Source organism: Salimicrobium humidisoli, from assembly GCF_002295105.1.
In the GTDB taxonomy this organism is placed as follows: Bacteria; Bacillota; Bacilli; order Bacillales; family Halobacillaceae; genus Salimicrobium; species Salimicrobium humidisoli.
Genome location: NZ_NSGH01000001.1, coordinates 56,810 through 277,350 on the forward strand (window position 1 = coordinate 56,810; position 220,541 = coordinate 277,350).

The 220,541-nt window shown below is 47.9% G+C and carries 212 protein-coding genes, 1 pseudogene and 1 riboswitch (1 of these 214 cut by a window edge); of the genes and pseudogenes, 143 read left to right on the plus strand and 70 right to left on the minus strand.

All coding sequences use genetic code 11. From position 1 onward, the window contains the following. The 4 genes from CKW00_RS00295 to CKW00_RS00310 form a co-directional block, all read left to right on the plus strand. A protein-coding gene (locus CKW00_RS00295) for a cobyrinate a,c-diamide synthase (RefSeq protein WP_095820850.1) crosses the window boundary here: on the plus strand, window positions 1-45 show its 3' portion. The gene continues 1,368 nt to the left of window position 1, outside the view; only the last 45 of its 1,413 coding nucleotides appear in the window; its start codon lies off the left edge, out of view; the stop codon is at window positions 43-45. Then, complete coding sequence (locus tag CKW00_RS00300) at window positions 17-850, plus strand: cobalamin-binding protein (RefSeq protein ID WP_095820851.1); 834 nt, start codon at window positions 17-19, stop codon at window positions 848-850. The genes CKW00_RS00295 and CKW00_RS00300 overlap by 29 nt, the downstream gene beginning before the upstream one ends. Next, the gene (locus tag CKW00_RS00305; protein WP_095820852.1) at window positions 843-1,028 is read left to right on the plus strand and encodes a hypothetical protein; all 186 of its coding nucleotides are present in this window, start codon (window positions 843-845) and stop codon (window positions 1,026-1,028) included. The genes CKW00_RS00300 and CKW00_RS00305 overlap by 8 nt, the downstream gene beginning before the upstream one ends. A gap of 137 nt (window positions 1,029-1,165) precedes the next feature. After that, window positions 1,166-2,017: a VOC family protein gene (locus CKW00_RS00310; protein WP_095820853.1), complete on the plus strand. Its 852-nt coding sequence runs from the start codon at window positions 1,166-1,168 to the stop codon at window positions 2,015-2,017. A gap of 61 nt (window positions 2,018-2,078) precedes the next feature. Here the strand turns inward: CKW00_RS00310 and CKW00_RS00315 are convergent, their stop codons facing one another. Continuing rightward, complete coding sequence (locus CKW00_RS00315) at window positions 2,079-3,287, minus strand: PD-(D/E)XK nuclease family protein (RefSeq protein WP_095820854.1); 1,209 nt, start codon at window positions 3,285-3,287, stop codon at window positions 2,079-2,081. 214 nt (window positions 3,288-3,501) lie between these two features. Between CKW00_RS00315 and CKW00_RS00320 the strand changes: the two genes are divergently transcribed. The 4 genes from CKW00_RS00320 to CKW00_RS00335 all read left to right on the plus strand — a co-directional run bounded on the left by CKW00_RS00320 (window position 3,502) and on the right by CKW00_RS00335 (window position 13,781). Further along, on the plus strand, window positions 3,502-7,830 hold the full coding sequence (locus CKW00_RS00320; RefSeq protein ID WP_095820855.1) for an AAA domain-containing protein: 4,329 nt from the start codon (window positions 3,502-3,504) through the stop codon (window positions 7,828-7,830). A gap of 317 nt (window positions 7,831-8,147) precedes the next feature. After that, on the plus strand, window positions 8,148-9,632 hold the full coding sequence (locus tag CKW00_RS00325; RefSeq protein ID WP_095820856.1) for a type I restriction-modification system subunit M: 1,485 nt from the start codon (window positions 8,148-8,150) through the stop codon (window positions 9,630-9,632). Beyond that, complete coding sequence (locus CKW00_RS00330; protein ID WP_095820857.1) at window positions 9,625-10,842, plus strand: restriction endonuclease subunit S; 1,218 nt, start codon at window positions 9,625-9,627, stop codon at window positions 10,840-10,842. Before CKW00_RS00325 ends, CKW00_RS00330 begins: the two co-directional genes overlap by 8 nt. Next, window positions 10,839-13,781, plus strand: a complete 2,943-nt coding sequence (locus tag CKW00_RS00335) for a type I restriction endonuclease subunit R (RefSeq protein WP_095820858.1) — start codon at window positions 10,839-10,841, stop codon at window positions 13,779-13,781. The genes CKW00_RS00330 and CKW00_RS00335 overlap by 4 nt, the downstream gene beginning before the upstream one ends. Before the next feature lie 37 nt (window positions 13,782-13,818). Here the strand turns inward: CKW00_RS00335 and CKW00_RS00340 are convergent, their stop codons facing one another. Continuing rightward, the gene (locus CKW00_RS00340) at window positions 13,819-14,553 is read right to left on the minus strand and encodes a M48 family metallopeptidase (RefSeq protein WP_233129680.1); all 735 of its coding nucleotides are present in this window, start codon (window positions 14,551-14,553) and stop codon (window positions 13,819-13,821) included. A gap of 163 nt (window positions 14,554-14,716) precedes the next feature. On the opposite strand from CKW00_RS00340, the gene CKW00_RS00345 reads away from it, so the two are divergent. The 6 genes from CKW00_RS00345 (at window position 14,717) to CKW00_RS00370 (ending at window position 25,011) form a co-directional block, all read left to right on the plus strand. Continuing rightward, window positions 14,717-16,801 carry an HI_0552 family protein gene (locus tag CKW00_RS00345; protein ID WP_095820859.1) on the plus strand — a complete coding sequence of 695 codons (2,085 nt, stop codon included), beginning with the start codon at window positions 14,717-14,719 and terminating at the stop codon, window positions 16,799-16,801. Between the two features lie 3 nt (window positions 16,802-16,804). Continuing rightward, window positions 16,805-18,100: a hypothetical protein gene (locus CKW00_RS00350; RefSeq protein WP_095820860.1), complete on the plus strand. Its 1,296-nt coding sequence runs from the start codon at window positions 16,805-16,807 to the stop codon at window positions 18,098-18,100. Window positions 18,101-18,275: 175 nt separating this feature from the next. Further along, on the plus strand, window positions 18,276-22,406 hold the full coding sequence (locus CKW00_RS00355; RefSeq protein ID WP_095820861.1) for a hypothetical protein: 4,131 nt from the start codon (window positions 18,276-18,278) through the stop codon (window positions 22,404-22,406). Further along, the gene (locus tag CKW00_RS00360; RefSeq protein WP_095820862.1) at window positions 22,403-22,588 is read left to right on the plus strand and encodes a hypothetical protein; all 186 of its coding nucleotides are present in this window, start codon (window positions 22,403-22,405) and stop codon (window positions 22,586-22,588) included. The genes CKW00_RS00355 and CKW00_RS00360 overlap by 4 nt, the downstream gene beginning before the upstream one ends. After that, window positions 22,585-24,579, plus strand: coding sequence for an AAA family ATPase (locus CKW00_RS00365; protein WP_095820863.1), 1,995 nt, complete (start codon window positions 22,585-22,587; stop codon window positions 24,577-24,579). The genes CKW00_RS00360 and CKW00_RS00365 overlap by 4 nt, the downstream gene beginning before the upstream one ends. Beyond that, a complete protein-coding gene (locus tag CKW00_RS00370) occupies window positions 24,580-25,011 on the plus strand; it encodes a hypothetical protein (RefSeq protein WP_095820864.1) in 432 nt (143 codons plus the stop codon). A gap of 317 nt (window positions 25,012-25,328) precedes the next feature. Here the strand turns inward: CKW00_RS00370 and CKW00_RS00375 are convergent, their stop codons facing one another. Further along, on the minus strand, window positions 25,329-26,426 hold the full coding sequence (locus CKW00_RS00375) for a YkvI family membrane protein (protein ID WP_095821042.1): 1,098 nt from the start codon (window positions 26,424-26,426) through the stop codon (window positions 25,329-25,331). Between the two features lie 185 nt (window positions 26,427-26,611). Between CKW00_RS00375 and CKW00_RS00380 the strand changes: the two genes are divergently transcribed. The 10 genes from CKW00_RS00380 to mqo all read left to right on the plus strand — a co-directional run bounded on the left by CKW00_RS00380 (window position 26,612) and on the right by mqo (window position 38,369). Continuing rightward, the gene (locus tag CKW00_RS00380) at window positions 26,612-28,543 is read left to right on the plus strand and encodes a fructose-1,6-bisphosphatase (protein ID WP_095820865.1); all 1,932 of its coding nucleotides are present in this window, start codon (window positions 26,612-26,614) and stop codon (window positions 28,541-28,543) included. Between the two features lie 152 nt (window positions 28,544-28,695). Then, a complete protein-coding gene (locus CKW00_RS00385) occupies window positions 28,696-30,243 on the plus strand; it encodes a histidine kinase N-terminal 7TM domain-containing diguanylate cyclase (RefSeq protein WP_095820866.1) in 1,548 nt (515 codons plus the stop codon). Between the two features lie 47 nt (window positions 30,244-30,290). Beyond that, complete coding sequence (locus CKW00_RS00390) at window positions 30,291-31,139, plus strand: patatin-like phospholipase family protein (RefSeq protein WP_095820867.1); 849 nt, start codon at window positions 30,291-30,293, stop codon at window positions 31,137-31,139. Window positions 31,140-31,270: 131 nt separating this feature from the next. Next, the gene (locus tag CKW00_RS00395) at window positions 31,271-31,504 is read left to right on the plus strand and encodes a YkvS family protein (RefSeq protein WP_095820868.1); all 234 of its coding nucleotides are present in this window, start codon (window positions 31,271-31,273) and stop codon (window positions 31,502-31,504) included. Window positions 31,505-31,638: 134 nt separating this feature from the next. Beyond that, window positions 31,639-32,994 (plus strand): sigma-54 interaction domain-containing protein, encoded by a 1,356-nt coding sequence (locus tag CKW00_RS00400; protein WP_095820869.1) that lies wholly within the window; start codon window positions 31,639-31,641, stop codon window positions 32,992-32,994. A gap of 216 nt (window positions 32,995-33,210) precedes the next feature. Beyond that, window positions 33,211-33,906 (plus strand): CoA transferase subunit A, encoded by a 696-nt coding sequence (locus CKW00_RS00405; protein WP_095820870.1) that lies wholly within the window; start codon window positions 33,211-33,213, stop codon window positions 33,904-33,906. Window positions 33,907-33,922: 16 nt separating this feature from the next. Continuing rightward, complete coding sequence (locus CKW00_RS00410) at window positions 33,923-34,600, plus strand: 3-oxoacid CoA-transferase subunit B (protein WP_095820871.1); 678 nt, start codon at window positions 33,923-33,925, stop codon at window positions 34,598-34,600. A gap of 15 nt (window positions 34,601-34,615) precedes the next feature. Continuing rightward, window positions 34,616-35,389 carry a 3-hydroxybutyrate dehydrogenase gene (locus CKW00_RS00415; RefSeq protein ID WP_095820872.1) on the plus strand — a complete coding sequence of 258 codons (774 nt, stop codon included), beginning with the start codon at window positions 34,616-34,618 and terminating at the stop codon, window positions 35,387-35,389. Window positions 35,390-35,423: 34 nt separating this feature from the next. Beyond that, window positions 35,424-36,707: a GntP family permease gene (locus CKW00_RS00420; RefSeq protein WP_095820873.1), complete on the plus strand. Its 1,284-nt coding sequence runs from the start codon at window positions 35,424-35,426 to the stop codon at window positions 36,705-36,707. A 156-nt stretch (window positions 36,708-36,863) separates the two neighbouring features. Further along, complete coding sequence (mqo, locus tag CKW00_RS00425; protein ID WP_198951608.1) at window positions 36,864-38,369, plus strand: malate dehydrogenase (quinone); 1,506 nt, start codon at window positions 36,864-36,866, stop codon at window positions 38,367-38,369. Between the two features lie 264 nt (window positions 38,370-38,633). Here the strand turns inward: mqo and CKW00_RS00430 are convergent, their stop codons facing one another. Further along, a complete protein-coding gene (locus tag CKW00_RS00430) occupies window positions 38,634-39,524 on the minus strand; it encodes a fructose bisphosphate aldolase (protein ID WP_095820874.1) in 891 nt (296 codons plus the stop codon). 251 nt (window positions 39,525-39,775) lie between these two features. Between CKW00_RS00430 and CKW00_RS00435 the strand changes: the two genes are divergently transcribed. The 4 genes from CKW00_RS00435 (at window position 39,776) to CKW00_RS00450 (ending at window position 45,623) form a co-directional block, all read left to right on the plus strand. Continuing rightward, on the plus strand, window positions 39,776-40,708 hold the full coding sequence (locus CKW00_RS00435; RefSeq protein WP_095820875.1) for an NADP-dependent oxidoreductase: 933 nt from the start codon (window positions 39,776-39,778) through the stop codon (window positions 40,706-40,708). Window positions 40,709-40,924: 216 nt separating this feature from the next. Continuing rightward, on the plus strand, window positions 40,925-42,658 hold the full coding sequence (locus CKW00_RS00440) for an IucA/IucC family protein (protein ID WP_143544211.1): 1,734 nt from the start codon (window positions 40,925-40,927) through the stop codon (window positions 42,656-42,658). Further along, entirely contained in the window at window positions 42,658-44,472 is a 1,815-nt protein-coding gene (locus CKW00_RS00445; protein WP_095821044.1) for an IucA/IucC family protein, read from the plus strand. Before CKW00_RS00440 ends, CKW00_RS00445 begins: the two co-directional genes overlap by 1 nt. Beyond that, window positions 44,472-45,623 carry a type III PLP-dependent enzyme gene (locus tag CKW00_RS00450; RefSeq protein ID WP_095820877.1) on the plus strand — a complete coding sequence of 384 codons (1,152 nt, stop codon included), beginning with the start codon at window positions 44,472-44,474 and terminating at the stop codon, window positions 45,621-45,623. Before CKW00_RS00445 ends, CKW00_RS00450 begins: the two co-directional genes overlap by 1 nt. A gap of 84 nt (window positions 45,624-45,707) precedes the next feature. Here the strand turns inward: CKW00_RS00450 and CKW00_RS00455 are convergent, their stop codons facing one another. Next, complete coding sequence (locus tag CKW00_RS00455; RefSeq protein ID WP_408640525.1) at window positions 45,708-46,226, minus strand: peroxiredoxin family protein; 519 nt, start codon at window positions 46,224-46,226, stop codon at window positions 45,708-45,710. A gap of 87 nt (window positions 46,227-46,313) precedes the next feature. Next, the gene (locus CKW00_RS00460) at window positions 46,314-46,964 is read right to left on the minus strand and encodes a TVP38/TMEM64 family protein (protein ID WP_095820878.1); all 651 of its coding nucleotides are present in this window, start codon (window positions 46,962-46,964) and stop codon (window positions 46,314-46,316) included. 144 nt (window positions 46,965-47,108) lie between these two features. Here CKW00_RS00460 and CKW00_RS00465 point away from each other — a divergent pair, with 144 nt between their 5' ends. Further along, entirely contained in the window at window positions 47,109-48,098 is a 990-nt protein-coding gene (locus CKW00_RS00465) for a hypothetical protein (RefSeq protein ID WP_095820879.1), read from the plus strand. A gap of 12 nt (window positions 48,099-48,110) precedes the next feature. Here the strand turns inward: CKW00_RS00465 and CKW00_RS00470 are convergent, their stop codons facing one another. Further along, window positions 48,111-48,551, minus strand: coding sequence for a MarR family winged helix-turn-helix transcriptional regulator (locus CKW00_RS00470; RefSeq protein ID WP_095820880.1), 441 nt, complete (start codon window positions 48,549-48,551; stop codon window positions 48,111-48,113). Window positions 48,552-48,641: 90 nt separating this feature from the next. Here CKW00_RS00470 and CKW00_RS00475 point away from each other — a divergent pair, with 90 nt between their 5' ends. Beyond that, a complete protein-coding gene (locus tag CKW00_RS00475) occupies window positions 48,642-49,574 on the plus strand; it encodes an ATP-binding cassette domain-containing protein (protein WP_095820881.1) in 933 nt (310 codons plus the stop codon). A 12-nt stretch (window positions 49,575-49,586) separates the two neighbouring features. Next, entirely contained in the window at window positions 49,587-50,414 is an 828-nt protein-coding gene (locus tag CKW00_RS00480) for an ABC transporter permease (RefSeq protein ID WP_095820882.1), read from the plus strand. 77 nt (window positions 50,415-50,491) lie between these two features. On the opposite strand, the gene thpD is transcribed toward CKW00_RS00480, so the two are convergent. Next, window positions 50,492-51,424, minus strand: coding sequence for an ectoine hydroxylase (thpD, locus tag CKW00_RS00485; RefSeq protein ID WP_095820883.1), 933 nt, complete (start codon window positions 51,422-51,424; stop codon window positions 50,492-50,494). Between the two features lie 394 nt (window positions 51,425-51,818). After that, the gene (locus CKW00_RS00490; protein ID WP_095820884.1) at window positions 51,819-53,360 is read right to left on the minus strand and encodes a hypothetical protein; all 1,542 of its coding nucleotides are present in this window, start codon (window positions 53,358-53,360) and stop codon (window positions 51,819-51,821) included. A gap of 190 nt (window positions 53,361-53,550) precedes the next feature. On the opposite strand from CKW00_RS00490, the gene CKW00_RS00495 reads away from it, so the two are divergent. The 3 genes from CKW00_RS00495 (at window position 53,551) to CKW00_RS00505 (ending at window position 57,637) form a co-directional block, all read left to right on the plus strand. Further along, complete coding sequence (locus CKW00_RS00495; RefSeq protein WP_095820885.1) at window positions 53,551-53,892, plus strand: hypothetical protein; 342 nt, start codon at window positions 53,551-53,553, stop codon at window positions 53,890-53,892. 94 nt (window positions 53,893-53,986) lie between these two features. Then, window positions 53,987-54,670, plus strand: a complete 684-nt coding sequence (locus tag CKW00_RS00500; RefSeq protein ID WP_095820886.1) for an FxLYD domain-containing protein — start codon at window positions 53,987-53,989, stop codon at window positions 54,668-54,670. Between the two features lie 180 nt (window positions 54,671-54,850). After that, the gene (locus tag CKW00_RS00505) at window positions 54,851-57,637 is read left to right on the plus strand and encodes a DUF3427 domain-containing protein (RefSeq protein ID WP_233129681.1); all 2,787 of its coding nucleotides are present in this window, start codon (window positions 54,851-54,853) and stop codon (window positions 57,635-57,637) included. Here the strand turns inward: CKW00_RS00505 and CKW00_RS00510 are convergent. Together CKW00_RS00510 and CKW00_RS00515 are read right to left on the minus strand one after the other, a co-directional pair. After that, complete coding sequence (locus tag CKW00_RS00510) at window positions 57,621-58,016, minus strand: (deoxy)nucleoside triphosphate pyrophosphohydrolase (protein ID WP_095820888.1); 396 nt, start codon at window positions 58,014-58,016, stop codon at window positions 57,621-57,623. The genes CKW00_RS00505 and CKW00_RS00510 overlap by 17 nt on opposite strands. 96 nt (window positions 58,017-58,112) lie before the next feature. Further along, on the minus strand, window positions 58,113-58,883 hold the full coding sequence (locus tag CKW00_RS00515) for a glucose 1-dehydrogenase (RefSeq protein WP_233129682.1): 771 nt from the start codon (window positions 58,881-58,883) through the stop codon (window positions 58,113-58,115). Window positions 58,884-59,009: 126 nt separating this feature from the next. Between CKW00_RS00515 and CKW00_RS00520 the strand changes: the two genes are divergently transcribed. Both CKW00_RS00520 and CKW00_RS00525 read left to right on the plus strand, forming a co-directional pair. After that, a complete protein-coding gene (locus CKW00_RS00520; RefSeq protein WP_095820889.1) occupies window positions 59,010-59,546 on the plus strand; it encodes a hypothetical protein in 537 nt (178 codons plus the stop codon). Window positions 59,547-59,742: 196 nt separating this feature from the next. Then, the gene (locus CKW00_RS00525; protein WP_095820890.1) at window positions 59,743-60,069 is read left to right on the plus strand and encodes a hypothetical protein; all 327 of its coding nucleotides are present in this window, start codon (window positions 59,743-59,745) and stop codon (window positions 60,067-60,069) included. A 128-nt stretch (window positions 60,070-60,197) separates the two neighbouring features. On the opposite strand, the gene CKW00_RS00530 is transcribed toward CKW00_RS00525, so the two are convergent. Then, complete coding sequence (locus CKW00_RS00530) at window positions 60,198-61,541, minus strand: GntP family permease (protein WP_095820891.1); 1,344 nt, start codon at window positions 61,539-61,541, stop codon at window positions 60,198-60,200. Window positions 61,542-61,719: 178 nt separating this feature from the next. Here CKW00_RS00530 and CKW00_RS00535 point away from each other — a divergent pair, with 178 nt between their 5' ends. The 4 genes from CKW00_RS00535 (at window position 61,720) to CKW00_RS00550 (ending at window position 65,847) form a co-directional block, all read left to right on the plus strand. After that, a complete protein-coding gene (locus CKW00_RS00535) occupies window positions 61,720-62,577 on the plus strand; it encodes a MurR/RpiR family transcriptional regulator (RefSeq protein WP_095820892.1) in 858 nt (285 codons plus the stop codon). A gap of 72 nt (window positions 62,578-62,649) precedes the next feature. Next, on the plus strand, window positions 62,650-63,219 hold the full coding sequence (locus tag CKW00_RS00540) for a nitroreductase family protein (RefSeq protein ID WP_095820893.1): 570 nt from the start codon (window positions 62,650-62,652) through the stop codon (window positions 63,217-63,219). A 190-nt stretch (window positions 63,220-63,409) separates the two neighbouring features. Continuing rightward, entirely contained in the window at window positions 63,410-64,834 is a 1,425-nt protein-coding gene (locus tag CKW00_RS00545) for a sodium/glutamate symporter (RefSeq protein WP_095820894.1), read from the plus strand. Window positions 64,835-64,965: 131 nt separating this feature from the next. Next, complete coding sequence (locus CKW00_RS00550; RefSeq protein WP_095820895.1) at window positions 64,966-65,847, plus strand: NAD(P)-dependent oxidoreductase; 882 nt, start codon at window positions 64,966-64,968, stop codon at window positions 65,845-65,847. Window positions 65,848-65,906: 59 nt separating this feature from the next. Here the strand turns inward: CKW00_RS00550 and CKW00_RS00555 are convergent, their stop codons facing one another. Both CKW00_RS00555 and CKW00_RS00560 read right to left on the minus strand, forming a co-directional pair. Beyond that, window positions 65,907-66,428, minus strand: a complete 522-nt coding sequence (locus CKW00_RS00555; protein WP_095820896.1) for a GNAT family N-acetyltransferase — start codon at window positions 66,426-66,428, stop codon at window positions 65,907-65,909. 319 nt (window positions 66,429-66,747) lie between these two features. After that, complete coding sequence (locus tag CKW00_RS00560) at window positions 66,748-68,238, minus strand: Mur ligase family protein (protein WP_095820897.1); 1,491 nt, start codon at window positions 68,236-68,238, stop codon at window positions 66,748-66,750. A gap of 123 nt (window positions 68,239-68,361) precedes the next feature. On the opposite strand from CKW00_RS00560, the gene CKW00_RS00565 reads away from it, so the two are divergent. The 8 genes from CKW00_RS00565 (at window position 68,362) to CKW00_RS00600 (ending at window position 76,420) form a co-directional block, all read left to right on the plus strand. Further along, complete coding sequence (locus CKW00_RS00565) at window positions 68,362-69,258, plus strand: AEC family transporter (RefSeq protein ID WP_095820898.1); 897 nt, start codon at window positions 68,362-68,364, stop codon at window positions 69,256-69,258. 65 nt (window positions 69,259-69,323) lie between these two features. Next, on the plus strand, window positions 69,324-70,175 hold the full coding sequence (locus CKW00_RS00570) for a DUF1206 domain-containing protein (RefSeq protein ID WP_095820899.1): 852 nt from the start codon (window positions 69,324-69,326) through the stop codon (window positions 70,173-70,175). Next, the gene (locus tag CKW00_RS00575) at window positions 70,172-71,062 is read left to right on the plus strand and encodes a diacylglycerol/lipid kinase family protein (protein ID WP_095820900.1); all 891 of its coding nucleotides are present in this window, start codon (window positions 70,172-70,174) and stop codon (window positions 71,060-71,062) included. The genes CKW00_RS00570 and CKW00_RS00575 overlap by 4 nt, the downstream gene beginning before the upstream one ends. A 98-nt stretch (window positions 71,063-71,160) precedes the next feature. Further along, window positions 71,161-72,441, plus strand: a complete 1,281-nt coding sequence (ilvA, locus tag CKW00_RS00580) for a threonine ammonia-lyase IlvA (RefSeq protein WP_233129683.1) — start codon at window positions 71,161-71,163, stop codon at window positions 72,439-72,441. 128 nt (window positions 72,442-72,569) lie between these two features. After that, on the plus strand, window positions 72,570-73,139 hold the full coding sequence (locus CKW00_RS00585) for a GNAT family N-acetyltransferase (protein WP_095820901.1): 570 nt from the start codon (window positions 72,570-72,572) through the stop codon (window positions 73,137-73,139). A gap of 52 nt (window positions 73,140-73,191) precedes the next feature. Then, window positions 73,192-73,854, plus strand: a complete 663-nt coding sequence (locus tag CKW00_RS00590) for a reverse transcriptase-like protein (protein WP_095820902.1) — start codon at window positions 73,192-73,194, stop codon at window positions 73,852-73,854. A gap of 136 nt (window positions 73,855-73,990) precedes the next feature. After that, on the plus strand, window positions 73,991-74,692 hold the full coding sequence (locus tag CKW00_RS00595) for a CBS domain-containing protein (protein ID WP_095820903.1): 702 nt from the start codon (window positions 73,991-73,993) through the stop codon (window positions 74,690-74,692). A 156-nt stretch (window positions 74,693-74,848) separates the two neighbouring features. After that, window positions 74,849-76,420, plus strand: coding sequence for an L-lactate permease (locus CKW00_RS00600; RefSeq protein WP_095820904.1), 1,572 nt, complete (start codon window positions 74,849-74,851; stop codon window positions 76,418-76,420). 112 nt (window positions 76,421-76,532) lie between these two features. On the opposite strand, the gene CKW00_RS00605 is transcribed toward CKW00_RS00600, so the two are convergent. Together CKW00_RS00605 and CKW00_RS00610 are read right to left on the minus strand one after the other, a co-directional pair. After that, window positions 76,533-77,009 carry a glutathione peroxidase gene (locus CKW00_RS00605; protein ID WP_180962549.1) on the minus strand — a complete coding sequence of 159 codons (477 nt, stop codon included), beginning with the start codon at window positions 77,007-77,009 and terminating at the stop codon, window positions 76,533-76,535. Between the two features lie 105 nt (window positions 77,010-77,114). Next, window positions 77,115-78,158, minus strand: a complete 1,044-nt coding sequence (locus CKW00_RS00610) for a C45 family autoproteolytic acyltransferase/hydolase (protein WP_095820906.1) — start codon at window positions 78,156-78,158, stop codon at window positions 77,115-77,117. Window positions 78,159-78,373: 215 nt separating this feature from the next. Between CKW00_RS00610 and CKW00_RS00615 the strand changes: the two genes are divergently transcribed. Together CKW00_RS00615 and CKW00_RS00620 are read left to right on the plus strand one after the other, a co-directional pair. Further along, entirely contained in the window at window positions 78,374-78,811 is a 438-nt protein-coding gene (locus CKW00_RS00615) for a universal stress protein (RefSeq protein WP_076572178.1), read from the plus strand. A gap of 142 nt (window positions 78,812-78,953) precedes the next feature. After that, window positions 78,954-79,865 (plus strand): aldo/keto reductase, encoded by a 912-nt coding sequence (locus CKW00_RS00620; protein WP_095821048.1) that lies wholly within the window; start codon window positions 78,954-78,956, stop codon window positions 79,863-79,865. Window positions 79,866-79,928: 63 nt separating this feature from the next. Here CKW00_RS00620 and CKW00_RS00625 read toward each other — a convergent pair whose 3' ends face one another. From CKW00_RS00625 to CKW00_RS00645, 5 genes are all read right to left on the minus strand, one after another. Beyond that, entirely contained in the window at window positions 79,929-80,600 is a 672-nt protein-coding gene (locus CKW00_RS00625) for a GOLPH3/VPS74 family protein (RefSeq protein ID WP_095820907.1), read from the minus strand. 103 nt (window positions 80,601-80,703) lie between these two features. Continuing rightward, on the minus strand, window positions 80,704-80,928 hold the full coding sequence (locus CKW00_RS00630) for a hypothetical protein (RefSeq protein WP_095820908.1): 225 nt from the start codon (window positions 80,926-80,928) through the stop codon (window positions 80,704-80,706). A 25-nt stretch (window positions 80,929-80,953) separates the two neighbouring features. Beyond that, window positions 80,954-82,216, minus strand: coding sequence for a peptidase T (pepT, locus tag CKW00_RS00635; protein ID WP_095820909.1), 1,263 nt, complete (start codon window positions 82,214-82,216; stop codon window positions 80,954-80,956). 21 nt (window positions 82,217-82,237) lie between these two features. Beyond that, complete coding sequence (bioD, locus tag CKW00_RS00640; protein ID WP_158221253.1) at window positions 82,238-82,915, minus strand: dethiobiotin synthase; 678 nt, start codon at window positions 82,913-82,915, stop codon at window positions 82,238-82,240. Window positions 82,916-83,005: 90 nt separating this feature from the next. Further along, window positions 83,006-84,106: an oxidoreductase gene (locus tag CKW00_RS00645; RefSeq protein ID WP_095820911.1), complete on the minus strand. Its 1,101-nt coding sequence runs from the start codon at window positions 84,104-84,106 to the stop codon at window positions 83,006-83,008. Between the two features lie 296 nt (window positions 84,107-84,402). On the opposite strand from CKW00_RS00645, the gene CKW00_RS00650 reads away from it, so the two are divergent. The 4 genes from CKW00_RS00650 to CKW00_RS00665 are packed head-to-tail and all read left to right on the plus strand — an operon-like array spanning window position 84,403 to window position 88,324. Continuing rightward, window positions 84,403-84,765 carry a VOC family protein gene (locus tag CKW00_RS00650; protein ID WP_095820912.1) on the plus strand — a complete coding sequence of 121 codons (363 nt, stop codon included), beginning with the start codon at window positions 84,403-84,405 and terminating at the stop codon, window positions 84,763-84,765. A gap of 33 nt (window positions 84,766-84,798) precedes the next feature. Beyond that, entirely contained in the window at window positions 84,799-85,518 is a 720-nt protein-coding gene (locus tag CKW00_RS00655; RefSeq protein ID WP_095820913.1) for a potassium channel family protein, read from the plus strand. 53 nt (window positions 85,519-85,571) lie between these two features. Further along, on the plus strand, window positions 85,572-85,895 hold the full coding sequence (locus CKW00_RS00660) for a nucleoside triphosphate pyrophosphohydrolase (protein ID WP_095820914.1): 324 nt from the start codon (window positions 85,572-85,574) through the stop codon (window positions 85,893-85,895). Beyond that, window positions 85,895-88,324, plus strand: a complete 2,430-nt coding sequence (locus CKW00_RS00665) for a DEAD/DEAH box helicase family protein (RefSeq protein ID WP_095820915.1) — start codon at window positions 85,895-85,897, stop codon at window positions 88,322-88,324. Before CKW00_RS00660 ends, CKW00_RS00665 begins: the two co-directional genes overlap by 1 nt. Before the next feature lie 155 nt (window positions 88,325-88,479). Here the strand turns inward: CKW00_RS00665 and CKW00_RS00670 are convergent, their stop codons facing one another. Beyond that, window positions 88,480-90,066 carry a BCCT family transporter gene (locus CKW00_RS00670; RefSeq protein ID WP_095820916.1) on the minus strand — a complete coding sequence of 529 codons (1,587 nt, stop codon included), beginning with the start codon at window positions 90,064-90,066 and terminating at the stop codon, window positions 88,480-88,482. Between the two features lie 190 nt (window positions 90,067-90,256). Here CKW00_RS00670 and CKW00_RS00675 point away from each other — a divergent pair, with 190 nt between their 5' ends. The 7 genes from CKW00_RS00675 (at window position 90,257) to CKW00_RS00705 (ending at window position 96,364) form a co-directional block, all read left to right on the plus strand. Continuing rightward, window positions 90,257-90,889 (plus strand): NAD(P)-dependent oxidoreductase, encoded by a 633-nt coding sequence (locus tag CKW00_RS00675; RefSeq protein WP_158221254.1) that lies wholly within the window; start codon window positions 90,257-90,259, stop codon window positions 90,887-90,889. Between the two features lie 14 nt (window positions 90,890-90,903). Further along, a complete protein-coding gene (locus CKW00_RS00680) occupies window positions 90,904-91,551 on the plus strand; it encodes an SDR family oxidoreductase (RefSeq protein WP_095820918.1) in 648 nt (215 codons plus the stop codon). Window positions 91,552-91,637: 86 nt separating this feature from the next. Next, window positions 91,638-91,740: riboswitch (TPP riboswitch) on the plus strand. An 84-nt stretch (window positions 91,741-91,824) separates the two neighbouring features. After that, a complete protein-coding gene (locus tag CKW00_RS00685; RefSeq protein ID WP_095820919.1) occupies window positions 91,825-92,421 on the plus strand; it encodes a YkoF family thiamine/hydroxymethylpyrimidine-binding protein in 597 nt (198 codons plus the stop codon). Beyond that, window positions 92,418-92,996 carry an ECF transporter S component gene (locus CKW00_RS00690; RefSeq protein WP_095820920.1) on the plus strand — a complete coding sequence of 193 codons (579 nt, stop codon included), beginning with the start codon at window positions 92,418-92,420 and terminating at the stop codon, window positions 92,994-92,996. Before CKW00_RS00685 ends, CKW00_RS00690 begins: the two co-directional genes overlap by 4 nt. Next, window positions 92,996-94,558: an ABC transporter ATP-binding protein gene (locus tag CKW00_RS00695; protein ID WP_158221255.1), complete on the plus strand. Its 1,563-nt coding sequence runs from the start codon at window positions 92,996-92,998 to the stop codon at window positions 94,556-94,558. Before CKW00_RS00690 ends, CKW00_RS00695 begins: the two co-directional genes overlap by 1 nt. Next, window positions 94,545-95,312, plus strand: coding sequence for an energy-coupling factor transporter transmembrane component T family protein (locus CKW00_RS00700; protein WP_095820922.1), 768 nt, complete (start codon window positions 94,545-94,547; stop codon window positions 95,310-95,312). Before CKW00_RS00695 ends, CKW00_RS00700 begins: the two co-directional genes overlap by 14 nt. A 77-nt stretch (window positions 95,313-95,389) precedes the next feature. Then, window positions 95,390-96,364, plus strand: coding sequence for a TDT family transporter (locus CKW00_RS00705; protein ID WP_095820923.1), 975 nt, complete (start codon window positions 95,390-95,392; stop codon window positions 96,362-96,364). A gap of 2 nt (window positions 96,365-96,366) precedes the next feature. Here CKW00_RS00705 and CKW00_RS00710 read toward each other — a convergent pair whose 3' ends face one another. After that, the gene (locus tag CKW00_RS00710; RefSeq protein ID WP_095820924.1) at window positions 96,367-96,786 is read right to left on the minus strand and encodes a hypothetical protein; all 420 of its coding nucleotides are present in this window, start codon (window positions 96,784-96,786) and stop codon (window positions 96,367-96,369) included. A 187-nt stretch (window positions 96,787-96,973) separates the two neighbouring features. Between CKW00_RS00710 and ric the strand changes: the two genes are divergently transcribed. The 12 genes from ric (at window position 96,974) to CKW00_RS00770 (ending at window position 109,889) form a co-directional block, all read left to right on the plus strand. Next, entirely contained in the window at window positions 96,974-97,666 is a 693-nt protein-coding gene (ric, locus tag CKW00_RS00715) for an iron-sulfur cluster repair di-iron protein (protein WP_095821049.1), read from the plus strand. A gap of 5 nt (window positions 97,667-97,671) precedes the next feature. Beyond that, entirely contained in the window at window positions 97,672-98,445 is a 774-nt protein-coding gene (modA, locus tag CKW00_RS00720; RefSeq protein ID WP_095820925.1) for a molybdate ABC transporter substrate-binding protein, read from the plus strand. Beyond that, the gene (gene modB / locus CKW00_RS00725; RefSeq protein WP_095820926.1) at window positions 98,421-99,086 is read left to right on the plus strand and encodes a molybdate ABC transporter permease subunit; all 666 of its coding nucleotides are present in this window, start codon (window positions 98,421-98,423) and stop codon (window positions 99,084-99,086) included. The genes modA and modB overlap by 25 nt, the downstream gene beginning before the upstream one ends. Next, entirely contained in the window at window positions 99,087-99,764 is a 678-nt protein-coding gene (locus CKW00_RS00730) for an ATP-binding cassette domain-containing protein (RefSeq protein WP_095820927.1), read from the plus strand. Window positions 99,765-99,846: 82 nt separating this feature from the next. Next, a complete protein-coding gene (locus CKW00_RS00735; RefSeq protein WP_408640527.1) occupies window positions 99,847-103,521 on the plus strand; it encodes a nitrate reductase subunit alpha in 3,675 nt (1,224 codons plus the stop codon). Next, window positions 103,511-105,049 carry a nitrate reductase subunit beta gene (gene narH, locus CKW00_RS00740; RefSeq protein ID WP_095820929.1) on the plus strand — a complete coding sequence of 513 codons (1,539 nt, stop codon included), beginning with the start codon at window positions 103,511-103,513 and terminating at the stop codon, window positions 105,047-105,049. The genes CKW00_RS00735 and narH overlap by 11 nt, the downstream gene beginning before the upstream one ends. Then, entirely contained in the window at window positions 105,042-105,611 is a 570-nt protein-coding gene (locus CKW00_RS00745) for a nitrate reductase molybdenum cofactor assembly chaperone (RefSeq protein WP_095820930.1), read from the plus strand. Before narH ends, CKW00_RS00745 begins: the two co-directional genes overlap by 8 nt. Then, window positions 105,608-106,291 (plus strand): respiratory nitrate reductase subunit gamma, encoded by a 684-nt coding sequence (gene narI / locus CKW00_RS00750; RefSeq protein ID WP_095820931.1) that lies wholly within the window; start codon window positions 105,608-105,610, stop codon window positions 106,289-106,291. The genes CKW00_RS00745 and narI overlap by 4 nt, the downstream gene beginning before the upstream one ends. A gap of 18 nt (window positions 106,292-106,309) precedes the next feature. Continuing rightward, window positions 106,310-106,843: a hemerythrin domain-containing protein gene (locus tag CKW00_RS00755; protein ID WP_095820932.1), complete on the plus strand. Its 534-nt coding sequence runs from the start codon at window positions 106,310-106,312 to the stop codon at window positions 106,841-106,843. Window positions 106,844-106,890: 47 nt separating this feature from the next. Next, window positions 106,891-108,399: a nitrate/nitrite transporter gene (locus CKW00_RS00760; protein WP_095820933.1), complete on the plus strand. Its 1,509-nt coding sequence runs from the start codon at window positions 106,891-106,893 to the stop codon at window positions 108,397-108,399. Then, window positions 108,396-109,409 carry a ThiF family adenylyltransferase gene (locus CKW00_RS00765; RefSeq protein ID WP_095820934.1) on the plus strand — a complete coding sequence of 338 codons (1,014 nt, stop codon included), beginning with the start codon at window positions 108,396-108,398 and terminating at the stop codon, window positions 109,407-109,409. The genes CKW00_RS00760 and CKW00_RS00765 overlap by 4 nt, the downstream gene beginning before the upstream one ends. Window positions 109,410-109,424: 15 nt before the next feature. Beyond that, a complete protein-coding gene (locus tag CKW00_RS00770; RefSeq protein WP_095820935.1) occupies window positions 109,425-109,889 on the plus strand; it encodes a MogA/MoaB family molybdenum cofactor biosynthesis protein in 465 nt (154 codons plus the stop codon). A 33-nt stretch (window positions 109,890-109,922) separates the two neighbouring features. Here the strand turns inward: CKW00_RS00770 and moaC are convergent, their stop codons facing one another. After that, window positions 109,923-110,411: a cyclic pyranopterin monophosphate synthase MoaC gene (moaC, locus tag CKW00_RS00775; protein ID WP_095820936.1), complete on the minus strand. Its 489-nt coding sequence runs from the start codon at window positions 110,409-110,411 to the stop codon at window positions 109,923-109,925. 89 nt (window positions 110,412-110,500) lie between these two features. On the opposite strand from moaC, the gene CKW00_RS00780 reads away from it, so the two are divergent. Genes CKW00_RS00780 through moaA form a run of 6 tightly spaced genes read left to right on the plus strand, consistent with a single transcriptional unit; the run spans window position 110,501 to window position 114,452 of the window. Continuing rightward, window positions 110,501-111,769 (plus strand): molybdopterin molybdotransferase MoeA, encoded by a 1,269-nt coding sequence (locus tag CKW00_RS00780; protein WP_095820937.1) that lies wholly within the window; start codon window positions 110,501-110,503, stop codon window positions 111,767-111,769. Continuing rightward, the gene (gene mobB, locus CKW00_RS00785; RefSeq protein WP_095820938.1) at window positions 111,742-112,224 is read left to right on the plus strand and encodes a molybdopterin-guanine dinucleotide biosynthesis protein B; all 483 of its coding nucleotides are present in this window, start codon (window positions 111,742-111,744) and stop codon (window positions 112,222-112,224) included. The genes CKW00_RS00780 and mobB overlap by 28 nt, the downstream gene beginning before the upstream one ends. Beyond that, window positions 112,203-112,625 (plus strand): molybdenum cofactor biosynthesis protein MoaE, encoded by a 423-nt coding sequence (locus CKW00_RS00790; RefSeq protein WP_095820939.1) that lies wholly within the window; start codon window positions 112,203-112,205, stop codon window positions 112,623-112,625. Before mobB ends, CKW00_RS00790 begins: the two co-directional genes overlap by 22 nt. Beyond that, window positions 112,622-112,855 (plus strand): MoaD/ThiS family protein, encoded by a 234-nt coding sequence (locus tag CKW00_RS00795; RefSeq protein WP_158221256.1) that lies wholly within the window; start codon window positions 112,622-112,624, stop codon window positions 112,853-112,855. The genes CKW00_RS00790 and CKW00_RS00795 overlap by 4 nt, the downstream gene beginning before the upstream one ends. Beyond that, a complete protein-coding gene (locus CKW00_RS00800) occupies window positions 112,852-113,442 on the plus strand; it encodes a molybdenum cofactor guanylyltransferase (RefSeq protein ID WP_095820941.1) in 591 nt (196 codons plus the stop codon). The genes CKW00_RS00795 and CKW00_RS00800 overlap by 4 nt, the downstream gene beginning before the upstream one ends. Continuing rightward, entirely contained in the window at window positions 113,439-114,452 is a 1,014-nt protein-coding gene (gene moaA, locus CKW00_RS00805; protein ID WP_095820942.1) for a GTP 3',8-cyclase MoaA, read from the plus strand. The genes CKW00_RS00800 and moaA overlap by 4 nt, the downstream gene beginning before the upstream one ends. Before the next feature lie 52 nt (window positions 114,453-114,504). On the opposite strand, the gene CKW00_RS00810 is transcribed toward moaA, so the two are convergent. Then, entirely contained in the window at window positions 114,505-115,137 is a 633-nt protein-coding gene (locus CKW00_RS00810) for a LysE family translocator (protein WP_095820943.1), read from the minus strand. Window positions 115,138-115,257: 120 nt separating this feature from the next. Here CKW00_RS00810 and CKW00_RS00815 point away from each other — a divergent pair, with 120 nt between their 5' ends. The 4 genes from CKW00_RS00815 (at window position 115,258) to CKW00_RS00830 (ending at window position 116,930) form a co-directional block, all read left to right on the plus strand. Continuing rightward, the gene (locus tag CKW00_RS00815; RefSeq protein WP_143544212.1) at window positions 115,258-115,479 is read left to right on the plus strand and encodes a hypothetical protein; all 222 of its coding nucleotides are present in this window, start codon (window positions 115,258-115,260) and stop codon (window positions 115,477-115,479) included. A gap of 14 nt (window positions 115,480-115,493) precedes the next feature. Next, complete coding sequence (locus CKW00_RS00820) at window positions 115,494-115,943, plus strand: ASCH domain-containing protein (protein WP_095820945.1); 450 nt, start codon at window positions 115,494-115,496, stop codon at window positions 115,941-115,943. Beyond that, window positions 115,943-116,446, plus strand: coding sequence for a GNAT family N-acetyltransferase (locus tag CKW00_RS00825; RefSeq protein WP_233129684.1), 504 nt, complete (start codon window positions 115,943-115,945; stop codon window positions 116,444-116,446). Before CKW00_RS00820 ends, CKW00_RS00825 begins: the two co-directional genes overlap by 1 nt. A 64-nt stretch (window positions 116,447-116,510) precedes the next feature. After that, entirely contained in the window at window positions 116,511-116,930 is a 420-nt protein-coding gene (locus CKW00_RS00830; RefSeq protein ID WP_095820947.1) for an RDD family protein, read from the plus strand. A 2-nt stretch (window positions 116,931-116,932) separates the two neighbouring features. Here the strand turns inward: CKW00_RS00830 and CKW00_RS00835 are convergent, their stop codons facing one another. The 7 genes from CKW00_RS00835 to CKW00_RS00865 form a co-directional block, all read right to left on the minus strand. Further along, window positions 116,933-117,250: a DMT family transporter gene (locus tag CKW00_RS00835; protein ID WP_095820948.1), complete on the minus strand. Its 318-nt coding sequence runs from the start codon at window positions 117,248-117,250 to the stop codon at window positions 116,933-116,935. Beyond that, window positions 117,250-117,576, minus strand: coding sequence for a DMT family transporter (locus tag CKW00_RS00840; RefSeq protein ID WP_095820949.1), 327 nt, complete (start codon window positions 117,574-117,576; stop codon window positions 117,250-117,252). The genes CKW00_RS00835 and CKW00_RS00840 overlap by 1 nt, the downstream gene beginning before the upstream one ends. Before the next feature lie 186 nt (window positions 117,577-117,762). After that, the gene (locus CKW00_RS00845; protein WP_095820950.1) at window positions 117,763-118,680 is read right to left on the minus strand and encodes an ABC transporter ATP-binding protein; all 918 of its coding nucleotides are present in this window, start codon (window positions 118,678-118,680) and stop codon (window positions 117,763-117,765) included. Then, the gene (locus CKW00_RS00850) at window positions 118,681-119,382 is read right to left on the minus strand and encodes an ABC transporter permease (protein WP_095820951.1); all 702 of its coding nucleotides are present in this window, start codon (window positions 119,380-119,382) and stop codon (window positions 118,681-118,683) included. Window positions 119,383-119,545: 163 nt separating this feature from the next. Next, window positions 119,546-119,953, minus strand: coding sequence for a hypothetical protein (locus tag CKW00_RS00855; RefSeq protein ID WP_095820952.1), 408 nt, complete (start codon window positions 119,951-119,953; stop codon window positions 119,546-119,548). A gap of 5 nt (window positions 119,954-119,958) precedes the next feature. Continuing rightward, complete coding sequence (locus tag CKW00_RS00860; protein WP_095820953.1) at window positions 119,959-120,159, minus strand: helix-turn-helix transcriptional regulator; 201 nt, start codon at window positions 120,157-120,159, stop codon at window positions 119,959-119,961. A gap of 151 nt (window positions 120,160-120,310) precedes the next feature. Beyond that, entirely contained in the window at window positions 120,311-121,684 is a 1,374-nt protein-coding gene (locus CKW00_RS00865; protein WP_095820954.1) for an FAD-binding oxidoreductase, read from the minus strand. A gap of 145 nt (window positions 121,685-121,829) precedes the next feature. Between CKW00_RS00865 and CKW00_RS00870 the strand changes: the two genes are divergently transcribed. The 6 genes from CKW00_RS00870 to CKW00_RS00895 all read left to right on the plus strand — a co-directional run bounded on the left by CKW00_RS00870 (window position 121,830) and on the right by CKW00_RS00895 (window position 127,806). Beyond that, window positions 121,830-122,768: an N-acetylglucosamine kinase gene (locus CKW00_RS00870; RefSeq protein WP_095820955.1), complete on the plus strand. Its 939-nt coding sequence runs from the start codon at window positions 121,830-121,832 to the stop codon at window positions 122,766-122,768. Then, complete coding sequence (murQ, locus tag CKW00_RS00875; protein ID WP_095820956.1) at window positions 122,768-123,679, plus strand: N-acetylmuramic acid 6-phosphate etherase; 912 nt, start codon at window positions 122,768-122,770, stop codon at window positions 123,677-123,679. Before CKW00_RS00870 ends, murQ begins: the two co-directional genes overlap by 1 nt. Before the next feature lie 49 nt (window positions 123,680-123,728). Beyond that, window positions 123,729-125,096, plus strand: coding sequence for an extracellular solute-binding protein (locus tag CKW00_RS00880; protein WP_408640526.1), 1,368 nt, complete (start codon window positions 123,729-123,731; stop codon window positions 125,094-125,096). Window positions 125,097-125,187: 91 nt separating this feature from the next. Then, complete coding sequence (locus CKW00_RS00885; RefSeq protein ID WP_095820957.1) at window positions 125,188-126,081, plus strand: carbohydrate ABC transporter permease; 894 nt, start codon at window positions 125,188-125,190, stop codon at window positions 126,079-126,081. 16 nt (window positions 126,082-126,097) lie between these two features. Beyond that, on the plus strand, window positions 126,098-126,937 hold the full coding sequence (locus CKW00_RS00890) for a carbohydrate ABC transporter permease (protein WP_008589103.1): 840 nt from the start codon (window positions 126,098-126,100) through the stop codon (window positions 126,935-126,937). A gap of 8 nt (window positions 126,938-126,945) precedes the next feature. Then, window positions 126,946-127,806 carry a MurR/RpiR family transcriptional regulator gene (locus CKW00_RS00895; RefSeq protein WP_095820958.1) on the plus strand — a complete coding sequence of 287 codons (861 nt, stop codon included), beginning with the start codon at window positions 126,946-126,948 and terminating at the stop codon, window positions 127,804-127,806. A gap of 69 nt (window positions 127,807-127,875) precedes the next feature. On the opposite strand, the gene ald is transcribed toward CKW00_RS00895, so the two are convergent. The 3 genes from ald to CKW00_RS00910 all read right to left on the minus strand — a co-directional run bounded on the left by ald (window position 127,876) and on the right by CKW00_RS00910 (window position 131,037). Continuing rightward, window positions 127,876-128,994, minus strand: a complete 1,119-nt coding sequence (gene ald / locus CKW00_RS00900; RefSeq protein WP_095820959.1) for an alanine dehydrogenase — start codon at window positions 128,992-128,994, stop codon at window positions 127,876-127,878. Window positions 128,995-129,118: 124 nt separating this feature from the next. Then, window positions 129,119-130,333, minus strand: a complete 1,215-nt coding sequence (locus CKW00_RS00905; RefSeq protein ID WP_233129685.1) for a PucR family transcriptional regulator — start codon at window positions 130,331-130,333, stop codon at window positions 129,119-129,121. A gap of 89 nt (window positions 130,334-130,422) precedes the next feature. After that, the gene (locus CKW00_RS00910; protein ID WP_095820961.1) at window positions 130,423-131,037 is read right to left on the minus strand and encodes a class I SAM-dependent methyltransferase; all 615 of its coding nucleotides are present in this window, start codon (window positions 131,035-131,037) and stop codon (window positions 130,423-130,425) included. A 105-nt stretch (window positions 131,038-131,142) separates the two neighbouring features. Here CKW00_RS00910 and serC point away from each other — a divergent pair, with 105 nt between their 5' ends. From serC to CKW00_RS00950, 8 genes are all read left to right on the plus strand, one after another. Then, window positions 131,143-132,228 carry a 3-phosphoserine/phosphohydroxythreonine transaminase gene (serC, locus tag CKW00_RS00915; RefSeq protein ID WP_095820962.1) on the plus strand — a complete coding sequence of 362 codons (1,086 nt, stop codon included), beginning with the start codon at window positions 131,143-131,145 and terminating at the stop codon, window positions 132,226-132,228. A 156-nt stretch (window positions 132,229-132,384) separates the two neighbouring features. Further along, window positions 132,385-133,230: a transporter substrate-binding domain-containing protein gene (locus CKW00_RS00920; protein ID WP_095820963.1), complete on the plus strand. Its 846-nt coding sequence runs from the start codon at window positions 132,385-132,387 to the stop codon at window positions 133,228-133,230. Between the two features lie 174 nt (window positions 133,231-133,404). Then, a complete protein-coding gene (locus CKW00_RS00925) occupies window positions 133,405-133,860 on the plus strand; it encodes a MarR family winged helix-turn-helix transcriptional regulator (protein ID WP_095820964.1) in 456 nt (151 codons plus the stop codon). After that, the gene (locus CKW00_RS00930; protein WP_095820965.1) at window positions 133,857-135,263 is read left to right on the plus strand and encodes a YhgE/Pip domain-containing protein; all 1,407 of its coding nucleotides are present in this window, start codon (window positions 133,857-133,859) and stop codon (window positions 135,261-135,263) included. Before CKW00_RS00925 ends, CKW00_RS00930 begins: the two co-directional genes overlap by 4 nt. A 115-nt stretch (window positions 135,264-135,378) precedes the next feature. Beyond that, window positions 135,379-135,927 carry a class I SAM-dependent methyltransferase gene (locus CKW00_RS00935; protein ID WP_233129686.1) on the plus strand — a complete coding sequence of 183 codons (549 nt, stop codon included), beginning with the start codon at window positions 135,379-135,381 and terminating at the stop codon, window positions 135,925-135,927. 459 nt (window positions 135,928-136,386) lie between these two features. Then, the gene (locus CKW00_RS00940) at window positions 136,387-137,271 is read left to right on the plus strand and encodes a helix-turn-helix domain-containing protein (RefSeq protein WP_095820966.1); all 885 of its coding nucleotides are present in this window, start codon (window positions 136,387-136,389) and stop codon (window positions 137,269-137,271) included. Window positions 137,272-137,577: 306 nt separating this feature from the next. Beyond that, window positions 137,578-138,087, plus strand: a complete 510-nt coding sequence (locus CKW00_RS00945) for a YwhD family protein (RefSeq protein ID WP_095820967.1) — start codon at window positions 137,578-137,580, stop codon at window positions 138,085-138,087. A gap of 103 nt (window positions 138,088-138,190) precedes the next feature. Further along, the gene (locus CKW00_RS00950; RefSeq protein ID WP_095821051.1) at window positions 138,191-138,403 is read left to right on the plus strand and encodes a DUF5652 family protein; all 213 of its coding nucleotides are present in this window, start codon (window positions 138,191-138,193) and stop codon (window positions 138,401-138,403) included. Between the two features lie 47 nt (window positions 138,404-138,450). Here the strand turns inward: CKW00_RS00950 and CKW00_RS00955 are convergent, their stop codons facing one another. Both CKW00_RS00955 and CKW00_RS00960 read right to left on the minus strand, forming a co-directional pair. After that, a complete protein-coding gene (locus CKW00_RS00955) occupies window positions 138,451-138,690 on the minus strand; it encodes an indolepyruvate ferredoxin oxidoreductase subunit alpha (protein ID WP_093106826.1) in 240 nt (79 codons plus the stop codon). Window positions 138,691-138,754: 64 nt separating this feature from the next. Then, window positions 138,755-139,972 carry a dicarboxylate/amino acid:cation symporter gene (locus CKW00_RS00960; protein ID WP_095820968.1) on the minus strand — a complete coding sequence of 406 codons (1,218 nt, stop codon included), beginning with the start codon at window positions 139,970-139,972 and terminating at the stop codon, window positions 138,755-138,757. A 142-nt stretch (window positions 139,973-140,114) separates the two neighbouring features. Between CKW00_RS00960 and CKW00_RS00965 the strand changes: the two genes are divergently transcribed. After that, window positions 140,115-141,299 (plus strand): cation:proton antiporter, encoded by a 1,185-nt coding sequence (locus tag CKW00_RS00965; protein ID WP_095820969.1) that lies wholly within the window; start codon window positions 140,115-140,117, stop codon window positions 141,297-141,299. Between the two features lie 98 nt (window positions 141,300-141,397). On the opposite strand, the gene CKW00_RS00970 is transcribed toward CKW00_RS00965, so the two are convergent. Then, a complete protein-coding gene (locus CKW00_RS00970) occupies window positions 141,398-142,801 on the minus strand; it encodes a DHA2 family efflux MFS transporter permease subunit (protein ID WP_095820970.1) in 1,404 nt (467 codons plus the stop codon). 160 nt (window positions 142,802-142,961) lie between these two features. On the opposite strand from CKW00_RS00970, the gene CKW00_RS00975 reads away from it, so the two are divergent. Both CKW00_RS00975 and CKW00_RS00980 read left to right on the plus strand, forming a co-directional pair. After that, window positions 142,962-143,696, plus strand: a complete 735-nt coding sequence (locus CKW00_RS00975; RefSeq protein WP_095820971.1) for an SDR family NAD(P)-dependent oxidoreductase — start codon at window positions 142,962-142,964, stop codon at window positions 143,694-143,696. Window positions 143,697-143,769: 73 nt separating this feature from the next. Beyond that, a complete protein-coding gene (locus CKW00_RS00980) occupies window positions 143,770-144,288 on the plus strand; it encodes a PadR family transcriptional regulator (RefSeq protein ID WP_158221257.1) in 519 nt (172 codons plus the stop codon). Window positions 144,289-144,318: 30 nt separating this feature from the next. On the opposite strand, the gene CKW00_RS00985 is transcribed toward CKW00_RS00980, so the two are convergent. The 4 genes from CKW00_RS00985 to CKW00_RS01000 form a co-directional block, all read right to left on the minus strand. Continuing rightward, entirely contained in the window at window positions 144,319-145,746 is a 1,428-nt protein-coding gene (locus CKW00_RS00985; RefSeq protein WP_095820973.1) for an NAD(P)H-binding protein, read from the minus strand. 55 nt (window positions 145,747-145,801) lie between these two features. Beyond that, the gene (locus CKW00_RS00990; RefSeq protein ID WP_095820974.1) at window positions 145,802-146,398 is read right to left on the minus strand and encodes a response regulator transcription factor; all 597 of its coding nucleotides are present in this window, start codon (window positions 146,396-146,398) and stop codon (window positions 145,802-145,804) included. Continuing rightward, the gene (locus tag CKW00_RS00995; RefSeq protein ID WP_095820975.1) at window positions 146,395-147,522 is read right to left on the minus strand and encodes a sensor histidine kinase; all 1,128 of its coding nucleotides are present in this window, start codon (window positions 147,520-147,522) and stop codon (window positions 146,395-146,397) included. The genes CKW00_RS00990 and CKW00_RS00995 overlap by 4 nt, the downstream gene beginning before the upstream one ends. 95 nt (window positions 147,523-147,617) lie before the next feature. After that, window positions 147,618-148,637 carry a fatty acid desaturase gene (locus CKW00_RS01000; protein WP_095820976.1) on the minus strand — a complete coding sequence of 340 codons (1,020 nt, stop codon included), beginning with the start codon at window positions 148,635-148,637 and terminating at the stop codon, window positions 147,618-147,620. Window positions 148,638-148,809: 172 nt separating this feature from the next. Here CKW00_RS01000 and CKW00_RS01005 point away from each other — a divergent pair, with 172 nt between their 5' ends. The 5 genes from CKW00_RS01005 to CKW00_RS01025 all read left to right on the plus strand — a co-directional run bounded on the left by CKW00_RS01005 (window position 148,810) and on the right by CKW00_RS01025 (window position 155,382). Beyond that, entirely contained in the window at window positions 148,810-149,982 is a 1,173-nt protein-coding gene (locus CKW00_RS01005; RefSeq protein ID WP_095820977.1) for a TraB/GumN family protein, read from the plus strand. A gap of 55 nt (window positions 149,983-150,037) precedes the next feature. After that, window positions 150,038-151,381, plus strand: a complete 1,344-nt coding sequence (locus tag CKW00_RS01010) for a dipeptidase (protein WP_233129687.1) — start codon at window positions 150,038-150,040, stop codon at window positions 151,379-151,381. A 332-nt stretch (window positions 151,382-151,713) separates the two neighbouring features. Further along, window positions 151,714-152,544 carry an MIP/aquaporin family protein gene (locus tag CKW00_RS01015; RefSeq protein WP_095820979.1) on the plus strand — a complete coding sequence of 277 codons (831 nt, stop codon included), beginning with the start codon at window positions 151,714-151,716 and terminating at the stop codon, window positions 152,542-152,544. A gap of 43 nt (window positions 152,545-152,587) precedes the next feature. Further along, window positions 152,588-154,081, plus strand: coding sequence for a glycerol kinase GlpK (gene glpK / locus CKW00_RS01020; RefSeq protein ID WP_095820980.1), 1,494 nt, complete (start codon window positions 152,588-152,590; stop codon window positions 154,079-154,081). Between the two features lie 146 nt (window positions 154,082-154,227). After that, window positions 154,228-155,382 (plus strand): FtsW/RodA/SpoVE family cell cycle protein, encoded by a 1,155-nt coding sequence (locus CKW00_RS01025; RefSeq protein ID WP_095820981.1) that lies wholly within the window; start codon window positions 154,228-154,230, stop codon window positions 155,380-155,382. Between the two features lie 81 nt (window positions 155,383-155,463). Here CKW00_RS01025 and CKW00_RS01030 read toward each other — a convergent pair whose 3' ends face one another. The 5 genes from CKW00_RS01030 to CKW00_RS01050 all read right to left on the minus strand — a co-directional run bounded on the left by CKW00_RS01030 (window position 155,464) and on the right by CKW00_RS01050 (window position 157,829). After that, the gene (locus tag CKW00_RS01030) at window positions 155,464-156,027 is read right to left on the minus strand and encodes a small multi-drug export protein (protein ID WP_308409597.1); all 564 of its coding nucleotides are present in this window, start codon (window positions 156,025-156,027) and stop codon (window positions 155,464-155,466) included. A gap of 146 nt (window positions 156,028-156,173) precedes the next feature. Continuing rightward, window positions 156,174-156,680: a YtxH domain-containing protein gene (locus CKW00_RS01035; protein WP_095820983.1), complete on the minus strand. Its 507-nt coding sequence runs from the start codon at window positions 156,678-156,680 to the stop codon at window positions 156,174-156,176. 3 nt (window positions 156,681-156,683) lie between these two features. Further along, window positions 156,684-156,947, minus strand: a complete 264-nt coding sequence (locus CKW00_RS01040) for a hypothetical protein (protein ID WP_095820984.1) — start codon at window positions 156,945-156,947, stop codon at window positions 156,684-156,686. Next, window positions 156,931-157,389: a DUF948 domain-containing protein gene (locus CKW00_RS01045; RefSeq protein ID WP_095820985.1), complete on the minus strand. Its 459-nt coding sequence runs from the start codon at window positions 157,387-157,389 to the stop codon at window positions 156,931-156,933. The genes CKW00_RS01040 and CKW00_RS01045 overlap by 17 nt, the downstream gene beginning before the upstream one ends. Before the next feature lie 14 nt (window positions 157,390-157,403). Further along, complete coding sequence (locus CKW00_RS01050; RefSeq protein WP_095820986.1) at window positions 157,404-157,829, minus strand: DUF948 domain-containing protein; 426 nt, start codon at window positions 157,827-157,829, stop codon at window positions 157,404-157,406. Window positions 157,830-157,984: 155 nt separating this feature from the next. Between CKW00_RS01050 and CKW00_RS01055 the strand changes: the two genes are divergently transcribed. The 4 genes from CKW00_RS01055 to CKW00_RS01065 all read left to right on the plus strand — a co-directional run bounded on the left by CKW00_RS01055 (window position 157,985) and on the right by CKW00_RS01065 (window position 160,727). Continuing rightward, window positions 157,985-158,815, plus strand: a complete 831-nt coding sequence (locus CKW00_RS01055; RefSeq protein WP_095820987.1) for a YihY/virulence factor BrkB family protein — start codon at window positions 157,985-157,987, stop codon at window positions 158,813-158,815. 209 nt (window positions 158,816-159,024) lie between these two features. Next, the gene (locus CKW00_RS13630; RefSeq protein WP_158221258.1) at window positions 159,025-159,186 is read left to right on the plus strand and encodes a hypothetical protein; all 162 of its coding nucleotides are present in this window, start codon (window positions 159,025-159,027) and stop codon (window positions 159,184-159,186) included. Window positions 159,187-159,402: 216 nt separating this feature from the next. Further along, window positions 159,403-160,155, plus strand: coding sequence for an NAD(+) synthase (gene nadE, locus CKW00_RS01060; protein WP_095820988.1), 753 nt, complete (start codon window positions 159,403-159,405; stop codon window positions 160,153-160,155). 5 nt (window positions 160,156-160,160) lie between these two features. Next, window positions 160,161-160,727, plus strand: a complete 567-nt coding sequence (locus tag CKW00_RS01065) for a cysteine hydrolase family protein (protein ID WP_095820989.1) — start codon at window positions 160,161-160,163, stop codon at window positions 160,725-160,727. Between the two features lie 29 nt (window positions 160,728-160,756). On the opposite strand, the gene CKW00_RS01070 is transcribed toward CKW00_RS01065, so the two are convergent. After that, entirely contained in the window at window positions 160,757-161,113 is a 357-nt protein-coding gene (locus tag CKW00_RS01070) for a DUF488 domain-containing protein (RefSeq protein ID WP_095820990.1), read from the minus strand. A gap of 131 nt (window positions 161,114-161,244) precedes the next feature. Between CKW00_RS01070 and CKW00_RS01075 the strand changes: the two genes are divergently transcribed. The 7 genes and pseudogenes from CKW00_RS01075 (at window position 161,245) to CKW00_RS01105 (ending at window position 166,606) form a co-directional block, all read left to right on the plus strand. Further along, a complete protein-coding gene (locus CKW00_RS01075; RefSeq protein WP_095820991.1) occupies window positions 161,245-161,811 on the plus strand; it encodes a hypothetical protein in 567 nt (188 codons plus the stop codon). Next, window positions 161,786-162,442 (plus strand): annotated as a pseudogene (locus tag CKW00_RS01080) (response regulator). The gene CKW00_RS01075 and the pseudogene CKW00_RS01080 overlap by 26 nt, the downstream one beginning before the upstream one ends. A gap of 12 nt (window positions 162,443-162,454) precedes the next feature. Next, window positions 162,455-162,859 (plus strand): GAF domain-containing protein, encoded by a 405-nt coding sequence (locus CKW00_RS01085; protein WP_095820992.1) that lies wholly within the window; start codon window positions 162,455-162,457, stop codon window positions 162,857-162,859. Beyond that, window positions 162,856-164,169 (plus strand): PAS domain-containing sensor histidine kinase, encoded by a 1,314-nt coding sequence (locus CKW00_RS01090; protein ID WP_095820993.1) that lies wholly within the window; start codon window positions 162,856-162,858, stop codon window positions 164,167-164,169. Before CKW00_RS01085 ends, CKW00_RS01090 begins: the two co-directional genes overlap by 4 nt. A gap of 185 nt (window positions 164,170-164,354) precedes the next feature. Then, complete coding sequence (locus CKW00_RS01095; protein WP_095820994.1) at window positions 164,355-164,465, plus strand: cytochrome C oxidase subunit II; 111 nt, start codon at window positions 164,355-164,357, stop codon at window positions 164,463-164,465. 12 nt (window positions 164,466-164,477) lie between these two features. Then, on the plus strand, window positions 164,478-164,951 hold the full coding sequence (locus CKW00_RS01100) for a cytochrome c oxidase subunit II (RefSeq protein WP_095820995.1): 474 nt from the start codon (window positions 164,478-164,480) through the stop codon (window positions 164,949-164,951). Further along, window positions 164,948-166,606, plus strand: coding sequence for a b(o/a)3-type cytochrome-c oxidase subunit 1 (locus CKW00_RS01105; protein ID WP_180962553.1), 1,659 nt, complete (start codon window positions 164,948-164,950; stop codon window positions 166,604-166,606). The genes CKW00_RS01100 and CKW00_RS01105 overlap by 4 nt, the downstream gene beginning before the upstream one ends. Before the next feature lie 255 nt (window positions 166,607-166,861). On the opposite strand, the gene CKW00_RS01110 is transcribed toward CKW00_RS01105, so the two are convergent. Beyond that, window positions 166,862-167,320: a DinB family protein gene (locus tag CKW00_RS01110; RefSeq protein ID WP_233129688.1), complete on the minus strand. Its 459-nt coding sequence runs from the start codon at window positions 167,318-167,320 to the stop codon at window positions 166,862-166,864. 182 nt (window positions 167,321-167,502) lie between these two features. On the opposite strand from CKW00_RS01110, the gene CKW00_RS01115 reads away from it, so the two are divergent. Continuing rightward, window positions 167,503-169,410 carry an LTA synthase family protein gene (locus tag CKW00_RS01115; RefSeq protein WP_095820997.1) on the plus strand — a complete coding sequence of 636 codons (1,908 nt, stop codon included), beginning with the start codon at window positions 167,503-167,505 and terminating at the stop codon, window positions 169,408-169,410. Between the two features lie 50 nt (window positions 169,411-169,460). Here the strand turns inward: CKW00_RS01115 and CKW00_RS01120 are convergent, their stop codons facing one another. From CKW00_RS01120 to CKW00_RS01155, 8 genes are all read right to left on the minus strand, one after another. Then, complete coding sequence (locus CKW00_RS01120; protein ID WP_008589203.1) at window positions 169,461-170,243, minus strand: sulfite exporter TauE/SafE family protein; 783 nt, start codon at window positions 170,241-170,243, stop codon at window positions 169,461-169,463. A gap of 78 nt (window positions 170,244-170,321) precedes the next feature. Beyond that, complete coding sequence (locus CKW00_RS01125) at window positions 170,322-170,552, minus strand: sulfurtransferase TusA family protein (RefSeq protein ID WP_008589205.1); 231 nt, start codon at window positions 170,550-170,552, stop codon at window positions 170,322-170,324. Window positions 170,553-170,614: 62 nt separating this feature from the next. Beyond that, window positions 170,615-171,727: an MBL fold metallo-hydrolase gene (locus CKW00_RS01130; protein ID WP_408640528.1), complete on the minus strand. Its 1,113-nt coding sequence runs from the start codon at window positions 171,725-171,727 to the stop codon at window positions 170,615-170,617. Between the two features lie 54 nt (window positions 171,728-171,781). Then, window positions 171,782-172,336, minus strand: coding sequence for a sulfurtransferase TusA family protein (locus tag CKW00_RS01135; RefSeq protein ID WP_095820999.1), 555 nt, complete (start codon window positions 172,334-172,336; stop codon window positions 171,782-171,784). An 18-nt stretch (window positions 172,337-172,354) separates the two neighbouring features. Next, window positions 172,355-172,642 (minus strand): rhodanese-like domain-containing protein, encoded by a 288-nt coding sequence (locus tag CKW00_RS01140; RefSeq protein WP_095821000.1) that lies wholly within the window; start codon window positions 172,640-172,642, stop codon window positions 172,355-172,357. A gap of 19 nt (window positions 172,643-172,661) precedes the next feature. Continuing rightward, window positions 172,662-173,147 (minus strand): DsrE/DsrF/DrsH-like family protein, encoded by a 486-nt coding sequence (locus CKW00_RS01145; RefSeq protein WP_008589213.1) that lies wholly within the window; start codon window positions 173,145-173,147, stop codon window positions 172,662-172,664. A gap of 49 nt (window positions 173,148-173,196) precedes the next feature. Then, entirely contained in the window at window positions 173,197-173,454 is a 258-nt protein-coding gene (locus CKW00_RS01150; RefSeq protein WP_095821001.1) for a metal-sensitive transcriptional regulator, read from the minus strand. Window positions 173,455-173,656: 202 nt separating this feature from the next. Further along, window positions 173,657-174,040 carry a DUF302 domain-containing protein gene (locus tag CKW00_RS01155; protein ID WP_095821002.1) on the minus strand — a complete coding sequence of 128 codons (384 nt, stop codon included), beginning with the start codon at window positions 174,038-174,040 and terminating at the stop codon, window positions 173,657-173,659. Window positions 174,041-174,190: 150 nt separating this feature from the next. On the opposite strand from CKW00_RS01155, the gene CKW00_RS01160 reads away from it, so the two are divergent. The 16 genes from CKW00_RS01160 (at window position 174,191) to CKW00_RS01235 (ending at window position 195,166) form a co-directional block, all read left to right on the plus strand. Then, window positions 174,191-174,772 (plus strand): hypothetical protein, encoded by a 582-nt coding sequence (locus tag CKW00_RS01160; RefSeq protein WP_143544213.1) that lies wholly within the window; start codon window positions 174,191-174,193, stop codon window positions 174,770-174,772. Then, window positions 174,757-175,521, plus strand: a complete 765-nt coding sequence (locus tag CKW00_RS01165; RefSeq protein WP_095821004.1) for a cytochrome c biogenesis CcdA family protein — start codon at window positions 174,757-174,759, stop codon at window positions 175,519-175,521. Before CKW00_RS01160 ends, CKW00_RS01165 begins: the two co-directional genes overlap by 16 nt. Next, window positions 175,521-176,093 (plus strand): redoxin domain-containing protein, encoded by a 573-nt coding sequence (locus tag CKW00_RS01170; RefSeq protein ID WP_095821005.1) that lies wholly within the window; start codon window positions 175,521-175,523, stop codon window positions 176,091-176,093. The genes CKW00_RS01165 and CKW00_RS01170 overlap by 1 nt, the downstream gene beginning before the upstream one ends. 80 nt (window positions 176,094-176,173) lie before the next feature. Then, window positions 176,174-177,583, plus strand: a complete 1,410-nt coding sequence (locus CKW00_RS01175; RefSeq protein ID WP_095821006.1) for an MBL fold metallo-hydrolase — start codon at window positions 176,174-176,176, stop codon at window positions 177,581-177,583. 119 nt (window positions 177,584-177,702) lie between these two features. Beyond that, entirely contained in the window at window positions 177,703-178,458 is a 756-nt protein-coding gene (locus tag CKW00_RS01180) for a Cof-type HAD-IIB family hydrolase (RefSeq protein WP_095821007.1), read from the plus strand. A 91-nt stretch (window positions 178,459-178,549) separates the two neighbouring features. After that, complete coding sequence (locus CKW00_RS01185) at window positions 178,550-180,094, plus strand: long-chain-fatty-acid--CoA ligase (protein ID WP_095821008.1); 1,545 nt, start codon at window positions 178,550-178,552, stop codon at window positions 180,092-180,094. 134 nt (window positions 180,095-180,228) lie between these two features. Next, window positions 180,229-181,356 carry a peptide-methionine (S)-S-oxide reductase MsrA gene (gene msrA, locus CKW00_RS01190; RefSeq protein ID WP_095821009.1) on the plus strand — a complete coding sequence of 376 codons (1,128 nt, stop codon included), beginning with the start codon at window positions 180,229-180,231 and terminating at the stop codon, window positions 181,354-181,356. A 133-nt stretch (window positions 181,357-181,489) separates the two neighbouring features. Further along, window positions 181,490-182,473 carry a Gfo/Idh/MocA family protein gene (locus CKW00_RS01195; protein ID WP_095821010.1) on the plus strand — a complete coding sequence of 328 codons (984 nt, stop codon included), beginning with the start codon at window positions 181,490-181,492 and terminating at the stop codon, window positions 182,471-182,473. A gap of 18 nt (window positions 182,474-182,491) precedes the next feature. Further along, the gene (locus tag CKW00_RS01200; protein ID WP_095821053.1) at window positions 182,492-184,201 is read left to right on the plus strand and encodes an ABC transporter ATP-binding protein; all 1,710 of its coding nucleotides are present in this window, start codon (window positions 182,492-182,494) and stop codon (window positions 184,199-184,201) included. Further along, the gene (locus CKW00_RS01205; protein ID WP_095821011.1) at window positions 184,201-185,985 is read left to right on the plus strand and encodes an ABC transporter ATP-binding protein; all 1,785 of its coding nucleotides are present in this window, start codon (window positions 184,201-184,203) and stop codon (window positions 185,983-185,985) included. Before CKW00_RS01200 ends, CKW00_RS01205 begins: the two co-directional genes overlap by 1 nt. 104 nt (window positions 185,986-186,089) lie before the next feature. Beyond that, window positions 186,090-187,382 (plus strand): lysine N(6)-hydroxylase/L-ornithine N(5)-oxygenase family protein, encoded by a 1,293-nt coding sequence (locus tag CKW00_RS01210; RefSeq protein WP_095821012.1) that lies wholly within the window; start codon window positions 186,090-186,092, stop codon window positions 187,380-187,382. A gap of 313 nt (window positions 187,383-187,695) precedes the next feature. Further along, window positions 187,696-188,757 (plus strand): carbamoyl phosphate synthase small subunit, encoded by a 1,062-nt coding sequence (locus CKW00_RS01215; RefSeq protein WP_095821013.1) that lies wholly within the window; start codon window positions 187,696-187,698, stop codon window positions 188,755-188,757. Beyond that, a complete protein-coding gene (locus tag CKW00_RS01220; RefSeq protein WP_095821014.1) occupies window positions 188,750-191,737 on the plus strand; it encodes a carbamoyl phosphate synthase large subunit in 2,988 nt (995 codons plus the stop codon). The genes CKW00_RS01215 and CKW00_RS01220 overlap by 8 nt, the downstream gene beginning before the upstream one ends. Further along, entirely contained in the window at window positions 191,734-192,681 is a 948-nt protein-coding gene (gene argF / locus CKW00_RS01225; RefSeq protein ID WP_095821015.1) for an ornithine carbamoyltransferase, read from the plus strand. Before CKW00_RS01220 ends, argF begins: the two co-directional genes overlap by 4 nt. Window positions 192,682-192,926: 245 nt before the next feature. After that, entirely contained in the window at window positions 192,927-193,673 is a 747-nt protein-coding gene (locus CKW00_RS01230) for a CAP domain-containing protein (RefSeq protein WP_008589248.1), read from the plus strand. A 95-nt stretch (window positions 193,674-193,768) separates the two neighbouring features. Next, window positions 193,769-195,166 carry an amidase gene (locus CKW00_RS01235; RefSeq protein ID WP_095821016.1) on the plus strand — a complete coding sequence of 466 codons (1,398 nt, stop codon included), beginning with the start codon at window positions 193,769-193,771 and terminating at the stop codon, window positions 195,164-195,166. 67 nt (window positions 195,167-195,233) lie between these two features. On the opposite strand, the gene CKW00_RS01240 is transcribed toward CKW00_RS01235, so the two are convergent. From CKW00_RS01240 to exaC, 4 genes are all read right to left on the minus strand, one after another. Continuing rightward, the gene (locus CKW00_RS01240) at window positions 195,234-195,854 is read right to left on the minus strand and encodes a response regulator (protein WP_008589253.1); all 621 of its coding nucleotides are present in this window, start codon (window positions 195,852-195,854) and stop codon (window positions 195,234-195,236) included. Next, entirely contained in the window at window positions 195,832-197,166 is a 1,335-nt protein-coding gene (locus CKW00_RS01245) for a sensor histidine kinase (RefSeq protein ID WP_095821017.1), read from the minus strand. The genes CKW00_RS01240 and CKW00_RS01245 overlap by 23 nt, the downstream gene beginning before the upstream one ends. A 168-nt stretch (window positions 197,167-197,334) precedes the next feature. Next, window positions 197,335-197,700: a DUF779 domain-containing protein gene (locus CKW00_RS01250; RefSeq protein WP_008589257.1), complete on the minus strand. Its 366-nt coding sequence runs from the start codon at window positions 197,698-197,700 to the stop codon at window positions 197,335-197,337. Between the two features lie 95 nt (window positions 197,701-197,795). Next, window positions 197,796-199,316: an acetaldehyde dehydrogenase ExaC gene (gene exaC, locus CKW00_RS01255; RefSeq protein WP_095821018.1), complete on the minus strand. Its 1,521-nt coding sequence runs from the start codon at window positions 199,314-199,316 to the stop codon at window positions 197,796-197,798. 140 nt (window positions 199,317-199,456) lie between these two features. Between exaC and CKW00_RS01260 the strand changes: the two genes are divergently transcribed. Beyond that, the gene (locus CKW00_RS01260) at window positions 199,457-200,320 is read left to right on the plus strand and encodes a 5'-3' exonuclease (RefSeq protein WP_095821019.1); all 864 of its coding nucleotides are present in this window, start codon (window positions 199,457-199,459) and stop codon (window positions 200,318-200,320) included. Window positions 200,321-200,428: 108 nt separating this feature from the next. Here CKW00_RS01260 and CKW00_RS01265 read toward each other — a convergent pair whose 3' ends face one another. Both CKW00_RS01265 and CKW00_RS01270 read right to left on the minus strand, forming a co-directional pair. After that, window positions 200,429-201,064 (minus strand): SDR family oxidoreductase, encoded by a 636-nt coding sequence (locus CKW00_RS01265; protein WP_095821054.1) that lies wholly within the window; start codon window positions 201,062-201,064, stop codon window positions 200,429-200,431. A gap of 67 nt (window positions 201,065-201,131) precedes the next feature. Continuing rightward, on the minus strand, window positions 201,132-202,064 hold the full coding sequence (locus CKW00_RS01270) for a PD-(D/E)XK nuclease family protein (protein ID WP_095821020.1): 933 nt from the start codon (window positions 202,062-202,064) through the stop codon (window positions 201,132-201,134). Window positions 202,065-202,118: 54 nt separating this feature from the next. Between CKW00_RS01270 and thiD the strand changes: the two genes are divergently transcribed. Next, a complete protein-coding gene (gene thiD, locus CKW00_RS01275; protein ID WP_095821021.1) occupies window positions 202,119-202,925 on the plus strand; it encodes a bifunctional hydroxymethylpyrimidine kinase/phosphomethylpyrimidine kinase in 807 nt (268 codons plus the stop codon). Between the two features lie 85 nt (window positions 202,926-203,010). On the opposite strand, the gene trhO is transcribed toward thiD, so the two are convergent. Continuing rightward, window positions 203,011-203,970 (minus strand): oxygen-dependent tRNA uridine(34) hydroxylase TrhO, encoded by a 960-nt coding sequence (gene trhO, locus CKW00_RS01280; RefSeq protein WP_095821022.1) that lies wholly within the window; start codon window positions 203,968-203,970, stop codon window positions 203,011-203,013. Window positions 203,971-204,088: 118 nt separating this feature from the next. After that, window positions 204,089-204,640, minus strand: a complete 552-nt coding sequence (locus tag CKW00_RS01285) for a cysteine hydrolase family protein (RefSeq protein ID WP_095821023.1) — start codon at window positions 204,638-204,640, stop codon at window positions 204,089-204,091. Window positions 204,641-204,824: 184 nt separating this feature from the next. Here CKW00_RS01285 and treP point away from each other — a divergent pair, with 184 nt between their 5' ends. The 5 genes from treP (at window position 204,825) to CKW00_RS01310 (ending at window position 211,400) form a co-directional block, all read left to right on the plus strand. After that, window positions 204,825-206,234, plus strand: coding sequence for a PTS system trehalose-specific EIIBC component (treP, locus tag CKW00_RS01290; RefSeq protein ID WP_095821024.1), 1,410 nt, complete (start codon window positions 204,825-204,827; stop codon window positions 206,232-206,234). Window positions 206,235-206,310: 76 nt separating this feature from the next. After that, window positions 206,311-207,978, plus strand: a complete 1,668-nt coding sequence (gene treC / locus CKW00_RS01295) for an alpha,alpha-phosphotrehalase (RefSeq protein ID WP_095821025.1) — start codon at window positions 206,311-206,313, stop codon at window positions 207,976-207,978. Window positions 207,979-208,001: 23 nt separating this feature from the next. After that, window positions 208,002-208,715, plus strand: a complete 714-nt coding sequence (gene treR / locus CKW00_RS01300; protein WP_095821026.1) for a trehalose operon repressor — start codon at window positions 208,002-208,004, stop codon at window positions 208,713-208,715. A gap of 69 nt (window positions 208,716-208,784) precedes the next feature. Then, window positions 208,785-209,300, plus strand: a complete 516-nt coding sequence (locus CKW00_RS01305; RefSeq protein ID WP_095821027.1) for a DUF6933 domain-containing protein — start codon at window positions 208,785-208,787, stop codon at window positions 209,298-209,300. 150 nt (window positions 209,301-209,450) lie between these two features. After that, window positions 209,451-211,400 (plus strand): aconitate hydratase, encoded by a 1,950-nt coding sequence (locus CKW00_RS01310; protein ID WP_095821028.1) that lies wholly within the window; start codon window positions 209,451-209,453, stop codon window positions 211,398-211,400. Between the two features lie 47 nt (window positions 211,401-211,447). Here CKW00_RS01310 and CKW00_RS01315 read toward each other — a convergent pair whose 3' ends face one another. Both CKW00_RS01315 and CKW00_RS01325 read right to left on the minus strand, forming a co-directional pair. Further along, on the minus strand, window positions 211,448-212,296 hold the full coding sequence (locus CKW00_RS01315; protein WP_095821029.1) for a GAF domain-containing protein: 849 nt from the start codon (window positions 212,294-212,296) through the stop codon (window positions 211,448-211,450). 587 nt (window positions 212,297-212,883) lie between these two features. Continuing rightward, window positions 212,884-213,837 carry a ring-cleaving dioxygenase gene (locus tag CKW00_RS01325; protein WP_095821031.1) on the minus strand — a complete coding sequence of 318 codons (954 nt, stop codon included), beginning with the start codon at window positions 213,835-213,837 and terminating at the stop codon, window positions 212,884-212,886. 127 nt (window positions 213,838-213,964) lie between these two features. Here CKW00_RS01325 and CKW00_RS01330 point away from each other — a divergent pair, with 127 nt between their 5' ends. Further along, complete coding sequence (locus tag CKW00_RS01330) at window positions 213,965-214,576, plus strand: trimeric intracellular cation channel family protein (protein ID WP_095821032.1); 612 nt, start codon at window positions 213,965-213,967, stop codon at window positions 214,574-214,576. Window positions 214,577-214,629: 53 nt separating this feature from the next. Here CKW00_RS01330 and cysK read toward each other — a convergent pair whose 3' ends face one another. The 3 genes from cysK to CKW00_RS01345 are packed head-to-tail and all read right to left on the minus strand — an operon-like array spanning window position 214,630 to window position 217,162. Further along, entirely contained in the window at window positions 214,630-215,559 is a 930-nt protein-coding gene (gene cysK, locus CKW00_RS01335; RefSeq protein ID WP_095821033.1) for a cysteine synthase A, read from the minus strand. Window positions 215,560-215,582: 23 nt separating this feature from the next. Continuing rightward, window positions 215,583-216,239: a YpmS family protein gene (locus tag CKW00_RS01340; RefSeq protein WP_095821034.1), complete on the minus strand. Its 657-nt coding sequence runs from the start codon at window positions 216,237-216,239 to the stop codon at window positions 215,583-215,585. A 20-nt stretch (window positions 216,240-216,259) separates the two neighbouring features. Continuing rightward, window positions 216,260-217,162, minus strand: coding sequence for an SGNH/GDSL hydrolase family protein (locus tag CKW00_RS01345; protein ID WP_095821035.1), 903 nt, complete (start codon window positions 217,160-217,162; stop codon window positions 216,260-216,262). A 184-nt stretch (window positions 217,163-217,346) separates the two neighbouring features. Between CKW00_RS01345 and CKW00_RS01350 the strand changes: the two genes are divergently transcribed. Together CKW00_RS01350 and CKW00_RS01355 are read left to right on the plus strand one after the other, a co-directional pair. Continuing rightward, entirely contained in the window at window positions 217,347-219,590 is a 2,244-nt protein-coding gene (locus tag CKW00_RS01350) for an ATP-dependent DNA helicase (protein WP_095821036.1), read from the plus strand. A 77-nt stretch (window positions 219,591-219,667) separates the two neighbouring features. Continuing rightward, on the plus strand, window positions 219,668-220,261 hold the full coding sequence (locus CKW00_RS01355; protein WP_095821037.1) for a biotin transporter BioY: 594 nt from the start codon (window positions 219,668-219,670) through the stop codon (window positions 220,259-220,261). The last annotated feature ends 280 nt before the right edge of the window (window positions 220,262-220,541 follow it).

Sequence of the window (220,541 nt, forward strand, 5' to 3'; positions counted from 1 at the left end):
GGGAAGGGGGAAGGTTATGAAACTGATATCGATTTGTCCGAGTAATACCGAGCTTGCGGTGTACCTCGGTCTGGAGGACGCACTCGTCGGAGTGGATGACTATTCCGACTGGCCGGAAACGATCGCACAGCTGCCGAGGCTCGGGCCTGATTTAAGTATCGACATGGATCTCGTAGAGGAGCTGGAGCCTGATCTCGTGCTCGCTTCGCTGACCGTGCCCGGCATGGAGAAGAATATCGAAGGTCTGGAGGAAAGAGGCATTCCCTACGTTATCGTACCGAACCCGACAACGCTGATGGAAGTCGGGGACTGTCTGCTGTTCGTCGGAGAAGCGACGGGGACGAAAGAAAAAGCCGGGCGTCTGCACGCCACTTACGAGTCTATCCTTCAGCATTACAAAAAGCTGGCCGGCCAGGTGGACGAGCGGAAGACGGTGTACTGGGAATGGTGGCCGAAGCCGATTTTCACTCCGGGTGCTGCCAACTGGTTAACGGAAATCAGCGACCTTGCGGGTGCTGTCAATGTCTTCCGTGACCGGGAAGAGGCGAGTGTGCAGACGGACTGGGAAGACGTGAGGATGAGGGATCCTGATGTGATGTGTGTCGTCTGGGTCGGCGTCCGCCAGGAGAAAGTGAATACGAAAGTCATTCACAGCCGTGAGAAATCGGAAGAGATGCAGGCGATTAAAAATGATGAGCTCCATGTTCTCGAAGAGCCGCTGTTCTGCAGGCCGTCTCCACGACTGCTGGCGGGGCTCGTGAAAGTCGCCCACATCCTGCACCCGTCCGTCTATCCGCCGTACCCGGAAGGGAAAGACCCGCTGACGGAATGGGGTGTATCTGATGATTGAACGTTATCACTGCTGTGCCACGTGTAAACATTTCCGTATCGACGTACGGGAAGACGGGGACCGGCGCATTTACTGCGAGAGGCTCGGGTTCGACACGAAACCGACTTATCAGTTCAACTGCTGGGACCCGAAAGAGCGGGTCAGAAAAGCGATGAAACAGGAAGAGGAATCAGAGTAAATGAAGAAGTGTGACAGGGCACTCCTGTCTGCTTCTTCTTTTTTATGGCAGGTTTTCAAACAGTGTTTAAAAAAGCAGAGGGGAGGTAAAATGACAAACAGAAACATACGCAGTATCAGAAGAAGGGGAGAGGGAAAATGATATATCATCAACAGCCGTTACGTTTCGTGAAAGACGTCGTGCTGAGAGTTACGGATCTCGACACGTCGCTGCAGTTTTATAAAGAGTATCTCGGGCTCAGCGTATTTGGGCGGAAAGAGAACAAAGTCGACCTGACGGCGGATGGCAAGTCCGCACTGCTGTCTCTCGAGGAACTCGGAACGCCCGCGAGAAAAGAACGGGAGCGGACAGGGCTGTATCATCTGGCACTGCTCGTACCTTCACGAGCCGCTCTCGCAGACGTACTCAATCATTTAGCCGATAAAAACATACCTGTCGGTTCGGCCGACCATCTCGTAAGCGAGTCGCTGTATATCAATGATCCGGACGGTAACGGTATTGAAATTTACGCAGACCGCAGCCCGTCCGAATGGGAATGGCATAACGGAGGAGTGATCATGGGCGTGGATCCGCTCGATTTTGAAAGTCTCCGTCATGCTTCAGAAGGAAACGGAGACTTCGAGAAATTGCCGGAAGATACGGTCCTCGGTCACATCCACCTCCACGTCTCCGATTTACAGGAAGCCGAAGATTTTTACACATACGGGCTCGGGTTTTCTACAGTGAGCCGTCTCGGAGACCGGGCACTGTTCCTGGCGGACGGCAACTATCATCATCACATCGGTCTGAATACGTGGGCCGGCACCGGTATACCTGTTGCTTCCCGGGAAACGCCCGGACTGGAGTCGTTTACGATCGTGCTTCCGGATAAAGGTACGGCGGATCAGACTGTACGCCGGCTGAAGGAATTTGGTGCCCCGGTTACGGAAAGAGAAGGAGCAGTTGTGACGGAGGACCCGTCCGGCAACCGGATCAGGCTGGTAGTGTAACGGTTACTAAGTAATTAATAACGGAAAAAGCGGAGGGTCTGTCCCCTCCGCTTTTCTATATTCATATCTGTGTTTGTGAAAAAGCCTTTGTTTCTTTATCTACGATGTCGATGAAAGGTCTAAAATCTTCCACCATTTCTTCGAGAGCCGCTTTCAGTTTATCTTCCTTATGCAAGTATTCAGGGGAAAGGATGTGATATGTCTTTTCAGCGAAAGAATATTTCGCTTTCCACTCTCCCCTGTAGGAACCTTTACATAATATGTTTTTATCATCCAGGTGTGTCTCTAACTCTTTTTCAAAGTTATTGGAATGGGAAACCTCAAAATCTTTTTTGTGAGCACCTTCAATGTCTAATTGAAAAATCAACTGTTCATTAACGAGCTTCTCTTGATCTAATTTCAGTTCAAAGTGTATATCCAGTCCTCTACTTTTCCAGGAGGGCTTGTAAATTTGATGATACGATCTTTTTTCGGAGAAATCGAATTCCCATTGCCCCTCTACGTTAGCTTCAAAATACTGTTTCATCGTATTTTTGATGTAGTGAAAAATATTGTGATAATCCACGTTGAATTGATGTTCCAGGTCTTTGATCGTATTTAAATGCTTCATATATAGTGATGATTTCTTTGATAACTCGAGTTTTTGATTGTTCAAGAAGTAACCCTCCAAGTGAGAAATGAATTCATGGAAAAATACAGCTTTTCTGACATCCCTGGTAAAGTCCACAGGAATTTCCCTTAACATTTTGACTAGGTGAGCGTAACTGACTGGAATAAAATTATCGTTAAGAGGATGTTTTCCGTAAGGAGAGAGAAAAACGTAAGTGATTTCGGTCTTCTCAGTTTCACTTTCGACCGATTCATACACTTTGCGAAGCTCACACTCATAGTCGATCGTCTGATTTCTGTGTTCTCCGGAAAATACTTTATGTTCAATTGCAATAACGTGGTCTTTGTTCAACGTAATAAGAAAATCGATCCTTCTATTGTTAGGGAGGAGATATTCACGTTGTATATCCAGGTGATCCGGTTCTATTGTGTGGGTGGGAATGTTAAGCATTTCTAAGAAGTTGTACAGTGGCAGGTATCCTATCCCGTTCGAGTTGGGGTTCAGAATGTAGGAGAAGTAGTTACTTATGAGGTCTTCATCGTAAAAGTTCTTACCGAGTATCGTAATGATGCTTTCGTTCGTTTCTGCATTCTCATCTTTTATGTAGGAGTAAATTTCCTCCATTCTCTCCAGGTGTTCCTCTGTAGCTATTTTATGCATAAAGCCGTTTGCCCTCCTTCGTAGTATAATAATTTAATGGTACCAGATTTTTGGTAAGATATAGGGAGAAGTTACACTCATTTCGAAAGGTGTTCGTTTTTTTGAAGTTAAATGATTGTTTATAGTTCCCTGATACACAAGTCGGTTCTCTCATGTGATAATAGAATAAAATGGGAATTACAAACGAAACAACAATATAGTGAGGTGAATTTGCATGCAAAGCGTTCAAAACGATAAAGGAACGAGATTTTTTAAATACCTGCTCGAACTGAACAATCTGGTCGGAAAAGTCGAAAGAGATTACCGAGGGTATGAAATGGTATGGGAAAGGGACTCCATCGAAAATTTAGAAGGCGTCCGTTTGTTTGAAGAATGTGTAGAAGAGGATCGTGTGTTTGAAATCGATCGACCTTCCATAACCGAAAGAGATGAACGACCTCCAAAACTCCCTTCCATTCTTGCAGGCTGGATTGATGGAAATATAAAAGATATAGATCATCTGCCGGCGTATTACATAGAACGTAAAGAAAAAAGCGGAGACAAAGAAGCACCTGCTGTATCTTTTGAAGAAGACCCGAAACGGGTGGAGGCATTTAAAACCTGGATAAAAGAATGGGAAAAATGGGCAGAGAACTTGAGAGAAAAGCGCATTGTTTTAAATCTCTACGATAAATTTTTCCATCTGGTTTCCCGTTTCGATCAGGAAGGGGATACGTTAGAGTTCATTTATGGAAGAGGCATAATGACGTGGAAGCATAACGATAAATCAGTCGGGACCATTCGCCATCCGCTTGTTTCCGCAAAGCTTGAGCTTGAACTGAATCCGAGCCAGAAGAGAATTATCGCAAAAACTTCTGAAGATACCGTGAAAGTGGAAAGAGATATGCTCTCCGGTATTCAGTTACCGAACCGCCGGGCCCTCGACAAAGTCATTTTATCCATGCAGGAGCAGGGGATCGACGAAGAATTTGAAGAGTTGTTTGAACAATTCGTCACACTCATACACCCTGATGGAGCAGTTAAAGATAGGAAGAAACATATAGATATTAAAGCGACACCTGCTATTTATGATCAGGGGGTCTTCGCTCTACGAAGTAAAAAAGTTCGCGTACTCCGCGAAGATCTTGAGCAGATTATCGGAGGCGTGAAAGAGGGTTCGCTGGAAATGACGGAGGCGGTCACTTCCATTTTTGAAGGAAAGTCCCCTCAAAATTCGAGAGAAGGAAAAGGAGAAACGAAGAACCCGCTACCGAAAGACCATCTTTACTTTCCTTTACCTGCCAACGAACAGCAGAAAAATATAGTGAATCGGATTGAAAATAACTTTGGTGTCACTGTACAGGGTCCTCCGGGGACAGGGAAAACACACACGATTGCAAATCTCGTCTCTCACTTTCTTTCTCAAGGGAAAAGAATTCTTATTACTTCACAGAAAGAGAATGCTCTTAAAGTGCTGAAAGATAAAATTCCTGAATCAATTCAGGACCTTTGTGTTCCGGTTTTGGGCGGAGGTCGCGATTCCATGGAGGGGATTGAGAAATCGATCCGCACGCTCAGTGAGCAGCTGGGTGAATTAGACGGACCCAGACTCAAGAAGAATATTGAACATAATCTTCAGTTGCTGGATGAAAGCAAGAGGGAAGAGGCAAGACTGACGAATAAGCTGAAGATATATACAGAGAAAGAAGGAACACCTCTTGCCTACGGTGGGGAAAAGCTCCATAAGTATGATGTAGCCAAACAACTTGCCCATACGGATATAGACTATTCCTGGATTAAAGACGATATTGGTATGGAAGTTACCTTCCCCCTTACCAAAGAAGAATGGACCAATTTTTGGACTTTAAAAAACCGGATCGGAAATGAAGAACTATCTCTGCGCGATAAACGCCTTCCTTCGCTCGATACGGAAATTATGAGTGTACCGGAATTCAATGACCTGGTCGAAGAGGTAGGAGAATTGGATGATTACGAAGACGAAGGTCAACGGATCATCGAAGCCTACCAGTTGAGGGAAGACAGAGGTTCCCTCGCCCAATGGTCGGAACGTATGGAGACGATTCTTTCCTTTCGGACACTGATACAAAAAGATTCTTCCCGTATGATCGTTAATGATCTGAAAGCAGGAGGCTCCAGAGAAGCACGCTGGCGTAACCTGTATGAAGAGCAAAAGGCAGGGATAACCAGACTGTTCGAACTGTATAATGACCTGGTTTCTGAAAACGTTAACCTCCCTGACAAAAATCTGAAAGAAATCGAAGAGGATGTACGTACGGCGAAAGAACCTTTAGAACAGGGAAAGAAACCATCCTTCCTTTTCTTTCTGTTCAAAGGAAAAAATACGAAGTATCTATTTGAAGAAGAAGTGTTGAACGGGAAACCGCTTGAAACGTTGGAGGATCTTCAGGTTATAGAACGTCACCTGGAGTATGCGAAACTGAAAGAAGAAACAGCCCGCGTACTGAACGGGAACCTGCAGGAAGTAGGAGCTACAGAAGTAAATCAGGATAATTCCAGATTTCCTCATGAAGCGGAAGAAGCGTTAGAAACTATCCGGCAGGTGATAGAATATGTTGATGAAATCAAACAGGTCGAGCAGCAACTGCCTGGGGAAACAGATTTCTACGACTTTGCGCATGTAGAAGAATTCCGTAAAGAACTGGACATAGCGGATAAGTATGTCGCTTTGAATCATTGGAGAATTCGTCAGAAAGAGGAAACGGCTAAGCTGAAAGAGATATCAAACGAAACGGATATCCATCCGATTATCCATAAGTTCATTAGTGCGATGGAAACAGGAGATAATCAGAAATGGGAGAGTGCAGTAGAACAGTTACTTCACTTCGGGGAACGCAAGAAACTGGTGGTGGAATTTTACAAACACCTTCAAAAATTAAAGCAGTCGCTGCCGGCCACTGCCGCTTTCCTAGAATCGAAAGTCGGCGAAGAACAGGAGTTGCCGGAAGATTATAAAGAAGCCCTCGAAAATCAGAAGCTGCAAACGTGGCTGGATGAAACGAAAGACGTAAATGTGGCTCGTCTGAAAGATAGACTCGAAGAACAGCATAAAGAGCAGAAGCGTTTAATCCGTGAAGTGGTCACGGACTCCACATGGAAATCGCAAATGGAACGGATTACGGATGAAGAGAAACGCGCGCTTTCTTCCTGGAAAACTTACATCAAACGGTACGGGAAAGGGACCGGAAAATCAGCCCAGAGAAACCTGAAGGGAGCCCGTAATTCCATGAAGACGGCTCAGGGGGCTATCCCGGTCTGGATTATGCCGGTCAACCAGGTGCTTGAGAACTTCCCGGTCACGAACGATAAATTCGATGTCGTTATTTTCGATGAAAGCAGTCAGTGCGACCTGTTCTCTACAAATGTGCTGATGCGCGGAGAGAAAATGATTGTAGTCGGAGATGAAGAACAGATCAGCCCGCAGGCTATAGGAACGAGGGATGAAGACGTACAGGAACTCGTACGTCGGTATCTTTACGATATTCCGAACGCCAATCTCTTCGACGGGAATATCTCTTTGTATGAAATGGCCGAGCAGACTTTTCCGAAAGAAGGAAAACTGATGCTGCGGGAACACTTCCGCTGCGTCCCGGAGATTATCCAATTTTCAAATGACTTGAGTTATGGAGGAGAAATGATTCCGCTGCGTCTTCCTGTAGAGGAGGAGAAGCTGGAGCCGCCTGTACTCGCACGAAAAGTCGAAGACGGGTATAACGATGCCAAAGAAAAGGATATTAATGAGCCGGAAGCGGATAAAATCGCAGCAGATATGCAGGAAATGGTGAGTGACCCTGCGTACGAAGGTCAGACGTTCGGAGTTATTACTTTACAGGGACAAAAGCAGGCTCAATTACTGGAGACAAAACTTCGTGAGGCTATCGGTGATGAAGAGTTTGTAGAGCGGAAAGTGATATGTGGGGATGCTTACACACTACAGGGGGATGAACGGGACGTTGTGTTCATGTCAATGGTCGTCGCACCGGAAAGACGGTTCCGTTCCCTGACAAAAAATAGTGAAAAACAGAGGATTAACGTAGCTGCAAGCCGTGCCAAGAATCAGATGCGCTTGTACCACTCTGTAGACACTAATGACCTGAAGCCTGATGACTTCCGGTATAAGCTGCTCAGCTACTGCAAGAATCCGTCGCGGGTCGCTGATGAACTGAAGAACCTCGAGGAATATTGTGATTCTCCGTTCGAAGTAGATGTCATGCGCGCCATTCTTGCCAAAGGATACAAGGTGACTCCGCAAGTGAAAGTGGGTCGGTATCGCATCGACCTTGTCGTCGAAGGAATGAGAAATCGCCTTGCAGTAGAATGCGACGGGGAAAGATGGCATGGACCGGAAAAGTTCGAAGAAGATATGGTCCGTCAGGAGTCCCTCGAAAGAGCCGGCTGGAAGTTCTGGCGTCTCCGGGGTCGTGACTTCTATCTGAATAAAAAAGAATCGTTGGAGAGTTTATGGCAAAAGCTTGAAGAGATGGGGATTGAACCGCAGCATTATGAGGAGAAACAAAAGCTTTAGTTTCTGAACAATATCTGTAAAACGAATGAGAAGAAGGTAACCTTTGATTACATAAGGGTTGCCTTCTTTAAGTTGAGGAGGAAAGTGGGACGTATTTTGTATCTTTTGCGAAGACAGGAAAGAGGTGTGCTTCTCCTTTCCTTCCACTAAAAAGTAGGGACACTGAAAAAAACTTGCACAAGTAAAGCAGCAGAGCCTAGCTAACCTTTTAGGAACGTTACTTTCGAATCCGGTACTTATGGATTAAAATGGTAGTATGAAGGTTTCTTTGATACAATTTTAACTAAGACTAATGATACAAATGGAGGCAGACAACAATGAGCAAACTGACATTACCGCAATTAGAAGCCCACTTGTGGGAATCAGCAAATATACTACGGGGGAGCATCGACTCCTCTGATTACAAGAACTACATATTCGGATTACTATTCTTGAAACGTCTGAATGACGTATTCGTGGAGACGGCGCAAACGATCGAAAAAGAAGAAGGGGACGAGTACGGCTGGTACGATCCGGATGAACACCAGTTTTTCGTGCCGGAGCGGGCGCGCTGGTCCTACGTACAGACGCAGACGCAGGACATCGGTAACACGATTAATAAAGCTTTTGAAGCACTGGAAGAAGAAAATAAGTCTCTTCGAGGCGTCCTTGCCAGTATCGATTTTAATGATAAAGAGAAGTTGCCGGACAGCTTACTGCTTCAGTTAGTGAAGCATTTCTCCTCCATCGATTTATCCAACAGTAATCTGTCAGAGCCGGATATGCTTGGACGTGCTTACGAGTACTTAATTAAGCAGTTCGCGGACGACGCCGGGAAAAAAGGCGGGGAGTTTTATACGCCGACGAAAGTCGTAGAACTTATTGTGAAGCTTATTAAGCCTGAGGAGGGGATGCGCATATGTGACCCTACCGTCGGTTCGGGCGGTATGCTTATCCAGTCCGTCGATTACATCAAAGCAAGTGGCGGGGACCCGCGGAACCTTTCGTTGCATGGTCAGGAACGGAACCTGAACACGTGGGCGATTTGTGAAATGAACCTCCTTTTACACGGACTGAGTGATCATCACATCGTTCGTGGAGATACGATTCGTGAACCTAAGCTGACAGGAGAGGGGAAAGAGCTTCTGCTTTATGATCGTGTCATTGCCAACCCTCCGTTCTCCTTGAAAAACTGGGGCCGGGAAGAAGCGGAAAGTGATGAATACGGACGTTTCCGTTATGGTCTTCCTCCGAAGAACGCAGGAGACTTTGCCTTTGTTCAACACATGGTTTCTACACTGAATCATGAAGGAAAAGCAGGGGTTGTCATGCCACACGGCGTGCTGTTCCGCGGAGGAGCCGAGGGTAAGATTCGTGAAGGTCTTTTGAAAGATGATCTGGTTGAAGCGATTATTGGTCTCCCTTCCAATCTTTTCTACGGTACGGGCATTCCTGCTTCTATTCTTATTTTGAATCGTAATAAAAAAGAAGAACAAAAAGGTAAAGTCTTTATCTTAGACGGGTCGAAAGGCTATCAAGAAGGAAAGAACCAGAACCATCTTCGGGAGAAAGATATTACGCAAATCATAGAGGCTTATGATGCGTGGAGCGATGAGGAGAAGTATTGCCGTGTAGTAGACATTGATGAAATTAAAGAAAATGAATACAACCTCAATATTGCGCGTTATATTGATACAACGGAAGAAGAAGAACAGGTGGATGTCCAGAAAGCTTTAACTGATCTAAACAGCTTAGAGAATGAACGTCAAGGGATAGAACAACGGATGTATGGATATTTAAAGGAGTTGGGCTTCCATGAATGAACAGCAAGGTTGGGTAAGTGTATTACTTAAAGGCAACATAAATATTTTAACTGGTTATTCATTTAGTTCGAAACATTTTAATGAAACAGAAGGGGTTCCCTTAATACGAATAAGAGACTTATTAACACATACTCCAATTACGAGGTATTTGGGAAATTATGATAGTAAATATTTAGTAGAAAAAAGAGATATTTTAATTGGGATGGATGGAGAGTTCAACATTGTAAGATGGAAAGGACCTAAATCACTTTTGAACCAACGTGTGGCCAAGATCACATCAAACAATGATGAGCTTATATGCGAGGGTTATCTTTTCTATAAATTAATAAAAGAATTGAAAACCATAGAAGCTTTAACTCCAGCAACCACAGTAAAACATCTAGCTAAAAAGGATATTGAACAACTTAATTTAATGCTTCCTCCTTTAAATGAACAAAAAAAAATCGCAGCAATCCTTTCCTCCGTCGATGAAGCGATCGAGAAAACGGAGCAAATCATCACGCAGACCGAGAAAGTGAAAAAAGGGTTGATGCAACAGCTGTTGACTAAAGGGATTGGTCATACGAAATTCAAAAATACGGCTATTGGAGAAATTCCTGAAGAGTGGGAAACGAAAAACCTAAAAGAAATTTTAATTAAAATCGTTGGAGGGGGTACCCCCTCTAGAAAAAAAGTAGAGTTTTTTAACGGGAGCATCCCGTGGGCTACTGTAAAAGATTTAAATAAATTCGAAATTAAGGATACTATTGAGTACATTTCAACTGAAGGATTGAATAATAGTGCTGCAAACTTAATACCAGCTAATTCAGTTATAGTATCCACTAGAATGGCTGTTGGGAGAGCGTTCAAAAACAAAGTCGATATGGCGATAAATCAAGATCTAAAAGCTTTAATAGTTGATAGCAATTTTATTATTTCAGACTTTTTATTATGGTACTATACTCATAAATCATCAGACATTAAGCGTTTGGGGACTGGTACTACTGTAAAAGGGATACGTCTTGAAGATTTGAGAGAACTTATAGTTCTCCTGCCTCCAATAGAAGAACAGAAGAAGATTGTGGAAGTATTAAGTTTGTTCAATGATAAAGTATTCATTGAAAATCAAAAACTAGATAAATTAAAAAGTCTTAAAAAAGGGCTTATGCAACAACTTCTCACAGGAAGGGCCCGTGTACCTGTGGATGAAGATGAGGTGGTGGAGACATGAGTATCACCCGCGACTGGAACGAGAAGAAACTCGTCGAAGAGCGTGCGATTGATCACTTGAAAAAGCTTGGGTACACTCACGTCCCCGGTGCCCAGCTGGACCAGGAGCGAGAGACGAAAAGTGACGTAGTCCTCAAAAAGCGGGTGACGGAAGCGATTTACCGGTTGAATCCCTGGATCAATGAGAACAATTTGAACCAGGTGGTACGTTCGCTGACTCATATGGAAACAACCAGTCTGATGGAAGGGAACGAATCCTTTCATACGAAGCTGTTAAACAGGGTGTCCGTGCAACAGGATCTCGGTAAAGGACGTAAAAATCAGACTGTGCAACTGATTGATTTCGATAATCCGGGCAACAATGAATTTCTTGTGGTTGATCAGCTTTTTATTGCTCAAGGTAAAAATTGGCCGGACGTTTTAATTTTCGTTAACGGGCTGCCGTTAGTCGTTATTGAATGTAAGAGCCCCACCCTTGCTCCTGACGAACAGATGGCTCAAGGGGTGAAACAACTGAAGCGATACCAGAGAGAAAGCGAGCCGCTGTTTTACTACAATCAGTTCATGATCGCCACCAGTAATGACCGGGCCAGGATCGGAACGATTGGAGCGAACCTTCAGCATTACCGGGAGTGGAAGGATCCTTATCCGTACAAGCTTCAGGATATCGGCACGAACCCTTCTTCTCAGGATTTACTTCTGACGGGAACGCTTGAGAAAGAACAGTTGTTCGATCTGATTCAGAACTTCATCGTTTACGAGCCGGAAGAAGGACGGGTCATCAAAAAGATGGCTCACTACCAGCAGTATCGCGCCGTCAATCGAGCTGTGACACGTATCCTGAACGGAGAGAAGCCGAAAGATAGAGGTGGGGTTGTATGGGCGACGCAGGGGTCAGGGAAATCATTGGCGATGATTTTTCTCGCTACGAAATTAAGAAGGATGAAAGAGATGGAGAACCCGACCATTGTGGTCGTCACGGATCGTCAGGACCTCGACCGTCAAATCTCTGAAACGTTCCGTCGCTGCGGTTTTCCGAATCCGGAACAGGCGGGCTCTGTCGTCAATCTTCGGGAACTTCTGAGCCAAGGACCCGGCGCAACCATTATGACGCTCGTGCAGAAGTTTCAGGAAGCAGACGACGAGGATAAGTTTCCGGAACTCACCCGTTCGGAGAATGTCGTCGTCATGGTCGACGAGAGCCACCGCAGTCAGTACAGTGAAATGGCACTGAATATGCGTTTGGCGATGCCGAATGCCACATACATTGGTTTCACAGGCACCCCGATCGATAAAAAAGATAAGAGTACGCGACGTACGTTCGGAGACTACATCGACAAATATACGATTGAACAGGCGGTCGATGACGGAGCGACGGTCCCGATCTTTTACGAATCGCGTATGGTGGACCTTCACGTCCAGGGGGAAACGGTGGACCAGCTGTTTGACCGATTTTTCCGGGAGTACTCTCAGGAAGACCGGGAGCGTATCAAGAAGAAATACGCCACGGAAGAAGCGATTACAGCCTCACCGAAACGGATTCGCAGCATCGTTCTCGATATCATTGATCATTACGAAAAGCACATTCAACCGAACGGTTTCAAAGCCCAGGTCGTTGCGGTCTCCCGGGAAGCAGCAGTGCAGTACAAAAAGGTAATGGACGAACTCAGTGACTATGAATCGAGAGTCATTATTTCGGGCGGCCACAACGACGATGAAGAAATGAAGCAGTACCACTTATCTAAACAGGAAGAGAAAGACGTCATTCAACGGTTCAAAAAGCCGATGGAGGAAGAGAATCTCAGCTTTCTGATTGTATGTGATAAGCTGCTTACCGGTTTTGACGCTCCGATTGAACAGGTTATGTATTTGGACAAGCCGCTGAAAGAACATAACCTTCTTCAGGCAATCGCCCGGACGAACCGTACGTATGATAAGAAGACGTATGGGTTGATCGTAGACTACTACGGCGTCTCCCGCTTCCTGGAAGAAGCGCTCGGTATTTTTCACGAAGAGGATATTAAGGGGGCGTTGAACAACGTCGAAGCGGAAGTCCCGAGATTGGAGTCCAGGCACCGGAAAGCGATGCGTTTCTTCGATTATCAGAATAAGGATGACCTCGAAGGATGTCTCGCCGTACTGGAACCGGAAGATATCCGTAACGAGTTCGATACTGCGTTCAAACAGTTTTCAGAAAGCATGGACATGGTAATGCCGAACCCGATTGCGAAACCTTATTTGGCAGATCTTCAGTGGCTCGGAAAGATCCGTAAGCTCGCCAAGTCCCGCTACCACGTGGAAGAGGGCATGGACATCTCCGACTGTGGGGAAAAGGTGCGGCAGCTGATCGAAGAGCATGTATACGCGTCGACCCCTAATATTTTATTCGAGCCCGTCAATATTCTGTCCAACCGTTTCGACGAGAAGCTCGATGAAATCAAAACTCCGGAAGCGAAGGCAGCAGAGATGGAACATGCTATCAAGCATGAAATCCGTATCAAACTGGAAGAGAACCCTGTACTGTATACATCGCTGAAAGAGCGACTCGAAGAATTGATTGAAAAGCGGAAAGAACGACAAATGTCTATTGAAGAACTGTTAGAAGAATATAAAGAGATGCGGGAAGAAATGATGAGTCATGCGGAGGAAAGCAAAGAACACGGTTTTGAGCCGAAGCAATACCCGTTCTTTCAGCTGTTGGAGCAGGAACTTCCGGAGCACGAAGAAGAGAACGTGAAAGAACTGACGCACGTGATTACAGATATTGTTCAGGACTTTGCGGTCATCGACTGGACCGAAAAGGATGACGTGAAGCGGGAGATGCGTAAGAAAATCAAACGTCAATTACGAGCAAGTAATTGTCCAAATGCTCAAGTGGAGAACGTGGCGCGCCAGTTAATGAATCTGGCGGAAGTTCACTACGCACACATCTCTTACTAAGACAAAAAGCATGATCCTGAGCGATCATGCTTTTGGTTTATCCAATGCAATGTAATTCGATGCCGTGGATACGAAGCCATTCTTTTTGTGCTTCATAATCAGGAAGGACGGAGCGGATAAGGTTCCAAAACTTGTCACTATGTTCCGGTACAGCAAGATGTGCGAGCTCATGAACGATAATATAGTCGATAACGTGGACCGGGGCGAGGAGGATACGCCAGTTCAAGTAGATATTCCCCTCCGGCGTACACGTTCCCCAACGTTTCTGCTGGTTTCGTAGTGAAACGGAGCGAGGACTGACTCCCAAGTACTGCTGGTACCGCTGAACCCTTTCTTTTATTTTGAGGAAGCCGTGAGCTTTGTACCAGTCGATGAGTTTCTGTTCGAGACTTCGCTGCACATCTTCCTGGGACCAGTTTCTGGGGACGACAGCCAGGAATTTACCCTGATGGAACTTGAAGGACGCAGAAGGGACAGCTTCTTTATATACTTTCAGTTTATAATTTCTTCCGAGATAAGGGAGTTTTTCTCCGCTGACGAATTCTTTGGGAGCAGCCGGCTCTTTCACTTCCCCCAGTTCCTTTATTTTCGATAAAATCCAGGGAGCTTTTTGCTGAACGAGATCCTGAATCTTCTCTTCCGCCAGGGAAGGAGGAGCGTAGACAACGACCCCGTTCACTAAATCTACGGCTATCTTCATGTTCTTCCTTTCATGAGAGTAAATGAAGTACTCAATAGTGGTCGTGCCATATCGCAAGGTGGGCATAGTCATCACGTTCTTTCTTAGTCATTAATCTTCTTTCATCATAGCAGTTGTCCGTCAGAAAATAAATTCTTATAGCTCTGGTGCATCCGGCGTCAGGTTTTATGATAAAAACGTAACTTTCTTTATTGTGAACGAGGGTTGATAATACTTTTCAAAGAGGAGAATAATTGTGAAAATACCAGCACAACAGTTTGAATTACTACAGGGGCCTCTACGATTATTTGCCAATATGAAAAAGGAATACACAGAAAATGAAATCGCTGAAATAAAAAATTCGCATCAAAAAGGTTGGAGAGACTGGAAAGAACTGATAAAAAAAGTTTTGGATCAGTTGGGTGAAGGTTACGAGGCAGAAACGGAAAACTGGACCAACGGATGGCTTATACGGACACACTTCTGGACGAGGATCAAACGTTTGGAAAGAAAGGGTGACGCTACTTGTAATTCCGTAGCGATGAACGGAGATTCTCTGCGCGTTCATCTAGAATGGCACAACAATCGTAGCGACAGATCCGGTAATTCGATTGAAGAGCATAACGCATGGATTAACTACGTAGAAGAATGGATAGCAGAGCAATCGATAGAACCTGCCGATTACAAGGTATGGAGCTCTTTGGAGGATGAGAACGAGGAGTATATAACATTGGAAACATACCTTCAGGACGAGGAAGTTCAGGAACAGTACAACCAGATGCTTAATAGTGAGGAAGATATCTGGGTAAGAATAGGTAAGGTATTCACGAAAGAAGAAGTGTTGACGTGGGATTATGCAGAAGAAGCCATTGCGAACGTTATCCGGGCCCTGGATAATCTTTACGAAAAAACAGGAGTAGCCCCTAAGTACTGGTTATTTAATGTCTTCTATTCAAAAAATAGTGTCGTCTGGGAAAAAAGCAGAGCACAGGGAATTGCAGCTATGCAATACGAAGAAGGAAGACAAGTTAGACAGGCCGTTACACAAAACGTAAACGAAATTAAGAAAATAGCGGTTGGAGATTATGTCATTGCCTACACAGGAAAGAAAGGGTTTCTGGCAATAGGAAAAGTGACGAGACCATTTTATGAGGAGAAAGACGAGTCGAAGTATATCTATGCGGATACCGAAAGAGATGGAGGATGGAGGCAAAGAATCGGTGTGGATTGGCTCAAGGTGGTTGACGAGCCGGTGACTTCGAAGGACCCTGGACTGAAAAAAAGGCTGGGGGTGAAGCCGGCTACTGTTATGGGTTCGGCTACTATTTTTGAAATACCTGAAGAAGGCTATCATTTCGTCAAAGGTCTTATAGAAGAAACAGAAGAAAAGGAAGAAATCCCTCAGGTTACTTTTGAAGGAGATGAACTGCCTGGTGGTTTGTATTTTGAAAGAGAAGAAGAGTTGGTTACACAAGTGCGGACTGCGATAGCGAATGGCAAGCATATTATTCTGACAGGGCCGCCCGGTACAGGGAAGTCCAAACTGGCCAAATCTATATGTGATATGTTCGAGGCGGAGTATAAAATGTCCACTGCTACGTCCGACTGGTCGACGTATGAAACCATAGGCGGTTATCGGCCGAATAGTGATGGTACGTTGTCATTCAACCCGGGCCTCTTTCTTGAATGTTTCAAAGACGAAACGACACATTCCCCTCAAAACAAATGGCTGATCATTGATGAGATGAATCGGGCAGATATTGATAAAGCTTTCGGCTCCCTGTTTTCTGCACTGACGGGAGATTCTATTACGCTGAACTTCCAGACGAAAAGTGGAAGACCGCTGCTTTTGAAGCCTCAAAATGACGAAAAAACGATTGTGCCTCAGGAGTGGGAATATATAATTCCTAAAAGCTGGCGTTTGATAGGAACGATGAATACGTTAGACAAGGCTTCATTGTATGAGATGAGTTATGCATTTATGAGAAGGTTCGCTTTCATTCCAGTTGGTATACCGAGGAATATTGACGAGGAGGTCATCCAAAAATATTTAAATACGTGGAAGATAGAAGACTTTAAGCATACTGCCTCTCTAGTATCAGTTTGGAACTACATTAACGAATACCGCCCGATCGGACCGGCGATTATCGAAGATATAGCGAGATATGTAAGTGATGAAGAAGACTTGACATCCGCTATTATCCTTTATGTTCTGCCTCAGTTTGAAGGACTGCTGGATAAAGAGATTTTGGAATTCATCCAGAAGGTTCAACAGGTTCCGAAGGTTGAAGGGGAGAACCTTATTCAATTTGCTGAAGATTTCTTTCATATAAAGGGGTAACGTATGAAGCGAAGTGCAGAAGAACTCATAGAAGAAATCAGTGACTTTCTCGTCGTTTATCTTAAATCGGGGAAAGTAGGGCTCAACTCATTTATTGAAAAGACGGATTTGGAGATTTCCAACTTGGATCAGCTGCTGCAAATACATTTTTTAATGCAGGAGGAAGTGAAGGAATTCGTGAGAGAACTCCCAGCCCTTATTCGAAGATTTAAAACCTCCACCACACTAAAGCAGGATACGTATCACGGGAAAATAAAGGGGCAGGTGAACTGGCCGAGAACCATTAATGAAAGATTATCGAAAAATGCCAGGGACCGTTCAATTTTTGCGGTGAATGAAAGGAACCGGGAATATGCTATAAAAGAGAATCAAGTTTTGCTGGAACTCCTTCAAGTGCTGGACACGATTCTTTTTCATGTGATTGATAATAAACACTACGAGAAGTACACATGGTTTCAGGAATGGAAAAATCTAAAACTGGTAGTTCGTCAAATACTTACAAAAAACGTGTATTTATCGCGTGTAAGCAAAGACCAGGCAAAAGTGACCGATCGAATGGTCATCGATACATTGAAGCATCGCAACCCTTTATATCGAAGGGCAGCCTTTCTTTTACACCAGTATAGGGAAATCAGAGAGGGAGAGATGAGCGAGGAAGATATTCGGCATCTTCTCAGGGAGACTTTTATATTTCCAGAGGAAGAATCGGTATTGTTTGAGCTATACTGGGTGGTCCGACTAATTGAAACAAACACGAAAAAGGCTCAGTTGAACATTCTGGATGGCAAAAATAATCTTGTGGCCGAGTGGGAAGATGAAACTTACTTGCACAAGATCTATCATGATTCGGACGGCTCCTCAGAGCTTAATTTTTCTGTAAGTACGAAGGAAATCGCAAACCATTATCACCCCTTCCTCGATCGTAAATTAGCTTCTCAGCAACATGCAGCAAAACTGGCTCACCAGTTTTTCGAAAAAGGGTTCGACTCCTCAATGTATTGGAGAGGACGTCCTGACATAATAGTGGAGATGTATAACAAAGAAGACTATCAATTGAGAAAAGTCGTTATCGGTGAAGTGAAGCACACCACCAGCCGGGACTACGCCATCACGGGACTCCGGGAACTGCTTGACTACACCACATTTGCAAAGAATAAGTCAGGGGAATACTTTGAGGATGCCGGTAATGTACCGATTATGGGAATGCTATTTACGGACCGGGTCACTTCTGGAAATGGCGAGGAAGTTTCTCTTGTTTTGAAAGAGATTAACGAAAAAGTAGTGCACGTGTCCATATAAGAAATGTTTTCTAACCGGTACAAATCCTCATCATTTTTTTGTAACCCCTTACAAAAAGTTCAATAATAATTATTTAAATTTGTGGATTCCCGTTAAAATGGAAATAGAGCTAATGTATTCATAATTAATTTTATTGCTTTAATGCTCATATAATACATCAAGGAGGAGCTTAACGATGAGCGGAACACATCTTTTCGGATTTGTAAATACGATTTCGGAAGATCTATATACGTTAACGAAAGATATAGAAGCGAGTTTATTTTCTCAACCTCAATCAGTATTGATTCAAGCCAGGCTTTATACGGAAAATCTGATGAAGATTGTAAGCAAGCAGGAAGAATTAGAGAAAGTAGTCCCGCTTAAACACGTCGAGCGAATTTATAGGTTATATCGTCAAAACGCCGTAGAAGGGGAAATATACGCGAAGCTTGAATGGGTCAGAAAGAAAGGTAATAAAGCTGCTCACGACATTCACGCTGCAACATATGAGGACGGGTTCAAGGCTCACCGTTACCTTTTTGATATCAGTGTCTGGTACATGCAGGTGTATGGGAGCTACGATTTCGAAGCTCCTATATATAAGTTACCCGAGCCGAAACACAAAGAATCAGAGTTGTCTGAGGAGAAAGTGAAAGAGTTAGTTCAACCCTTTGTAGAACAAAGCTTTCACCAAATGGATGAAATGAAACGTGAATTACAGAACCAATTGGAAGAAATAAAAAAAGAAAGAGATGCTTTATCTAAATCTGAAGAAGCGGATTCCGAGAAATTTGAACAAGAGGAAAATTCTGAGGAAGAATTCTTTTTATTTAAATACTTGGATGAAGAAGGAATGGAGTACGTAGATAAACGCGATAAAAATGGTGCTTTGTGGATTATAGGAGACTGGAGTATAAAAGATAAGCTCTTTGCCTTAAAGCAACGTCACCTCTACTTCCGTTTCGCTAAAAAAGGGGGGAGGGCGACCAACAACCAGCCTGCCTGGTTTCTGCTCAATAAAAATTTTCAAGAGAAACCAGAGGATTATAAACAGCTGGAGAAAGAAGAAACGAACAAAGAAAATTCAGACATAGTAAGTAAAGATGTAGAAGCTCCTGAAGATACAATGGTAAGTTTTTCCGTTTCTTTAGAGGTATTAGAGGCCAGGGACTGGGTGTCAAATGGGCAACTTAGAATGCCTCATCATTTAGAAAAAGTAACTTTGTACCAGACGTTTGATCCGATACTTTCGAATTTAACGGGTTGTTCTACCTTTGGAGATATTACAGAAGAGAAATTAAGAGAGGTTTATAAAGAATCCAAGGAGTCTTTTCTTAACACTGTGGAAGCTCTCTTCTTTTGGGGAGTAAGGTTTACAGGGAATCTCGAGAAATTTCAACCAACCACGCAAGGTAGCGACAGGTATATTATTCGTGTGCATAACGCAGGTGGTAAAAAAATTAGAGATATTGCTTCCGTTAAAGAGGCGAAAAAGCTCGAGAACCGAAATATTACGAATGTGGAAACCTTAGACAAAATACTGTTAGATTCGTTGAATTGGCTCACTGGAACCAATAACAACTGGGTAGAAGAAAAGTCGGAAAAACCTGCAGAAAAGACATCTGAATCCAAAGAAGACACCATGCTTCATTACAAAATGGAAAAAATGAGGATTCCCGCAGTCATAGCTGAAAAGTCTTTATGGAGGATAGGGGTGGAAGGCTGCGATAATTTATTGCGTCAGTTTAACAACCTTGGTGTAAAGAAATTGGAAGATATCGATTTCAGTCTCGACAATGTCCATGAAAAGATGAGTCAAACTGGCGAAAAAACTATTAAGAAATTTTGGCATCAGTTACAACAGATTGCAGGCGAGAAACAAGAAATAGACAAAGTAAATAAAGTGGATGGTATAGAAGGAAATATAATTTATTTTGATAGAGAAAAGATAAAGGTACCTGAAAACTTGAAGGACGTGGAATTGAATGGAGCGTTTTTCTCAGGGGCTGAGAATGCAGTTGAACAATTGAAGGCCTCCGGCACCAAAACTCTAGGGGACCTTCCATCCGATTTTATTACAGTTCGTAAAATTAAGGGTGTAGGAAATAAAAAGGTAGAAATAATTTTCAAGCACTTATCTAATTTTATTCAAGAAGAAGAGAAGAGAAAAGAATTAGAAAACCTGAGCCCTGAAGAATATAAAAAACATCTATTTCAACAATTAATGGCCAGGCTTGATAATGCAATGGAAAATGAGGAAGCTGCAAAAAAAGAAAAAATTCCTACTAGATATTTTTATCTCACTAAAAAACGGTACCACGCAAGCCTTAGAGGCGAGCATCTCACATTAGAAGAACTGGGTAATGAGTTAGGGATGACCAGAGAAGGGGTTCGTCAGATTTTTGCAAAAGGGGACGCTCGCATAGCTACTCTCGTCCAGCCTTTCATTGATTTTGTACTTCATAATGAACAAAAAAGTAAAAAAATGTTCGTTGAAGATTATCTCCATACACATTCGCTGCTACACTATATAATTCTTCAGGGAATTGAAAAATTAGGGCTTACAACCGTTGCTTCCTCGGAGAAAGTATATATTAGTAGGTTAGATGAACATGAACTCAGAGGAATGAAAGAAGAAATAAAAAAAGAACTTAAAGAGACGTTCCATCTTCGGGTTATCAATTTCCAAAAATTAAGGGAATACTGTGAAGAAAAAGCTGTAGAGGTAGGGTGTTCAGTTGAATTTATAAAAAGAGTTGCTGAAGGGGAAGTAAATTGGTTGGCCGAGGACCAGGGGATACTAAAATCGATAAGTAAGAAAGATGTAGTAGAGATGGTCATGTTGCAATATCCGGAGGGTGCAGAGATCTACGGTCAAGAAGAAGAACTTATAGAAAAAGCTAACGATTTCATGCCGGGTCAATTTAAGGGGGAGAGGTCTTTTAATTCCATAGCATTGCGTGAAGACGTAGCTAGTTCTATTCTACTGTGGGACCGAGGAATTTACATTCATGAAAATTTTATAACTGTTAATCAATCAATCCTAAATAGAGCTATTCAAATGGCAGTTAATTTGGTGAAAAAAAATGGCTCTGTGAAAGTCACCAAGGTGTATGAAAATTTTGAAGAAGAGTTGAAAGAACAGGGTATTATGAGTGAATATGCTCTGTACTCTTTAATGAGAAAACAAGGAAATGAATATTTGTCTTTTAGTAAATTTCCAACAATCCACCCTGTTGGAGAAGAAAGAAAAAGCAATGGCGAGTATATAAGAGAATACCTAGAAAATAACGGTGGTAACGCCACTATCTCAGAACTAGAGAATGAATTTTTGAGTAACAGAGGGTGGAAGAAATTTAGTTTGAGTCAAGCTTTGGCTAAAAACAAAGAAATTGTTGTACTGGACCGGGAGGAGTATGGGTTGCTATCGGATTATAGTCACATAAAACCTGAAGACTTACAGTTCGTAGCTGATCAAATTACTGATAAATTAGAAGAGAGTCCTGTAGCGTTCATCGATGCTTTTTATCAGGAAAACGAGTTGGTTTTAAGAAGTTTACGAATAACCAGCAGGCGTTTGTTGTACTCCCTGTTAAAAGAAATGTTTGGTGATGTATTGAAAATGGGCAGATTCCCTTACATTTTGAAAAAAGGAATAGAGATAAATAACGTCTTTGGTAATAGGCTAATTGACGACTACATCAAAAAAGAAGAGGACATAGTGTCGAGAGAAGAAGTAGAGCAGTGGATCACTGACATGCTCGGGGAGAATGATAGATACTTGGATGCAGTCCTAGGCCATTCCAGTACAATTCTTTACTACGCTCAAGGTGAATACGGAGAATATGTTCACGCAGACACCATTGGCTATGGACCAAAGATGAAAGAGGACCTGGAACGATCAGTTACGAATCTATTTGAAAAGATTTCAAAAATGAGAAACAGAGATTATGTATTTATTGATGAATTGATAGATGAAGAGAGTCTTCCTCCTTTGAAGAACCAAATAGAGTGGAGTGAAGATTTATTAAGACATTTATTGAAAAAGTCAGACCGCTGGAATTTGATAGGTTCATATGACGCAATTGTGACTCCTGTTTATTCTTCCATTTCTTCAGATGCAAAATTTATAGAATATTTGCTTCAGAAAGAATTTTCTGGATCTGCTAAATTAAACTCTTTTAAAAAATATCTTAATGATATTAAATATTCGAATGGTGGCAAGTTATTAGCAGAAACAGAAGTGTTGTTAGAAGAAGGGGAGGCCCCCTTTCAGTTAGATGGAGATGAAATTCTGCTTAAAGATTGGAGTGACGTTAGCTTATGAACAATAGACTTGTGGCTCACATTTCTTCATTACTTGAAGAGGAAGACGCAGATGTTAAAGAATTGATTGTCCACACTATAACCCAAGTAGAAGAGAAGAATATTTCTGCTATGGCCCATGCTAAGAAAGTTAGTCGTTTTATAGATAAAAACTTAAGCGAAGGATCAGGTGATCCAGAATGAAGATAGAATCATTAACAATGAAAAATTTCCGCCAATACTATGGCAGACAAACAATTGACTTTGCCCAAGGTGAAAATCAAGAAGTTGTAACTGTTATTTTAGGAGAAAATGGGCGTGGAAAAACTGGAATTTACCGTGCAATGTTATTCGCTTTGTTTGGTGACGAAAAACTGAATCAAGATACCGATGAAGCTTCTTTAAACCTAGTGAATCTTAAGGCGATTAAAGAAAGTAACGACAACGTAGAAGCAGAAGTAACGCTCACTTTTTCCCACAATTCTCAGCAGTATGTAATTAGCCGGAAGTTGGTAGGGGGTCTCATTAACGATAAAGTTACCGAACAACGGGCAGGTCAGAAATTAAAAGGTATTACTTCAGGAGAAGAGTGGATCGGAGAAGAAGATATATCGTTACAGATACAACAATTTATCGATGAACGTGTAAAGAACTACTTCTTTTTTGATGGAGAAAGAATTGAAAGGTTAACGAGAGTATCACACCAACAACGAAAAGAGATCTCTACCGGAATTAAAAATTTGTTGAAAATAGATGATGTCTTTAAAACGGAAGCAGTTCTGAAAGAAGTTAAGTCGAAAGCGAATGCCGAACTTAGTAAATATTCAAGTGGAGAGTACAAAAAGGCATTGCATGAGCTGGAGAAAAGAGAAAAGGAATATGCCGATTTATTACTAGAAAAAGAAAATAACGAAGAATATAGTTCAACTATGGAAAATGAATTAAACAACGTGAACCAGAAGTTGAGTGAATTCGAATCCATGAGTGCCCTTCTAAATAGTCGTGATCAGTTAGAGCAGGAAGTAAAAAAAGCTGAGGCAAAGATTGAAGAGAAAACAATGCAACTCCGGGTTTTCAATGACTATCTGCCACTGATGATGGGAGAAGACACACTTGAGCTTGTGCAGGCTAAACTGAAAAAAGAATTAGAGAATCAGGATTTTTCAGGTATATCTTCTTCATTTGTCCAACAACTTGTGAGTGATATGCAGTGTATTTGTGGTACGGATTTATCGAAGAACCAGGAGCAACTTCAAGAACTTAAAAGCCTGGAAGCTTCCGTCAAAGAATACGAAGAAAATAAAACGTCCCACGAATTGTTGGAAGCATTAAATTCCTTATTTGATTTTTTGAGTGGTCGAAAGGACGTTATAGAACTGCAACTTACCGATATTAACCAGATGAGTTATGAAAAGGAAGAAAATCAAGTAAAACTGGAGAAATTGAATAATCGTCTGTCAGATTCAGCGGAAGGCGAAATGCAGCATTTGAATGATAAAAGAAAAGAACTTCATAGAAAAATAGACGAGGCAGAAAATCAACGTGAAAGGCTTCAAAGTCAGCTCACCAGTTTAACTGAGACGATAAAGAATGGGAAATCTCATTTAAAAGAGTTAGAAAAAAGAAGCGGGGTACGTTCTAAACTTCTGGAAAAAAATGATTTACTGGATCGTTCTCTCCAAACGATGTCCGGATTAATCGCAACTTTTGAAAAGGAAATGATTGAGGAACTGGAAAGGGCAGCCCAACAGAACCTGCAATATCTATTGGATGCATCCGGCCAGTCGATGATAAGCCGTGTGAAAATAAACAAAGATTACTCAATCGAAGTTTATAATGCATATAATCAACCTTTCCTCGCCAATATTTCTCAGGGTCAGAGACAGGTTCTGTCTTTGAGCTTCATTACTGCGCTTGCTCAAGTAGCAGGGGGAGATTCTACGCTGGAAATGCCTTTGTTGATGGATACACCTTTCGGGAGGTTAAGTGAGATGCATCAGAAAAATTTAATCGATTACCTCCCGCAAATCTGTTCTCAGTGGGTGCTATTGGTAACTGGCAGGGAATTCGGTGAAGAAGAGAAGAAGAAGTTTGAAGAGTTCGGAGTTCTGGGGAAATTTTATGAGTTAGAGTCGCAAGAAGCTGGAATGACAGTAATCAGGGAGAAACAGGAAATTGGAGGTGTAAAAAAGTAAATGGAGGAAATAGGTCAGCTTAGAATATTTGTTCCTGACGAACAGTTTAGCATTTATCAAAAGTTAGGAAGAAATTTCTTTTCCAAGAATAGTCAATTCTTCGTTTATTGTGCAATAACAGGTAAAAGAAAGGGGTATAAACAAAGCTTAAAGAATAAACATGAGTTGTTTCAAGCTAATACGTTATCTCAACATGAATGGACTGTACTAAAGTCTATCTACTATGATGATGAAAACGTCGCGGGTACCTATAAAGATATAATTACCAAAGCTCAGGACTATGCAAGCGGTGGGTTTGAATGGTTAATGAACAATGAATTCCGTGATTTCGTTCATTTTGATGAGAATTATTTACTTACAGGGAATGAGACAGAATTTCAAATCAAGTTGATCGACTATACCTTGAATCACAAGAACGAAGTGCCGTTTTAATATCGTCAGAGTGGAGCCGCATTGGCTCTTCTTATTGCGGCACACTGATAAAAATAGAGATATAGGTAGAGATAGAATAGTGTACATTATGATTAGAACACACGGAGACTCCTACGGGAACAGCACGAGCTGAAGATCCCCCTGATCAGGCGCTTTGCCTGATTAGGGAAGCTTAGGCCGTGCCCGTGGAAAGCGACGTGTTGTTCTTTTGCTATACCTTTTCGTTTCATGGCTATCGTGTAATTTTTCTCATAAAAAAACTCCCTGCACGCGTCCCGGGCCATTGAACCCAGGGTTACGCACGCAGGGAGTTTCTTTTAAGCGGATCGGTGTTCTTCCACTGCCGCTTTTTCTTTACTTAAGCGGAACGGAGCGGTAATGAGAGCGGCAATCAGAAACAGTCCCATGTACCCGATCAGCGGATAGAAGATAGCTACAAGGTCGGTGAAGCCGACGAAGCTGAGGGCTAGTGCCACAGCGCCGACAGTGAAGACGAACTGCTTATGCTGCTTCGTACCGACCGTCGTGAATCTCGCAGCCAAAGAGAAAAACATGCTGATGGCCGTGTTGAACACCATACCGAACAGTACGAGGGAAAACAGAACCCCGAGTCCCGGCGCAATATCGTCGACGAGCTTCAGCATCGGCATGTCCACGTTGGCAACGACGTCCACTTTCGAGAAGATGGCCAGGTGGCTGAGGACGATCATCAGTCCAAGAGACAGTCCTCCGAGCAGTCCTCCGAGAGACGAGGTGCGTTCATTATCCTCGTTACCGCCCATGAGGAGCGACATCGATGCCCCGACGGCGATGTTGAACGATACGTAGTTCAGGGCGGAAATGAACCAGCCCGGCAGAAACAGGAAGGAACTTTCAACGACCGAGTCCTGCGCTTTTGCCGTAGCATCAAGACTGCTGAGTCCTCCGTCCATCGTAGCTATACTGTATACGGCCACAAGAACGACGGTGGCAATGAGAAAAGGGGTGATGCTTCCGATGACGTTCACCACTTTCTCCACGTTCATCAGAATGGTGGCGACGACGAGCACGCTCATCAGAATCGTGCCGAGCACACTCGGAAGCCCGAACTGCTGACTCGGTATGGAACCGGCCCCGGCGATCATGACCACTCCGACACCGAACAACGTAAAGATGATGACGTAGTCGACGATGAGACCGAGCCATTTTCCGCTCACCCGGTAGATGGCTTCTTTGTGGGAAGTGGCTTTCATTCTCGTACCCAGTTTCGTCAGCATCATGCCCATATAGGCGAAGATGGCGGTAGCGAAGATGGCACCGATCGTTCCTGCGTACCCGTAACTGGTGAAATACTGCAAAATCTCCTGGCCGGAAGCAAATCCTGCCCCGACGATGATTCCGATGAACGCACTGGCGATCCGGAGAACTTTTTTCATTATGAAAAACTCCCTTATGTATGGTACAAGCTCTTTTAACTTTACCATGTATCCGCTTTCCTTTAAAAGGGAAATGAAAGACTGCAGCGAAAATAGGGACAATTTTCACCCGTCACAATATGTCATCATAATATACACTATGTTATACTAATTGAAATAATATACATACATAGGAGCGTGATCAGGTGAGTAAAAAATACCTGGATTTACTGGCGGAGAAATACGGCAGTGAAGAGGAAGTTGTTACGGAAATCATCAATCTGGAAGCGATTCTCAATCTGCCGAAAGGGACGGAACATTTCGTGAGTGATTTGCACGGGGAGTACCAGGCTTTCCAGCACGTCCTCCGGAACGGGTCCGGAAAAGTGAAAGAGAAAATCCGGGATATTTTCAAAGACGAATTGAGCGAGCAGGACATCAGCGAGCTCGCAACGCTCATCTACTACCCGGAGGAGAAGCTGAAGCTGATTAAAGGGACCTTCACGAGTGATGAAGAGCTGAACGAGTGGTACAAGACGATCATCGAACGGATGCTTGAGCTGATTCCTTACGCTTCTTCCAAGTATACGCGCACCAAACTGAGGAAAGCTCTGCCGTCGCAGTTCGTTTTTCTCATTGAAGAACTGCTTTACAAAACGGACCGGTACACGAATAAAACCGACTATTACTCAAGCATTATGGAACAGATCATTACGCTGCGTCAGTCCGATAAACTGATCGCCGGACTGGCCTACACGATCCAGCGTCTCGTCGTCGACCATCTGCACGTCGTCGGAGATATTTACGACCGGGGCCCGGAGCCGGACAAAATTATGGATACCCTCATCGACTATCATTCCCTCGATATCCAGTGGGGGAACCACGATGTATTGTGGATAGGCGCCTACGCAGGGTCCAAAGTCTGTCTTGCCAATATATTGAGGATCTGTGCCCGCTATGCGAATCTGGATATCATCGAGGATGCCTACGGGATCAATCTGCGTCCGCTGCTCAGTCTTGCCGAAAAGTATTACGACGATAATCCTGCCTTCCGCCCGAAACTTCAGGGGGATGAACGGCTGACGGAACAGGAGCAGCTGCAGATCGCCAAGATTCATCAGGCGATCGCCATGATCCAGTTCAAACTCGAAAGTCCGATCATCAAACGCCGCGGCTGCTTCAATATGGAAGGCAGGCTTCTGCTGGATAAAATCGATTACGAGCGGGAGGAGATACACCTGAAAGGGAAGACGTACCCGCTTGAGAATCCTTGCTTCCAGACGATCGACCCGGAAGACCCGGCCCGGCTTTTAGAGGAAGAGCAGCAGGTTATCGATAAGCTTCTCTTCTCCATCCAGCATTCGGAGAAGCTGACACGGCACATGAAGTTTCTCATGAAAAAAGGGAACCTGTACCTGAAGTACAATGGGAATCTGCTTATTCATGGCTGTATTCCGCTTGACGAGGACGGCAATATGGAAACGATGACAATCGAAGGGCAGACCTACGGCGGCCGTGATCTTCTCGACCTGTTCGAAGAGAAGCTCCGGTACAGCTTCGCTCATCCCGAAGAGACGGATGATCTGGCTACGGACATGGTGTGGTATCTGTGGACGGGCGAGTATTCGTCGCTGTTCGGCAAGCGGGAAATGACGACGTTTGAAAGGTACTTCATCAGCGATAAGGCAACGCACAAAGAGGAGAAGAATCCGTATTACTATCTGCGTGAAAACGAGGAAGTGTGCCGGAAGATGCTGGAGGATTTCGATCTGGACCCGGACCAGGGTCACATCATCAACGGCCACACGCCGGTGAAGGAAATCGAAGGAGAGAACCCGGTGAAAGCCGGCGGGAAGATGGTCGTCATCGACGGCGGCTTCTCTAAAGCTTATCAGTCCACGACGGGGATCGCCGGTTACACGCTGCTTTTCAACTCCTTCGGTATGCAGCTGGTGGCCCATCAGAAATTCAGTTCCCGGGAAGAAGTGCTGAAAGACGGTATCGACGTTCTTTCCGTACGTCGTCTCGTAGATAAGGAAATGGAGCGGAAGCTTGTGAGAGAGACGAATATCGGCACGGAAATACAGTCACAGATCGACACGCTCCGTTACTTACTGGAAGAAAGGTATATGAAATGAGAGTGGCCCCGGGCCGCTCTTTTTTTATATTTTCACTACAAAAAAATGTGTAACCGGAAAATATTGTGATATTTTTTTGTTTCAAATTCAAATTATTCGGTTATCTATGGTAATATGATACAAAAGAACCATCAAGGACGGAGGAGACAAAGATGAACTGGATCGACCCCTATACCTTTCTGCTGATGATTCTGGCTATCAGTTCCTCTTTCGTAGCTGTTGCGTTGCTGAAATCTCCCCGGAAACTGCTTCGTAATTTTTTGGCGGGGGCGGCAGCTTTAAGTTCACTCTTTATCATTCTTACTATATTTGAACTACATATCGAAAATAGAAACGCTATGATAGTCCTTAGAAATTTCCAGCAGATTTCCATCGTTTTCGCTCCGATTCTTCTGTTCGGCTATGCGAAAGAGCTGCACAGGGAAGAAGCGAAGACGACACTCCGGCTCACAGGGTTACTGGCTGTGCCGTCTATTCTTGATGTCGCCCTCGCTTTTACGGATAAGTGGCACGGATGGATGCGGGAGAGTATTACGGTCGAAACGGTATGGAACTACACGGAACTTTCCATTACAAGTACCGCTGTGAACTCCGTATTCAGCTCATACTCCTACGCCGTTTCTTTACTTACCGTTTTTTTACTGGTGCGTAATATGTTCGATGTCCCGAAAAATTACCGGTCCACTCTCGGACTCTCCGTGGTGGCCGTAATTCTCCCGATTGTTTCCATTACGGCTTTGTCGCTGCTTGAAGTGAAAGTGCCGGGGATGTTCGCTTTGTCATACGGTTCCATGGCCCTTCTGCTGATCATAGCGAACCGGAACCGGGACTTCAATACGGTATGGCCGGTGTCACGGCAGCTGGTACTTGAAAATCTGTCCGAAGGCATTTTACTTATCGACGCCCGCGGCTGCATCATAGAAGCGAACCGGGCGATTTGTGACATGGCTTCCCACATTCATAAAAAGGACGTCTGTCCGAAAGATCTTCTTCATAAGAGAGCCGTTACGGTGTTCAAAGAGGTGGAAGGATTGGAGAAATCCATGGAAAAAGGCGGAAACACAGAGTTTTCGGTGGAAGCCGGGGAGCGTTTTTACGATATAGCGGTAACGAAACTGAAAGAGAAACGTCAGCCGATCTGGCTCGTCGTCGCCAAGGATGTAACCGAGAAGAAAGTGGTGGAGCGTGAACTCGAGCATTTGGCTTCTCTCGATTCGCTCACCGGGCTCAAAAACAGAAATGCTTTTCTGAGCGCGTATGAAAAAGCAGGGGCCGGAGAAGACAGGGTGTTCGTTCTTATGGATATCGATTATTTCAAAAACTTCAACGATACTTACGGACACGTGGCAGGGGACGAGGTGCTGCGTGCCATGTCGGAACTGCTCGGGGAACATTTCGGGGAAGAAGGGGAAGTCGTGTCACGCTTCGGAGGGGAAGAGTTCGGGATTTTGCTGCAGGGGGAGCCGGAGGAAGTGGAGACGAGGATCACCCGGTTCTGCGAACATCTGAAGCGGTTGAATAAGGAAACGGACAGCCTGATCAAGGAAGAGATCACCGTAAGTGCAGGCATCCACGCCTTCACCGCCGGGGAGGAATTCGACGCCGTCTACCATTGTGCGGACCAGGCGATGTATCAGGCGAAACGTAACGGCCGGGATCAGCTCAGTTTTACGGGCCTCCCTTCTCCGGTAAAAAGTTGAAACGTCTGCATAGAAAAAGGTAGAATGGAAGCAACAGGAGGAATTTTATGGAACAGACCGGATTAGTTCTGGAAGGAGGAGGGAGCCGCGGTATATACACAGCCGGGGTTCTCAACCGCCTGATGAAAGCGGGGATCTATCTCCCTTACGTCAACGGTGTGTCTGCCGGGGCCTGCAACGGCTCGTCCTATGTGGCACGGCAGCTGGACCGCAACCGGGCGGTACTCATCGATTACGTAAAGCATCCCGACTACCTGTCGCTGCGCAATCTTCTCAGAAAACGGCAGCTTTTCGGTATGGACTTTCTTTTCGATACGCTGCCGAACCGGCTGGAACCTTTTGATTATCATACATTTGCTCAGGCGAAGGAAGAATTCGAGATCGGTACGACGGACTGCATCACCGGGGAAGCGGTATTTTTCGATAAGGAAAACTACAACGAACATATGCTTACGCTTATGCGGGCTTCGAGTTCTCTGCCGATGGTGGCCCCTGCTGTTCCGTTTAACAACCGTATGCTGATGGATGGCGGGATTGCCGACCCCATCCCTCTTATGAGATCTATCAGCCGGGGGAACAGAAAGAACGTAGTCGTGCTGACACAGGTGCGGGATTATTACAAAAAGCCGCAGTCGGTCGGCTGGTATATGAAGCGCAAGTACCGGGAATACCCCGGACTGCTGCGGGCGATGGAGAAACGGCACATCGTTTATAACGAAACACTGGACTACATAAGGGAAGAAGAGCGGAAAGGGAATGTATTCGTCATTTCCCCGTCTTACGCACCGGGGGTCGGCCGGGTCGAGCGTAACAAAGGGAAATTGACCACTCTCTATGAGCGGGGCATCAGGGATACACAGGAACTGGAAGCCTCTCTCCATGAATTTTTGCAATGAACCGGACCCCGTGGTGTCCGGTTTTTGTTTATATTACAAAAGCGTAAGTGCAACTTTTTGCACAATTTCCCTTGATTTTGAAATCGTTTCCACCTAAAATGAGAGAAAATGTTAGAAGGGGAGTTGTTCGAATGTCTATTACAGAAGAGAACGGGCAAGCTCAGATCGGAGATATCGTAACATTTACACGCAAGAAGGAACAGTGGACGGGGAAAGTCGTTCCGTCCGGATGTGCAAATTCAGTGATCGTCGATTTACGCGTGATGGAAAAACTTCCGGAACGGGAGAACTCTTCCTATCTAACTTGCGTCAACCATAAAAACTATCATATCGTCTCACGGGCAGCCGAAACGTCCGTGGAATAATAAATTCAGGCGACGTACCTGTCCGGGAATTCTCCGGGCAGGTATTTTTATGTCCGGCACCCGGGCCGATGTAGTCACCACAGGCAGGACGTGGTAAACTTTTTGACAACAACTATCCTAAAAGGAGTTCTGTGATGTCTTTATTTGAGGAACGGAATAAATATATGTTCGAGACGTTATTCGGGAGTACGGAACATTGCATCGTCGCAGTCGATAAAGAAGGGATCATCACTTATATAAACAGCGGGTATGCTGATTTTATCGGTGTGGACCGGAAAAAAGCCGAAGGACGACACGTTACGGAAGTCATCGAAAACACGCGTATGCATATCGTGGTGGAAACGGGCCGGGAAGAGGTGGCGGATCTTCAGTACATACGCGGGGACTACATGATCGCCAACCGCATTCCTGTCTTTGAAGACGGAGAGCTTACGGGCGCGTTCGGTATGGTGCTGTTCCGTGATACGGACGAGTGGAAAGTGATGAACACGAATGTCAAAGAACTGCTGATGGAGCTTGAGTCCTACCGGGAAAATTTCAAAAAGAACACCGGCGCCCCCTACTCCCTTCATAACATCGTCTCCCATTCCCCGAAGATGATGGAAGTGAAAGATACGGTAAGAAAGATGGCGACAGGGGATGCATCCGTGCTGTTACGGGGGGAGAGCGGGACCGGGAAGGAACTTTTCGCTCACAGTCTCCACAATTTAAGCGAGCGTAACGGAAAACCTTTTATCAAAGTGAACTGTGCGGCAATCCCCGAGCAGTTGTTCGAAGCGGAACTGTTCGGCTATGAGGAAGGGGCGTTCACCGGCGCGAAAAAGGGCGGGAAAGCCGGTAAGTTCCAGCTCGCCGATGGCGGAACGCTTTTTCTCGATGAAGTCGGGGACATGCCGCTGCATGCCCAGGTGAAAATATTACGGGCCCTGCAGGAAGGGGAAGTGGAACCGCTCGGCTCGGAGACGTCCGAACTGGTGGACGTACGCGTCGTGGCAGCTACGAATCAGGCGCTCGAGGAACTGATCAGCCGCCAGGAATTCCGGGAAGACCTGTACTACCGGATCAACGTCGTGTCTGTCGATATCCCTCCCTTGCGCGAACGGCCGGAAGATATCCGTCTGCTTGCCAAATACATCCTCAGTAAAACCGGGGACAGCAGGAGGAAGAAAGTCGAGGGATTCTCCGAAGCGGCCATTCAGGTGCTGGAGGGGTATTCGTGGCCCGGAAACATACGCGAACTTGAAAATACGATCGAGTCGGCGGTGCATATGGCGGACGGGACTTACATCGAAGTGTCCGACCTTCCCGGGAGTATAACAGCCGCTTCTGTCACCGAAAAGGAAAGTCTGAAAACGATACTGGAACGAGTGGAGAAAGAGACGATTGAGCAGGCTCTCACAAGAACCTCGGGGGACAAGGGTGCGGCTGCTGCACGTCTCGGTATCGGGAAAACGAGCCTTTATGATAAAGCGAAAAAATACGGTATATGACTGACAGGTGACATTTCGCAGAACAGCCATTCCGGAAAAGCGGAAACCATTCCGCAAATCCGGAATGGTTTTTTTATTCATCATGTAAGGGTTTTCATGAAAGCGTATCTTGATTTTTCCGGAAATCCGGAAAAGGAGAAGGAGATACCCCTGTCTGCCGGCTTCCGGAAAGTTGGCACGATTCTTGCATAAGTAAGGGAGAAGGGAGTGGAACATATGAAAAAGATATATACAACGTTTCAGGAAGCGGTCGAGGAAATCAAAGATCATTCCACTATTATGGTAGGAGGGTTCGGGCTCGTCGGGATTCCGGAGAATCTCATACTCGGTATCGTCGAATCCGGAGCGAAACATCTGACGGTCATCTCCAACAACTGCGGAGTGGACGACTGGGGACTCGGGCTACTGCTTGAGAATAAGCAGATTGATAAGATGATCGGGTCATACGTCGGAGAAAACAAGGAGTTTGAACGGCAGGTGCTTGCGGGGGAGCTGGAAGTCGAACTTACGCCGCAGGGGTCACTGGCAGAAAAAATCCGGGCCGGAGGTGCAGGGATTCCTGCTTTTTATACACCCGCCGGAGTCGGAACACCGATTGCCGAAGGAAAAGAGATCCGGGAATTTGACGGCAGAGAATACGTACTGGAAGAAGCGCTCACGGCTGATGTGAGTCTGGTCCGGGCAGCGCGTGCGGACCGTTTCGGGAATCTCGTCTACAACAAAACCGCCCGCAACTTCAATCCGGAAATAGCGGCAGCCGGGAAAGTGACGATCGCCGAAGTCGAAGAGCTTGTGGAGCCCGGAGAACTGGACGGCGATCACATTCATACGCCTGGTATTTACGTCCAGGGTCTTGTCGAAGGACAGCAGGAGAAAAGAATCGAGCGTCTGACCGTGCGTCAGGAAGCATAACGAAGGAGGAGTCGGAATGAGCACTGTAAAACAGGACAAAGCAGTCCAGAGAGAAAAAATAGCAAGAAGAGCCGAACGCGAAATTGAAAGCGGTTTCTACGTAAACCTAGGTATCGGTATGCCGACGATGGTGGCGAATTACATACAGCCCGGGAAAGAAGTGGTACTGCAGTCGGAAAACGGGCTGCTCGGGATCGGTCCATCGCCTTATGAATCGGAAGTGGACCCGGATCTGATCAACGCCGGGAAGGAGACGGTGACCGCATCTGTCAGCGGTTCCTACTGCAGCAGCGCCGAATCCTTCGCGATGATCCGCGGGGAGCATCTGGACCTTGCGATTCTCGGCGGAATGGAAGTGGCAGCGAACGGGGATCTGGCCAACTGGATGATTCCGGGCAAAGTGATTAAAGGCATGGGCGGCGCGATGGATATCGTGCACGGGGCGAAAAAGATCGTCATCATTATGGATCACGTCAGCAAACACGGGACTCCGAAAATACTGAAGGAATGCACGCTTCCGCTTACCGGAAAGGGAGTCGTGGACCGTATTATAACGGACCGGGCTGTCATCGACGTAACGGACGCAGGTCTCGTGCTCCAGGAAGTGGCGGAAGGATTCACCGTCCGGGATGTTATAGACAGCACGGAAGCACCACTCGAAGTGAGCGGATCACTGAAAGAAGCGGGTTATTAAAAAGGAGGAGACGAAATGAAAGGACAGATCGTATTTATTACAGGAGCAGCGAGCGGTATCGGTTATGAAGTGGGGGCGGCTTTTGCGAAAGAAGGGGCAGTAGTCGTACTCAGCGATATTAATGAAGCGAAAGTGAAGGAAGCGGCCGGAACCTTGAAGGATTCAGGATATGAAAGCGAAGGGGTAGTCTGTGACGTAACGAAAGAAGAAGAGATCCAGCAGGCGATCGACTACGTAGTGGATACGTACGGCCGGCTCGACGTCCTGATTAACAACGCCGGACTTCAGCACGTGGCGTCCGTCGAGGATTTTCCGACAGAAAAATTCGAACTGATCAACCGGGTGATGCTGGTGGCACCGTTCATGGCGACGAAGCACGTATTTCCGGTAATGAAAAAGCAGGGGAGCGGCCGTATCCTGAATATGTCCTCCATTAACGGACTCGTCGGCTTTGCCGGCAAGGCCGCCTACAACAGCTCGAAACACGGGGTGATCGGCCTGACGAAAGTGACGTCGCTCGAAGGTGCAGAGCACGGCATTACGGTGAATGCTCTTTGCCCGGGCTATGTGGATACGCCGCTTGTCCGGAATCAGCTTGAAGACCTGGCGGAGAACAGAAACACGTCTCTCGAAAACGTTCTGGAAGACGTCATTTATCCCCTCGTTCCCCAGAAGCGACTGCTTTCCGTACAGGAAGTGGCGGATTACGCCCTGTTTCTGGCCGGTGATAAAGCCCGCGGAGTGACAGGTCAGGCGGTTGTCATCGATGGCGGGTACACGGCTCAGTAAAATAGGGAATGTAAACTAAAGGAGGAGTGAACACATGTTTGGAATTTTTCTTGGACTCGCCGTATTAATGATTCTCGCCTATATCGGATGGTCGATCATCTGGGTGGCGCCGATTGCTGCCGGAGTCGTGGCGCTTACGGGCGGGCTCGATTTACTCGATGCCTATAAAGATACGTATATGGGAGGGTTCGTAGACTTTGCGAAATCATGGTTCCCCGTTTTCATGCTCGGGGCCATCTTCGGGAAGCTGATGGAGGACACGGGAATGGCGCGTTCCGTTGCGGTCGCTTTTACGAGGGTTATCGGAACGAACCGTGCTATCCTCGGAGTGCTCGTATCTGCAGCCGTTCTGACGTATGGGGGAGTGAGCCTCTTCGTCGTCGTATTCGCCGTTTATCCTCTGGCCCTGTCTCTGTTCCGGGAGGCGGATATCAGCCGTAAGCTCATACCGGCTACCGTGGCGCTCGGGGCTTTCACCTTCACGATGACGGCACTGCCGGGGTCGCCGCAGATCCAGAACCTGATTCCGATGGAGTATTTTGAAACGGATGCCATGGCCGCACCCGTGATGGGAATCATCGCCGGAATCATTATGGCGGTCGGCGGTTACCTTTACCTTCGCCGCCGGGAACAGAAACTGAGAGAGAAGGGAGAGACCTTCTTTGAACCGGAGGAAAAAGAAAATCTCGGAGAAGACGAAAAAATGCCGATGTTCCTCCTTTCGATACTGCCGCTTTTGACCGTCCTTCTGACGCTGAATCTGCTGCAGTGGGATATCGTCACCGCCCTTATCTCAGGAATCGTTCTGATCATGCTTTTGAACGTTACGAAGTACGCGAAATTCATCGGTGCGATGAACAAAGGGGCGAGCGGCTCGGTACTCGCGATCATCAATACGAGTGCGGCCGTCGGGTTCGGTACCGTCGTCCGGGAAGTCCCGGGATTTGAGCGTCTGACGGAAATGCTCATGGGTGTCAAAGGCAACCCGCTCATATCGGAGGCGGTTGCCGTCAACGTTCTTGCGGGAGCGACGGGGTCTGCATCCGGAGGGATGGGGATCGCTCTGGAAGCACTCGGTTCCAAATACTATCAGATAGCTCTCGAGACAGGTATAAGTCCGGAAGCTTTCCACCGGGTAGCCTCCCTCTCCTCGGGCGGACTGGACGCACTTCCGCATAACGGAGCGGTCCTTACCCTTTTCGCTATTACAGGAATGACCCATAAAGACAGCTACCGTGATATTTTTGTCGTAGCCATCCTTATCCCCATCATTTCCGTAGCCGTGGTCATTCTGCTTAACACTATCGGTGTTCTTTAATAAATAGGAAGGTTCGAGGGTTGTATATTTAATTTTATTTCCAATAGTGGTAAACTGTTTATGGAATAAAATATACTGGGAAAGATGTACATTCAGTGAAGCTTGGCCTGCAACGATGCATCTTTTCTTCAATACATAGGGAGAAGGATCGGACATATGAGTAATCAACGTACACAAAAAGAAGTCATTTTGATTGGTGCCGGGATTATGAGTGCCACGTTGGCAACGCTTTTGAAGGAACTGGCTCCTGAGTGGAACATTAAAGTATTCGAACGTCTCGATGAACCGGGCAAGGAGAGCTCGAACGTGTGGAACAACGCGGGAACGGGCCACGCGGCTCTATGTGAGCTGAACTACACGAAAGAAAAAGAGGACGGCTCCATCGACATCAGTAAAGCTGTAAGTATCAACGAAAAATTCGAAGTATCCAAACAGTTCTGGTCGTTTCTCGTAAAACAGGGTCTTATCAGGGATCCGCAGGAATTCATCCAGCCGGTTCCGCACATCAGCTTCGTACACGGTGAGGATCACGTGGATTTCTTAAGGAAACGTTACGAGAAAATGATAGCGCATCCACTTTTTGAAGGGATGAAGTATGCAGAAGACCTTGAAACATTGAAGAACTGGCTTCCGCTTATGATGAACAACCGTCCGGAAGGCGAAGCGATCGCCGCTACGAAAATCGACTCCGGCACGGACGTCAATTTCGGTGTGCTCACCCGTCTTCTGTTTGAACACGCAACTACCGGAAACGTGGACGTCCGTTACAACCAGGAAGTTACCGACCTGAAACAGCTGGATGACGGAGAATGGGAAGTGCGCGTCCGTAACGAAAAAGAAGGGCGGATCGAACATCACCAGGCGCCTTTCGTATTTGTCGGCGGAGGCGGGGGGAGTCTCCACCTTCTTCAGAAGTCCGGAATTCCGGAAGGACAAGGATTCGGCGGCTTCCCGGTAAGCGGTCAGTTCCTCTTCTGTGATAAACCGGAAGTCGTGAAGCAGCACCGCGGAAAAGTATACAGCAAAGCACCGGTCGGAGCTCCTCCGATGTCCGTGCCGCACCTGGATACCCGCTTTATTGACGGAAAAGAAACCCTTCTGTTCGGACCATTCGCAGGCTTCTCGCCGAAATTCCAGAAGACAGGCTCTCTTACCGATCTCCTGACTTCCGTGAAACGGGACAACCTGTTTACGATGATGGCGGCAGGAGTGAAAAACGTTCCGCTTACGAAGTATCTTATTCAGCAGCTGATGCTTTCCAAGGAAGAGCGTGTCGAAGCTCTCCGTGAATTCGTACCGGAAGCCGTCGGCGAAGACTGGAACCTAGTTACGGCCGGTCAGCGCGTACAGGTGCTGAAAGACACGGAAGAAGAAGGACGGGGAACACTGCAGTTCGGAACGGAACTCGTAACAGGAGCGAACGGCTCCATTGCAGCTCTTCTCGGGGCATCCCCGGGAGCATCGACAGCCGTATCGATCATGTTCGACCTGATGAAGGAGTGCTTCCCGGACTACATGGACGAATGGGAACCTAAGATCAAAGAAATGGTGCCATCGTACGGCGTGACTCTCGCAGATGACCGCCAGCTGATTCAGGAAATCCAGGAATATACGACGGAAACGCTGAATCTTACAGGACGCATGGCTACAAGCGACAACTGAATAATGGAAGCCTCTCCTCCGGTCGGGGGAGAGGCTTTTTTGTGTGGCGCCGCGTGCCCTTGGCGGCCTTTTTCATCGTCCGACCGTCACGATCAGCGGGGAATCGTGCCCTTCGCAGGGAAAAGAAGGGCCTGAAGGTAACGATTAGGGAGGAATCGTACCCTTCGCAAGGCTCCTCCCGCTGCGAAGGTCTGGATAAACCGGACAGATAGTTTCACACAAACAAAAAGCCTGTCCGAAAAGGACAGGCTTACATAACAGTGTTTATTTTTTATTGACGGAAGCGTCGTAAATAGAATCTACAGCTTTTTGAAGCGTGTTGTTGAATTCTTCATCGGACTGCTTCACTTCTACGTCCGTTACGAGCGCACGGGAGAAGCTTGCGATGATATCGTCGTTCTCTTTCAGTTTCTGGTTAGCTTCATCACGGGAGTAACCGCCGGAAAGCGCTACGACGCGAACAACGCGCGGGTGGCCGGTAAGTTCTTTGTACGTATTCGCATTAGTCGGAATCGTAAGCTTGAGCATTACGTTCTGATCTTCGGACAATTCGTCGAGATGTTTCTTAAGCTCGACTTTGAGAATTTCCTCGGACTTCACTTTATCGGAACTGTCGATGTCCACCTCAGGCTCGACGATAGGAATCATGTCGTAGCTCAATACTTTTTTGGCTACTTCGAACTGCTGTTTCACAAGTTCTTTGATCCCTTCCGCGTTCGGGTCATGGATTACGGAGCGCTCTTTCGTACCGAAAATGTTACGCTCGTTGCCGCGGCGAAGTTTTTCGTCGAGGTCTTTGATAGGTTTCATCAGCTGAACGCCGTTCTCTTTCTCGGCAAGACCGCTGTCGATTTTAAGGAAAGGAACGATGCCTTTGGATGCAAGGTAGTCTCCTGTGTACTGACCTTCGATCTCGCGGTCCATCGTCTGTTCGAAAAGGATCGAACCGATGATTTTGTCAGAGCTGAAGGCAGGAGATGTGATGATGCGCGTTCTCATCTGATGTACAAGATCGAACATCTCATCTTCGTTGGAGTACTGATCTTCTCCCACACCGTATGCAGCAAGAGCTTTTGGTGTGCTTCCGCCACTCTGGTCAAGAGCTGCGACGAAGCCGCCTTTATTTTTCATTTGTTCAAAATGCTGTTTGTTCATTCCATTCACTCCTTCTTTTTGATCCTGGTATGATTATAACATGCTTGAGTTCACTCATGAAGCAGTTTGGACGTTTCCTGGTGAAGTAAACGCTTCCTTTTGAAATAAAGGGATACGGAGCGATTGAGAGACGGTTTTCACATGGTTTTTAAGGGGATATCGGGCGTGGTTTTGTGCAGGACTTTTGACTTTCTCCTCCGATTGCTCTAACTTTCAGAGTAGATTCTTACTCACAAAAAGGAGTGAACGACATGAAAGCGATCGTAATCAATGAATATGGTCATAAAGAACAACTGCAGGAACAGGAAGTTGAAAAACCGACCCCTGGAAAAGGCGAGGTGCTCGTCCAGACGAAAGCGACATCGATCAACCCGATCGACTGGAAAATCCGCGAAGGATACCTGAGACAGATGGTGGAGTTCGATTTTCCTCTCATTCTCGGCTGGGACGTCGCCGGCATCGTCGCTGAGACGGGAGAAGGAGTGACCTCCTGGCAAAAGGGAGACCGCGTCTTTGCCCGTCCCGACCTGACCGGAAAAGGAACGTATGCGGAATATACCCTCGTTGCCGAACGTCTTCTTGCTCCGCTTCCGGAAAACGTCAGTTTCGAAGAAGGAGCGGCTACTCCGCTCGCAGGTCTTACTGCCTGGCAGTGCCTGACGGACGTAACCCGGGTCCGGGAAGGAGAGAAAGTCCTCATCCAGGCCGGCGCGGGCGGCGTCGGTTCCTATGCGATCCAGTTCGCAAAAGAAATGGGGGCTTACGTGGCGACGACCGGAAGTACGAAGAACGTCGATTTCCTTAAATCTCTCGGAGCCGATGAAGTCATCGACTACACGAAAGACGACTTCGCCGAAGTGCTGAACGACTACGACGTCGTGTTTGATATGCTTGGCGGAGATGTTCTGGACAAAGCGTTCGACGTACTGAAAAAAGGCGGACGTCTCGTAACGATCGCCGGTCAGCCGGATGAAGAAAAGGCGAAGGCGAACGATATCGAAGCGACTTCCTTCTGGCTTGAGCCGGACGGCAAACAGCTCAAGGAAATCGCAGATCTTATGGAAGCCGGAAAAGTCAAAGCGAATATCGGTCACCGTTACCCGCTTACGACTGAAGGCCTTCAGGAAGCCCACGGCTTAAGTGAAACGCACCATGCCAAAGGAAAAATCGTGATCAACGCCTGATAAAAATATGTATGGAAAAGAGCAGGGGCACCCCCTGCTCTTTATTTTAGGAAATGTGACGGTGACCACGATAAACGAGCATTGAAAGGCATGACAACAGGAGTTGCGTGACCTTCGTGCGTCCGGAAAACCTGTGAAGGGAAGGAATACTCTTAGGTTACTCCCATTACAGAACGGGAATGGTTCTTTTAGAAGGAAGAGACAGGAGTGGAAGTTATGAATACCAGTTATGAACAACAGGCGGAGAACTATATTTTCCGACTGCTTCTGCAAAGCATTATTCGTGAAAATCTCGTATCTTTTAACAAAACGCCGGAGGGTTTGGAAATTGAAGTCCCGAAAGGCGGTCGCGTGGAAGTGCCGGTGTCACGTACGTACATACTGGGTCACATGGACATCGGGGGGAGCCCGGTCTACGTTGATCCTTCCGGAAAAAAACAGGAGATTCAGCGGATGGAGGAGCTGCTGATGCTGCTCGGGTTCAGAAATGAATCGTTCGTCAAAGAAATGATGAACAGTGCTCTGAATTACGCCTCCGCCCTCGAAGCTTTTGATAAAAGAAAAGAGAGTGTGCCCAGGCAGCAGGACACCTGGGAATACGTCCTCAACCGGAGTAAGAGCGACCGGAATTTTTCCCCGCTCGTCTTTTTTGAACAGTGGGTGATCGACGGCCACACGACGCATCCGGGCACAAGGACGAGACTTCCGATGTCTCCGGAAGACGTGAGAAAATACGCACCGGAATGGGGAGCCTCCCCCGAACTCGTGCCTCTGGCCGTCCGCGACGATAAGGTGAGGGAGACGGCACCCTTTCATACGACGATGACCGGGACTCTGACGGAAGCGTCACCTGAAGTGAAAGAGGAATTCGAAGCTCTCTCCGGTTCCTATCGCCTCATTCCGCTGCATCCGTGGCAGGAGGAGCACACGTTACCTGTCTACTATAAAAAAGAACTGGAAGACGAAACGATGATTCCGCTCGCTTCCAGACTTCCGTCTCATGCGCTCATGTCGTTCCGGACGATGGCGCTTGCCGGGCACGGGGCTCCTCATTTGAAAACGGCGATGAATGTGCAGATGACGAGTGCCGTCCGTACGGTATCCGCAGCTTCGACGAGGAATGCGCCGGTCATGGCCGGGTTATTGACGGAAATTGCCGGAAAAGATGCAGGGGTAGGCGGGGCGATGACGTTCTCCCGCGACCTTGCCGGTATCCACTACGCCCCGGAGGACGACCGGGACCGTAACTTTTTTGAGAAAAACGTGGCTTCCATTCTACGGGAAAATCCGGAGGCGGCTCTTCAGGAAGGGGAAATAGCCATGCCGGCGGCAGCCCTTATTTCCACGTCTCCGGTAACCGGTTCTCTTCTGATCGAAGAACTGGCCGGGGAGATGACGAAAGCGGCGTTCATCTCTTTTCTTGAAACATACGCCCGCGTACTGCTGCCGGGAGTGACGAGACTCATGAGTGAATACGGTATTGCTATGGAAGCTCATCTGCAGAATACCGTCGTCATTCTGAAAGACAGGCGGCCGGTGCGTATCGATATCCGTGACTGCGGAGGCGTGCGTATCCTGCCGGAGCGGCTGAACCGCCATTTTGAAGAAGCACCGATCGATCCGTCGACGAACCTTCTCACCGATAAAGAGGAAGATCTGACCGACATTTTCTCCCACGCCCTTTTCCATAACCATCTCGGGGAAATCATCATGATTCTCGCCCGCCGGCATTCACTGCCGGAGGCGGGCATGTGGGCGGCGGTACGCCGTGTATTAGAGGAGAGTCTGCACTCCTCGGACACCGAGCGGGCGGCACGTGATGAGGAGAGACTCACGACACGTCCGGCCCGTATGAAATCGCTCGTTCGCATGAGATTGTCAGGGCAGTTTACGGATTATGAATTCGTGGACACCCCGAACCCATTTCAGGAAGGAGGCGAGCCGGTATGATGAGCCGTCCGATTAAATCGCTGTCCGGTGAAAAACTGCTGGAGGAAGAAAGTAAATGTCTGCAGTTCCTTGAAAGCGACGAACCGGCGTATGTACCGGGGTTTCTCCGCTTCATTTCCGCCGGCCGCAGCGGCATTCTGCACAAACTGGCCTCTGCCGTGCTGAGGGAGGGGCTTTATGACCGATCGTCGGAGGAGTACGGAGATGATGGTTCGCTTATCGGAAAAACTCTGCACTTTTCCGGCTATTCGGTCGTATTTCCGGTACGGGCGGTGTATGCTTTCAACCGTATCGAAACGACGGGGACTATCACTTATGTAGACTCGGAAGGGGAGACCCCCGTCCGGACCGCCTCAACGCTTGCAGGACTATTGTTTACGGAGGAGGAGTATCCGAACCTCTCCTATTTCCAGAAGGAACTCGACAACGGCACGGCGAACCTTTCTCTTGCTTATGCAGGACGAGCCGTGCAGGGAGGAGGCAAGAGAAAGGATCATCTGTTTTTTGAACAGCAGGTCACCGAAGGACACCACCTCCACCCGGGGGCGAAGACGCGACTCGGCCTTTCCTACAGAGATTCGTTCCGCTATTCCCCTGAATTCGGTCATACGTTTCCTGTCCGGTTCGCTGCGGTCCGGAAAGAAAGCTGGACGTCCCGTGAGCAGTCGCTTCTCTATACGCACTTTCCGGAGTGCTGTCGTAAAAGTGAAGAAGAACTGAAGGGGAGAGGGTACGAGCCTTCGGACTTTGTCATCGTTCCCGTACACGAATGGCAGTTCATTCATGCGCTTCCGTCCATTTACGAGAAAGAGCTCATAGACGGGAGCGTCGTATTACTGGAAAACGTCTCCCTTCCCGTGAAAGCGACGTCTTCCTTCCGTACACTCGTTCCGGTATCGGGGGAGGGGCCTGCGCTGAAGCTTGCGGTGAACAGTCAGATGACTTCCACCGTGCGCTCCATCTCTCCGCAGACGGCAGGAAATGCCCGCGTCGTCAGTGAGTTGCTCCATTCCATTTTTGAACGGGAATCATTTTCCGGATTCACCCCCCTTTATGAACTTGGCGGAGGATCGTTTGCCTCTGAGGATAATTTGAAAAGAAGGAACCTGACGATGCTTTTGAGAGAGAACATCACCCCTTATCTCGAGGAAGGGGAAGAGGCGATCGCCGGTATGGCTCTTTACGCGGAAGAGCCGGGAGAAGAGGGAACGATTCTGCAGGCGCGCTTTCGGCAGTATGCAGCAGAGAAACGTCTCCCGGAACGCGAGGCCGCTTCGGCTTTTTTCCGGGACTATGCCCGCACTGTGCTTCCGCCGTACCTCACGCTCATGACCAAATACGGCGTGGCCCTTGAAGGACACCTGCAGAACAGTGTGCCCGTTTTCAAAAATGGAAGCATCACCCGCTTCTTTTTCCGCGACTGGGGCGGTTCACGCTTCTATGAGTCGCGGCTGAACGAACGCGGGCTGCATCCTGAGTTTAAGGAAGGTTCGGTATCCGTTGCTACAGACGCAGCGTCGATGCACCACAAGCTGTACTACAGCGTATTTCAGAATCATCTCGGCGAAATAATCCGACAGCTCGTCGAAGCGACGGGAGTGGAGGAGATGGAGTTCTGGAGTATCGTAAGGGAGATATGCAGTGAGACGTGCGGCCGGCTGGCGTCAGAAGTGCCGGAGCAGGCGGAAACGGACCGGAGATTTTTAAAACAGAAGACCGTGATGCACAAATCCCTGACGAAGATGCGTCTGTACGGAGAAAAAGAGGAGTGGTTCAGTGAAGTGTCGAATCCGCTCTACGAAGGAGAAGAATGATGGAAGCAGTCAGAGAATACATTAAGAACCGGAAGAGTCCCGTCTGCGCCTACATTTATGACCTGCCGGGGGTGAAAAAACGGGCGGAGACGATGAAAGCCGGTCTGCCCGGCCACTGCCGGCTGTATTACGCCGTAAAAGCGAATCCCGATCCGGAGATCATCCGGACACTCGAGCCGGTCGTGGACGGATTCGAAATCGCCTCCGGCGGAGAGATGGACCGGACGTGGAACGGTCCGCGTATATTCGGGGGACCTTCCAAAAAAGAAGAAGAGGTTAGGCGCGCGCTGGAAGATCCGGATATGCTTCTGAACGTGGAGAGTTTCCAGGATTTGAGACGTATGGCGTATCTTGCCGGCAAAGAGGACCGTACGGCGAACGTCCTTCTGCGGGTGAATCTGAAAGAGGACGTGTCCGGGAGCCGTCTGAAAATGTCCGGCGTTCCGACACAGTTCGGAGTGGAGGAGGAGTGGATGCCGTCTCTGATCGAAGAAGCTCTCGCCTCCCCTCACATATCCATCCAGGGGTTCCACTTCCATGCCATGTCGAATAATCTTGATGCCGGAGTCCACGTGGCGTTTGCAGAGCTCGCAGTACGTAAGGCTCTGCAGTGGCAGGAAGCATACGCCCTTGACACTTCTCTTATCGACCTCGGAGGAGGGTTCGGAATCAATTACTGGAACCCGGAAGAGCCTTTTGACTGGGATACTTTCGCTCAGGGTGTAACGGAAATCGATACAAAAGGCCACGAGCTGATTCTTGAAGTCGGCCGTTACATGACGGGTGACAGTGGCTTTTACGTCACGGAAGTGGTGGACGTGAAGGAGAATCACGGGCAGGCATTCGCCGTAGTCCGTGGAGGGACGCATCATCTGCGGTTTCCGGCGGCCTGGAAGATCAGTCAGCCGTTCTATGTCGTGGCAAAAGACGAGTGGGAGTATCCGTTTGCACGCCCCGGCGTGGAAAATACGGAAGTCGTAATCGCGGGAGAGCTGTGTACTCCGAATGATCTTCTCGTGCGTGGCGATTATGTAGAGTCTCTCCGGGCCGGGGATACCGTAGTGTTCACCCAGGCCGGGGCATACGCCTGGACGATTTCCCATCACGATTTCCTCAGTCATCCGCACCCGGAGTTCGTTTATATCAGGTGAGCCCGGTGTAAAACTGAACAGACACAAAAAGCCGAACTGTGCAGTTCGGCTTTGTTATATCTGTATCTGCTTTTATCCTGAACTTTATTCGGACTTCTGCTTCAAATTTTTGCTGATATACTGAATGATCTTACGCAGTTCTTTCGGGTGAGGACGACCGAACGGACTCGTCTGGCGCTGCTGGTACAGAAGTTTTCCTTCGTTGTCCACTAAGAAATAGGCAGGCTCTCCGTGGGTGCCGTGATCCTCATAAGGAGCATCCTCCCCGTGGAAGTGAACGTCGTATGCCCGTAAAAAGTCCAGATTTTCGTCGACGAGAACCGGGAAGGTGAACCCGTGCTCCTCCACCATGTTTTCAAGCTTCTCTCTGTCGTCATAAGTGACCGTGGTCAGTCGTATCTGCTGTCTGTCGAAATACTTTTTCTCCTCTTCGAACTCTTTCAGTTCCTTCATACATGCAGGACACCAGGAACCCCGGAAGAAGACGATGAGCTGCCAGTCGTCCCCGCTTTCCTCTATCATTTTTGAAAAATTGTATTCTTCTCCGGCTGTACTTTTAAGCGTAAAATCCGGAGCCATCTGATTCAGTTTGAATTGACCCAACGTCTACACTCTCCTTTATAACCCTCGTTTACCCTCTGAAGGGAAACTTAAAAGTCCGATTGCCGATTTAATGCAAAAACTTCTGTTTCAGGAAAGTCCGAGCCATTTTTTGACCGGCGCCCGGAAGTAATACGTCACCGCCACCATGAGTACGAAGACCGCTGCCGCTGCTCCGATCGTCACAATACTTCCGGAAGCAAGGCTTGAGCCGAGAAAGCTGTAGACGAAGGTCCCGGGAATCATCCCTAGGACGGTAGCGAGGATGTACGAACGGAAGCGCACCCTGGCGATTCCGCCTGCATAGCTGAGCAGGTCGAAACTGACGATGGGGATGAGCCGCAGTACGAAGATGTATAAGAAGCCGCGCTCTTCTATTCTTCTGAACAGTTTCTCTCCCCAGGAGAAGTTATCCAGCGGAACGATGGACTTTCCGAACAGACGGGCCATCACGTAGCCTGTCATGGCAGCTCCTGTTGCTCCGATGATAATGTATAGAACCCCCGGCCATACCCCGAACAGAAGCCCGGCTCCAAGAGACAGGACGGACGTCGGCAGAAATATGAGAGGTCCGGCCGTATAAATGAGGAAAAACACGAAAGGCCCCCACCACCCGAACGATAAGATGAAGTCGCGGATATCGGAAGGTCCGAGGTCGAGCCGGAAATGAGTGATGTAGGCGGCGGTAAGAAATAGGGAAAGGACCAGAATGATTTTAAGCCACTGGGATTTTGAGAACATAGGTATCTTTTCCTTCCTGTTGTCTGTCTTTTTCTCACTTTAACGTATCTCACGACAAAAGTATGTATTTTTCCTTACACGTGTCGAGAAAGAGGAAGTTCGGGGTATAGGAAGAGGAGAGTATGTAAAAGGAGGCAGGGATAAATGCCGAAAAGGACGAGTAACGATCTTTTGGAGGAGATCCGGGAAGCGAAGGGAAATCTTGAAGAGGAAAAAGGCGGCTACTCCCGTCTGATAGCTTTGTACAGGGAACTGAGGCAGCAGTTAAGAAGGGAAAACGACAGGGATCTTGCTGAGGATGTGGAAAAGAGACTCATCTATTATCTGGTGGAGTACGGCCCCTATAGGAAAACGGTGTATAGAAAAGATGAGAAAGCGTCCATCGATTCCCTGAAGCAGGCTCTCCACTTCGAAGATCATCTTCCTCTCGCTCATTACCGTCTCGGTCTTCTGTACGTGCGGAGAGGACGATTCACGGAAGCGGGCAGTCATTTTTCAAAAGCGGTGGAAGTCCAGGGACGGGCCGAACGTTTCCCCTTAAACGAAAGACAGCTGTACTATGCTCATCTATACCTTATCGCGAGTGAGTTACACGTTCTGCAGGATGTCCACGAGAAGATGAACGTTCTTTCTGTACCGGGGAAATACGAACCGTTCTCCTCCTCTGATATGGCCGGTCTTTATGAAAAGCTGCAGGCGACCGAGAGCTATTTGAACGACCATGCCTTTCTGAAAATAACGGGAGAGAGAAAAGAGTTTCTCTCCAAGGAAGAAGTGGAGGAAACCCTGCTCCACAAGAAGCGGGGGACCGGACATCTGTACGTTGGAGATGAGACGATTGAAGTCGGATTTGATGGTAAGACGGAAGAAATAAGTCGGGACGATGGGAAAATTCTTTACTACCTTCTCCAGTCCTCCCGGGAGGAACCGCTTGACGCCGGGGTTATGGCAGAACTGACCGGAGAAGAGGGGGAGGTGAGGTCGACGACGTTCAGGCAGAGGGTGAAACGCCTGAGCCGTCTGCTGGAGGAGGTCGGTCTGACGGATGTGCTGGCTATGGAGCGGGGCATCTGTACGTTCACTGCCGCCGTCCCTTTCATAATTGTGCATCGAGCCGATGAGCAGCTCCACTGACACGGAAGAAGTTCACCGGCTCATTTTGTCCAGGATGACCGCCAGGTTGGAAAACGTATCGTGGAGCGTCTCCCGGTCTTCCGGGGTAAGCGATGCCAGCCGCTCGCGCATTTTATCTTTCATATACTGCTTTTTATTACTAAGAAAAGCTTCTCCCTCCCCGGTCAGCCGGATGAGCGTCACACGGCGGTCCTTCTCATGTTTCTGTTTCTCAAGCAGTCTGTGCTCAATCAGTTTTCCGACGAGAGGGGAGAGGTTCGATTTTTTGATGGAAAGCTTCTCCGCCACTGTTTTCATAGGTAGCGGCCCATCCTGTTCCACCATATGAAGAATGTGCAGGTGGGTAGGGTGAAGGTCTTTTTCCTCGAAAGGCCGCACCTCCCCGAACAGCTTCTTCGGAAGAGCGGGGAGGACGCTCAGTATCTGGTCGATCAGCTCGTTATCCGTCGTCATCTGCTGCACGCTCCTTTCTTTTTGACTTTTGCCGGGGTTAGGCGGATAATAGTTATTATATCATAACTATTACGCAGAGGGGGAAAATACATGGACCCGGTGATTTCTGTGAAAGATCTGACGAAAAAATACAAACAGACCGAAGCGGTGAAAGCCATCAATTTTGACGTGGAGGAAGGGGAGATCTTCGGGTTTCTCGGGCCGAACGGAGCCGGGAAGAGCACGACGATCAATATGATCTGTACGATGCTGAAGCCCACTTCCGGGAGCATTATGATCAATGGATATGACGCTAAAAAAGAAAAAGATAAAGTACGGGCCAGTATCGGCATCATCTTTCAGGAAAATACGCTTGATGAGAAACTGACTGCCAACGAAAATCTCATGCTGCACTGCCGTTTCTACGGAGTGCCGAAAGACAAGCGCCAGGAACGGATCGGGGAAGTGCTTGAGATTGTGGACCTCGTCGATGAACGGAAACAGCGGGTGGAAACTTTTTCGGGCGGAATGAAACGACGTCTTGAAATCGCCCGGGGACTGCTTCACTACCCGAAGGTTCTGTTCCTCGATGAGCCGACGGTGGGCCTGGACCCGCAGACACGTTCCCACTTATGGGAATACATTCTGAAGCTGAAAGAGAAAGAGGGCATTACGATGTTCCTGACTACCCATTATCTTGACGAAGCGGAAATAAGCGACCGGGTCGCTATTATGGATCAGGGGGAGATTATCGCTCTGGATTCTCCGACGTCCCTGAAAGATCAGCTCGGCGGGGACATGATCGAACTGTCGACAGAGGATAACGATCAGGCGCTTCGTGAAATCGATGAGAAGGTGGAGGGAGCCGACGTGAGTGTGGAAGGCGATACGATTCATCTGAAAGTGGAGAGCAGTGACGCTTTCATCTCTTCTTTCATTAAAACTCTGGAAATACCTATCACCAGACTCAATATCCGGAAACCGACCCTGAACGACGTTTTTCTCGCTTTCACAGGCAGAAAAATCGGAGACGCGAAAGAATAGGAGGAATGACCGATGGAAGGAATATTTGCAATATGGCAAAGAGACTTGACGAAATTTTTCCGGGACAGAGCCCGGCTGATCGGCTCCTTTTCAATGCCGATTCTGTTTCTGCTTATTTTCGGCGGAGGTATGAGCGGTTCAATGGAAACGATGATGGCCGGTAACATGCCGGAAGGGGCGGAAGGATTCAACTACGTGGAATTCGTATTCCCGGGGATTGTAGCGATGACGCTTCTCATGACGTCCATTTTTTCTGCGATGTCCGTCATCGAGGATAAAGATTTCGGGTATATGAAAGAAATTCTTGTATCACCCATTTCCCGGGTGAGTATCGCTATCGGCAAGATGCTCGGAGCTGCCACGATCGCAACGATCCAGGGGGTGCTGTTGTTTTTACTTATCCCGTTCCTCGGGCTCTCCTACAGTATTACGGCTCTTTTGCAGGTAATCCCGTTCATGTTTCTCTTAGGCTGTGCGCTGTCCGGGCTCGGGCTGCTGTTCGCAAGCCTTATCCGCTCTACACAGGGTTTCCAGCTGACCGTTCAGATTCTCGTAATGCCGATGATCTTTCTCTCGGGGGCTTTGTTCCCGGTGAGTAATATGCCGGCATGGATGGATGTCATCGTCAAAATTAATCCGGTCACTTATGGAGTGGACGTGATGAAGAAACTGATGATTGAAGTGGAAAATATTCCTGCTGCCGTCTCGGAAGCGATGGGGCTGAATATAACGATACTCGGACAGGAAGTGACGATGTTCGCTGAAGTGCTGTTCATCGCAGGTTTCGCCGCGGTTCTCGTACTTTTCGCGACCTTCAGTTTCCAGCGTGCCAATGCATAAGACACAGATAATACTAAAAGACGCATACCTCTTCTGGAGGCATGCGTCTTTTTTATAAGGGGGTGCTGCATCTCTTATTATCTGGAAGAGACATCTTCTGTCAGAGAACCTGCCTGCGGTTTAATAGCGGAAGTATCTTCCCGGTTAGCAAGAAATTCCGGGCGCGGCTCCGTGCCGCTGAACGGTTCCACGAGCTTGTTCTCCACCGAGTTGAATACGAAGAATACGTTGCTGCGCGGATAAGGGGAGATGTTCCCGGCAGAGCCGTGCATCGTATTACAGTCGAAGAAGAGGACAGAGCCTGCAGGTCCGGTGGCGCGGTCAATCTGTCCGCCGGCCTGTTCGGTGAGCCATTCCATACTTTCGTTGTCCGGTACACCGGTCTCCTGTTTTTTCAGTGACTGTTTGAAGTTGTCCTCCGGAGTCGTGCCCGGGCAGGAGACGTACCACTTCTGTGATCCCGGTATAAGCATAAGCGGGCCGTTGAATTCGTAGTTGTCCGTCAAAATGATAGAGCAGCTGAGCGCCCGCATATCAGGCATGCCGTCTTCCATATGCCACGTTTCAAAGTCCGAGTGCCAGTAAAACTCTTTGCCTTTGAAGCCCGGTTTGAAGTTGATACGGGATTGCATCATGTACACATCACTGCCGAGAATCTGCTGGGCCGCTTTGACGATACGCTCATTTTTCGAAAGCATTTCGAAGAACCCGCTGTCTTTGTGGATTTCGAATACAGAGCGGACTTCGTTGCTGTTCGGCTCCTTAATGACGTCCGGCGCATCACGGTTTTCGTTATTTTCCATCGTTTTACGTAGTTCTTCTTTCATAAGCTTAACTTCGTCAGCAGTGAACAGGTTCTTCAGCATGATGTACCCGTTCTCATCATAGAAGCTTAAATCTTTTTCCTCCAGAGGTCCGTCGTAGTCGGCACCGCCGTGAACGATCGGGTCTTTCCGGTCCATAATCTCCTTGTGGTCACCCTGCCTGGACGGATATTTATCCATTGCCATACTTCCATTCCTCCTTAATTTTCAACCGAAGAGAAAGCAGTACTTTCCGGCACTTTTACAGCATGAAAGGAAGGGTTGAGTTTTCTCCGGGAGAAAGCCCTTCCATAAAAACTGAGACAGCGAAACCAAAAGCTTAACCTCCCTTGAATCAGGAGGGTCCGGCTTTTGGCTATTGAGTAAACAGAATTTTATTAATGATGCTGTAAGCGCGATTGTACGTAAATTTCCCTCACGGTTATATGTTTTCCTCATTGATTGAGAGGCCACTGTACATCTTCCCATTTATTTGAATAATAAACATTTTTCTGAAAAAAATACAGCCGAAAATTTTCCGGCTGATTTTCTCAATATGAAAATGGTAAACAGATATGCACCGTTTGTTCCACGTGAAACATCAGAATAAATAGGGACCTACATAAACGGTCATAAACACGACGTGCAGGCCGACGAAATAAGTGACACGTGCCGGAAGCCCCCACCATTTATCCATTCCCGAAAATCTGACGATCAGTAAGGACAGAAGAGAGAAGAGAAGAATGATTGCGAATGGACTGCCGGGAAAATCGAGTATCCCGGGCAGAGCCTCGATGAGCTGTGGCTTGAACAGGTGATGGTCGAACAGTAAGGCGACTGTCGTGTAAATGGCTGCCGATACATACAGAACCCATTCTTTCTCTTCGTCGAAAGGGTTGCGGCGTTTCGACATCCAGAACACCATAACCAGCAGGGGAACGGCATACCAGAGCACAGTCAGAAAAATGGTCATAAGCCCGGTCGACAGCATCGTCAGTGTTTTTCCTGCTGTACGGAGCAGTATGTCCCCGGAGAAAGCGGGAGCGGAAAAATCTGTATGCTCTTTGGAAGCGGCTGTGAACAGTGTGTTCTCATCCGCCCCCTCCTCAATCCAGGCGATCATCCCTGCATCGATCATTTCCGGGCGAACGGACAGACGCGGGGTGTTGCTGAGTCTCTCTGTAGTGATACTGCCATTTTTCACTTCTCCTTCGAAAACGTTGAACGCTTCCGTGCTGCCTGTTTTCGTTTCAGTATACCCCTGGGCTCTGAATAGGAGAAGAGGAGTTCCGTTTTTTTCATAAACGTGAAGGTCTTCAACTTCCTGCAGGGGACTTCCTTCTCTGTTCGGATCCGGAAATGTAACGTCAGTGAGTGAAACGGAACCGTTCTTTTTGTTAGCCAGGAAGAAATTTTTCTCTCCTGTAGAGGAACGGACGAAAGCCGGAACGGCATTGATGAGCAGAGTGGCAGTGTCTCCCTGGATTAACGGATAGGTGTCTTCCATCTTCAGGGAAGGGGAGAGGTCGACATTCAACTGATCCACTTTTTCGACTTCATCCTTCCTTTTTAGGTGAATAGAGGAAGTTAGACTGTTATCTTCCCGTTCACTGACGGAAACGACAGTCCCCCGATTCGATTCATAGGCGTGGATGGAAGAGGATTCCGTTACGTTTTCGGATATGACGGTCGTTTCAAGTGTCTCTCCGTCCACGTAGACGGCTTTTCCCCCTTCTGCGTATACTGCACCCTTTTCAGTGGGAAGAAAGATTTCCGATTCAGCGATCTTATCTTCCGTGTCGGCACGATACACTCCTCCGTCACTGTAATAAATCGTATGTGTACCGCCGATGAAAACGTCAGACCCTTTCGTATTCCGGATGGAGATTTTCGTAGTTTCTGTACTGTTCAAATTTTCGTCGTACGTCTGAATGGCGAGAGCTTCTTCCGTGAAATAAGCGAGACGAATGCCGTTTTCCGTTTTTTTACCGTCCAGACCGGCGCGGACCCTGGTTTCTCCGAGTTTCGCTTCCCGGTGCCATGAATCGGAAGGGAGGGCAGCGGCCTGCTTATAGTTTTGAAACATTAGGAACATAATGCCGATTACGATGACGAGCAGTGGTAACGTCCAATATTTTTTCACTTTGGTACCTCCTGAATTTCAGCCTGTGTCCAAGTATAGAGGAGATTGGATAAGCCTTCCATATTAATTACAAAAAATTCTGTTAAATGTAAAGCGTTGGCAATTTTTTGCACCTGCATTATAAATGTATAGAATTTTCAGATAATTAATTTTATAATATATGTAATAAAATTGGAAAGGAGGGTGAAGGATGAGCAGAACGACAGAGATGGCGTTAGGGATTATAGGAGGGTTAATCGGTTTTGGCGGAGCTTTTTTTGCATTGTTTATCGGTTCGGTGGATGCAGCTTTGAATGAGACAAGTGAGCTCGGGAGTCTTGGAGCAAGCGCCTTTATTTTCAGCAGTCTGGCTGTTATAGGGGCGGTAGTCGTTAAATTCAAAGCCGGGCTTGGAGGTTGGATGATGCTGATCAGCGGCGTAGCTATTCTTATTTCCATCAGTCTTTTTGGAGTGGTTCCGGCTTTGTTTCTCGTGCCGGCAGGTTTAATGGGTATTTTTAGAAAAGAAAAAATACAGCAGGAAGCTGCGTAAGGGAGAGGAGGTGGCCGGAGAAACGGCCGGGAACGTTCCGGAAAGTGAAGAGGTGGAAGCGGCCGGGGGGCAGGAGGGATAAGCGGAAGTACCGGTGGAGGAACAATCGACAGAGAAGGAACCGGATGCAGCGCAGGAAGAGAAGAAGGAAGAAAACGTAATTGCAGCTGTTGAGATAGCTGATCAGACTGATGGCGCATGGGTGGACTCCATAGATTCTCTCTGGGTTCATTCTGCGGCTGTATTGGAGAACACCGGTAACGTTCCGGTAGTGATCGGGGAAGTACAGATGAATTTTATGAATGGAGAAGGATCGGTTCTTGGTACCGATGCCATGAACAGTGCAACGCCGGAAGTCCTGAAGCCGGGTGAGACTGCTTTCGTATCTCAGACGACTACTCTGGATGGAGTAACCGATCCGGAAGAGTTCGATCATACGACGTATAACTTTGAATACCGGGAAGCTTTTGGAGAAGATGCGAACTTAATGGAAACAAAAAGTGTTCAGCATGGCCCGGGGGACGAATATAATCCGTATCGAGTCACGGGAATCGTTGAAAATGCGACCGGGGATGTGCAGGAGGATATCAGGATTGCTGCAGGGCTTTACGCAGAAGACGGCTCTCTGCTCGGCGTCCTGACCGACAGCGTTTCTGTCAGCGTGAACGCAGGGAGTGAAGCAGGATTCGAACTTACTTACCCCGAGATACCTGCTGAAAATGCCGGGAAAGTGAAAGACGTGGAAGTGAAGGCTTACGGTTGGGACTGGGGTTTTTAAGGAGTGCCAGGGGCATAAGCGGAGCAGCCGTCGACCGGGAGGCCGGCTGCTTTTTGCGTCCGTAAAACCGGGGGTCCTGGAAACTATTGTCATTGATCGATCGGGGAAACTCATATACGATGGATACAAATTATTTCCAGAATCAGAGGTGAGGGTATGCCGAATGAACCACGACTTATTGTGAATACACAAACGGAAAGTCTTCTGCAGGAGTTGAAAACCTCCCTTGAGACGTGCCGTTCCTTTTATTTCAGTGTCGCCTTTCTCAATTTCAGCGGTCTCCAGCTGCTGCTGGAGGCGTTGAAGGAAGCGGAGACAGCAGGGGTGGAAGGGAAGATTCTCACTTCCACTTATCTGAATTTCACCGATCCTGAAGCACTGCGGAAGCTGAGGGAGTTTCCGCTTATAGAATCGAAGGTGTTCGTCACCGATAAGACCGGTTTTCACACGAAAGCCTACATATTTGAATACGAAGACTGTTACAAAGTGATCATCGGGTCCTCCAACATCACCCAGCATGCCCTGAAAAGTAACGTGGAGTGGAATGTCGAACTTATTTCCAAACAGCATGCCGCGTTCATGGACCGGGTGATCAGCGAATTCAACGATCTGTGGGAACGCAGCCGCAGGGTGGATGATGAGTTTCTGCATGATTATACCGAACTCGTCCGTAACCTGAAAGAGACGGTCACACATCAGTCTCTCGTTTACGAAAAAAGCACGTACGTAACGCCGAACAGTATGCAGACACGGGCTATGGAGAACCTTGACCGGCTCCGGGGCATCGGGGAGAAGAAAGCACTCGTCGTTGCGGCTACCGGTACCGGGAAGACGTATATGTCCGCTTTTGACGTACGCCGGGAACGGCCGAAGCGGCTGTTGTTCGTCGTGCATCGCGAGGAAATTCTGCAGAAGGCGAAGGAGACGTTCGAATATTTTTTACATAACTTTCACGTGTCTTTCGGACTGTTGACCGGTACACAGAAAGATATGGACGCGGACTATCTGTTCGCTAACATCCGCACGCTTCATAACTATTACGAGTCCTTCGATCCCGGGACCTTCGATTACATCATCTACGATGAAGCGCATCACGTCACGGCTCCGACGTACCAGGAAGTCTTCGATTATTTCGATGCCGTCTTTACGCTCGGGATGACGGCGACTCCGGAGCGGGGAGACCAGCAGTCGATTTTTGAACAGTTCGATCAGAACGTGGCACTGGAGGTACGTCTGCATGACGCTCTGGAAGACGATATCATCGTCCCTTTCCACTATTTCGGAATAACGGACATCGATGAAGTGGATCTCCGCGACGTGTCCATCGACGATATCGATGAAATGACGAGACGGCTTAAAGTGAATGAACGCGTCGATTTCATCATTGAAAACATGGAATTTTACGGCTGGGACGGCAAGAAGAGAAAAGGTCTCGGATTTTGTGCCAGTCGGGAGCACGCCACATATATGGCGGAAGAGTTCCGGAAGCGCGGTATACCGAGTCTTGCCATGGATGGAGAGAATACCGGCGTGGAGCGGCAGGAAGCTATACGTCGTCTGGAATCGGATGAGTCGGAGATCGAGTTTCTGTTTACGGTGGATATTTTTAATGAAGGGGTCGACATCCCTTCTGTAAATACGGTGCTGATGCTCAGGCCTACGAATTCACCGATCGTTTTCATCCAGCAGCTGGGGCGGGGCCTCCGGAAACACGAGGGCAAAGAGTTTCTGACGGTGCTTGATTTTATCGGAAATCACGCAAAGACGTTTCTCATCGCCATCGCTTTGAACGGACAGCGCTATTACGACAAAGAAAGTCTGAAAGTCGCTATATCCACCGGTTTCGCTCATCTGCCGGGAGCCACCCATATCGAAATGGATGAAATTTCGAAAGAACGGATTCTGACCCAGATTGACCGGGAGTCATTCATGTCGATGACATATCTCCGTGAGCAGTACCAGGAGTTCAAACGCGTCCGGGCCGGAAAGACTCCGCACTGGCTGATGGATTATTATACGTACGAAAACGCTCCGGATCCGGTTTCTTTCATCAGGAAGAAGAACACGTACCTGGAATTCGTCGCAGCTACGGAAAAAGACGATCATCTTAAAGAACTGAGCGCAGATGAGACGTTCATCAAAACGCTCAAATGGCTTTCATCGATGCTTCCGCTTAAACGGAGCTATGACTTCGCGGTTCTCCGGGCTCTCGTCCATAAACGGGCGCTCACCCGCGAAGAAGCACGAACGGAAATGGAGAAGTGGGTGGAAGAGGTGCCGGAAGCGAGTGTCGAACACGCCCTCTGCTACGTGAACCAGGAATTTTTCGACTCCGGGATGCGGAAGAGAACGCCGAAACTCGTGTCTTATGATGGGGACAGGGCCGAGCGGACGCTGTTATTCGATAAACTGCTGAGCAATCCGGAGTACCGCGCCTATCTGCTGGACGTACTTGAATACGGACTGTTGAGATATGAGCGGGAATTCGGCTCCCGTTATTACGGGATTCCTCACTTTAAATTGTATGAACAGTATCAGATGGCGGATGCTGCTCTGCTGTCGAACTACCGCAAGAGTCATTCGGCATTTCGGGGCTCCGGACTGCTGCAGAACGGGAATGACTATTTTCTGTTCATCGATCTGCACAAAGAGGCGGATATTAAAGAAAGCATCAACTACAATGATAAACTGATCAGCCGGACGCAGTTCCAGTGGGAAACTCCGAACAGTACGAGGCAGGACTCCGAGCGGGGGAAAAATATCCTTCATAACCGCGAGCGTGGCATCCGGCTGCACCTGTTCGTCCGCAAGTATAAGCAGATTGAAAACGGGTTTACGGAACCGTATATCTATATCGGAGAAGGGGATGCCCTTTCCTGGAGGGGAGAGCAGCCGGTGGAAGTGCAGATCGCTCTGCATCACCAGCTGCCGGAACAGCTGTTCACAGAACTTACCGAGAAGGTGTAAGTTCTTCGACTGCCGGTATGTCGGCGGGAGCCCAGACGAGGGACGGGAGGTGCTCCTGTTTCAGCCATACGAGTTTGGCGTGTTCTTTCGGTTCCGGCTCCCCCTCGAGAAGCCGGGCTTTGATGGCGATCAGTTCAATGATGAACGAATCGTATTCATGCACATTCCGGTTAAAAACTTCGCCGGCCCGGATGCTGCAGCCGAGTTCTTCCCTGATTTCCCGTTCAAGTGCTTCCTGCAGAGATTCCCCGTTTTCGACTTTTCCGCCGGGGAACTCCCACATATTCGGGATACTCATATCGGGAGAACGGAGAGCGCAGAGGATTTCCTCTTCCTCGTTCTCGATTATGGCTGCCACGACTTTAACCTGTTTTTTCATATGGGTGTCCTCCTTTTGTATGCAGTATGTCTCTATTATAATAACGTAAAGAACGGACCGCAGGAACAGGGTCCGTTCTTTGTTTTGCAGGGACGGTTAGTAAGCGCTCCAGCCCGCATCCGCGGCGAGGGCCACTCCGTTAATGTAAGCAGAATCTTCTGATGCGAAAAACAGGGCGATATTAGCGATATCTTCCACCGTGCCCGCTTTCGGCATAAGATTGACGCCTCTCGTAGCCGCTTCCATCCCGAAACTGTCCACGTTGTCCATCGAAGCGGAAAAGCCGGTCTGAACCTGAGCCGGCGCAATGGCGTTACAGCGGATGTTTTCCGGTCCGTAATGGGAGGCGACGTTCTTCGTCATTCCTACGACGGCGTGTTTCACGGTAGTATAGGCAAGACCGCCCCGGCCGCCTGTGAGTCCTGTAATAGAAGCCATGTTGACGATGACCCCGCCCCCGTTTTCCTGAAAGTGGGGGAGAATCTTCCGGATGGTATACATTACTCCGTTCAGATTGATATCCATCACTTTATCCCAGGTCACATCCTCCACATTGGCAGCCGCCTTCATATTGTCACCGACCCCGGCATTGTTTACCAGAATGTCCACGCGGCCGAACGCCTCCGCTGCTTTGTCGACCATAGCCTCGACTTCCTGCTTATCCGCTACATTGACTTTCACTCCCAAAGCTTCGAATCCTGCTTCTCTGAGTTCCTGCACCGTTGTGTTCATCGCTTCTTCGGCGAAGTCGGCGATGACTATCTTCGCCCCTTCCCGCGCATAGGAAAAAGCGATCTCTTTGCCGATTCCGCCGCCGCTCCCGGTGATGATCGCTGTTTTTTGGTCAAGTTTGCCCGTCAGAATCACTCCTTATCTAAGACTATAAGCCCAGTATAATTACCCGGGCGACAAAATAAAAATAAATGACGCGTCCTGTTATTCCACACTCTTTCCGGGAAAATGATATGGTAGGAAGAAAAGGAGGATTTCGTTATGGATAACCGTATAGAACAGCTGTTTGAAGAATGGAGGAACGGTTCCGGGGAAGCACACCGGGCTCTCCTTGAAGAAATGGAAACGGAAGTATCATGGAGTTATGAAGTGTGGGACAGGCTCGTCGGACACCTCGATGATGGAGATGCACGCCTGAGGTCGGAAGCCGCTCAGTTCCTGTCCTATCTTGCTGTCAGTGATCCGGAGGACCGGATCATGCGCGATTTTCAACACGTGTGGCAGGTGACGAAAGATGAAGATCTTACTGCAGCGCGCCGTGCTCTGCAGTCGGTATGGCGGATCGCTCTCGGAGGCGCCAGGCAGAAGAATCTCGTGACCGGATCTATGATTGAAAGATTTTATACGGCCGCCGGGGAGAAAAACGGCACGCTTCTCCGCGAAGACATTGTAAGAGGACTCGCTGCCCTTTATGAAAGGGATGACGACCCTTATATCGATGAACAGGCGAAAGGGCTGATCGATAACGTGGATGATCCGGAAGAAGCGAAGACGTACTATAACATTTGGAAACAGTAAGGCCGGGGCAGCCCGTTTATAGTAAACCTCTGCGTCCATACAGGCTGTGAATGACTTATCGTTAAACGTTTTCCGGGAAATGGAGTATAATAAGGATAATCAAAAAAATATAAACCGGAGGCGGTCCTATGGGGTAACGTCAGAGGTAAGGTGCCGTGGATGCGGGTACTCGGAGGATTTTCGCTTCGGTCTTGGCATGTTTCACAGTTCTCTCGCAAGATGCCTCGGTGAATTTCCGTATTGGGAACGGAAGGAACTGGAGGAACTGCTCGAAGACAAAGAAGTGAGCGACTATCAGTTCAGCTTCCAGCTCACCCAGTGTCAGGAGTGTCTATGTTTAAGCAGCCGTCCGACTATCAAATTTCTGTTCGAAGACGGCTCTCATTCCCACAACCACCCCCGCTGTACGAAGTGCCGCAGTGAAAACGTGCGCATTCTTTCTCTCGACTGGCTGGAAATGGCCCGCTGCCCGTTCTGCCGGGAAAAAAGCCTTGAAAAAGGAATGGCGGGTACGTGGGATTGAGGGGACCAGGGACAGAGGACAATTGTTACGCTTTATAAATAACAGACACCGCTAAAATCGAACTCTGACCGTTCGGTTTTAGCGGTGTCTTTTTTTGTTCCGGTTTTTTAAAATAGTACGATTATCCGTTACGTAATGAAAAGTCCGAGAATGAGTGCCACGGTGAGACCGACCAGGCCGATCAGTGTTTCCATCACGGTCCACGTCTTCAGGGTATCTTTGACATCAAGACCGAAGAAACGGTTCACGAGCCAGAAACCCGAGTCGTTTACGTGAGAGAGAACCGTAGCTCCTGCGGCAATCGAAATGACGATCAGGCCGAGAGCGGCACCTTCGAGACCGGCTACATCGATGACCGGAGATATAAGTCCGGCTGCCGTAACCATGGACACGGTTGCAGAGCCCTGGGCTACGCGGACGATTGCAGCGATAAGGAAAGCGAGAAGAATCGGCGGCAGCGGGGAGCCTGCCATCATTTCCCCGAGCACGTCTCCGACTCCGGACTGGATGAGCATTTCTTTGAATACACCACCGGCCCCGGTGACAAGAATGATGATTCCTGCAGGTTCAAGCGCTTTTGTAGCGATGTCCTGTACTTCCTGACGGGAGTAGCCCCGTTTCGTTCCGAGAATCCGGAAGGTAAGCAGCGTGGCGATCGTCAGTGCCACAATCGGGTTACCGATGAAAGTGGTAATGGAACGTACGGCGCTTCCTTCCGGGAAAATGATGGTGGATGCCGTATTGATAAGGATCAGGACCAGAGGTACGAGAATAATGGAAGTAATCATCCAGAAGCTTGGCAGATCTTTTTCGTATTCTTTTTCTTCGAAATCCATGTAGTCCGGCACGGCGACATCGATTCTTTTCGCGATGTAGCGGCCGAACAGCGGTCCTGCGATGATCATCGACGGAATACCGGCAATTACACCGAAGAAGATGACCCAGCCGAGATCCGCTCCGATAAGGTCCGCTACGGCGATGGGACCGGGAGTCGGCGGTATGTAACTGTGCGTGACGGCGAGCCCTGCAAGAAGCGGAATCCCATAGTACAGAAGCGACTTACCGGATTTCTTCGCAAGGCCGTATACAATAGGAACGAGAATGATGAAACCTACGTCGAAAAAGACGGGAATAGCGACGAGGAAACCGGCAATGCCGAGAGCCCACTGGGATTTATCCTCCCCGAACCGTCCGAGCAGGGACTGGGCGAGACGTTCCACTCCGCCGGAGACTTCGAGCATTTTTCCGAACATGGCTCCGAGACCGACGACGATGGCGACGAACCCGAGAGTGCCGCCCATCCCCTCTTCTACAGTAGTGATGACTTCTCCAAGAGGCATTCCGGCAGCGATACCGACGAGAAGGCTGACGATCATGAGGGAAACGAACGCGTGCAGTTTCGTTCGGATCACGAGAAATAACAGGCCGAAAATTCCCGCTACGGCGATAAGAATAAGCATAGTGGATGACATTACTGGTACCTCCTAATAGTTCTGTATTTTCATACCGCTTATAGTACATGAAAAAATTTTTCTTTGCAATCGTTTTCAGAAAAATATTTTTCCTTTTGTAAACGGTAACAAAAATATTTTCTTTTTTCCTTTCTTCGTATTAAGATGAACTTACTGTAAAGGAAGGGGAGAGACGTTTATGGCAGCCAGGGAAAAGAGGCACTGCCTCCTGCGTATCCGCTCGGAGTATCCTCAGTTTACACAGACAGAGCGGCGTGTAGCGGATTATATACTGGAGAAGCCGGAACGGATTGTAAAAGGGACGATCAACGAAGCGGCTGATGAAATCGGCATCGCCGTTTCCACCGTCTTCCGATTTTGCAAAACGATGGGTTTCAAAGGTTATCAGGATATGAAAATCGAGCTGGCCTCGGAGCTGGTCGGTTCGGACAAAGAGGAACTGGAGAGTATTATCCGTACGGATGACGAAGCCAAAGTCACGGAGAAAGTTTTCCGATCCAACATACGTACGATGGAAGAGACGCTTGAAGTTCTGGACACTTCCGAAGTGGCGAAAGCGGTGAAAATGCTGCGCCAGGCGGACAGGGTGGAGTTTTTCGGGTGCGGGGGTTCGAATATCATCGCACAGGATGCCTGCCACAAGCTGCTGCGGACCGGCCTTTCCGTGTTCAGCCAGGCAGATAACCATATGCAGCTCATGTCCGCTTCTCAATTGAAAAATAAGGACGTCGCCGTTCTCATATCCCATTCGGGAACGACGAAGGACATACTCGACGTTCTCCACATTTTGAAAAGCGGCGGTGTGCCCGTCATCGCTATTACCAATCTCGCAAAGTCCCCGCTCCGGGAACGCTCCGACATCGTGCTGACGACGGTCGCGGAGGAAGCCGACTATCGCCCGCAGATTCTTTCATCCACTATGTCACAAATGAGTGTCATCGATGCGTTATACGTAAATCTGCTCGTTTCCGGAAAGGAAGAAAGCACATCGGCCTGGGAAAAAATCACCAGTGCCCTGTCCGGAAAAAGAATGTAGAAGTTCAAATCTTGAAATAAAGATATTGTTTTGTATATAATGGACGAAGTATGTGTCAGAGGAGGAAACTTTATGAACGCAAGTGAAGTGAAGCAGTATCGCAAAGCTGATTATGAAATCGACGAAGCATTCCTTGAACGCTGGTCCCCGAGATCATTCCAGGAGAAGGAAATAGCCGAAGAGGATCTTATGAGCGTGTTCGAAGCAGCGCGCTGGGCGCCATCTGCCATGAACATGCAGCCGTGGCGATTTATTATAGCGAGAACGGAGGAGGACCGTGAGCGTTTCCATTCGTTCGTCATGGATGGAAACCGTAAATGGTGCGAGAAGGCACCGGTGCTCGCTCTTATCATTTCCGATAAGGAAGACGCCACTCACGCTTTTGATACCGGGGCAGCCTGGGGATTCCTTTCCCTGCAGGCCCGCAGGAACGGTCTCATTACTCACGCTATGGGCGGTTTTTATAAAGATCAGGCCCGCGAAACTCTCGGTATTCCGGAAGAGTACGAGATTCAGGCGCTCGTCGCTATCGGTTATCAGGATGAAAAAGAAAAACTGGAAGAAGAAATGCAGAAGCGGGAACAGCCGTCCCCGCGCCGCCCGGTTAAAGAATCCGTTATGGAAGGTTCGTTCCGTGCGTAAGCTGTTTTATCAATCATCGGTCCCCAATTTTGGGCCGATGATTTTTTTGTGGATGTTTCCGTTACTTTCAGAGACAGAAAGCAGGCTGAAAGGCATGAAAACCGGTGAACGACGCGTTTTTTCCGATGTTTATTCCGGGGTGCCTGTGGGAAGAACTTCAGTAGTATAAAACAGGGAGAGGAGAAATATTATGACAGCAAACACGATAGGGTTCGCCCTGCTCGTCATGGGGCTATTTTTGCTGGTCGGGAAGCTGATCAGAGTGAGCGTGCCTCTGTTTCAGTCCCTTTTTCTCCCGAGTTCGATCCTTGGCGGTTTCGCAGCACTTCTGCTTGGACCTCAGGTACTCGGGAATCTATTGGCGCCGCTGACCGGATCGGATTCATTCTGGGCAACGGGGCTGTTTACGGAAACTATTACGGACGTATGGGCAGCACTACCGGGGCTGATGATCAACGTCATCTTCGCTTCTCTTTTCATCGGGAAGAAAACGCCTTCCCTCAAAATGATCTGGAACTACGGGGGTCCACAGCTATCGTTCGGCTGGATGGTCGGATGGGGACAATATGTCGTAGGTCTGCTCATCGCTCTTTTAATACTTACTCCGATCTTCGACATTCCTCCGATGGCCGGTGCTCTTATAGAAATCGGTTTTGAAGGCGGACACGGTACGGCTGCCGGGATGCAGAGCACGTTCGAACAGCTCGGGTTCCCGGAGGCGTATGACCTGGCAGTGGGGCTTGCCACTGTCGGTATCCTCTCCGGTGTCATCATCGGTATCATTCTGATCAACGTAGCTGCCAGAAAACGGCAGACAGCGCTTGATATGGACGAAAAAGCTTTCTCCGATATACAGAAACTCGGAATCCGCGAATTCGAAAACAGGGAGGCAGCCGGGAAGATGACGCTGCGCTCCGAATCGATTGAACCGCTCTCCTTTCACGTAGCTATGATCAGTATCGCGATACTGATCGGGTACGGACTTCAGCAGGGTCTGATCGGCCTTGAGGCCATTACGTGGGGAGCGTGGACGGACACTTACATTATGACTTATATTCCTTTGTTCCCGCTCGCTATGATCGGAGGTATTATTCTGCAGCTGTTCCTGGACCGCTACGACCGCTTCAATCTCGTGGACAGGCAGATGGTCATGAGAGTCCAGGGATTGTCGCTTGATATCCTTATAATGACGGCGATTGCGACGATTTCCCTCGCCGTTATCGGTGAATACTTTGTACCGTTCCTGCTTCTCGCTATAGGAGGAATCGGCTGGAACGTTATCGCTTTCCAGATATTTGCGAAGAAAATGATTCCTACGTACTGGTTTGAACGTGCCATCGGTGACTTCGGCCAGTCCATGGGGATTACCGCGACGGGTCTCCTTCTCATGAGGATTGTGGATCCGAACGTGGAGACGCCTGCGCTGGAAGCGTTCGGCTACAAACAGCTCATATACGAACCGTTTCTCGGGGGAGGACTGGTGACCGCCCTTTCCGTGCCGGTAATCTATTCTCTCGGCCCGGTTCCATTCTTCATCTTCTCCCTGGTGATGGCTGTGATTGGCTGGGCTGTCGGAATTTTCTATTTCGGAAAACAGCGTACGGAATCCGGTTAACGGAAGGAAAACGTCTCTTTTTGCCGTCTCGGGCAGAGGGAGGCGTTTTTTACATAAAAGTAAAGCCGTTGAGTCCTGTTTGGAAAACGGTTACAATATTCTGTAAGTTATGAGGAAAGAAGGGAATATATTTGAAAAAAATAGGATTCGTCGGCACCGGGGTCATGGGGCGGCATATGGTCAGAAATCTTATGAAACACGGATACGCGGTATCTCTTTACACGAGAACGAAGTGGAAAGCAAAAGAACTTATCGAGGAAGGCGCGGAATGGAAAGAGACGATATCGGAACTTGCCGGGGAGGCAGACGTTGTCATCACCATCGTCGGATTTCCGGAAGATGTGGAGGAAGTATATTTTAAGGAGGACGGCATTCTTGGTAATGCTTCCGGCGGGACGGTTTTCATCGACATGACTACGTCTTCCCCGGAGCTTGCGGTAAAGATTTCCGAAGCCGCACATGAAAACGGACAGGCGGCGCTGGATGCTCCGGTTTCCGGGAGTGATGTATTTGCGGAAGCGGGCAAACTGACGATTATGGCAGGAGGCGATCCCTCTTCTTTCGAAAAAGTACGCCCGGTATTGGAGGCGATGGGGGAGAATGTCGTGCTGCAGGGGCCGCCGGGTGCGGGACAGCATACGAAGATGAGTAACCAGATTGCCATCGCGTCGACGATGATGGGCGTAGTCGAAGCCATTACATACGCGGAGAAAGCCGGTCTGGATCCCGCCGTCGTCATGAGCAGCATCGAACACGGGGCAGCGGGAAGTTTTTCTTTATCAAAACTGGGCAAAAAAATGATCGAAAATGATTTTGAACCGGGGTTCTATGTAAAACATTTCGTTAAAGATATGGGAATCGCGCTTGCATCTGCGGAAAGGATGGAACTTCCGGTCCCGGGATTGCGTCTTGCGAAAGAAATGTACGAAGGACTCAAGGAGAACGGTGGGGAAAGTGAGGGGACACAGGCCCTGTACAAATACTACAAATGGAAAGCGGAAGGTAACGTATAGTGAAACAAAAGAGCGGACGTACGGGCATACAGCCCCGCATCGTCCACTCTTTTCGGATTTTATTCGGAAACCCGGTTTTCATAAGAGTGTTTAAGAATCGCCATCATGTAGGCATCACGGTATTCTCCGTTGATGAAATAGTGTTCTTTCATTTCTCCCTCGATTTCAAAGCCGATTTTCTTATAAATATGCACAGCTTTTTCGTTCTCCGTCGCTACGATAAGATGGACTTTATGAAGGTTGAGGGTCCGGAAAGCGTAATCCACCATCATCTTCGTAACTTCCCCCGCATGACCGTTCCCCTGATGCACGGGGTCGATCATAATACCGAATTCGGTATTCCGGTGCACCGGTTCAATATCATACAGTCCGGTCAGTCCGATGCTCGTTTCATCTTTACAGATGACGAAAAGGCGGTGCTTGCCGGGCTCTTTTCTCTCTTCAAAACCGGTAGTGATCCGGTCTTTCGGGAAGTGTGCTTCCGTAAACCAGAAATCCATAATCTCTTTTTTATTATATAGTTTGTGCATGAAAGGCACGTCGTCTTTCTCGAGTGGCCGCAGCCAGATATGGTCTTCCATATGTATCCCCTCCTCGTTCTATCGTAGCAGACCTTTTCGTAATCCGAAACGTATAAGCTTCGAAACGTGAGTAAATGGGAGGAAATATGAACAAAAATGTTTCAAGACACAGGAGATAAGGAAAGGTATACGTAACATAACAAAGCAAGGAGTGAAAAACATGCTTCGAACTATTTTAATGATCATCGGTCTCATCGTAGTCATCAGCTTTATCCTTAGTATGCTATAATACAATAATTATATTTACTAATAAGGGCCCGGCCTTCTGTGAAAGCAGAAGACCTGGCCTTTTTCCTGTTTTACAATAAAGATATGCGATTCAGCTCAAGGATTTCAGGTCCGCGCAGGAAGCGGAAAAATGATTGCTTATTTCTTCGATGTCGTCGTGAGGAATCAGAGTACCTTTGTAGTGCTGCGGCTCGTTGATGCCCGTAAGCAGAATAGTATCTCCCGGGGAAGACTGTTCGATACAGGCGGCAATAGCTTCTTTACGGCTCATCGCCGTCGTCACTCTGTCTTTTGAAACACCCGGGGGAAGTGCTTCCTGCATCGCACGGATGACCAGCGACGGTTCCACGTACCCGACCTGTTCCGCTCCGAGTACCACAGAATCGACGGCGGGGCTGAGAGTTTCCGCCATTTTTTTGACTTTATCGATTCCGCGGAGCCCGATTCCGTTCACCATCGCAATCAGTTTACCGTCCGCAAGCGTACGCGCGGCACTGAGAGATTTCTCCAGGGCAGCCGGGGTGTGGGCAAAATCCAGGATGAAGCGGCGTTCACACACCGTAAGAAGCTGGAACCTGTTCCGAAGCGGCGGGAGTTTCGCTGCTTCCTCAACGATGGCCCGGACCGGAATCCCTTTGTCATACAGAACCGCAAAAGCGCTCAATAAATTGTATATATTATGCTCCCCGATAAAAGGGGTGTACACGTCAAAACGTTCCCCGTCGGCGTGCAGCACGAACCTTGATCCGTTCTCGTCGTAAGTGATCCGTTCTCCGTAGAAATCCGCCGCGGCATCGAGAAGACTGAACGTCCGTACCGGCTTCCCGAAATCTTTCAAAGGCCGGAAGACAGGGGAGTCCAGAGAGAAAACGAGAGTACGGGCGGCCTCGGCAAGCTTCATTTTCGAGTTTAAGTAATGTTCGATCGTCTCATGATAATCCATATGGTCCCTGCTGAAATTCGTAAATACTCCCGTGTCCACCGGGATGAATTTCGTCCTTTCCTGATCCAGGGCGATGGACGTGGCCTCGTATACCATGGTCTGATAGGATTCGCTGTGGAAGTGGCTGATGATGCGGGCGAGTTCCGGGGCTTCGGGTGTCGTCGGCGTCGTTTTATTGTAATCCATAGGCTGCAGGTCACTGGTCATTACACCTTCCGTACCGACAGACCCTGTCTTGAAGCCGAATCTGTTCAAAAGGGTGGAAATCATATAGGTTACTGTCGTCTTCCCGTTCGTCCCCGTCACTCCGAAGAACTCCATTTCGTCGAAGGCGCTGTTATAGACGGTCCGGAGAAGGAGGGTGATCACGGGGGAGAGGTCGGATACGATGATGAACGTAACGCCGGGGTGGCTCTCCCTCTCCACGAGAAGAGACGGGTCCGTACCGATGACGCAGATCGCTCCGTTGGCGACAGCTTCGTCCACATAATCCAGGCCGCTGCGCTTGCCGGATTTGCAGAAGAAGACGCCGTGTTCGTTCGGAACCGCGGAGTGAAGCGTGAACTGGCGGACCGGGAGAGTGAGAGGTCCGTAAGAATTTATGTAATAGGAATGTAGAAGTTCTGTGAGGTTGATCATAAGGGATGCCCTTTCTGTCTCGAAGAGTTAATAACTTTTAAGTACCCGTAAGGCCGGGCATTGAAACGGGGAAATGTGGTATGTTGAAAGAAGATATAATGATTTTGGAAAGGGAAGGATAGTATGGGAGTGTTTGTGGAAGTGGTCCTGCCCGTCATCGCAGTATTTCTGGCAGGATATATCATTCAGAAAGCGGGTCGTCTGGATATACGCTCCGTTTCGACAGTAGGCATGTATATTATGCTTCCCTGTCTTGTATTCGAAACGTTTTATACGGCAGGCCTGAACCGGGACTACATTATGATGCTGGTGTTCGCCCTGCTTCTGTTATTCATTATGCTGATCATAAATAAAATCTATGCCTGGATAAAAGGGTACAGTACATCGACAGAAAGTGCGCTCATCCTCTCTACGGCTTTCATGAATTCCGGGAATTACGGGTCGCCGATCATCCTTTTTGCATTCGGGGAAGAGGGATTCATTTATGCAGTCTCCCTGATGGTACTGCACTCGATCATTATGAATTTCTTCGGCGTTTACTACGCAGCAAAGGGGCGGGCCGGCCTGAAAATGGCAGGGCTGTCTGTGTTGAAAATGCCCCCTACCTACGCCGTGCTGCTCGCGTTAGTGATGAAGTTCGGCGGGGTCTCTGTCGGAGGAAGCGTGATGGGGGCGATAGAACTTGTCGCTGCAGCCACCGTTCCGACGATTATGATCGTGCTCGGCATGCAGCTGGCCGAAATAAGCGTTACCTCCCTGGACTGGAAGAAGGTGTCGTACGCCTCTGTCCTTCGGCTTGTAGCATCCCCGGTGATAGCGTTCGCTCTGGTGGCGATTCTTCCCATGAGTAAACTGATGGCCAGCGTACTGATCGTACAGGCAGCTATGCCGTCAGCGGCCACCACCACTATCTATGCCGTTCAGTTCGACGCAAAACCGGAGCTGGTTTCCGGAATTACACTCGTGACTACGCTGCTCAGTGTCATAACGATTCCTGCTCTCCTGATGTTTTACGTATAAGTTTCTGTTTTGAAAAAAAAGGGAAACTTCCATGCAGTATCTATAAACGAAAAGAGGGGAAACGTATGGGGAAGTCCATCCATTCGGATGAGCAGGTCAGAGAAGAGATAAAGCCCTTGATAAGAAGATCTGCCAGAATAGGTTATATGGCAAAAGGATGTGTCTATTTCATAGTGGGGGTCCTCGCTCTGCTTGCGGCTGCAGGTTTCGGCGGGAAAGCGACGGGAACGCCCGGTATGTTCCAGTCATTGGCTCGTATACCGCTTGGCAACATACTCGTCTGGCTGATGGGCCTCGGACTTTTCATGTACATAGGATGGGTACTCATAAAATCGTTTCTCGATCCCAAAGGTGAAGGGAGAGGAGCAGGCGGCCTGATCAAACGGTTCGCCTACTTCATCAACGCAGGCATTTATACGGGACTGGCAGTGCAGGCTATCGGTATCGCGGTCAATGCCATCTCGGGCGGAGGCGGCTCGGGGAATACGCTGTCTGCAAAGCTGCTGCAGCAGCCTTTCGGAGCCTGGATTCTTGGCGGAATAGGGGCCGGTGTTATCGGCTATGGTATTTATGAAATCACAAGCGGTCTGACACAACGGTTCATGAAAGCGTTCCTGATCGGGGATATGGACTATCATGAGAGGAAAATAGCCAAAAATACGGGAACTGCAGGGCTCGTCTCCCGTGGTACCGTCCTTGGACTGATCGGTTTCTTCTTTATAAGGACCGCTCTGAGTCACGATCCGGGGCAGGCCAAAGGGCTGGACGGGGCGCTTTCGGAAATCGCCTCCCAGCCGTTCGGACGCTGGATTCTCGGTTTTGTTTCGGCAGGTCTCATCCTGTACGGTATTTATCAAATAACCCGGGGCAGATATGAACATATGCAGTTCGGGAAGAAAGAGAGGGAAAAATCATGACGAAAGCAATGTTGATCATCAATCCTTCTTCCGGTCAGGAAAAAGGGCTGAAGTTTGAAGAGGAAGCAACAGCTGCACTGAAAAAGCAACACGAAGAAGTTACCGTGAAATATACGGAAGGGGCGGGGGATGCCACCCGGTTTGCGGAGGAAGCGTCTTTCGGGAAATATGACGCCCTCGTCTCCATGGGAGGTGACGGTACAATCAACGAGAGTATCAACGGTCTGGCGGAGAAAGATCACAAGCCCGTGTTCGGGTTCGTGCCGCTCGGAACTGTCAACGATTTCGCGAGAGCTCTCGGCATTCCGATGGATGAGAAGAAAGCTATCGGTATTCTGGAAACAGCCAATTCCCGGTCCGTCGATATCGGCAAAATTGCCGGCGAACGTTATTTCATGAACGTCCTGGCCGTCGGTGCTATCGCCGAGGCTGTGTATCAGGTGTCGCCGGAACAAAAATCCAAATTCGGGCCCCTCGCCTATTTGATCGAAGGAGCTCGTGCTCTTAAGGACGAGACTCCTTTCGACCTGTCGATTGATTACGACGGAAAAAAATGGGAAGGTAAGGCTTATCTAGTCCTCACAGCTCTGACGAATTCCGTCGGAGGAATCGAATCTTTCGCACGACACGCGGATGTAAACGACGGAGCGTTCCACGTATTCATTCTGAAAGAGTTTTCCCTGCCGAAAGTGGTTCAGCTCATCCCCGATCTGTTCAAGGGAGAACTTAAGAGTAATGAACAGGTGGAATACTTCACCGCCACCGACATGAAAGTCGATACATCGCTCGACCTCGTCGTAAATATAGATGGGGACGAAGGGGTGGAACTGCCGTTTGAAGCACGCCTGCTTCATAACGAACTGAACGTTTACGTGCCGGAGGAATAGCCCGAACCTGTGTAAGAAAAATAAGAATTTAAGCTGTCACAGCTCTTTTCCTATGTTAAAATAGTGCTTAAAATTCGGTTTCAGAAAAGGATGGGGCTATGAGCGTAAATAAAAGCGAGGGTCAAGTTATGGATAAATTGGTGACGGGAGAAGATATTCGCAAAGCTGCCAAAACTGTGGAAGAAGCAGCGATACGTTCTCCATTACTTAAAGATGAAGTGCTTTCCGCCCGCTATGACTGCAACGTCTACTTGAAAAGAGAAGATCTGCAGCCGGTGCGGTCGTTTAAAATACGCGGGGCATATAACCACATCAAAAACCTGGGTGATGATGCCCGTGAAAAAGGTGTAGTGTGTGCCAGTGCCGGCAACCATGCTCAAGGGGTTGCACTTTCCTGCCAGAAGCTCGGCATCAGAGGGAAAGTGTTCATGCCGACGACTACGCCGAAACAGAAGATTTCCCAGGTTTCTTTCTTCGGGGATAAATGGGTGGACATCGTTATAACCGGCGACTCTTTCGACGATGCATATAAAGAAGCCCATAAAGCGTGCGAAGAAGAAGGGATGACATTTGTGCACCCTTTCGATGACAAGCGGACTATTGCAGGCCAGGGAACCGTCGGGAAAGAAATCATAGAGGACATGGACGAGCCGATCTCCCACGTGTTCATGAGTGTAGGCGGAGGCGGTCTTTCCGCCGGAGTCGGCACGTACGTGAAAGAGAATTCCCCCGGAACGAAAATCATCGGTGTGGAGCCGGAAGGGGCGCCTTCCATGAAGACGTCTCTCGACAGCGGGAAGGTAGAAACGCTCGATTGGATCGATAAATTTGTCGACGGGGCTTCTGTGGCCCGGGTCGGTGAACTCACTTTCCAGATTGCCCGGCAGGTTATGGAAGATGTCGTATGCGTTCCGGAAGGGAAGGTATGTACGACCATTCTGAACCTTTATAACGAAAACGCGATTATCGCGGAACCTGCAGGCGCTCTTTCGGTAACGGCTCTCGATTTCTACCGGGAAGAGATTAAAGGGAAAACGATTGTGTGCGTCATCAGCGGAGGGAACAACGATATTTCCAGAATGCAGGAAATGAAAGAACGTTCCCTCATCTACGAAGGACTGAAGCACTACTTTATCGTAAACTTCCCGCAGCGGACCGGTTCCCTCAAAGAATTCGTGTTTAACGTACTCGGTGACACAGAGGACATCACCCGGTTTGAATACACGAAAAAGAACAACCGTGAAAAAGGACCGGTTCTTGTCGGTATTGAACTGAAGCAGTGCGAAGACTACCACGGACTTATCCGGCGTATGGAAGAAAATGGATTCACGTATACGGAGCTGAACAAAAATCAGGAACTGTTCAATCTTTTAGTGTGACAAAGCCAAACGGAGAAAGACTTTCTCTTTTCACCAGAGAAAGTCTTTTTTGCGTAAAAGCCTCATCTTTGTGATAATGGAAACGACAAAGACAAAAGAGATGTTTTTGACAGACGGAGGGGCAAGTAATGATTGAAATTAAAGGTGAGAAGACTATTCTGCGTGAACCTTACAAAGAAGATATAGATGTGCTCTATTACTGGCAGTTTGAAGAGGAGGAACAGGCCTCAAGAGACTGGAACGGTCCGTACATTCCCGAACAGCACGCAACGAAAGAGGAATTCTACGAAAGTTGGGAACAGCAGTATTATATTATGGAAGGCGTGCCGAGCTCCCTCGTTATTGAAATAGACGACACAGTTGTCGGAGCTGTCGGTTCGTACTGGGTCGATCCGAATACGGACTGGCTGGAAACGGGAATCGTCATTTATGATAAACACTACTGGAATGGCGGGTACGGTTCGGAAGCGTACCAGCACTGGATCGATTATCTGTTCGAAGCGACCGGACTGCACCGGCTCGGTTTAAGTACCTGGTCCGGGAATTCCCGTATGATCCACGTCGGGGAAAAAGTGGGCATGCTTGAAGAGGCCCGCGTCCGTGAGGCCCGGAAAGTGGACGGAGAATTCTTTGATGCGGTGAAAATGGGTATTATGCGCAGCGAATGGCAGAAGACCAGAGGTAAAAGTCCTTCCTGAAGGCCTTGTCTCTGGCCTTTTTTATATCGGGAAAGAAAAAGGGGGATTGCATATGCAGGTGACTATAAGCTACTTGTATAAAGTGCCGAAGGGGCCGGTCATCACCTGTTTTACGGAGGAGATGAGTATTGAGACGGCCCTTGAGCTGGAAGCGGATCTTCAGAAAGTGGGTCGTGTCCGTGAAATAGTCTTTCAGAATAGCAACGGGGAAAGATTTTTGCGTAAGGAACTTAAGGCATTTATTGAGACGATACAAACCGAGCCGCACGATGTTCACGTCTATTTTGACGGTGGGTATGAAACGGAAGACGGACGGGCGGGGCTCGGCTGTGCGATATATTACGAAAAAAGCGGGGAGATGTACCGCGTCCGGAAAAACGCCCTCGTGGACGAGCTGACTTCAAGCAATGAGGCTGAGTATGCAGCGCTGCACCTGGCCGTCCAGGAACTGGTTATGCTCGGAATACGTTACCAGCCGATCCGCATAAAAGGGGACTCACGTCTTGTGATCAATCAGATGAAAGAAGAGTGGGCGTGTTACGATCCGGTTTTTCTGAGCTGGGCGGACCGTATTGACGCCAGGCTGGCAGAAAGCGGGCTGGAAGCGACCTACATCCATGTCCCCCGGAAGGAAAACTGCGAAGCCGATCGTCTCGCCACACAGGCACTCGAGGGCATCGAAATTGAAAGTCATATAATGATCGAGCAGCCATAAGCTCGGAGTATTTTTATGAAAAATGTGTTAAACATCCATTATTTCCCCGGAAATACTTTGTAACCGAAGGCCCGGTGGTGATATAGTGAAAACTGGATGCGAGTGAGAAGACCGGCATCCGGAGGGGGGAGAGAGGATGGGAAAGAACGCGGACACTTTTTTAAGTGCCTATAACCGGATCGATCAGCATCTGAATCGCTGGAAAGAAACAGAGGATTATATCCCTTTCGCTTCACTGGTCAATTACTTCAGTAAACGAAATGCGGTAGTCAAGCGGTTTCAAAACGATCTGCTGGAATTTGCCGAACTGCGCAATGCAATCGTACATAACAGAGTTATGCCCAATTATATTATTGCGGAACCGCATGAAAAAACGGTAGAGCATATTTTGAACATTGAAGCGGAACTTACCAGACCGAAACTAGTCATACCGGCTTTCAGCAGATATGTTCAGACTTTCCATCTGGACGATACTCTCGCTTCCCTTCTTGCAATCGTGAAGGAGAAGGAATTTTCCCAGTTTCCCGTATACGGAAACAACGGCTTCAAAGGACTTTTGACGCCGCGGGGGATTACTCAATGGTTATCCTCCCATATTAACGAGGAGCATCTGAATCTGAACGGAACGACGATCGGGGAAGTGCTGGCTGTAGAAGTCCGTAAAGATCACTACAAATTCATAAGCCGTAAAACGACCGTGCACCAGGCTGTGGATATGATGAAAGGGAACCCTTCGAGCAGTTTCCGGCCGGAAGCGATTCTCATTACCGAGAACGGCACTCCGGATGAGAAACTTCTCGGTATCATCACCCCGCATCACATTATCGGGGAATCGTAAACAGGGAAGAGGTGTTCTTTCATGCAGCCTCTCTCCTGTTTTTTCGATTTTATTTTGACAGCGGTTACATATCGCGCGTGTTCCTTCAGGGATGGGTAACATAAAAGTTGAGCAATATACCAAAATACGTCAGCTACAAAGAAAGGAGGGGCTTTTATGCTTCTATTAACTGCTTCGGCAGCAGTCATACTTCCGTTTTTATTTTTGGTGGTATTTCGTATGGCTGCAAAAAAAGGAATGGCATACAGTGCGGTACTTGTGCTTCTGCTCGCCTATACCATATGGGGGATGAACGGAAAAGTGATTGCTGCCTCGGTACTCGAAGGAGGTCATAAAGCTTTAACCATTCTGTTCATTCTCTTCGGAGCAATTGTACTTTTGAATACTTTGCGGAGGACGGGGGCGGTCGACCGTATCAATCAGGGATTCCGCAATATTTCACCTGACATGAGAGTGCAGGCGGTCATCGTGGCGTTTCTGTTCGGTTCCCTGCTAGAGGGAGCGGCAGGGTTCGGTACGCCGGCAGCGGTTACCGGGCCTTTACTTGTGGCTCTCGGGTTCAATCCTCTTGCAGCTGCCACACTCGCTCTTGTGGCGGACAGTGCAGCCGTACCGTTCGGAGCCGTCGGAACGCCGCTGCAGGTGGGTCTCAGCAACCTGCCCGGTGCGGACGGAACGTTATATAATGAAGTGGCTGTAAGAATTACGCAGATCGATATGTTCACCGGATCTTTTGTGCCTCTGGTTCTCGTTGTGCTGCTTACGATGTTCTTCGGTAAGAACAGGAACTGGAAGGATGTGCTTGAGATAGCCCCCTGGGCTCTTGTCGTCGGTTTCGTTTATACGTCGTCCGCATTATTATACGCTACGCTGTTCGGTTTCGAGTTTGTAGCTATTCTTGCTGCTCTGACAGGTCTTCTGACCGCTTCGGTTACGGCCGGGAAAGGGTGGCTTCTACCGAAAAGAGTGTGGATGGATGCCAAGCAGGAGGGGACTGAAGAGAAGACTTCGGACGTCTCTCTCGTTGCTGCCTGGGCCCCGTACGTCCTCATCGTAGTGTTATTGTTACTGACGCGGATCGTGCCGGTCGTGAGAGATGCAGCGCAGACGTGGATCGATGCGACGTGGCCGGATATTCTGGGAGTGGAAGGGATTACGTCCGCCTGGGAGGTTCTCTATTCTCCGGGAAGCGTACTTGTGCTGGCTACTATAGCGTCCGTGTTCATTCAGAGGAAACCGTTCCGTCACTTTCTGGATGCTTCCCGGGAGTCGTTGTTCTCCATGAAAGATGCCGCTCTTGCTCTTTTTGCGACACTTGCACTCGTCCAGGTATTCTCCAATTCCGGCATGAATACGTCAGATCTTGTCAGTATGCCGCAGTACATTGCAGGTTTTCTGTCCGAAAACCTTGGATTCATGTGGCTGATTGTAGCACCGTTCCTTGGGGAAATCGGTTCCTTCATCACCGGAAGTGCAACGGTCTCCACCCTTACGTTTTCCCCGGTCCAGTTCAATATCGCCGAGCAGGCCGGCCTCGGCATGCGTACGGTACTGGCCCTGCAGCTTCTCGGAGCGGCAGCGGGTAACATGATCTGCGTACATAACGTAGTAGCTGCCGGAACCGTTGTCGGTCTTTCCGGGAAGGAAGGGGAAATCATCCGTAAGACAGCTATCCCTGCCCTGCTGTATGGACTGATGACGGGCGTCGTCGCTTACCTGCTCTTTTAACTGTTCCACACATCGGGCCAATAATCGAAAAGACACAACTGCACCGGGTAGACTTCGGTAGAGTTGTGTCTTTTTTTCTGGTGTTCATTCAGTTCTTTGGATTATAAGGCGATCAGGAAACGAGTTTCCGGATATCCTCTTCCGCTTTTTTCGGTGAAGTCTGAGGAGCATAGCGCTCTACGACATTCCCGTCCTGGTCGACGAGAAATTTAGTGAAGTTCCATTTGATTCCATCACCGAGCATGCCGCCGGACTGTTCTTTCAGGTGCCTGAAAAGTTCGTGCGTGTCATCTCCGTTCACTTTAATCTTCTCATGCATAGGAAACGTCACCCCGTAGTTGAGACGGCACTGTTCCGCTGCATCCTGTGCGGATCCCGGTTCCTGATTGGCGAACTGGTTGCTCGGAAACCCGAGAACGACGAACCCCTCGTCCTGGTATTTCTTATACAGTTCCTCCAGTTCATCAAACTGCCCGCGCAGACCGCATTTTGTGGCAGTGTTGACGATCATCAGCACTTTCCCTTTATAGGCATCCAGACTGTAGGTTTCCCCGTTCTCTTTCGTTACTGAAATATCATGTACGCTCATCATAAATCCTCCTTTTCCTTATATTTTACCGAAAAAGCGAGCTTATTAGTAATGATATGAATCGCTTTGTTTCTTGATGCTTGAATTCAAGATTTATACCAGCATTCATTGGTACTCCATGTTTACGAAGGGGTGGGGGGAATCGATATATCCTTTAACTTTTCTGGCTTTCGTATCTTCCCCGTTCAGCCAGTCTTCGAAGTTGAAAAGCATCGGCAGCCGGTCCGCTCCGTGGGTGAACCACGCCTGCTTTTTCTCCGGAAGATAGGCGGCTGTATGAATCGTGCCTGCCCAGGCCCCGTACTTGTAGGAAAAAACCTGTTCATCCGTATTGTTGAGAAGCTGATAGGAACTGTAGATATCCTCGGGCACGGCGTCTTCCATAGCCTGATAGCGGCCGAGTGAATCATCCATACGGTAGCGGTTTTCCTCTGTCAGTTTATGAAAGTGATTGGTGCTTATATTCCCTTCCCTCACTTTCACGTCACGTGCCGAAGCTTCTACGACGACGGAGCGGCCGGAAGAGTCGAGGAGCACATAGCTGAAAGCCCGGCGGTGCGGGATGTTCTTCAATAAATCGATCGCTTCTTCGATCGTCCGGCTGTTTTCAAGGATCATGCGTCCGATCATATTGCAGAGAAACCCGGTATCCGAACCGACACGGTTGATGAAGTTGTAGCCCATGGAAAGTCCGTGCTCGTTCATCCCGTCTGTCCGTCCCGTAATCTGCATGGAAGGTCCGATCGTCGCGTAACCTCCGTCCGTCGGCTGGTACAGCATATAACGGCCTTCATAAGCGACAGGGTCACTGTCATAGTTCCTGACAAGCACGTGCTCGTTCGTATAGATGGAGCAGCCGCTTTTACCGAATTCAAGATAGTAACCGCCGAAGTTCTGGATGGCTGTCTCCATCGAAAGATCCAGCGCATCGGCAAGCCCGCGAATTTCGTCCCATATGCCGAGGGAAAAGCGGTCGAACATACTTTTTATTTCGTCGAAATCTATAATAAAATGACGGGCTCTTTTCCCTTCCCACTGCTTATCCCGATTGGCGAGGATGGGAGAGTTCCGGAGCCATTCGCCCTGCCGGAAACCGAAATCGTAATGGGAACCTCTGAACTGGTATACGTCGCTGTAGACTTGTCTCACGATAGTACAATCCCCTTTGGTTAATAACGTAGAATTAAGTGTAAAGAAAAGAAAGAACTCCTGCAATTTATTTGTTTATCGGTTCAGCCCTGGCGGGGCAACGATTCGAAAAGTTTTGAAAACTGTTCACTAATAAACCGTTTACAACGTTTAGCCTTGCGCTTTAGTAGGAATATAGTACTGTAAGGAGAATTTTAAAATGGAGGAGATGCCACATGACCAAAAAGATCCTGATAGCTTATGACGGAAGTGAACTCAGTAGACACGCTGTCGAGGAAGCTAAAACCCAGGCCGTTAAGGCGGATCATCGTGAAATCCACTTACTTTCAGTCATAAATACGACGGGGCCCGCGACAAATGCCAAAATGGCCGAAGACATAGGTAAAGAGCTGGCCGAACGGTTTGAGAAAGAAATGGAAGCAATTAAAGTGGAACTCGAACAGGAGGAAGACACGTCAGTGGTGACCCAAATATCTTATGGAGAGGAAGAGGGAAACCCGGGCCAGAAGATTTGTGCGTATGCCAAAGAGCATGATGTGGATCTCGTTATTGTAGGAAGCCGCGGCCTTGGAGGAGTTAAGAAACTGCTTCTCGGCAGTGTAAGTAACAACGTAGTTCAAAAGTGCACGAAACCCGTGCTGGTCGTTAAATAACAGTGTGAGGTCCGTATATGAAAAAAGTCGCGAGAGGGGTTTTTTGAGCGCTGACTCAGAAACCCCTCCTTTGTATCATTGCAGATAGTTTCAGGGGAAACGCACGTTTTGAACATATGTACAATATAGGAGGCTAATGATGGTGAAAAGAATGAACCTCGGCACGAGCGACCTGAGTGTGCCGGAAATCGGACTCGGCTGCATGCGTATGGCCGGGATGACGAAAAATGATGCACGTGCAATGATAGATAAGTCGATGGACCTCGGTATCGATTTCTTCGATCATGCTGATATTTACGGGAAGGGTGAAGCCGAGAAAGCGTTCGCAAGTGCGATTGAACCATCCCTGCGCGAAAAGATGATTCTGCAATCGAAGTGCGGAATCCGCGATGGTTTCTTCGACTTTTCCAAGGAACATATCATATCTTCGGTGGAAGGAAGCCTTAAGCGTCTGAACACAGAATACTTGGATGTATTACTGTTGCACCGTCCCGATGCTCTTATGGAACCGGAGGAAGTGGCTGAAGCCTTCACTAAACTGGAGAACGACGGGAAAGTCCGTCATTTCGGTGTCAGTAACCACAATCCTATGCAGACAGAGCTGCTGCAGGAAACGGTTGATCAGGAGCTGATCGTCAACCAGGTGCAGTTGAGTCTTATGCAGACGGTAATGATCGATCACGGACTGAATGTGAATATGGAGAATAGTTCAGCAGTAAACCGGGACGGGGAAATCATCGAATACAGCCGTCTGAATAATATTTCACTTCAGGCATGGTCCCCTTTTCAGCATGGTATGATCGAAGGCGCCTTCGTTGGAAACAGTGATTTTCCGGAAATCAACGAAAAACTGCAGCAGGTAGCTTCCCGCTATGGCGTGACCGATTCGGCCATTGCCATCGCATGGATTCTGCGTCACCCTGCCGGCATCCAGCCGATTGTCGGTACGATGAACAAACAGCGTCTTGAAGATATTGCAAAAGCGTCGGAAGTGAAACTTACGAGGGAAGAGTGGTATGAACTTTATCGCGCTGCAGGTAACGATCTGCCATAATAGAAAAAGCAGGAATCCCGGGATGCTCCCGCAGGGTTCCTGCTTTTATTTTTCCGGAAAAAATCAGGAAGAACCGCCGGAAGAGATGGCTGCTGCTCCTGCTGCTGCATAAACAGCGGCATTTGTGGCGTCTACGGCCTCATTTACAGCTTTTCCGTAAGGATTGCGCTTCGTCCATGCTTTGATCTGCTTTTTCTTGGCGCGAGCTTCTTTCTTAGGGAAGACTTCCTTCACGAGATCGCAGGCATCAATAAGACTGAGCAGAATGAGCGTACGTTCGTCCGGGAGTTCGGTTTCTTCCAGGGCTTCCGTTACCCTCATGCGGATATCCTCTTCTTTTGTATTATCAAAAGAGGGGTAGGTTGTCCAAGTGAAAATACCGAGGAAGCTGTGACGACTCTCTTCAAGTATTCCCTTCTCCACAAGACGGGAAGACATGGTTTTTTGCCGCTTTCTCATCCGGTTTCCGAATTTCTCAACCCAGCTCTTGATTTTCCTTTCTTTTTTGGAATGTTTAATTTCCTGGAACACGTCGTTTAACAGAGGATCATCAACCGGGGCAGAATTTCTGACGGTGAGTTTCTTCCCTTCAGCTGCGACGCGTTCATGTAATGCAAGTTCGCTGATGAACGCACCGGCCAGCCCGAATTTCAGGGAAGAGGAAGCCCTCATGGTCACCGACCCTTTCCGGTCGTGTAAAGCGAGAAGCAGAAGTTCTTCTGCAATAGTCAGCATAACTATTCCTCCTTTAATTTACATACGGAGAAGTAGAAGGGAAAGTTCCAAAAAATAAAGCTGATGCCATCCTTCATCATTCAGGATGACACCAGCTTTTATATTAGTCCTGCTTATCGCGGTCTTTCCGATATTTCTTCTCACTCTGGGAATCTTTCATGAATTCTTTTTTCTTTCTGTTCCCTTTTTCATCAAGTTCGAGTGCTTCCATAGGAATATCGTCCGTTAATTCTTCTTCTTTGAATTTTTCGGCAAGGTCCGTACGTTCTTCTTCGTTTATCATTTTCCTGTTGTTATCAACGTTGTGGTCTTTATTTTTTTCACTCATCATGTCACCACCTTTAAGAAGATTCTTACCCTCTCAATTCCTTTTTCTTCCGGATGTTAAACTTATTTTCTGTGGCGAACAGGCGGGAGAGTTCGATGATCGTTTCGGTGGCTTTCTCCATGTTATCGAGTGAAATGTACTCGTATTTACCGTGGTAATTTTCGCCGCCGGTGAAAATGTTAGGCGTCGGGAGTCCCATGAAAGATAGCTGAGACCCGTCCGTCCCCCCGCGGACCGGGCGTATGAGCGGCCGGATGCCTTTGTTTATCATGGCCTGTTCCGCCGCGTCCACGATTTCGAATACGGGTTCAATCTTTTCGCGCATGTTGTAGTACTGATCTTCCATGTAAAGCAAAACGGCGGACTCGCCATACAGGCGGCGGAATTCTTCCACCGTTTTTTGCATGTAATTCTTTTTCGCTTCAAATTTTTCATTGTCGTGATCACGGATAATGTAGGAGAGGACGGCGTGTTCCACATCGCCTTCCATTCCGATCAGGTGGAAGAAACCTTCTTTCTCTTCCGTATATTCCGGTGCTTCGAAAGCGGGCAGCGATGACATGAACGTGGCTGCCATTTTTGAAGCATGGATCATTTTGTTTTTCGCCGATCCCGGGTGGACGTTGCGCCCCTGGAACTGAATAGTGGCAGAAGCTGCGTTGAAGCTTTCGTATTCAAGTTCCCCGAGTTCCCCGCCGTCTATCGTATAGGCGAAGTCGGCACCGAAGCGTTCGACGTCGAAGTGGTGAGGGCCCTTTCCTATTTCTTCATCGGGCGTAAAGGCGACCCGTATTTTTCCATGAGGGACTTCCGGGTTATGAAGCAAATAGTTCATCGCCGTCATGATCTCGGTCACCCCTGCCTTGTTGTCGGCTCCGAGCAGTGTGGTACCATCTGTCGTGACAAGCGTATGGCCGACGTATTTGTGCAGGGAAGGGAAATCCTCGGGGGAGAGGACGGTGTCGTCATTCAGACTCAGCTCCCCTCCGTCGTAGTTCTTCCACACTTTTGGAGAGACACCGCTCCCGGTGAAGTCCGTAGCTGTATCGATGTGCGCAAGAAGTCCGATGACAGGCAGATCTTTATCGGTATTTGAAGGAAGGGTGGCCATGACGTAGGCTTTCTCATCGATGGAAACCTCACTCATGCCGATACTTTCCAGCTCTTCCGCCAGTTTATTCGCAAGTTCCCACTGCTTGTCTGTGGAAGGTGTAGTTTCCGACGCTTCATCCGACTGTGTATCTATCTTTACGTAACTGATAAAGCGCTGCAGCAATTCTTCTTTCATAATCAGTTCTCTCCTTCGGGTTCAGTATTTGAGTGTTTCAAGAAAATCCGAATAGATGGTGCGGTACAGGGAAAGGTCCGGCTCTTCGGTTTCCGGAACTTTTCCGAGCACCGGAAGTCCGGTCGTTCGTTCAAGCATTTCAGGGTTATGGCGGATACCGATGGACGGAAATTCGGGGTAGCGGTTAAGCACGATTCCCCTGAGATCCACGTTCTTCCCGCGGGCGTAAGAAGCTGTTATCGTTGTCTGGTTAAGAGTCCCGACACCGGCATCCGTAATGAGAAGTCCCGGCAGCCCGAGGTCGTTCATCAGTTCAGGCGTCCCGTACTGTTCGTCAATCAACGGGACGGCGATTCCCCCGGAACCTTCCACGATGACGAGCTCATGCATTTTCTCCAGGTAGGAGAAGTCGCGAAGAATACGGTCTGGTTCGATGAGCGTATCTTCAAGGGAAGCGGCGAGATGGGGGGACACTTTCGCCTTGAACAGATATGTACACAATACATCCCCGAGTTCGGGTTCATAGACTTCCCGGTATCTGTCAGCGTCCGGGGAGGTTCCGGCCTCTGTCGCTCCGCACTGTACGGGTTTGTACGGAACAGCGTCGATCCCTTTCTCTCTAAGGGACGCTGTGAGCGCAGCGATGAATGAAGTTTTTCCTACATTTGAATGGGTTCCTGTTACGAATATACCTGGCATTGATCTCTTCCTTTCTACATTTAATCCTACCAGAAAAAACATACGGCAGAAAAAAGAAAACGACCCGCACCGGGGCCGTTTTCATGAAAATTATCCGTTGAAAATATTCTGGTTCAGCTCATGGTCTTTAATGTTCGCCTGCGGAAGCATGATTTCTTTGAAATCGAACTCTCTTAAATCTTCCCCTTTGTCTATCAGATTTGGAAGATCCGGGTTGGCGAGAGCTCCGGTTCCTATTGCAATAAGGTCCGCCTGTCCTTCTTTCAGAAGCTGAGCCGCTTTGACCGGATCGGTAAGTTTACCGTTGGCGATGACCGGCAGGCCGCTGAACAGTTTTGCTGCTTCAGCCAGCGTTTTCGTATCTTCTCCGAAAGAAGACGCTGCAGCATCGGGATCTGTAGTGTGAACATAGTCGAGAGGTGCATTTCCGAGAGCTTCGAAAATTGTGCGTGCCTCTTCTTCACCACCTGCCCACTTGTGTTCTCCGTCGGCTGCTTTCGCCTGCGAAATACGGATGCCTACAGGGTAGTCTTCACCGACTGCAGCACGGACTTCTTCAATCACTTCCAGAACGAATTTCACTCTGTTTTCGGCCGAGCCTCCGTATTCATCGTTACGAAGGTTAAAGTAATCCGTGAGGAACTGGTCGAGAAGATAACCGTTTGCTCCGTGCAGTTCCACACCGTCGAAGCCCGCCTCTTTAGCGCGAAGGGCACTGTGAACAAAGCTTTCCTTCACTTCTCTGAAATCGTGTTCATCCATAGCGCGCGGTACCGGGAAAGGGCCAGAACCGCCGTAAAAGCTGAGCTGATCTCCTTTAGGCTGCACGGCAGAAGGTGCGATGGATTCATCGGAGTATCTGTTAGCCTGCATTTGCGCTCCGGCATGCATTAACTGAGCAATAATAGCAGTACCTTCTTCATGGACGGCTTCCACAATCGGTTTCCAGCCGTCTGCATGGATATCTGTGGCCAGACCCGGCTGATGGCTGTACCCCTGACTGAAGCTTTGATCGGGATAGATCCCTTCCGTCACAATCGTGCCGAACCCGCCTTTGGCGAATCGGGTGTAGTAGTCTTTCATCGTATCATTCGGCTGTCCGTCCTCTTCTGCACTGACGCGTGTCATCGGTGCGACGACAAACCGGTTCTTAACGTTCTGGTTCAAAAAGTCATATTCTCTGAATAGCATATCGTTATTCACTCCTTAGGTGAAAGATTGGTGTCATCATACTTTAATGGCAATATCCGTTTTTCTCGATTTCAAAACATATAGGCCGCTACAGGCAGGAATGTACCATAGTTTATAAGAACGTAAGAGCAAACGCACGTAATCTGTTTGGCCGGAAAAAAAGGATGATCCGTTGGTCTGTGCTTACCCGGGGACGTAGGACGGAAGAAAATCGTTTTACCATACAAAACGTTATCCGTATGTATGATAATATTAAAAATAAACGAGAGACATAGAGCCGAAAGGGAGGAAAAGATATGTTGAAACGAATCGATCATATTCAACTTGCAGCACCGGAAGGCGGGGAAGAGAAAGCGCGGGAGTTCTTCGGAGATATACTCGGCATGGAAGAGGTGGAGAAACCGGACAGTCTTCGGAAAAACGGGGGCGTCTGGTTCAGTCTCGGCGTCCAGCAGCTGCACATCGGTATAGAAGAACCGTTCACTCCCGCCCGGAAAGCCCACCCGGCGTTTGAAGTGGATGACCTGCAGGAAGCAGTGGACACACTTGAGGACCGGGGTGTGGCAGTGAAGAAGGATGACAGGCTCCCGGGAGCAGAGCGCTGTTATATACAGGATCCGTTCGGCAACAGGATTGAACTGCTGCAATGGGTAGACTGAACAGGACTTCTACGATAGGTGGTGAGGGATAACATGAAAGCAAAAACGAAAAAGAACTGGATTATCGGGTATGAAATTACGCTCGTATTCCTCGCTTTGGCTTCCGTATTATTCATATGGACGGAGAATCCGGTACTTCTGGCTATCAACCGGTACGTCTGGATCATCTTCTTCACGGACGTCCTCATAAGATTTATAGCAGCAGAAAAAAAGTGGCAATACATAAAAAAGAACCCTATTGATATCATTGCGGCCCTTCCTCTCGACGCTATTTTCCAGACAGCAAGGATTGTACGATTGTTCCGCGTTCTGCGCTTTTTCGCCGTCTCACGGAAATACCTCGGCACTCTGTTCTCTATCATTAAAACGAACGGACTGGATCTAGTGCTGAGTGTCTCATTTATCCTTGTTTTTGGAGCAGCAATCGTGGTCAAGGAATTCGAACCCACAATCACCACTTACATGGACGGCGTATGGTGGTCGGTCGTCACTACCACCACAGTAGGGTACGGCGACATCTCTCCGGAGACGGGGATAGGGCGAATGGTCGCCATCGTTCTCATGCTTGTCGGAATCGGTCTCATCGGGATGATCACCAGTTCCATCACCACTTTCTTTCTGACAGACGGAGTAAAAAAAGACGAGAGGGTGGAGTTTATCCAGAAGCAGCTCGATCATTTCAATGATTTGAGTGACCAGGACGTGGAGCGCCTCATAGCGATGCTTCATGAAATGAAAAAAAAGAAGGAATGATATATTAATAATATACTCATTTAAATTTTATATTACTGAAAGGAGACATATAAATGCCGGTGCACAACAAATTAGTCAGAGATAAAATCCCGGAAATTATTAAAAATAGTAATAAAAAATTTACTGCACGCATATTAAGTGAAACTGAATACGCCCAAGAGTTAAAGAAAAAACTATATGAAGAAATAGAGGAATACATGACAGCTGAAAATGATGAAGAAGCTGTAGCTGAACTCGCAGATCTTTCCGAAATAATTTATTCTTTAGCTAAAGTTCATGGAAAAAAACCTGAAGATTTAGAGAAGTTGAGGAAAAACAAAGCTGACCAACGGGGATCGTTTCAAGAAAAGATTTATCTGTTGGAGGTTGAAGATTAATGCCGGATGTTACGCTTCACACCTATGAACTTCATGAAAAAATAATAGATGCTACTAATAAATCAGACATAATTTATATTTTAACGTCATTTCTTATGAAATCTGGAGTCGAAATGCTGGCCCCGGCACTACAAGAAGCAGTGAACCGTGGAGCTGACGTAAAAGTCCTTACAGGTGATTATTTATATGTAACCCAGCCTGAGGCTTTGAAACGACTGTTAGAAATAACCGGAGAGAATTTTGAGTTGAAAATGTGGCAAAGTAATGGAGAATCTTTCCATCCTAAAGCCTATCTTTTTAACAAAGGGGAAACCGGCACTCTGATAGTAGGTTCTTCTAACATGTCGCGTTCTGCATACACTAGTGGAATCGAGTGGAATCTGGAAATTCAGGAAGAAACGAGTGAAGGGATTCATAGCGAAGCGGTAAGAAAATTTATACATATGTTTCAGAACAATTGCACTTATGAAATTAATCTTGTAACAGTTGATATCTATGAAGAGCATTACAATAACTTCAGGAAAGACTTTCCTGACTTCGTAAGTAAGTGGTCGGCCCAAGAAGAAAAGGAACTTACTCTCGGCGCAGGCAAAGACAGCGAAGGAAAGATAATGGAAGAGCCGCGGGAGTATAATATAAAAAATGAACCTATTCCCAGATTGGCTCAGCCCGCGGCGTTGAATGAACTCGAGTTAACTTTAGAAGAAGGTTATAAAAAAGGTATGGTAGTGATGGCTACAGGGTTAGGGAAAACCTACCTCGCAGCTTTCTTCGGACGCAGTTTTCGAAAAATTCTTTTTATTGCTCATAGGGAAGAGATACTTTATCAGGCTAAGGAGACATTTGAGCATGTCTCTCCTGAAAAAGAAGCCGGAATTTATAATGGAAAAGTAAAAGAAGCAGAAGGTGAGATGATTTTCGCTTCTATATTTACTTTGAGTATAGATGCGCATATTTCAAAGTTTTCGCCGGATGAATTTGATTTAATAATCGTAGATGAATTCCATCATGCAGCTGCTAAAACTTACAGAAAAGTTATAAATTACTTTGAACCTTCTTTCATGTTGGGGCTTACTGCCACTCCTGAAAGAAGAGATAATAAAGATGTGTTAGCTTTGTGTGAGGGAAATATAGTTTATGAAATGAACTTTATACAAGCTATCCAGAAGTCATGGCTGACCCCTTTTCGTTATTATGGAGTCTATGATGACACTGATTATTCGCAGCTTTCCTGGCTTGGAAAACGCTATGATACACGGGAGTTGGAAAATGTACAATTGCAGGAAAGAATGGGAGAGAAAATATACCAGGCTTGGATAAAATATAAGCAGTCAAGGACTCTGGGTTTCTGTTCCTCAATTAACCAGGCTGAATTTTTAGCTGGAATTTTTACTGAACGAGGAGTGAAAGCAATCGCCCTCCATTCCCGGACCGAAGGTCTTTCAAGGAAAGATGCAATTAGAAAATTAAAAGAAAGGGAATTAGAAGTTATTTTTACTGTCGACTTGTTTAATGAAGGAGTTGATATTCCCTCAGTAGATACCATTTTGTTTGCAAGACCTACTGAATCACTAGTAGTTTACACCCAACAATTAGGGAGAGGGTTACGTCTAGCGGAGGGAAAAGCTTATTGCAATGTTATAGACTTGATTGGAAATTACCGCAATGCTGAATTAAAAATGAATCTTCTGGGGGAGGTTACTGAAAAGAATACGCGTAAAAACTCTGTACCTATTGCACCTGAAAAATGCGAAATAAATATTGATACAAAGGCGATTGATTTATTAAGGCATTTATACCGTAAGAGGAGTTCAAGAAAAGAAAATCTCAGAGAAGATTATTTTAACATAAAGAAAAAGCTGGGGAAACGACCTACTTATTTAGAAGCTCATTTACATGGGGAAGTGAATTCTAAGGAATATAAAAATATTTTCGGGAGCTATATTGGTTTTTTATCGTGGGTGGAGGAATTATCTGTTGAAGAAGAGGAAATTTGGGACGAATATCAAGAGTGGATAAAAGAACTTAATAGCACAGTTATGACGAAGAGTTATAAGATGGTCATCTTTCGATACATGCTGAATAGGGGGATGAATGAATGGAAAAAATCTATTACTTCCGAAGAAGTAGCACCATTTTTTCATTATTACCTTACAAGCAAAGAATATAGAAAGAAAATAGATTTTTCTTCAGCTAATACAAAAGAGCTGTGGGAATACAACGAGAAAAAAGTAGCAAATTTAATTAAAAGACAACCTATGACACATTGGTCAAATAGTGATTTTTTTGAGTTCGATGGTCAGAATTTCTCAATCGTTAATCTGGTGGTAGAAGAAAAGCACAACGTTGTTCTATACTCTATGATGGAAGAAATTTGTGAGTATTTACTTCATTACCATTTTGAAAGAAAATCTGGGAATAAAAATTAAAATCGCCAGGAAACCTGTTTAATCTAACATTCTTTATACTTTAATAAAAGATAGAAAGAGCTGGTCATCCCTGAAGCGGGGAAGGCCAGCTCTTTCTCGTTAGAGTAATTCAGTGTGTAATCGGAAATTGGTCATTTTTTTGCTGTGAATTAATTTCATGAATCACCATTCTCTTCTTCTTCAATATGTTCGGCGATTTTACGGTGTTTCGCTATATCCTTACGTTCACGGGTCTCCCTGTAGTCACTTCTGATAGTCATCAGGAGCGAGACGGCGACCACGAAGAGGACAATCGAGAATGGCAGCGCTCCAATCAGAGAAGCTGTCTGCAATCCATTCAGACCGGCACTGATGATCAGCACAATAGCTAACAGAGCTATCATCGTCCCCCATATTCCTTTGATTACTACAGAAGGGTCTCTGTCCCCCTGTGTCGTCATCATACCGAGTACGAAGGTAGCCGAGTCGGCAGAGGTGACCAGGAAGGTGAACAGTAAACAGATGGAAAGGAACGAAAGAATACTTCCGAGCGGCAGCTGATCGAACAGGGAGAAGAGAGCGGTAGCTTCGTTCTCCGCCACGGCTGCGGCAATCTGTGTTCCGTTGAACAGGTCGGAGTGGATGGCTGTTCCACCGAAGATCCCGATCCATATTATTCCAAGAAACGGCGGTGTGACCATAACTCCAAGGACGAACTCGCGGACGGTACGCCCTTTGGAAATACGGGCTACGAACATACCGACAAACGGTGCCCAGGCGATCGTCCATGCCCAGTAGTACACGGGCCAGTCCTGCACCCACGTACTTTCATTGTAGTGTCCGAGACGGAGACTCGCCTGAAAGAAGTTCTGCAGGTAGTCCCCTAACCCTGTAGTAATAGTGTTAAGTATGAAACCTGTCGGGCCTATGAACAAAACGACGACCATGAGTAAAAGAGCGAGGCCGAGGTTGATGTTACTTAAGTATTTGATACCCCGGTCAAGACCGGAGAACGTGGAAACCATGAAAAATATGAACATGGCAAGCACGATCAAAATTTGCGTCGTCTGTCCGGACTCGATACCGAACGTTGCTCCGAGTCCGCTGTTGATCTGCAGGACACTGAGTCCGAGAGTGGTAGCGACCCCCATAACGGTTGCGATGACTGCAATGGCATCGATACTGCGCCGCAACGGTTTCTTGCCCGTGTCTCCTATGACAGGGTTAAGGGTGTCACTCATAAGACTCCGTTCTTCCTGCCTGTAAATGAAATAGGAGATGGCGAGACCGACGAAGGTAAATGAAGCCCACTGATGGATGCCGTTGTTGAAGAAAGCGTTCCACATGGCGATACGGGCAGCCTCAGCTGTCCCGGCTTCCACTCCGGGTTCAAACGGCGGGGGAGTGCCAAAGTGCGTCATCGGTTCCGCAACGCCCCAGAAAACGATACTGACACCGAAACCGGCACTGAACAGCATGGCAATCCAGGTGTAGAAAGGGTATTTCGGGCGTGTCTCGTCACCGCCGAGACGGATGCTTCCATACTTACTGAAAGCAAGGTAGAAGTTGAAAATGATGAGAGCAAATACGAAGATAAGGTAAAACCAGCCAAACGTGTTAGCTATAAAGCTGTACACTGTGTCCGCCTGGGATGCTAACGTATCCGGTGCCAATCCTCCCCATATAGTAAAGGCTAAAATGATGAGGAAAGAAGACCAGAAGGTCGTGTTCATAAACTTATACTTTTTCTTCTTAGTTGCCACGTGATTTCCTCCTTGGTAGGTATAAGACGTAGTGATGAGTGTTCATTCACTTTTTATTCACTTTTTAATGTTACAGGGGTAATACCCCAAATGTAAAGGCTTTATGCCACATAAGTTATTAGTTGTTTCGGAAAAGGTAATTTGGGAAAATGAAAGAAGTACAGTATGTAAGGAGAAAGGAGAGGTAACAGTGAAAATAGCGGTATTCGGGGGTACGGGCTCCACCGGTCTCCGACTTATAGATAAACTGCTCGGTCGCGGCCATGAAGTGTACGCCTACGCCAGAAGTCCGGAAAAGTTATATCCGATGGAGCACGACCGGTTAGCGGTCGTGGAAGGCACACTGGATGAACGGGAAAAAATCAGGGAAACGGTAGACGGTATGGACGCCGTCATCAGCCTTCTCGGTCCTTCCGGGCGCGTAAAAAGGCAGACGCTCAGTGAAGGGGTCATCAACATCGTAGAAACGATGGGAGAAACAGACACGAAACGTTTTGTCAGTATTACGACGGGCATCGTCAAGGACCCGAATGACGAAAAAGACTATCGTCGAAATACGGTCGCTTCCGCACTGCGCCTCGGCTTTGCCAACAATCAGCGTGAAATTGAACGTATGGCCACAGCCATCCGGAGTACGGACCTTGACTGGACTCTCGTACGCGCCGGTTTCCTTACGGATAAAGCGGAGAAACCGCTTAAAATCGGTTATTTAGGAAAACATGAAGTAGGAATGAGCGTATCTCGTGCGAGCGCAGCCCAATTTCTTGCAGATTTAGCGGAAACGAACGATTATGTAAGAGAGTCACCTGTTGTAAGTAACTAGAAAGGCGGGATTGTATGGAAAAAGTTCTTGTTGCCGGAGCAAACGGTCAGATTGGGAAACATCTCGTCCGTCTGCTTCAGGAAAGTGAACAGTTCGAAGCCAAAGCGATGATCCGCGATAAAACACAGGCATCCTTTTTTGAGAATCTGGGTGCAGGAGTGGCTGTGGCGGATCTGGAAGATGAAATCGACGTGCTTGCCGCATTGATGGATGACGTGGACGCTGTCGTGTTTGCTGCCGGGTCCGGACCTCATACCGGGAAGGATAAAACCATCATGATAGATCTGGATGGAGCCGTGAAAATGATGGAAGCGGCGAAACAGAAAGGCGTAAGCCGCTTTGCTCTTATCAGTTCTTTCGATACGAGACGAGGCAGCTGGGGGAGCGAAGACTTCCGTCCGTATGCCGCCTGCAAGTTTTATGCGGACGAATGGCTCCGTGCTTCCGGTCTGGAGTATACCATCATCCATCCGGGCCGCCTCACTAATGACGAAGGTACCGGGAAAGTGAACGCAGGCGAGAAAGTCGAACGTGACGAAGTCCCGCGTGAAGATGTTGCGAAAGTGATAGTGGAGACGCTGAACAGTCCTCATCTTATTAAGAAGGAGTTCCAGGTTACGAAGGGCGAAGCCCCCGTAATGGAAGCTCTGAAAACGGTGTAAATGTAAATATCTAACGAAAAACGCCGGTTTACAAAATTTTCTGTGTGTTTTATGATGAATTCAAACAACAAAAAACTGCATATCGTTTCATGCACTGGGGGAGCCGGCTTACGGCTGAGAAGAATCGAATTCTGACCCTTTGGACCCGATCTGGTTAGTACCAGCGTGGGGAAGTGCAGTCTGAATAAAAACGGTAAACTCTTTTAATGATACAGACTGCGTCCCGCGAATCGGATGCAGTCTTTTTTGTTTTATTAAAAGGAGGAATAAGATATGAGTCAGAAACAGGAAAATGAAAAAATTGCAGGATGCTCTTTCTCGGTTCATCCGATGAGTGATGACTTCAAGGAAAAGATCAAGGGGGCTCTGGAGAAAATCGATACTTCAAAAGTATGGATGAATACGGATGAAGTGACGACGACAGTGCGCGGGGATATCGAGCACGTATTTGACGTGACGAGGGCGGTATTCCTGCGTGTAGCCGAAACAGGAGTACACACAGCTTTGAACGCAACGTACTCTGTCGGGTGCCCTGGGGATTCCGAGGGGGACCAATATACCGGGCATAACGAAAAGCCGGGAAACGGGCTGTGGGATGTGGATCAGTATACCAGCGCGAAGTTTTCTCTTTACCCGATGGGTGGCGGAGATTATATGGACGTTATATACAAGGGGATTGAGCGTATGAAAGAGAGCGGAATCGAAGTTTCCGAAGCTCACTATGCCACTAAGCTGTCAGGGGATACGAATGCGATGTTCAAAGGTCTTGAAGAAGTATTCAGGGACACGGAGGAAAGCGGTTCTTCCCACACCGTAATGACTGTAGCCATGTCTGCAAACAGTCCATCCCGGGAAAGAGGAGATAAATGAAAAACTGGAAACTGAAAGAAATCGTAGTCATGTCGGTGCTCTCCGTCGTATTTGCAGTCGTTTACCTCGCTTTTCTCCCTGTAGGAAAAGTACTGACGGGTTTCTTCGGACCAATCGGCTATGACTTTATCTTCGGCATCTGGTTCATCGTTTCCATTATCGCTGCTTATATTATTAGAAAACCCGGAGCAGCTTTTCTTTCCGAAACCATTGCGGCTACTGTTGAAGTACTGCTCGGGAACGCGGCAGGTCCCATGCTTCTGATCAGCGGAATGATTCAGGGCCTCGGTGCGGAATCGGCATTCGCGATGACCGGGTATCGCCGCTACAACCTCGGGACGCTTATGTTCTCCGGGATGATGGCTGCCGTCTTCAGCTTCGTCTGGGGATACTTCCAGTCCGGGTACGCAGCACTTGCCGGCGGGTATGTACTGCTGATGTTCGTGACGCGCCTTATCAGCGGGGCGATTCTTGCAGGTGTAGCCGGAAAAGCTTTGAGCGACGCTTTGGCGAAAACCGGTGTTCTTTCTGGATTTGCTCTCGGCAAAGAAAAACGGAAGAAGCATGCTGCATGATGAATATACAAAATTTGTCCCTGCAGTACGATGATATGGATGCCCCGGTTCTTCAGAACGTAACGTTCTCGCTCGGGGAAAAGGAATGTGTACTCCTGCTCGGGGCAAGCGGTTCGGGAAAAAGTACGCTCAGCCGGTGCCTGACGGGAATTTATCCGAAAGAGCTCGAGGGTATGATGGAAGGGGAAGTGACGTTTGAAGGTATGCCGGTCAATGAAGCTTCTCCCGGGACGATGAGCCGGAGAGTAGGGACTGTATTTCAGGACCCGGAAACGCAGTTCTGCATGCTTACAGTGGAGGATGAAGTGGCGTTTGGACTTGAAAATATATGTGTTCCTTCTGAAAAGATGGAAAAGAGAGTGGAGACTGCTCTTGAGGAGGTGGGACTCCTCCATAGAAAGAAAGCGGCGGTCATCTCTCTTTCCGGGGGAGAGAAACAGAAACTGGCTCTCGCCTGCATACTCGCCATGGAACCCCCGGTGATCGTTCTGGATGAACCGACGGCGAATCTCGACCCCGTAGCTACCGATGAATTTATTGCTCTGCTCAGTTCTCTGAAAGAGTTGAAAAATATAACGATTTTCGTTATTGAACACGATCTTGACCCCTGGATTGATATAACAGACCGGGTGCTCATGCTCGGAAGAAACGGCAGTCTGTTTTACGACGGCCCTCTGCAGCAGGGGGTCGATCGTTATGCCCGTGACCTTTATGAAGAAGGGATAGCCGTACCGGGTGCTGTAAGAATGGCTATGGAAACCGGCACAGCGACTCCTCCTTATCCGCTTACGGCCCGCGGACTCGCTGCAGGTCTTTCGGCTCCTTTGAAAGCAGTCTCAGGCAGGGAGAACGGTCCTGCCCTCATACAGGCATCGGGAATCAGTTACAAATCTATTTTCTCCAACGTGGACATAACGATTTCCGAAGGTTCTTTCACGGCGATCGCGGGGCCGAACGGAAGCGGAAAAACTACCCTGAGCCGGCTCCTTGCGGGTATCGATCCGGTCTCCTCCGGACGACTTACCCGTCCCTTCCCGGACAAAGACTGGTTTCAGCATGCAGGATACGTCTTCCAGAACCCTGAACACCAGTTTCTCACGGACAGTGTATGGGAGGAACTGGCGTACAGCGGGGCGGGGGATGAGAAAATAGAGGAGCTGCTGGAGTGGTGTGGACTTACGGACCGAAAAGATTTTCATCCTTTCACGCTGAGTCAGGGGGAGAAGCGACGGCTGAGTGTGGCGACTATGCTCGTAAAGGATCAGGAAATACTTTTTCTGGATGAGCCTACGTTCGGACAGGATGCAAAGTCCACCAGCCGTCTTATGGATCTTCTCAAAGAAAAACACCGTGCGGGTACGACGATCGTAATGATTACTCACGATATGGATCTCGTCGATCGCTACGCTACCGGGGTGGTGGTTATGAAGGACAGAAAGATAGGCTTCACGGGAAATCCGGATGAATTATGGAATGAAGATCTGGTCGCCTTTCAGCTTAAGGAACCTTTTCGTGTAAGGACGAACAGGCTGATAAAGGGGGATATGTATGTACCTCAATAATCTGAATCCGAGTGTGAAAGCTCTTACTATTTTGGGACTTGTCGTAGCACTGGCTTTGCTGTTTGATCCGGTGACCCCGGCGCTGTTCACTCTGGTCACGATTGCTGTAACGTTCCTGTTCGGAGATTTCCGCCGGAAATACTACCTGTTTTATCTGATCCCTTTTACTATATTCGCTGTCGGTATGCTGTGGACGACGATCGCTTTTGCGGATGCGCCGAAAAACCCTTCTGAGACGGTCGGTCTCATCTGGTGGGAAGTGCCGCGGGAGGATGTGCTTGTGGCGGTATCTCTCAGTTTTCGCGTCCTCGCCTTCGCGACGATGTCTCTTTTATTTATTTTCACAACGAACATGGTGGAATTCCTGCTAAGTCTGATGCAGCAGCTTCGGCTTCCTCCGAAGCTGGCCTACGGCATCATGGCGGGATACCGGTTCTTGCCGATGCTCACGACAGAGTTCCGGCAGATCCGTGCCGCTCACAGAGTGCGCGGTATGGGACAGGAAAGCAGGTGGAAACGCTACCGGCGTTTTGCAGTCCCTTTACTGGCCGGAGCGATCCGCAAAGCGGAAAGGACGGCCGTAGCCATGGAATCGAAAGGATTTACCGGCACCCGGGAGCGGACGTTCTACCGGAATATCCGCGTACGGAAGAAAGACTGGCTGTTCCCGGCGGGCATGGGGGCGATCTTCCTGCTGCTGATTCTGCTCAGCCTCCGGTTCGATTATTTCTCCTGGTATCAGGGGCAGCTGTGAGTTTTCACGCTGCTCCTTCGTACTTAGGGGCATTCTTTGATAGAATAAGGGGAGCATAGTAGAGAGGAACATAGAGTATGGTAACGAACAGGAAAATCATTAATCCTGCCGCCGGAGCAATTGTGATGGCGTTCGGGATTTTTTTGCACACGAGTATGAATCTTCTCCCCTTCCCGTCGATTATGAGACCGGTCTTTATTTCTTTGTTTCTGACCGGTGCAGCCGGAATTCTCATAGCGCTCGGAGTGCAGTTTTCAAGCAGGGAGTTCCGGAGAGGATTTTTGAACAACCCCGTAAATTTCTTCTCGATGGGGACGTGGGTGGCCGGCATTTCAGTCTCTGCCAAAGTGATCCTTCTTTATTATCCGGAATTCGCCTCCGCTGTAACAGTCGTCATCGTACTGAACACGTTTTTATACGGCTATTACATCTGCCACTGCCTCAGGCATTTCTATAACCTGTGGAGAACTCCGGAGGCTCATGCCCCGCACGGAGTGATCCTGCTTGCCGCTGTCGCCACGCAGTCGCTCGTCATCGTATGGAACGTACTCGTACAGCCGGATATCCCGCCTCTCGGTGTTCTGTTCGGACTTTTAATGTATACAACAGGAGCGGTAGTCATCATCCGTCATTACTTTTGGAATTCAAAAGGCACGCTCACGGACGACTGGAGTAATACGAACTGCATTTTTCACGGCGCGCTCTCCATCAGCGGGTTTGCCATGGTCGTCTCCGGATCTTTTGCGGAAGAGACGATTGCGATGTTCTGGTGGGGGACTTTCACAGTGCTCCTTTTCATTGAAAGTATAGAACTGGTACGGGCCGGCCGGCGTATCCGGAAATACGGATGGAGGGAAGGAGTGTTTACGTATCACATTTCCCAGTGGTCGCGGAACTTCACATTCGGTATGTTTTTCGCTTTCACCTCCCACGTTCATACAGGGATGCTGCTCAACGTATGGGGGTGGATCGTCATACTTCTGCTGGTAGCGGAAGTGATCATTTTCACGAAACAAAAAACGGAGGGTGCCCCGGGAGGAGCCCATCCGTAACGTTATTCTTCGAGCAGCCGTTCTTCATCCCTGCTGTGGATTTCATTAACGATCATTAAAGCATTGAATTTAGTGAGGATGTGTTCATAGTCGTTCGTCGTTTCTGCTTCTTCTTTAATCTGACGCACAAGTATACGGAGGATATCGTGGTCTCTTGTGAGCTGCACGATATCTTCTTTTTTGTCCGGATGATTGTGAGCTATTTCGTAATAGAGGCCGCCTTCTTCCTCTTCGGCGTCGGCATGGCTGAGGATTCTCGTTTCCCAGTAGTCGACAAGATCCTGGATACATGCTTCAATTTTTTGATTGTCCTTTATTTGCATAGACTGTTTCAACTGGTCGGTTTTCTGGACAGCTCCGCTCAAGCCTCCTTCATGGATGGCGTGGTGGGGCTGTTTTTTTCGTAGAGATGGTCCTGACACTTTGCATCGTCCCCTTTCCGTGTATTTATCTTAGCATACCCGGGTGTCTGTCCGGCATCAGGGAATTCCCTTAATCTATCGTCTAGGGGAAGTTTCCATGAAAAAACAGGGAGTTCCCTAATAGGTTTGATCGTTACCATCTTCTATAATTAAGGTAAGAATTCAAAGGGAGTGGATAATAGTGAGGATGATGACGGAAGATATGCTGGTGGCAGACATAGTTACAGATGTTCCACAGGCGGCTGATCTTTTCCGGGAAAAACGGATAGATTTTTGTTGTGGTGGATGCGTGTCACTGAAAGAGGCTTCCGATAAGCGCGGTGAAAATACTGAAGATATTCTTCACACCATCAACCAGATGGTGAGAGACAGAGAAATTTCAGGCCCGGCAGAACCTCAACACATGACGGAAGAAGAATTGATGGGACTCATAGAGGGCAGATATCACAACTTTTTACGTCAGGAACTTCCATCCCTGGCTCCATACGTACTTAAAGTGTCCAGGGTTCACGGAGGGAAGCATCCCGAACTTAACCGTATCAGAGAAATTTACGACGGCCTGCACAGGGAACTGCTTCGTCATACCGAGGAAGAAGAAGAGGTGGTATTTCCACAAATTCGTCAGTACAAAAAGAATCCCGGTGAAGAAAGAAAAGAGCTTCTTGCCCCTCATGTTGAAGGTCTGGAAGAAGAACATGAGAAAACAGGTGCATTACTGAAAGAAATCCGAATGCTGACTAATGACTTTCAACCGCCGGAAGGAGCCTGTAATACGTTCCGGCTCGTTTTCAAACGTCTGGGCGAACTTGAAAAAAACACTTTTGAACATATTCATCTGGAAAATAACGTATTATTCAGTAAAGTAAGAGAGCGGTTCTGATTCGTATGAGAATGTTTCTCCTGCTACTTTTGTTTTCGGCATCGCTTCTCAACGGATGTTCGCAATCAGAAGAGGAAGGGACTGTAATATTCGCTGCCTCAAGCTTATATGAAACTCTCGAAAATATGAGGGGGAGCATCGAGCAGTATACAGGCGGCCCCGTTACTGTGCACTATGGTTCAAGTACCCAGCTTCTTCATCAGGTGAAACAGGGAGCGCAGTTCGATGTGTTCTTATCAGCCTCCCCCTACGATATGGAAGAAATGACAGACGGAGGCTATACAGACGCTTCGTCTGTCCGTACATTCATAAAAAATGACCTTGTCCTGGTGACGGGTGATAAAGAAACACCGGAACAGCCGGAAGCTTATTTGAAACAGAAGGGTATCGGTTTTCTTGCACTCGGCGAATTGAACAGGGTTCCGCTTGGAGTTTATACGAAAAAATATTTGGACAGGGAAGGTATTAAAACAGCCGCAGAAACGACCCGCGTGTATGGAAAGGATGCATTTCAGGTCTTTCGTTACGTACGGGTGAAACAGGCGGACGCGGGTATCGTTTACGGTTCTGACGCAAGAAGGACAAGCTACCCCTACACGCCTCTTGAATCCGGAAGTGATATTCGTTATCAGCTCGGTGTCAGTCGCGGGGCGGGGGTAGCAGCACATGACACAGCGGATTGGCTCATGTCATCGGAAGCGATGGAGATGTTCAGGGAAGGCGGCTTTATTCCGGCCGGGGAGGAGAATGTAGTATGGCGGAATGGTGGACGCCGGTAGGTCTTTCGTTAAGAGTATCGGTGTTGTCGACACTGCTCGTTATTATAACGGGGACGTGGGCAGCTTTCCGGATGAAAAAGAAGGCCTGGAAAAAAAGAAGTTGGGTGGAGCCGTTTTTTATGTTGCCAATGGTTCTTCCTCCCACGGTGCTGGGTTTTGGGCTCGTCTATCTATTCGGCAGGAATGGACCGCTTGGACAGATGCTTGGTCTTGTCGACATGCACATATACTTTTCATTGAGCGGAGCTGTCCTGGCTTCTGCTGTCGTGTCTTTTCCTCTTATGTACCAAAGCGCAAAGGCCGCTTTTCAGAAAGTGGAGGACGGTTACATACATGCCGCGAGAACTCTTGGCACTTCGGAAAAAAAGATCTTTTTCTCCGTAATACTGCCGTTGGCCTGGCCCGGTCTGGCAGCCGGAGGGCTGTTAAGTTTCGCCAGAGGGATCGGGGAGTTCGGGGCGACCCTGATGATAGCAGGATACATTCCAGGGAAAACAGATACTCTGCCCATAGCGATCTATTTCGCGGTGGAGACCGGCGAATGGGCGAAAGCTTTCGGCTGGACTTCTCTCCTGCTGATTCTCGGCGTTACCGTTATTTATACGTTGAATCGTATCACACCAGGGGAAGGGGAGAGGTGAATGAACGGGTTATCAGGAAGATTCGTGAAAAAGCAGGGCGCGATGACTCTCGATCTTTCTTTTGAATTCAGGAGTGGCATCACTGTAGTGACAGGTCACTCGGGAGCGGGGAAAACGACGTTTCTGAATATGCTCTCGGGAGTCGGGGCGCCGGATGAGGGTGTACTCTATCTGGGAGAAAAGGTTCTTTTTGATTCTGATAAAGGGATCGATGTCCCTCCCAGATCCAGACGGATCGGCCACGTGTTTCAACAGCCGTATCTTTTTCCACACATGACGGTTGCTTCGAATATATCATTCTCGAATGCAGACGTTCTGAAGGAGACGTGGATGAAAGATCTTCTGCTGGAAACCGGAGTGGACCTGTTGCTTTCCGCATACCCGGGTAACCTGTCGGGCGGGGAGAAGCAGAGGGTGAATCTTCTTCGGACGCTGGCTTCGCAACCCGAAGCTCTTCTGCTGGATGAACCGTTTTCTTCACTCGATGCGAAAACGAGAAAGATTTGTCAGGATATCTTATTGGACCCGCGTAGGGGAATTCCCTCCGTGCTCGTGACGCACGACAGGGAAGAGGCGTCCAGAATGGGTACTGACCGCTTTTTTATGGAGTTTGGAACGCTGAGGAACGCCCCGGAAAAAATAGGGGTATTCCCCACAAGATATCAGGGAGATGCCTGATATCTTTTTTTTTATCCCTCTTACATAATTGGATATATAGACAAAGTTGTTCAGCGCTTGCGAAGGGGAGATATCAATGAAGATGAAAAAGTGGAAACCTAAATTTTTCAAACCGGTAGAGCGGTATTCGGGAGACTGGTCCCTGCTGGAAGAAAAAAGCAGAGACTGGGAAAACATGTACCGGAACCGCTGGTCGCACGACAAAGTGGTAAGAACGACGCACGGCGTCAACTGCACGGGTTCCTGCAGTTGGAAAGTTTTTGTGAAAAACGGCATTATCACATGGGAAAACCAGCAGATCGATTATCCGTCTTGTGGTCCTGATATGCCGGAATTCGAACCGAGAGGCTGCCCTAGGGGAGCATCATTTTCATGGTACGAATACAGCCCGCTCCGAGTGAAATACCCATATATGCGGGGAAAACTGTGGCGTCTCTGGAAAGCAGCCCGCGAAGAACATGAAGATCCTGTAGCAGCCTGGGCCAGCATTGTGGAAGATGAAGAAAAGGCCAGCATTTACAAAAAGGCCAGAGGGAAGGGCGGACACGTTCGTGTGCATTGGAACGATACGCTCGAACTCATCTCCGCCCAGCTCATTTATACCATTAAAAATACCGGTCCTGACCGGATTGCCGGGTTTACTCCAATCCCTGCCATGTCCATGGTTAGCTACGCTTCAGGTGCCCGCTTCATCAACCTTATCGGTGGAGAAATGCTCAGTTTCTATGACTGGTATGCTGATCTTCCCCCTTCTTCCCCGCAAATATGGGGAGAACAGACGGACGTCCCTGAATCTTCCGACTGGTACAACTCGGGCTACATCATTATGTGGGGATCGAATGTGCCTCTTACAAGGACGCCGGATGCCCACTTCATGACGGAAGTACGCTACAAAGGAGCAAAAGTGGTTTCCGTCGCTCCGGACCACGCAGAAAACGTAAAATTCGCCGACAATTGGCTGGCTCCGCATCCCGGTACGGACGCTGCCCTCGCTCAGGCGATGACTCACGTTATCCTCGATGAATTTTACGAACAGAGACAGGAAAAACTTTTTCTTGATTACTCCAGGCAATTTACCGACCTTCCTTTTCTGATAATGCTTGAAGAACATGAAGGTGCATGGAAAGCGGGGCGTTTTCTGAGAGAAGCGGATCTTGGAGGATCGTCGGAGAATGCCGAATGGAAGCCGGTTCTTATCGATGAGACGAACGGTGAAATTACGGTGCCGAATGGCACGATGGGTCAGCGCTGGGAAGAAGACGTGAAATGGAACCTCTCTCTCGAAAAAAAAGACGGGTCGTACATACAGCCCGCATTGACGACAGCAGTGGAAGGCGCGGAATGGAAAGAAATCGTATTTCCATCGTTTGATGCGAATGGTAACGATCTCTTTACCCGTTCGATACCCGTGAGGACGGTTACTCTCGCTGACGGAACGGAAAAGAAAATCACGACAGTCTACGATCTTATGCTCAGTCAGTACGGAGTGAAAAGGGATAATAGCACCCATCATGCAGAAAGTTATGAAGATGCCTCTTCGTTCTACACGCCAGCCTGGCAGGAAAAAATTACAGGAGTGAAAGCATCAGTAGTGACACAGGTAGCCAGGGAATTCGCTCAGAATGCCATCGATACAGACGGGCGGTCTATGATTATCATGGGGGCAGGAATTAATCACTGGTTCAACAGCGATACTATTTACCGCTCGATTTTGAATCTCGTAACGCTTACAGCTTCCCAGGGCAAAAACGGAGGCGGCTGGGCCCACTACGTAGGTCAGGAAAAATGCCGTCCGATCGAAGGATGGTCGACGATTGCTTTTGCGAAAGACTGGCAGGGACCGCCCCGGCTGCAGAATGCGACATCCTACTTCTACTTTGCGACCGATCAGTGGAAATACGAAGAAATGGGCACCGAGGCTCTGAAATCGCCGCTCGGAGGAAAACTCCGCTATAAACATCCGGCTGATTACAACGTGCTGGCAGCCCGTCTCGGATGGCTTCCTTCCTATCCGCAGTTCAATAGGAACAGTCTGCATCTGACGAAAGAAGCAAGGGACCGTGGCAGTAAAACGTCCGCGGATATCGTACAGGATATTGTGAATCAGCTGAAAGAGAAGAAAATGCGTTTTGCCGTCGAAGAACCGGGGGCGAAAGAGAACTTCCCGAGCACTCTTTTCGTCTGGCGCTCGAATCTGATTTCAAGTTCTGCCAAAGGTCAGGAATATTTTCTCAAACACCTGCTTGGAGCTTCCGACGGCCTTATGTCTGAAGTGAACGAAGATGATAAGCCGGAAGAAATAGAATGGAGTGAGGAGAAGAACGGAAAGCTTGATTTACTTGTAGCTTTGGATTTCAGAATGACTTCCACCCCGCTTTATGCGGATGTCGTTCTTCCGGCAGCCACGTGGTACGAAAAGACGGATTTGTCTTCCACGGATATGCATCCGTTCGTGCACCCGTTCAACCCGGCTATCGATCCTTTATGGGAAGCCCGCTCGGACTGGGACATCTATCGTTCCCTGTCCCGTGTCTTTTCCAAAATGGCCGAGGACCATCTCCCGGGAGTTTATGAAGACGTGGTTACAAGTCCTCTCGGTCACGACTCGCCACAGGAAATAGCACAGCCCAATGGAGAAGTGAAAGATTGGAAGAAAGGGGAAATCGAAGCGATCCCCGGCAAGACCATGCCGAACATTTCCATTGTGGAACGTGATTATACGAAGATTCATGAAAAATATACGACGCTCGGTCCGAATCTGATCAACGGAAAAGTCGGTGCTCACGGGGTCTCGTTCCCGGTGAGTGAAGAATACGAGGAACTGAAGCTGATCAACGGCGTTCAGGATGAAGAAGGACATGCCGGGGAAGGGCTTCCGATGCTGAAAACGGGCCGACAGGTGGCGAATGCGATGCTGCATGTATCTTCTGCCACGAACGGGGCCGTCTCCCAGCGTTCTTATGGAGCACTGGAAAAAGATACGGGAGTGGAACTGAAAGATATATCTTCCGATCGCGCAGCGGAAAAGATCACGTTTGATCAAATCACCGCCCAGCCGAGGGAAGTGATACCGACCGCCGTGTTCACCGGTTCAAACAAAGGGAAGAAAAGGTACTCTCCGTTTACTACGAATATTGAACGTAAAGTACCGTTCCGTACTTTGACAGGACGGCAGCATTTTTACATCGATCATGAAATATTCCTGCAGTTCGGTGAGTCTCTTCCGGTGTTTAAACCGACGCTGCCCCCGATGGTGTTCGGCTCGAGAGATAAAAAGATAGTGGGAGGAAAGGATTCACTCGTACTCCGCTATCTCACTCCGCACGGGAAGTGGAACATTCACAGCACGTACCAGGACAACCTTCACATGCTTACGCTTTTCCGTGGAGGACCTACGGTATGGATCAGTGATATTGATGCCGAAGCTCATGATATAAGCGATAACGAGTGGCTTGAAGTGTATAACCGTAACGGTGTGGTAACGGCGAGAGCAGTCGTCAGTCACCGGATTCCTCAGGGAACGATGTTTATGTATCATGCCCAGGATAAACATATTCATGTTCCGGGTTCGAAAATAACCGGACAGCGGGGCGGCAGTCACAATGCTCCTACAAAAATTCACGTAAAACCGACACAGATGGTCGGGGGATACGCCCAACTCAGTTACGGCTTCAATTATTACGGTCCCATCGGTAACCAGAGAGACGTATACGTCGCAGTAAGAAAAATGGAGGAGGTTGACTGGCTTGAAGATTAAAGCTCAAGTAGCAATGGTAATGAATCTGGATAAATGTATCGGCTGTCACACATGCAGCGTTACCTGTAAAAGTACCTGGACGAATCGTCCGGGTGCGGAATATATGTGGTTCAATAACGTAGAGACGAAGCCCGGTATCGGCTACCCTAAGCGCTGGGAAGACCAGGAACAGTATAAGGGAGGCTGGGAAGTTAAAAACGGCAAGCTTCAACTGAAATCCGGTACCAAATTATCAAAAGTAGCACTGGGGAAAATTTTCAATAACCCGGATATGCCGGAAATGAAAGACTATTACGAGCCGTGGACTTACAACTACGAAAACCTGACCAATAAAGAAGACGGGAAGCACACACCCGTAGCTCGTGCCCATTCGGCAATAACGGGTGAGAAAATGGATCCCGAATGGGGACCGAACTGGGAAGACGATCTGGCCGGCGGTCATATTACGGGACCACAGGACCCGAACATCGAAAAAATCGAAGAGGAAATCAAATTCAATTTCGAAAAATCTTTCATGATGTACCTGCCACGTCTATGTGAACACTGTCTGAACCCGAGTTGCGTCGCCTCCTGCCCATCCGGTGCGATGTATAAACGTGATGAAGACGGCATCGTTCTTGTCGATCAGGAAGCATGCCGCGGATGGAGATATTGCATGACGGGCTGTCCGTACAAAAAAGTATATTTTAACTGGCAGACGAATAAAGCGGAAAAATGTACGTTCTGCTATCCGAGAATCGAAAGTGGACTTCCGACTGTCTGTTCTGAAACATGTACAGGCCGCATCCGCTATCTCGGCGTTCTGCTTTACGACGCGGACCGCGTCCAGGAAGTTGCCGCAACACCTGATGAGAAAGATCTTTATGAAGCACAGTGCGATCTTTTCCTGGACCCTCATGATCCTGAGGTGCAGGAACAGGCCCGCCGTGACGGCATTACAGAAGACTGGCTGGAAGCGGCACAGGACTCTCCTGTATATAAACTTGCGATCGAGTATAAGCTTGCTTTTCCGCTTCATCCGGAATATCGTACCCTTCCGATGGTGTGGTACGTGCCTCCCCTAAGCCCGATCATGAGCTATTTCGAAGGGAAAGATTCCATCAAAAATCCGGATATGATTTTCCCGGCTATTGAAGAGATGAGAAACCCTATCCAGTATCTGGCTAATATGCTTACCGCAGGAGATACGGAATCAGTGAAGAGCTCCCTGCAGAGAATGGCCATGATGCGTTCCTACATGAGAGCGTTGTCGAGTGGAAAAGAGTTTGACGAGACCCGGCTGGAGCGGGTGGGGCTGACGGCGAAACAGACGCAGAAGATGTATCGCCTTCTTTCCATCGCTAAATACGAAGATCGTTTCGTCATCCCTACCTCTCACCGGGAAAGTTACAGCAACCCGTATCGTGCCCAGGGTTCCGAAGGTTTCGGTTCGGATTGTGACGGGTGTGGACCGATGATGCCGGCGGGAGCCAAATCAGGCAAAGAAATTTATGAGGATAATTTCTATGGGGGGATCTGGCGTGATTGATTTGAAGAAGCTTGATGAACAGCGTTCCGCCTTTGCTTACTACAGTCACCATCTTGCCTACCCCGAACCCGGTATCTTTGACGAAGAATTTCTCCGTGCTTCTTTTACCCCGGAGGATCCGGGGTACAGGGGCGCGGAAACTTACTGGAAGAATATGAGGAAGTGGTCTCATGCAGAAGTTCAGGAATACTACACGGCAACGTTCGATTTCGAAAAAAGTCTGACTCTCTACATGACTTTCGCCAAGTTTGAGGACAGTAAGGAACGCGGTCAGATGCTTGCCAGGTTAAAGGTGATGTATGAGATGTATGGATTGAATATGCCGAAAGGTGAACTGTCCGATTTTCTTCCTCTTATGTGTGAATTCGTTCACATCGGCGACTGGCTGGAGGATGAGCGGTCCCGGCAGAGCTTTGCCCTGTTGTTTGCTGTACTGGAAGACGGGACTTTCCATTTGCGTGAAGCTTTGGAAAAGCACGACCACCCCTACCTTCCGCTGGTGAAAAGTCTGCGCAGAACCCTGCGTTCCTGTGTGAAAGAAGAAGAGGTGAGTGTCCAGTGAGTTCGCAATTTTTGTGGGTGATCCTTCCTTATATGTGTATCGTCTCGTTCATCATCGGTCACATATTCCGCTATCGTCATGATCAATTCAGCTGGACGGCGAAATCGAGTGAGTTCATAGAAAAGAAACAGCTTATGATCGGAAGCCTACTGTTTCATATAGGAATTATCCCCGTTATTTTCGGGCATGTGGCAGGACTCGGCATTCCAAAAGAATGGATGAGAGCTGTAGGTGTGAACGATCATTTATATCATTTGGGAGCTTTGTATGTGGGTGGTCTGTTTGGAGTCGTGACGCTTGTCGGGATGTTGCTGTTGACTTACCGGCGCGTCTCGATAAAGGCCGTAAGGAAACTGAGTACGAGTTCGGATATTATCGTAAACGTATTGCTGTTGTTCATCGTTTTTCTCGGCGTTTACGCTACGCTGGTGACGAACAACGTGCAGCCCGGCTTTGATTACAGGGATACGATTTCGGTCTGGTTCCGGGATCTTCTTATTCTCCGTCCTGATGCGTCTTACATGACAAACGTTCCCTTTACTTTCAAAGTGCACGCCATTACGGGGTTTCTTATATTCGGTTTATGGCCTTACACCCGTCTCGTGCACGTCTGGAGTGTGCCGGTACACTACGTTGGCAGAAGTCACATACTATACCGTCGTCATAAACGGAGGGCATAAGCGGAAGGAGGGATTACGATGTGGGAAGAACAGAAATTTCAAACGAAAAATAAAGCGACGCGCATTCTCGAAAATGAACATAAGTATTTACAGTACCTGATGGAAGAGTGGCATACTATCGTACTTGATTTCGCAAACAGCCGTCATAAAGACATGCAGGAAGCGCGTGCAGCTTTTAAGGAACTCCGGGAGCGTCTTAAATCTTTTCTTGAGCCTTTGAAAAACCATACGGATAAAGAGGAAGAACATTTCTTTCCGGCTCTGTCTCTGTATATAGGGAAGGAACAGGGGCCGATCATGTCTATAGAAGAAGAGCACAAGGAAATCGAGGGATATATCGGTCATTTCTTTTTTCATTCGAGGGGTGACCTTGAAGAGTATTCTTACGAACAGCTTCGGAAAATGACGGAGGATGCCGGGGAAGCGTTCGAAGTATTAATCCTTCACTTCGTCAAAGAGGAAACGGTTCTCTTTCCGATGGTGGACAGAGTCATGCTGACAAAGGATCTTGAACCGCTCGTTGAAGATCTTCGTTCCCTGATTACGCAGTAAATGAAAGCATAACAGCAAATAAGTAGAAAAAAGGAGGTGCAGGGAAAGTGACAAGGAAACTACAGCTTCCACTGCAGACGATGAACCTTGTCGTCGGGTTTATGGTATGGGTCATCATTTCATCTCTTCTTCCGTTTATTCAGGAAGATGTCGCTATCGCTCCCGAAAGGGTGGCTCTGGTTACGGCAGTTCCTGTTATTCTCGGTTCCATATTAAGAATACCGCTCGGGTATTTTGCAAATGTATACGGGGCCCGTATTGTCTTTATTATAAGTTTTATCCTGTTGATGTTCCCTGTTTTTTACATAAGTGAAGCATCAACGTTCGCAGATCTTTTAATCGGAGGTCTGTTTCTCGGAGTCGGCGGGGCCATTTTCTCAGTAGGGGTCACTTCCCTTCCTAAGTATTATCCGAAAGAAAAGCACGGGCTCGTCAATGGGGTGTACGGAGCAGGGAACATAGGGACGGCAGTCACTACATTTGCAGCCCCGGTTATCGCCACCTCCATAGGATGGCAGGCGACCATTAAAGTATACCTCGTTCTTCTTCTGGCTTTTGCAGTTCTGAATATATTCATAGGGGACCGGAATGAGAAGAAGGTAAAACAGCCGATTATGCAGCAGATCCAGGCAGTGTATAAAAATGAGAAACTTTGGATTTTTTCTCTGTTTTATTTTATAACATTCGGATCTTTTGTAGCATTCACCGTTTATCTTCCGAACTCCCTCGTGACGAATTTCGGGCTGGAGGAAGTCGATGCGGGGCTTCGTACAGCCGGATTCATCGTCGTGGCAACACTGATGAGACCTGCCGGAGGGGCAGTAGCCGATAAATTTTCTCCATTGAAGATGCTGGTCGGCGTGTTTGTAGTCTATACTGCTGCTGCCATCCTTCTGGCCTTTTCGCCCTCCCTTGCTCTTTATACGGTAGGAGCAATAGCTATAGCTGTCTCGGCAGGGGTAGGGAATGGGGTCATTTTTAAACTGGTTCCCACCTATTTTCACTCTCAGGCAGGTATCGCGAACGGTATCATTTCGATGATGGGGGGACTTGGCGGATTTTTCCCTCCTCTCATTCTGACTGCAGTGTTTGCGATTACCGGACATTATGCAATCGGGTTCATGCTTTTGTCGCAGGTATCGCTTGCCAGTCTGATTCTTATTATGTGGCTGATGTATCAGGACAGTCTGAATAACCAGATTTCCATTTTCCATTCTTCCGGTCAGGGAATGATGGTGACGGACACGAAAGGAAAAATCGTGGAGGTGAACCCTTCCTTCGAAAAGCTCACCGGTTATTCGCGGGAAGAAGCGCTTGGTAATACCCCGGCTTTACTTAAATCAGGCAAACAGCCGAAAAATTTTTATGACCGGATGTGGGAGTCGATAAGAAGAACCGGGCACTGGCAGGGAGAAATATGGAACAGAAGAAAAAGTGGAGAGCTGTATGTGGAATGGCTCACTATCAATCCTGTGACGGATGAAACCGGCAATGTCATTAAGTACGTAGCTACATTTTCGGATATTACGGAGGAGAAGAAAGAAGGGGAAGCATGAGCACAGATCGTTACGAGAAGCAGGTGAGATTTGGGGCAATCGGGAAAAGCGGCCAGCAAAAAATCAGGGAAGCGGAAATCACTATCGTCGGTTGCGGGGCGTTGGGAACGACTGTTGCCGAAACGCTGACCAGAGCCGGTGCGGGACGGATCCATCTCATCGACTTTGATGAAGTGGAATGGTCCAACCTTCAGCGTCAGCAGCTATTCACCGAAGAAGACGCGGAAAAGAGGCGGCTGAAGGTGGAAGCTGCCCGGGTCAGACTGGAACAGATTAATGGAGAGGTGGATATCAAAATATGGCCTCACTACACAGACGGACCGTTTCTGCATAAAGTAGCTTCTTCCTCGGACGTAATCGTCGATGCTTCAGACAATTTCGATACAACTTACGTAATCAATGATGTCGCTCACATGCTAGGCGTCCCCTGGGTGTATGGCAGTCTTTCGGGAAGTACGAGTGTCCAGATGACCGTAATTCCGGGGGACAATGCCTGTTTCCGCTGTCTCTATGAAACGCTCAGCGGAGCGAAGGAGACGTGCGAAACTGCCGGAGCACTGGCTCCGGCCGTCCAGATTACTGCAGCCAGACAGACAGTGGATGTTTTTCAACTGATTACGGGGTCCAAGGAATGCGGAGGTATTTTCAAACTGGAAGATATATGGAGTGGGGAACATCAGAAGATTCGGACACACGGTTTGAAAAATGTCGCGTGTCCTACATGCGGAAGTTCTCCTGCATATCCTTCTTTTCATGAAACCGGAAGGGTGTCCGTACTGTGTGGCAGAGGAGCGGTACATATTCACCCTCCTGCTCACCGGAAGATTTCTCTTCAGGAAGGGGAAGAAATGATGCGGAAAATGTCCATTCCTTACAAAAGAACCGGATTATTTATCCAGGGAGAACTGAATGGTCACAGGGTGTTGTTGTTCGAACGGGGACGGATGCTGATTCACGGAGTTTCCGAGCCTGAGGAAGGAAAAAGACTGTATGCTTCGATTTTTGGCTGAGAGGAGGCGGGTGAAGTGCAATCTTCAATCATAGTGGTGAGTGATACGCGTACCGAGGAAACGGACCGTGGCGGCAAAGAAGTGATGCGCCAGCTCGAGGAGTCCGGAAGAAAAGCAGGGCCAGTGACAGTGGTCCGGGATGAAATAGAAGAAATAAGAGCCTGTGTAATAGAAGAGATGGAAAAAGAGGTGGATGTTCTCTTTTTAACCGGTGGCAGCGGGATTGCTAAAAGAGATGTAACCCCTGAGGCTGTAGAACCGCTGTACGAGAAAAAAATCGACGGGTTCGGGGAACTGTTCCGTCTCCTCAGTTATCAAAAAGACGCAGGCACGAAAGCTATGTTCAGCAGAGCATCCGCCGGTGTAATTGGAAACGTACTTTTATTCCTTTTGCCCGGATCCGTCAAAGCGGTGACACTTGCAATGGAAGAGCTGATATTGCCGGAGCTGGAGCACTTTTACTCGGAACTGCATAAATAACCGGCCTCTTCGAATAAGAGACCGGTACAGCGATTATTCTGCATCTCTTTTGAAATATCCGGACGAACCGCCGATTTTCTCTTCAAGAAATGTCGGGCCGATGACCATGTATTTATCGGCAGCTTTGCACATATCATAGACAGTCAGGGCTGTCACGGAAGCTGCGGTCAGAGCCTCCATCTCCACACCTGTCTGCCCCGACGTCTTTACAAACGCGGAAATATGCAGGGTATGTCTGGATTCGCCTTCCTCCCACTCAAAATCAACGGAAGCTTTTTGGAGAGGGAGCGGGTGACAGAGGGGAATGAGCGAAGATGTCTGTTTGGAAGCCATAATACCTGCAAGACGGGCGGTTCCAAGGACATCACCTTTTTTGTTCGTACCTTCTCTCACCTGTTCGTAGGCGTCTGTAGCGAGAGTTATCGAACTTTTTGCTACGGCACTTCTTGATGTCGCCTGCTTACCGGAAACATCGACCATAATTGCGTTATTGTTTTCATCAAAATGAGAAAGTTCTTTCACGATTAACCCCCTTTAGTAACGATCGGGACTGAGGAAAAACTTCTTCCTTTTCCCGTAGATTATATCACAATTGTCAGGAGATGATACCAGTGCTTACTATACGTAGACCGATATCTGTAGAGGAAGCTATTGAAAGATGCCGGGCGAGAGTGAAACTCCAGGATATACAAAAGGTCTCTCTTTACGAAGCGGAAGGAAGAGTGCTCGCTTCTCCTGTTTACGCCGATCAGTCACTGCCTCCTTTCGATCGTTCCCCTTATGACGGATACGCTTTCCGTGCCGGGGACACGAAAGGAGCAACCGGAGAAAACCGTGTGTATTTAAAAGTGATCGATCATATAGGGGCGGGAGATGTTTCGGAATATATTCCCGGTGAGAAAGAAGCGGTACGTATCATGACAGGGGCAAAGCTTCCGGAAGCTACGGATGCTGTAGCTATGTTCGAACAGGCCAGAGAGGAAAAAGAAGGGTTCTCTCTCAGAAAAACCTTCGTCCCGGGGGAAAACGTTTCGTTCACAGGTGAAGATGTACAGGAAGGAGAGCTCCTTCTCGAACCGGGCAGGACGATTACAGCCGGAGTGATCGCTTTGCTGGCCGGGGCCGGAGTGGCGGAGGTCCCTGTGTATAAGAAGATGAAAATAGGAATTATAGCTACCGGTTCTGAACTGGTAGACGCAGGAGTGTTTCCTCCTCCCGGAAAGATCAGGGATTCGAACACCCCGATGATTGCAGCTTCCGTAAAAGAAGCTGGAGCAGAACCGGTCGTGTTTGCCGGGGTGAGGGATAACGAAGAAAGTCTCCGCAAAGCTGTCATGCAGGCTCTCGAAGAAACAGATGCCCTCATTACCACGGGAGGTGTGTCAGTAGGTGATTTCGATTTCATGCCCGTTATTTATGAAGGAGTGGGAGCGGAAGTCCTTTTCAACAAGGTCGGCATGAGGCCCGGAAGTGTTACGACGGTGGCTGTAACGGAAAAAGGTACCTTTTTATTCGGTCTTTCCGGAAACCCCTCAGCCTGTTTCACGGGTTTCGAACTGTTCGCCAGACCGGTACTCCGTGAAAGTATGGGTGATCGGCTCCCTTATCGCTCTTTTGAATACGGCCGGTTAAAGGAAGCATTCCCGAAAAAGAATCCATTCACCAGGTTCGTACGCGCGGAATATGACCGTTCCACCGGAGAAGTGAGTCCGGCGGGGTTTAATAAATCCAATGCTGTAGCTGCTCTGGCAAAAGCGAACGTTCTGGTTATTCTCCGGGGTGGTACGTCACACATAGAAAAAGGGGAGAAGGTAGCTATGATGATGCTCCGTGATACGGAAGGGGTGGACCGATGGGAAATCCCCGGACACTCCAGGTAGTCGGCTTTCGGAAGTGCGGCAAGACGACATTAATGAATTCCCTCGTCAGTCTGGCCACAGAAGAAGGGGCGACAGTAGTTACGATAAAACATCACGGCCATCCCTCTCCATTGATCCTCCCGGATGAGGACACGGACAGTATGCAGCATTTCCGGGCTGGAGCGGATACCTCAATTGTTTACGGAAACGGTGTTATGCAGATGCATGAGAGGTGCGAAGAAGAAGGGGCGCTTTCTCATATGTATGAAGAAGCAGTAAAAAGGAACCCGGATTATATTTTTATAGAAGGATTCAAGCAGGCGTCTTTTCCGAAAATTGTGCTGTGGAGACAGGAAGAAGATAAACGAAAACTTATGGCTCTCCCGCAGGTTTATATGGTGAAAGAAGCGGGGCTGGTACATGAAAAAGAAGAAGTGAGAAGGTGGTGGGAAGAATGGATAAGAGATACGAAGTGACGGATTCTCCTCTCGACCCCGGCAGGTATATTGCAATGGTGACGAGGCCGGAAGCAGGAGCTGTCGCTACATTTACCGGTCATGTGAGAGAGTGGACAAAGGGAAGACGTACATTATCCCTTGCCTACGAAGCCTACGTTCCGATGGCCGAGCGTATGCTCGAAACCATTGCAGAAGAAGTGAAGGTGAAATGGCCGGAAGCGGAAGTGGCTGTAGGACATAGGATCGGGCCGCTTGCGATCTCCGATATAGCAGTCGTAGTAGCCGTTTCTACTCCTCATCGGCATTCCTCCTATGAAGCGAACAGTTTCATTATGGAGCGTATCAAAGAAGACGTGCCTATTTGGAAAAAAGAAATCCAGGAAGACGGCGAATGGTGGAAAGGGGAGGAAGCACAATGATACAGGTGTTATATTTCGCTTCTATGAAAGAAGCATCAGGTTTAGCGAGTGAACGGATAAAATGGCAGGGCGGGACACTCGGGGAAGTCATGGAGAAAGTTACTGATCTTCATCCTTCAATCAGCTGGGACGGGGTCCGTGCTGCGCTGAATGAGGAGTTCTGTTCAGGTGCACAGGAAGTGGAACCTGGAGATACCGTCGCTTTCATTCCACCGGTGAGCGGGGGATGAGCAGCCGGACGGGCGTGGTGCTTGCCGGAGGCAAATCGAGAAGGTTTGGCAGACCGAAAGCATTCGAAACACATGAGGGGAGTTATTTTTATGAAAGATCTGAACATGCGCTCCTGCCCTGGACAGACCAGGTCGTTATTCAGACTTCTTTAGAACTGCAGCCTCTTTTTCCTGGGGGAAAAGTATATACAGACATGGAAAAGTGGAGAGGAGAAGGGCCTCTGGCAGGTCTGTATACGGCAATGAAACGGGAAGAATCCGAACATTTCATCTTACTGCCATGTGACGTTCCCTTCCTTACCTCCGAAGTAATAGGTGAAATGATTGTCTGGAAAGAGGAAAACGGAATTACTGCTCCTTGTGCTTTGAAAGGAAACGGACGACTTCACCCTCTTATCAGCATATGGGAGGCGAAGGACACAGAAGAAATCAATTATCTGCTCGAACAGGGGGAGCGATCGGCACACCGGGTATTTTTAAATCTCGGAGGAGTATCCGTGGAGGCTGCTGCTTTAAAAGGAGTAACCGGGAAACACCTGTGTAACGTTAATACAGAAGACGAATACAAAAAGGGGAGTTTACTATGAAAGAAGCAGTCACTGACCGGTTCGGAAGACCTATGCAAGATTTGCGCATATCGGTGACCGACCGGTGTCAGTTCCGTTGTTCCTACTGTATGCCGAAAGAAATTTTTGGAACGGACTATGCTTTTCTTCCTAAGCAGGAACTTTTATCTTTCGATGAGTTGGAGAAAGTGGTGAAAATATTCGCCGAAAAAGGAGTGAAAAAAGTCCGGATTACAGGAGGGGAACCGCTGATGCGACCGGGACTCCCGGAACTGGTACGTCGTATTTACGCCATAGATGGTATCGGGGACGTAGGTCTTACGACGAACGGGGTGCTGCTCGGTCATTATGCCAAGGAACTTTTTGAAGCGGGATTAACCCGGGTGAATGTGAGTCTGGACGCTATAGATGAAGAGTTGTTCCGGAAGATGAATGGTCAGGGGGTGCCACCGCAGAAGGTCTTCAGAGGGATTGAAACTGCTCTTACTTTCGGATTTCAGGTGAAAGTGAATATGGTAGTGCAACGGGGTGTGAATGAACAGGAGATACTGCCGCTCGCGCGCTACTGTAAGGAGAAAGGTATAACTCTTCGTTTCATTGAATTCATGGATGTAGGCAATGATAACGCCTGGAGTTATGAACGTGTGATTCCAAAAACGGAAATATTGAACATACTTTCCGAAAAGTATGAACTCGCTCCGGTTGAGAAGGATTATTTCGGGGAGGTAGCCAGGCGATATAAATACGGGGACAGTCAGGAACAGGTAGGATTCATAACTTCCGTCTCCGAGTCTTTCTGTTCAAGCTGTACGAGAATCCGTCTGTCCTCTGACGGAAAGTTATTCAACTGTCTTTTCGCTTCGGAAGGACGTGATCTGAAACAGCTTCTCCGCGAGGGAGCATCAGAGCAGGAACTCGGAGACTTCATTACAGGGAACTGGAGAGATCGGGATGACCGCTATTCGGATGAGAGATGGGAACAGAGGAAATCCGGAAAGAAAAAAATAAACATGTCTTATATCGGTGGATAGAACCAGGAGGGAGGGATGCAGCGACTCCCCCTGGTTTTTGTGTGGAAAATTTTCAGCTTTCCGTGTAGAGAAGCTGGATGCCCATAGCTATAAAAACGAGCCCCGTCACTTTGTTTAAAATCATACCGCTCCTGCTCTCCCCGCGCAGTTTCGCTGTTGTGAACGAAGCTAGCAGAGCGGTGATGAAGAACCATATTGTCCCGGTGGTCGTAAAGATGAGCCCGAGGGTCAGGAATGATAAGGAAGCGCTCATTCCGCTCTCCGCCTGGACGAACTGAGGGAGAAAAGCGAGAAAGAAGACGGCCACTTTCGGGTTCGTTACGTTGGTGATCATCCCCTGTACGAAAATTTTACGTTTCGACTGTTTCGGCATTTCTTTCTTATTCCCCTCCGTCTTTGTCCTGGTGAGAAGAATCTGCAGGCCGAGATAGCCGAGATAACAGGCACCGATGATTTTGACTATGGTGAACAGGAAGGCCGACTGCATAAGAAGTACGGAGAGACCCAGTGCCGCCAGAATCGTATGTACAAGGATTCCTGCGGAAATGCCGAGGGCGGAGTATGAGCCCGCACCGAGCCCCTGGGAAGCGCTTCGTGATACAATGTACATAGTGTCGGTGCCCGGAGTGAGGTTCAAAAGGACGGCAGCCAGAATAAATGCTTCTATGTTAATGAGATCGATCATGTTTTCTGTCTCTCCTTTTTTCTTTTCATTATAAGGAAAGAGGGGAGATGATGAAACATTATTTCTTTCTATTCGTACAGGGTAAGAAGAATATATATCATGGAACGGGAGGCTGCGTTTGTGTCTACACTTTATGGTATCCTTATCATTGTCGCTTTTTTATCCCTGCCTTTTTTCATGGCGAGGCTGGTCGATCGTCTTACCGGAAAGCATAAACGCATGCACAGGAATAAAGAGAACGTGAAACATCAGAGCCGCTCCAAAGCAGCAGAGGAAGCACAGAATGATGCTTATCGTAACTCCGGGAGTGGCGTCCACGGACCTGGAGGGCCCGGTGATTAGAGGAGGAGAACGGAATGAATGAAAAAGCATGGCACTACTGGAAAGATTACTGGAAAGGTGTGCAGGCACCGGAAAACGTTTCGGCCTGGTCGTTCGGCACAGACGAAGACGAATTAGCCGGGCTCGTAGTCCGCGGAATCAAGACAGCCACGTGTTCTCTCTACGAGGAATACGTCGCAGAAAACGATCCTCTCCCGGAAGAAGGAGAATATAGTATTGTGCTTGATTCAAACGAAGAGCCGGCGGCGATCATCCGAACGAATAAGGTGACAATCATGCCGATGAATGAGGTGCCGGAATCGTTCGCCTTCAGAGAAGGGGAAGGAGATCGTTCCTATACATACTGGTGGAACGCGCACGAGAAGTTTTTCCGCCCGCTTATGGAGGAACTGGGTAAAGAATTTACGGAAGACACAGCCGTCGTCTGTGAAGAATTTGAACTTATAGATGCGAGGGATAGGTAATGGAGATACGACTGTTGCAACCGGACGATGCGAACATGTATTGGGATTTGAGGCTCGAGGCGTTAAGGAATAATCCGGAAGCATTCGCTACGAGTTATGAAGAGGCTATGTCGAAAGAAGATCCGGTCCGCGAAGTGTCCAAACGTCTCGCCGATGCGGACAGTTTCACATTCGGAGCAATCTGGGATGAGGAAATTGTAGGAATGATGACGCTCGTCGTGCAGGACACGAGCAAGTTGAGGCATGTTGCCCACCTTATAGGAGTGTACGTCTCCCCCGTCGTCCGCAATAAAGGAGTAGGGAGTCAACTGCTTCAGAAGACGATCGAAAAAGCGAAAGAGGAAGGATATATTGAAAAGATTAACCTTTCCGTGGTGACGAACAACGATTCCGCCATCCGGCTTTATGAAAATGCCGGTTTTGAGACGTGGGGCGTGGAGAAGAACGCTTTGAAGATGAACCGGGAATATTACGACGAACAGCACATGACTCTGGAAATTTGAGTCCTTGCCCGAAAGAAAACAGTTTTCAAAGAGGAACGAATATTTTAAAGAAGAGGGATTTGTTATGCAGACGGATACACCTAAAGCCGGTTTTGGAAAAAGACTGGCAGCCTTTCTCGCAGATAGCTTCATTATTAATATGATAGCTGTCTTTTTATACTTTCTGATCACCGGGGAACTTACATCAGAAGTTTCGAGCAGCTATGCCTATATACTGCTGGATGCCTCGTACCTTACAATCCTGCCCGCTGTCTGGGCCGGGTACACCGTTGCAAAACGTCTGATGGATATACGTGTCAAAAAACTTAACGGGAATGACGTGACGCTTTTTGATATGTTCATCCGGGATTTTGTCGGGAAGGTGCTGCTCAGTGTCATCACTTTCGGAGTGTCCACTCTCGTGAGTTTTGTGATGGTAATCGCAACGAAGCAGCGCCGGGCCATACACGATTATATGGCCGGCACGTACGTTCATTCCGGATAATATCAGGGGGAGACTAACTTCAATCCGATGACGGCAGCGATGATGAGTGATAGAAAAAAGATGCGTTTGCCGTCTTTCGGTTCCCCGTATAAAATCATTCCGAACAGTGCGCCACCTGCTGCCCCTATGCCTGTCCATACGGCGTAGGCAAGCCCCATCGGCAGTGTTTCCATGGAAATAGCCAGAAACAGAAAGCTGGCTGTGAACCCTGAAGCGAGCAGAAGAAGGGATGCGACTGAACGTTCAGAGTGAAATTTGTTGATCATCAGAACCCCGAACATTTCTCCGAGTCCTGCGATGATTAAGTAAACCCACGCCATTATGCCTCCTCCTCCGGTGTCACCATTTTAAGACCGATTATACCTGTGAGAAGAAGGGCGATCATCAGCACTTTCCCCACACTTGCCGCCTCTCCGAAAAGCAGCATTCCGGAGAGTACGGTCCCTACCGTACCGATTCCTACGAAAACGGCATATGCGGTTCCGGCAGGAAGTTTCTGTCCGGCCATGATCAGATAATAGAAGCTTACAACTATAGCGATAACGGTACCTGTCCATTCGAGGACGCTGTCGGCATGTTTCAGCCCGATGACCCATCCTATTTCAAACAGGCCGGCTATGATTATTTTAAACCAGTGGATACTCATCATTCATTCCTCCCAGCGTCCATCGTAGCACAATTTTTTACATCGTAAGAATGAAATCACTTTAATAGATTTCAGGCAGAAAAAAAGCCCCTTGCAGGGCTCTTTTTTAGATAAACATTAAGACAATAGAGAATAGTATTCCGGCGGTTGTGAGCACCATAAGAGAAGCTCCCCAGGATTTTTTGTTTATGCATTCATGAAAACATCTTCTAAAGATTTCTCGTCAATTTTCACCTCATACAAGGATAGGCCCGAATCGACTATAGCTTTAGTTATTTTTGGAATGTCCTCTTCGGATTTGACAATTAATCGGCTACTGGTCTGTCTCCCTTCTCCGAAAATGATATTCAATTGGTAGAGAGCTCTAAGTTCCTCGATTTTTTCAGTCGTGAGTAGTGGTATTGTTCGAACCGAAAAGCCTATATTACTTCCTTCTTCGACTTTCTTTAATTCCTCTGGAGTTCCAAACTTTTTAATGACACCATTGCTCAAAATCCCGACCCTGTCACTGATCCTCTCAATTTCATCAAGGTTGTGGGAAGTCAAAAAAATGGTTTTCCCGCTTTTTTGCAACTCGCTTATTAAGTTACGAATATAAATAGCTGATTCCGGATCCAGCCCTGAAGTCGGCTCATCAAGAATAATTAGTTCCGGATCACCAAGCAGGGCTTGGGCTATGCTGATTTTCTTTTTCATACCAAAAGAGTACGATTTAATCTTTTGGTCTTCTGCTCCCTCTAAACCGACTTTTTTTAGAAGTTCAGTATACCCCGCTTTGGAACGCTTATCTTCTGTAAGTTCCCCCATATATTTTAAAAAATTATACCCTTTCATATGATGATACAGGTTAGTGATATCCGGCATGACCCCCATTTTTCTTTTGACGGTATTAAGTTCGTTATCCGGTGTATCGAAAATCGTAAATGATCCGGATGTCTTATTAACAATGCCTGTTAAGATGTGAATCAACGTTGACTTACCTGCCCCATTATGACCAACAAACCCGAAAACTTCTCCTTTATTAACTGTCAGGTTAATGCCTTTTAATACAGCTGTGTTACTGTATTCTTTTTTTAAATTTTCTACTTGGACAATATTCTCCATTTATAAATCTCTCCTCTTTATGATAAAAACAGATAGTATGAAAAAGGCTGTTCCGATAATCAGTGGCACGAATGACATAGCTAATTGATCATTATAATAAAATGGGAGGAGGTATTTTGCGGGAATTAGATACCACTTATCAATTTCTATTGCTGCTACGTTCAAAACTGGTAAAGCAATACCAAGCATGATACCAAAAAACATCGATAGTTTCGTTTTAGAGATTATTGTTGAGATTAGCATTGTGAAACTGATGAAATAAAAGAGTAAAACTAGCGTCTGCGTATAAAAATTGATGGACCATGAACCTGAAATAGCAAAAATAACTATGTAGCTGATAGTTATTACAGCCCACCAGAATAAAATCACCCCTAATAATTTCCCGAGTAATATCTGACCTCTGGATATTTTAGTTACAAGCAATCGGATAGTTCTGGATTCAGTTTCACTATTAACTATGTCGTGAGAAATGGAGAACACAAATAATGAGCCAAAGGCCATTATAATAAACGAGATAGCTGTGGCATAAACATCTTCAATGCTTACAGTATTTTCACCACTTAAAAACTGGTTGATCAATACTTGGTTGTTTTGAAAAAATCTGGAGGAATAATAAGCGACCAGTGTTAAGAACAGTATAATTAAGGCAGATCGAACACTTCTGAAAGATTCAATGAACTCTCTTTTTAATACATGAACCAATTTTTCTCATCCTTTCTATGTCGTTTTCATCCCGGAGAAGGATAGTTGAATTCCTTTGAAAATTACTGAATAGCTCCTCTATGGCTACAACGAATTTAGTAGGCTATGTGTAACTGCAATACCTGCAAGCGTTCTTCTTGTAAGACTCTGAATCTTTAGATGGTCATAACTGATTCTGGTAAACTTTCTTAACTACAGGACTTATCAGTATCCTGAATAATAGTAATGAAAAGATAAGTACCTGTGCCGTTAGTGATACATCAAGATAAATCGATAGAATAAAGGCGATCAAAGTCAGGAAATCCATAATTGAATTCATTGTTTCCCCTGATTTCGCATTAACCCACACGTTACGTTCATCATGGACCTCGATGTCACTTCGTTTTTCCCCTTTTTCTGTTACTTTGTCCTTTCTATGTTCTATGTAAGTCTGAATTGATATCCCTGTCAGTGCTATACCTAACCCCCCGATTCCAAAAGGCCAATCGTTAATGCTGCTCATCACAAATATGAAAACCCCGGTACATGCCAAAGTTACAGCAGTAATTAATTTAAAGATTTTTCTGTTCATAATCTTTACTCCTCCTCTTCGAAAGTAAATAGTTCTTCAATACTGATATCGAAAATCTTTGCAATTTTATAAGCTAAAAGTACAGAGGGATTATATTTTCCTTTTTCCAGAGAAATAATCGTTCTCGAGGAAACTGATACTTTATCAGCTAACTGTTGCTGAGTCATATTCTTTTCTTTGCGAAAGTATTTGATATGATTCTTCAATCCGGAAACATCCTCTTCTGTAAATTATATAATAAAAAAACATGAAGTTAACTTCATGTGAAATTAACTTCATGTTATAACGTTTAAATTACTTTGTCAATGCGGGAATAATGTAATCGTTAGAAGGTGATTTTTTTTAGTATAAACGCTCTTATCCGATATCGATGAATTTGCCGGGGTTCATGATGTTGTTCGGATCAAGGGCTTTTTTGATCGACTTCATAATGGAAAGAGACGCTCCGTGTTCGGCTTCCAGGTACTTCTTCTTCCCGATTCCGACGCCGTGCTCGCCCGTACAGGTGCCGCCCCGGGCCAGAGCGTGTTCAACGATAGCTTCATTGAACTGTTCCGCTTTGTGCATCTCGTTCTCATCATTTTTGTTGATCATGACGAACGCGTGGTAATTGCCATCTCCGGCATGTCCGACAAGCCCTCCCGGAAGTCCCTGTCGGTCGAGCTCTTCCCGGCCGAATACGATGGCTTCGGCAAGGGAAGAAATAGGAACACAAACATCCGTCACCATCATGGAACGTCCCGGATAAGCGTGGGTGTACGTATACGCAAGGTTGTGCCTGCCTTCCCACAGTTTCATGCGTCCCCGGGTGTCTTTCTCGAACGTTACGGACGTGCATCCGTGGTCCGAAAGAATCTCCTTCGCAAATGCCACGTCCTGATTCAGTCCCGCTTCATTTCCATGAAACTCAAGGAAGAGAGTAGGGTTCACTTCATAATCCGTTTCTATCCAGTCGTTCACCTGACGTATGGAACTTTCATCCACGATTTCCATACGGGCCACGGGAACACCGGTCTGAACAATGGAAGTTACGGCATTCACCGCTTCCGTCATCTCTTTGAAAGTGGCGCGGGCGGCCGTAATATGTTCGGGGATTCCATATACTTTCAGCGTTATTTCACTGATGCATCCGAGCGTACCTTCGGACCCTGTGTAAAGGTCGTTGAGATTATAGCCGGAGGAAGATTTCTGGGCCAGGCTCCCGGTATGGATGATCTCTCCGTCCGGAGTCACGACTTCCAGGTTGCGGATCTGGTCTTTCATCACCCCGTACTTGACGGACGTAGTACCGCTCGCATTGGTAGCCGTCATTCCGCCGATTGTAGCGTCCGCCCCCGGATCCACCGGAAAGAAAAGACCATGTTTCTTCAGTGCTTTATCAAGCGTCGAGCGGGTGACGCCCGGCTGGACGCGGACGAGAAGGTCCTGTTCCCGGATTTCAAGAATTTCATCCATCTCCGAAAAATCGATGGAGAATCCTCCCTGTACAGGTACGACGTGACCTTCGAGGCCGGAGCCGAGTCCGAACGGTGTGACCGGGATTCCATTTTCATTTGCCAGTTTCAAAATATGACTGATCTCCCGGCTGGAACGCGGGAAGAGGACGACTTCAGGTAAAGCAGGAGTGTGATAGGACTCGTCTTTACTATGGTGACTACGTATCGTTTCGTTCGTACTGATCTGTTCTTCGCTCAAAAATTCCTTCAGATGCGACAGCACTTCATGTTTCATGAAAACGCCTCCTCTTTTTCTCCGATTATACATAAGTCAGCAGATTTTTACAGTTTGTGAAATGCAATTTCAAAAATATCTTAATTAATTTGACATAAAATTTTAATAGTATTATAATCTTAGTAATAAAAAAGGTGGGGGTTGAATGGACTACATCGTTGGTGTTGATGGAGGAGGTACTAAGACGGAAGTCGCTTTTTACCGGAGAGACAGTCTTCATGAAACAGATAATGTGCTGTTCGGCCCCGGTTCGAATCCGAGAGCTTCCGGGTACGACACGAGTGCCGAAAGAATTGCTGCACTCATTGATGATGGTATGAAGAAATTCCATATACCTCCGGACTCTGTCATAGCGGTGGGAGCCGGAATAGCAGGAGCGGGACGATTTCAGGAACAGGAAGAATTGACGGCACGGTTGCGGTCGCTTTTTTTTAAACTTGATATGTCAGAAAATTTAAAAATCGATGTGTTTTCGGACAGTAAAGCGGCACTTCAGGGAGCTCTGCATCCCGACATGTCGAGCGGTATGCTGATCATCTCGGGGACGGGGTCCAATGCTGTAGCTGTGGAAGAGGGGACGTTCTTCAAAAGCGGCGGCTGGGGTCATCTTTTCGGAGATGAAGGTAGCGGTTTCGACATTGGCAGGCAGGCACTGCGTCGCATCACTAAAGAAAGAGACGGACGTGCAGCTCCTTCCTCCCTGCCGGGTATTATTCTCAGGGAGCTCGGCCTTATGCATGCGGAGCAGCTGGTCGGACACTTTTACCAGGCGGAAGATCAGAAGAAGGAGATAGCTGCTCTCGCCCGGCCGCTGATTGAACATGAACATTTACCGGAAGTCCGGGATATACTGGAGCAGGCTGTGCAGGAACTGGTGCTCCATATCGAAAGTCTGCATCACAAGATGAGAAGGGAGGACGGGGAGCTTCCTGTCTTTACTGCAGGAGCAATTTTCAATAATTCTTCTTTTATGCAGGAAACATTCAGGAACTATATTGAAACCAAAGGGCTGGGCGTTATCCGGCAAATATATTCGTCCCCGTCTTCCGGCGCGGCGAAACTTACAGAGAGGAGAGGGTGCTGATGGGAGAAGACAGACTTCAATCCCTGGTTACAGAAAGCAGGAACCCGGACAGTATGTCCATTGATATGGAATCGACTATGGGCATGCTTGAAATAATGAACCGGGAAGATGCCAGGGTGGCAGAAGCGGTGGCGCGCGTGCTCCCTGAAGTTGCAGAAGTAGTGGAGAAGACGGTGGAGAGCTTGAAAAAAGGCGGGAGGCTGTTTTATGCAGGGGCAGGAACGAGCGGACGCGTCGGTTTTATGGATGCTTCCGAATGTCCTCCTACGTTCATGACCTCTCCGGAGCAGATACAGGCCATTATGGCCGGAGGAGGAGAAGCTTTCGAACAGGCGAAAGAGAATGCGGAGGATGAGGAAGAGGCAGGGTACCGGGATCTGGACGCAGCCTCACCCGATGATCGGGATGTCGTAATCGGAATTACGGCAAGTGGAAGGACTCCATATCCGGTAGGGACGCTGAAAAGAGCGGGAGATGCGGGAGCGTATACGGTGGCTCTCTCCTGCAATCCGGAGGCTCTTATAAGCACGTACGCCGATACAGCCATCGAAGTCATCGTCGGTCCGGAAGTTCTTACAGGGTCTACGAGACTGAAAGCAGCCACCTCTCATAAGATGATCCTGAATATGATCAGCACTTCCGTTATGATACAGCTCGGGAAAGTTTACGAGAACCTTATGGTGGATGTTCACGCAAGTAACTACAAGCTCCGCAGAAGAGCGGAAAGTATTTTGAAAACGGTTACAGATACAGGTGAGGAGGAAGCCTCCCTTCTGCTTAAGAATGCCAACTACGAAGTGAAAACAGCGATTATGATGAAGAAGGCGGATCTCTCCTATGAAAAAGCGAAAGAAATTCTCGATGCCTGTGACGGCTACCTCAGAAGAGCCGAGAGTTTTATTTCACATTGATTTGTAAGCCTCAGGGCTTCAAATAAATATTATTCAAGGGGGATTTGTGTTGAAAAAAAGCTGGAAGTACACATTTGCTGCGTTACTGCTTCTCGTCTTAATGATTGTCGCCGGTTGTGCACCCGGGTCCGGCGGGGAAGAAAACAGTTCCGAAAAAGATTCGTCCGGTAGTGGGGACAGCTCTGAAAGCGGGGGAGACGGAGAGATTTCCGGGGAACTTGAAATCCAGTATTTTGTCGGGGGATACGGAGATTCCTGGTGGAAGGAAGTAATCGCCGACTTCCAGGAAGAGTATCCGGACGTTTCCATCAAGGAACACGCAGGCCCTAACATCAACGAAGAGATGCGATCGCGCTGGGTCTCGGAGGATCCGCCCGATGTCGTTTACATTGATGGCGCGGGATCGAGCGAAACCCAGATGGTGGAAGACGGTCAGCTGATGAATCTGAGCAGTTTTCTTGATGGGATTGAACTTGAAGACGGCACGCCTCTGAAAGACAGTTTCATCGTGGAACCTGCGAAGTACGACGGAGAAGTTTACAGTCTGCCGCTGGTGTTCGACACATGGGGCACATGGTATGACAGCGCCTGGTTTGAAGAAAAAGGATGGGAAGCACCTGAAAACTTCCCGGACTTTATGGAGACGATGGGAACGATTAAAGACGAAGAGGATATCGCACCATTTGTTACTACAGGACAACACCCTTACTACTTCCTGAGAGGTATGATGTATCCTGCTTTCGGAGCCCGTGGCGGCGACGAACTGCTGACGCAGACGATTCAGGGTAAGGAAGGGGCATGGAGCAGTGATGAAGTGATGGAAGTCATCAAAAATATTGAAGAAATGCAGAAGGAAGGATACATCGATCCGGACTTTGGAGCCCTGAACCACACCCAGTCCCAGATGAATTTCCTGAATCATGACAATGCTTTTATCCCGGTCGGCTTCTGGCTGCCGAACGAAATGGCGAAAGATAAGCCGGAGGACGTGAAATACGGATTCATCCCGTCTCCGATGCAGAAGGAAGGCGAACCTTACGCGATTGTTCCGGACCTTCGTCCTTTGGCTATTGCGGAAAAAGCCGAGAACCCTGAAGCGGCTAAAGCGTTTGTGGAGTTCGTTTATACGAAAGAGTATGCCACTTCTTTCTCCGAACACACCGGAGCACTGATGAACCTGCAGGGTGTCGATTTGACGGAGTCCGACGATGTACCGGAATTCCTCATCCAGGCGAACGAAATGATCAACGACCCGGATAAGGTACAAATCTATCAGAAACCTCATCCGATGAGTGCCGATCTTGAAACGCCGATCAGTAACTCCCTGGTCTCCCTAATGCTTGGGAATATTACGGCGGAAGAATTCGTGGAAGAAGCAGAACAGGCTTCCAAAGAATACCGCAAATCTCTGGAATAAGAGTGGATACGGAGGTGTGAACCTGCACCTCTGTATTTTCTTTTCAAAAATTCACCGGTCTGCCCGGATTATACGAAAAGAGGGGGAAAGTATGGTCCAGTCAAAAAAACAACGGTACCTGTTTCTGGCTTTTTGCCTCGTACCTACGTTTCTCATGTTTGCATTATTTACCTTGTATCCTCTGTTCAACGGTCTTTACTACTCTTTCTTTCAATGGTCGGGATCTTCTTCATTGGCGGAATTTACGGGCTTCGACAATTACCGGAAACTTTTCAGTGACGAAATTATTCCGGCGACGATCTGGCATGACTATTTTCTCGTCATCACTAAAATTATCGGTATTATGATACTTGCCACGTTTTTTGCTGTAGCTTTGACGCAGATGAGGATAAAAGAAGCACCGTTCTACCGGATTGTGTTCTTTTTCCCGAATATTATGTCCGTCGTTGTTATCGGGATACTGTGGATGTTCATTTATAACCCGAGTCTCGGACTCGTGAACTCCGGGCTGGAGTTTTTAGGTCTCGGAGAGTGGACGAAAGCGTGGCTCGGGGACGAAGACTGGGCTTTGCCGAGTCTCGTGCTTCCGTCTGTATGGGCAGGGATCGGGTTGTTCATGCTCATGCTGATGGGAGGTATTTCGAACATCTCGAAAAGTTACTATGAAGCCGCCGAAATAGACGGGGCCAACGGCTGGCAGCAGTTCTGGAAGATTACGCTTCCGCTCGTCTGGCCGCAGATCAAAATCTCCATCCTTTATATCATCATTACGACGCTGAACGGTTCCTTCATCATCGTACAGGTCATGACCAAGGGAGGACCCAACAACGCTACACACGTCATGGGATCGTATCTGTATGAAGAAGCTTTCGTAAAATATAATTTCGGCTACGGCGCGACGATAGGCGTCATGATTTTAGTGCTTTCTCTGATCACCGTACTCATCATGCAGTATTTCATGAGACGTGAGAAAGTGGAATATTAAGAGGAGGGATGACGAAGTGAAACGGAAACAGGGATTTTGGACGAAAATCGGTGTCAGAATTCCTCTTGTTTTATGGTCTCTGGCAGTTTTGTATCCGATCCTCTGGATGATTCTCGGTGCTTTCAAATCGAACGCGGAAATCTATGCAAACCCCTGGGGGCTGCCGGATTCATTCAGTTTCGGAAACTTTATCGACGCCTGGTCCAATTACAACATCGATATCAGTGTATTCAACAGTCTTATCGTTACGGGGCTCGGTGCTTTATTAACGCTTGTTATGGCAATTCCTACCGCTTACGCCCTGGAAAGGCTCAGATTCCGCGGGAACCGTTTACTGTTCACTCTTTATATTTCCGCCATGATGATTCCGATGGTGCTCGGCTGGATTCCTTTGTTCTTCCTGCTTATGCAGCTGAATCTGCTCGATAATATTTTCGGTCTTGCTATCGTTTACGCTGTCAGTCAGCTTCCTTTCAGCATTTTCGTACTGACGAGCTTTATGGCTACGATTCCGAAATCTCTGGAAGAGGCTGCTGCCATAGACGGAATGAGTCCTTATAAAATTTTATGGAAAATTATCACCCCTCTTTCCATGACCGGTATCATTACAGTTACGATTATGAATATGATACAGTTCTGGAATGAGTATTTTATGGCTCTCATCTTCTTACAGTCGGAAAACAACTACACGCTGGCTCTGGCGATCGACTATATCAGTAATGAAACCCAGTACACGAACTCCTGGGGGACGCTGTTTGCGAGTCTGGTTATTGCCATCGTACCGGTGATTATTCTGTACGCAATTTTCCAGCGCCGTATTGTTAAAGGAATGACAGAAGGAGCCATCAAAGGGTAGGTGTAAACATGAAACAGCCGTTGAAAGGCGGGCTGGTTATGCTTTCGGAAATGAAAGAAAACCTTCCCCCTTCCGAGAAAAAGATTGCCGCATTCATTCTTGACCATCCGCACGAAGCGATCCACTGTACGGCAGCTCAACTCGGGGAACTCAGTGGTACGAGCGGAGCGGCAGTGATGCGTTTGTGCAAATCGCTGGATCTGAAAGGTCTCCAGGAACTGAAGCTCAGGATTTCCGGCGATTTGCAGAAAGAAGTGGCATCAACGTACCGTGACATCCAGCCGGGGGAAGAGATGGATGCTATCGTAGATAAAGTGACGAATAACAACATGCAGGCCATCCGGGAGACGACGGAACTGGTGGATTTTGACGGGCTGGAAAAAGCGGGGGAAGCCGTCGTGAAGGCCGGCCGGCTGCATTTCTTCGGTGTGGGGGCGTCAGGAATCATCGCCCAGGATGCCCAGCAGAAATTTCTCCGCATGAATATCGCTACCTCGGCGTTTACCGACGTTCATAATGCGGTGATGGACATCGCAAATATTAAAGAAACAGATGTGTTGGTCGGCATATCTTTCTCAGGAGAAACGAGAGAAACGGCGCTCGTCATGGAAGAGGCGAAGAGGAGAGGAGCGGTGACGATCAGCATAACCCGGTACGGCTCCAATACCGCCGCGTCTTTCGCCGATATTCCTTTATACATATCGGCGTCCCGGGAAATTCCTGCACCATTCCGGAGCGGGGCCACTTCATCAAGGATGGCTCAGCTGCACATGATCGATCTTTTATTTACGAAGGTAGTCACTTCTCATTTCAAAGAAGCATCCGGGTATTTTGAACAGATCCAGGACATTATGACACGGCTCAAATGAACAGATGACGACTTGAAAAGCCCCCTGACTCTCCGGTTTTCCGGAAATTCAGGGGGCTTTTGTTCGCAGTTAAGACGAAAATACTTCAGATACAGGAGTGAACTCATACCCGAGGGCTTTAGCCACTGCTTCATAAGTCAGGTGCCCGTTCATGGTGTTGATTCCTTCTTCGATACCTTTATTACCCTGGGCGGCCTTCTGGACGCCTTTGTCGGCTATCGTAACCGCGTAAGGCATGGTCACGTTTGTAAGACCGATAGTGGCTGTCCGTGGGACGGCGCCCGGGATGTTTGCGACTGCGTAATGCAGGACGTCATGTTTTTCATAAATAGGGTCGTCGTGAGTCGTAATGTGATCCACCGTCTCGAAATTCCCGCCCTGGTCGATCGCTACATCAACGATGACAGAACCTTTAGTCATGGATTTGACCATGTCTTCCGATACCAGTTTCGGCGCTTTGGCACCCGGGATAAGAACAGCACCGATGACCAGGTCTGCCTGTTTGACGGCTTCCGAAATGTTCATAGGATTCGACATCAGCGTCTGGATATCTCCGCCGAACTGATCATCGAGTTCGCGCAGACGATCCGGGTTAAGGTCGAGAATCGTAACGTTCGCTCCGAGACCGATAGCGATTTTGGCGGCGTTCGTACCAACGACCCCTCCGCCGATGACGACGACGTTGCCTCTTGAGACGCCGGGGATGCCCCCGAGGAGAATGCCTTTCCCTCCATCGGATTTCTCTAAATACTGGGAAGCGATCTGTGTAGCCATCCGGCCGGCTACCTCACTCATGGGAGTAAGCAGCGGAAGGTTACCATTCGAGACTACCGTTTCATAAGCGATGGCTGTAACTTTGCTGTCGGTCAGGGCTTTCGTAAGCTCCGGTTCAGCAGCCAGGTGAAGGAAGGTGAACAGAATGAGTCCTTCCCTGAAGTGTTTATACTCGGATTCCAGAGGTTCTTTCACTTTCATGACCATCTCGGATTTCGCCCATACGTCAGCAGCACTGTCGATCATTTCGGCCCCTGCCTCTTCGTACTCTTTATCAGCGAAGTTTGAACCGAGACCTGCCTCTCTCTCGACGAGCACGGTGTGCCCTGCTTTTTTCAGATGCAGAACTCCTGCAGGTGTAATAGCTACACGATTTTCATTGTTTTTAATTTCTTTAGGTATACCGACAATCACAGAAAATGACCACCTTTCCATCTTAATTCTTATCTCTCATTATAACTGATGTAAGCGCATAAATATTTAGATAAAGAATAAAAAATGAAGCTTTTCATTTGTGTAATTACACAAACGGCGCCCGTCACCCCTGAATGATCAGGTCGATAAACAGTTTCGTCTTCTGATTGGTGTCCTCAAGATCGACACCGGTAATTTCCCTGATTCTTTTCAGCCGGTACAGCAGCGTGTTTGTATGAATGTGCAGCTGCCGGGCCGCCTGATGAGTACTGTTGTGGTGAAGGAAGGAGCGGAGAGTCTCCAGAAGGCTGGTGTTGTGACTCCGGTCGTAAGCTTTGATAGCTTCTATTACGCTGTTCTTATAATTCTCTTGTTCATAAAGCGCGGAGATTTCCTGAATAAACTGATAGACTCCAAGTTCCCGAAAGGTTGTCACCCCGGCCAGAGCTTCGGGATAGCGGTTCTTCAGTTCCAGCGTTTTTTGAGCCTGACGATAGCTGATGTGGATGTCCTCCGGCCTTGTGCATACTTTCCCATAGGTACTGTCGATGCCCGGGACACCGGTTCTTTCTTCCAATTTGTACCTGAAGCCCCGCAACAGCTCCTGCGTCACGTTCTCAGCCTCGTCCTCGTGTGTGTGGATAAGGAGGAGAAGTAAATCATTTTCGAACATATGAGAAATGATATTCTTCCGGCGGAACGTTTCGGTCAGGTACGAAGCATGTCTTTCTACAGAAGGAGTGATGGATTCCGCGAACTCCAGTACAGCCACTGACAGGCTGCCTTCCAAAGAAAGATGGAGCTTCCGTGCCTGCTTTTCAATCTCGGCACGGCTTCCCGCAGTGCCATGGAAGAGCTGGTACATAAAGTTCCGGATATTTTCTTCTTTTTCACGTTTTCTGTCGCGCTGTTTCTGAAGGTGTCTCGAAGCGAGAGAGGCTGCTTCCTTTAATTGCCTTATCTCGTCGTCGCCCATCTTTACCTGTTTCGTCTGAGCCCATATGAAGCCGAGGACTTCTTTGTTTTTCCGAACGGATATGGCAATGCGGTCACCGAGACCGATGGCCGGGAGAGGAGAGACGAAGACTGGGGCCCCGCTTTCGAACAGGTTTCCCATGACCCCTGCCTGCCACAGGCCGTTCACTACGTGCTCCGGCACTTTTCTCTGCATAATCGTTGCACTTCTTGCATCATCTACGTTCGTTTCATGGCTGCTGTAGGAGATGATCCGGTGATTCACATCTTCAATTGTGACCGGACAGCCGAGCTTGCCGGCAATATAGTCTGCCAGGCCTTCAGGGGAATCCGGCATCTGATCGATTTCTCGGTTGAGTGACATAACATTGCTCCTTCTGGTCTCTTGCTTGTATTTTACCACGCAGGAAGGATATCCGTCAGTCGGATGAAGCGCCGGGGAGGTTTTTACAGTTATGACTCCCCGTCCCCGGATGTAAGGACGAGTTTTCTCATTATGGTAGAAAAAAGGAGTTCCTGTTCCTCCACACGCAGTCCGGCTTTTTGGATGTTAGCCATCGTTTTCCTGTTGATATTAGCCCCGACGATATGGAGGCCGACCGGATTCAGCACGTCCATCATTTTTCCTACCCATTCGGTATCGCTCCGCATGTGCTCAAGCAACAGTACTTTACCCTCCGGTTTCACGACACGGTTGATCTCCCGGAGACCGCGGACGGGATCAGGGACGGAACAGAAGACGCAGGTGGAGACGACATAGTCGAAAGAATCATCAGGAAAGTCCAGGTTTTCCGCATCCATCTCCCGAAGCGTGATAGAACCGGGAAGGGAAGCGGTTTTTTCTTCTGCTTTTTTAAGCATTTTCCTGCTGAAGTCTATTCCTGTCACTTCTGCCGTCTCCGGATAAAAAGGCAGGTTAGCACCGGTCCCGACTCCTATTTCAAGGACGGAGCCGTCCAGGTCTTTCAGTAAATCTTTTCTCCATTTATCTTTGATCATATGGTCCATCATGTCGAAAACGCCGGACACACGATCGTACCTTTTTTTGATGTCTTCCGTTCTGCTCATGCCAAACGCCTCCCTGGTCAATTTGTGTTGCTATGAATAAGTGTATCCCTTATAATGCATTCATATCAATTATCGTCAGACTCTTTAGAGAGAAGGTAGAAAGTTATGGAGAGAATTTACAACTTTTCGGCGGGACCTTCCATGCTTCCGCTTCCTGTTCTCGAACAGGCGCAGAAAGAACTTACGAACTATAAAAACTCGGGAATGTCCGTCATGGAGCTGAGCCACCGTTCCGGCTGGTTCAAGGAAATCATTGAAGGGGCGGAACAGGGGCTGCGTAACCTGATGAAGATACCGGATAATTATCGTGTACTTTTTCTTCAGGGAGGCGCGAGTCAGCAGTTTTCCATGGTGCCGATGAACCTGCTAGGTCCTTCAAAAAAAGTGGATTATGTACATACAGGGTCGTGGTCGAAAAAAGCCATGAAGGAAGCGGAGAAATTTTCGGAAGTGAATGTGATCGCCTCCAGTGAAGATGAAAACTTTACGTACATTCCGGAAGTAACGAAAGATATGATTGATGAAGAAGCCTCCTACGTTCATATTACTACGAACAACACGATTGAAGGAACGGCTTTCCGGAACATACCTGACACGGGGGACGTGCCGCTCGTTGCCGATATGTCTTCGAACATTCTGTCTGAAGAGGTGGACGTATCAAAATTCGGGCTCATCTATGCCGGTGCCCAGAAAAACATAGGACCGGCGGGGCTTACTGTAGTCATTATCCGTGACGATCTGATCGGTCATGCAGAGGCGAACGTACCGGCGATGCTCGATTATAAAACGCACAGCGATTCAGGGTCGCTGTATAATACGCCACCGACGTTCGCAATCTACATGGCGAAACTTGTGTTTGAGTATATTGAAAATCTCGGCGGGTTGAAAACTATGGAAAAGATAAACTGGGAGAAAGCGGACCTTCTATATGAAACGATAGAAAACTCCGACCTTTTCACCTCTCCCGTTAAGAAGGACAGTCGTTCTCTCATGAATATCCCTTTTGTCAGTCCTTCTGCACAAACGGATGCTGAATTTCTGGAGGAAGCGCAAAAACGTGGCCTTGAAACGTTGAAAGGACATCGTTCTGTCGGCGGGATGCGGGCGAGCATCTACAACGCTATGCCGCAAGAAGGGGTTCAGGCTCTCATTCGCTTCATGGACGAGTTTGAACGTCATCGCAATAAATAGAAAGAGGGAAGCCGCAGGTATCTGCGGCTTTTTTCGTACTGGAAAATTTAAAATATATGGAATAGTTTACTCACTTTGACAAATAAGTAAACTTACTTTAATGTACTATTCGAGAGAAACGGATGTAAAAAGATCCGGGACGGGAGAAGGTACATAGTGAAAAAAGTAAAAGCAGGCTTAATGGCGGCAATCGCTGCGACAGTTCTCGCAGCGTGCGGGTCTTCCGAAACGAAGTCGGAAGAAAAAGGAGAGACGTGGAAAGAGATTCAGGAAGCAGGGGAGATTGTAGTGGCGACCCCCGGGACGCTATATCCGGCTTCTTATTACCCTGAGGGTTCGGATGAACTTACCGGTTACGACGTCGAAGTGATGAGAGAAGTAGGTAAACGGCTGGATCTTGAAATTGTATTTGAAGAGATGGATTTTGACAGTATGTTCGCCTCTCTTACATCAGGAAGAGTGGACGTGGCACCTGCCGGTATGAGAAAGGAAATCAAAGATAAGTACTCCTATAGTGAGCCTTATAAATATTCCTATGCAACTATGATTGTACGGGAGGAAGATGTGGAGTCCTACGACTCCCTGGAGGACCTTGAAGGGAAAGTAGCCGGGGGAGCAGCTACTACCGTCTACAGTGATATTGCCAAAAAATTCGGAGCTGAACTGAAAACGTATAGAAACGTGACGAATGACGTTTATTTGCGGGATGTGGACGTAGGCCGGACGGATGTGATCATCAACGACTATTATTTGCAACGGCTGGCACTTGAATCCCTGCCCCAACTGGATGTGACCATGCACCCGGATTTGAAATTCCACACGAACAATCAGCGCGCGGTTATCGAGGAAGGTGCACTTACTTTCCGGGATAAAATTGATGGTGCACTGAATGAAATGAGAAAAGACGGAACGCTGACCGAGCTTTCCAAAGAATTCTTCGGAGGGGAAGATGTATCGGAAAAGCCCGAAGAAGACATAAGGGAAATTGAAGGAATCGAGTAATTTATCTATTAACAGTAACGGTGACGGCGAACGGACCATTCAAGGTTCGGTCGTCGTTTTTCGTTTCTTCTTTATTGCTTCTACCCGGAAGTTTCCGCTTTTCTTTCTTGACTTACTATAGTTTAAGGGGTAAACTGACTATTAGTTTAGCCTATATACTATTGAGGTGGAATTATGAGAGAAGAACTTATCAGACAGGTGTACGAATCTATCTATGATATTTATCTGCACGGTTCGGAGCAGGTGGCTCACTCCCTGAAAGAGGATGAAGAGCTGAAACACTTTTCCAGGGAACAGACGCAGCTGATCAAAGTGATCGACAGCTATCCTGAAACTACGATGAAAGAAATAGCTGAAATTCTCGGGGTGCATAAAACCGGAGTATCCAACAAGGTGAAAAAGCTGGTGGAAGGGGGATACCTCGAGTACAGAAAAGGTCCGGATCATAAGAGTAAATACGTGGCGGTGACAGAAAAGGGCCACGAAGTTGTAGAAAGGATCGAAGCTATTAATGTAACCCGGTGGAGAACTCTCTTTGCGGGTGAATTTACCGAGGAAGAACTGGAAGACCTTTACGGGAAACTATTCCGTATCAGTAAACGTTTTAAGAAAGAAGAGGATGAAAAATGAAGAAAGAATGGAAGAAAATTTTAGCGAGTCCAAAGATACTGGTGGTACTTTTCATTATCCAGTGTATACCCATCATTTATACTTCCGTATTCGTCGGTTCTATGTGGGACCCTTACGGTAATACGGAACAACTTCCGGTTGCTGTAGTGAATGAGGACGAGGCGGCCGATTTTGAAGGGGAAGAAGTAGCGGTAGGCGCGGATACAGTTGAAAACTTACGGGACAACGATAAATTCGACTGGCATTTTCCATCGGGAAAAGAAGCGGCTGAGGGATTGAAGAACGGGGACTATTTTCTCGTGGTAACGATACCCGAATCCTTTTCACAGAAGGCGGTCACTGTTTTCGATGAGAAACCCGAGAAACCGGAAATTACGTACGAAACGAATCCGGGCTACAGCATGACCGGTGAAATCATCGCCGGGCGCGGCAGTGAAAAAGTGACAGAAGAAGTATCCGATCAGTTGCAGTCTTCCTATACGGAGGCCTGGACGACGGCTATCAATGATATGAAAGAGGGCTACTCACAAAACGAGGAGAAACTCGCAGCGATGGAGGAGAAGCTGGCTCAGCTGAAAGAAGCGAGTGCCGGACTCGCCGATAATCTGCAGGCTCAGGCGCCGGCTGCCGGTGCGCAGGCCGGAGAGTTGAATAAAGCCATCGCTGAACTGGAAAAAGGGATAGGTCAATTGAAAGAAGCTCAAAGTTCGGCACTCGAAGAAGCGGGGTCGCTGAACCTGGAAGAAGGGAATACCTCCCAGTTCTTAAACCCGATCTCTATTAACGAAGAATCGATGACGGAAGTGGAGAACTACGGTTCAGGTTTTACTCCTTATATTTTGAGTATCAGTCTTTTCATCGGTGCTATCGCCTTTCACGTATTTTACAGCATGAATGATACACTTCGTGAAGGTATGAGAGGGTGGACCGGGAAACTGAGTGTAGTAATGATGCAGGCTATCATGCAGGCGCTTATCTCCGCGCTGGTCCTCGACTTCTTTGTGCATGTGGAAATAGGGGATAGACTTCTGTTTTATAGTATGACAGTTCTCACTTCCCTTACGTTTATGATGGGAATCACTCTTCTCGTTTCGTCACTCGGAAATATAGGCCGGTTCCTTGCGGTGTTGTTCCTCGTATTTCAGATCGGTACGAGCGCAGGTACATTCCCAATCAAAGTTTCGCCTGTTATCTTCCAGAAACTTCATGAATTTTCACCGATGACGTACAGTATTAAAGGGATGAGGGAAGCGATGTTCGATTTCACGGGAAGCGTTGCTCCGGGGGAAATACTTCTCATACTGGGAATCCTCTCTCTTGTACTGACGGGCCTCTGGGCAGCTGTTTTTCAACTGTTTCATAAGCGCCCGGATCTTCATGAAAAAATGGAAAACGCAGTCTGACGATCAAATTGTTCGTTTTCCCGTTTTGAGAAGTGGTACGGTAGACCGGGAGGGATGAAAAATGACAGATTGAGATCAACGATTCAATGAAAGTGGATTTATTTACGGTACAGAAGTGAATGAATTCATTAAAAACCACTATGATTATATTGAAGAAGGCGGTCACATCGGCTGTTTTGCAGAAGGAGAAGGCAGGAATGCCGTATTCTTAGCTGAAGAGGGGCACCCGGTAACGGCTTACGATAATTCCGAAGTCGGTATTGAGAAGATGAAGCGCCTCGCTGACGAACGGGAAGTTTACGTAGAGGGTCTTCAAAAAGACCTTACGAAGGAGAGGGCAGGAGAAAATATTTATGACGGGGCGGTTATGGTATTCGGCCATGTGCCGAAAGAAGATCAGCCTTTCCTGATGGCAAATGTCCGTGACTCGGTAAAAACCGGTGGCGCTATCCTTATTGAAGTGTACTCGGAAGAACAAATAAACTACAAAACCGGAGGGCCTCCGACGACAGAAGCGATGTACCGGCCTGAAGATATGCTCGAATGGTTCCGCGACGATAAAATCCTTCATTTTTATTATGGAGAAGCGAATCGCGTGGAAGGGACAAGGCATACGGGCCTCGGTCATGTCATACAATTGATTGCAGTAAAAGAATCCGTCTGATTTTCAGGCGGTTTTTTTATTTGTGAAAATAAGTTTTTCGTTATTACCCGGGAAATAATCGGTTCTTTTGAGTGTGATACCCGAGAGAAGGCAAAAAAACCGCCGGCTTCCGGGGAGAAGCCAGCGGCTGAAATCTACTGGTGAATCGATGTTAATGCTGATCGGGGAAATCAGCTTGTATTACAGGTTTGGCTGATATTTCATACGTAGTCTCTTTAGCAGTCACTGCACTTGCAGAACCTAAAACCAGCAGCATCGTCAAGATGAAAACTGAAAGCTTCCTGGACACGTATTCACCACCTCTTTTGAAAGTAATTATAATACGGTATAGTAGATAATATAAAACTATTTCCGAAGGGAAAAATGAGGTCTTCTGCCGTGAATAAATGTACTTAGAGGAACAATCTTATTTTTTTAATGAAATTATGCATTTTTGCATAAGGAAGGAGGGGTGGCAGTATGTATGAAAATACAGGAGAAAAGATTCGTGAACTGAGAAAACAGACCGGAATGTCCCAGGCTTTTCTGGCTAATAAAGTCTGTTCCCAATCGGAAATAAGCAGAATCGAACGGGGATTGAATGAGCCTTCCTACCAGATGCTGTGGGCGATTGCGAAAAAGTTCGACGTAGATATCAATTATTTTCTTGATGAACATTCGAAGGAAAGGGAAGACTATTTTCAGGAAGTAAAAGAATTGCTGGAGGAAGCAAGACGTGACCGCGACTACAGTCTTATTGAAGAGATCGTGGACCAGGAATCGAAAAACCCCCTCCTCCAGAAAGGGCATCGCCACAAATACCTGAAATGGCATAAAGCGATGACTGTTTATCACCTTCACAAAGACGCTGCAGGGGCGGTGTCTCTCTTCATGGATTGTCTGTCGAATGGAGACCTCGATTTACTGATTACTGAACTTGATATGAACGTCCTGAATAGTATCGGTATCGTAAAAAGAAATGAAGGGGAGCTTAAGGAAGCTGTCTATTACCTGGAGAAAGCTTTGCGTATCCTTAAGCGGATGGCTTCACTGAAAAAAGAGAGAATTGTAAGGAAAGTGTATTACAACCTCTCCAAAGTGCACTCGGACCTCGGAGAATACAAACTTTCGGCAGGTTATTGCGAAAAAGGACTGGCTCTCTGTTTATCCGAGGAGGATATGTTTCTGTTTGCGGAATTCCACTATCAGCTCGGCCGTAATCTTCTGTTGCTCGGGGATGAAGAAGAAGGTTTGCGTTACTGGGAAAAAACGAGAACGATCATAGAACTCCAGCAGAAGAAAAACCTGCTTAAATTCATCGAAAGTGAGATAGAGAATTACCGGGCGACGGGAACAATAAAATAGAATTATGCATATATTCATAATTTCATGTGCTTACGTATAAAAAAAAGGGGAGCGGGTAATGTACTCCGGCCATACAGGTGTATAAGCGTTGCAGGAGCTTTTGCAGGAAGGCAGAAGAGGAGATATAATCATACTCATAAAGACAGACCATCATCATCCCCCCTCTCCTTTTAACTAATAAAAAACAGGCGGCCCTTTCCCCGAAGGGTCCGCCTGTTTTTCTTTTTCAGAAGACAGCTTCCCTTTTGTTCCCTCTCCGTCTGCGATATAATGGAAGAAACATAGCGAGATGAGGGAGGTTATATTATGGCTGAGGAGAAAAAGAACCAGTTTAATATACTGAGCGGTGATTCTACAGGTGGAGATGGCAGTTACGGTGTGGGAACGATCAACCTCGATAACATTTCCCCGGTTATTGTCGACCCTCAGAAAGAAGAAGCGTACATTGATATGGACGCCCTGCATGCCCGGAGTAAAATAGAGAAAAAGGTCCGTTTTAAACCGGATAAGGAACCGCTCGTGGAACCGAATCTGTACTGGATCGTCTGGGTAGCGACCCAGGTGGCGCAGGAAGGTCCTTATATTTACGGCATCGGTGCCTGTGAAGTGCAGGTATCGACGGAAGAACGACGGATCAAGCCCGGGTATAAGTCGATGCCGGAGCACGTCAATAATCTGGATAAGTCGCTGAAAGGGAAAGTTCTGGTCGAGCACATGGATGAAAAGTCGAAGCAGATTCTCGTCGACTACCTGAAAGAAGAGCACGGTGAACTTTGGAAGAATTCCCGTGACGAAGTGATCGATGGGTTACAATAACATCAGTGAGAAGAGCAGTTCCGTCCTGATTTATTTCGATGGAACTGCTTTTCATAAACAATCTTCTGAAGATTTGAAGTGCGAGGAAAAAGGAGGAGGAAGGATGGAAAAGGAAAATGGCAGTTTCAATTTTAAAAGCCCGCTGCTGTTCTTCGTAATCGTGTGGTCGATTATCTGGAAGGGAATAGCACTCTGGCATGCAGCCCGAAACAAACAGCTGCCATGGTTTCTCAGCCTGCTGATTGTAAACACTGTCGGTCTCGTGGAAATAGTGTATCTCATTTTTTTCAGGAAAGACAGAAAGCTGGATGAATAATAAAAAAAGCGGACCGCAAACTAAGTTTTGATTTGCGGTCCGTTTTTCTATTTCTGATTGAAGAATTCTTTCGCTTTTTCCACATACGGCATGTCTTCATCGATAAGATCCTCTTCGTAATAAATCGCCTCTACCGGGCAGACTGCTTCGCAGGCGCCGCAGTCGATACAAATCTCCGGATCGATATAAAACATGTCTTTACCTTCTTCTATACAATCCACCGGGCATACGTCTACGCATTCTCCGGATTTTTCCTGTTCACACGGGGCAGTAATGACAAAAGCCATGCAAACCCTCCTTTATGTCTGTATTAAAAAGGGGATTAGTTTTCCCGCGTTCATTTTAACACATTCAGGAGGCCCGTTTCTCTGTTTTGCTGATGACGTTTGTACCGACGAGATCCCCCGTTACGTTAAGGGCAGTAGCTCCCATGCCTACGAAGACGTCCACTGCAGTAAGAAGAGCTACAGCTTCCATCGGCAGCCCTACCTGGGAGAATACGGTAGCGATCATGATGATACCGGCACCGGGGACTCCGGCAGTCCCCACCGAAGCGAGCGTGCCGACGATCACTACTTGCAGCACGCTGACAAAGCTCAGTGGATCACCGATGACGTTTGCTGCAAATACCGCCGAAACGGCTATCCGTATAGCCGCTCCGTCCATATTGATGGTTGCGCCGAGCGGAAGGCTGAACCCGTAAAGACTTTTGTTCAGTTTAAGCTGGTTCGCAGCATGAAGAGTAACCGGCAGCGTTCCGGAAGAACTCTGAGTGACGAAAGCGGTGACCATCGGAGTTCTCGCCTCCCTGAAAAATTGGCCGAGCTTCGTTTTCGTGAGCAGGAGAATACCTGTGTAAATTACGAGCTGTACGAGCAGGGCGATATAAAGGACTCCGATGAAACCTCCGAGTTCCTGCAGGGTATCAGTGCCCTGTTCTCCAACGATTCCTGCAATTATAGCTGCAATACCGACCGGGATATACTGAAGGATTCCTTTCATGACCGTCAAAGTCAGTTCGTTCAACGTATCGATAAGGTCATACAGTTTTTCGGCTTTCTCGCCGAATTTTTCTGTACTTCGCATATAAGTTATGGCAATTCCGAAAGCGAAAGCAGTGAAAATGATGCCGAGCAGGTTCATTTCGACGAATGCTTTCACTATATTATCCGGTACAATACTCAGGATCACCTGCGTGACTCCCGGATCCTCAGGGACTTCAAAGGACTCGTCCCCGCTTAAAGAAAGGCCTGTGCCAGGATTGAAGAGACTGGCGACCGAAGTCCCGATGATGATGGCGAGAGCCGAAGTTCCGAGATAGTATAGAAACACTTTCCCGCCCATGCGGCCGAGGTTCCCGATATTCGTCTGATTCACCCCTACGATCAGTGTAAATAGGATAAGCGGGATGATGATGAATTGTAACAGACGGAGCATAAGGTCACCGAAGGGGGCGAGGGCACTTGCTTTATCACCGAGAAGAAGTCCCAGAATGATACCGATTACGAGAGCCACCGTGATTTTTTTAATGAGCGAAGCATGTATATATAAATTCCAGAGTTTTTTCACGCTGTTCCTCCTTCAACTTAATTCTGATTTGTTTACTCTGCATTACAATAGCGGAAAAAAGTTTTTATGTCAAAACAGACGATTTTGTTTTTTGAAAAGGAAAAAGAGGTATTCACTATTGTAGATGAGAGGGGGAGGGAAGATGAGCGTTACTCAAGTAGTGCTTCTTTTGTTAATAGGATATGTCGTTTTCACCATCGATAAGAAAAAAAAGAGTCTGCCGATCCCGGTAGTGCTTCTCGTAATTGGTATAGGGTTATCATTTGTGCCATATTTTTCTACGGTGGAAGTCACGGAGAAGATGATTTATGAAATTTTCCTTCCGGGGATACTGTTCGTTTCCGCCTATAAATATTCAGCCAAAGCTATAAAAAGGCATGGAGCTGTGCTGGCTACGCTAAGTACTCTCGGCCTGATGGCCACGGCACTTCTGCTCGGTCTGCTGACGTATATGATCGGAGGATGGTTCGGCAGCATTTCTTTTCTCGGTGCCATGGTTATCGCTTCGATTCTGACCCCGACCGATCCTGTTTCCGCTGTCTCCGTTCTTGAAGAAGCGGCCGACGAGCAGATTGCTGAAGTGGTGGACGGGGAATCAATGATCAACGATGGAACGAGCATCGTGCTGTTCACAGTTCTGAGCGGGATGTACCTGGGTGAAAATTCCTTTCAGCTCACCGGTTTTATCGGAGAATTTTTATACGTCTCTCTCGGTGGAGTGGCTGTAGGAATAGCATTCGGATGGCTGTGTTCAAAAGCCGTACACATAACCCATCACCGTGATTATCAGGTCATGCTCAGTATCATTATCGCGTATGGCGTATTCCAGACGGCTGAACATATCGGGTTCTCCGGAGTACTCGGAACAGTGGCTGCCGGCATTATGCTGAGTTATGAATTTGAGCATATGAACCGAGAGGAACACTATAGGGAAGCACTGTCCGGTTTCTGGAACGTAGTGGAACCGTCCCTGCTTGCTCTCGTTTTTCTGCTCATCGGAATTACGGCGACACCGTATCTCACTTCCGCAAACTGGAGCATGGCAATCATCATTTTCGTCGCCTCCATCGTCATCCGTTACTTAATAGTGACGAGTGTGCTGGCGATATTTCATAATCATCGGTCGCTTGATAAAAACAGGCAGGCTTTTCTCGTGTCCTGGGCAGGAATCAGAGGGACGATGTCCGTGTTTCTGATTTTGAGTCTTCATGCGAAAAGTCCGGACGGAAGCGAAGAGCTGTTATCCATCAGTTTCTCGGTTGTAGTACTCTCCCTGATCATTCAGAGTCTCGGGGTGTATCCGTTATCCCGCAAACTGGAGAACTGACTGGACTCTTTTGTGCTTATTCCGGCATGAAAATCCCCTTGGGACCGGAAGATGACCGGTTCCTAAGGGGATTTTTGCTCTTTATTCTTTTAAATTATTCAGGCTGCAGCTGCAGTCTTTTTTCTGCTTCTGATAAAGAAAGCGAGAATGAAACCGAATAAGGAGAGTGCTCCTGCAACGATGAAGGCACTATTGACCCCGTTCACCATGCCGGCAGCACCTTCCCCGGGAATTGCACCACTGGACATGACGGACACCAGCAGCCCTGTACCGACAGCTCCGGAAATCTGCCGCATCGTATTATTCATGGCCGTACCGTGTGGCATCAGTTTATCGGGAAGCTGGTTAAGGCCGGCAGTCGTTACGGGCATCATTACCATAGCGATACCGAACATACGGGCCGAATTGACGATTGCCAAATAGGCGAATGTTGTTTCAATTGTGAGCGAAGTGAAAAGAAAATTCGTAACGGTTAATATTCCAAGACCGATGATCGCAAGCCACCTGGCTCCGAACATGTCGAAAAGGCGTCCGGTCACCGGGTTCATCAGTCCCATCAGAATCGCTCCAGGAAGCAGCATGAGTCCGGACTCCAGAGGAGAGAAGCCGAGCATATTCTGCATAAGAATAGGCAAAATGACGGCCCCGCCTATCATGGACATGAATACTACCATGCCGAGAGCGGTTGTAAGAGTGAAGACTCCGTATTTGAAAATCCTGAACTCCAGAATCGGCTGTTCGAGTTTCATCTGACGTTTAATGAACAGAGTAAGAGTGATAGCTCCGACAATGATTGGAATATATACCTGCGGAACGAGCCAGCCCCCGACGTTTCCTGCCGTACTGAAACCGTAGAGAAGCCCTCCGAACCCGAGTGTGGACAGGGCGATGGAGAGAGCATCGATTTTAGGGAATGTCCGCGTTGTGACGTTTTTCAGGATAAAATAAGCGACAATTATATCAATAACTGCGATAGGAAGCACAACGTAAAATACACTCCTCCATGGGAACTGACCAACGAGGTACCCTGAGAGCGTAGGTCCTATAGCCGGAGCGAAAGCGATGACGAGACCGAACAGCCCCATAGCCGTTCCCCGTTTTTCAAGCGGAAACACGAGAAAAAGAATCGTCTGCATCAGCGGCATAATAATACCTGCGCCGCCGGCCTGCAGTACGCGGCCGGCCATCAGAAACGAAAAGTTCGGAGCTATCGCACATACAAGAGTTCCGAGCGCGAATGTGCCGACAGCTGTAAGAAACAGACCGCGGGTAGTGAACCGTTCAATGAGAAAAGCGGTGATGGGAATCATGATTCCGTTCACAAGCATGAAAACCGACTGTAACCATTGAGCTGTGTTGGCACTTACTCCGAGGTCATTCATAATCGGGGGGATAGCAGTGGATAAAAGTGTCTGATTCAGAATCGCTACGAATGCTCCTGAAATCAGAACAATCATCAGCGGCACTTTGTTTATATCGGGGCGTCCTTGAGCGTCAGCCATATCAATTCCTTCTTTCTTCCTATTTAATAATGAGTTGAATAAGTTAACAATTATAGCAGACAGAAGTCTGGAAGTTAATTGATATGCATGGAAAGTTAAAATAGTCTGCACAAAGTATATAAATGCGTTATAATTAAAAAGGATAGAAGGAGGAATGAACATGGGTAAGTTAGATGGTAAAGTTGCGATCATTACCGGGGGAGCGTCCGGTATGGGTAAAGAAATGGTGGATTTGTTTAAAAACGAAGGGGCTTTCGTCATTGCTGCAGACGTGAATGAGGAAGGTCTGAAAGCCGTCGGTCAGGAAACGAATGTCGAAGGAGTCAAGCTTGATATATCTTCCGATGAGGACTGGGAGAATGCTGTTCAGAAAATCAAGGACCAGCATGGAAAAATAGATATCCTCGTAAACAACGCGGGTATCACTACGGAGAAGTCCGCAGATGATACGACGGTCGAGGATTGGGAGTTGATGATGCGTATCAACAGTTACGGGCCGTTCGCAGGGATCAAGCACGTGGCTCCCTACATGGCGGAGAACGGGAAAGGTTCGATTGTAAACATATCAAGTTTCACGGCTCAGATCGGACTCGGCTTCAACAGCTATTCCGCTTCTAAAGGAGCAGTACGGGCCATTTCCAAATCCGCCAGTACTACTTATGGGAAACAGGGGGTTCGCGTGAACGCGGTGTTCCCTGGTGTTATAGAAACACCTATGACGAAAAATCTGAAAGAATCCGGCGGTATGCTCGAACAGCTTGAAAAAGCTACTCCGCTCGGACGACTCGGAAAACCGGAAGATATAGCGAGAGCCGTCCTGTTTCTGGCCTCTGACGATGCCGACTATATAACGGGCGCCGAGCTCGTTATTGATGGAGGATTTTCAGCACAGTAATACTGCAGGCTGCCCTTAATCAGGGCAGCTTATTTTTTAATAACGATAAATGAAAAGAGAGGCGGATCCCGATATGTCTATGCAGATACTGATACTGGGACTGTTGAGGGAGACCCCGAGGCACCCTTATGAAATGAAGATGATCATGAAACAACAGCACTGGGATCGACTCTTCCCCGTAACCGAAGGTAACCTTTATCACAATATAAAAAGGGCAGCGGAAAGAGGAAATATAAAGGCTATAAAGCAGGAGCAGGTGGAGAAACGTCCGAGCCGCACCGTATATGAAATTACGGAACAGGGAAAAGAAGAGCTTTCCGATCGGATTCTGCATGCGTTCCTTGATCAGAAGATGGAAATAAACACCATATACCCGGCTCTTTTATTCGTCCGGTATTCCAACCGGAATTCAGTGGCAGAAGCTGTACGGAAATGGATAGAATCGATTGAAATGAAGGACGGGGAGACCCGTCAGGAGAACGGCGCAGGATACTATATTCATAAGCATTTTCAGCAAAGGATGCAAATAGACAGAGAGTGGCTGAAGGAAGTGGCCGCATGGCTGGAAAAGAGCGCAAATGAAAAAACGTGAGAGGTCTATAGTTGACCTCTCACGTTTTTTTTATCCTTTTGCAGGGTCGGTACTTTCACTATATACCGTTTCGTTACTTTTCTTTTTCATGTGGTTGCTGAACAGACGCATAACGATAAGATGGGAAAAAGCCTGGGTATATTTATAGGCGAACCACGGAAGGGAAGGCATATATTCATGGATAGCGACTATAAGTTCATTTTTTTCGGGAATCTTTCTGAATTCGAGTCTTCCGCGGGAATTCTTTTCGGAATCTGTAAGCAGCCCCCCGGTAATATAGTAAAGGGCACGGTCGGGCGTACTTCGTTCTCTGGAGTAGGAAAGTTCCAGCAGCGATTTTGAACTGAATGAGGTTCCTACTTTACAGCAATGATCTTCGTCCACAGTAGTGCGGATCCAGGGATTCAATAACGATTCCAGCCATTCTACGTAGTAAAGGGCGGTGCTGTCCGCTGTTTCCCCTTCAGGCAGAATGATTCTTTGTACGGAACGGACATCCTGCTTGAACGATGGGAGTTGGGGCAGTTTCAGCCGTATCCCTTCCTGACGTTCGCTTTCGAGAGCGTATTTTGCGGATTCTTCGAAAGAGATTTTCCCGTCACTGATGCCCTCCACGTAGTTTTCTTTCTGAACGACCATCGGATGTTTGAGGCTTTCGATAAGCGGATAGACGATTTCTTTCGAGGCTCCGGTCACCATACTTACCCAAAGCCTGGACAGTTTCACAGTGATGAACGGAACCGGTATGGCCTTCGGCTTCCGGCCCATGATGGCTGCGGTTTTCAACATCATATCCCAATAAGTCATTACCTCCGGACCGCCGACGTCGATGGACCGGTTGGAGATCTCTTCATTTTCCAGGCCTTCATCGAGGGCATTAAGAACATCCGGCAGAGCGATAGGCTGGGTTTCCATACGCGTCCACTTTGGCAGAACCATAATCGGGAGGCGCTTCACAAGCTTTGCGAGAATCGGGAAAGAAGAGCCTTTCGGACCTACGATGAGACCGGCTCTGATTGCAGTGACGGGAGTCCCGTAGGCGCGCAGTATATTTTCGACTTCCAGACGGCTGCGTAAGTGTCTGGAAAGAGGCTCGTCGTCTCCCGGAACGATACCGGTCAGGTAGACGATTCTTTTTACGTTATTCTTTTTCGCAGCCTGAGCGAAGTTGTCGGCTAAGATGACGTCCATGTCTTCAAAAGACCCCTGGTTAAGCTTTGCCGATGGCATCATGGAGTGTACCAGGTAAACGGCTACATCCGCTCCTTCCAGGGCTTTCTCGGCGTCATTCATTGAATACAGATCACAAGATCTCCACTGGATATGCTCACTGTCCTCGTAGTTATCTCCATTCCGGGAAAGAGCTATAATATCAGCTTTATCCTCGATTTTTTTCAGCAGATTCTGTCCGATGTATCCACTGGCCCCGGTCAGGGCGACGACTGGTCTTTTACTCATCAGTTTCTCACTCCTTTTTCTCTACCTTTCCCTTTCCGGGAGAACTGAAACTGACTTATATCCACCCTTTCTCCTGGCAGTACTGAATAGCTTCGATACGGTTAGTTACGCCCAGTTTGTCCAGAATGATGGATACATAGTTCCTTACGGTTGCCGGCGTTATAAACAGGGACTCGGCGATAGCTTTCGTATTCTTGCCTTCGGACATAAGTGCGACCACCTGTTTCTCCCTTTCGGTGAGCGGGCTCGGATCCGTGAAGGCGAGATCGACCAGTTCCGGGTCGTAAATCTTAGCTCCTTCATGGATTTTGCGGATGGAAGCGGCAAGATCGTCACTCGGACTGTCTTTCAGCAAATAGCCGTGCACCCCTGCATTTTTGGCTCTTTGAAAATATCCGGAGCGTGCGTACGTAGTGAGGATGATAACCCTGCACGGAAAGTCCTTCAGTTCTCCGGCAGCGTCCAGCCCGTCTTTTTTCGGCATTTCGATATCGAGCATGCATATATCCGGTTCCAGCTCCCGCGCAAGGCGAAGCAGTTCTTCCCCGTCTCCTGCCTTGCCGATGACTTCTATCCCTTCTTCGAGATCAAGAAGCGTGGCGAGTGCACCAAGCAGCATCTGCTGATCCTCGGCGATTACCATACGAATCATGAAAGTTCCTCCTTTTGCTTAATGATGGTCGGCACATAAAAGTTCAGGGCAGTTTTTCCATTCTGTTCAATCTCAAGCGTCCCGTTGACAAATTCCAGCCGTTCCTTCATTCCTTTCAGACCGCTTCCGTCCCCGTACTCGTCTTTGCTGAAGCCGTCTCCGTCATCCGTAACGGTAAGCAGAGTATCTTCTTCTCCCTGGTCGATGGCGATTTGACACAAGGAAGCGTTGCTGTGCCTTGTCACGTTCGTCACTGCTTCTTTCAGGCACATGCTGAGTACGTGCTCAATCAGGGGAGGAAGGTGTACCGAGCCCGGCGCTCCGGACTCTTCGAAAGTCATACCGGCTGTCTCTATCATTTGCCGGGCACGTATCCATTCATCTTCAAGAGATGCCGCTCTCATGTCAGAGACCATTTCCCTTACTTCTTTCAACGCCGTGCGGGCGGTGTCGTGTATGTCCCTCATTTCATCTTTGGCCTGCTCCGGTTTCTGTTCAATGAGCTTCCCGGCCAGTTCGCTTTTCAGACCGATCATGGACAGTTTCTGACCGAGCGTATCGTGAAGGTCTCTTGCTATCCTCTCTCTTTCTTCCGTCACTACCAGCTGGGAAATGCGTTCGTTGGCATCTTCGAGGGCGTCTTCGAGAATTTCCTGATTTCGCCGGTACCGGACGGTGAAAGGGAGAAGCACCACCCCTATAAGAGCGATCGTTACGAAGGGAAGATAAGGAAACAGAGAGTCCATCCGCATGATGAAAGTCATTACCGTCGCTATGAAGGTAGTCGTCAGGTGAACCGTATACAGAGCTATGAACCCTCCACGGTGGCGGATACTTCCGATGAAATAGGCGAGAAACAAAGCGAAATAAACGTATCCGAAAAGGAAAGTCATAATGAGACTTATGGCTATTTCTATACTGACGAAAAGGTAGATCATACGACTGTTCGACGAAAAGGACCATCGATAACAGAGAAAGAAAATAAAGGTCATCAGAATACCGAACACAATTTCCAGAACGGAAGATGATCTGAATATGAAGAAAAAGGGAAGGACGCAGAAAACGATCCATATATATGCGCCGAGCCCCGTATGTTTTGGAAGTATATGGTACCATTGCTGCATAGAAGTGACTCCTTTTCTTTAAGCATATCACACACGAAAGAGACCGTCCCGGCAAATACAGGACGGTCTCACTTTTATGATCGGGAAACGGTTGTTCAGCCGGAAGTCCCTGCATTACTTTTCAACAGGGGCTTCACTTCCCTGAAGGAAACAAAAGTTTTATTGGCGGTATCGTACAGCCGGAACCGGACCGATTCCAGGCTGGTAAGAAACGTGATGGTGGTCGCGTACTGGAGAGGAGGCGTCGACTCATGTGCTTCCTCAAGTTTATAGTTCGGTACCCTCGGACTCAGATGGTGTACGTGGTGGAAACCGATGTTGCCGGAAATCCACTGGAATACTTTCGGAAGACGGTAGTAGGAGCTTCCGTCAACAGCCGCCTTAACGAAGTCCCACTCCGATTCGTCTTCGAAGTAAGAATCTTCGAACTGGTGCTGAACGTAGAAAAGCCATATTCCAAGCATGCCGGACACGTAAAGGATCGGCAGCTGTACGAGAAGGAAAGCTTCCCATCCGAGTGTTGCGATGATCGTTCCGTAGATAAGTACGGCAGATATGTTGGTCACGTAGGTGTTCATGCGTTCTTTTTTCTTCGCGCCTTTACGGTTGAAACGGTTGGAGATAAGGAACAGATAAATGGGACCGAATCCGAACATGACGATAGGATTCCGGTACATACGGTAAATGAAACGTTCGCGTTTTGAAGCCTGAAGGTATTCTTCCACCGTCATCACCCATATATCACCGGTGCCGCGCTTATCCAGGTTCCCGCTTGTCGCGTGGTGGATAGAATGGCTCCGTTTCCATTTGTCGAAAGGGAAAAGAGTCAAAATACCGCTGATAATGCCGATGGTACGATTGGCTTTCTGGCTTGGCAGAAAAGAAGAGTGTGTACAGTCGTGAAAGATGATGAAAATCCTTACGACGAAAGCCCCGGCAAGGATGGCTACCGGTACGGCAAGCCATGCCGATATCTCCAGGGAGAGATAGGCCAGGACCCACAGCGTGACAAAAGGTACCATAGTATTGAGCAGCTGGATTATTCCGGCTTTAGTATCGGGTTTTGCGAATTCCGAAACGTCTTTTTTAAGCTGTTTCTGTTTTTCTTTTTCCATAGTTGAGCCTCCCGTGTTCCGTTGTTTCTATATCGTAACTTAAATTAGCATCAGGTATAAGGCACAAGTGTCAGTATTTATTCGTGATAAATATCACGGATGTTTATATGTATTCAGAGTTACTCATTTAGTATAAAATGATAAGTAGCTTGTTAAAAAGGTAGGTTCAATTATGGAAGAACATGAGGATTATATAACACGGATTCAGATCGAGGATAAAGAAATAGTGCTCATCGGTACCGCTCACGTCTCCAGGGCGAGTGCTCTGCAGGTGAAGGAAGTAGTGGAGCAGGAAGAACCGGACAGCGTCTGTGTGGAGCTTGACGAACAGCGGTATCATTCGGTCGTCGAGGGAAACCAGTGGAGAAACATGGACATCTTCCAGATCATTAAGGAGAAGAAAGCGACGCTGCTGCTGATGAACCTGGCGATTTCGTCTTTCCAGAAACGAATGGCGGAACAGTTCGGTATCAAAGCAGGTCAGGAAATGATTCAGGGGATTGAATCAGCCGAAGCATCGGGTGCCGAACTCGTCCTTGCCGACCGGAACATTCAGCTGACGTTCGCCCGCATATGGGGGAACCTTGGTTTCAAAGGGAAAGCGAAACTCATGCTCTCCCTGTTTGCAGGTATTTTCTCCAAAGAATCGATATCGGAGGAAGATCTGGAAAAGATGAAGGAACAGGATATGCTGGATGCGATGCTTGAAGACTTCAGCGACAACTTTCCGAGACTGAAGCAGCCGCTTATCGATGAAAGGGATCAGTATCTCGCCGAGAAGATCCGTACGGCTCCCGGAAAGAAAGTGGTGGCTGTTCTTGGAGCTGCCCACGTTCCCGGGATTACGAAGGAAGTACACAGGGAGCACGACCTGGAAGCGTTGAAAGAACGTCCGAAAAAATCTCCGTGGCCGAAGATCATCGGATGGGCCATCCCTGTTTTCATTATAGCGCTCATCGCCTATACCTTTACGATGAATGCGGAGGCCGGCATGCAGCAGACGCTCAGCTGGGTCCTCTGGAACGGCATTGTTTCAGCTGTCGGAGCGGCTGCGGCCTTTGCGCACCCCCTTGCTATTCTGACTGCTTTCGTAGCGGCTCCTGTCACTTCATTGAACCCGCTTATTGCGGCCGGCTGGTTCGCAGGGTTCGTCCAGGCTTACATCAAGCGGCCGAATGTGGGGGATTTCGAGTCCCTTTCCGACGACGTGACTTCCGTCAAAGGTTTTTGGAACAACAAAGCGACGCGCGTGCTGCTCGTCATTGCACTGACAAATATCGGAAGTTCTCTCGGAACATTTATCGGCGGTGCGGATGTCATTCGATTATTTCTGGAAAATTTTTAGTACGTCTCCCTCGTTCAATGGAGAGAAAATATGATTCATGTCAGGAGGATCCGTTTTGAGTAAAGAAGAAACATATATCAATGATTTGATCGATTTTTTGAGTATTCCTTCCATTTCCACGGACGCGGCCTATGAGGCCGAAGTGAGGAAAGGGGCAGAATGGCTCGCTTCCGACCTCAGGAAGAGCGGGATGGAAAATGTGGAGATTATGGAAACGGACGGTCATCCGGTAGTGTATGCAGACTGGCTGCACCAGCCTGATAAACCTGTTTTCCTCGTGTATGGCCATTATGACGTACAGCCGGCTGATCCCGTGGAACTGTGGACGTCCGCTCCTTTCCACCCGGAGATCAGGGACGGTAAGCTGTTTGCCCGTGGCGCCACGGATGATAAAGGCCAGGTGCTCATTCACGTTAAAGCGATTGCGTCACTAATGGAAGAGGACGGGGAACTGCCTGTCAATATCAAGCTCTGTTTAGAAGGCGAGGAAGAGATCGCAAGCCCCAGCCTCGTGCCTTTCGTGAAGAAACATAAAGACAAACTTGCCTGTGATGCCGTGCTTATTTCCGATACTCCGATGATAGACGAAGAGACTCCGGCGATTGTAACCGGTCTCCGGGGCGCTTTGGCTTTTGAAATGGAAGTTGCTACTGCCGCTACCGATCTCCATTCCGGAGCTTATGGGGGAGCGGTACCTAATGCTGCGCATCATCTTGTCAAAGTGCTGGACTCTTTCCATGATGAGAGCGGAAGAGTGAATGTCGAAGGATTTTATGAAGGGGTGCCTGAAGTAACGGATGAACTGCGGGAAGAGATGGCCCGTATTCCTTTTCATGAAGAAGCCGTGAAAAAAGAGCTCGGACTCACTTCGCTGTACGGGGAAGAGGGCTACACTCCGCTTGAGCAGATCGGTCTCCGTCCGACTTTGGAGTTCAATGGAATAACTTCCGGGTATCAGGGCGCCGGTGTGAAAACCGTGATCCCCAAAGTGGCAACGGCTAAAGTAAGCTGCCGACTGACAGGGGATCAGGACCCTTCTTACGTGTTCGGAAAAATCAAAGAGCACGTGGAAGCGACAGCTCCTGCAGGTGCTTCGGTTACTCTCGATAAACAGATAGAAGCGAAAGCAGTGACGGTTGACGCCGGTAATGAGTATATCCAAAAAGCCGGCAAGGCTTACGAACAGTTTTACAAAAACAGAACTCTTTATCCGAAAGAAGGAGGATCCATACCGATTGTCGAGGTGTTCCGGAACGAACTCGGAGCGGAGCCCGTACTGATGGGATTCGGCCTCCAGTCCGAGAACATGCATGCACCTGATGAACATTTCCATCTGTCCAATTTCAAAAGGGGAATACAGACAGTGAAAGCGTATTATAAGTCTTTTCAGGAAGATTGATCGTTTTTTGAATAAGCACTCTGTTTTCTTTCCACGATCGGACAAGGAAGCGGAGTGTTTTAAAATTCAGAAAAATTATAAACTGGGATGGTATTAAGGGTTTATATTTCCGGGGAATGAGGAAAACTGATATAGATGCGCAGGTCCCGTGTGCAAAATTCCGGAACTTATTGACACCGCTTACACTATACGCTATAGTTTATGTACAAGTTAAAACGTGTGGTGGAGATTCGGAGATTCACATGAGCAGGCGCATCGGTAGTGGTGTGCTTACTCGTGTGAATCTTTTTTTTTGTCCCCGACCGTTAAACAGACGAAAAGGAGAGGTAGCAATGAATGAATTTTTATCTGAAATAATCGGGACGATGATTCTCATCATTTTCGGTGGCGGTGTTGTAGCAGGGGTTGTATTGAAAGGTTCGAAAGCCGAAGGGACAGGCTGGGTGCTGATTACGATTGCCTGGGGGCTTGGTGTTACGATGGGAGTATATGCTTCCGGTAACGTCTCCGGGGGGCATATCAACCCGGCTGTGACGCTTGGTTTTGCCGCAATAGGGGAGTTTCCGTGGGCGAAAGTTCCGATGTACATATCTGCCCAGATCATCGGAGCGTTCATCGGCGGCGTGATCGTCTTCCTGAACTACCTCCCTCACTGGCGTGCCACGGAGGATAAAGGCGCGAAACTTGCCGTTTTCTCGACGGACCCGGCAATCCGCAGTCCTTTCTCAAACCTGGTAAGTGAGATTCTCGGTACGTTCGTACTCGTCATGGGTCTTCTGTTCATCGGATCGAATGAATTTACGCAGGGTCTGAACCCGTTGATTGTGGGTCTTCTGATCGTAGCTATCGGGATGAGCCTCGGCGGGGCTACCGGGTATGCTATCAACCCGGCCCGTGACCTCGGTCCGCGTATCGCCCATGCTTTACTTCCCATTCCCAATAAAGGCGGTTCGGACTGGAGCTACTCCTGGGTACCTATCCTCGGACCGGTACTCGGCGGAATTTACGGGGCGATCTTTTACAAATCGATTTTCCTCAGTGAATATTCCGTGGCTTTCTGGGTCGGTTCAGCCATCATTCTGGTGATTCTGATTCTGGCTGCACGGTCGGAACTGAAAGAAAAACCGACGACGACAGACAGTCTGGAAGAGAAACTCAGCTAAAGATTTGCGAACTTATTTTCTATTATAAGAAAGGAGAATCATTATGTCAGAGAAGTATATTTTATCCCTGGACCAGGGTACTACAAGTTCAAGAGCCATTCTTTTTAATCAGAAGGGGGAAATCGTCGAAACCGGTCAGAAGGAATTCGAACAGTTCTTCCAGAAACCCGGGTGGGTGGAGCACGATGCCAATGAAATATGGACGTCCGTCCTTTCCTGTATATCCGAGGTTCTGAGAAAATCCGATATCGAACCCAATCAGATTGCCGGAATAGGGATCACCAACCAGCGGGAGACGACAGTCATCTGGGATAAGAACACCGGTAAACCTATCCACCGGGCCGTCGTATGGCAGTCGCGCCAGACCCAGCAAATTTGTAACGATCTCCGGGAACAGGGGTATAACGAGACGTTCCGTGATAAGACCGGACTGCTGCTCGACCCTTATTTCTCGGGTACGAAAGTGAAATGGATCCTTGATAATGTGGAAGGTGCAAGAGAAAAAGCGGATAACGGCGAACTGCTCTTCGGTACGATGGATACATGGCTCGTTCACAAGCTTTCAGGCGGGAAGGCTCACGTTACGGATTACTCCAACGCATCCCGTACCCTCATGTTCAACATCCACGAACTGAAGTGGGATGAGGAACTTCTTGACATTCTGGGTGTTCCGAAAAGCATGCTGCCGGAAGTGAAAGACTCTTCCGAAGTCTATGCGAACACGGTGGATTATCACTTCTTCGGGGAAGAGGTACCGATTGCGGGTATGGCCGGAGACCAGCAGGCTGCCCTGTTCGGTCAGGCCTGTTTCGACGAAGGAATGGCGAAGAACACGTACGGCACCGGCTGTTTCATGCTGATGAATACCGGTGACAAAGGCGTACAATCAGAAAACGGATTGTTGACGACACTCGCCTGGGGACTGGACGGTAAAGTCGAGTACGCCCTGGAAGGGAGTATCTTCGTGGCCGGCTCGGCTATCCAGTGGCTTCGGGACGGGTTGAAGCTTATTGAAGACAGCCCATCCAGTGAACAATATGCAAAAAACGTAGATTCGAACGAAGGAGTGTACATGGTGCCGGCATTTGTGGGACTTGGTACTCCTTACTGGGACAGTGAAGCCAGAGGGGCCATGTTCGGTCTTACGCGCGGCACGAAAAAAGACCACGTCATCCGTGCCACACTGGAGTCTCTTGCTTATCAGACGAAAGATGTCCTGAACGCAATGGTTACGGATTCCGGCATCGATGTGAAAAGTCTTCGTGTGGACGGAGGAGCCGTGAAGAACGATTTTCTTATGCAGTTCCAGAGTGACATACTCGATGCACCGGTGGAGCGTCCTGTTGTTCAGGAAACGACAGCCCTTGGGGCCGCTTATCTTGCGGGTCTTGCGGTAGGTTTCTGGGAAAGTAAGGATGAGATAAGAAAACAATGGAACGTGGAAGAAACTTTCGATCCTGACATGGAAAGTGAAGAAAGAGAAGAACTTTACAATGGCTGGAAGAAAGCCGTTAAAGCGACGAGAGAATTTAAGTAAGCATAATAACCTTCGCCACAGTGCCGGACACTGTGGCTTTTTTCATGAGATAGGAAAACACGTTTCCGAGCTTCCGCTTTCCTAACTTTTGGATTAACGTTATAATATTAATTAAAGAAATACGGTTTCAGAGAGGAAGTTAGCGTGTGAGATGGGAAGAACGATTTGACTGGCAGCTGTTTTTTTCAATTCTGGCATTTATAGTTGTCAGTTGTATCGCTTTATATAGTGCCCAGCAGAGTGAACAGTATAACGACCCTTTCGTCACGAGACAACTGGTGTTCTACGGGCTTGGTTTTTTCGTCATCGCTGTCATGATGAATTTCGATCCTGAACTTTACCAGAAAGCGAGTGTGTATTTATACATTTTCGGTCTGCTTCTGCTTATTGCACTTATTCTGGCACCTTCTTCGATTGCGCCGGTCATTAAAGGACAGAAAAGCTGGTTTGCCCTGCCGGGGCTCTCTATCCAGCCATCGGAATTCATGAAGATCTTCACGATAATGATGCTCGCGAACATTATATCCAGGCATAACGGGCGCTTTCAGGGAAAAGCTTTTACTTCGGATGTCGTACTGCTTGTAAAAATTATCGGTGTGACCGCGCTGCCTCTTCTTCTGATTATGCAGCAGCCCGATCTCGGGACTTCGCTTGTGTTCATCGCAATAATGGCAGGTATGATTCTCATCTCGGGAATACGCTGGAGAGTGATTGTACCGATCTACTCGGGCATCGCTGTGCTTGGCACCACTATTATTTTGCTGGCTCTTCAGGCGCCGCAGTTTCTCGAGAAGTATCTTGGAGTTAAGGAATATCATTTCGGACGTATCTACTCCTGGCTCCAACCGCTTAAATACGAGGATTCTTCCGGCTATCAGCTGGTGAAAGCAATGCGTGCTATCGGATCAGGACAGTTGTACGGAAAAGGCACGGGGGAACGGGAAGTGTATATGCCGGAGAGTCAGACGGATTTCATTTTCAGTATTATAGGGGAGGAGTACGGTTTTCTTGGCTCGTGTGTCGTGCTGCTTCTGTTCTTTCTGCTTATTTACAGACTTACTTTTATTGCCCAGCGCGCGAATTCCGAATTCAGTTCATACGTACTTGTCGGCATTATAGTGATGATCACTTTCCACGTTTTTCAGAATATCGGCATGTCTATTCAGCTCTTGCCGATTACAGGGATCCCCCTGCCATTCATCAGTTACGGAGGGAGTTCTCTGCTGGCGACTCTCATGGCCATGGGCTTCGCTTTTGCCGTCACTTTCCATCATCGTACGTACATGTTCGGGGACCACTGAAGAAATCACAGTCGAATCTGCTTACAAAAAGAGGCATGACTCCGCCAGGAAGTCATGCCTCTTTTTAATAGATAACTGAAATTAAAGGTGAGCCGCTTTAGTATCCTGAACAAAAAAGTCGAATCCGAATGCAGTCAGGAGACCGACAATCAGTACCCAGAGAGCGATACTGACTCCCATCCATATGAGCATCCGCCTTTTAGTAGCTCCCATAGCCATGCCAATAAAGGCCGAAATGTGAGTGCCTATAAGAATCGGGCCGAGGAGAGCGAAACCGATCACTCCGTATTTTTGAAACAGGCGTACAGCCCGCACACTCCTGTTTGAAGAGCGACCTTTTTCTTCCCGGCGTCGTACATACCATGCCTTTAATTTATCAAACAAAAGGATCACCGGTATAACGGTAACCATATTTCCTATAAAGCCGACGACCATCACGAGTGTGGGAGAGAGCCCCCACACAATGCCGAGTGGTACTACGACAAGCACTTCAAGCCAGGGAGTGGCAGCACCAAGGAAAATAAGCAGATATTTGTATAAAAGCACTCCCGTCCCCCCTTTGTAACGATTGGATATTAAAATATAAGCGATCGGGAGGCAGTGGGTCAAACCTTCCGCCCGGCTGCCGGTTTTTTTCTCCCTCATTCGCCAAAGGGGAGAAACTGCAGTTTCCGGAGATGGTCGATTTAATACTGCACCTGATCAGGCGATTGATGCATAAGTCTAAAAAAGGGTAGCAGGAATCAGAACCCTGATTCCTGCTACCCGTCCATTGGTCGTGCCTTTATGCATTATTGTTTTTTATCGTTGATGTCAGTTACGTTATCATCCGTGCTGTCGGAAGTGTTGGTGTGATCGGAACTTTCGCTGCTTGAAAGTTCTTCTTTTGCTTCGCTGGCTTTTTCTCCGACGGATTGAAGTTCGTCTCCTGCATCTTTGGCTGTCTCTATCATCTCTTTGGATTCGTTCTGGATGTCCTGTGCACTTTCTTTAAGCTGGTTGCCCTGTTCATCCAGGATTTCCTGAATCTTCTGCACAGCTTCTTTCGTGATGGAGGCAGCCCGCTGAATACGGCCGAGCCAGTCATCTTTAACGCCCTGCGGGTCTTCTTTTACGCGGTTAGCGTAGCTTGAGATCTTATTCTTCGCGTTGGAAGATCCGGATTTGACACGTTTACGCTCTTCAGAATCTGAAGCGAGAACTACAACTGCGCCTACCAGCGCTCCGGAAACCATAGCGAAAGGAAGTTTGTTACCTCTTCTTTTATTATTCTGGCTGTAATCATAATTTTGTCCCATTGTTTATCCCTCTTTCTGTGTCAGATTGTTTTCGTAACGGGCAGCACGTGCAGCTTCCTGTCTCAACTGAAGTTTATCGGCTTCGATGGAGTGATATACGTCTGAACCCTCTTCATACCGCTCTATACTTTTCCGTTCTTTTTTCAGGCGGCGGTGCGACTGCTGCTTGTGGAACCGGGTGTCCCGGTAAAGGAAGAAACCGCCAACGGCACCAAGAGCAAAACCGAGACCGGTGAGCCCTGTTTCGAGGTTATTGTCCTGTGCCATCGGTCTGCTCCGGAAGATTATCTTTCAATGCTTTTCTCTTCTGCACGAGATAATAAGAAAGAGCCATCGCACCATAGAGCCCGTTCCATCCCTGTTCTCCGACTTTTTCTTCGCCTTCGGAAGTATTCTTCTTCAGAGCGTACGTGACGTCGACAAGAGACGAAGTAAGCTTACGGGAGGATTCTCCCACATCGCCGACTATATAAAACAGCGGACTGAGGGCACGCAGTTTTTCGTTAACGTCTGCAAGAGCATCGTTACTGTTTTTCAGTATGTCGGTCGTTTCGCTCATTACTGTGTCCAGCTGGGAAGGAAGTTCGTCGACTGTGCGGTCCACTCCTTTCAGTACACTGGCCAGATTGTTCAAAGTTCTAACTAAAAATATAGCTATAATCGCAAAAGCTATTCCTATAATTAATACACCAATCCCTAAGAAATCCATAGTCTACCCCTTTCTTATTTTGTGTTCTGTTTCGGACGAATGCGGCGATACTTGGAATATAATTCGAGAATAGCATCTCCCCATTTCATCGCCTGGGCAACCTGTTCCGAACTGCGGTCGGATGCGTGTGATACGTGACGAGTCAGATTCTCTATTGAATCATTTACGTTCCCTACAGAAGAGCTGACGCTATGTAGAGACTCGAAAACCGGATCGATCGATTCGCTTTTATGCTGCACATCGTCTACCAGTCCGTTCGTTTTTCTTACGAGATCCTCGGTTTGGGTAGTCATACCCTCCACCTGTTTCTCCACCGTATCCAGCGTGCTGGAAACATTGTTTAAAATGTCAGTTGCTGCTTTCATGGTTTTAACCAGGAAAATCACGATCAACGCAAAAGATAATGCGATAATTAATAAACTTATGGAAACAAATGACAATGGATCCACCTCCTTCGACTTCTTTTCCTATCATACCACTAAAAAATACTTTTGAAACTCATTAGAAGGGAAGTTTTTCTTAAAAAAATCGGTTAATCGAACCCCGGGATGGGGAAAGGGGGAAGAAGTGAAATGTTATTAAAGGAGGAAGTGAAGTGTTCAAAAAATTGAAAAAGTTCGGTAAAGAACTCGTGGAAGAGTTTCAGAATGACGACGTACCCGTTCTCGCCTCTTCCCAGGCTTATTATTATCTTTTAGCCATATTCCCGATGGTCATACTTATATTGTCTTTATTACCTTATTTTTCGATAGATACTGAGCGGGTTATGAGTTTCATTTCCAACAATGTCCCGGGGGATACTGCGAGTATGATCAGGGAAAATGTCGTGAGTGTAGTGGAGAAACCAAGCGGCGGCCTGCTCACAATAGGTATTCTCGGTACCCTGTGGTCGGCATCGAACGGAGTCAACGCCTTTATTAAAGCAGCGAACATAGCTTATAACGTGGAAGAGACGAGATCTTTCATTAAAGTAAGACTAATCTCCATAGCTCTGACACTCGGAATGATTGTAGCGATTGTCGTGGCGATCATGCTTCCTGTTTTCGGTGATGTGATCATTACTTTCGTAACAGATCTTCTCCGGCTTCCGGACTCCACGGTCATTTTATTTCAGGTACTCAGGTGGGTCATCTCCATCGTCGTCATGGCCGGAGTACTTATGGCTCTTTATCACATCGCTCCCAACGAAAAGATTCCATTCAAAAGCATTATACCGGGAGCATTGGCCACAGCCGTGTTGTGGCAGCTGATTTCCCTGCTGTTCTCTTTTTATATCAGTAATTTCGGTAATTACTCTGCTACGTACGGAAGCCTTGGAGGTATCATTATACTGATGCTGTGGTTCTTCCTTACAGGCATCATCCTAATGGTCGGAGCGGAGATCAACGTTATCACCAGCAGACACAGACAGTCGAAACATGGATAAGCAGACCGGGGCCCCCCGGTCTTTTTATATGGAGAAAATGTATGCAGATAATACTTTACCCTGTGAAAATATCACGAGTATGTGACAGGATATATAAGAAAATGAAAGTTTTTTTGAGAATACAGTTTTTTAACTTTACTTCATGAGGGAATTTGATATTATATACATGGATATGATAAATAATTCTGTTTGTAAAGGAGGAAGAGACGATGGTTACATCTCTTTTCATAATTTTGTTCACTGTATTTTCGACGTTCGTAGTGCTGGCAGCTGGTAATGAGTTCATGACCCGCATGAAGAACCGTACGGATAGAAATCGTCTTCCTCAGGAACCTCTTCAGCAGCCGGTTTTTGAGACGGGTTCCCGGTAAACCCCACTCCCGAAAAATACGAAGAAGAACCGGAACAGTTACCTTGAACCGGAACTTCCCATAAATAAGCCCTTTCCGATATTTTTAACGGGAAGGGTTTTGTTTTATTATTATAGAGACCTCCTGATGAGGCAGGAAGTGAAAAGGGATTGTTTCAATCTGCCTTGGAATGGGTATCTTTCTAACAGAATATTACAGAGGAAGGTGGAAGTTTTAATGAAGGAGTACGTGGATTATTTAACAGAGTGGCTGCAGAGTAAAATCAAAGACGCCAACGCTAAAGGTGCTGCAGTGGGAGTGAGCGGCGGCCTTGATTCAGCTGTAGTCGTGAATCTCATTAAGCGGGCTTTTCCTGACAACTCTCTCGGAGTGATTATGCCGGTCGGACAGGAAGTGGAAGATCAGAAGGAAGCGGTGGAAACCGTTAAGAAAGCGAATCTTTTTTACCTCGGGATAAACCTGACCGAGTCGTACGAAAAACTTTTTAAAGATATTAAAGAAAACATCGAGAGTCACGGGGAGTGGGTGGAAGACAATGAACAGCTGGGCGGTGCCAATCTTAAAGCCCGTTTAAGAATGAGCACATTGTACGCTGTAGCTGCCAATTACAACTACTTAGTGATCGGTACCGGAAATGCTCCCGAGACGTATACCGGATACTTTACGAAATTCGGGGACGGTGCGGCGGATATTGAACCTCTCTCTCACCTTACCAAGCAGCAGGTAAGGGAAATGGCAAGATACCTTGAAGTACCGGAGTCCGTCATTGAAAGACCGCCGAGTGCTGAACTTTGGGAAGGTCAGACGGATGAGGATGAGCTCGGAGTATCTTATGACACGATAGATGCTTATCTGCGCGGAGAAACGATTGATGAGAAAGACAAACAAATTATCGAGGGGCTTCACGAGAAAAGTAAACACAAGCGTCTTATGCCTGCTGTCCCGCCTGAGGCTCCACAAGGAGAGTAACTGTCATGAGCAATAAAACAGCGTTATTACTGATCGATTTCATCAACAGCATGGATTTCGACGGGGGAGAGAATCTTCTTCAAAATACGAAAGAAATCGTGCCCGATGTGAAGGCACTGAAACAGGAAGCTAAGGACAACGACGTCCCGGTCATCTATGTCAATGACAACTTCGGCCTGTGGCAGGATCACGTGGAGGACCTGATCAAAGATGTGAAAAAAGGGATCGGTCGCCCTGTGATAGAAGAACTGGAGCCGGCAAGAGACGAGTACTTTATACTGAAACCGAAACATTCCGGCTTCTATGGGACACAGCTTGATATTCTGCTTCGGCAGCTCGGAATCGAGCAGCTCATCATCAGCGGTATCGCGGGAGACATCTGTACGCTGTTCACCGCGAACGATGCCTATATGCGCGGCTATCACTTATGGGTGCCGGAAAATGTTTCTGCTTCCGAATACAAAGAAGATAACGATAATGCGTTAAGAATTATAAAGCGCTCCCTGCAGGCGGATATTACGTCTACAAAAGATTTCACTGTAAAAGAGTTTGTTGATGGGAAAGATAAATAAAATGAAGGCTTCCGGTTCGCCGGCAGCCTTCATTTTTTACTTTCAAGGATTTCTTTCATCACGACAGCGTGATTATATTCTTTTTCTTTCGTTCCATATAAAAGCACAACTCTTCCCCCGTCACTTTTTTCTTTCAGTCGTTGGAGTTCTTCCTGATGATCCCCGTTTTGAAGTTCCTGTTTATAAGAAGAGCGGAACTCTTCAAATTTTTCCTTCTCATGATTGAACCATTTCCGCAGGGAAGAGGAGGGAGCCAACGTTTTCGCCCACTCATCCAGGCCGGCATCTTCTTTGGAGATCCCCCGCGGCCATATTCCGTCAATGAGCACCCGGTAGCCGCCGAGTTTCGAATCTTCTTCATAAATTCTTTGCAGTACAACAGACATGGACATTCTCCTTTTCGTCAATAATTGAATGTTTCTTCCTGTTACAGGGGTTTCTGTGTTCTATATTAGGGGTTTTCCCCGATTCCCGAAACTTACACGTAAATATAGAATAGAAGAAGGAGGGGAAGCAGATGCCTGATGTATCCATTCATAATTTTTACGAACAGCTTCTCGAAGAAGCATCCTTTGATTTGCATGAGCGTTATAGTCAATTGCTGACCGGCCTCAAGTGGAAGATGGACGAGGAAGATGCTTCGCTTATATCCTATATCATTGAAGATATGCGTGAGCGGTCTTCGTATTATTCCCCTGTATCTCTCAGAAAGCTGGGGGTGTACCGCGCGTGGAAGACTTACGCAAACCAACTTGGGAAACGGAACGGTATCCGTATTATATTCGAGGAAACTTCTTGTCACGTCTGGAATGAGGACAATCCTATAATATTCCGTTTTCTTCAGAAACTGATACAGTTCGTCGTCAGCGAAGGCGGAACGGAAGAAATAAGAGTTTTTGTTGAAGGTAATAGTTTGCTATTATTATATGAAAAAGAATCGCAGAGAAGCATGAAAGAAGATTTTTTAAAAAAATTCGCTGTCTTTGCGGGCGTCGGGGTGTCCGTCCAGGAAAAGGAGAGCACCGTCGCCTGGATAGTGAAGAGAGAGGAGGGGCCTCATGATTTCAATACTAATTGTGGATGATCATGCCGTAGTGCGTTCAGGGCTGCGTATGCTGCTGGAGGCACAGGAGGATCTGGAAGTGGCAGGTGAAGCCTCGGAGGGGAACGAAGCCTACGCCATGACAGAGGAGCAACGTCCGGACCTTGTACTTATGGATTTGTCGATGCCTCATGGGAAGGATGGACTTTCCGCAACGTCCGAGATTAAGAATAAGTTTCCAGAAACGAACGTCCTTGTTCTGACTATGCACGACGATGAGGAGTATTTGTTCAGGGCGATTCAGCTGGGTGCTTCCGGATGTATATTGAAAAATGCTCCTCACGATGAGTTGATCAAAGCGATACACCAGGTTTCAAAAGGGGATGCCTATCTTTATCCTTCCGCAACGAAGCGGCTGATGGAAGAGTATATGACGAAGGTGTAAAAGGGAAAAGAAGGAGATCGTTTTTCTTTACTTTCGGATCGGGAAAAAGAAGTTCTTGCTCTGGTGGCTAAAGGTTATTCCAATAAAGAAACCGGGGAAAAACTGATTATCAGTGTAAAAACGGTGGAAGCACACAAAGCGAACGTGATGGAAAAACTCCAGTTGAAGACGAGACCGGAGCTGGTAGAATATGCGTGGAAAAAAGGGCTGTTTGGCTATTCAATATAAGGAGCGATGAGTGTGGAAGTCTTACTCCGGGAAATTAAAACAAACCTTCAGGCCGACGTCGTGGCGATAGCGGAATGGAAGAAGAAAGAGGCCTCTATCCAGTGGAGTCACACAGTCGGCATGAATACTGATAAACACCTGCACGTTCGTATTCTGTACGGTCTGGGTATCGTCGGCAAAGTGATGCAGTCCGGCACGCCTATGTACTACTATTCAGATGCAGAAGCTCATGAGGATCCTCTCGTGTATTCGGAGTCCCTGAAATCATTTTTTCTCGTTCCTCTCGCTTCAGGCGCCAGCCTTCCGAGCGTAATGATGATCGGTTATCGAACGCTGGTCGACCTGCCCGGAGAAAAGCAGTGGGGCCTTTGGCGAAACCTGTTAACAGAGAAGCTGAAAGGAGGAGAACCGTCATGAAAAGTCCGATAACATCTTTCGCATCTATCCAGGAAGGTCTTTTTTTATTTGATAAAACAGGAGCAGTGTTATTTGCTAACGAACAGGCCTGGCAGATGGCTCGTTCTTCGGTTACGGATATAGAAGATGTGTTTCCTGATTTTTCGCAGGAAGAGCTCGAAAAGTGTGAAAAGAACGTACTGCTTGATAAACACCTTCTGCTTGCCGACGGGCAAACGATTCCCGTACTGGTGGTCGTATACGAAAAAGACGATATGTACATCGTAACCCTCAGCAACATCCGGGAGCGGAGCCGCATCGCCCCGGATTTTTATCAGCCGCTAAAAGAGCTTCTTGACATTAAATATGCTCTTGACGAATCTTCTATTGTGGCAGTGACGGACCAGCGTGGACGCATACAATACGTTAACCGGAAGTTTTGCGAAGTGTCTAAATACGAACCGGGAGAACTGATTGGGAAAGATCACCGTGTCTTAAACTCAGGCACCCATTCGAAAGAGTTTTTTAAACAACTATGGAAGACGATCGGTACCGGTAACGTATGGCGCGGAGAAATTTGTAACAGGGCGAAGGACGGGGGTTTCTACTGGGTGGAAACAACTATTGTCCCTTTTCTGAAAGAGGATGGAAAGCCGTATCAGTATTTGGCTATCAGGAATGAAATAACGGCAAGAAAACAGTTCGAACAGGAACTGAAAGAAATGGCGACGAGGATTCTTTCTGTACAGGAAGAAGAGAAGCGACGTCTGTCCCGGGAATTACATGACGGGATCGGTCAGAATCTTTACAGTCTTCTCATCGGCCTCCAGCGGTTACAGCAGGAAGGTACAACGCCTCTCGTTGACAGCATGGAAGAGGAAGTGAGCAGTATCATCCAAAAGGTCCGCGATATTTCCTGGGAACTGCGACCATCAACGCTCGACGAGCTCGGCCTGATTCCGGCTATACGGTCTTTTGTTAACAGGCACCGGGAAGCATACGGTATGGAAACGAATTTCAGAACTACACTGACGACGCGTCTGGACCCGGAGACGGAAACCGCGATTTACCGTATTGTGCAGGAGTCTATGACGAATGCACGTAAGTACGCAGGAGTAGAAGAAGTAAAGGTTGAAATTGAAGAAAACCTGGACTATATTTCCCTGAGCGTCCGTGACGATGGGGAAGGTTTTGATAAACGCCGGACAGAAAAAGGAGTAGGGACCTTCAGCATGCAGGAAAGAGCCCGATCGGCTGGTGGCGAACTCACTGTTTACTCCAGACCGGGAGAGGGCACGACCGTTAAGGCTACGTTCCCGAAAAATATGTAAAAAATTCATAATCAGAACGCTTTTTATACCTGGATGTATGGGGGAATTTGCTGAAACAACTTTTCATCCCCCCCTTCTCCGGGTTTTTTTATTTTATAGGGGATTACTTTCACAAAGATGAGGGGATTCCCCGATAACTATTTGAACCCTTTCTTTCTATAATTAAAAAGAAAGGGGGGACAGGCATGAAAAAAGAGTCGTCTCTGAAAGGGACGCTGATCAGCGTGTTCGTTGTCGGATTCATTATCGTTGCTATGTGGATAGGGGTATATACCCTGTATATCGGTCGTTTATAAAGGAGGGTGTTTATGCATTTACATAAGTATGAAAAAATTTGGCTTACATTCGGTTTTGCAGCACTTATCATTTTTCTTTCGGTTGTGGGTGTCAGTGCGTTTCATCAGGGTCACACTCCGGCGGGCGGTCTTCAAAAAGTGGATCCGGATAACCTGGAATCCACCCCTCCTTTTGATAATCCCGGTGTGCATGAAAAGAAAGACGGAAGTTATGAGGTAGCAGTAGTCGCTGAAGCTTTCGGGTACACTCCCGGAAAAATTCAGGTACCTGCCGGAGAAAAAGTGACGTTCAAAGTGACGAGTAAAGACGTAACTCACAGTTTTTCCATTGTAGATACCAATGTAAATATGATGGTAGTACCCGGTCAGGTGAATGAGAAGACTCACGTGTTCCGCGACCCGGGCAAGTATTTGATTGTGTGTAACGAGTATTGCGGATCAGGTCATCATTTTATGAGCATGGAAATTGAGGTGGTGGACCAGTGACAGCAGTATCCATTCCGAATCCGGAAAGAAAGTTAGCCCTTACGAATTTAGGTATAGCCTATACAGCTTTCATTGTTGGTACGCTGTGCGGTTTGCTGCAGGTGTTCATACGGAATGACGCCCTGCAATTACCTGCCTGGCTGGATTACTATCAGATTTTAACAGCTCACGGTGTGCTTCTGGCTCTTATATTTACTACATTTTTTATCTTCGGTTTTTTCCAGTCCGGCATGAGCAGAACTTTAGGGGCTTTCGGGCCGAAAGTTGTGTTTTGGAACTGGGTCGGTCTGATTATTACCGCAACGGGTACAGTGATGGCTACAGTAATGATTGTAAGCGGAGAGGCTTCTGTTCTTTATACTTTTTACGCTCCGATGATGGCAAATGGCTTTTTCTATGTAGGCCTGGCGCTGTTTGTCGTTGGTACCTGGGTTCAAAGCTTTGCTTTAGCGGGCCATTACTTAGTGTGGCGCAAAGAAAACAAGGGGGAAAAAAGTCCGCTTTTTGCTTATATGACAGTCGCTACCATTATCCTGTGGATCATCGCCTGTCTCGGAGTAGTCGCTGCTGTCCTGTTCCAGTTTATCCCATGGGCGTTCGGCTGGAAAGAAAGTATTAACGTAGAGTTGAGCCGCTCATTATTCTGGTATTTTGGTCATCCGCTCGTTTATTTCTGGCTTCTTCCGGCCTACATCGGATGGTATGTCATTGTTCCGAAAATCATTGGTGGAAAAGTCTTCAGTGATTCTCTGGCCAGACTATCGTTTATCTTATTCATACTGTTCTCTATCCCGGTAGGATTTCACCATCAGTTAACGGAACCGGGAATCGCCAGTTTCTGGAAGTTTCTGCAGACGATACTCACGTTTATGGTAATCGTACCTTCGCTTATGACGGCCTTCTCCATGTTTGCAGTATTTGAAACGAGAGGGCGTGAACTCGGAGGGAAGGGGTTGTTCGGATGGTTCCGTAAACTTCCGTGGAAAGATGTAAGATTCACATCCATTTTTATTGCAATGTTGTTTTTTATCCCCGGAGGAGCCGGAGGAATTATTAACGCAAGTTTTCAGATGAATGAAGTGATTCACAATACTCTCTGGGTGGTCGGACACTTTCATATTACGGTCGGTACCCCTGTAGCCATGACATTTTTTGGAATAACGTTCTGGCTCATTCCTTTTCTGACGAAACGTGTTTTTACAAAGGCTCTTCAGCGTCTTGCACTGATTCAGATCATTACCTGGTCGATCGGCATGGTTTTGATGAGTACGGCTCAGCATGTGCTCGGGTTGTTTGGTGCTCCCCGTCGTACAGCTTATACGGGGTATCAGCATGAGGACGCACTTGCCTGGTTTGAAGGGATCATTTCCAATCACGTGACGATGGCAGTAGGGGGGTCCATTCTCTTTCTCTCAGCCTCCCTGCTCATTTTCATAGTTGTTCAGCTGGCCTGGTTCGCTCCCATGGCTGAAAGTGCCACGCAGGAGACATTTCCTATAGCAGAAAGTGATGCGAGGGAGACGCCGGGGATCCTTGAGAACTGGAAAGTGTGGATAGGTGTAGCTCTTGTTCTGATTGCTGTAGCTTATACTATTCCCGTTGCAGATATGATTCAGCATGCACCCCCTGGTTCCGGCGGCTTCAGGACCTGGTAGGAAAGGAGAAAAAATATGTCTTTTGCGTTTGCTTTTACGATATCGATGGTTATCATGCTTACGATAGTACTTGGTATAGTAGTGGAATTGGCGGAAGAGTGAGACGATACATTTTGCGCAGTTTAAATCAGTATGGGAACCGTAATAAAATATAAAATTGAAGAGACACAGCAGACCGGACGGTTAGAGTTCAATCTGCTGTGTCTCTTAATGTTATCTATTACCTGCTTTATCTCACGTGCCTTTATTTATGGCTTATAAGGAAACGTAAGAAGGGAGATCATCGTGCCCCATTGCTCTTACGTAGACGAATAACTGTCCTTTGTGATGAATTTCGTGGTGCATGCCGGTTTCCAGTACCTTTTCGGCCGGAAGTTTCTCTCCCAGCATATCGCTGACATCAATAGTCTTGTCAAAATCTTCCTCGCTCATGGAAGCAATCAGTTTTTCTGTTTCCTGCGTGTAAGTGGAAGCTTTCGATTTAAGTTCCGTATTATCATCGTCGTCGAAAAGCTTGGCAGGAGACTGATCGTTAGCAAGTAGGGCGAACGTGTAAGTCGCCTCCAGAATGTGGTTTGCGAGTTTACCCACCGGCATGGATGTGTCCGTAGGTGCGAAATCCAGTTTCTTCTCGTCTATCAGAGCTATCAGATCGTTCGTCACCTTACGATGGGCACGAAACGTAGCAAGGAAATCTTCTTTTCTGTTACTCACTGTAATACCTCCTATAGTCATTTTCATTGTGATTCTTCCTGTTTCTCTTTTCGTGTAAACCTTTTCTCCAATATTAAAACGTTTTCAATTGTGACGATTTCCTTAAAATAGCATGTTTCGATACACTTTAGGGAGGAAATGATGTAAAATAATGTTGTGCGAAACTTAACGGAGGTTTTACAATGATTACTAAAATTAAAAATGCTTTTATTAATAACAAAACTAAACTCGGAACGTATGCTGCAGTGATTGCACTGTTCTGGCTGAAGATGTATGTAATCCAGCGGTTCGTGTTCAATCTTCCGGTGGAGAATACGAATGAAGCTTTTATTCTCGCCTTTAACCCGCTGAGCAGTATTCTTCTTATCTTTGGTATCGGGTTGCTTATCGCAGGAAGGAAAGGGATGCTGATTTCGTACATCCTCGGTTCTGCGCTTTTGTATATTAACGTACTGTTTTACAGAGAATATAACGATTTCATCACTCTTCCGATGATCGAGCAGGTCGCCAATCTCGCCGGCATGGGAGGAAGCATTCAGGAAATTCTCTCTTTCGGGGATATTTTCCTCTTTGTGGATGTATTAATCGCTGCGTTCCTTCTTTTCTACCTAAGAAAAGATCGTTTCGTCTCTTTTATGCCGAAACGCTGGGAAGGGTTCGCTCTTGCAGTAGTAGCTATTCCTGTATTCATGATTAACCTGGTGTGGGCAGAAACGGAACGTACGGATCTTCTGGAACGTACTTTTGACAGGAACATGCTTGTGCAGTACATCGGCCTGCTGAACTATCATGTTTATGATATAACACTGCAGGGGCGTACGGAGATGAAGCGGACTTTCGCGGACAGTAACGAACTGGTTCCTGTGATCAACTATCTGAACGAACAGAACGTGGAAGACAGCGATAAGCTCGAAGGAGTGGCGGAAGGAAAAAACGTCATTCTCATTTCTCTTGAGAGTACCCAGACGTTTGCTATTGATAATACTGTCAACGGGCAGGAAATAACTCCCTATTTTAACCAGTTGAAAGAAGAGGGAATTTACTTCAATAACTTCTACCATCAGGTAAAACAGGGACGTACGTCGGACTCTGAGTTTTTACTTGATAACTCTCTTTATCCGTTGAACAGGGGAGCGGTGTTCTTCACTCATTCCGGTAACGAATATGAAGCGACTCCGGAAATTTTAAGTGAAAATGGATACGCCACGTCGACGATGCACGCTAACGATAAAACGTTCTGGAACCGGAATGTAATGTATGACTCCCTCGGATACGACAAATATTATTCGAAGGAAGACTATAATGTAACGGAAGAGAAATCACACGGTTGGGGTTATCTTGATGAGTATTTCTTCCAGGATTCGCTCGATAAGATGAAAGATATGGACAAACCATTCTATACGAAAATGATCACTCTTACGAACCACTATCCGTTTACGCTTCCTGAAGAACTTAAGTATATTGAAGCGGGAGACACTTCCAGTAAAACACTGAACAACTACTTCCAGACGATGCGTTATCAGGATGAGGCACTGAAACAGTTCGTGGAAGAATTTAAGCAGTCGGAGCTTTACGATAATACGGTACTGATGATTTACGGGGATCACTTCGGTATTTCCGAAAACCACCAGAAAGCAATGGGTCAGTATCTTGATAAAGATATAGGACCATTCGAACAATTCCAGCTTCAGCGGGTGCCGTTCCTGATCTACGGGAAGGACATTCCGGCCATGAACAAGGAAACAGTAGGAGGTCAGATTGATATGAGACCGACGATTATGAATCTCCTTGGCATGGAAGAGGAAGAAGATAATCCGATCCAGTTCGGTACGGATCTGTTGAATGAAAATCGCAAAGACTTCGTGGCAGACCGTGACGGAAACTTTGCGAACGAGGAATATGTAGGAATTGAAGGTGTCTGTTACGACCGGGAGACCGGCGAGAAAGTAACGGCCGAACAGGCATGTGAAGACGGTTTTGACAGAGCACAGGAAGAACTGAGCATGTCGGATTCCGTCATTTATGGAGATCTTCTCCGCTATCTCGACGAAAGTCGACTGGTGGAAGAGAACGGCCAGTCTTCGGAATAAATACTGAACCCCCTGCAGCTGACTGCTGCAGGGGGTTTTTCGTGTTGCTGTCAGATTCCGAAGATATCCAGCCATATTTTGATAGCCGTACCGAGTATGAGAACAGCAAGCATTCCCTGAAGAATAGTGGTGTTCATTTTCTTTCCTGCTTTGGCTCCGAGTGGCGCAGCAATAAGGCTGGCCACAATCATGATACCGGCAGCGAGATAGTCCACCTGGCCCGTCGAGATTTTTCCGATAGTGGAGCCGATGGACGAGATGAGAGTGATCGCGAGTGAAGAAGCGATCGTCATTTTCGTCGGTATTTTCATGACGGTAAGCATGATAGGCACGAGCAGGAAAGCCCCTGCAGCTCCGACGATACCTGCGCCGATTCCGACGACAAGAGCGAGTACGGAGGCAAGCGGTTTGTTGAATGTAACTGTACTGAAATCCTGGTCGTCCAGACCTTTTTTCGGAATGAACATCATTACGGCTGCAATGAGAGCAAGGATACCGTATACGAAATTGATGCCTTCCTCCGGAAGAAGGCGGGAGCCGAAACCTCCGATCAGACTTCCGATCAGTACGGAAACTCCCATGTAGAGGATCAGTTCTTTGTGCAGGTAATTCCCTTTCCGGTACGCCCATACACCGCCGATAGTGGCAAAGAAGACCTGAACGGCGCTGATGCCCGAGACTTCGTGAGCGGTAAAAGCGGTAAAGCCTACGAGAGTAGGGATGTATAAAAGCATAGGGTATTTGATGATCGATCCGCCGATTCCGAGCATGCCGGAAATATAAGAGCCCGCGAACCCGATCAGGAATATTGTAATGATCAAACCGATTTCCATATAAGGTTCCTCCTTTACAAATGGAGAAGGGGACCTTTGAATAAAGGTCCCCTCCCAATCAGGTGATGCAGAGGAGAGTTACTCCCCTTTTTTAATCCAGAACTTGAGGACTTCGGAGCTTTCGTCCGTTTCCAGAAGCTCGTGGCCAGAGGATTTAGTCCATGCACTCAGGTCGCTTTTGGCTCCCTGATCCGTAGCATGTACCTCCAGTACTTCTCCAGTTTCGATATCTTTGATGGCTTTTTTCGTTTTGACGATCGGCATCGGGCAGGCCAGTCCTGTTGCGTCGAGTGTTTTTGTTACGTTCATGTTAAACATCCTCCTTGAATAATATAATGAAAGTTTGTACTTGCTTCTGCTGCTGTCCGCTTTTAACGGACGGCGCAGCGGTTCGGACCGATTTCCATTTCGCGTTTCCTTTCACTGTCCGGGGCAACCTGTCCCATATTCGTTTCGCGTATTTCCTGATAGGCATTCGGTTGCGGTGGCAGATTTTCCGTGACAGTCTTTCTGAATTCGGCTTCATCTTCAATATTCAGCCCGTGGTTCTCTTTGTAAAGAACCGAGAGTTTTTCCTGAACAGAACCATCGTCGTTCAGTTCTTCTGTAGCCGTATAGTGGGCCGGAAGAACGATGAGATTATCAGAGAGTTCCTTGTATCTTTCATAAAGGGTGGTGCGGAGATCCTGTACCCAGTCTTCCGCTTTCCCGGCAAGATCCGGACGTCCAATAGAGGCGATGAACAGGATATCCCCTGTCAGTAAATACTGCCCGTCGATGACGAAAGAAGTGGAGCCTATTGTGTGTCCCGGGGAGTATAGCGCCTGGATATCAATGTCCGTTTCTCCTACCCTGATGGTATTCCCGTCTTCAAGAGGTTCAAAATCGAACGTTACCCCTTCTGCGTCTTTCGGAGGCAGCCAGTACGTACCGCCCGACTCTTCGGCGAGAGCGCGACCTCCGGAAATGTGATCAGCGTGCAGGTGGGTGTCCATCGTATGGTTGATGGTAACTTCTTTTTCTCTTGCGAAATCCGTATAAATATCAGTCATGCGGTTCGCATCGATCACCGCAGCTTCTTCTCCTGAAAGAACCATATAGGAAAGGCAACCTTTGCCGAGACGGACGAACTGATACAGTTCACCGCCATCCGTCAGGTCTCTTATTTTTACCGGTGCCAGGTGTTCGCTCCATGCTTTCATACCGCCTTCAAGATAGGATACTTCCAGGCCTTCGTCGGCAAGCATTTCTCCTACCATCACCGACGACCCCTCTTTGGCACACACGACAAGGATGTTTTTATCTTTTGGAAGATCATCCATGATTTCCTCTACCCCGTCGATCAGGTCGAAGTAGGGAACGTTCATATATTCGAAGTTGCTCCCTTCTACTTTCCAGTCTTCGAACGCATCTTCGTTCCTTACGTCCAGAATAAACAGTTCTTCTTTATTTACTGCTTTCGTTGCCAGTTCAGATGGTTTCATTGGTTGTAGTGACAATTACATAACCCCCCTGTGGTTTATTTCTGTATTATATCTTCAGGATTTTTCCGTCTCTTTTGACCATTCACTCATACCCGGAACTACGTTGTATACTTTGTCATAGCCGTTTTCCGTAAGCTTTTGCGCCGCCATATCGCTGCGGTTACCTGTACGGCACACGACATATATTTCTTTAGAGGAATCGATCTCGTTCATACGCTCGTCAAGCTCCCCGAGAGGTAAGGAAACGGCTCCCGGAATGTGGCCGAACGCATATTCTGCTGATTCTCTCACATCCACAACCACTGCATCGTCATTACGGTTTTCAAGTTCTTCGTTTCCTACTGTATTCGGATGGGTTTTTTCCGGTTTCTCTTCATCTGCCTTGCGGACGTAGTGATAAAGTATACCGTCCGTTTCGTTGGTGCCGAGGTACTGATGGCCCGATTTATCTGCCCAGGCTTTAAGATCGGTTGTAGACCCCTGGTCTGTAGCTTGTATTTCAAGTACCTGACCTGCCTCGAGATCTTTCATCATTTTTTTCGTTTTGACAATCGGCATAGGGCACGCAAGTCCTTTAGCGTCTAATTGCATATCAGTTGTAATACTCATAATGATGACCTCCTGTTTTTATTCAGTCTTACCGTCGTAATTCATCATGCCGCCTTCCATATTGGTCACGTCATACCCCTGGTTTTCAAGGAAACGCGCGGCCTGGGAACTTCTCCCTCCGGAACGGCATACGGTAACGTAAGCTTCGTTTTTATTCAGTTCATTCATCCGGTATTCCAATACCCCGAGAGGGATGTGAGTAGCTCCGGGTATTTTTCCTTCGGCTACTTCGTCCGCTTCCCGGACATCTATAACATTCAAATCGTTATACTGCGTTTCTACTTCATGTGCCTGAATTGTTTTCATAGTAATACCTCCTAATTGTTTAAATGAACAGGTTGATGGCTCCGTCTTCACCTTCACCGATATAAGCAGCAACGCCGCCGTATTCAATATCATCGAGAAGTTCTTCTTTTCTGAGCCCTAAAAGATCCATCGTCATGGTGCAGGCGATCAGGTTAATGTCCTGTTCCTGAGCCATTTCTATCAAGTCTTCGACGGGCATGGCATTGTGCTTCTTCATAACGTCTTTGATCATTTTCTGACCGAAACCGCCGAAGTTCATTTTGGATATGCCCATTCGTTTGGCCCCGCGCGGCATCATACGACCGAACATTTTTTCAAGTCTTGATTTGTTCTCGATGAGCATCTTGTCGTCCTTACGCAGGGCGTTCAGTCCCCAGAACGTGTGGAAAATGGTCACATCGTGATCATAGGCTGCAGCACCGTTTGCGATGATGTAGGCAGCCATTGCCTTATCGTAATCTCCACTGAATAGAATAATGTTGGTTTTTTTGTTTTCGGATGACATGATTATTTCCTCCTTATACCTATAGGGGTATTATTTTATTGAAAAAAATTTACCTGCTTTTCACGAGAAGCTGGACTGCTTCGTTGATTGCAACTTCCTGATCTTCCTTATTTTCTTCCTCTCTGACACATGCTACGAGATTGGAACTTACGAGCACGCCGATGGAACGGTCGATAGCGCTGCGGGAGGCTGAGAGCTGGGTGATAACGTCCTTGCAATCTTTTCCTTCTTCCATCATCTTCAGTACACCCCGAAGCTGACCTTCCAGACGTTTTATTCTGTTTATTTCTTTGTTGCTGTATTCCATCTGTCTTCCCTCCCTTAGCGAGAATGATTTTTATTTTATACATACGGGGGTATATTGTCAACGAAAAAAATTTGCTGTTGAATGTAAGGTGATTTCTTTTAATCAACTAAGTGCATCTTATACCCCTGCAGGTATTTTGTCAACAGGATATGCTTATTTTATTTGAGATCTCCGGAGAAAAAGAAAAACCCAAAAGGAGGTTTTAAGCTGCGTTATCGATGCAGACTTTCAGACGTTCTTCAATATCGGCCGCTACATCTTTGATTTCTTTATCATCGATCATTTCCATAAGGGCCGTAGGTTTCGGCATACCGATTTTAATCTGCCCCTGATCGTTGTATACGACCATTTTACATGGGAGGAAGTAGCCTGCGAGGAGATCTTTTTCGAGGATGTGTTTAGCTTCTTTCGGGTTACATACTTCAAGTATGCGGTAATCCGTATCGAAGTCGAGACCTTTTCCCTGAAGAGTCTCTTTCACATCGAAGTTCCATAGTACGCCGAACTGCGCTTCCTGAAGGCTTGCCTGAAGACTTTCTACCGCTTCTTCGAGGTTTTTATCCGTTTCTACTGTATAGTGGAACATGTAGCATCACTCCTTTTTGTAGTATTTCTCAAATAAGTGTACCCTCACAGGTATATAAATAAACACGTGAAGTTCATTCATTATTCACAAAAGGAAAAGAGTATTATGGTATAAAGGAGAGGGAGGGAGCTTATGTTTGTGCCTCCATATTTGATTATAAGATTAACTGCTTTACTGGTAAGCACAGGTGTGTTCCGGTTTGCACGGACAGGCATCAAGGGAAAAAAGGAGGTCTTTTCAAAGGGAACGACCCTGCTGACTACGTTTTTCCTGGTGTTTTTCGGCAGTAAGCTGGTTACTACCTTTCCTATGGTATTTGATTACCCGGTGACGGTACTGAGTTATCCGAGCGGTACGCTTGAGTTCTACATAGCGTCGGTCGCCGCGGCTATTCATGCTTTCCGGCTGAAGGTGAGCAAAGACGAACTGTACGGAATAACTGTTCTTCTTTCGGGTTCGTTTTTCTTCTACTATATTGGAAGTATAATAATTATGGGAGATAACGCATTACATGAACTCGTTATATGGTTTATTATCTATGCGGGGATTCTTTTATGGAAGAATTACTGGTCAGCCCTGTTAGGAAGTGTGATGCTTGCTGCGGGTGCTGTCAGTCTGATCGTCCCGGTACTTGATATTATGGGGGTGCCGGTGGACGCCGGGTATTATTTTGTAATCGCTGCCGGCGTGTTCATTATGGACAGGGGGGTATTTAAATGGAAGCGGACGTAACGTTTTGGCTGGCTTTCGGGGCGGGTGTTTTATCTTTTCTTTCGCCGTGTACGCTGCCGATTTTCCCGGCCTATTTATCATATATTACAGGTATGAGTGTGAAAGACATACAGGATCAGAACAATCCTCAAATAAGGAAAAAAGTCCTTCTGCATTCGGTTTTCTTCCTCATCGGTGTGGCAACGGTTTTCCTGAGCCTCGGGTTCGGGGCATCGCTTGCCGGCCAATGGATGCAGGGAGTACTCACCGGGGATTCCGGAGTTTTCCTGCAGCGGATCGCCGGCGTCTTCATTATCGTGATGGGGCTGTTCGTAGCAGGATGGATCAACTTCTCCTGGCTGATGCGGGAGAAGAGGTTCTCCGTTAAGCCGAAGAGGACCCTCGGGTATACCGGTTCCGTATTTACGGGGCTTGGATTTGCAGCCGGATGGACGCCGTGTATCGGCCCGATTTTCGGCTCGATTCTCGTACTTGCAGCCAGCAACCCGACGCAGGGGATGGTTTACAGCGTGTTTTATGTGCTCGGTTTCGCTTTGCCGTTTCTGATTTTCTCATTCTTCGTTGGTTCTGCAAGAGCGGTAGTACGCTACAGCCAGATATTCATGAAAGTCGGAGGCAGCCTCATGGTGGTGATGGGGGTAATGCTATATACGGGTCAGCTCACGAGAATATCCAATATGCTTCTCCGCATGGTGCAGGACACCTGGCTTTCTAACCTGGGTACAATTATATTCAGGGGGATATTGTAGTGAAGAAATGGATTGTAATTGCAGTCGTTGTAGTATTGTTCGGCTGGGCTCTTTACGACCTTCTGTATGAACCGGAAGAGACGGCGACACAGGAAAGTGGAGATACAGTGATGACAGCCGAAGGACCGGATGGCCAGAAGGATTCTTCAAGTTTTGAAAAAGGGGAACCGGCTCCTGGCTTTACGCTTCCGACATTAAGTGGAAAAGAGATGAGCCTCTCCGACTATCGGGGAACCCCGGTAATTGTGAACTTCTGGGGCACATGGTGCCCGCCGTGTCGTGCAGAAATGCCGGATATGGAAGAAGTGTACAGCTCCAGGGATGATTTTGAAATACTTGCGGTGAACCTTACGGAAACAGAAGCGACAAGAAATGATGTAAGTCAGTTTGCGGGAGAGTTCGACCTTTCATTTCCTGTATTACTTGATCGTAATTCAGACGTGATGGCTAAATATGAGGTAGGGCCTGTACCGACTTCCGTGTTTATAGATAAGGAAGGGAAAGTCCAGTCTGTGATTCTCGGAGCTATGAACAAAGACTTGATGGAACAGAGGCTCGAAGAAATGAAATAGGTTTAATGATTTTCCGGAATGGATATACCTCTAATATACCCCGTGCGGTAGTGAAAAATAACAATAGGAGGTCAATTTCTATGCTACTGAAACATTTTTATGATGATAATCTGGCGCAGGCGTCTTATCTCGTCGGTTGTCAGGCAACCGGTGAGGCAGTAGTCATCGACCCTGCACGCGAGATTGAACCTTATATCAAAGAAGCGAACGAGAACGGTTTGACCATCAAAGGTGCCCTTGAAACTCATATCCACGCGGATTTCGTTTCCGGAGGCCGTGAAATGGCAGAGCGTCTCGGAGCTGTGCTGTACGTCTCCGATGAAGGGGATGACGACTGGAAGTACGAAAATATCGATCACCTTCCTCATCAGCTTCTGAAAGACGGAGACGAAGTGAAAGTGGGGAACGTCACGATCGGCGTTCTTCATACACCGGGTCACACACCGGAGAGTCTGTCGTTCACTCTGAAAGACGGCGGAACGGATAACGCCATGGGCGTCTTCACCGGTGATTTCCTCTTTGTCGGCGATGTCGGTCGTCCGGATCTCCTGGATAAAGCTGCAGGAGCTGAAGGTACTGCAGAAAAAGGCGGACAGCAGATGTTTGAATCTCTTCAGAAATTCAGTGAACTTCCGGATTATCTGCAAATCTGGCCAGGTCACGGAGCAGGCAGTGCCTGCGGTAAGTCTCTAGGTGCCGTGCCACAGTCCACCCTCGGATATGAAAAGAAAGAAAACTGGGTGTTCAGTCATACGGATGCCGATGAGTTCGTGAGAGAGCTGACGGACGAACAGCCGGCACCTCCGGTTTATTTCGCCGAAATGAAAAAGGTGAACAAATCCGGCCCGGGAATCGTACGTGACCTTAATGATCCGAAACGTATCGATAATCCGAAAGAGCTTGAGGAAGCGATCGATAACGGTGTCCAGGTTCTCGATACCCGTGACTCCGCCCGTTTTGCGAAGAATCACGTGAAAGGAACATTTAATATTCCGATCAACAAAGCCTTCGCTAACTGGGCCGGATGGCTCGTGGATTACGACCGGGATCTTTATATCCTTACCGATGAGAAAGATCACCACGAAGTTCTGACAGCCCTCCGCTCGATCGGAATCGACAATGTCACCCATTATATGGATGCTACTCAGGCAGTCACTATGAGTGACCGTACGGAGCACTATCACAACGTAACTCCGGAAGAGTCGGTATCGATGATCGAGAATGGAGAAGCGAAAGTGCTCGACGTCCGGTCCGAGGAAGAATATGAAGAAGCACACATTGAAGGTGCCGCTCACATTTATCTCGGAGAGTTACCGGATAAGATCGACGAAGTGCCGTCAGATCGTCCGCTCGTTGTTCAGTGCGGCTCCGGCGTGCGCTCGGCTATAGCTACAAGTGTTCTCCAGGCGAACGGCATCACCGATATCCGTAATATGGATGGCGGTTTCGGTCTATGGAAGAAACAGGTCAATAAACTGATCGAAGCATAACACTGCCAAAAGTCCCCGGCCCGGGGCCTTTTTTTTGGTCGCCGGGGAGAAGCTCCGTTCCGGTGGACGAAGGGGTGCGTATGTATTAGAATATAGTCGTAGAGAGGACGTGAATAACAATGGAAGATAATATAAGATTGATTGCTCTGGATATGGACGGCACACTTCTGAAAAATGAGTCCGAAATATCCGAGGAAAACAAAAGAGCTATAGAGCGGGCGAAAGACGCAGGAATCCACGTGATCGTGAGTACCGGGCGCCCGATAGGTCACTGTCGCAGCCTGGTCCGGTCGCTCGGGGATTCCGAGTACATCGTTACTGTCAACGGCGGGGAAATATACGACGGAGATTTTAATCTGGTGACGCGTGAAGTACTCGGCATGGAAGAAGTGAAGCGGCTGTGGGAAATACAGAGAGAATATGGCGTACGTCTCTGGACGTCCACGGTGGAAGGAGCTTTCGATTCCGATTATAAATTTGAGAAACCGATCGAAGAGTATGAATGGCTGAAAATCGGTCTGGAAGTGCCGGATGAAGACGTCCGGAACGTCATTCTCAAAGAAGTGACGTCCAACCCTGCGCTTGAAGTGACGAATTCGAGCCCCGTAAATATAGAAATCAACCCGGCCGGAGTGAGTAAGGCGGCTGCTCTTCATAAAATAAGCGGCTTGCTCGGTTTTTCCCTGAACGAAGTGATGGCAGTGGGAGACAGTCTGAATGACCTTGCCATGATTAAAGAAGCGGGTATCGGTGTAGCGATGGGGAACGCTCAGGAAGAAGTGAAACAGGAAGCGGATCTGGTTACGGAAACGAACGTGGAGAACGGAGTAGCCAGCGTTATAAATCGTGTAGTAGATGCAAAAGCGGGAGTTTAAGACTCCTGCTTTTTTTTGAAGGAAATGCAACCTCCCTGTCGAATATATGTAATATGAAAGAAATCTGAATTTTTAGATAAGGGGTGGAGAGATGGGACCGACACTGAAGTCGATGTTCGATCAGACAGCAGCTAAATTTCCCGAAAGAGAAGGACTGGCGGATGAACGTATCAATGTAAGGTGGACGTATGGAGAATGGAAGGAAGAAGTGAACAGATTTGCCCACACATTGCAGGATAACGGTATATCAAAAGGGGATGTAGTATCCACTGTTCTTTTTAACACGTCGGAGTTTATGACGGTGTTATTTGCCTGTGCCAGGCTGGGTGCGGTGTTTAATCCGATTAACTTCAGACTGACAGAAAAGGAGATCGCTTTTATTCTGGCGGATGCAGAGCCGAAAGTGGTTGTGTATGAACGGGCGACGAGCCCTCAAGTGGATCCCGTTCAGGAAGATATGACAGATGTTCAATTCTGGTCCATTGATGAGAAAGACGGGAAAGGGGAGTATCTCTACAGCAAACTGTCTTCCGAAGTGACGAATGTGGAAACGGAGCTCGACGAAGACGACACGTATGCAATCATGTACACATCGGGCACGACAGGGAAACCGAAAGGCGTGCTTCACACGCACAGGGATATGGTGGACCAGGCGATGGCTATGGCTCTGACCTTGCGTCTCACCGCAGCTGATAAAGGCCTGTCCATCGGTCCTATGTTTCACTGTGCCGAACTTCACTGTGCGATTTTCCCGAGAATTCTTGTAGGTGCCGGAAATGCGATTCTGCATCATTACGACCCGAAAGAAACGATAAGGCTGGTGAGGGAAGAAGGGATCACCACGATGTTCGGGGCTCCGACTATGTGGCACATGATGATTCAGGAGGAATTCACGAAAGAGGATATAACCACGCTGCGTCAGGGCCTCTACGGCGGAGCACCCATGCCCCCGTCCCTTACGAGAGAGTTGTATGACGTGCTCGGTATCGGTCTTGTACAGGCTTATGGGATGACGGAAATGGGTCCTGCCATTACGGTACAGATGGAGGATGAACAGATAAAGAAAGCCGGTTCGGCCGGTAAACCCCTGGTGAATCAGGAAATCCGTATCATCAGATCGGAAGATGAGGAGAGCGGGACCCCCGACGACATATGCGCCCCCGGCGAACTTGGTGAAATCATCGTGCGCGGGCCGAGTATGATGAAAGGATATTATAAACGACCGGAAGCGACAGAGAAGTCGATACGGGACGGATGGTATTACTCCGGAGATGTAGGGATGATGGACGAGGAAGGCTACCTCTGGGTCCGGGACCGGGTGAAAGATATGATCATTTCCGGAGGAGAGAATATCTATTCCCGGGAAGTGGAAGATGCTCTGAGCGACCACCCGGCTGTCGAAGATGCTGCCGTAGTAGGGGAGCCGGATGCGAAATGGGGAGAGCAGGTCGTAGCTTTTATCGTGAAAAAAGAGGAGGTTACCGCTCAGGAAATCGATGAATTTCTTTTGTCGGGGAATAGGCTTTCCCGGTACAAGCGGCCGAAACGGTACGAGTTTGTTGAAGAGCTTCCGAGAAATGCCAGCGGAAAACTTCAGAAATTCAAATTACGGGAAGAAGCTGTCAAAACGAAATAAGACGATGCTACAGAACCTGGTGCATGGGAGGTATCCTTTCTGCACCGGGTTTTTAAGTCGGAATAGGCATAATAGTTTCTGTTTTCCTTCTTTTTCCTTATAATTGGAAGAAAGAGACGGAAAAGAGGCGGATTATGAATAAAAGACGCTGGATACTCAGTATAGTAACGTTAACTTTGCTGGCGGGCGGATGGTTTTTGTATCAGACGTTCACAGCTGAAGAATACGAAGAAGTGCTTGCGACGGAACAGGCGGAACTGCAGGGGGACCTTGAAGGAATGGAGCAGGCGACGTTTGCCGGCGGCTGCTTCTGGTGTATGGAGCCTCCCTTCGAATCAAGGTCCGGAGTGATCCGGGCGGTGTCGGGGTACACGGGGGGAGAAGAGGAAAACCCTACTTATGAAGAAGTTTCGGGTAAAGAAACAGGGCACCAGGAAGCCGTTCAGATAACGTACGATCCGGAACAGATCAGTTATGAAGATCTTCTGCAGATTTTCTGGCGTCAAATAAATCCGACAGATGATGGTGGGCAGTTCGTGGACCGGGGAGAGCCTTATTTATCGGCGATTTTTTATCACGATGAAGCACAGCGCCAGGCTGCTGAGTCTTCCCTGATGGAAATGGAAGACTCCGGAAGGTTCGACGGCGAGATTGTCACTTCCGTCGAAAAATATGACACGTTTTATAAAGCGGAAGAGTACCACCAGGATTACTATAAGAAGAATCCGGGCCGTTATGAGCATTACAGAGATAACTCAGGGCGTGACGACTACCTGAAGCAGACGTGGGGAGAAAACCGTAAATACGAAATAAGTAAAACCTCACCGTTTGCGGTGGAAGATAAAGCATCAGCTGTTTCCGGACTGAGCAGTATACAATATGAAGTGACTCAGGAAGACGGGACAGAGCCTGCGTATGACAACAAATATCATGACAATGAGAGAGACGGCATATACGTGGACATCGTTTCGGGTGAGCCGCTGTTCAGTTCCAGGGACCAGTACGATTCCGGAACAGGCTGGCCGAGTTTCACAAAGCCTCTGGAACTCGCGAATATCACTTATGAAGAAGACACAGGGGTTTTCGGAACAAATGTGGAAGTCCGCAGTAAACAGGCGGATTCCCATCTGGGTCACGTATTCCAGGAAGGTCCTGAGCCACATGGCCTCAGATACTGCATGAATTCGGCGGCGATGGAGTTCATACCGGCCGATGAGCTGCCTGGAACAGAGTATGAAGAATATGCAGACGACTTCAAGTAAGAGAGACCTTTTCATTACAGACCGGAGACAGGTAGGGACAATCACTTTATACATTCCATCTGAAGAGCAGGGAGAGCGCCTCCTGCTCTTCTTTTTGTTATAATGAGGGAAATCAATGAAGGAGGTTTTTGTTATGCGACTGGGAATCATCGGAACGAATTTTATAACTGATCAACTGCTGGAGGCAGCGGCACATATGGAGGAAGTGCAGCCGGCGGCCGTATATTCACGTACGCAGGAGAAAGCGGATGAATTTGCCGGGAAATATGGAATCTCCCTTACATATACTGATCTGGAAGCTTTTGCTGCCAGCGACGAAATTGATGCTGTATACATAGCGAGCCCCAATGCTCTGCATTACAGTCAGGCGGTCCTTTGTATGAGGAACGGCAAACACGTGTTGTGCGAGAAGCCTCTGGCTTCCAATTACCGGGAAGTTGAAGAAATGTTCCGTATAGCCGAGGAAGAAGGGGTTGTTCTTCTGGAGGCGATAAAATCGCTGTTTATGCCAGGATTTGAGGAAATCAGGGAAAATCTTCATAAAATCGGGAAAGTACGACGTTATGTGGGGAATTACTGCAAATTCTCCTCCCGTTATGAAGCCTACAGAAACGGGGAGGTACTGAATGCTTTCAAGAGAGAATTATCAAACGGAGCGCTGATGGACCTCGGTGTATATGGAATTTATCCAATGGTTACGCTATTCGGAACGCCTTCTTCCACCAGGGCGACAGGTGTCCTTCTGGAGACAGGCGTAGACGGTGAAGGCACGGCACTTTTTCAATACGATGATATGGAAGGGGTCGTCTCTTTCTCTAAAATCCACAATTCTTACGCCCCCTCGGAGATTCAGGGGGAGGAAGGTTCTATAGTGATACCCGACATCTCCACACCTGAGGGGATGACCATCAGGTACAGAGACGGGTCCGTTGAAGAACTGCCGGGTACTTTGTCGAAACCTTCGATGTATGGAGAACTGAAAGCTTTTACGAATATGGTCCAGGAAGGGAACTTGTCTGAATCTTCCTCAGCTGCGCCGGAGCACTCCCTGGAAACGGCCCGCCTGATGGAAGAGGTGAGAAAACAGATAGGAGTCGTATTCCCGGCTGATGCGTGACAGAAATGAGTGGGATATATGAGATTATTACTGCAGTATGTATCTATCTATAAACGGGCGGCTCTGATTGCGATTGCCCTTATGTTCGTAGAGCTGACAGTCGAGCTGTTTCAGCCGTTGATCATGGGTAAAATCATAGACGAAGGGATTTTGCAGGAAGATTACCGGACCGTACTTGTTTGGGGGACGGTCCTCATTGTTCTTTCTCTCCTGGCTTTCTCGGCAGGGATCATCAACTCCTTTTTCGCCGGAAAAGCGAGTCAGGGGACGGGGTATGATCTTCGCAGAGATATATTCAACAAAGTCCAGAAATTCACCGGAAAGAACTTCGATCGGTATTCGACTCCCGATCTTGTGACGAGAATCACGACGGACGTCGTACAGATACAGAACTTTCTTTTTCTGTTTACGAGAATCGGGTTAAGAGCCCCATTATTCATCATTTTTTCATTAGTGATGGCTTTTACGGTACATAGAGGGATGGCTCTCATTCTTCTGCTTGCTGCTCCGGTGCTCGTTGTATTTATGGTGATCGTCAGTCTGAAAGGGGTGAAGCTGTTTCGCTTCGTGCAGAACAAGCTGGACGGGGTGAACAGAATTATCCGGGAGAACCTGACGGCGATCCGGCTGATCAAAGGGTTCAATCGCACCTCCTATGAAGAAAGCCGTTTCCACGATATCAACACTTCACTCCGCCACACGAATAAACAGGCGCTGTGGCTGATGGAGTTCGCGATGCCGGCCCTTATGCTTATGATGAACACAGTCATACTTATCGTATTGTGGTTCGGGGGCGAGGCCATCTTAGCCGGTACTGCGGAACCGGGAGAACTGGTCGCTATCGTCAATTATGCTACCAGAATGCTCGTGAACTTCTCTATGTTCACGTTTCTGATCATGGTTTTCTCGAGAAGTCAGGCATCTTCCGGCCGTATAGCCCGGGTGCTGACAGAGGGTACTCCCGCCTATCTGGAGGAAACGGATAATTTCAAAACGGAACTCGAAGGAAATATAGAATTCCGTAACGTTTCCGTCCGGCGCACCGGAGATCCGGTGCTCCATAATATATCCTTTCATATCGATGCCGGAGAGATGATAGGAATCCTCGGGGAAACGGGGGCGGGGAAATCGACGCTTTTGCAACTGATACCCCGACTGATTGAAAAAGAGGAAGGAACTATCCTTTTTGAAAATGAAGAAGTGGAAAACATCGATATCCACCATCTCAGACACCGGGTCAGTATGGTACCGCAGGAGGTCCACCTTTTCTCCGGAACAATCGGGGAAAATATCCGCTTCGGGAAACCGGAGGCTGCCGAAGAGGAAATTGAGAAGGCGGCACGGCAAGCCCGTATTGATGAATTCATTAAGACGCTGCCCGATGAGTATGATACGAAAATCGGTCAGAAAGGCGTGAATTTTTCCGGAGGACAGAAACAGCGGCTCTCTATCGCCCGGGCACTCGTCCGTAATCCTGCGATTCTTATTCTGGACGACAGTACCAGTGCGCTGGATGCGAACACGGAAGAAGAACTCCTCGACACGCTGCAGTCGGAAAAGCGTACGGTACTTATGACCGCCCAGAAGATCAGTTCGCTTAAACGGGCGGATCGTATTTTCGTTATGCAGGAAGGACGACTGATCGGGGAAGGGAGTCACGAACGACTGCTGAAAGATAACGATTATTACAGGAGCGTCTATGAGTCACAGAGAGAGGAGGGGAGCTGATGGCTGAAAGGAAACATCCGCACAGTGCTTCTTTTTCGGCACGACCGAAAGTGGATGATATGAAAACGACGGTCGGGCGGGTCTGGTCGTATATGATGAAAGAAAAAAGAAGGTTCTACTTCGTCCTCTTTGCGATTCTCATCAGTTCCGCCCTGTCTCTTGCCGGGCCTTATCTGCTCGGAGTGGTCATCGATACTATAATCGGGGCTTCCGACAAAGGAAGAGTATTTACGCTTCTGCTGCTGCTCGGCACTGTTTATATTTTTCAGTCCGTATTCATGTGGATACAGAGCTACTCGATGATCCAGCTTTCCCAGAATACGGTTTATCGCATGCGGGAACACTTATTCAACCATCTCCAGCATCTTCCCGTTTCCTTTTTTCAAAAATATCAGCAGGGAGAGCTGATGAGCCGTCTTACCAATGATATGGAAAACGTGAGTCGTACACTGAACTCGGCTGTCATCCAGCTTGTGACGAGTGCTCTCACCATTTCGGGGACGCTGATCATTATGTTCGTGCTCAGTCCACTGCTCACGCTGCTGACACTGACAGTCGTCCCTCTTATGTACTACGGGATGAAGTGGATTACGAAGCGGACGGGACCGTATTTCAAAGCCCAGCAGAAGGACCTCGGCGAAGTCAATGGCTACGCCGAGGAGATGTTTTCCGGCCAGCCGGTCATCGCCCTGTTTTCCAAAGAGGCGGACGTGGAGGAGGACTTTGCCGGAAGGAACCGTGCCCTTTATGAATCGGGTTACTGGGCTCAGGTGTACACCGGATTCATTCCGAAACTGATGAATATGCTTAATAACCTGAGCTTCGCCATCATTGTCGGCGGGGGAGCGGTGCTTGCTCTGAACGGGTTCGTGACGGTCGGTCTGATTGTTACGTTTACGACGTACTCAAGACAGTTCACTCGGCCTCTGAATGATCTCGCCAACCAATTCAATATGATCCTTTCTGCTGTTGCAGGGGCTGAAAGAGTGTTCAGCATCATCGATGAGGATGAGGAAAGGATCGATGAAAAGGGGGCGAAGACGGTGGATTTCATAAACGGAGAAGTGGAATTTGAACGCGTCCATTTTTATTACGATGAAGATGAAAAAGCACTGGATGATGTATCGTTTCACGTGAAACCGGGCGATACCGTAGCATTAGTGGGACCGACAGGAGCCGGCAAAACGACGGTAGTCTCATTATTGTCAAGGTTTTATGATGCGACGGAAGGCCGCGTACTCGTGGACGGCGAGGACATGCGCTCCCTGAAGAGGGAGACGCTCAGAGAACATATGGGTCTCGTGCTGCAGGATGCGATTCTGTTTCACACGACCATCCGTGAAAACATCCGGTACGGGCGACTGGAAGCGACGGACGAGGAAGTGGAAGAAGCTGCAAAAGCAGCCAGAGCCGACGGTTTCATCCGCAATTTCCCGGACGGATACGAGACGATGCTCGATTCCGAAGGGAAAGGGGTGAGCCAGGGGCAGCGCCAGTTGTTATCGATTGCCCGCGCTATACTGAAAAATCCTTCCCTGTTTATTCTTGATGAAGCCACGAGCAGTGTCGATACGGTGACGGAAACGAAAATAAACGAAGCATTGCAGACGCTCATGGAAGGGCGCACCAGTTTCGTAATCGCTCACAGGCTCAATACGATCCGTAATGCCGATCTTATTCTCGTTATGGAAGAAGGACGTATTGCTGAACGCGGCAGTCACGATGAACTGGTATCTTTCGGCGGGAAGTATGCAGATCTTGTAACTAAACAGGCCACTTCCTGAATAGTTTTCGGAATTTTCGTCCTGTTCTCCATTTGATGTGATACCATTAACAAAGGAAAACTTCAGAAATACTTGTCTTTTCTGAAAAAAGGGGTCGAGGTTAATTGAAACAAAATAGGGAAGTTTATGACGTCATAGGGGTCGGAATCGGTCCTTTCAACTTAAGTCTAGCCGCTCTCCTTGATACACAGGAGACGAAGGCGCTGTTTTTTGAGCAAAAACCTGAGTTTGCCTGGCATCCGGGTATGCTGATCGAAGGGACGAAACTTCAGGTTCCTTTTCTTGCGGACCTTGTAACGATGGCGGATCCGACGAACCCGCACAGTTTTTTGAATTATATCAGCCAGCAGGGACGGATGTATCAGTTCTATATTTTACAGCGTCTTGATATTCCGCGGAGAGAATATAACGACTATTGTAAATGGGCCTCCGAACGGATCGGGAGTTGCCGGTTCGGGAAACAGGTTACGGCTGTCCATGGTCTGCAGGACGGGCGCCACCAGGTGGATGTGCAGGATGCAAGCACCGGGGAAGTTGAAACTTTTTATACGAAACATGTAGTGCTCGGAACCGGAAGTACGCCCGCTCTCCCGGAGGCGTTCCAGAACATGCCACGGGAGGATGTATTCCACACAGCCGACTTCGAAATGCAGCGGCAGACGTGCCGGGAAGCGGAAAGTGTGACGGTCGTCGGATCGGGACAAAGCGCCGCGGAGGCTTTCCGGGAGCTGCTAAAAGAACAGAGGACGTGCGGTTTCCGCCTGGACTGGATCACCCGTTCTCCGGGTTTTGCCTCCATGGAAGAATCGAAGCTGAATCTTGAGCACTTTTCGCCCGACTATATCGACTATTTCTATCCCCTTCCGCAGGAGAAGAAAGATGAGATTTTTGCCTCGCAGGGACTGTACTACAAAGGGATCAGCGAACACACCATTACGGATATATATAACCTTATGTATGAATATACAGTAGGCAGGGAAAAGATCGATGTCTCCCTGCTGCCTTTGACGAAGGTGACAGGTATAGAGCGGAAGGAAGGCCGGTATGAACTGAGCTGCCATCATTATCAGAAAGAAGAAGGTTATTCACACCGGACGGATAAAGTGATCGTCGCGACAGGATATCAGCCTAATGTCCCTTCTTTTATAAAAGAGCTTTCGGACGTAATTGAATTTGATGATTACGGCCGTTACAAAGTAACGAAGGACTACAGACTGGTGAACAAAGGAGAAAATGCTTATAACATTTTTGCCAACAGCTGTATTGCCCATACTCACGGCGTCGGGTCCACCAACCTCGGTCTCGCCGTCTTCCGCAGTAAAGTGATCGTCAACCAGCTGCTTGGTAAAGAGGTGTACCCGGTGCAGGACTCCTATGTGTTCCAGTCCTTCGAGTAAAGCTGTGAAAACCTGAATAGCAACCACTGAACCGGACGTCGATGTCCGGTTTTTTGTTGTATAAAGAAGTGGCGGTAGAGTTGTAATGGTTTTGATACGTGTATATTTTTTCTCTTCCCTTCGGACAGGAAGAACCGGGTGGAAAGAAAGGTGAAATTTACACAAAAGGGAGCTCATTCTCCTTTTTTTAAGCCGTTCTCCAGTATTTTTCGTTCTGACGTTCATGAGCCCCCTTGACAAATTTTATATTTCACCGGATAATAGCATAAATATTCATAAACTATAATAATTATGCAATAGAAGGGATGGTCATATGAAAGGTGTCATTCAGCTCGAAGACGGCCGGTCCTTCGAAGGAACGGCTTCCGGGGAGTGGAACGTGCCGCTCGAAGGAGAGGTCGTATTTTATACCGGGATGACCGGGTACCAGGAAGTTTTGACAGATCCTTCTTACAGGGGACAGATCGTCGTATTCACTTACCCTCTCATCGGTAATTACGGAGTATCGGAAACGGCGAATGAAAGCGCCACACCCCAGGTGAAGGGGGCAGTGATGTGGCAGTGCTCCGACGAGGACAGTCATTATCAGGCGGAACAGTCGTTATCCTTCTATATGAGCGATATGAATATTCCATACTTAACGGGTGTTGATACGAGGGCGCTGACGAAGGCGATTCGGGCGAAAGGGACGTGTCGGGCGAGTTTAAGTAAGGAAGGATCTTCTCCCTCTTCCGTGGAAGCAGTTGGGGAAGTGTACGAAGTAAGTGGTGAGAAAAGTGAAGTATATGGAGAGGGAGACATTCATCTTGCACTTATCGATTTCGGCTGGAAAAGCTCCATTCTTCAGAAACTGCTGGACAGAGGAGCAAAAGTTACTGTTGTACCATTTTCGCAGGCAGCTGACATCCATTCCATTGAACCGGATGGAATTGTATTGTCCAACGGGCCGGGTGATCCGAAAGATGTAAGTGGAAAACTTGCAGAATTCAAGGACCTTTTCGATATATTCCCCGTGTTCGGTATCTGCTATGGCCACCAGGTGATTTCCTTAGCTTACGGAGCGGATACGGAAAAGCTTCCGTTCGGTCACCGGGGCGCCAACCACCCGGTGAAAGACCTGGAGAACGGCCGGGTATTCATTACTTCTCAGAATCACAACTACGTAGTCACCGCGGAAAGCCTTGAATTCACACCTCTAAAAGTGCGGATGGTAAACGTAAATGACGGTTCGGTTGAAGGGGTAGTCCATGATTCCATGCCGATTTTCAGTGCCCAGTTTCATCCGGAGGCGAATCCCGGACCTGAGGATGCCGAGTGGATGTTCGAGGAGTTTTTTGCAATTCTGCGTAAGAAAGAGGTGAAAGCATATGTCTGAAAAAGTGTTGGTTCTCGGTTCCGGGCCCATCATTATCGGTCAGGCGGCGGAATTCGATTATTCCGGTACGCAGGGATGTATCGCCCTGAAGGAAGAAGGTTACGAGGTAGTACTCGTTAATAACAATCCGGCCACGATTATGACGGATCCCGCTATTGCAGACAGCGTCTATTGCGAGCCGCTCACAGTCGAAAGTGTGGAAGCTATTATTAAAAAAGAAAGGCCCGATGCCCTGCTTGCAGGACTGGGAGGGCAGACGGCACTGAACCTTGCGGTGGAACTTCAACAGAAAGGAGTCATGGATGCGCATGAGCTGAAAGTGCTCGGAACCTCCATCGACTCTATTCAAAAAGGGGAAGACCGGGAACAGTTCAGACAGGTGATGCGTGATACGGAGCAGCCGGTCGTGGAAAGCCAGGTGATTACCACCTTCGATGCCGCCCGGGCTTTTACGGAAAAAACAGGCTTTCCGGTTATCAGCCGTCCGGCCTACACGCTTGGCGGGCGCGGGGGAGGCATCGCGCATAACGAGGAAGAGCTTCGCTCCCTCATGAAAGACGGGCTGAAAGCGAGTCCTATTTCCCAGGTAATACTCGAGAAAAGCATCGCGGGGTTCAAGGAACTGGAATACGAAGTGATGCGCGATACAAATGGTACGTGTATATCTGTATGCAATATGGAAAACGTGGATCCGGTAGGGGTGCATACAGGAGATTCGATTGTTACGGCCCCTTCCCAGACACTTACGGATAAAGAATATCAGATGCTGCGTACGTCAGCTCTGAAAATCGTGGACATTCTCGAGGTGATCGGAGGCTGTAACGTGCAGTTCGCTCTCGACCCTGCCAGCCGGCAATATTACGTCATCGAAGTCAATCCGCGGGTAAGCCGCTCTTCCGCTCTCGCCTCGAAAGCTACCGGGTACCCGATTGCAAAACTGGCGGCAAAGCTGGCTCTCGGGTATCGGCTTGATGAACTGCTCAATCCTCTTACCGGTTATACGTACGCAAGCTTCGAACCGGCTCTGGACTATGTCGTTGTGAAGTTTCCCCGCTGGCCTTTCGATAAATTCGCAGGAGCAGATCGTACCCTCGGCACTAAAATGAAGGCGACAGGTGAAGTGATGGCAATCGACCGGACACTGGAAGCGGCTTTTCAGAAAGCGATCGATTCGCTGGATCAGTCAGCGCCGGTGTTCAATGAAGAAAGGGACGCATGGGAACACGTAAAGAAACCGACTGATGCGAGATTTTTCGCCCTCCTTCATCTGATGCGGAAGGGCACGACCACAGAAGAACTGTTTGCAGCTACGCAGATTGATCCTTTCTTCCTGGATACTTTTGAACGTATGCTTTCGTGGGAGCAGCGCCTGGCGGAGGACACCTCCGTACGTACGATAAAGGAAGCGAAACTCTACGGAGTGTCAGATGCGAAAATTGCTGAAGTCACCGGCACTAATGAAAGGGAATGGATAAAATTCAGAGAAGAGAATAGCATAAAACCGTCCTACAAAATCGTTGATACGTGCGCAGGTGAATTCGAAGCCGAAACAAACTACGCCTACAGCACGTATGCAGGCGTGACGGAAATCAGTCCACTCCGGGCGGGCAAGAAAGCCCTGATCGTCGGAGCGGGACCGATACGTATCGGCCAGGGCGTAGAGTTCGATTATAGTTCGGTCAAAGCGATTGAAAGCCTGCAGAAATCAGGGTATACAACGATTATGATCAATAATAATCCGGAAACGGTCAGCACCGATTTCGAAACGGCAGACAGGCTGTACTTTGAACCTTTGAAACTGGAGAATATTCTCGATGTAGCCGCTTTTGAGAAAGTGGATGTCGTTTTCACAGCGTTCGGCGGCCAGACGGCTCTTAACGTAACGGAAGCTGTGGAAAAAGCCGGATATAAGGTGGCCGGAGCATCTTCCGAAACCATCGCTAAACTCGAAGATCGGGAGGCTTTCTATGAATTACTGCAGATGATAGATGTTCCCCACGTCCCCGGCGAGATGTGTCACTCACCGGAAGAAGCACGTGCAGCCGCACATACGTATCAGTATCCGCTTCTCTGTCGTCCCTCCTACGTTATAGGTGGACAGGGGATGGTCGTGATCCATTCGAAGAATGAACTTGAGTCGGCTCTTCAGGAGATGGAGCAGAGACATTACCCGCTGGTGATGGACCAGTTCATCTCCGGAGAGGAAGTAGAAGTGGAACTTGTCAGTAATGGTTCGGAAGTATTCATTCCCGGTCTCATGGCACACATTGAAAAAGCCGGCGTCCATTCAGGAGACAGCATGGCCGTGTTCCCTGCAGAGGTAGAGGGGACGATCCGGCATCAGGTAGAAACATTTGCGAAGAAGATTGCAACTTCCATAAATTATAAAGGAATCATGAATATACAGTTCCTTGTGAGCGGGACGAATGTCTTCGTTTTGGAAGTGAACCCGCGTTCGAGCCGTACGGTCCCGATTGTGAGTAAAACCGCAGCACTTCCGCTCATCGACTGGGCGGTCCGGGCGATGGTCGGGGAATCGATATGTTTCCCGGAAAAAACGCTCCACATACCCTGTGTGGCAGTGAAATTTCCGGTATTCTCCTCTCATGCTCTGGCGGAACTCGATCACAAACTCGGAGCTAACATGATGTCCACCGGAGAGGGGATGTATATCGGTGAAACGAAAGAAGAGGCGCTTGCAAAAGTGTTCGAACACTTACCTCCAGCCGGAAGTCCGGCATGTTTCGATGAAGATCACGACGATGATTTCGATACGTGGCTGAACACGCCGGAAGCTGCGGTCTACCATAACGAAGGTGAAACGGAAGAAGCGAGAGAGAAGAGGGTGAAAGCATTAAAAGCAGGCATCACTATTTTCAGTGACCCGGATGCATACAGAGCTTATAAGGAGAACCGGAAGGATGGCAGCAGGACAAGGATCGCTCTTAGAAAATCCGTAGAGGAAGAGGTGATAGTGTGAGGACGGAAACCACGGATCCAAAGGAAGGAATTTCTTTGAAAGGGAAGCACCTGCTTACCTGGAAAGACTACAGCAGAAAAGAAATCATTCATTTACTTGAAAGAGCGCTGGTATTGAAACAGTCTCCCTACTCTGGTGCGTTATCTCAAAAAACTCTGGCTATGATTTTCGAAAAATCGTCGACCCGGACCCGCGTCTCCTTCGAAGTGGGGATGACGCAGCTCGGAGGGACAGCCATCAATCTGAACAGCCGGGACATGCAGCTTGGACGCGGAGAAACAATCGGGGATACGGCGAAGGTTCTGTCGCGGTACGTGGATGGTATTATGATCCGCACCGATGCGCATCAGAAACTCGAGGAGCTGGCCGGGAACGGGAGTGTCCCCGTTATCAGCGGACTTTGTGATTTGTACCATCCGTGCCAGGCACTGGCCGATATGCTCACTGTTTATGAGCAGAAAGGTCAATTAGCCGGGGTGAAACTCGTTTATACCGGAGATGGAAATAATGTAGCCCACTCTCTTATGACGATAGGAGCAATTCTCGGTCTCGAGGTCGTGGTAGCCTCTCCCTCCGGCTATTGGCCGCTTGATTTTATAACAGGGAATGCAAAGAAGCTGGCGGCAAAACATGGGGGCAGTGTTACAGTAACAGAAAACGTGGAAGAAGCTGCCGCGGGTGCCGATATCCTTTATACCGATGTCTGGACCAGTATGGGACAGGACGGAGAAGAAAAAGAAAGAAAAGAGGCGCTTTTCCCCTATCAGATTAATGAAAGGCTTGTGACAGCAGCAAAGCCGGATGTAAGTGTTCTTCACTGTCTGCCGGCCCACCGGGAAGAGGAGATAACCGGAGAGGTGATGGAAGGGGAGAATTCCCTTGTCTTTGAACAGGCCGAAAATCGCCTTCATGTACAAAAAGCAATTTTGGAAGCATTACTTTAAAACAGTACTGTCCCGTTTTTTTCAAGCGGGGCAGTTTTTTATGTTTAATATATGTAAAGAAAAGGAACCAGTTCTGCAGGCAATCAGTAATTATAAATTGTAAAACTTAGTGATTAAGTAGGAGTTTTGACCCTTGTCTAAAGTTCCCTTATATGGGATTCTTAAAGAAGAATACTTTTATTGTGAACAGTATAAGATCTGGGGAAAATGAACTGTTTTTAACATTACACAGGAGGTCGTTCAGGATGCACAAATACTGGATAAGCGGGTTAATAATGGTGCTGCTTGGAGTAGTCAACCCTATTAAGGGAGAAACGGAAACGTTACCGGGGAAAGAAGTGCCGATAGACAAAGCCTGGACGATCGAGTTTACGGAAAATGTGGATGAAGATATTCTTTCAAGCAATAACTACGTGGGTATCAAGAGAGAAGACGGTACATTCGTCCCTCTGGAAAGAACAATCGGGGAAGCTTCAATCAGGCTGGAACCCGAAGAATTCTATAAGGACGGAGAAACCTATGAATTATACCTTTCTCCCGAACTCCGCTCCGAGACAAAAACGGAGACAGCCCGTAATTTCAGGGCTGTGTATGAAGTATCCGCTTTTGAACGGGAAGTGGTGGAACTTACCAACGAAAAAAGAGCAGCGTACGGTCTTCCTCCTCTGGAACTGAACGAAGAGCTCAGTCGTGTAGCGAAACAGAAATCATTTGATATGCATGAGAATTCCTATTTCGCCCACCAGTCACCGACGTATGGGTCTCCGTTCAATATGATGAATATGTTCGGACTCAATTATCAGTATGCCGGGGAAAACATTGCTGCCGGACAGATTTCTCCGGAAGAAGTAGTGGAAGCGTGGATGAACAGTGAAGGTCACCGCGCCAACATTTTAAATGAAAATTATGATGAAATCGGTGTCGGTTACGTCGATAGCGACGGTTATTATGTCACGTACTGGACGCAATTTTTCTATACATCCGGAGAATAATCCAGGTGATGTAAAGGCAATACCCGTCTCCTGCTTTCCCGGTGAGGAAAACAGGAGACGGGTTCTTTTTTTATTTAAGAGAGGAGAATGGACAGATGTACATAAAAGAGCTGAGTGAAATAGATGGAATAGCCCAGGCCCGTATGGTGAAAGAGGGAGCGGTATCGCAAGAAGAGGTGCTGCTTCATTATCGCATGATTCAGGAGGAGAGAAATCCGGAGCTGAATGCGATCGTTCATGAAGTGAAGAATGCCGATTACCGGAAGGACGGTTTCTTCGCAGGGCTGCCGTTCCTCATCAAAGATTTGAATGCGGTCAAAGGAGCACCGTTGACTTACGGTTCCAAAGTGATGGAAGGATTCACGGCACCCGGGGATGAAGAGATCGTCAGGCGCTACAAAAAAGCGGGCCTCAACATTACCGGGAAAACGAACACTCCCGAGTTCGGATTCACTCCTGCTACGGAATCACAGTTTCTCGGGGAGACGATCAATCCGTGGGATCGGACGAGATCTCCGGGCGGATCAAGCGGAGGTGCTGCGGTAGCTGTAGCTGCAGGAATGGTACCTTTCGCTCACGGGAGTGACGGAGGAGGATCCCTTCGTATACCTGCATCAAATACCGGCACGTTCGGTTTTAAACCGACACGGGGCCGCTCTCCGCTTACGATGTATCTTAACAGCCTTTCTGTTCAGCATGCGCTGACGACTTCCGTACGGGACAGTGCCGCCCTGCTTGATGTCATTGAAGGGCCGGTCCCGGGGACGGGTTACGGTTTCCCGGAGAAAGATCTTCCTTTTTTTGACACCATCGGTGAGTCTCCGGGGAAACTGAAAATAGCTTATGCCCCGAACGTACACGGCAATATCGAGATCGACGAAGAAGTACAGGAAGTGGTGCGGGATGCGGCAGAAAAGTGCGCTTCTCTCGGTCATGAAGTGGAAGAAGTATATCCGGATTTTGACCACGACGGTATGATGGAAGCTTATATTTACCTGTGGGTCGTCGGAGGAGCGCTCAGTGTAGATAAAGCAGCCAGTGCGAACAATAAGGCCCCGGCTGACCCTTTTATCGAAAAAATGTTATCTACGCTGAAGGAAAAAGCTGCCGGCTACAGTGCTCTTGAATATGAGAAAGCCAGGGAGAAAGTTTTTCTCGAAACGCAGAAGCTCGATCGTTTTTTTAAAGAATACGACGTGCTGATTAATCCGGTGAATCATAAAAAAGCCCTGCCTCTCGGCCGTTATAACGGAGAAGAGAAAACGATCGATGAGATACTTTCCGTTTCGGAAATATATGCCTACTTGACTCCCATAGCAAACATGACGGGTCAGCCGGCCATGAGTGTACCGACGTACTGGACGAAAGAAAACCTGCCGATCGGTTCTCATTTCCAGGCCCGTTACGGATGCGACAAAGTTCTGTTCCAGCTTGCGCGTCAACTTGAAGAAGCTTTTCCCTGGAAAGAAAAATATAAAGAAATCAGAGGATAGAACAGAAAAGTGTTCCTGCCAGTCGATTTCTCGGGAAACAAATAATAGCCGGGGGGTATCCTCCCGGCTATTTTGTATACCATTTATACAGTTTTTTCGGCCTTCCTATCTTCTGGTGGCTGATTACCTGTTTTACCTGCCCTTCCTCAAGCAGGTGCATCAGGTATCGATAGACGGTAGGGTAGGCAAGACCGATTTCTTTGGAAACGACATCGACGGACGCAGGTTCTTCTTCTTTTTTCAGGTGCTCCGCAATAATACTTAAAGTATTTTTGCTGATCCCTTTGGCGGAGTAGATTTCCTCACTTTCTTCGTGCACGGAACGCATATTTGCAAGCTTTACGTGCAGCTGGATACGGGAAATCAAATCCGGGGCTTTGACCGGTTTTAAGGCGAAATCCGTCGCGCCTTCTTCGAGAAAGCGATCCGCAATTTCCTGGCGCTCATCCACCGTAAGGACAAGGATGGGTACCTGCTGATTCTGTTTTCTTATTTCTTTGACCGTCTGCAGCCCGTCCATCTCCGGCATATGATAGTCGACCAGAATAATGTCGAATTTCTCCCGCTGAAATAAATCGACTCCCTCGCGACCGTTCACGGCCGTATTTGATTGCCATCCCGCATGGTTACAGAATTCCGTCAGCATATAACGCAAGGATTCGTCATTATCGATGATCAGTATGTTCATAGCGTGTCCTCTCCTTCGGAAAATGTATCCAGAATGTTGTGCCGACCCCCGGTTCGCTTTCGATATCGAGGGAGGCCCCGTGTTCTTCAATTACGTTTTTGACGAATGATAAACCGAGCCCCGGGTGCTCTTTCGTACTGAATCCGGCGTTCCAGATTTTTTGGAGGTCCCGATTTTTGATGCCGGGCCCGTTGTCTTCGATACCGATCCATATGCCCGCATGGACTTCCGAACGGATGACGACCTGGGCGTTTTTCTGACCTTCGACAGCGTCTCCGGCGTTATCAATCAGGTTGACGATTGCCCTTGTCATCCGGATTTTGTTAATGTAGATCTCTATATCACTCGGAGCCTGGAGTTCGAACTGGTAAATGGTAGAGGATTCGGACAATTTGTTTTGCCTCACGTATTCGATCAGCGTGTGCAGGGAGCACCAGTTCTTCTTTTCATCATATAGTATTTCAGAGACCATGTCGCTCGTAGCCTCTATAGAATCGGATATTTTTCCGGTATATGTCTGGATATCCGGATCGTCCGTTTTCATCTGGATAAGAGAATTCAGCCCCTCCATCAGAGAGAGTGGTGTTTTCAGGTCGTGGACGAGATGAAGGGCTTCCCGGCCGCTTCTTGCTTCCACCATTTCGAGCCGCGCCGACTCCAGATCTTTGCGCATTTTCCACTTCTGTTCGACCACTGTTAAATAGACGGCAAACACGAGGGCATGGACGATGAAGACAGCTGAAAATAAAAGGCTGTAGATAGATAGAGTGTTTTCAAAACCGATAGCGGACGATGTACTTTTAACCAGTACGGAAACTTCTCCGCCGCCGAACCCGAAAGAAGTGAGAGCAGGGACGATATCCAGCCACTGGTAACCGAACAGAAGCTGGGAGAAAACGAAAGACATAAACAGCGGACGCATATTTTGTCTGCCGAACAGCTGAAGAAATAAAATGGATAGTAACAGAAGAATGGCAGGTCCCCCGAAATGATAGTTCATGGAATAATAAGAGTTGATAAGCAGATATACTGCAGGAATAATCACGACCGGAACGGCGATTTTCAGTATGGGACGGTTATATTTTCTTCCAAGAGCATCCCCGAGGAGCAGAGCCCCGAGATAGTGGGGAAGAGCTCTCAATGTATTCAGAAAAACGAGAATAAGTGCGGTAAGCATTAAAGTACTGCCGTCGGGGTTGTTTTTGAGTTTTTCAATCATATGATGCAGCCCGACATGTTCAATGTCGAATAGAAGTGGAAAGAAGACTCCGAAAATGATCAGCAGTATCGGTATCCAGAAGCGTTTTCTCACAGATCCCTTCCCCCCTTATGATGTATATAGCCGGTTTCCTGCATGAATCTTTTCTCTTTATTATAACCGTGATGATCGGGAGGTGCCATATGAAGAATGAAGTGCCGGTTCAAAAACCATAAAAAGCAGCCGGGAGCGCTGCTCCGGCTGCTTTTGAAAAACAGGCAGTTATACTTTCCGTTTGTTCAGTTCATCATTCTCTTCCTTCGTGAAAGCACGCGAGCGAGTCAGGAACCGTTTCCCTTCTACACCTTCAAGAGAAAACATACCTCCGCGTCCATCCACGACATCAATGATCAGCTGGGTGTGCTTCCAGTACTCAAATTGTTTCTTGTGAATATAAAAGGGGACTCCGGCGATTTCACCGAGTTTTATATCCTGAGCCCCGACCATAAGATCACCTTCGGGGTAACACATCGGTGAACTGCCGTCGCAGCAGCCGCCGGACTGGTGGAACATCAGGGCTCCATGTTTTTCCTTCAGGGTGTCGATAAGTGCAAGAGCGTCTTCTGTTGCCGTAACTCGTTCGGCCATAAGGCTCATCCTTTCTGGTGTAGGTAATTCTTGTCCGGACGGCGGGGTTTCTTGCTTACGACAGTGCTTCTAACCGGAAGTTTCCGCTTTTGTTCTTAAAAGAATCCAAGTTTTTGCGGGCTGTAGCTGACGAGCATGTTTTTCGTCTGCTGATAGTGGCCGAGCATCATTTTGTGGTTCTCGCGGCCGATACCGGACATCTTGTAACCGCCAAAGGCAGCGTGAGCAGGGTATGCATGGTAGCAGTTCGTCCATACGCGTCCCGCCTGGATGCCGCGTCCGAAGCGGTAGGCCGTATTCACGTTGCGGGTCCAGATACCGGCGCCGAGACCGTACAGGGTATCATTGGCAATTTCCATGGCTTCATCTTCATCCTTGAACGTAGTGACGGACAGGACAGGGCCGAAAATCTCCTCCTGGAATATACGCATATCGTTTGTCCCTTTGAATATCGTCGGTTTCACGTAGTAGCCGTCGGAAAATTCCCCGTCCATTTTATTCTGTTCTCCTCCGACCAGCAGTTCGGCACCTTCATCTTTACCTATTTCAAGATACGAAAGTATTTTTTCCAGTTGTTCGGAAGAAGCTTGCGCTCCCATAGCTGTGTTCGGATCAAGCGGATTCCCTGTCTTGATTTCTTTCACCCGTTTAATGGCTCTCTCCATAAATTCATCGTAAATGGATTCATGCACAAGGGCACGTGACGGACATGTACATACTTCACCCTGGTTCAGCGCGAACATGACGAGACCTTCCACTGCTTTGTCGAGAAAATCATCGTCTTCCTGCATAATATCCGGGAAGAACACGTTCGGGGACTTTCCACCGAGCTCCAATGTTACCGGAATGATATTCTGGGAAGCGTACTGCATAATCATCCGGCCGGTCGTCGTTTCGCCGGTGAAAGCGATTTTCTGAATATCGGGGTGCTGGGCGAGAGGTTTCCCGGTCTCGAGACCGAACCCGTTAACGATATTCAATACTCCGGCAGGAAGCAGATCTTCAATCATTTCCATCAGAAAGAGGATGGAGGCAGGAGTCTGTTCCGCCGGCTTCAGTACTACGCAGTTGCCGGTGGCGAGGGCAGGGGCCAGTTTCCAGGTCGCCATGAGGATAGGGAAGTTCCATGGAATGATCTGACCGACGACACCCAGAGGCTCGTTGAAATGATAGGCTACCGTATCTTCATCGATCTGGCCGATGGAGCCTTCCTGAGCACGGATTGCGCCTGCAAAGTAGCGGAAGTGGTCGATGGCAAGTGGTATATCTGCGTTGAGGGTTTCGCGGACCGCTTTTCCGTTGTCCCAGGTTTCGGCGACAGCCAGAAGCTCAAGATTCTCTTCCATACGATCGGCGATTTTATTTAATATATTGGCTCTTTCCGCAACGGAAGTGGAGCCCCAGGCTTTTTTGGCTTTGTGTCCTGCTTCGATGGCTTTATTTATATCTTCTTCTGTAGAGCGGGGGATTCTGGTGAAGTTTTTGCCGGTTACCGGAGTTACATTATCGAAGTATTGCCCTTTTTCGGGCGGCGTCCATTTCCCTCCGATGTAGTTCTCATACTGTTCTTTGAATTGAACCGGGGACCCTTCTGTGTTTGGGTTTTGATATACCATTTAATCAATCCTCCTGTGCTTTATTGAAAACGCTTACAGATAAAATTTAGCATGAAGGTGGAATATTGTCAATTATCTGACGAATATATCACGTGTACCGTTTCTGGTATAATGACCGGAGATAGGAAAGGAGTGGGAAGATGTCCAAAAAAGTGATGCTCGTGGACGGGATGGCGCTGCTGTTCCGGGCCTTCTACGCTACAGCTGTGAGCAATTATTATATGATCAATTCGAAAGGTGTACCGACGAACGCCGTGTACGGAATGGTGAAACACCTGTTTTCGGCGGTAAGGGAGTATGAACCGACTCACGTCGTCGCCTGCTGGGATATGGGCAGCAAAACGTTCAGAAACGATATGCTCGAGAGCTACAAAGCAAACAGGAGCGCACCTCCGGAAGAGATGGTCCCGCAGTTCGATCTGGCAAAAGAAGTGATGGAAGCTCTGCACATACCGAACGTCGGCTTGACAGGGTATGAAGCGGACGACTGTATAGGGACATTAAGTCATCATTACCGGGAAGAAGCCGAAGTGCTGATTCTGACTGGGGATCAGGATATGTTGCAGCTGCTCGAACCGAATGTTTCTGTAGTATTACTGAAAAAAGGGTACGGCAACTACGCCGAGTATACAGAAGAAAGGCTGAAAGAAGAGAAAGGGATCACCCCGAAACAGCTCATTGATCTGAAAGCTTTCATGGGAGACAGCAGCGATAACTACGCCGGAGTGAAAGGGATAGGGGAGAAGACAGCTCTGAAGCTGTTGCATCAGTACGGTACGATTGAAGGGATACTTGAAAACATAAGTGCTCTTACAAAAGCACAGCGAAGTAAAATCGAGACGGACCTCGATATGCTGCACCTCTCGAGGGATTTAGCCGCAATCCGCTGCAACGTCGAAATCGATTCACCACTGGAGGAAGCTCTCTTTCAGGTGGATGAAGAGGAAATGGCGAAAAAGTTCAATGAGCTCGAATTTAAAAACTGGAGAAAAAATCTGGTATAACGGTGATATACGGAAGGAAATAAGCACTATACATTAAAAAGTCTCCCGCCTGCAGATATCTGCGGGCGGGAGACTTTTCTCGTAATAGCTACTTTTACATTTCCGGTTTTATCTCAGTGTTTTCAGGGCTTCTTCGATTTGAGTATCGCCACTGATCACTTCGAAAGCCTTGTGGAAAGCGTTCGGTTCCTGAAGCGCCGCGATGATGGTTTTAGCTACGTCCGCACGAGGGATTTCACCAAAATCAACTGTGTCGCCCACTGTAATCTTGGAAGTGGATTCGCCGTCGGTCAGACCGCCTGGACGTACGATTGTGTAATCCAGTTCCGTACTTTGCAGATACTCATCCGCTTTACCTTTCGCTTCCATGTAATGACGCATGTTCTCATCTACACGGCTCGGGTCTCCTGCGGCAATAGAGCTCAGCATAACGAATTTGGTCATGCCGAATTCTTCCGTGTGCTTAATCAGATTGATGGCACCTTCCTGGTCGACTCTTACCGTCTCTTCAGGTCCTGTGCTTGAGCCGGAGCCTGCTGCGAATATGACAGCGTCCATGCCTTTCACACCGTGACCGACGTCTTTCGTTACGTCAGCAAGAACCGGGATACCTCCGAGTGATTCGATTGTACCCTTCTGTTCTTCTTTACGAACCATGCCGTACGGTTCGTGTCCATCTTCTTTCAGATATTGTATGAGCAAACGTCCTGTTTTTCCGTTTGCGCCAGCTACTAGTACTTTCATAAATTGATCAAAGCTCCCTTCGGTTTGTTTGTCTACTTTAATAATACATATCCTGTTCGCTGCCGTTTTAAACATAACCCTCCGGAAAACATAATTCCTGAAAGTTGCAGGAGGCACAAATCCTCCTGTTTTGCTGCATAGGGAAGGAGGTGATGGGTTTCGGTATGTTTTTTTCCCTGTCTTCCATATATTCTTCCATTTCCCGGAGGCTGAGATTGAACATATCCTGCACGCGGACGATTTCTTCTTCGGTAAGCTTGTGTTCTTCGGTACTCCCGTCAAGAAGATATTCGTTCCGGATCGTAATCTCGTCAAGAGACTCTACAGGAAAAGTATGCTGCACATACATGGCATAAAGGGCCAGCTGGTTACGGTCCTCTTCTGTCTGTTTCCCCGTCTTCCAGTCGACGATAACCCACTTGCCTGACTGATGATGGTAGTAAAGAAGGTCCATAACGACCCAGACTTTCACCCCGTCGATCAGTAAGTAGCGAAACTTCTCGGATTCCACAAAGTCCGTGTTTTCCGTGTCGAGCATATCGCGGAAAGTGGGGCTGGAAAGAAAATTTTTAAGGACGGTGTCGAGGCGGTACTTGATTTTATCTATTTTTTCTTCCGGAATCGCGTTTCCGTAATATACCTCATGAAGCATGGTGTAGCCTTTGGGCCGCCGCCACCAGTTATACTCCCGGTGATAGGAATCCCGGTAGGCGAGGTTGAGTTTCTGGCGGATGTAGTTTTTCATCTTATCCTCCCCCGGCAGTTCACCGGTGGTGCGGTAGTGGGCGACGGCTTTTTCGACTGTTTCGTGAACGATACTTCCGAAACACATTTCCAGGTTAGTTATTTTTTTGAGCCTGTATGCCTGATGCTGTAAACTGTCTATATTACTGATCCATCCATTATGGGAAGTGTAGTAATGATAGACGTATTTACGTGCGCAGGTCATAAGTGTATTGTGTCTGGCAATGGACCAGGATAACTCGGGATATTTAGCCATAGGCAACCTCCTGATTTACATTATAGTAGAAAACAGAAGAAAGGTGGAACGATAATGATACCACGGGTGTTAAGTATTGCCGGCTCGGCCAGTCAGGGGAGTGCAGGTATTCAGGCGGACCTGAAAACGTTTGAAGAACACGACGTATATGGAATGAGTGCGGTCACGGCTCTCGTTGCCAACAATTCGGTGACGGATACAGGGGTGTTCACGCAGCCGGTCGGATCTGTACAGGCCCAGGTTCACGCGTCGATGGAACATGTGGGGGCCGATGCTATGAAGACCGGTATGCTGTTTACAAAAGAGATTATCGAAGCGACGGCTGAGCTCCTGAAAAGGTATGGACAGGTTCCGTACGTTCTGGATCCGGTCATGATCGGTAAGATGGGGACACAGCTCCTGAAGGAGGAGGCGGTGGAAAGTCTGAAAGAAGAACTGATTCCGCTTGCTGAAGTGATCACTCCGAATTTACAGGAAGCAGGTAAGCTTCTCGGCAGAAGTGCTCCCGAAACGAGTGAAGAAATGGAGAGGGACGTGAAGGAGCTGCACAGTTTCGGGGCGGACTACGTCCTTTTGAAAGGCGGAGGGTTGTCCGATTACCCGGCTGTCGACCTCTTATTTGATGGGACGGAAGTGAAGGAATACCGTTCCGAGCGGATCGATACGATCCATACTAGCGGGGCCGGGTGCACGTATTCGGCTTCCATTGCAGCCGGCCTTGCCAAAGGACTGCCGATGGATAGAGCCGTGGAGGAAGCGAAACATTTCGTTACGGAAGCTATTCGTCATGCATTATCTTTCGGTGAAGGGATCGGCTCCACTTATCACGCAGCCGAGCGTATTTTTGGAAGGAAAAAATGAAAATACCTGACTAAAAAACCCCTGTAGATGTGCCTGAACGGCTTTCTGCAGGGGTTTTGCTGATTATTGGAAGGCTGATGAAGCTTTAAGCTTTCTGTCTCATTTTTTCCTGTTGCATGCGCGTATATTTATCGATCTGCGTTCCGAGCTCGGGACTCCAGCGGTTTTCCGGATGTTCTTTGCATTCAATCGTGCAGGCGGCATGATATTCCTGTTCACAATTTTCGCAGCAGACGTACTGACGGTTGCAGCCCGGGTTGGAACAGTTGATCATACGGTCTTCTTTCTTGCCGCAGTGTTCGCATTCAGCCACAATCACTTCTTCTTTCTGGTTCACCGGTACGGCTACCCGCTCATCAAATACGTACATTTTGCCGTCGAACAGCTCACCCTGGACTTCCGGGTCTTTTCCGTACGTAGTAATCCCGCCTTCGAGCTGATACACATCTTCTACACCGTTTTTCTTCAGTATGCCGGTGAGTTTCTCACAGCGGATACCTCCAGTACAGTAAGTGAGCACCTTTTTGTCCTTCCACTCCTCGGCTTTTTCCGCTACCCACTCCGGAAATTCCCGGGAGAAGTTCACATCCGGACGTATCGCATTACGGAAATGGCCGATACGATATTCGTATTCATTACGTCCGTCAATGACGATGGTATCTTCGTCTTCAAGCATTTCACGGAACTCTTTCGGTTTCAGATGCTGCCCCCCGAACGTTTTCGGATCGATGTCGTCTTCCTCGATATTCCAGTTGACGAGTTCCGGCTTCACGCGGCAGTGCATTTTCTTGAAAGCGTGACCTTCATGTTCATCGATTTTAAAATGGATGTCAGCGAACCGTTCATCTGAACGCACATATTCCATGTATTCCTCTACCTGTTCGACCGTCCCCGATACTGTTCCGTTAATACCTTCCGGAGCTACAATAATACGGCCCCGGAGACCAAGATCTTTGCAGAACTGAAGATGGTCTGCACAGTATTCTTCGTAGTCTGGTAAATCAACGTATTTGTAATAGAGAAGAACCCGGTAATCTGAGCTCATGATGATTCCTCCTGTTTTCTATTCTCTGACTGATAAAAATCATTAAGTCGTTATTATCCATTATTTATAATATGCGATTTCCGCCTTAAATTCAAACAGAAAAACTTGTGAACGCTTCTCAGTAGACGACAGCACCGAGACAGGAGGCGAAGTGCCCGAGCGCCCACTCATGTCCCTGCTGATTAAATGAAGCCACAGCGTTTCGATTGATGACCGTCGGGTAACTTAAATTGTAAGCATCCACAGCAGTATGAAGGATACAGATATCTGTACAGACACCGGTTATGTGAAGTTCCCGTATTTCTCTTTCTTTCAGAAGAAGGTCAAGCGGGGTGCCGGCGAAAGCGCTGTATCTCGTTTTGTCCAGGTAGTGCACGAACGGTTCGTTCTTATATTGTGCCGATACTCTCTCCACTTCCCCGTATAGGTCCCGTCCCGATGTACCGATGATATTGTGGGGCGGGAAAAGATCGGTCTCCGGGTGACGGGTGTCGTTTTCGTGATGCGCATCCGTCAGGAAGAATATATCTTCCCCGTTGTGCGCAAATTCGTGAATATGGGCAGCTATGTTTCCGTCTATCTCCTGTCCCGGTTCTCCGCAGGTAAGTGCCCCGTTTTCGTGAACGAAATCGTTGGTATAATCGATGACCAGCAAAGCTTTTTTTAACATTTCAATCACCCACCTTTACATGTGTATATACATATAGTAGCAGAAGATTTCATTTTTTGAAATGTAAGGGTTGTCATTCCTGTATATACAAATTATAATAATTAACACAAGTTGTATATACAAGACGTCAGAAAATGAAAGCGGTTGTAGTATATCAGTCAAGATATTATAAGGAGGGAATGACGTGGACTATCGTAAAGAAGCAGAACAGATCCTCGAAGCTCTGGGCGGCAAAGAAAACGTGGAAGCGGCCACGCACTGTGTAACACGCTTACGGCTTGCACTGGGAGATGAGGGGATTGTAGATCAGGAAAGGCTGGATGAGCTCGATGCAGTGAAAGGCTCGTTCTCTGCCAACAATCAGTTTCAGGTCGTTATCGGTCAGGGTACAGTGGACAAAGTTTACAATGAATTTATAGAACTTGCGGGAATCGGGGAAGCCTCGAAGGAAGAAGTCAAAGAACAGACAGAAGGCAAGATGAACCCCCTTCAACGCGGTGTGAAGACACTTGCGGACATATTCATTCCGATTCTGCCGGCTATTATTACCGCAGGTCTACTGCTGGGTCTGAATAACCTGCTCACGGGGCCGGGGATTTTCTTCGACGAGCAGTCGATTATTGATGTTTATCCGCAGTGGTCCGGTTTCGCGAACATGATAATCGTCATTGCAAATACAGCGTTCGTCTTCCTGCCGGCTCTCATAGGGTGGTCGGCTGCCAAGCGGTTCGGAGGCACACCTCTTCTTGGTATGCTGATCGGTCTCGTTCTTGTTAACCCGGCACTATTAAGTGCGTACGGGTACGGGGAAGCGGTCAAAGAAGGAACGGTACCTGTGTGGGACCTGTTCGGATTCGAAGTCGATAAGATCGGTTACCAGGGTCAGGTACTTCCGGTACTTGTGGCAGCTTGGGTTCTTACGAAAATAGAACTGTTCCTGCGCAAAAGAATTCCGGAAAGTATTCAACTGCTTATCGTGGCCCCGGTCGCTCTTCTCGTAACAGGGTTTCTTACTTTCATCTTTATCGGCCCGGTCACTTTCGCTATCGGTAATGGAATCAGCGACGGTTTTATCGCACTCTTCGATGTGGCAGCGTGGGCCGGTGGTCTTCTGTACGGCGGCCTTTACGGAGCGCTCGTTATAACGGGTATGCACCATACGTTCCTGGCCGTCGATATTCAGCTCGTCGGCAGTACGGGAAGTACGTTCCTGTGGCCGATGCTTGCTCTTTCGAATATCGCCCAGGGGTCGGCGGCTTTCGCGATTTTCCTTGCTACGAAAGACGAGAAACTTAAAGGGCTGAGCGGTTCTTCCGGACTTTCTGCATGGCTCGGTATTACAGAACCTGCACTGTTCGGGGTCAACTTGCGGTTCAAGTATCCGTTCGTCATTTCCCTTATCTCTTCAGGTATCGCCGGACTTTATATAGCTTCAAGAGGAGTGCTGGCCACATCGATCGGTGTCGGCGGGGTACCCGGTATTTTCTCGATCATGAACGAGTACTGGGGAGACTTTCTGATCGGCATGGCGATTGTCATCGTTCTTCCTCTTACGGCGACATACCTTTACGCCAAACGTAAACGGGACGTTTAATAATTCAGCCAGCCGTGTGGGTTCTGACACCTTCACGGCTTCCGGTTTATCGGAAACAAAAAAAGGAGGTATTTGAATGGAAACGGCACCATGGTGGCAAAAAGCGGTTGTTTATCAGATTTATCCAAAGAGTTTCAATGATACTACCGGCAATGGTACGGGTGATATTCAGGGAATCATTGAAAAACTCGACTATATCAGGGAACTCGGGGCGGATGTCATCTGGCTCACACCTGTCTATAAGTCTCCGCAGAATGACAACGGGTATGATATCAGTGATTATTTTGACATCCACGAAGAATACGGAACGATGGAAGACTTCGAACGTCTGCTGGATGAAGCGCACCGGCGTGGTATCAAAGTGATCATGGATATAGTCGTCAACCATACGTCAACCGAACACAGGTGGTTCCGGGAGTCTCTGACATCGAAGGATAATCCTTATCGCGATTACTATATATGGAAGGATCCGGTGAACGGGGAGGAACCGACGAACTGGCAGTCGAAATTCGGAGGTAATGCGTGGAAATACGATGAGGATACAGGTCAGTATTATCTCCATCTTTTCGACGTAACGCAGGCGGATCTGAACTGGGAAAATGAAGACGTACGCCGGGACGTGTACGATATGATGAGACACTGGGCGGAGAAAGGCATCGACGGGTTCCGTCTTGATGTAATCAATCTCGTATCAAAAGACCAGCGTTTTCCGGACGACGATACAGGAGACGGGCGGAAGTTCTACACGGACGGGCCCCGGGTTCATGAATTCATGCATGAAATGAACAGAGAAGTATTTGCACCGCATGATCTGATGACCGTAGGGGAGATGTCCTCGACTACTATCGACCACTGCATCAAGTACACACGTCCGGAGCGCCAGGAACTGAGCATGACGTTCAATTTCCATCATTTGAAAGTCGATTATCCGAACGGTGAGAAGTGGACGAAGGCGACTTTCGACCTTCAGGAGTTGAAACGTATATTGAGCGAGTGGCAGAGAGGAATGCATGAAGGGGGAGGGTGGAACGCGCTTTTCTGGTGCAACCACGATCAGCCGCGCGTCGTCTCCCGCTTCGGGGATGACGGGGAGTACCGGGTCACTTCTGCGAAGATGCTGGCTGCTACTATGCATATGATGAAAGGCACCCCTTACATCTATCAGGGAGAAGAGATAGGAATGCCGAACCCGGGCTTCGAATCGATCGAAGAGTACCGGGACGTGGAATCCCTGAACAGTTATGAGAGGATGAAGGAACAGGGAAAATCGGAAGAGGAGATCATCGGCATTCTTAAACAGAAATCAAGGGATAACAGTCGTACACCGATGCAGTGGAACAGTGGGAAGAACGCAGGTTTTACGACAGGCACGCCCTGGATCGGTGTCCCGGACAATTATAAATATATCAACGCTGAAAAGGAACTTCAGCAGGAAGATTCGGTTTTCCAGCATTATCAGAAGCTGATCCGTCTCCGGAAAGAGTACGACATTATCACTCATGGAGACTATGAACTTCTGCTTGAAGAGGACCCGTCCCTTTTCGTTTATAAGAGGGAAACGGAAAAGGAGCGTCTCGTTACCGTCAGTAACTTTTACGGCACAGAAACGAAGGCCGCGTTGCCGGAACGGGTACAGGGCGAAGGGGTCGTACTGATCTCGAACTACAACGACCCTCCTTCCATGAGTACGAGTATCGACCTCAGGCCTTACGAGTCCGTCGTTTATTATATGAAAAAATACTGATATACTGATGAATGGTGAAAAAAATGCAGAATAAATTTCTTACTATCTATAATGAACTTGTTCGTCAGATTCAGCGCGGGGAATATCATTCCGGGGAAATTCTTCCTTCAGAGCATGAGCTGAAGGAAGCGTATGCCACGTCGAGGGAAACGATAAGAAAAGCGTTGAACCTGCTTGTGCAGAATGGTTATATCCACAAAGTCCGTGGGAAAGGTTCGGTCGTGCTTGATCACAGCAAGTTCGAATTCCCGGTCTCCGGCCTTACGAGCTTCAAGGAGCTCTCCGAACAGTTCGGCGGCGACATCGTCACGAATGTAGAGCAGCTCTTCCTTTCGGAGCCGGAAGAAGAATTGCAGCAGGCCCTCGGCTGTGACAGGGACGTGCGCGTCTGGAATATTATCCGCAGCAGGGAAATCAACGGGGAGCGCATTATTCTCGACAAGGATTACGTAAGGCAGGACTATGTGAAGGGTCTTACGAAACAGATTGCCGAAGAGTCGATCTATGAATTCATTGAAGAGGAGCTGGGTCTTGAAATCAGTTTCGCAAAAAAACAGATTGTAGTGGAGGATGCGACCGCTGAAGATGAAAGGTACCTGGACCTGTTGGAACACGCCCAGGTAGTGGTGATCAGAAGTTATGTCTATCTCTCCGATGCCACTTTATTTCAGTATACGGAATCGAGACACAGACCGGACAAATTCCAGTTCGTCGATTTTGCGAGGCGGGTCAAATGAATTCTGCAGTTTTTTCAGACTGCAGGATTCATTTTTGCATGCTACACTGGAAGGGAAGAGGTGAGACACATGTTTACTATCGGCGTCACGCAAAAGATGGCGGAAGCACTGCCTATGGAAAGAGAAGAATTTGATAAAAGAGATCTGCCCGAGATTTATCGCTGGCAGATGAACCGGTTCTTTATGAGGGATAGAGAAGGCCTTATCCTCATGAATGACCGCACGGCACTTACACTTGTGCTGTTCGGACTTGAGACCGAACAGTATGAAAACATCGATAATGTGCTGCGCGGCTCATTAAAACAGCTTCTTCAGATGCTCGATATCAATGAAGAGTACAAAAGAGATCTGCTTGATAACTCCAAAAAAATTATACTTACGAAAACAGACAATCGACGCACGCTCGGCAGAATGAAAGAGTCGCTGAAGTTGCTCGAAGGTTTTACGGAAGAAAGAGAATTCGAGGAAATAGACGCCGTCGAAGTGAATCGCTGGATGAATGAAAACATGGTGTTTTCGACTCTTGCAAACATCACCCCGATCAAGGAATTGAACGATTACTATGAAAACAATCATGGCCAGTAGATGATTGTTTTTCTGTTTCCCCACTGCCCCGACAGCGAAGGCATTAGTCGCTTTTTCCTGACTGAATGAATAAATTTACCATAATTCGGGTAAGGGTATAGGAGGAACGGTAAACATAGAAGACTTAATTGTGATAAGGAGGGTTTTTGCGTGAGTTATAACGTCACACAAAAATTAATCAAAGATCATTTAGTTGAAGGGGAAATGACACCGGGGGCCGAAGTTGCCCTCAAAATCGACCAGACACTTACACAGGATGCCACAGGAACGATGGTTATGCTGGAGCTCGAAGCGATGGATATCGACCGGGCTAAAACGGAAGCATCCGCCCAGTATGTGGACCACAACCTGATCCAGGAAGACAGTAAGAACCCGGATGACCACTTATTCCTCGAAAGTGCCGCAAAGAAATATGGCCTTTATTACAGCCGTCCGGGTAACGGGGTAAGTCACCCGGTACACATGCAACGTCTGGCCCGTCCCGGCAGAACGCTTCTGGGATCCGACAGCCACACATGTGCAAACGGATGTATGGGTATGCTCGCTATCGGCGCCGGCGGTATTGACGTAGCCATGGCGATCGCCGGTGAACCGTTCCACGTTAAGATGCCGAAAGTGTGGGGCGTTAAAGTGACCGGAGATCTTCCTGACTGGGTAAGTGCGAAAGACGCGGTTCTCGAAATGCTTCGTCGCCACGGAGTAAAAGGCGGAGTGAACCACGTATTCGAATATTACGGTCCAGGTCTTAAAAACTTGTCGGCTATGGACAGACACGTAATCGCCAACATGGGCGCAGAACTCGGTGCCACCGGTACTGTTTTCCCGTCCGATGAAGAAACGAAGCGCTATATGACAGAAGAAGGCCGCGAAGACGAATGGATTGAACTGAAAGCGGACGAAGGTGCGGAATACGACCGCCATGAAGAGCTCAATCTCTCTGAACTTGAGCCGATGATTGCGAAACCTACAAGTCCCGGTAACGTAGTTCCGGTCAGTGAAGTTGAAGGCGAACCGATCTATCAGTCTTACATCGGTTCTTCCGCTAACCCGGGCTATCGTGATTTCGCCATTGCTTCGAAAATCGTGGAAGGTCGTCACATTGCCGAAGGACTGTCACTGGACCTGAACCCGACGTCCCGGCAGATGCTTATTGATTTGTCACAGCACGGCCATATCGCGAACTTCCTTCAGGCCGGTGCACGTCTTCACCAGGCCGGGTGTAACGGTTGTATCGGTATGGGTCAGGCTCCTGCGACAGGACGCAACAGTCTCCGTACCACTCCAAGAAACTTCCCGGGACGCTCCGGAACGAAAGAAGACAGTGTATTCCTATCCAGCCCGGAAACGGCAGCGGTTTCTGCACTTTTCGGTAAAATAACCGACCCGAGAAATGCAGGGTTCGATTATCCGAAAGTCGACATGCCGGAACAGCCGACCGTTGATACCCGTCTGCTGGAACGCCCGGTATCCGAGGAAGAATCGAAAGAGTACGAACTGGTGAAAGGACCGAACATCGCTTCCATTCCGAAGATGGACGAGCTTCCGAATGATATGGAACTTCCTGTCCTTCTTAAGATGGGGGATGACATTTCGACGGATGAAATACTTGCAGGGGGAGCGCGCGTTCTTCCATACCGCAGTAACCTTCCGGAAATCAGTAAATTCACGTTTGAAATAGTGGATGAGACATATTATGACAGAGCTATGGAATCCCGTGACGACGGTGGTCACGCCGTAATCGGTGGAACCAACTACGGGCAGGGATCCAGCCGTGAGCACGCGGCACTCGCTCCACGCTTCCTTGGTATGAAAGTGGCGATTGTTAAGGACTTTGCACGGATTCACTGGCAGAACCTTGCAAACTTCGGTATTCTCCCGCTCACTTTTGTGAATGAAAGCGACTGGGACGAAATAAGTCAGGGCGATACTCTCGTATTCACGGGTCTTCGTGACAAAATACGCGAAGGTAACGAACTGGAAGTTGAAATAAAAGGCAAGGATAAGAAGATAAAAGTAGAGCACGCTCTATCCGAGCGTCAAATCGAAATTATGGAAACAGGTGGACTGATCAACTGGGTGAAAGACCGTCTGAACCAGTAAAAGTTCAAAAGAAGTCATAAAGAAAACCGCCGGGCTCCGGCGGTTTTTTATGATTCAATAAGGCTGAACCCTATATACTCGAGGGCTTCTTCTATATTGGAAACTGTTTTAATCCCGAGATTCCGTAAAGCTACCGTACCTGCCTCCTGCATGGCGATGGCCGGGGTGACACCGGTCAGAATCGGTTCCACTCCCATCACCTTAAGAGCCTGGAGAATTTCCACCACTACATAAGGGAATTCATTATCAATGATGACAAGTCCCGACAGCTCTATTACAAAAAAGTCGATATCGTTCTGGGAAGCGTAGCGGAGGACTTCTGCGGTCAGTTTGTCTGCCCGTTTTTCATCCACGATACCCTGCAGTGTCAAAACCGATACTCCTTTTGTTATAGGAAGGATGGGAACGTTGAGCAGGGACATATTGAACTGGGTATGATCAAGTTCAATCAGGTAGGACAGGACGTTTGCGATAGACTGCAGAAACTGGACATCTTCTTCCGAGAAGTTTTTCTCCTCCTGATCCAGGACGCAGAGGGTGCCGAATACCTCGCCTTTCTGATCGCGGAGCGTTACTCCGAGGAATCCTTTCATTTTCAGGTCTTTTGCTATTTCAAGTTCTCTCGTGAGTTCATCCTTTTCCAGATTCGAAGAATTCAGCGTATTGCCTTCACCGGATATAACCACACGGCAAACGGCACCGCTGTAAGTGACCTCCAGACCTTCAGGTACGAGTTCCTCTTTATTATTTATAGAGCTCAGCACCGTCATGGCAGTATCACCGCGTTTGGCTACATAAGCAGTCTGGACGTTGAGATGAGTGGTAATAAGTTCAAAGATTTTCTCGGACGCCTTTTTCAGTGACTGAAACGTTTCCGGAGCTTTCAGGTTGTCCATAATGGTTATAAATTCCTTCCTTCTTTAATATGTCAGTACCTCTATTTTAGTCTTTTTCCACAGTATTAATCAAATGTCTGACAACAGGAACGGGAAATAGAAAAGGTTTCTTTGTCCTGTCCTAAGTGGAATACCAGGGATAGTATGTCAAAGTATATAGAAAGCTGAATAACATTAAGCTATTGAAAAGAGGCGAGACTATGGAATCTTCAGTTAAGAAAATAGGGTCGTTTATAATTTTATTTGGAATCGTATTGTTTATTTTGAGTTTTCAAATAGATTCAAATCTTCTTTATACGCCTTATATTTCTCTGATTACAGGTTTCAGTATGCTGGCTTACTCAGCTATTAGTACCAGAGAAGAAACTAGTGTCCTGTGCAGGATAGGGTTACACAAATTTGAAATGATCGGGTGGGATGACGAAATAAACTCGAGGTCGATATACAAATGCAAAAGATGCGGGATGAAAAAGAAGGTTTTCAGAGGTGTGTAAGTAATTTGTATCCGATGAGAGTTTCTGCTGTAAAAAACAGCCCTCCTACAGGTTACGGGCTTGCCCGTAAAGTAGGAAGGCGAGGATGTGCGATTAATTTTTTTGCTGACGGATAGGTTTAAGGTTTTCTTCTATTTCTTCGCGTCGGTTCTCAAGAAAAGGCGGAAGGGAGAGGGCTTCTCCGAGAGAGTCCATTGGTTCGTCCACGTCGAAACCGGGACCGTCTGTAGCCAGTTCAATGAGAATGTGGTTCGGCTCCCGGAAATAGAGGGATTGGAAGTAATGACGGTCTACAACTCCGGAATTGACGAGTCCGGCATCCTGAACCCGCTCTACCCACTGTTCGAGTTCCTCCCGGTCTTTCACGCGGAAAGCGGCGTGGTGGACACTCCCCTGGCCGGGACGTTCTTTCGGAAGGGAAGCATCGGCGATGACGTGAATTTCTCCCCCTGTTCCTCCTTTTCCTGCCTGGAAACGATAGATGTCCGATTCATTATCCAACTGGGTAAATCCGAGCGTCTCTGTCAGTACCTGAGCGGTAGGTTCAAGGTGAGGCACGGTGAAATAGACGGGGCCGAGACCCTGGATCGCTTTTGAAGCCGGGATCTCGGACGTTTCCCATCTTACACCCGGGGCTATCCCTTCATTATTTTCGTCCGAAACCAGGCCGAGACGCTGTCCTTCCGGGTCGCGGAAGAATAACATACGACGACCGAACCGTTCGGTTACCGGGTCGACTTCCAGCCCTTCGGAATGAAGCCGGTCCTCCCAGAAATCGATAGCTTCGTCGTCCGGGACGCGGAGAGTGGTAGTGGAGATACTGTTCGTCCCCTCGTACGTATTACCGAGCATCGGTATTTCAAAAAAGGTGAAGTCCGTTCCGGCGCTTCCTTCGGCGTCGGCATAAAACAGATGGTACATCGAAGGATCATCCTGGTTTACGGTTTTTTTGACGAGGCGCATACCGAGAACGTTTGTGTAAAAATCATGATTTTCCTGTGCATATTTAGTTATAGCTGATACGTGGTGGATCCCTTTGATTTCCATGAGATCTCCTCCTTATCTCGAATTCAAGATAATTGTATAAGAAAAACGGAAAAATGTCAAAGGACCTCCTTTTCGCATAAAAAGTGTGATATATTTCCAAACAGACATGAGAAATGGGGGCGCGATTATGGCCTGGGATATAATGAATATGATAGCGGTCATGGCTTTCGCTTTCAGCGGAGCCATCGTAGCCATGAGTGAACGATACGACTTTTTTGGAACGTATATGCTCGGTATTGCAACAGCGTTTGCCGGAGGGATTGTAAGAAATATTGCACTGGATGTCCCTGTAGTTCACGTATGGGAACAGGGGATATTCTTTTACGTGGCGGTAACGATTATTACCATCGCCTACTTTTTTCCGAAGAGCTGGGTCATGTTTATGGACAGATGGAACGTGTATACGGATGCGGTAGGTCTGTCCGCATTCGCTGTAGGGGGAGCGATGTTCGCATTGGAACAGGGATTCCCTCTCGGAGGGGTCATGTTCGCTTCTTTGTTGACCGGAGTAGGGGGAGGAATAACGAGAGACGTACTTGCTCAGCGCCGTCCCATGGTGTTGCATCAGGAAATATATGCAGTGTGGGCGATGGGAGCAGGCTTCGTTGCAGGTATGGGCTGGGTGGATCTGGATAGTGTCATACAGATGTACGGTTTATTTATAGTAATCCTCTGTCTGCGCCTGCTGTCCTTTCACATGGGCTGGCATCTGCGTTTCCGTGATTTTTACAGGATGTAAAAAACCCCTGAACCGGGTATGTATACGGCTCGGGGGTTTGTGCTGTCCAGGTATTAAAATCGGAATAAGTCCCCGGAGAGATACCGTTCTCCCGTGTCCGGGGAGATGACGACGATTACATCTTCGGGGCTCATTCTTTTGGCTACTTCCATCGCAGCCCAGCAGCTGGCGCCGCCGGAGGTGCCGAGAAGAATGCCTTCTTCCCGGGCCAGTCTTCGCGTCACTTCATAAGCGTCCTCATCCGTGACCTGGAGAATTTCATCGTAAATATCCCTGTTCAGAATATCGGGGATGAACCCGGGACTGGTACCGACCAGTTTATGCTTGCCCGGTTTTCCTCCGGAGAGTACGGGCGATCCCGCAGGTTCTGCCACGTGTATGCTCAGTTCCGGAAAGAATTTCTTCAGCTCTTCTCCGGTTCCGGTTATCGTACCACCGGTTCCTGCAGTCGATACAAAAGCGGACAGCGGTTTCCCCAGTGCTTCCATAGCTTCTTTGATTTCGACTGCTGTCGTGTGCCGGTGGGCATCCGGGTTGGCGAAATTTTCAAACTGCATCGGCATAAAACTGTTCTCCATTTCTGCAGTCAGTTCTTTCGCTTTGGCGATAGCTCCGGGCATCTTTTCTTCCCCCGGAGTAAGGACGATTTCAGCGCCATAAGCTTTCAGGAGGTTGATACGCTCCTGAGTCATAGTATCAGGCATGACGAGAATCGCTCGGTACCCGCGGGCTGCTGCATTCATCGCAAGGCCGATACCGGTGTTTCCGCTCGTCGGTTCGATAATGGTCGCCCCCGGCTGGAGATGACCGTCTTCTTCCGCCTGTCTTATCATTTCAAAGGCGGCCCGGTCTTTCACACTTCCGCTCGGGTTGAAACTTTCGAGTTTCAAATAGATGGTGGCGCCGTTTTCCGGAGCCACACGATTCAGTTTGACAAGAGGCGTATCTCCGATCAGATCGGCGATGTTATTTACTACGTCCATATGCTCACATCCTTCGCTCGGGATTAATTCTGAAATTCCAGATCGTTGTTGGTTACGACTTTCTGTGCAAGCTCGAAACTGTCTTTAGGTACCGCTATTTTAAAGGCGAGCTGGTCAGAATTCAAATTAAAACGTTCTGCTGCCAGCCGGAAATTGCTCTCCGTCTCCATTTGGGTAAGGGCTACGTAAATGTTCTCCTCCTCAGGGTTCACCCGCACCCAGTCCGGAAGATCATAGTTGTCAGCGACGAACTCCAGCACCTTATTGCTTGGAAGCGGAAGTTTTCCGAGAGAAATACCCTGCTGTTCCAAAATGAGGTCCCCGTTTTCCTGCACGACCGGTTCAAGTTCCACCGTTATGGGGATAACCTGGTCGAAAGCCCGGATATTTCCCCGGAGTTTTACGAACTTATCCAGAGAAATCGAATAATCGAATATAGTGTTTGATGACATTTCATTTAAGTATTCATTCGTTAACTGTTCCAGATTTTCTTTGGTTGAGACGATCGTAAATTCGGCATCCGTGTTCGTCCGTTCTCTGTCGACATTGACCAGGGTGTAGTCCGTCGGGATGAAGATGAGAGCAAGCACCCAGAGGACAATGCCGAGATTAAGGAGAATGACTCCGAAAAAAGCACTGCGCCATTTATTTTCGAAAATAATGTGTTTCAATCTCTTCACTGCACACTCCACCTATACTGCTATTCTTCAATCTCTTCTCTAATATATTCTAACACGCGTTCGGCCATCCGTTTATACCCGACTTCGTTCGGATGGAAATTGTCCTCCCATAATATATCCTCGTCGGCACCTTCGAAAATGTCGCGGATAGGGATGAACCCTGTATTGTCGAATTCCGTAAGTACCTGTCTGCTTATTCTGTTCCAGTCGCTTATAATCTGGTTCAGTTCGGGGATATCTTTGAAATATTTATCAAAGGGGTTATATACTCCGAGCAGGTAAATACTTGCCTCGGGGTTGAGTTCTCTTATTTTTTCGAGAATGCTGCGCAGGTTCTGCTCGTAAATTGCCTGCGCTTCGACGAACTGCTCGTAATCAAGAGTAGAAGTGACGTTATCTTTCACTACCTTTATCACATCGTTGGCGCCGATGGTTATAAGAATAAGGTCCGCTTCCCGGATCGACCCCTGCAAGTCCTCATTGTCCAGTCTTTCCAGAAGGTGATCGGTACGGTTTCCTCTTTTTCCGAAATTACCGACCTGCACGGTTTCTGCGGCTGTGTCACTGTTCTGGTTAATGGATTCCTCAAGAATACCTACATAACCTCCATCGTCCGTCGTATCGCCGACCCCCTGTGTCAGGGAATCTCCCAGTGCAGTAATGTGAAGGTCCCGTTGCACAAACAGACTTTTTGCACTTTCGAGAGCGTCAGAAAAAGACTCTCTTATATTTTCACTTAAATCGTCTTCTCCCTCTGCATTACGGTCTCCCGGGTCGGCATCCGATTCATCACCGGAAGGTTCAGAAGTCCGGGGAGGGGAGGGGGCGTCCTGTTTATCTGAATCTGTCAGTGAGAACCACAGAAATCCGGCGAGGACCGCTGTGAGTACCAGAATACCGATTATCCACCATTTTTTTGTCATTACTATCCACCCGACATTTCATTTATTACATTTATTGATTTTATGTTAAGCACCCGAAACGAGAGATTTCTGCTTACGCCAGCGTTTCTGAACGGAAACTTCCGCTTTCTTTTGTTATTATATCACTTTTCCGAGGGTGTATAATATACATACGAAATACGACAGGAAAATGGGGTGATGTGTGATGAAATCGATGAAGATTTCCGTTCGGGAGCTGGCGGAATATGCTTATAAACGTGGCAGTATTGATGAAAAATTCCGTTCTTCCAAAGCACTGAGTGAAGGGACGGCCATCCACCAGGCGGTACAGAAGGAATACAAAGAGACGGAGGAAAAAGAAGTATATCTCGACTTTTTGTATGAAATGGAAGAGATGACCCTTCACATTCACGGCCGTTGTGACGGGGTGTTGAGGAGTGGGGAGGGGCTTGTCATTGACGAAATCAAGTCCACTTCGCTGGAAGCGGAAGAACTCGAGGAAGATCTCTTCCCCGAACACTGGGGACAGGCTTACGGCTATGCGTACATGTATTGTGAACGGGAACAGCTCGAGGGTATCAATGTTCAGCTTACTTACGTACAGAAAGCATCGAAAAAGAAAATCAGGTACTTGCGGTATCTTACGGTGGAACAGCTGAAGGAAGAAGTCCGTTTCATGGTGGAAGCATATACACCTTATGCCCTTACTCTTGTCCGTAGGCGGGCGCAGAAACATGAGACGCTTCCGAAGCTCGGCTTCCCTTATCCTTCGTATCGTGAAGGTCAGCGAACGTTTGCCGGGAGCGTCTACCGCACCGCCAGGGAAGGAAGAACCCTGTTTGCCCAGGCCCCGACAGGTATTGGGAAGACCATTTCTTCTCTGTTCCCCGGTGTAAAAGCGATGGAAGAAGGAGATTTTGAACAGCTTTATTATGCGACGGCCAAAACGACGACCCGCGAGACGGCCGAAGAAGCGATCCGTCTGATGCAGGAGGAGGGAGCGTCCCTTACTGCGGTGACACTGACGGCCAAGGACAAAATCTGCTTTCAGGAAGAAACGATATGTCAGCCCGAATACTGTTCTTTTGCGGATGGTTATTACGACCGTATCAATGAAGCCCTGGTGGACATCCTTACGAATGAGTCACTGCTGGACCGGGGCACGATTGAGACCTATGCCAGGAAGCATCACATCTGTCCGTTTGAATACTCTCTGGATCTTACAAATGCTGCCGATATCGTAATCGGCGACTACAACTACGTATACGATCCGAGAGTTGCTCTGAAGAGACTGTCCCGTGACAGGACGAAGAAAATGGGTCTGCTGGTGGATGAAGCCCATAATCTCGTGGAACGGACGCGGGACATGTACTCCGCTTCCCTTTCCGCCTCAGATTTTGAAACGCTGCCCTCCCTGGTGGGATCTGAACGGGCAGGGAATTTGGCTGCTTCCATAGCCTCCGACATCACTTCTCTCTTTCCGGAAAATCAGAAGGAAGTCTCCATCGACGAAATACCGGGCGTGATGGAAGAACGTATCGAAGCATTTGTGGAAGAAACGGAGTCATTCCTGCGTGATCTGCTGCCGGAGGAACAGGATGAGACGGTGATGAACTCCTACTTCGGAAGCCAGCATTTCTTGAATATGCTTGAGCAGAAAGATGATAATTTCGTTTACATCGGTAAAGAAAAGGAAGAATTGAAGCTATACTGCCTCAACCCGCGTACAGTAGTTAAGAGAATTACCGATGCCTACCGGTTCTCTGTCTATTTTTCGGCGACACTCTCCCCATTTGCTTACTATAAAGAAATGCTTGGAGGGACGCCGGAAGACTACATTCTGAAGTTGCCTTCCCCCTTCAGCAGAGAGCAGATCGACACGATATTCACCCCTCTGTCCACCCGGTTCAGGGACCGGGAGAGAACTGCCCGGGGTGTGAGCGACAGTTTAAAAAAACAGACGGAAGCCTGGCCGGGCAATCATCTGTTCTTTTTTCCTTCTTATTCATACCTGGAACTCATTTATTCTTATGCTAAGGAATGGGGGAAGGAAATAGTTGTTCAGGAACGGAATATGGACGAGGAAAGAAAGTCAGAGTTTCTGGCCCAGTTCACCGAAGAAAGTGAAATCATCGGCTTTGCTGTCCTCGGAGGTGTTTTCTCGGAGGGCGTCGATCTGAAAGGGGACAGGCTGCGCGGAGTTGCAGTGGTAGGAGTGGCTCTCCCGCCGAGAGATATAGAAAAAGAGCTTATACATCGTTACTTCGAAAACCGGGACAGGAACGGCTACAACTATGCCTACGTCTATCCGGGCATGAACAAAGTACTTCAGGCCGGAGGCAGACTGATCCGGTCCGAAGAAGATTACGGAGTGCTGCAGTTTATCGATGACCGTTTTATGACACCGGTGTACAGGGGACTCCTCCCGGAAGAGTGGAAAAATAAATGAGTTAACCTTTGGAAAATAAGGTTGACACAAAAAGATTTGTTTATTAAAGTTAACGTAACGAATGGGAGGGTTAACACATGCGTACATATGATATTACAATCGGTTCGATGTTCGTGGCTCTTATGGCCATCGGAGCGAACATCACTGCTATAGCTCCATTTCTTTCGGTAATGGGAGTGCCGCTTACGCTTCAGACTTTTGTTGCTATATTAAGCGGACTGATTCTCGGGAAAAAACGCGGGGCATTCGCTATGTTCGTCTATACCGTAGTAGGGTTGATCGGCGTGCCCGTATTTGCAGGTTTTGGCGGGGGACTCGGGAGTTTCGTTTCGCCCACCTTCGGTTTTGTATTATCTTTTATAGGGATCGCTTATGCAGCGGGAGCGGTAGTTGAGAAGAGACAGACCTTCATTCAATATATAAAAGCCTCTCTGGCCGGTCTTACCGTAAATTATCTGGTCGGAGTCACCTGGCTTTACGCCGCTTTATCCCTTTGGGCCGGAGAAGGTGCAGGTATCAGTTATACTGCTGCCTGGGCGAGTATGCTTCCGTTTCTTCTGAAAGATGGAGCATTGGCTTTCGTAGCAGCTCTCACCGCGGTCCGTCTGGAAGGATCATACCTCAGGAATACAAGATGGCGACAACATCAAAAACAGGCATCCTCCACGTGAGGGTGCCTGTTTCAATTTTCGGAAGGATGGGTATCAGTAGTATTATTCAGCGGCTTGGCGAACAGTCCGTTCCAGTAAAAAGTGACAAGAGCTTCTGCCGTTTCTTCTGTAGTGGGAAAAAGAGGAAGATTGGCATGGTCCCGGTAGTTCCCCAGATTGAGTCCATATAATTGTGTAAAAAGAAAAAAAGGGCCTCATCAACCCTGTGTTACAATGTTTTCAACCACGAAAAACCAACACAGGAGGTTTGATGATGACCCAACTTAATTTTACCGTAAAC

Bases quoted from the DNA above. Each gene is read 5' to 3' on its own strand.
- CKW00_RS00970 (WP_095820970.1), bottom strand. From the start codon at position 142,801: ATGGCTGACGCTCAAGGACGCCCCGATATAAACAAAGTGCCGCTGATG.
- CKW00_RS01270 (WP_095821020.1), bottom strand. From the start codon at position 202,064: ATGGCTAAATATCCCGAGTTATCCTGGTCCATTGCCAGACACAATACA.
- treR (WP_095821026.1), top strand. From the start codon at position 208,002: ATGCAGAATAAATTTCTTACTATCTATAATGAACTTGTTCGTCAGATT.
- CKW00_RS00790 (WP_095820939.1), top strand. From the start codon at position 112,203: ATGGATAAGAGATACGAAGTGACGGATTCTCCTCTCGACCCCGGCAGG.
- CKW00_RS00385 (WP_095820866.1), top strand. From the start codon at position 28,696: ATGAACTGGATCGACCCCTATACCTTTCTGCTGATGATTCTGGCTATC.
- CKW00_RS00450 (WP_095820877.1), top strand. From the start codon at position 44,472: ATGGAAGCAGTCAGAGAATACATTAAGAACCGGAAGAGTCCCGTCTGC.
- CKW00_RS00665 (WP_095820915.1), top strand. From the start codon at position 85,895: ATGCCGGATGTTACGCTTCACACCTATGAACTTCATGAAAAAATAATA.
- CKW00_RS00335 (WP_095820858.1), top strand. From the start codon at position 10,839: ATGAGTATCACCCGCGACTGGAACGAGAAGAAACTCGTCGAAGAGCGT.
- CKW00_RS13630 (WP_158221258.1), top strand. From the start codon at position 159,025: ATGGTTACATCTCTTTTCATAATTTTGTTCACTGTATTTTCGACGTTC.
- CKW00_RS00305 (WP_095820852.1), top strand. From the start codon at position 843: ATGATTGAACGTTATCACTGCTGTGCCACGTGTAAACATTTCCGTATC.
- CKW00_RS01260 (WP_095821019.1), top strand. From the start codon at position 199,457: ATGTCCAAAAAAGTGATGCTCGTGGACGGGATGGCGCTGCTGTTCCGG.
- CKW00_RS00955 (WP_093106826.1), bottom strand. From the start codon at position 138,690: ATGGCTTTTGTCATTACTGCCCCGTGTGAACAGGAAAAATCCGGAGAA.
- CKW00_RS00475 (WP_095820881.1), top strand. From the start codon at position 48,642: ATGGACCCGGTGATTTCTGTGAAAGATCTGACGAAAAAATACAAACAG.
- CKW00_RS00495 (WP_095820885.1), top strand. From the start codon at position 53,551: ATGAGCAGAACGACAGAGATGGCGTTAGGGATTATAGGAGGGTTAATC.
- CKW00_RS01185 (WP_095821008.1), top strand. From the start codon at position 178,550: ATGGGACCGACACTGAAGTCGATGTTCGATCAGACAGCAGCTAAATTT.
- CKW00_RS00910 (WP_095820961.1), bottom strand. From the start codon at position 131,037: ATGAGCAGAACGGAAGACATCAAAAAAAGGTACGATCGTGTGTCCGGC.
- mobB (WP_095820938.1), top strand. From the start codon at position 111,742: ATGGGAAATCCCCGGACACTCCAGGTAGTCGGCTTTCGGAAGTGCGGC.
- CKW00_RS00795 (WP_158221256.1), top strand. From the start codon at position 112,622: ATGATACAGGTGTTATATTTCGCTTCTATGAAAGAAGCATCAGGTTTA.
- CKW00_RS00855 (WP_095820952.1), bottom strand. From the start codon at position 119,953: ATGAACAGAAAAATCTTTAAATTAATTACTGCTGTAACTTTGGCATGT.
- CKW00_RS00605 (WP_180962549.1), bottom strand. From the start codon at position 77,009: ATGAGCGTACATGATATTTCAGTAACGAAAGAGAACGGGGAAACCTAC.
- CKW00_RS01120 (WP_008589203.1), bottom strand. From the start codon at position 170,243: ATGGAAATCGGTTTGATCATTACAATATTCCTGATCGGGTTCGCGGGC.
- CKW00_RS01235 (WP_095821016.1), top strand. From the start codon at position 193,769: ATGTACATAAAAGAGCTGAGTGAAATAGATGGAATAGCCCAGGCCCGT.
- CKW00_RS00800 (WP_095820941.1), top strand. From the start codon at position 112,852: ATGAGCAGCCGGACGGGCGTGGTGCTTGCCGGAGGCAAATCGAGAAGG.
- CKW00_RS00930 (WP_095820965.1), top strand. From the start codon at position 133,857: ATGAAGAAAGAATGGAAGAAAATTTTAGCGAGTCCAAAGATACTGGTG.
- CKW00_RS01325 (WP_095821031.1), bottom strand. From the start codon at position 213,837: ATGGAAATCAAAGGGATCCACCACGTATCAGCTATAACTAAATATGCA.
- CKW00_RS00535 (WP_095820892.1), top strand. From the start codon at position 61,720: ATGGCAGCCAGGGAAAAGAGGCACTGCCTCCTGCGTATCCGCTCGGAG.
- CKW00_RS00730 (WP_095820927.1), top strand. From the start codon at position 99,087: ATGAACGGGTTATCAGGAAGATTCGTGAAAAAGCAGGGCGCGATGACT.
- CKW00_RS00660 (WP_095820914.1), top strand. From the start codon at position 85,572: ATGCCGGTGCACAACAAATTAGTCAGAGATAAAATCCCGGAAATTATT.
- CKW00_RS00735 (WP_408640527.1), top strand. From the start codon at position 99,847: ATGAAAAAGTGGAAACCTAAATTTTTCAAACCGGTAGAGCGGTATTCG.
- CKW00_RS01165 (WP_095821004.1), top strand. From the start codon at position 174,757: ATGGAAGCGGACGTAACGTTTTGGCTGGCTTTCGGGGCGGGTGTTTTA.
- cysK (WP_095821033.1), bottom strand. From the start codon at position 215,559: ATGGACGTAGTAAATAACATCGCCGATCTGATCGGAGATACGCCTCTT.
- murQ (WP_095820956.1), top strand. From the start codon at position 122,768: ATGGGAGAAGACAGACTTCAATCCCTGGTTACAGAAAGCAGGAACCCG.
- CKW00_RS01075 (WP_095820991.1), top strand. From the start codon at position 161,245: ATGCCTGATGTATCCATTCATAATTTTTACGAACAGCTTCTCGAAGAA.
- exaC (WP_095821018.1), bottom strand. From the start codon at position 199,316: ATGGTATATCAAAACCCAAACACAGAAGGGTCCCCGGTTCAATTCAAA.
- CKW00_RS00350 (WP_095820860.1), top strand. From the start codon at position 16,805: ATGAAGCGAAGTGCAGAAGAACTCATAGAAGAAATCAGTGACTTTCTC.
- CKW00_RS00870 (WP_095820955.1), top strand. From the start codon at position 121,830: ATGGACTACATCGTTGGTGTTGATGGAGGAGGTACTAAGACGGAAGTC.
- CKW00_RS00950 (WP_095821051.1), top strand. From the start codon at position 138,191: ATGGAAAAGGAAAATGGCAGTTTCAATTTTAAAAGCCCGCTGCTGTTC.
- CKW00_RS00365 (WP_095820863.1), top strand. From the start codon at position 22,585: ATGAAGATAGAATCATTAACAATGAAAAATTTCCGCCAATACTATGGC.
- CKW00_RS00600 (WP_095820904.1), top strand. From the start codon at position 74,849: ATGCTTCTATTAACTGCTTCGGCAGCAGTCATACTTCCGTTTTTATTT.
- ric (WP_095821049.1), top strand. From the start codon at position 96,974: ATGATGACGGAAGATATGCTGGTGGCAGACATAGTTACAGATGTTCCA.
- CKW00_RS00415 (WP_095820872.1), top strand. From the start codon at position 34,616: ATGAAAGGACAGATCGTATTTATTACAGGAGCAGCGAGCGGTATCGGT.
- pepT (WP_095820909.1), bottom strand. From the start codon at position 82,216: ATGAAAGAAGAATTGCTGCAGCGCTTTATCAGTTACGTAAAGATAGAT.
- CKW00_RS00885 (WP_095820957.1), top strand. From the start codon at position 125,188: ATGGTCCAGTCAAAAAAACAACGGTACCTGTTTCTGGCTTTTTGCCTC.
- mqo (WP_198951608.1), top strand. From the start codon at position 36,864: ATGAGTAATCAACGTACACAAAAAGAAGTCATTTTGATTGGTGCCGGG.
- CKW00_RS00510 (WP_095820888.1), bottom strand. From the start codon at position 58,016: ATGAAAAAACAGGTTAAAGTCGTGGCAGCCATAATCGAGAACGAGGAA.
- CKW00_RS00830 (WP_095820947.1), top strand. From the start codon at position 116,511: ATGCAGACGGATACACCTAAAGCCGGTTTTGGAAAAAGACTGGCAGCC.
- CKW00_RS00840 (WP_095820949.1), bottom strand. From the start codon at position 117,576: ATGAGTATCCACTGGTTTAAAATAATCATAGCCGGCCTGTTTGAAATA.
- CKW00_RS01125 (WP_008589205.1), bottom strand. From the start codon at position 170,552: ATGAACGTAACAAAAACACTCGACGCAACAGGACTGGCCTGCCCGATG.
- msrA (WP_095821009.1), top strand. From the start codon at position 180,229: ATGAATAAAAGACGCTGGATACTCAGTATAGTAACGTTAACTTTGCTG.
- CKW00_RS00690 (WP_095820920.1), top strand. From the start codon at position 92,418: ATGAAAAACTGGAAACTGAAAGAAATCGTAGTCATGTCGGTGCTCTCC.
- CKW00_RS01175 (WP_095821006.1), top strand. From the start codon at position 176,174: ATGCTACTGAAACATTTTTATGATGATAATCTGGCGCAGGCGTCTTAT.
- CKW00_RS00705 (WP_095820923.1), top strand. From the start codon at position 95,390: ATGGTAACGAACAGGAAAATCATTAATCCTGCCGCCGGAGCAATTGTG.
- CKW00_RS00655 (WP_095820913.1), top strand. From the start codon at position 84,799: ATGAAAGCAAAAACGAAAAAGAACTGGATTATCGGGTATGAAATTACG.
- CKW00_RS01090 (WP_095820993.1), top strand. From the start codon at position 162,856: ATGAAAAGTCCGATAACATCTTTCGCATCTATCCAGGAAGGTCTTTTT.
- thpD (WP_095820883.1), bottom strand. From the start codon at position 51,424: ATGGCAATGGATAAATATCCGTCCAGGCAGGGTGACCACAAGGAGATT.
- CKW00_RS00845 (WP_095820950.1), bottom strand. From the start codon at position 118,680: ATGGAGAATATTGTCCAAGTAGAAAATTTAAAAAAAGAATACAGTAAC.
- CKW00_RS00975 (WP_095820971.1), top strand. From the start codon at position 142,962: ATGGGTAAGTTAGATGGTAAAGTTGCGATCATTACCGGGGGAGCGTCC.
- modB (WP_095820926.1), top strand. From the start codon at position 98,421: ATGGCGGAATGGTGGACGCCGGTAGGTCTTTCGTTAAGAGTATCGGTG.
- CKW00_RS00615 (WP_076572178.1), top strand. From the start codon at position 78,374: ATGACCAAAAAGATCCTGATAGCTTATGACGGAAGTGAACTCAGTAGA.
- CKW00_RS01355 (WP_095821037.1), top strand. From the start codon at position 219,668: ATGCGTACATATGATATTACAATCGGTTCGATGTTCGTGGCTCTTATG.
- CKW00_RS00865 (WP_095820954.1), bottom strand. From the start codon at position 121,684: ATGAAACATGAAGTGCTGTCGCATCTGAAGGAATTTTTGAGCGAAGAA.
- CKW00_RS00315 (WP_095820854.1), bottom strand. From the start codon at position 3,287: ATGCATAAAATAGCTACAGAGGAACACCTGGAGAGAATGGAGGAAATT.
- CKW00_RS00555 (WP_095820896.1), bottom strand. From the start codon at position 66,428: ATGGAAGACCATATCTGGCTGCGGCCACTCGAGAAAGACGACGTGCCT.
- CKW00_RS00925 (WP_095820964.1), top strand. From the start codon at position 133,405: ATGAGAGAAGAACTTATCAGACAGGTGTACGAATCTATCTATGATATT.
- CKW00_RS01000 (WP_095820976.1), bottom strand. From the start codon at position 148,637: ATGGAAAAAGAAAAACAGAAACAGCTTAAAAAAGACGTTTCGGAATTC.
- CKW00_RS01070 (WP_095820990.1), bottom strand. From the start codon at position 161,113: ATGTCTGTTGTACTGCAAAGAATTTATGAAGAAGATTCGAAACTCGGC.
- CKW00_RS00525 (WP_095820890.1), top strand. From the start codon at position 59,743: ATGTTTCACAGTTCTCTCGCAAGATGCCTCGGTGAATTTCCGTATTGG.
- CKW00_RS01155 (WP_095821002.1), bottom strand. From the start codon at position 174,040: ATGTTCCACTATACAGTAGAAACGGATAAAAACCTCGAAGAAGCGGTA.
- CKW00_RS00895 (WP_095820958.1), top strand. From the start codon at position 126,946: ATGAAACAGCCGTTGAAAGGCGGGCTGGTTATGCTTTCGGAAATGAAA.
- CKW00_RS00445 (WP_095821044.1), top strand. From the start codon at position 42,658: ATGAGCCGTCCGATTAAATCGCTGTCCGGTGAAAAACTGCTGGAGGAA.
- CKW00_RS00310 (WP_095820853.1), top strand. From the start codon at position 1,166: ATGATATATCATCAACAGCCGTTACGTTTCGTGAAAGACGTCGTGCTG.
- CKW00_RS00540 (WP_095820893.1), top strand. From the start codon at position 62,650: ATGAACGCAAGTGAAGTGAAGCAGTATCGCAAAGCTGATTATGAAATC.
- CKW00_RS00575 (WP_095820900.1), top strand. From the start codon at position 70,172: ATGACGAAAGCAATGTTGATCATCAATCCTTCTTCCGGTCAGGAAAAA.
- CKW00_RS01215 (WP_095821013.1), top strand. From the start codon at position 187,696: ATGAAAGGTGTCATTCAGCTCGAAGACGGCCGGTCCTTCGAAGGAACG.
- CKW00_RS00370 (WP_095820864.1), top strand. From the start codon at position 24,580: ATGGAGGAAATAGGTCAGCTTAGAATATTTGTTCCTGACGAACAGTTT.
- CKW00_RS00400 (WP_095820869.1), top strand. From the start codon at position 31,639: ATGTCTTTATTTGAGGAACGGAATAAATATATGTTCGAGACGTTATTC.
- CKW00_RS01305 (WP_095821027.1), top strand. From the start codon at position 208,785: ATGTTTACTATCGGCGTCACGCAAAAGATGGCGGAAGCACTGCCTATG.
- CKW00_RS00765 (WP_095820934.1), top strand. From the start codon at position 108,396: ATGAGCACAGATCGTTACGAGAAGCAGGTGAGATTTGGGGCAATCGGG.
- CKW00_RS00945 (WP_095820967.1), top strand. From the start codon at position 137,578: ATGGCTGAGGAGAAAAAGAACCAGTTTAATATACTGAGCGGTGATTCT.
- CKW00_RS01135 (WP_095820999.1), bottom strand. From the start codon at position 172,336: ATGAGTATTACAACTGATATGCAATTAGACGCTAAAGGACTTGCGTGC.
- CKW00_RS00630 (WP_095820908.1), bottom strand. From the start codon at position 80,928: ATGAGTGAAAAAAATAAAGACCACAACGTTGATAACAACAGGAAAATG.
- CKW00_RS01065 (WP_095820989.1), top strand. From the start codon at position 160,161: ATGAGCAATAAAACAGCGTTATTACTGATCGATTTCATCAACAGCATG.
- thiD (WP_095821021.1), top strand. From the start codon at position 202,119: ATGATACCACGGGTGTTAAGTATTGCCGGCTCGGCCAGTCAGGGGAGT.
- ilvA (WP_233129683.1), top strand. From the start codon at position 71,161: ATGAGCGTAAATAAAAGCGAGGGTCAAGTTATGGATAAATTGGTGACG.
- CKW00_RS00360 (WP_095820862.1), top strand. From the start codon at position 22,403: ATGAACAATAGACTTGTGGCTCACATTTCTTCATTACTTGAAGAGGAA.
- treC (WP_095821025.1), top strand. From the start codon at position 206,311: ATGGAAACGGCACCATGGTGGCAAAAAGCGGTTGTTTATCAGATTTAT.
- CKW00_RS00520 (WP_095820889.1), top strand. From the start codon at position 59,010: ATGGATAACCGTATAGAACAGCTGTTTGAAGAATGGAGGAACGGTTCC.
- CKW00_RS00990 (WP_095820974.1), bottom strand. From the start codon at position 146,398: ATGATTCGTATGGTAATCGCCGAGGATCAGCAGATGCTGCTTGGTGCA.
- CKW00_RS00680 (WP_095820918.1), top strand. From the start codon at position 90,904: ATGGAAAAAGTTCTTGTTGCCGGAGCAAACGGTCAGATTGGGAAACAT.
- CKW00_RS00995 (WP_095820975.1), bottom strand. From the start codon at position 147,522: ATGCAGCAATGGTACCATATACTTCCAAAACATACGGGGCTCGGCGCA.
- CKW00_RS00355 (WP_095820861.1), top strand. From the start codon at position 18,276: ATGAGCGGAACACATCTTTTCGGATTTGTAAATACGATTTCGGAAGAT.
- trhO (WP_095821022.1), bottom strand. From the start codon at position 203,970: ATGAGCTCAGATTACCGGGTTCTTCTCTATTACAAATACGTTGATTTA.
- CKW00_RS01115 (WP_095820997.1), top strand. From the start codon at position 167,503: ATGATTACTAAAATTAAAAATGCTTTTATTAATAACAAAACTAAACTC.
- CKW00_RS00965 (WP_095820969.1), top strand. From the start codon at position 140,115: ATGAGCGTTACTCAAGTAGTGCTTCTTTTGTTAATAGGATATGTCGTT.
- CKW00_RS00565 (WP_095820898.1), top strand. From the start codon at position 68,362: ATGGGAGTGTTTGTGGAAGTGGTCCTGCCCGTCATCGCAGTATTTCTG.
- CKW00_RS01040 (WP_095820984.1), bottom strand. From the start codon at position 156,947: ATGGCACAGGACAATAACCTCGAAACAGGGCTCACCGGTCTCGGTTTT.
- CKW00_RS00940 (WP_095820966.1), top strand. From the start codon at position 136,387: ATGTATGAAAATACAGGAGAAAAGATTCGTGAACTGAGAAAACAGACC.
- CKW00_RS00430 (WP_095820874.1), bottom strand. From the start codon at position 39,524: ATGAACAAACAGCATTTTGAACAAATGAAAAATAAAGGCGGCTTCGTC.
- CKW00_RS00545 (WP_095820894.1), top strand. From the start codon at position 63,410: ATGACAGCAAACACGATAGGGTTCGCCCTGCTCGTCATGGGGCTATTT.
- CKW00_RS00825 (WP_233129684.1), top strand. From the start codon at position 115,943: ATGGAGATACGACTGTTGCAACCGGACGATGCGAACATGTATTGGGAT.
- CKW00_RS01315 (WP_095821029.1), bottom strand. From the start codon at position 212,296: ATGGACAACCTGAAAGCTCCGGAAACGTTTCAGTCACTGAAAAAGGCG.
- CKW00_RS01015 (WP_095820979.1), top strand. From the start codon at position 151,714: ATGAATGAATTTTTATCTGAAATAATCGGGACGATGATTCTCATCATT.
- CKW00_RS00985 (WP_095820973.1), bottom strand. From the start codon at position 145,746: ATGAGTAAAAGACCAGTCGTCGCCCTGACCGGGGCCAGTGGATACATC.
- CKW00_RS01030 (WP_308409597.1), bottom strand. From the start codon at position 156,027: ATGAGGGAGAAAAAAACCGGCAGCCGGGCGGAAGGTTTGACCCACTGC.
- CKW00_RS01230 (WP_008589248.1), top strand. From the start codon at position 192,927: ATGCACAAATACTGGATAAGCGGGTTAATAATGGTGCTGCTTGGAGTA.
- CKW00_RS01095 (WP_095820994.1), top strand. From the start codon at position 164,355: ATGAAAAAAGAGTCGTCTCTGAAAGGGACGCTGATCAGCGTGTTCGTT.
- CKW00_RS00650 (WP_095820912.1), top strand. From the start codon at position 84,403: ATGTTGAAACGAATCGATCATATTCAACTTGCAGCACCGGAAGGCGGG.
- modA (WP_095820925.1), top strand. From the start codon at position 97,672: ATGAGAATGTTTCTCCTGCTACTTTTGTTTTCGGCATCGCTTCTCAAC.
- CKW00_RS01285 (WP_095821023.1), bottom strand. From the start codon at position 204,640: ATGTTAAAAAAAGCTTTGCTGGTCATCGATTATACCAACGATTTCGTT.
- CKW00_RS01150 (WP_095821001.1), bottom strand. From the start codon at position 173,454: ATGGAATACAGCAACAAAGAAATAAACAGAATAAAACGTCTGGAAGGT.
- CKW00_RS01145 (WP_008589213.1), bottom strand. From the start codon at position 173,147: ATGTCATCCGAAAACAAAAAAACCAACATTATTCTATTCAGTGGAGAT.
- CKW00_RS00570 (WP_095820899.1), top strand. From the start codon at position 69,324: ATGGGGAAGTCCATCCATTCGGATGAGCAGGTCAGAGAAGAGATAAAG.
- CKW00_RS01205 (WP_095821011.1), top strand. From the start codon at position 184,201: ATGGCTGAAAGGAAACATCCGCACAGTGCTTCTTTTTCGGCACGACCG.
- CKW00_RS01140 (WP_095821000.1), bottom strand. From the start codon at position 172,642: ATGAAAACAATTCAGGCACATGAAGTAGAAACGCAGTATAACGATTTG.
- CKW00_RS00625 (WP_095820907.1), bottom strand. From the start codon at position 80,600: ATGCTGACTATTGCAGAAGAACTTCTGCTTCTCGCTTTACACGACCGG.
- CKW00_RS01130 (WP_408640528.1), bottom strand. From the start codon at position 171,727: ATGAAACCATCTGAACTGGCAACGAAAGCAGTAAATAAAGAAGAACTG.
- CKW00_RS01200 (WP_095821053.1), top strand. From the start codon at position 182,492: ATGAGATTATTACTGCAGTATGTATCTATCTATAAACGGGCGGCTCTG.
- CKW00_RS01330 (WP_095821032.1), top strand. From the start codon at position 213,965: ATGGCCTGGGATATAATGAATATGATAGCGGTCATGGCTTTCGCTTTC.
- CKW00_RS00645 (WP_095820911.1), bottom strand. From the start codon at position 84,106: ATGCTATTCAGAGAATATGACTTTTTGAACCAGAACGTTAAGAACCGG.
- CKW00_RS00810 (WP_095820943.1), bottom strand. From the start codon at position 115,137: ATGATCGATCTCATTAACATAGAAGCATTTATTCTGGCTGCCGTCCTT.
- CKW00_RS00685 (WP_095820919.1), top strand. From the start codon at position 91,825: ATGAGTCAGAAACAGGAAAATGAAAAAATTGCAGGATGCTCTTTCTCG.
- CKW00_RS01100 (WP_095820995.1), top strand. From the start codon at position 164,478: ATGCATTTACATAAGTATGAAAAAATTTGGCTTACATTCGGTTTTGCA.
- CKW00_RS00375 (WP_095821042.1), bottom strand. From the start codon at position 26,426: ATGAAAAAAGTTCTCCGGATCGCCAGTGCGTTCATCGGAATCATCGTC.
- CKW00_RS00585 (WP_095820901.1), top strand. From the start codon at position 72,570: ATGATTGAAATTAAAGGTGAGAAGACTATTCTGCGTGAACCTTACAAA.
- CKW00_RS00410 (WP_095820871.1), top strand. From the start codon at position 33,923: ATGAGCACTGTAAAACAGGACAAAGCAGTCCAGAGAGAAAAAATAGCA.
- CKW00_RS00755 (WP_095820932.1), top strand. From the start codon at position 106,310: ATGTGGGAAGAACAGAAATTTCAAACGAAAAATAAAGCGACGCGCATT.
- CKW00_RS01265 (WP_095821054.1), bottom strand. From the start codon at position 201,064: ATGAAAGTACTAGTAGCTGGCGCAAACGGAAAAACAGGACGTTTGCTC.
- CKW00_RS00300 (WP_095820851.1), top strand. From the start codon at position 17: ATGAAACTGATATCGATTTGTCCGAGTAATACCGAGCTTGCGGTGTAC.
- CKW00_RS00590 (WP_095820902.1), top strand. From the start codon at position 73,192: ATGCAGGTGACTATAAGCTACTTGTATAAAGTGCCGAAGGGGCCGGTC.
- CKW00_RS00325 (WP_095820856.1), top strand. From the start codon at position 8,148: ATGAGCAAACTGACATTACCGCAATTAGAAGCCCACTTGTGGGAATCA.
- CKW00_RS00405 (WP_095820870.1), top strand. From the start codon at position 33,211: ATGAAAAAGATATATACAACGTTTCAGGAAGCGGTCGAGGAAATCAAA.
- CKW00_RS01250 (WP_008589257.1), bottom strand. From the start codon at position 197,700: ATGGCCGAACGAGTTACGGCAACAGAAGACGCTCTTGCACTTATCGAC.
- CKW00_RS00470 (WP_095820880.1), bottom strand. From the start codon at position 48,551: ATGACGACGGATAACGAGCTGATCGACCAGATACTGAGCGTCCTCCCC.
- CKW00_RS00835 (WP_095820948.1), bottom strand. From the start codon at position 117,250: ATGGCGTGGGTTTACTTAATCATCGCAGGACTCGGAGAAATGTTCGGG.
- CKW00_RS01220 (WP_095821014.1), top strand. From the start codon at position 188,750: ATGTCTGAAAAAGTGTTGGTTCTCGGTTCCGGGCCCATCATTATCGGT.
- CKW00_RS00390 (WP_095820867.1), top strand. From the start codon at position 30,291: ATGGAACAGACCGGATTAGTTCTGGAAGGAGGAGGGAGCCGCGGTATA.
- moaA (WP_095820942.1), top strand. From the start codon at position 113,439: ATGAAAGAAGCAGTCACTGACCGGTTCGGAAGACCTATGCAAGATTTG.
- CKW00_RS00420 (WP_095820873.1), top strand. From the start codon at position 35,424: ATGTTTGGAATTTTTCTTGGACTCGCCGTATTAATGATTCTCGCCTAT.
- bioD (WP_158221253.1), bottom strand. From the start codon at position 82,915: ATGCCAGGTATATTCGTAACAGGAACCCATTCAAATGTAGGAAAAACT.
- CKW00_RS00695 (WP_158221255.1), top strand. From the start codon at position 92,996: ATGAATATACAAAATTTGTCCCTGCAGTACGATGATATGGATGCCCCG.
- CKW00_RS00395 (WP_095820868.1), top strand. From the start codon at position 31,271: ATGTCTATTACAGAAGAGAACGGGCAAGCTCAGATCGGAGATATCGTA.
- CKW00_RS00595 (WP_095820903.1), top strand. From the start codon at position 73,991: ATGGGAAAGAACGCGGACACTTTTTTAAGTGCCTATAACCGGATCGAT.
- CKW00_RS00460 (WP_095820878.1), bottom strand. From the start codon at position 46,964: ATGTTCTCAAAATCCCAGTGGCTTAAAATCATTCTGGTCCTTTCCCTA.
- CKW00_RS00980 (WP_158221257.1), top strand. From the start codon at position 143,770: ATGTCTATGCAGATACTGATACTGGGACTGTTGAGGGAGACCCCGAGG.
- CKW00_RS00560 (WP_095820897.1), bottom strand. From the start codon at position 68,238: ATGATCAACCTCACAGAACTTCTACATTCCTATTACATAAATTCTTAC.
- CKW00_RS01035 (WP_095820983.1), bottom strand. From the start codon at position 156,680: ATGGGACAAAATTATGATTACAGCCAGAATAATAAAAGAAGAGGTAAC.
- glpK (WP_095820980.1), top strand. From the start codon at position 152,588: ATGTCAGAGAAGTATATTTTATCCCTGGACCAGGGTACTACAAGTTCA.
- CKW00_RS01005 (WP_095820977.1), top strand. From the start codon at position 148,810: ATGGAAGAACATGAGGATTATATAACACGGATTCAGATCGAGGATAAA.
- nadE (WP_095820988.1), top strand. From the start codon at position 159,403: ATGAAGGAGTACGTGGATTATTTAACAGAGTGGCTGCAGAGTAAAATC.
- CKW00_RS00480 (WP_095820882.1), top strand. From the start codon at position 49,587: ATGGAAGGAATATTTGCAATATGGCAAAGAGACTTGACGAAATTTTTC.
- CKW00_RS00340 (WP_233129680.1), bottom strand. From the start codon at position 14,553: ATGACTATGCCCACCTTGCGATATGGCACGACCACTATTGAGTACTTC.
- CKW00_RS00820 (WP_095820945.1), top strand. From the start codon at position 115,494: ATGAATGAAAAAGCATGGCACTACTGGAAAGATTACTGGAAAGGTGTG.
- CKW00_RS01180 (WP_095821007.1), top strand. From the start codon at position 177,703: ATGGAAGATAATATAAGATTGATTGCTCTGGATATGGACGGCACACTT.
- CKW00_RS00330 (WP_095820857.1), top strand. From the start codon at position 9,625: ATGAATGAACAGCAAGGTTGGGTAAGTGTATTACTTAAAGGCAACATA.
- CKW00_RS01195 (WP_095821010.1), top strand. From the start codon at position 181,490: ATGCGACTGGGAATCATCGGAACGAATTTTATAACTGATCAACTGCTG.
- CKW00_RS00465 (WP_095820879.1), top strand. From the start codon at position 47,109: ATGCCGAAAAGGACGAGTAACGATCTTTTGGAGGAGATCCGGGAAGCG.
- CKW00_RS00440 (WP_143544211.1), top strand. From the start codon at position 40,925: ATGAATACCAGTTATGAACAACAGGCGGAGAACTATATTTTCCGACTG.
- CKW00_RS01345 (WP_095821035.1), bottom strand. From the start codon at position 217,162: ATGACAAAAAAATGGTGGATAATCGGTATTCTGGTACTCACAGCGGTC.
- CKW00_RS00905 (WP_233129685.1), bottom strand. From the start codon at position 130,333: ATGTCACTCAACCGAGAAATCGATCAGATGCCGGATTCCCCTGAAGGC.
- CKW00_RS00530 (WP_095820891.1), bottom strand. From the start codon at position 61,541: ATGTCATCCACTATGCTTATTCTTATCGCCGTAGCGGGAATTTTCGGC.
- CKW00_RS01045 (WP_095820985.1), bottom strand. From the start codon at position 157,389: ATGGATTTCTTAGGGATTGGTGTATTAATTATAGGAATAGCTTTTGCG.
- serC (WP_095820962.1), top strand. From the start codon at position 131,143: ATGGAGAGAATTTACAACTTTTCGGCGGGACCTTCCATGCTTCCGCTT.
- CKW00_RS00435 (WP_095820875.1), top strand. From the start codon at position 39,776: ATGAAAGCGATCGTAATCAATGAATATGGTCATAAAGAACAACTGCAG.
- CKW00_RS01240 (WP_008589253.1), bottom strand. From the start codon at position 195,854: ATGAACATACTGATCATCGATAATGACGAATCCTTGCGTTATATGCTG.
- CKW00_RS01350 (WP_095821036.1), top strand. From the start codon at position 217,347: ATGAAATCGATGAAGATTTCCGTTCGGGAGCTGGCGGAATATGCTTAT.
- CKW00_RS00700 (WP_095820922.1), top strand. From the start codon at position 94,545: ATGTACCTCAATAATCTGAATCCGAGTGTGAAAGCTCTTACTATTTTG.
- CKW00_RS00320 (WP_095820855.1), top strand. From the start codon at position 3,502: ATGCAAAGCGTTCAAAACGATAAAGGAACGAGATTTTTTAAATACCTG.